Source organism: Streptomyces kryoterrae (genome assembly GCF_054072135.1).
This window is the reverse complement of sequence record NZ_CM133358.1, coordinates 2,581,183-2,811,868: the sequence shown is the minus strand read 5'-3', so window position 1 is coordinate 2,811,868 and position 230,686 is coordinate 2,581,183. Positions and strand designations below refer to the sequence as shown.

At 70.2% G+C, this 230,686-nt stretch carries 175 protein-coding genes, 1 tRNA gene, 3 rRNA genes and 4 pseudogenes (1 of these 183 cut by a window edge); 128 read left to right on the top strand and 55 right to left on the bottom strand.

Going from position 1 to position 230,686, the window contains the following annotated elements; genetic code table 11:
• The 6 genes from ACW4TU_RS11725 to ACW4TU_RS11700 form a co-directional block, all read left to right on the top strand.
• On the top strand, positions 1 to 126 hold the final stretch of the coding sequence (locus tag ACW4TU_RS11725; RefSeq protein ID WP_003965949.1) for a DUF2469 domain-containing protein. Its footprint begins 183 nt before the window's first position; 126 of the gene's 309 nt are visible here — the last part of the coding sequence; its start codon lies off the left edge, out of view; it ends in the stop codon at positions 124 to 126.
• A gap of 107 nt (positions 127 to 233) precedes the next feature.
• A complete protein-coding gene (locus ACW4TU_RS11720; RefSeq protein ID WP_457427312.1) occupies positions 234 to 656 on the top strand; it encodes a YraN family protein in 423 nt (140 codons plus the stop codon).
• Positions 656 to 2,281 carry a YifB family Mg chelatase-like AAA ATPase gene (locus ACW4TU_RS11715; RefSeq protein WP_457427310.1) on the top strand — a complete coding sequence of 542 codons (1,626 nt, stop codon included), beginning with the start codon at positions 656 to 658 and terminating at the stop codon, positions 2,279 to 2,281. The genes ACW4TU_RS11720 and ACW4TU_RS11715 overlap by 1 nt, the downstream gene beginning before the upstream one ends.
• 20 nt (positions 2,282 to 2,301) lie before the next feature.
• The gene (dprA, locus tag ACW4TU_RS11710) at positions 2,302 to 3,483 is read left to right on the top strand and encodes a DNA-processing protein DprA (RefSeq protein WP_457430044.1); all 1,182 of its coding nucleotides are present in this window, start codon (positions 2,302 to 2,304) and stop codon (positions 3,481 to 3,483) included.
• A gap of 322 nt (positions 3,484 to 3,805) precedes the next feature.
• Positions 3,806 to 4,648, top strand: coding sequence for an RNA polymerase sigma factor WhiG (gene whiG / locus ACW4TU_RS11705; RefSeq protein WP_457427308.1), 843 nt, complete (start codon positions 3,806 to 3,808; stop codon positions 4,646 to 4,648).
• 96 nt (positions 4,649 to 4,744) lie between these two features.
• Complete coding sequence (locus tag ACW4TU_RS11700) at positions 4,745 to 5,302, top strand: TetR/AcrR family transcriptional regulator (RefSeq protein ID WP_457430042.1); 558 nt, start codon at positions 4,745 to 4,747, stop codon at positions 5,300 to 5,302.
• Between the two features lie 161 nt (positions 5,303 to 5,463).
• Here ACW4TU_RS11700 and ACW4TU_RS11695 read toward each other — a convergent pair whose 3' ends face one another.
• Positions 5,464 to 6,123: a M23 family metallopeptidase gene (locus ACW4TU_RS11695; RefSeq protein ID WP_457427306.1), complete on the bottom strand. Its 660-nt coding sequence runs from the start codon at positions 6,121 to 6,123 to the stop codon at positions 5,464 to 5,466.
• 271 nt (positions 6,124 to 6,394) lie between these two features.
• Here ACW4TU_RS11695 and rpsB point away from each other — a divergent pair, with 271 nt between their 5' ends.
• From rpsB to ACW4TU_RS11640, 11 genes are all read left to right on the top strand, one after another.
• Entirely contained in the window at positions 6,395 to 7,348 is a 954-nt protein-coding gene (gene rpsB / locus ACW4TU_RS11690) for a 30S ribosomal protein S2 (protein WP_457427304.1), read from the top strand.
• Between the two features lie 99 nt (positions 7,349 to 7,447).
• Positions 7,448 to 8,284, top strand: a complete 837-nt coding sequence (gene tsf, locus ACW4TU_RS11685; RefSeq protein WP_457427302.1) for a translation elongation factor Ts — start codon at positions 7,448 to 7,450, stop codon at positions 8,282 to 8,284.
• A gap of 203 nt (positions 8,285 to 8,487) precedes the next feature.
• Positions 8,488 to 9,246 carry a UMP kinase gene (gene pyrH, locus ACW4TU_RS11680; RefSeq protein ID WP_327697978.1) on the top strand — a complete coding sequence of 253 codons (759 nt, stop codon included), beginning with the start codon at positions 8,488 to 8,490 and terminating at the stop codon, positions 9,244 to 9,246.
• 149 nt (positions 9,247 to 9,395) lie between these two features.
• Positions 9,396 to 9,953, top strand: a complete 558-nt coding sequence (frr, locus tag ACW4TU_RS11675; RefSeq protein WP_457427300.1) for a ribosome recycling factor — start codon at positions 9,396 to 9,398, stop codon at positions 9,951 to 9,953.
• Positions 9,953 to 11,080, top strand: a complete 1,128-nt coding sequence (locus ACW4TU_RS11670; protein WP_457427298.1) for a phosphatidate cytidylyltransferase — start codon at positions 9,953 to 9,955, stop codon at positions 11,078 to 11,080. Before frr ends, ACW4TU_RS11670 begins: the two co-directional genes overlap by 1 nt.
• A 125-nt stretch (positions 11,081 to 11,205) precedes the next feature.
• Complete coding sequence (locus tag ACW4TU_RS11665; protein WP_457427296.1) at positions 11,206 to 11,877, top strand: hypothetical protein; 672 nt, start codon at positions 11,206 to 11,208, stop codon at positions 11,875 to 11,877.
• A 100-nt stretch (positions 11,878 to 11,977) separates the two neighbouring features.
• A complete protein-coding gene (rlmN, locus tag ACW4TU_RS11660; protein ID WP_457427294.1) occupies positions 11,978 to 13,084 on the top strand; it encodes a dual-specificity RNA methyltransferase RlmN in 1,107 nt (368 codons plus the stop codon).
• 213 nt (positions 13,085 to 13,297) lie between these two features.
• Complete coding sequence (locus ACW4TU_RS11655; protein ID WP_457427292.1) at positions 13,298 to 14,380, top strand: thiamine ABC transporter substrate-binding protein; 1,083 nt, start codon at positions 13,298 to 13,300, stop codon at positions 14,378 to 14,380.
• On the top strand, positions 14,356 to 16,065 hold the full coding sequence (locus ACW4TU_RS11650; RefSeq protein WP_457427290.1) for an ABC transporter permease: 1,710 nt from the start codon (positions 14,356 to 14,358) through the stop codon (positions 16,063 to 16,065). Before ACW4TU_RS11655 ends, ACW4TU_RS11650 begins: the two co-directional genes overlap by 25 nt.
• 2 nt (positions 16,066 to 16,067) lie before the next feature.
• Positions 16,068 to 17,084, top strand: a complete 1,017-nt coding sequence (locus ACW4TU_RS11645; RefSeq protein ID WP_457427288.1) for an ABC transporter ATP-binding protein — start codon at positions 16,068 to 16,070, stop codon at positions 17,082 to 17,084.
• Positions 17,085 to 17,275: 191 nt separating this feature from the next.
• Complete coding sequence (locus tag ACW4TU_RS11640) at positions 17,276 to 18,112, top strand: maleylpyruvate isomerase family mycothiol-dependent enzyme (RefSeq protein WP_457427286.1); 837 nt, start codon at positions 17,276 to 17,278, stop codon at positions 18,110 to 18,112.
• Between the two features lie 84 nt (positions 18,113 to 18,196).
• On the opposite strand, the gene ACW4TU_RS11635 is transcribed toward ACW4TU_RS11640, so the two are convergent.
• From ACW4TU_RS11635 to ACW4TU_RS11605, 7 genes are all read right to left on the bottom strand, one after another.
• On the bottom strand, positions 18,197 to 18,877 hold the full coding sequence (locus ACW4TU_RS11635) for an LAETG motif-containing sortase-dependent surface protein (RefSeq protein WP_457427284.1): 681 nt from the start codon (positions 18,875 to 18,877) through the stop codon (positions 18,197 to 18,199).
• Between the two features lie 152 nt (positions 18,878 to 19,029).
• Positions 19,030 to 20,151 carry an LOG family protein gene (locus ACW4TU_RS11630; RefSeq protein WP_457427282.1) on the bottom strand — a complete coding sequence of 374 codons (1,122 nt, stop codon included), beginning with the start codon at positions 20,149 to 20,151 and terminating at the stop codon, positions 19,030 to 19,032.
• Between the two features lie 147 nt (positions 20,152 to 20,298).
• A complete protein-coding gene (locus tag ACW4TU_RS11625) occupies positions 20,299 to 20,712 on the bottom strand; it encodes a VOC family protein (protein WP_457427280.1) in 414 nt (137 codons plus the stop codon).
• Positions 20,713 to 20,855: 143 nt separating this feature from the next.
• Positions 20,856 to 22,220 carry a hypothetical protein gene (locus tag ACW4TU_RS11620; RefSeq protein WP_457427278.1) on the bottom strand — a complete coding sequence of 455 codons (1,365 nt, stop codon included), beginning with the start codon at positions 22,218 to 22,220 and terminating at the stop codon, positions 20,856 to 20,858.
• Positions 22,202 to 22,978: an ABC transporter ATP-binding protein gene (locus ACW4TU_RS11615; protein WP_457427276.1), complete on the bottom strand. Its 777-nt coding sequence runs from the start codon at positions 22,976 to 22,978 to the stop codon at positions 22,202 to 22,204. Before ACW4TU_RS11615 ends, ACW4TU_RS11620 begins: the two co-directional genes overlap by 19 nt.
• Positions 22,979 to 23,182: 204 nt before the next feature.
• Complete coding sequence (locus tag ACW4TU_RS11610; protein WP_457427274.1) at positions 23,183 to 24,589, bottom strand: aspartate aminotransferase family protein; 1,407 nt, start codon at positions 24,587 to 24,589, stop codon at positions 23,183 to 23,185.
• A complete protein-coding gene (locus ACW4TU_RS11605; protein WP_457427272.1) occupies positions 24,574 to 25,089 on the bottom strand; it encodes an Lrp/AsnC family transcriptional regulator in 516 nt (171 codons plus the stop codon). The genes ACW4TU_RS11610 and ACW4TU_RS11605 overlap by 16 nt, the downstream gene beginning before the upstream one ends.
• 165 nt (positions 25,090 to 25,254) lie before the next feature.
• On the opposite strand from ACW4TU_RS11605, the gene ACW4TU_RS11600 reads away from it, so the two are divergent.
• Positions 25,255 to 26,694, top strand: coding sequence for a gamma-aminobutyraldehyde dehydrogenase (locus ACW4TU_RS11600; RefSeq protein WP_457427270.1), 1,440 nt, complete (start codon positions 25,255 to 25,257; stop codon positions 26,692 to 26,694).
• Positions 26,695 to 26,788: 94 nt separating this feature from the next.
• Here ACW4TU_RS11600 and ACW4TU_RS11595 read toward each other — a convergent pair whose 3' ends face one another.
• Entirely contained in the window at positions 26,789 to 29,875 is a 3,087-nt protein-coding gene (locus ACW4TU_RS11595; protein ID WP_457427268.1) for an AfsR/SARP family transcriptional regulator, read from the bottom strand.
• A 193-nt stretch (positions 29,876 to 30,068) separates the two neighbouring features.
• Between ACW4TU_RS11595 and ACW4TU_RS11590 the strand changes: the two genes are divergently transcribed.
• Together ACW4TU_RS11590 and ACW4TU_RS11585 are read left to right on the top strand one after the other, a co-directional pair.
• A complete protein-coding gene (locus ACW4TU_RS11590; protein ID WP_457427266.1) occupies positions 30,069 to 30,443 on the top strand; it encodes a peptidase inhibitor family I36 protein in 375 nt (124 codons plus the stop codon).
• A 32-nt stretch (positions 30,444 to 30,475) separates the two neighbouring features.
• Complete coding sequence (locus ACW4TU_RS11585) at positions 30,476 to 31,348, top strand: hypothetical protein (protein WP_457427264.1); 873 nt, start codon at positions 30,476 to 30,478, stop codon at positions 31,346 to 31,348.
• A gap of 181 nt (positions 31,349 to 31,529) precedes the next feature.
• On the opposite strand, the gene ACW4TU_RS11580 is transcribed toward ACW4TU_RS11585, so the two are convergent.
• Positions 31,530 to 32,702 (bottom strand): serine hydrolase domain-containing protein, encoded by a 1,173-nt coding sequence (locus ACW4TU_RS11580; RefSeq protein ID WP_457430041.1) that lies wholly within the window; start codon positions 32,700 to 32,702, stop codon positions 31,530 to 31,532.
• Between the two features lie 306 nt (positions 32,703 to 33,008).
• Here ACW4TU_RS11580 and ACW4TU_RS11575 point away from each other — a divergent pair, with 306 nt between their 5' ends.
• Positions 33,009 to 34,709 carry an RNA polymerase sigma factor gene (locus ACW4TU_RS11575; RefSeq protein WP_457427262.1) on the top strand — a complete coding sequence of 567 codons (1,701 nt, stop codon included), beginning with the start codon at positions 33,009 to 33,011 and terminating at the stop codon, positions 34,707 to 34,709.
• A 24-nt stretch (positions 34,710 to 34,733) separates the two neighbouring features.
• On the opposite strand, the gene ACW4TU_RS11570 is transcribed toward ACW4TU_RS11575, so the two are convergent.
• A complete protein-coding gene (locus tag ACW4TU_RS11570; protein WP_457427260.1) occupies positions 34,734 to 35,417 on the bottom strand; it encodes a glycerophosphodiester phosphodiesterase in 684 nt (227 codons plus the stop codon).
• A 36-nt stretch (positions 35,418 to 35,453) separates the two neighbouring features.
• Positions 35,454 to 36,518 carry an adenosine deaminase gene (locus tag ACW4TU_RS11565; RefSeq protein ID WP_457427258.1) on the bottom strand — a complete coding sequence of 355 codons (1,065 nt, stop codon included), beginning with the start codon at positions 36,516 to 36,518 and terminating at the stop codon, positions 35,454 to 35,456.
• A gap of 216 nt (positions 36,519 to 36,734) precedes the next feature.
• Between ACW4TU_RS11565 and ACW4TU_RS11560 the strand changes: the two genes are divergently transcribed.
• Positions 36,735 to 37,745 (top strand): DUF4190 domain-containing protein, encoded by a 1,011-nt coding sequence (locus ACW4TU_RS11560; RefSeq protein WP_457427256.1) that lies wholly within the window; start codon positions 36,735 to 36,737, stop codon positions 37,743 to 37,745.
• A gap of 461 nt (positions 37,746 to 38,206) precedes the next feature.
• Here the strand turns inward: ACW4TU_RS11560 and ACW4TU_RS11555 are convergent, their stop codons facing one another.
• The gene (locus ACW4TU_RS11555) at positions 38,207 to 38,881 is read right to left on the bottom strand and encodes an NADAR family protein (RefSeq protein WP_457427254.1); all 675 of its coding nucleotides are present in this window, start codon (positions 38,879 to 38,881) and stop codon (positions 38,207 to 38,209) included.
• A 177-nt stretch (positions 38,882 to 39,058) separates the two neighbouring features.
• Between ACW4TU_RS11555 and ACW4TU_RS11550 the strand changes: the two genes are divergently transcribed.
• The 7 genes from ACW4TU_RS11550 (at position 39,059) to ACW4TU_RS11520 (ending at position 46,915) form a co-directional block, all read left to right on the top strand.
• A complete protein-coding gene (locus ACW4TU_RS11550; protein WP_457430039.1) occupies positions 39,059 to 40,582 on the top strand; it encodes a gamma-aminobutyraldehyde dehydrogenase in 1,524 nt (507 codons plus the stop codon).
• A 57-nt stretch (positions 40,583 to 40,639) separates the two neighbouring features.
• Positions 40,640 to 41,887, top strand: a complete 1,248-nt coding sequence (locus ACW4TU_RS11545; RefSeq protein ID WP_457427252.1) for a polyamine ABC transporter substrate-binding protein — start codon at positions 40,640 to 40,642, stop codon at positions 41,885 to 41,887.
• Positions 41,888 to 41,940: 53 nt separating this feature from the next.
• Positions 41,941 to 43,098, top strand: a complete 1,158-nt coding sequence (locus tag ACW4TU_RS11540; protein WP_457427250.1) for an ABC transporter ATP-binding protein — start codon at positions 41,941 to 41,943, stop codon at positions 43,096 to 43,098.
• Positions 43,098 to 44,024 carry an ABC transporter permease gene (locus tag ACW4TU_RS11535; protein ID WP_457427248.1) on the top strand — a complete coding sequence of 309 codons (927 nt, stop codon included), beginning with the start codon at positions 43,098 to 43,100 and terminating at the stop codon, positions 44,022 to 44,024. Before ACW4TU_RS11540 ends, ACW4TU_RS11535 begins: the two co-directional genes overlap by 1 nt.
• On the top strand, positions 44,025 to 44,840 hold the full coding sequence (locus ACW4TU_RS11530; RefSeq protein WP_457427246.1) for an ABC transporter permease: 816 nt from the start codon (positions 44,025 to 44,027) through the stop codon (positions 44,838 to 44,840).
• Positions 44,841 to 44,852: 12 nt separating this feature from the next.
• The gene (locus tag ACW4TU_RS11525) at positions 44,853 to 46,286 is read left to right on the top strand and encodes an NAD(P)/FAD-dependent oxidoreductase (protein ID WP_457427244.1); all 1,434 of its coding nucleotides are present in this window, start codon (positions 44,853 to 44,855) and stop codon (positions 46,284 to 46,286) included.
• Between the two features lie 176 nt (positions 46,287 to 46,462).
• A complete protein-coding gene (locus tag ACW4TU_RS11520) occupies positions 46,463 to 46,915 on the top strand; it encodes a bifunctional DNA primase/polymerase (RefSeq protein WP_457427242.1) in 453 nt (150 codons plus the stop codon).
• Positions 46,916 to 47,051: 136 nt separating this feature from the next.
• On the opposite strand, the gene ACW4TU_RS11515 is transcribed toward ACW4TU_RS11520, so the two are convergent.
• Positions 47,052 to 47,723: a phosphatase PAP2 family protein gene (locus ACW4TU_RS11515; protein WP_457427240.1), complete on the bottom strand. Its 672-nt coding sequence runs from the start codon at positions 47,721 to 47,723 to the stop codon at positions 47,052 to 47,054.
• A gap of 338 nt (positions 47,724 to 48,061) precedes the next feature.
• Positions 48,062 to 49,396 (bottom strand): 4-aminobutyrate--2-oxoglutarate transaminase, encoded by a 1,335-nt coding sequence (gene gabT / locus ACW4TU_RS11510; protein WP_457427238.1) that lies wholly within the window; start codon positions 49,394 to 49,396, stop codon positions 48,062 to 48,064.
• A gap of 306 nt (positions 49,397 to 49,702) precedes the next feature.
• On the opposite strand from gabT, the gene ACW4TU_RS11505 reads away from it, so the two are divergent.
• From ACW4TU_RS11505 to ACW4TU_RS11495, 3 genes are all read left to right on the top strand, one after another.
• On the top strand, positions 49,703 to 52,108 hold the full coding sequence (locus tag ACW4TU_RS11505) for a type IV secretory system conjugative DNA transfer family protein (protein WP_457427236.1): 2,406 nt from the start codon (positions 49,703 to 49,705) through the stop codon (positions 52,106 to 52,108).
• A gap of 97 nt (positions 52,109 to 52,205) precedes the next feature.
• A complete protein-coding gene (locus ACW4TU_RS11500) occupies positions 52,206 to 53,969 on the top strand; it encodes a PucR family transcriptional regulator (RefSeq protein ID WP_457427234.1) in 1,764 nt (587 codons plus the stop codon).
• Positions 53,970 to 54,186: 217 nt separating this feature from the next.
• Positions 54,187 to 55,641 (top strand): aldehyde dehydrogenase family protein, encoded by a 1,455-nt coding sequence (locus ACW4TU_RS11495; protein ID WP_457427232.1) that lies wholly within the window; start codon positions 54,187 to 54,189, stop codon positions 55,639 to 55,641.
• Between the two features lie 118 nt (positions 55,642 to 55,759).
• On the opposite strand, the gene ACW4TU_RS11490 is transcribed toward ACW4TU_RS11495, so the two are convergent.
• The gene (locus tag ACW4TU_RS11490) at positions 55,760 to 58,645 is read right to left on the bottom strand and encodes a glycoside hydrolase family 3 C-terminal domain-containing protein (RefSeq protein ID WP_457427230.1); all 2,886 of its coding nucleotides are present in this window, start codon (positions 58,643 to 58,645) and stop codon (positions 55,760 to 55,762) included.
• A gap of 404 nt (positions 58,646 to 59,049) precedes the next feature.
• Between ACW4TU_RS11490 and ACW4TU_RS11485 the strand changes: the two genes are divergently transcribed.
• The 7 genes from ACW4TU_RS11485 (at position 59,050) to ACW4TU_RS11455 (ending at position 70,289) form a co-directional block, all read left to right on the top strand.
• Positions 59,050 to 60,735 (top strand): extracellular solute-binding protein, encoded by a 1,686-nt coding sequence (locus ACW4TU_RS11485; protein ID WP_457427228.1) that lies wholly within the window; start codon positions 59,050 to 59,052, stop codon positions 60,733 to 60,735.
• 26 nt (positions 60,736 to 60,761) lie between these two features.
• Positions 60,762 to 61,811, top strand: a complete 1,050-nt coding sequence (locus ACW4TU_RS11480; RefSeq protein ID WP_457427226.1) for an ABC transporter permease — start codon at positions 60,762 to 60,764, stop codon at positions 61,809 to 61,811.
• Complete coding sequence (locus tag ACW4TU_RS11475) at positions 61,808 to 62,761, top strand: carbohydrate ABC transporter permease (RefSeq protein ID WP_457427224.1); 954 nt, start codon at positions 61,808 to 61,810, stop codon at positions 62,759 to 62,761. Before ACW4TU_RS11480 ends, ACW4TU_RS11475 begins: the two co-directional genes overlap by 4 nt.
• A gap of 142 nt (positions 62,762 to 62,903) precedes the next feature.
• Positions 62,904 to 65,132: a WD40/YVTN/BNR-like repeat-containing protein gene (locus tag ACW4TU_RS11470; protein WP_457427222.1), complete on the top strand. Its 2,229-nt coding sequence runs from the start codon at positions 62,904 to 62,906 to the stop codon at positions 65,130 to 65,132.
• A complete protein-coding gene (locus tag ACW4TU_RS11465) occupies positions 65,132 to 67,096 on the top strand; it encodes a beta-galactosidase (RefSeq protein ID WP_457427220.1) in 1,965 nt (654 codons plus the stop codon). The genes ACW4TU_RS11470 and ACW4TU_RS11465 overlap by 1 nt, the downstream gene beginning before the upstream one ends.
• The gene (locus ACW4TU_RS11460) at positions 67,093 to 69,489 is read left to right on the top strand and encodes a glycosyl hydrolase family 95 catalytic domain-containing protein (RefSeq protein WP_457427218.1); all 2,397 of its coding nucleotides are present in this window, start codon (positions 67,093 to 67,095) and stop codon (positions 69,487 to 69,489) included. The genes ACW4TU_RS11465 and ACW4TU_RS11460 overlap by 4 nt, the downstream gene beginning before the upstream one ends.
• An 80-nt stretch (positions 69,490 to 69,569) precedes the next feature.
• Positions 69,570 to 70,289, top strand: coding sequence for a glycoside hydrolase family 12 protein (locus ACW4TU_RS11455; RefSeq protein WP_457427216.1), 720 nt, complete (start codon positions 69,570 to 69,572; stop codon positions 70,287 to 70,289).
• Between the two features lie 39 nt (positions 70,290 to 70,328).
• Here ACW4TU_RS11455 and ACW4TU_RS11450 read toward each other — a convergent pair whose 3' ends face one another.
• The 3 genes from ACW4TU_RS11450 to ACW4TU_RS11440 all read right to left on the bottom strand — a co-directional run bounded on the left by ACW4TU_RS11450 (position 70,329) and on the right by ACW4TU_RS11440 (position 75,060).
• Positions 70,329 to 71,516 carry a sulfotransferase family protein gene (locus tag ACW4TU_RS11450; protein ID WP_457427214.1) on the bottom strand — a complete coding sequence of 396 codons (1,188 nt, stop codon included), beginning with the start codon at positions 71,514 to 71,516 and terminating at the stop codon, positions 70,329 to 70,331.
• 287 nt (positions 71,517 to 71,803) lie between these two features.
• Positions 71,804 to 73,855 carry a glycoside hydrolase family 31 protein gene (locus ACW4TU_RS11445; protein ID WP_457427212.1) on the bottom strand — a complete coding sequence of 684 codons (2,052 nt, stop codon included), beginning with the start codon at positions 73,853 to 73,855 and terminating at the stop codon, positions 71,804 to 71,806.
• A 191-nt stretch (positions 73,856 to 74,046) separates the two neighbouring features.
• On the bottom strand, positions 74,047 to 75,060 hold the full coding sequence (locus ACW4TU_RS11440) for a LacI family DNA-binding transcriptional regulator (protein ID WP_457427210.1): 1,014 nt from the start codon (positions 75,058 to 75,060) through the stop codon (positions 74,047 to 74,049).
• 374 nt (positions 75,061 to 75,434) lie between these two features.
• Between ACW4TU_RS11440 and ACW4TU_RS11435 the strand changes: the two genes are divergently transcribed.
• Entirely contained in the window at positions 75,435 to 77,381 is a 1,947-nt protein-coding gene (locus tag ACW4TU_RS11435) for an acyl-CoA dehydrogenase family protein (RefSeq protein ID WP_457427208.1), read from the top strand.
• Between the two features lie 57 nt (positions 77,382 to 77,438).
• On the opposite strand, the gene ACW4TU_RS11430 is transcribed toward ACW4TU_RS11435, so the two are convergent.
• Entirely contained in the window at positions 77,439 to 77,891 is a 453-nt protein-coding gene (locus ACW4TU_RS11430) for a lamin tail domain-containing protein (RefSeq protein WP_457427206.1), read from the bottom strand.
• Between the two features lie 156 nt (positions 77,892 to 78,047).
• Between ACW4TU_RS11430 and dxr the strand changes: the two genes are divergently transcribed.
• From dxr to ACW4TU_RS11400, 6 genes are all read left to right on the top strand, one after another.
• Positions 78,048 to 79,319 carry a 1-deoxy-D-xylulose-5-phosphate reductoisomerase gene (gene dxr / locus ACW4TU_RS11425; protein WP_457427204.1) on the top strand — a complete coding sequence of 424 codons (1,272 nt, stop codon included), beginning with the start codon at positions 78,048 to 78,050 and terminating at the stop codon, positions 79,317 to 79,319.
• Between the two features lie 8 nt (positions 79,320 to 79,327).
• Positions 79,328 to 80,620, top strand: coding sequence for a M50 family metallopeptidase (locus ACW4TU_RS11420; protein ID WP_457430037.1), 1,293 nt, complete (start codon positions 79,328 to 79,330; stop codon positions 80,618 to 80,620).
• 225 nt (positions 80,621 to 80,845) lie between these two features.
• Positions 80,846 to 82,003: a flavodoxin-dependent (E)-4-hydroxy-3-methylbut-2-enyl-diphosphate synthase gene (gene ispG / locus ACW4TU_RS11415; RefSeq protein ID WP_457427202.1), complete on the top strand. Its 1,158-nt coding sequence runs from the start codon at positions 80,846 to 80,848 to the stop codon at positions 82,001 to 82,003.
• Positions 82,004 to 82,318: 315 nt separating this feature from the next.
• A complete protein-coding gene (locus ACW4TU_RS11410) occupies positions 82,319 to 83,173 on the top strand; it encodes a GNAT family N-acetyltransferase (protein ID WP_457427200.1) in 855 nt (284 codons plus the stop codon).
• Between the two features lie 98 nt (positions 83,174 to 83,271).
• Positions 83,272 to 83,847, top strand: coding sequence for a GNAT family N-acetyltransferase (locus tag ACW4TU_RS11405; RefSeq protein ID WP_457427198.1), 576 nt, complete (start codon positions 83,272 to 83,274; stop codon positions 83,845 to 83,847).
• Between the two features lie 89 nt (positions 83,848 to 83,936).
• Positions 83,937 to 85,643 (top strand): proline--tRNA ligase, encoded by a 1,707-nt coding sequence (locus tag ACW4TU_RS11400; protein WP_457427196.1) that lies wholly within the window; start codon positions 83,937 to 83,939, stop codon positions 85,641 to 85,643.
• A gap of 106 nt (positions 85,644 to 85,749) precedes the next feature.
• Here ACW4TU_RS11400 and ACW4TU_RS11395 read toward each other — a convergent pair whose 3' ends face one another.
• Entirely contained in the window at positions 85,750 to 86,133 is a 384-nt protein-coding gene (locus ACW4TU_RS11395; protein WP_457427194.1) for a hypothetical protein, read from the bottom strand.
• A gap of 15 nt (positions 86,134 to 86,148) precedes the next feature.
• Between ACW4TU_RS11395 and ACW4TU_RS11390 the strand changes: the two genes are divergently transcribed.
• The 4 genes from ACW4TU_RS11390 to ACW4TU_RS11375 all read left to right on the top strand — a co-directional run bounded on the left by ACW4TU_RS11390 (position 86,149) and on the right by ACW4TU_RS11375 (position 89,164).
• Positions 86,149 to 87,129 carry an FAD:protein FMN transferase gene (locus ACW4TU_RS11390; RefSeq protein WP_457427192.1) on the top strand — a complete coding sequence of 327 codons (981 nt, stop codon included), beginning with the start codon at positions 86,149 to 86,151 and terminating at the stop codon, positions 87,127 to 87,129.
• A complete protein-coding gene (locus tag ACW4TU_RS11385; RefSeq protein WP_457427190.1) occupies positions 87,126 to 87,719 on the top strand; it encodes a ferric reductase-like transmembrane domain-containing protein in 594 nt (197 codons plus the stop codon). The genes ACW4TU_RS11390 and ACW4TU_RS11385 overlap by 4 nt, the downstream gene beginning before the upstream one ends.
• A 133-nt stretch (positions 87,720 to 87,852) precedes the next feature.
• The gene (locus ACW4TU_RS11380) at positions 87,853 to 88,947 is read left to right on the top strand and encodes an NADH-ubiquinone oxidoreductase-F iron-sulfur binding region domain-containing protein (protein WP_457430035.1); all 1,095 of its coding nucleotides are present in this window, start codon (positions 87,853 to 87,855) and stop codon (positions 88,945 to 88,947) included.
• Position 88,948: 1 nt separating this feature from the next.
• Positions 88,949 to 89,164: a ferredoxin gene (locus ACW4TU_RS11375; protein WP_457427188.1), complete on the top strand. Its 216-nt coding sequence runs from the start codon at positions 88,949 to 88,951 to the stop codon at positions 89,162 to 89,164.
• Between the two features lie 19 nt (positions 89,165 to 89,183).
• Here ACW4TU_RS11375 and ACW4TU_RS11370 read toward each other — a convergent pair whose 3' ends face one another.
• From ACW4TU_RS11370 to ACW4TU_RS11360, 3 genes are read right to left on the bottom strand one after another with little or no spacing between them, the layout of a single operon-like run.
• Positions 89,184 to 90,107 carry an aminoglycoside phosphotransferase family protein gene (locus ACW4TU_RS11370; protein ID WP_457427186.1) on the bottom strand — a complete coding sequence of 308 codons (924 nt, stop codon included), beginning with the start codon at positions 90,105 to 90,107 and terminating at the stop codon, positions 89,184 to 89,186.
• Between the two features lie 41 nt (positions 90,108 to 90,148).
• Positions 90,149 to 90,637, bottom strand: a complete 489-nt coding sequence (locus ACW4TU_RS11365; protein WP_457427184.1) for a ferritin-like domain-containing protein — start codon at positions 90,635 to 90,637, stop codon at positions 90,149 to 90,151.
• Entirely contained in the window at positions 90,634 to 91,179 is a 546-nt protein-coding gene (locus ACW4TU_RS11360; protein WP_457427182.1) for a hypothetical protein, read from the bottom strand. The genes ACW4TU_RS11365 and ACW4TU_RS11360 overlap by 4 nt, the downstream gene beginning before the upstream one ends.
• Before the next feature lie 215 nt (positions 91,180 to 91,394).
• Between ACW4TU_RS11360 and rimP the strand changes: the two genes are divergently transcribed.
• The 9 genes from rimP to ACW4TU_RS11315 all read left to right on the top strand — a co-directional run bounded on the left by rimP (position 91,395) and on the right by ACW4TU_RS11315 (position 103,752).
• Positions 91,395 to 91,943 (top strand): ribosome maturation factor RimP, encoded by a 549-nt coding sequence (rimP, locus tag ACW4TU_RS11355; protein ID WP_457427180.1) that lies wholly within the window; start codon positions 91,395 to 91,397, stop codon positions 91,941 to 91,943.
• 2 nt (positions 91,944 to 91,945) lie between these two features.
• Positions 91,946 to 92,980 carry a transcription termination factor NusA gene (gene nusA, locus ACW4TU_RS11350; protein WP_457427178.1) on the top strand — a complete coding sequence of 345 codons (1,035 nt, stop codon included), beginning with the start codon at positions 91,946 to 91,948 and terminating at the stop codon, positions 92,978 to 92,980.
• A gap of 101 nt (positions 92,981 to 93,081) precedes the next feature.
• On the top strand, positions 93,082 to 93,360 hold the full coding sequence (locus tag ACW4TU_RS11345) for a YlxR family protein (RefSeq protein WP_457427176.1): 279 nt from the start codon (positions 93,082 to 93,084) through the stop codon (positions 93,358 to 93,360).
• Positions 93,361 to 93,507: 147 nt separating this feature from the next.
• Positions 93,508 to 96,699, top strand: a complete 3,192-nt coding sequence (gene infB / locus ACW4TU_RS11340) for a translation initiation factor IF-2 (protein WP_457427174.1) — start codon at positions 93,508 to 93,510, stop codon at positions 96,697 to 96,699.
• Positions 96,700 to 96,962: 263 nt separating this feature from the next.
• Positions 96,963 to 97,256: a DUF503 domain-containing protein gene (locus ACW4TU_RS11335; RefSeq protein WP_457427172.1), complete on the top strand. Its 294-nt coding sequence runs from the start codon at positions 96,963 to 96,965 to the stop codon at positions 97,254 to 97,256.
• A 70-nt stretch (positions 97,257 to 97,326) separates the two neighbouring features.
• A complete protein-coding gene (gene rbfA / locus ACW4TU_RS11330) occupies positions 97,327 to 97,788 on the top strand; it encodes a 30S ribosome-binding factor RbfA (RefSeq protein ID WP_457427170.1) in 462 nt (153 codons plus the stop codon).
• On the top strand, positions 97,785 to 98,693 hold the full coding sequence (truB, locus tag ACW4TU_RS11325) for a tRNA pseudouridine(55) synthase TruB (RefSeq protein WP_457427168.1): 909 nt from the start codon (positions 97,785 to 97,787) through the stop codon (positions 98,691 to 98,693). The genes rbfA and truB overlap by 4 nt, the downstream gene beginning before the upstream one ends.
• A 263-nt stretch (positions 98,694 to 98,956) precedes the next feature.
• Positions 98,957 to 102,634: a trypsin-like peptidase domain-containing protein gene (locus ACW4TU_RS11320; RefSeq protein ID WP_457427166.1), complete on the top strand. Its 3,678-nt coding sequence runs from the start codon at positions 98,957 to 98,959 to the stop codon at positions 102,632 to 102,634.
• A gap of 161 nt (positions 102,635 to 102,795) precedes the next feature.
• Positions 102,796 to 103,752 (top strand): bifunctional riboflavin kinase/FAD synthetase, encoded by a 957-nt coding sequence (locus ACW4TU_RS11315; protein WP_457427164.1) that lies wholly within the window; start codon positions 102,796 to 102,798, stop codon positions 103,750 to 103,752.
• Positions 103,753 to 103,832: 80 nt separating this feature from the next.
• On the opposite strand, the gene ACW4TU_RS11310 is transcribed toward ACW4TU_RS11315, so the two are convergent.
• The 3 genes and pseudogenes from ACW4TU_RS11310 to ACW4TU_RS11300 form a co-directional block, all read right to left on the bottom strand.
• Entirely contained in the window at positions 103,833 to 107,411 is a 3,579-nt protein-coding gene (locus ACW4TU_RS11310; RefSeq protein ID WP_457430034.1) for a nucleotide-binding protein, read from the bottom strand.
• A 339-nt stretch (positions 107,412 to 107,750) separates the two neighbouring features.
• Positions 107,751 to 107,915 (bottom strand): annotated as a pseudogene (locus ACW4TU_RS11305) (hypothetical protein); the annotation flags it as partial.
• Positions 107,916 to 108,322: 407 nt separating this feature from the next.
• The gene (locus ACW4TU_RS11300; protein WP_457427162.1) at positions 108,323 to 108,706 is read right to left on the bottom strand and encodes a DUF397 domain-containing protein; all 384 of its coding nucleotides are present in this window, start codon (positions 108,704 to 108,706) and stop codon (positions 108,323 to 108,325) included.
• Positions 108,707 to 109,014: 308 nt separating this feature from the next.
• Between ACW4TU_RS11300 and rpsO the strand changes: the two genes are divergently transcribed.
• From rpsO to ACW4TU_RS11275, 5 genes are all read left to right on the top strand, one after another.
• Positions 109,015 to 109,302: a 30S ribosomal protein S15 gene (gene rpsO, locus ACW4TU_RS11295; protein ID WP_006381404.1), complete on the top strand. Its 288-nt coding sequence runs from the start codon at positions 109,015 to 109,017 to the stop codon at positions 109,300 to 109,302.
• A 301-nt stretch (positions 109,303 to 109,603) separates the two neighbouring features.
• Entirely contained in the window at positions 109,604 to 111,826 is a 2,223-nt protein-coding gene (locus ACW4TU_RS11290) for a polyribonucleotide nucleotidyltransferase (RefSeq protein WP_457427160.1), read from the top strand.
• Positions 111,823 to 113,202: a M16 family metallopeptidase gene (locus ACW4TU_RS11285; protein ID WP_457427158.1), complete on the top strand. Its 1,380-nt coding sequence runs from the start codon at positions 111,823 to 111,825 to the stop codon at positions 113,200 to 113,202. The genes ACW4TU_RS11290 and ACW4TU_RS11285 overlap by 4 nt, the downstream gene beginning before the upstream one ends.
• Positions 113,203 to 113,252: 50 nt before the next feature.
• A complete protein-coding gene (gene dapB / locus ACW4TU_RS11280) occupies positions 113,253 to 114,005 on the top strand; it encodes a 4-hydroxy-tetrahydrodipicolinate reductase (protein ID WP_457427156.1) in 753 nt (250 codons plus the stop codon).
• 8 nt (positions 114,006 to 114,013) lie between these two features.
• Positions 114,014 to 114,472, top strand: coding sequence for a hypothetical protein (locus tag ACW4TU_RS11275; protein WP_457427154.1), 459 nt, complete (start codon positions 114,014 to 114,016; stop codon positions 114,470 to 114,472).
• Positions 114,473 to 114,547: 75 nt separating this feature from the next.
• On the opposite strand, the gene ACW4TU_RS11270 is transcribed toward ACW4TU_RS11275, so the two are convergent.
• Both ACW4TU_RS11270 and ACW4TU_RS11265 read right to left on the bottom strand, forming a co-directional pair.
• Positions 114,548 to 115,105, bottom strand: coding sequence for a hypothetical protein (locus ACW4TU_RS11270; protein WP_457427152.1), 558 nt, complete (start codon positions 115,103 to 115,105; stop codon positions 114,548 to 114,550).
• Between the two features lie 127 nt (positions 115,106 to 115,232).
• Positions 115,233 to 115,472, bottom strand: coding sequence for a hypothetical protein (locus tag ACW4TU_RS11265; protein WP_457427150.1), 240 nt, complete (start codon positions 115,470 to 115,472; stop codon positions 115,233 to 115,235).
• Positions 115,473 to 115,648: 176 nt separating this feature from the next.
• Between ACW4TU_RS11265 and thyX the strand changes: the two genes are divergently transcribed.
• The 8 genes from thyX (at position 115,649) to ACW4TU_RS11225 (ending at position 125,977) form a co-directional block, all read left to right on the top strand.
• On the top strand, positions 115,649 to 116,389 hold the full coding sequence (gene thyX / locus ACW4TU_RS11260; RefSeq protein WP_457427148.1) for an FAD-dependent thymidylate synthase: 741 nt from the start codon (positions 115,649 to 115,651) through the stop codon (positions 116,387 to 116,389).
• Between the two features lie 217 nt (positions 116,390 to 116,606).
• On the top strand, positions 116,607 to 117,506 hold the full coding sequence (gene dapA / locus ACW4TU_RS11255; RefSeq protein ID WP_457427146.1) for a 4-hydroxy-tetrahydrodipicolinate synthase: 900 nt from the start codon (positions 116,607 to 116,609) through the stop codon (positions 117,504 to 117,506).
• Between the two features lie 129 nt (positions 117,507 to 117,635).
• Positions 117,636 to 119,321, top strand: a complete 1,686-nt coding sequence (locus tag ACW4TU_RS11250) for a ribonuclease J (protein ID WP_457427144.1) — start codon at positions 117,636 to 117,638, stop codon at positions 119,319 to 119,321.
• A gap of 536 nt (positions 119,322 to 119,857) precedes the next feature.
• Positions 119,858 to 121,386: ribosomal RNA gene (locus tag ACW4TU_RS11245) — 16S ribosomal RNA — on the top strand.
• 316 nt (positions 121,387 to 121,702) lie between these two features.
• Positions 121,703 to 124,826: ribosomal RNA gene (locus ACW4TU_RS11240) — 23S ribosomal RNA — on the top strand.
• Positions 124,827 to 124,924: 98 nt separating this feature from the next.
• A 5S ribosomal RNA gene (gene rrf, locus ACW4TU_RS11235) occupies positions 124,925 to 125,041 on the top strand.
• The 16S, 23S and 5S rRNA genes sit together here, the layout of an rRNA operon.
• 114 nt (positions 125,042 to 125,155) lie before the next feature.
• Positions 125,156 to 125,818 carry a DegT/DnrJ/EryC1/StrS family aminotransferase gene (locus ACW4TU_RS11230; RefSeq protein ID WP_457430033.1) on the top strand — a complete coding sequence of 221 codons (663 nt, stop codon included), beginning with the start codon at positions 125,156 to 125,158 and terminating at the stop codon, positions 125,816 to 125,818.
• An 83-nt stretch (positions 125,819 to 125,901) separates the two neighbouring features.
• A tRNA-Thr gene (locus ACW4TU_RS11225) sits at positions 125,902 to 125,977 on the top strand.
• Between the two features lie 56 nt (positions 125,978 to 126,033).
• Here ACW4TU_RS11225 and ACW4TU_RS11220 read toward each other — a convergent pair.
• Positions 126,034 to 128,781: a SpoIIE family protein phosphatase gene (locus ACW4TU_RS11220; protein WP_457427142.1), complete on the bottom strand. Its 2,748-nt coding sequence runs from the start codon at positions 128,779 to 128,781 to the stop codon at positions 126,034 to 126,036.
• A 319-nt stretch (positions 128,782 to 129,100) separates the two neighbouring features.
• Here ACW4TU_RS11220 and ACW4TU_RS11215 point away from each other — a divergent pair, with 319 nt between their 5' ends.
• From ACW4TU_RS11215 to ACW4TU_RS11180, 8 genes are all read left to right on the top strand, one after another.
• Complete coding sequence (locus tag ACW4TU_RS11215) at positions 129,101 to 134,572, top strand: HAMP domain-containing protein (RefSeq protein WP_457427140.1); 5,472 nt, start codon at positions 129,101 to 129,103, stop codon at positions 134,570 to 134,572.
• Between the two features lie 307 nt (positions 134,573 to 134,879).
• On the top strand, positions 134,880 to 135,566 hold the full coding sequence (locus tag ACW4TU_RS11210) for a response regulator (protein ID WP_457427138.1): 687 nt from the start codon (positions 134,880 to 134,882) through the stop codon (positions 135,564 to 135,566).
• A gap of 158 nt (positions 135,567 to 135,724) precedes the next feature.
• Positions 135,725 to 138,451, top strand: a complete 2,727-nt coding sequence (locus tag ACW4TU_RS11205; RefSeq protein WP_457427136.1) for a DNA translocase FtsK — start codon at positions 135,725 to 135,727, stop codon at positions 138,449 to 138,451.
• Between the two features lie 270 nt (positions 138,452 to 138,721).
• Positions 138,722 to 139,570, top strand: coding sequence for a helix-turn-helix domain-containing protein (locus ACW4TU_RS11200; RefSeq protein ID WP_457427134.1), 849 nt, complete (start codon positions 138,722 to 138,724; stop codon positions 139,568 to 139,570).
• Positions 139,571 to 139,674: 104 nt separating this feature from the next.
• Positions 139,675 to 141,252 (top strand): 30S ribosomal protein S12 methylthiotransferase RimO, encoded by a 1,578-nt coding sequence (gene rimO, locus ACW4TU_RS11195; protein WP_457427132.1) that lies wholly within the window; start codon positions 139,675 to 139,677, stop codon positions 141,250 to 141,252.
• Positions 141,249 to 142,088, top strand: a complete 840-nt coding sequence (gene pgsA, locus ACW4TU_RS11190; RefSeq protein ID WP_457427130.1) for a CDP-diacylglycerol--glycerol-3-phosphate 3-phosphatidyltransferase — start codon at positions 141,249 to 141,251, stop codon at positions 142,086 to 142,088. Before rimO ends, pgsA begins: the two co-directional genes overlap by 4 nt.
• A complete protein-coding gene (locus ACW4TU_RS11185) occupies positions 142,085 to 142,630 on the top strand; it encodes a CinA family protein (RefSeq protein ID WP_457427128.1) in 546 nt (181 codons plus the stop codon). The genes pgsA and ACW4TU_RS11185 overlap by 4 nt, the downstream gene beginning before the upstream one ends.
• A 109-nt stretch (positions 142,631 to 142,739) precedes the next feature.
• The gene (locus tag ACW4TU_RS11180; protein ID WP_164318274.1) at positions 142,740 to 143,114 is read left to right on the top strand and encodes a helix-turn-helix domain-containing protein; all 375 of its coding nucleotides are present in this window, start codon (positions 142,740 to 142,742) and stop codon (positions 143,112 to 143,114) included.
• Between the two features lie 535 nt (positions 143,115 to 143,649).
• Here ACW4TU_RS11180 and ACW4TU_RS11175 read toward each other — a convergent pair.
• The 3 genes from ACW4TU_RS11175 to ACW4TU_RS11165 all read right to left on the bottom strand — a co-directional run bounded on the left by ACW4TU_RS11175 (position 143,650) and on the right by ACW4TU_RS11165 (position 150,265).
• Positions 143,650 to 144,414: an SDR family NAD(P)-dependent oxidoreductase gene (locus ACW4TU_RS11175; RefSeq protein ID WP_457427126.1), complete on the bottom strand. Its 765-nt coding sequence runs from the start codon at positions 144,412 to 144,414 to the stop codon at positions 143,650 to 143,652.
• A 104-nt stretch (positions 144,415 to 144,518) separates the two neighbouring features.
• Positions 144,519 to 145,358: an Fpg/Nei family DNA glycosylase gene (locus ACW4TU_RS11170; RefSeq protein ID WP_457427124.1), complete on the bottom strand. Its 840-nt coding sequence runs from the start codon at positions 145,356 to 145,358 to the stop codon at positions 144,519 to 144,521.
• 71 nt (positions 145,359 to 145,429) lie between these two features.
• Entirely contained in the window at positions 145,430 to 150,265 is a 4,836-nt protein-coding gene (locus tag ACW4TU_RS11165; RefSeq protein ID WP_457427122.1) for an ATP-dependent helicase, read from the bottom strand.
• Positions 150,266 to 150,462: 197 nt separating this feature from the next.
• Here ACW4TU_RS11165 and ACW4TU_RS11160 point away from each other — a divergent pair, with 197 nt between their 5' ends.
• From ACW4TU_RS11160 to ACW4TU_RS11150, 3 genes are read left to right on the top strand one after another with little or no spacing between them, the layout of a single operon-like run.
• On the top strand, positions 150,463 to 151,356 hold the full coding sequence (locus ACW4TU_RS11160) for an AraC family transcriptional regulator (protein ID WP_457427119.1): 894 nt from the start codon (positions 150,463 to 150,465) through the stop codon (positions 151,354 to 151,356).
• The gene (locus ACW4TU_RS11155; protein WP_457427117.1) at positions 151,326 to 152,075 is read left to right on the top strand and encodes an AzlC family ABC transporter permease; all 750 of its coding nucleotides are present in this window, start codon (positions 151,326 to 151,328) and stop codon (positions 152,073 to 152,075) included. The genes ACW4TU_RS11160 and ACW4TU_RS11155 overlap by 31 nt, the downstream gene beginning before the upstream one ends.
• Positions 152,072 to 152,380, top strand: a complete 309-nt coding sequence (locus ACW4TU_RS11150; protein ID WP_457427115.1) for an AzlD domain-containing protein — start codon at positions 152,072 to 152,074, stop codon at positions 152,378 to 152,380. Before ACW4TU_RS11155 ends, ACW4TU_RS11150 begins: the two co-directional genes overlap by 4 nt.
• 29 nt (positions 152,381 to 152,409) lie before the next feature.
• Here ACW4TU_RS11150 and ACW4TU_RS11145 read toward each other — a convergent pair whose 3' ends face one another.
• Positions 152,410 to 153,354, bottom strand: a complete 945-nt coding sequence (locus ACW4TU_RS11145) for a hypothetical protein (RefSeq protein ID WP_457427113.1) — start codon at positions 153,352 to 153,354, stop codon at positions 152,410 to 152,412.
• Positions 153,355 to 153,434: 80 nt separating this feature from the next.
• Here ACW4TU_RS11145 and ACW4TU_RS11140 point away from each other — a divergent pair, with 80 nt between their 5' ends.
• The 4 genes from ACW4TU_RS11140 to recX all read left to right on the top strand — a co-directional run bounded on the left by ACW4TU_RS11140 (position 153,435) and on the right by recX (position 157,453).
• Complete coding sequence (locus ACW4TU_RS11140; protein ID WP_164318288.1) at positions 153,435 to 153,629, top strand: DUF3046 domain-containing protein; 195 nt, start codon at positions 153,435 to 153,437, stop codon at positions 153,627 to 153,629.
• 82 nt (positions 153,630 to 153,711) lie between these two features.
• On the top strand, positions 153,712 to 155,013 hold the full coding sequence (locus tag ACW4TU_RS11135; protein WP_457427111.1) for an AI-2E family transporter: 1,302 nt from the start codon (positions 153,712 to 153,714) through the stop codon (positions 155,011 to 155,013).
• 376 nt (positions 155,014 to 155,389) lie between these two features.
• Positions 155,390 to 156,520: a recombinase RecA gene (gene recA / locus ACW4TU_RS11130; RefSeq protein ID WP_457427109.1), complete on the top strand. Its 1,131-nt coding sequence runs from the start codon at positions 155,390 to 155,392 to the stop codon at positions 156,518 to 156,520.
• Positions 156,521 to 156,526: 6 nt separating this feature from the next.
• The gene (gene recX / locus ACW4TU_RS11125; RefSeq protein ID WP_457427107.1) at positions 156,527 to 157,453 is read left to right on the top strand and encodes a recombination regulator RecX; all 927 of its coding nucleotides are present in this window, start codon (positions 156,527 to 156,529) and stop codon (positions 157,451 to 157,453) included.
• Between the two features lie 140 nt (positions 157,454 to 157,593).
• Here the strand turns inward: recX and ACW4TU_RS11120 are convergent, their stop codons facing one another.
• The 8 genes from ACW4TU_RS11120 to ACW4TU_RS11085 form a co-directional block, all read right to left on the bottom strand.
• Positions 157,594 to 158,001 (bottom strand): rhodanese-like domain-containing protein, encoded by a 408-nt coding sequence (locus ACW4TU_RS11120; RefSeq protein WP_457430031.1) that lies wholly within the window; start codon positions 157,999 to 158,001, stop codon positions 157,594 to 157,596.
• Positions 157,992 to 158,537 (bottom strand): cupin domain-containing protein, encoded by a 546-nt coding sequence (locus ACW4TU_RS11115; protein WP_457427105.1) that lies wholly within the window; start codon positions 158,535 to 158,537, stop codon positions 157,992 to 157,994. Before ACW4TU_RS11115 ends, ACW4TU_RS11120 begins: the two co-directional genes overlap by 10 nt.
• Before the next feature lie 79 nt (positions 158,538 to 158,616).
• The gene (locus ACW4TU_RS11110; protein ID WP_309506048.1) at positions 158,617 to 158,664 is read right to left on the bottom strand and encodes a hypothetical protein; all 48 of its coding nucleotides are present in this window, start codon (positions 158,662 to 158,664) and stop codon (positions 158,617 to 158,619) included.
• A gap of 153 nt (positions 158,665 to 158,817) precedes the next feature.
• On the bottom strand, positions 158,818 to 160,560 hold the full coding sequence (locus tag ACW4TU_RS11105; protein WP_457427103.1) for an FAD-dependent monooxygenase: 1,743 nt from the start codon (positions 160,558 to 160,560) through the stop codon (positions 158,818 to 158,820).
• A gap of 278 nt (positions 160,561 to 160,838) precedes the next feature.
• A complete protein-coding gene (locus ACW4TU_RS11100; protein ID WP_457427101.1) occupies positions 160,839 to 161,723 on the bottom strand; it encodes an amino acid ABC transporter permease in 885 nt (294 codons plus the stop codon).
• Complete coding sequence (locus ACW4TU_RS11095; RefSeq protein ID WP_457427099.1) at positions 161,720 to 162,388, bottom strand: amino acid ABC transporter permease; 669 nt, start codon at positions 162,386 to 162,388, stop codon at positions 161,720 to 161,722. The genes ACW4TU_RS11100 and ACW4TU_RS11095 overlap by 4 nt, the downstream gene beginning before the upstream one ends.
• A gap of 113 nt (positions 162,389 to 162,501) precedes the next feature.
• Complete coding sequence (locus ACW4TU_RS11090; RefSeq protein WP_457427097.1) at positions 162,502 to 163,341, bottom strand: glutamate ABC transporter substrate-binding protein; 840 nt, start codon at positions 163,339 to 163,341, stop codon at positions 162,502 to 162,504.
• Positions 163,342 to 163,502: 161 nt separating this feature from the next.
• On the bottom strand, positions 163,503 to 164,279 hold the full coding sequence (locus ACW4TU_RS11085; RefSeq protein WP_164411064.1) for an amino acid ABC transporter ATP-binding protein: 777 nt from the start codon (positions 164,277 to 164,279) through the stop codon (positions 163,503 to 163,505).
• Between the two features lie 343 nt (positions 164,280 to 164,622).
• Here ACW4TU_RS11085 and ACW4TU_RS11080 point away from each other — a divergent pair, with 343 nt between their 5' ends.
• A complete protein-coding gene (locus ACW4TU_RS11080; RefSeq protein WP_457427095.1) occupies positions 164,623 to 165,309 on the top strand; it encodes a response regulator transcription factor in 687 nt (228 codons plus the stop codon).
• Positions 165,310 to 165,318: 9 nt separating this feature from the next.
• Positions 165,319 to 166,731: a sensor histidine kinase gene (locus ACW4TU_RS11075; RefSeq protein ID WP_457427093.1), complete on the top strand. Its 1,413-nt coding sequence runs from the start codon at positions 165,319 to 165,321 to the stop codon at positions 166,729 to 166,731.
• Positions 166,732 to 166,753: 22 nt separating this feature from the next.
• Here ACW4TU_RS11075 and ACW4TU_RS11070 read toward each other — a convergent pair whose 3' ends face one another.
• A complete protein-coding gene (locus tag ACW4TU_RS11070; RefSeq protein WP_457427091.1) occupies positions 166,754 to 167,752 on the bottom strand; it encodes a TAXI family TRAP transporter solute-binding subunit in 999 nt (332 codons plus the stop codon).
• Positions 167,753 to 167,878: 126 nt separating this feature from the next.
• Between ACW4TU_RS11070 and ACW4TU_RS11065 the strand changes: the two are divergent.
• Positions 167,879 to 168,311 (top strand): annotated as a pseudogene (locus tag ACW4TU_RS11065) (pyrophosphohydrolase domain-containing protein).
• Between the two features lie 47 nt (positions 168,312 to 168,358).
• Here ACW4TU_RS11065 and ACW4TU_RS11060 read toward each other — a convergent pair.
• Genes ACW4TU_RS11060 through modA form a run of 3 tightly spaced genes read right to left on the bottom strand, consistent with a single transcriptional unit; the run spans position 168,359 to position 171,125 of the window.
• Positions 168,359 to 169,438, bottom strand: coding sequence for an ABC transporter ATP-binding protein (locus ACW4TU_RS11060; protein ID WP_457427089.1), 1,080 nt, complete (start codon positions 169,436 to 169,438; stop codon positions 168,359 to 168,361).
• Entirely contained in the window at positions 169,435 to 170,307 is an 873-nt protein-coding gene (gene modB, locus ACW4TU_RS11055) for a molybdate ABC transporter permease subunit (RefSeq protein ID WP_457427087.1), read from the bottom strand. The genes ACW4TU_RS11060 and modB overlap by 4 nt, the downstream gene beginning before the upstream one ends.
• Positions 170,304 to 171,125: a molybdate ABC transporter substrate-binding protein gene (modA, locus tag ACW4TU_RS11050; RefSeq protein WP_457430029.1), complete on the bottom strand. Its 822-nt coding sequence runs from the start codon at positions 171,123 to 171,125 to the stop codon at positions 170,304 to 170,306. The genes modB and modA overlap by 4 nt, the downstream gene beginning before the upstream one ends.
• Positions 171,126 to 171,470: 345 nt before the next feature.
• On the opposite strand from modA, the pseudogene ACW4TU_RS11045 reads away from it, so the two are divergent.
• The 5 genes and pseudogenes from ACW4TU_RS11045 to ACW4TU_RS11025 all read left to right on the top strand — a co-directional run bounded on the left by ACW4TU_RS11045 (position 171,471) and on the right by ACW4TU_RS11025 (position 175,550).
• A pseudogene (locus tag ACW4TU_RS11045) lies at positions 171,471 to 171,954 on the top strand (molybdopterin-dependent oxidoreductase).
• 156 nt (positions 171,955 to 172,110) lie between these two features.
• Positions 172,111 to 172,797, top strand: a pseudogene (locus ACW4TU_RS11040) (M24 family metallopeptidase); the annotation flags it as partial.
• 153 nt (positions 172,798 to 172,950) lie between these two features.
• Positions 172,951 to 174,480: a tRNA (N6-isopentenyl adenosine(37)-C2)-methylthiotransferase MiaB gene (gene miaB / locus ACW4TU_RS11035; RefSeq protein ID WP_457427085.1), complete on the top strand. Its 1,530-nt coding sequence runs from the start codon at positions 172,951 to 172,953 to the stop codon at positions 174,478 to 174,480.
• 46 nt (positions 174,481 to 174,526) lie between these two features.
• Positions 174,527 to 174,796 (top strand): hypothetical protein, encoded by a 270-nt coding sequence (locus ACW4TU_RS11030; RefSeq protein ID WP_327698090.1) that lies wholly within the window; start codon positions 174,527 to 174,529, stop codon positions 174,794 to 174,796.
• A gap of 34 nt (positions 174,797 to 174,830) precedes the next feature.
• Entirely contained in the window at positions 174,831 to 175,550 is a 720-nt protein-coding gene (locus ACW4TU_RS11025) for a class III extradiol dioxygenase subunit B-like domain-containing protein (protein WP_457427083.1), read from the top strand.
• A 93-nt stretch (positions 175,551 to 175,643) separates the two neighbouring features.
• Here the strand turns inward: ACW4TU_RS11025 and ACW4TU_RS11020 are convergent, their stop codons facing one another.
• Positions 175,644 to 175,913: an antitoxin gene (locus tag ACW4TU_RS11020; RefSeq protein WP_457427081.1), complete on the bottom strand. Its 270-nt coding sequence runs from the start codon at positions 175,911 to 175,913 to the stop codon at positions 175,644 to 175,646.
• Between the two features lie 23 nt (positions 175,914 to 175,936).
• Positions 175,937 to 176,212 (bottom strand): hypothetical protein, encoded by a 276-nt coding sequence (locus ACW4TU_RS11015; protein WP_457427079.1) that lies wholly within the window; start codon positions 176,210 to 176,212, stop codon positions 175,937 to 175,939.
• Positions 176,213 to 176,393: 181 nt separating this feature from the next.
• Here ACW4TU_RS11015 and miaA point away from each other — a divergent pair, with 181 nt between their 5' ends.
• From miaA to hflX, 6 genes are all read left to right on the top strand, one after another.
• On the top strand, positions 176,394 to 177,332 hold the full coding sequence (gene miaA, locus ACW4TU_RS11010; RefSeq protein WP_457427077.1) for a tRNA (adenosine(37)-N6)-dimethylallyltransferase MiaA: 939 nt from the start codon (positions 176,394 to 176,396) through the stop codon (positions 177,330 to 177,332).
• Positions 177,333 to 177,440: 108 nt separating this feature from the next.
• Positions 177,441 to 177,932: a hypothetical protein gene (locus ACW4TU_RS11005; protein ID WP_457430027.1), complete on the top strand. Its 492-nt coding sequence runs from the start codon at positions 177,441 to 177,443 to the stop codon at positions 177,930 to 177,932.
• Between the two features lie 89 nt (positions 177,933 to 178,021).
• Positions 178,022 to 178,891: a diaminopimelate epimerase gene (dapF, locus tag ACW4TU_RS11000; protein WP_457427075.1), complete on the top strand. Its 870-nt coding sequence runs from the start codon at positions 178,022 to 178,024 to the stop codon at positions 178,889 to 178,891.
• A gap of 298 nt (positions 178,892 to 179,189) precedes the next feature.
• The gene (locus tag ACW4TU_RS10995; protein WP_457427073.1) at positions 179,190 to 181,430 is read left to right on the top strand and encodes a RelA/SpoT family protein; all 2,241 of its coding nucleotides are present in this window, start codon (positions 179,190 to 179,192) and stop codon (positions 181,428 to 181,430) included.
• Between the two features lie 69 nt (positions 181,431 to 181,499).
• Entirely contained in the window at positions 181,500 to 182,954 is a 1,455-nt protein-coding gene (locus ACW4TU_RS10990) for a M1 family metallopeptidase (protein ID WP_457427071.1), read from the top strand.
• A gap of 180 nt (positions 182,955 to 183,134) precedes the next feature.
• The gene (gene hflX, locus ACW4TU_RS10985) at positions 183,135 to 184,634 is read left to right on the top strand and encodes a GTPase HflX (RefSeq protein WP_457427069.1); all 1,500 of its coding nucleotides are present in this window, start codon (positions 183,135 to 183,137) and stop codon (positions 184,632 to 184,634) included.
• Positions 184,635 to 184,716: 82 nt separating this feature from the next.
• Here hflX and ACW4TU_RS10980 read toward each other — a convergent pair whose 3' ends face one another.
• Entirely contained in the window at positions 184,717 to 185,952 is a 1,236-nt protein-coding gene (locus tag ACW4TU_RS10980; RefSeq protein WP_457427067.1) for a trypsin-like serine peptidase, read from the bottom strand.
• Positions 185,953 to 186,308: 356 nt separating this feature from the next.
• Here ACW4TU_RS10980 and ACW4TU_RS10975 point away from each other — a divergent pair, with 356 nt between their 5' ends.
• The 4 genes from ACW4TU_RS10975 to ACW4TU_RS10960 all read left to right on the top strand — a co-directional run bounded on the left by ACW4TU_RS10975 (position 186,309) and on the right by ACW4TU_RS10960 (position 192,838).
• Positions 186,309 to 187,811 carry a diaminobutyrate--2-oxoglutarate transaminase family protein gene (locus ACW4TU_RS10975; protein WP_457427065.1) on the top strand — a complete coding sequence of 501 codons (1,503 nt, stop codon included), beginning with the start codon at positions 186,309 to 186,311 and terminating at the stop codon, positions 187,809 to 187,811.
• Positions 187,812 to 187,886: 75 nt separating this feature from the next.
• Entirely contained in the window at positions 187,887 to 189,884 is a 1,998-nt protein-coding gene (locus ACW4TU_RS10970) for an IucA/IucC family protein (RefSeq protein ID WP_457427063.1), read from the top strand.
• 86 nt (positions 189,885 to 189,970) lie between these two features.
• Positions 189,971 to 190,732, top strand: coding sequence for a GNAT family N-acetyltransferase (locus tag ACW4TU_RS10965; RefSeq protein ID WP_457427061.1), 762 nt, complete (start codon positions 189,971 to 189,973; stop codon positions 190,730 to 190,732).
• Positions 190,733 to 190,816: 84 nt separating this feature from the next.
• Positions 190,817 to 192,838 (top strand): ATP-dependent DNA helicase, encoded by a 2,022-nt coding sequence (locus ACW4TU_RS10960; protein ID WP_457427059.1) that lies wholly within the window; start codon positions 190,817 to 190,819, stop codon positions 192,836 to 192,838.
• A gap of 146 nt (positions 192,839 to 192,984) precedes the next feature.
• Here the strand turns inward: ACW4TU_RS10960 and lexA are convergent, their stop codons facing one another.
• Positions 192,985 to 193,764 (bottom strand): transcriptional repressor LexA, encoded by a 780-nt coding sequence (gene lexA, locus ACW4TU_RS10955; RefSeq protein WP_164318350.1) that lies wholly within the window; start codon positions 193,762 to 193,764, stop codon positions 192,985 to 192,987.
• A gap of 542 nt (positions 193,765 to 194,306) precedes the next feature.
• Between lexA and nrdR the strand changes: the two genes are divergently transcribed.
• From nrdR to ACW4TU_RS10940, 3 genes are all read left to right on the top strand, one after another.
• Entirely contained in the window at positions 194,307 to 194,858 is a 552-nt protein-coding gene (nrdR, locus tag ACW4TU_RS10950) for a transcriptional regulator NrdR (protein ID WP_457427056.1), read from the top strand.
• A gap of 167 nt (positions 194,859 to 195,025) precedes the next feature.
• A complete protein-coding gene (locus ACW4TU_RS10945) occupies positions 195,026 to 197,929 on the top strand; it encodes a vitamin B12-dependent ribonucleotide reductase (RefSeq protein WP_457427054.1) in 2,904 nt (967 codons plus the stop codon).
• 284 nt (positions 197,930 to 198,213) lie between these two features.
• Positions 198,214 to 198,453 carry a DUF2785 domain-containing protein gene (locus ACW4TU_RS10940; RefSeq protein WP_457427052.1) on the top strand — a complete coding sequence of 80 codons (240 nt, stop codon included), beginning with the start codon at positions 198,214 to 198,216 and terminating at the stop codon, positions 198,451 to 198,453.
• A gap of 383 nt (positions 198,454 to 198,836) precedes the next feature.
• Here ACW4TU_RS10940 and ACW4TU_RS10935 read toward each other — a convergent pair whose 3' ends face one another.
• A complete protein-coding gene (locus ACW4TU_RS10935) occupies positions 198,837 to 199,370 on the bottom strand; it encodes a TerD family protein (protein ID WP_457427050.1) in 534 nt (177 codons plus the stop codon).
• A gap of 155 nt (positions 199,371 to 199,525) precedes the next feature.
• Here ACW4TU_RS10935 and ACW4TU_RS10930 point away from each other — a divergent pair, with 155 nt between their 5' ends.
• From ACW4TU_RS10930 to ACW4TU_RS10920, 3 genes are all read left to right on the top strand, one after another.
• The gene (locus ACW4TU_RS10930) at positions 199,526 to 200,131 is read left to right on the top strand and encodes a YdbC family protein (protein WP_457427048.1); all 606 of its coding nucleotides are present in this window, start codon (positions 199,526 to 199,528) and stop codon (positions 200,129 to 200,131) included.
• A gap of 115 nt (positions 200,132 to 200,246) precedes the next feature.
• The gene (locus ACW4TU_RS10925; RefSeq protein WP_457427046.1) at positions 200,247 to 200,906 is read left to right on the top strand and encodes a histidine phosphatase family protein; all 660 of its coding nucleotides are present in this window, start codon (positions 200,247 to 200,249) and stop codon (positions 200,904 to 200,906) included.
• A gap of 12 nt (positions 200,907 to 200,918) precedes the next feature.
• A complete protein-coding gene (locus ACW4TU_RS10920; RefSeq protein WP_457427044.1) occupies positions 200,919 to 201,836 on the top strand; it encodes an ADP-ribosylglycohydrolase family protein in 918 nt (305 codons plus the stop codon).
• A gap of 404 nt (positions 201,837 to 202,240) precedes the next feature.
• Here the strand turns inward: ACW4TU_RS10920 and ACW4TU_RS10915 are convergent, their stop codons facing one another.
• On the bottom strand, positions 202,241 to 203,797 hold the full coding sequence (locus ACW4TU_RS10915; protein ID WP_457427042.1) for an MFS transporter: 1,557 nt from the start codon (positions 203,795 to 203,797) through the stop codon (positions 202,241 to 202,243).
• A 226-nt stretch (positions 203,798 to 204,023) separates the two neighbouring features.
• Between ACW4TU_RS10915 and ACW4TU_RS10910 the strand changes: the two genes are divergently transcribed.
• The 3 genes from ACW4TU_RS10910 to ACW4TU_RS10900 all read left to right on the top strand — a co-directional run bounded on the left by ACW4TU_RS10910 (position 204,024) and on the right by ACW4TU_RS10900 (position 206,208).
• Positions 204,024 to 204,647 (top strand): TetR/AcrR family transcriptional regulator, encoded by a 624-nt coding sequence (locus ACW4TU_RS10910; protein WP_457427040.1) that lies wholly within the window; start codon positions 204,024 to 204,026, stop codon positions 204,645 to 204,647.
• A gap of 104 nt (positions 204,648 to 204,751) precedes the next feature.
• The gene (locus ACW4TU_RS10905; RefSeq protein WP_457427038.1) at positions 204,752 to 205,453 is read left to right on the top strand and encodes a ribonuclease HII; all 702 of its coding nucleotides are present in this window, start codon (positions 204,752 to 204,754) and stop codon (positions 205,451 to 205,453) included.
• A 68-nt stretch (positions 205,454 to 205,521) separates the two neighbouring features.
• Positions 205,522 to 206,208 carry a hypothetical protein gene (locus tag ACW4TU_RS10900; protein WP_457427036.1) on the top strand — a complete coding sequence of 229 codons (687 nt, stop codon included), beginning with the start codon at positions 205,522 to 205,524 and terminating at the stop codon, positions 206,206 to 206,208.
• A 382-nt stretch (positions 206,209 to 206,590) separates the two neighbouring features.
• On the opposite strand, the gene ACW4TU_RS10895 is transcribed toward ACW4TU_RS10900, so the two are convergent.
• Positions 206,591 to 207,232 (bottom strand): hypothetical protein, encoded by a 642-nt coding sequence (locus tag ACW4TU_RS10895; protein ID WP_457427034.1) that lies wholly within the window; start codon positions 207,230 to 207,232, stop codon positions 206,591 to 206,593.
• A gap of 491 nt (positions 207,233 to 207,723) precedes the next feature.
• Here ACW4TU_RS10895 and ACW4TU_RS10890 point away from each other — a divergent pair, with 491 nt between their 5' ends.
• The 8 genes from ACW4TU_RS10890 to ACW4TU_RS10855 all read left to right on the top strand — a co-directional run bounded on the left by ACW4TU_RS10890 (position 207,724) and on the right by ACW4TU_RS10855 (position 221,949).
• Positions 207,724 to 209,883: a RecQ family ATP-dependent DNA helicase gene (locus ACW4TU_RS10890; RefSeq protein ID WP_457427032.1), complete on the top strand. Its 2,160-nt coding sequence runs from the start codon at positions 207,724 to 207,726 to the stop codon at positions 209,881 to 209,883.
• Positions 209,884 to 210,334: 451 nt separating this feature from the next.
• Positions 210,335 to 211,975 carry a DUF4192 domain-containing protein gene (locus ACW4TU_RS10885; protein WP_457427030.1) on the top strand — a complete coding sequence of 547 codons (1,641 nt, stop codon included), beginning with the start codon at positions 210,335 to 210,337 and terminating at the stop codon, positions 211,973 to 211,975.
• 818 nt (positions 211,976 to 212,793) lie between these two features.
• On the top strand, positions 212,794 to 214,710 hold the full coding sequence (locus ACW4TU_RS10880; RefSeq protein ID WP_457430025.1) for a glycogen debranching N-terminal domain-containing protein: 1,917 nt from the start codon (positions 212,794 to 212,796) through the stop codon (positions 214,708 to 214,710).
• Between the two features lie 131 nt (positions 214,711 to 214,841).
• The gene (locus tag ACW4TU_RS10875; RefSeq protein ID WP_457427028.1) at positions 214,842 to 215,600 is read left to right on the top strand and encodes an NUDIX hydrolase; all 759 of its coding nucleotides are present in this window, start codon (positions 214,842 to 214,844) and stop codon (positions 215,598 to 215,600) included.
• 82 nt (positions 215,601 to 215,682) lie between these two features.
• Positions 215,683 to 217,761, top strand: a complete 2,079-nt coding sequence (locus ACW4TU_RS10870) for an ABC transporter ATP-binding protein (protein WP_457427026.1) — start codon at positions 215,683 to 215,685, stop codon at positions 217,759 to 217,761.
• A 162-nt stretch (positions 217,762 to 217,923) separates the two neighbouring features.
• Positions 217,924 to 218,811, top strand: coding sequence for a FadR/GntR family transcriptional regulator (locus tag ACW4TU_RS10865; protein ID WP_457427024.1), 888 nt, complete (start codon positions 217,924 to 217,926; stop codon positions 218,809 to 218,811).
• 514 nt (positions 218,812 to 219,325) lie between these two features.
• Positions 219,326 to 220,861 carry an RNA polymerase sigma factor gene (locus ACW4TU_RS10860; protein WP_457427022.1) on the top strand — a complete coding sequence of 512 codons (1,536 nt, stop codon included), beginning with the start codon at positions 219,326 to 219,328 and terminating at the stop codon, positions 220,859 to 220,861.
• A 221-nt stretch (positions 220,862 to 221,082) separates the two neighbouring features.
• Positions 221,083 to 221,949: a S1 family peptidase gene (locus ACW4TU_RS10855; RefSeq protein ID WP_457427020.1), complete on the top strand. Its 867-nt coding sequence runs from the start codon at positions 221,083 to 221,085 to the stop codon at positions 221,947 to 221,949.
• Positions 221,950 to 222,115: 166 nt separating this feature from the next.
• On the opposite strand, the gene ACW4TU_RS10850 is transcribed toward ACW4TU_RS10855, so the two are convergent.
• Entirely contained in the window at positions 222,116 to 222,346 is a 231-nt protein-coding gene (locus tag ACW4TU_RS10850) for a DUF7455 domain-containing protein (protein WP_055532400.1), read from the bottom strand.
• Positions 222,347 to 222,796: 450 nt separating this feature from the next.
• Between ACW4TU_RS10850 and ACW4TU_RS10845 the strand changes: the two genes are divergently transcribed.
• The 6 genes from ACW4TU_RS10845 to ACW4TU_RS10820 all read left to right on the top strand — a co-directional run bounded on the left by ACW4TU_RS10845 (position 222,797) and on the right by ACW4TU_RS10820 (position 229,754).
• Positions 222,797 to 224,917 carry a DNA gyrase/topoisomerase IV subunit B gene (locus ACW4TU_RS10845; RefSeq protein WP_457427018.1) on the top strand — a complete coding sequence of 707 codons (2,121 nt, stop codon included), beginning with the start codon at positions 222,797 to 222,799 and terminating at the stop codon, positions 224,915 to 224,917.
• Between the two features lie 205 nt (positions 224,918 to 225,122).
• Complete coding sequence (locus tag ACW4TU_RS10840; RefSeq protein ID WP_457427016.1) at positions 225,123 to 225,701, top strand: DUF1453 domain-containing protein; 579 nt, start codon at positions 225,123 to 225,125, stop codon at positions 225,699 to 225,701.
• Positions 225,698 to 226,849, top strand: coding sequence for a sensor histidine kinase (locus tag ACW4TU_RS10835; protein ID WP_457427015.1), 1,152 nt, complete (start codon positions 225,698 to 225,700; stop codon positions 226,847 to 226,849). Before ACW4TU_RS10840 ends, ACW4TU_RS10835 begins: the two co-directional genes overlap by 4 nt.
• Entirely contained in the window at positions 226,846 to 227,529 is a 684-nt protein-coding gene (locus ACW4TU_RS10830) for a response regulator transcription factor (RefSeq protein WP_457427013.1), read from the top strand. The genes ACW4TU_RS10835 and ACW4TU_RS10830 overlap by 4 nt, the downstream gene beginning before the upstream one ends.
• Before the next feature lie 69 nt (positions 227,530 to 227,598).
• Positions 227,599 to 228,165, top strand: coding sequence for a DUF485 domain-containing protein (locus ACW4TU_RS10825; protein WP_457427011.1), 567 nt, complete (start codon positions 227,599 to 227,601; stop codon positions 228,163 to 228,165).
• A complete protein-coding gene (locus ACW4TU_RS10820) occupies positions 228,162 to 229,754 on the top strand; it encodes a solute symporter family protein (protein ID WP_457427009.1) in 1,593 nt (530 codons plus the stop codon). Before ACW4TU_RS10825 ends, ACW4TU_RS10820 begins: the two co-directional genes overlap by 4 nt.
• Positions 229,755 to 229,802: 48 nt before the next feature.
• Here the strand turns inward: ACW4TU_RS10820 and ACW4TU_RS10815 are convergent, their stop codons facing one another.
• Positions 229,803 to 230,495, bottom strand: a complete 693-nt coding sequence (locus ACW4TU_RS10815) for a response regulator (RefSeq protein ID WP_457427007.1) — start codon at positions 230,493 to 230,495, stop codon at positions 229,803 to 229,805.
• Positions 230,496 to 230,686 lie beyond the last annotated feature (191 nt).

Sequence of the window (230,686 nt, the reverse complement as noted above, 5' to 3'; positions counted from 1 at the left end):
GCGGACGCCTGGGTGTGGGACATGTACCGGCCGGCCCGGTTCGTGAAGCAGGTGCGGGTACTCACGTTCAAGGACGTGAACATCGAGGAGCTGAACAAGAGCGATCTGGAGCTTCCGGGCGGCTGACCGTCACTCGTGCGGGTGGCGGAGTTGTCCACAACGCCGAGGTTGTCCACCAAGATCCAATAGCTCGCTGAACTGACCGCATTGTTGGCGCCGGAGGTGGTGCCGACATGAACACACGCCATGCACAAGGCGGCGGACAGGGCGGTGCGCGGGGCAACGCGCAGCGCGGAGCCCTGGGCAGGTACGGCGAGGAACTGGCCGCGCGGCGGCTGACCGAGGCCGGGATGACGGTCCTGGACCGCAACTGGCGCGCCGGCCGGACCGGCGAGATCGACATCGTCGCCCGGGACGGCGACGCGCTCGTCGTCTGCGAGGTCAAGACCCGTCGGGCGGCCGGACCGGCGGGAGCCTTCCAGCACCCGATGGCGGCCGTCACGCCGGCCAAGGCGGAGCGGCTGCGGGGCCTTGCCGAGCGCTGGGTCCAGGAACACGGGGGAGCGCCACCCGGCGGCGTCCGTATCGACCTGGTCGGTGTACTGCTGCCCGAGCGCGGCGCGCCCGTGGTGGAACACGCGCGGGGGGTGGCGTGATGGGATTCGCCCGTACGTGTTCGGTCGCGCTGGTGGGAGTCGAGGGCGTGGTCGTCGAGGTCCAGGCGGACCTCGAACCCGGCGTCGCCGCCTTCACCCTGGTGGGACTGCCCGACAAGAGCCTGACGGAGAGCCGGGACCGGGTCCGGGCCGCGGTCGTCAACTCGGGAGCCGCCTGGCCGCAGAAGAAGCTCACGGTGGGGCTCAGCCCGGCGTCCGTGCCCAAGAGCGGCAGTGGGTTCGATCTCGCCGTCGCGGCGGCCGTGCTCGGGGCCGCCGAGCGGATCGATCCCCGGGTCCTCGCCGACATCGTGATGATCGGAGAACTGGGCCTCGACGGCCGGGTGCGACCGGTCCGGGGCATCCTGCCGGCGGTGCTGGCGGCGGCCGACTCGGGATACGAACAGGTGGTCGTACCGGAGTGCTCCGCCGCCGAGGCCGCGCTGGTCCCCGGGGTGTCGGTGCTCGGTGTGCGCAGCCTGCGGCAGCTGATCGCCGTCCTCACGGACGAGCCCGTGCCCGAGGAGGAACCGGACGAGCACGGCCGCCCGGACCCGCTCATGGCGGGCCTGCGGATGCCGGGCACCGGGGCGGCCACGGGCATACACAGCATGGGCGCCGCCCAGTACGACAACGGCCATGACCTGGCCGACGTCGTGGGCCAGCACTCGGCGCGCACGGCGATGGAGGTGGCGGCGGCCGGTGGCCACCACGTGTTCCTGGAAGGTCCACCAGGGGCCGGCAAGACGATGCTCGCCGAGCGGCTGCCCGCCGTCCTGCCGAGGCTCACCCGGGAGGAGTCGCTCGAGGTCACGGCCGTGCACTCGGTCGCGGGCCTGCTGCCGCCGGGCAAACCCCTGATCGACACGGCGCCCTACTGCGCCCCGCACCACTCGGCCACCATGCAGGCGCTCGTCGGCGGTGGACAGGGCGTGGCGCGGCCCGGAGCCGTCTCGCTGGCTCATCGGGGAATTCTCTTCCTGGATGAAACCCCCGAATTCGGCAGCCGGGTGCTGGACGCTCTGCGCCAGCCTCTCGAGGCCGGGCATGTGGTGATCGCGCGGAGCGCGGGGGTCGTGCGGTTTCCGGCCAGGTTCCTGATGGTCCTCGCGGCCAATCCATGCCCGTGCGGCCGTTTCTCCCAGCGGGACACCCTCTGCGAGTGCCCGCCCTCCGTGATCCGGCGCTATCAGGCCCGGCTCTCCGGACCACTGCTCGACCGGGTCGACCTGCGGGTCGAGGTGGACCGGGTCACGCGCTCCCAACTCGTCGAGCGCGGGGCGCGGGGGGAGTCCACGGCGACGGTCGCCGAACGGGTGCGGGCGGCCCGGGAGCGAACGGCGGCGCGGTTCAAGGGGACCCCGTGGCGGACCAACAGCGAAGTACCGGGACGGGAACTGCGCAGCCGCTGGCACGCCGTGCCCGGCGCCATGGAGGAGGCCGAGCGGAATCTGGAACGTGGTGTGCTCACCGCGCGCGGGATCGACCGCGTCCTGCGGGTCGCCTGGACCGTCGCGGACCTCGTCGGCCACGACCGGCCCGACGTGGCGGACGTCGCCCTGGCGCTGCAACTGCGTACGGGGGTACCGCGAGGGGTGCCTATGGCCATCGGGGCGCTGACGTGACGGGGGACACGGCCGGGGACGTGACCGGCGGCGAGTCGAGCGGAGAGGCGGTCGGCGGGTTGGACGCGGAGGGGCTTGCCCGGGTCTTCCTCACCCGGGTTGTCGAGCCGGGTGACGAGGTCGCCGGGCGGTGGGTCCGGGAGTGCGGGGCCGTCGAGGTGGTACGGCGGCTGCGGGACGGCGGTCCGATGCCGACCGGGGTCACCGCGACCCGGTGGGCGGGCCTGTGCGCGCGGGCGGTACAGGCCGAGCCCGAGCGGGATCTCGCCGTCGCCCGGGCGGCGGGCGTGCGGTTCGTGTGGCCCGGCCGCCCGGAGTGGCCGGCCCAGCTCGACGACCTCGGGGACGCGCGGCCCACGGGACTGTGGGTGCGCGGGCGGCCCAGCCTGCGGATGTGGGCGCTGCGGTCCGTCGCCGTGGTGGGGGCCAGGGCCTGCACCGAGTACGGCGCGCACATGGCGGCCACTCTCGCCGCCGGGCTCGCTGAGCGCGGGTGGGTGGTCGTGTCGGGTGGCGCGTACGGGGTCGACGGGGCCGCGCACCGGGGCGCGCTCGGTGCGGGCGGGGCCACCGTCGCCGTACTCGCCTGCGGGGTCGACCGGCCCTATCCGCGCGGACACACCCAGTTGATCACCAGAATCGCCGAACAGGGGCTGGTGGTGGGTGAGTTGCCGCCCGGTGACCATCCGACGCAGAGCCGGTTCGTGATGCGGAACCGGGTGATCGCCGCCCTCACCCGGGGGACCGTGGTCGTCGAGGCCGCGTACCGCAGCGGTTCGCTCGTCACGGCGCGGGCGGCGCAGCGGCTGGGCCGGTTCACGATGGGGGTGCCGGGACCCGCCACCAGCGGGCTCTCCGCCGGTGTGCACGAACTCCTGCGTGGCGAGGCGATGCTGGTCACCGACGCCGCGGAAGTCGCCGAGCTGGTCGGGGACATGGGCGAACTGGCGCCGGACCGGCGGGGGCCGGTGCTCCCGCGCGACCTGCTGGAACCGGCGGCGGTACGAGTCCTGGCCGCGCTGCCGGCGCGCGGGACGGCGACGGTGGACGAGATCGCGCGGGGCGCGTCGACGGTGCAGGACGAGGCGGTCGCCAGGCTGTACGAGCTCCGATCACTTGGATACGTCGAACGACACGACGACGGCTGGAAGTTGACACGCCAGGCGATGATCTCCGTCCGGTCCGGCCGCGACCGGTGCTGACCGAGCGTGTTCGGCCGTCCGGGGGATGCCCGACGCCCTTGGTAATTCCCGCAGTTGGTCCGCTCCGATGGTCACACAGGGCAACGGGTATGACCCTGGAGGGCGTCAAGCGGAACGTATCTGCGTACACCCTGTCCCCCCGACCTCGCACACTGCGACACCTCAGTCACGCTACGCTCACGTGGATTCCGACGCAGACCGGCGGTCGGACAGGCAATTCGGCCAGACGGGTAATTCGACATCAGACCGCAACAGACCGACGGCCCACCCGGGCACTCCTCCAGACACCACCGGTTCACGGCAGAACGGCACAAGGCGACGTATGCCCCAGCACACCTCCGGGTCCGACCGGGCGGCGGCCCCACCGGCAGCCCGCGACGGCGGTAACGGGCGCCCGCCCGCTCCCTCGACGCTCGACGAGCTGTGGCGTTCGTACAAGACGACGGGCGACGAGCGGCTGCGCGAGCAGCTGATCCTGCACTACTCGCCGCTCGTGAAGTACGTCGCCGGCCGGGTGAGCGTCGGGCTGCCGCCCAACGTCGAGCAGGCGGACTTCGTCTCCTCCGGGGTGTTCGGGCTGATCGACGCGATCGAGAAGTTCGACATCGAGCGGGAGATCAAGTTCGAGACGTACGCGATCACTCGTATCCGGGGCGCGATGATCGACGAACTGCGGGCGCTGGACTGGATTCCGCGGTCGGTGCGGCAGAAGGCGCGGAACGTGGAGCGGGCGTACACGACGCTGGAGGCGCGGCTGCGGCGGACGCCGACGGAGGGTGAGGTGGCCGCCGAGATGGGCATCGCGGTCGACGATCTCCACGCGGTGTTCAGCCAGTTGTCGCTGGCGAACGTGGTGGCGCTGGAGGAGCTGCTGCACGCGGGGGGCGAGGGCGGGGACCGGCTGAGCCTCATGGACACACTGGAGGACACCGCGGCCGACAACCCGGTCGAGGTGGCCGAGGGCCGGGAGCTGCGGCGGTTCCTGGCGCGGGCGATCAACACGCTGCCCGACCGGGAGAAGACCGTGGTGACGCTGTACTACTACGAGGGCCTCACGCTCGCGGAGATCGGCAACGTGCTGGGCGTGACCGAGAGCCGGGTCAGCCAGATCCACACCAAGTCGGTCCTGCAACTGCGCGCGAAACTGGCGAGCTTCGGCCGCTGACCTGGCGGCTCCGACGACCCGGGTGAGCGGAGTCTCTCCCCTCCGGGGCGGTCCGTCCGTACAGTGGTTGACGTGCCAAGGATTCGAGCGGCCTCCGTGGCCGAGCACCGGTCGATGCAGCGAGCCGCCCTGCTGGACGCGGCGAGGTCCCTGTTGTCCGAGGGCGGAACGGAGGCGCTGACGTTCCCGGCCCTGGCCGAACGGACCGGGCTGGCGCGCTCCTCCGTCTATGAGTACTTCCGGTCGCGGGCGTCCGTCGTCGAGGAGCTGTGCGAGGTCGACTTCCCGGTCTGGGTGGCGGAGGTCGAGGCGGCGATGGCCGCGGCGCGGGAGCCCGAGGACAAGGTCGAGGCGTATGTGCGCCGGCAGCTCGCCCTGGTGGGTGACCGGCGGCACCGGGCTGTGGTCGCGATCTCGGCGAGTGAGCTGGACGCGGGGGCCCGGGAGAAGATCCGGGCGGCGCACGGCGGGCTCGTCGCGATGGTGGTCGAGGCGCTGCGGGACATCGGGCATGCGCAGCCCCGGATGGCCGCGATGCTGTTGCAGGGGATCGTCGACGCGGCCGTGCGGCGGGTCGAGTTCGGGGTCGCCGAGGATCCCGCGGTGATCACGGATGCGGCTGTGGTGATGGCGTTGCGGGGTGTACGGGGCTGAGTCGGCGCCGCGAGCCCGGGTCGGCGTCGAGGGGGTTCCGCTTGCCCGCGCCCGCGAGGTGCCGCCCTCTGTGGGCGGGCGCCGCCCCTGGCGCCACACATGCCCGCAGACTGGGTGGGTCGTGTGTGCCCGCGGTTGCGTCGGCTGGGCGGCCCGGCGCCCTACGGCCGGCGGGCCGGGTATGCCCCCGGGCTCAGTGGGCTGCGTGTGTCCGCAGGCCGGGATTGTGCGGGAAGCGGGACGCCCAGTACAGGCAGCAGACGGGATGGGCCCCTGTGCAGTAGCCACGGGGGCAGCAGCGCCAGGGGGTCCAGGTACGTGTCGCCTCTCAGCAGGCCCCAGTGGACGCATGCCGTTGTGCAGTGCCCGGCCCCGATCTCCACCGTGCCCACAACCTCGCCCGCCGTCACCTCCGTACCCCGCACGACCGTGGCCGTCACCGGTTCGTACGTTGTTCGCAGGGGTGGGGTGCCCGTGCCCGAGAGTTCCACGGAGACGACTCCCCGTCCCGCCACCCGGCCCGCGAAGTGCACCCGGCCCGCGGCCACCGAGCGAACCGGGGTGCCGGGGGCTGCCGCCAGGTCCACGCCCCGGTGGCCCCTGGCGTAGGGCGTCGGGGGCGGTTCCCAGGCGCGTAGGACCAGGGGGCGGGATCCCACCGGCCAGCTGCGGGCGATCGTGGGTGTGGGCGGGGCATCCGTGGTGGGTGACGGTTCTGCCGGCTGGGGTGCCCCGGCTCCCCGCGCCGTCGACGCCGTCAGTGTCAGCAGCAGGGCCAGCGACAGGCCCAGGCCCGCACGCACTCCTCGTTTCGCTCGCATGGACGGAGCCTGGCGTGATTCGCGGCGGTCTGGGTGGGCCTGTGGAGTACTGACCGGTTGTGGATATCGGCGTCACCCGAGGCCTCGCGGGTCCCGTACACTTCCTTTGGCGATCCGGGTGACCGGGTCGACTTCGCACGCCCCGACATCCGGCCCCTCACAGGGTGGGTGTCAACGCCTCTCGGTCCCTCGCGGCAAGGCGTATTCGGGCGTCAGGCGCGGGTGCCGTCCGGTATCCGCGGCACAACCGAGAAACACAAGGAGAACGGCCATGGCCGTCGTCACGATGCGGGAGCTGCTGGAAAGCGGCGTCCACTTCGGTCACCAGACCCGTCGTTGGAACCCGAAGATGAAGCGCTTCATCTTCACGGAGCGCAACGGCATCTACATCATCGACCTGCTCCAGTCGCTGTCGTACATCGACCGCGCCTACGAGTTCGTCAAGGAGACCGTCGCCCACGGCGGCACGGTCATGTTCGTCGGCACGAAGAAGCAGGCGCAGGAGGCGATCGCCGAGCAGGCGACCCGCGTCGGCATGCCCTACGTCAACCAGCGCTGGCTGGGCGGCATGCTCACCAACTTCTCGACCGTCTACAAGCGTCTGCAGCGCCTCAAGGAGCTCGAGCAGATCGACTTCGAGGACGTCGCCGCGTCCGGTCTCACCAAGAAGGAGCTTCTCGTGCTCTCGCGCGAGAAGGCCAAGCTGGAGAAGACCCTCGGTGGTATCCGCGAGATGTCCAAGGTGCCCAGCGCCGTCTGGATCGTGGACACCAAGAAGGAGCACATCGCGGTCGGTGAGGCCCGGAAGCTCAACATTCCGGTCGTCGCCATCCTCGACACCAACTGCGACCCCGACGAGGTCGACTACAAGATCCCGGGCAACGACGACGCGATCCGCTCCGTCACCCTGCTCACCCGCGTGATCGCCGACGCTGTCGCCGAGGGCCTCATCTCCCGTTCCGGCGTCAACACCGGTGACAAGGGCGAGAAGGCTGTCGCCGAGCCCCTCGCGGCCTGGGAGCGCGACCTCCTCGAGGGCGAGAAGAAGGCCGACGACGCTGAGGCGCCCGCCGCTGAGGCCGTTGCCGTCGAGGCCGTTGCCGCTGAGGCCCCCGCCGAGGAGGCTCCGGTCGAGGAGGCTCCCGTCGAGGCCGAGGTTGCCGCTGAGGCCCCTGTCGAGGCTCCGGTCGCCGAGGCTCCGGCCGCGGACGCCGAGCAGGCCTGACCCTCACCCTTACGGGTTGTCGACGGCGGGGGCACCTTCATCGGGCCCCCGCCGTTCGTTCCGCAGATCTTTCAGACTTCGAGAGAGACTCCCAGAATCATGGCGAACTACACCGCCGCCGACGTCAAGAAGCTCCGTGAGCTCACCGGCGCCGGCATGATGGACTGTAAGAAGGCGCTGGACGAGGCCGAGGGCGTTGTCGACAAGGCCGTAGAGGCCCTGCGCATCAAGGGCCAGAAGGGCGTCGCCAAGCGCGAGGGCCGTTCCGCCGAGAACGGCGCGGTCGTCTCGATCATCGCCGACGACAACACCTCCGGTGTCCTCGTCGAGCTGAAGTGCGAGACGGACTTCGTCGCCAAGGGCGAGAAGTTCCAGGCCGCCGCGAACGCGCTCGCCGAGCACGTCGCCAAGACCTCCCCGGCCGACCTGGAGGCGCTGCTCGCCTCCGAGATCGAGGCTGGCAAGACGGTTCAGGCGTACGTCGACGAGGCCAACGCCAACCTGGGCGAGAAGATCGTCCTGGACCGCTTCGCGCAGTTCGCGGACGGTTTCGTCCTGGCGTACATGCACCGCACGATGCCCGACCTGCCCCCGCAGATCGGTGTCCTCGTCGAGCTGGACAAGCCCAACGCCGAGGTCGCCAAGGGCATCGCCCAGCACATCGCCGCCTTCGCGCCGAAGTACCTCTCCAAGGAGGACGTGCCGGCCGAGGTCGTCGAGACCGAGCGCCGTGTCGCCGAGGAGACCACCCGCGCCGAGGGCAAGCCCGAGGCCGCCCTGCCGAAGATCGTCGAGGGTCGCCTCAACGGCTTCTTCAAGGACGCCACGCTGCTCGGCCAGCCGTACGCGCTGGACAACAAGAAGTCCGTCCAGAAGGTCCTGGACGAGGCCGGTGTCACCCTGAAGCGCTTCACGCGCATCAAGGTCGGCATCTGAGTCCGTACCGCGATCGACGCGCGGCCCGCGTGGGGATACCTATAGGGTCGATGGCAGTCGCGCGCGTACGCCGTCACGCACGCGCGCGTGGCGGACGACAGCAGATCTGACGAGGAGGCCGTTGCCGAGCATGGGATGCGATCGACACCCCATCGGCAATGGCCTCCTTCGTATGTGTGACACGTGAAGAGGCGAGATTCTCCATGACCACCAAGGCCCAGAAGAGCGACGACGGCAAAGTGCGCGGCCGGTACATGCTGAAGCTGTCCGGAGAGGCCTTCTCCGGTGGCGGGGGCCTGGGCGTCGACCCCGACGTGGTGCACAAGATTGCCCGTGAGATCGCGGCCGTCGTGCGCGACGGCTCCCAGATCGCCGTCGTCCTCGGCGGCGGCAACTTCTTCCGCGGTGCGGAACTCCAGCAGCGCGGCATGGACCGGGCCCGCTCGGACTACATGGGCATGCTCGGCACCGTCATGAACTGCCTCGCTCTCCAGGACTTCCTGGAGAAGGAGGGCATCGACAGCCGGGTCCAGACCGCCATCACCATGGGCCAGGTCGCCGAGCCGTACATCCCGCTGCGCGCCGTACGGCACCTGGAGAAGGGCCGTGTGGTCATCTTCGGCGCCGGTATGGGCATGCCGTACTTCTCCACCGACACGACCGCCGCGCAGCGCGCCCTGGAGATTGACGCCGAGGCGCTGCTGATGGGCAAGAACGGCGTGGACGGGGTCTACGACTCCGACCCGAAGACCAACCCCGAGGCCGTCAAGTTCGACTCGCTCGGCTACGGCGAGGTCATCACCCGGGACCTCAAGGTCGCCGACATGACCGCGATCACGCTGTGCCGTGACAACAAGCTCCCGATCCTCGTCTTCGAGCTTCTGACCGAGGGCAATATCGCGCGGGCCGTCAAGGGTGAGAAGATCGGCACACTCGTCGGAGAACAGGGCAGCCGGGACTGACCGGGGATCAGCCCTGCCCGGGGACGGACCCTGAGCGGGGGATGGACAATGTCCTGCCGGTCGGGAACCGTGCAGGAAGAAGACGCGACGCAGCCGGCCGCGGACCGCGAAGAGCAGCCGGGCCTACTCAAGACACGCAGGAGCAAGTGGTGATCGAAGAGACCCTCCTCGAGGCCGAGGAGAAGATGGAGAAGGCCGTCGTGGTCGCCAAGGAGGACTTCGCCGCGATCCGAACCGGTCGTGCGCACCCGGCGATGTTCAACAAGATCGTGGCCGACTACTACGGCGCGCTGACGCCGATCAACCAGCTCGCCTCGTTCTCCGTACCCGAACCGCGGATGGCCGTGGTGACCCCGTTCGACAAGAGCGCGCTGCGCAACATCGAGCAGGCGATCCGCGACTCCGACCTCGGCGTCAACCCGAGCAACGACGGAAACATCATCCGCGTGGTGTTCCCCGAGCTCACCCAGGAGCGCCGCAAGGACTACATCAAGGTGGCCCGGACCAAGGCCGAGGACTCCAAGATCTCGATCCGGGCCATCCGACGCAAGGCCAAGGACGCCATCGACAAGTTCGTCAAGGACGGCGATGTCGGCGAGGACGAGGGCCGTCGCGCGGAGAAGGAGCTCGACGACACCACCGCGAAGTACGTCGCGCAGGTGGACGAGCTTCTCAAGCACAAGGAAGCGGAGCTTCTCGAAGTCTGATGAACGACTCTTCCTGGGGGGCGCCGCCCCACGCCGGGTACTGGGGGCCGTCCGACGGAGGGCCTGTCCAGGGGGCTGCCCCGGCGGGTCCCGCGTACGACGCGCACCACGCGCAGCAGACTCGCCCCATGCCCATCGTGCCCGACGTACCCGCACATGGCGGACACCAGGATGACGACCGGGGGGCCGCTCGGCCGGGCGGCCCCCCGTTCCGCGACGAGATGCCGCAGGCACAGCCCTACGGGACGGTGCCGCAGAAGCCGGATTCCATGCCCGTGCCCGACGATGCCCAACAGCCCGCCCCCGTCCCGCAGAAGAAGACAGCGGGCCGGGACCTCGGCGCGGCCATAGGGGTCGGTGTCGGGCTCGGTGCGGTGATCATCGCGTCGTTGTTCGTCGTCAAGGCCGCCTTCGTCGGCGTGATAGCGGTCGCCGTCGTGGTCGGCCTGTGGGAACTGACGTCCCGGCTCCAGGAACGCAAGGGCATCAGGGCACCACTGGTGCCGCTCGCGCTCGGCGGAGCCGCGATGGTCGTCGCCGGATACGTCCGGGGTCCCGAGGGCGCGTGGGTCGCGATGGCGCTCACCGCGCTCGCGGTCCTGGTCTGGCGTATGACGGAACCTCCGGAGGGCTACCTCAAGGACGTCACGGCAGGCGTCTTCGCGGCCTTCTACGTCCCGTTCCTGGCCACGTTCGTCGCGATGATGCTGACCGCCGACGACGGTGCGCAGCGTGTCATGACGTTCCTGCTCCTGACCGTCGTCAGCGACACCGGCGCGTACGCGATCGGCTGGCGCTTCGGCAAGCACAAGCTCGCCCCGCGCATCAGCCCCGGCAAGACCCGCGAGGGCCTGTTCGGCGCTGTCGCGTTCGCGATGGTGGCGGGCGCGCTGCTGATGGAGTTCGCGATCGACGACGGCACCTGGTGGCAGGGGCTGGTGCTGGGCCTCGCGGTCGCGGTCAGTGCCACGCTCGGTGACCTCGGCGAGTCCATGATCAAGCGGGACCTGGGCATCAAGGACATGGGCACGCTGCTGCCGGGGCACGGCGGCATCATGGACCGGCTGGACTCGCTGCTTCCCACGGCTCCTGTGGTGTGGTTGCTGTTCGTCGCCTTCGTGGGCTGAGGACGGTCGGAATGTTCCAGTACGGTCCGGGTTTCCTTTGAAAAACCCACGTCGGCCTGAAACCACCCCTTTCGAACCTAAGATCGACTTCAGTGCGGTCGATCTGTCCGGAAGGGGTGGCGTGCATGTGGGGACGTAGTCGTGCCAGACGCCAGCGGCAGGCCGAGGGGCTGGCAGCCGTCGCCGGCCCCGTCGAGGCGGCCGACGCCGCTCATCAGGCCCTGCTGGAGCTGCGACGAGCGGTACGGGGCGAGCTGGCGCGGATCGAGGCGCTGCTCGATCAGGGCGACGGCCTGCCCTCGGACACCATCCGTGAGCAGACGAACGGCGCGGTGAGTGTCTTCGCCGACCTGGAAGGCGTTTCCCGGCACTACGACGAGATCCGTACCGGGACGGTGGCGGCGGCGGAGAACGGTGCCGAGGCGGCCGTGCCCTGGCTGGCGGCGCTCGGGGAACACACCAGGTCGATGACCGAGCTGGGGGAGACGTTCGCCGGCTTCGGCGAGTCCTTCGCCTATCTCCGCGAGCGCACCGAACGGCTGCGCGCCGACCTGCTTCCCCTGCGCCAGGGAGCCCACGCGGCCCTGCGCGCGGCCCAGGACGAGCTGGCCGCAGCCCAGGGCGCCGACGGCTGGCACGCCTGGCAGACGGACCTCATCGCCCTGGGCGACCGGCTGACCGAACTGGACGGGGGCCGTGTCACACCGACGGCCCGACGCAAGGTCAGTGACCACTACCGCGAGCTGGAGCGGGAGGTGACGCAGCTGAGGGGGGTGATGGCTGCGGCGCCCAGGTGAGTATGTACAGAACGCGCTGAGCTGGGCTTTTCCACCTGCTCCGGACGTTGTCCACAGGGCGGTGAGGGGGTGTCCGGATGTCTGCGACACTGGTATGGCCATGCCTAAGCCCGGAGAACTCACATTCGTCGCCCCGCGCGGAGCCCAGAAGCCGCCGCGGCACCTTGCCGATCTCACGCCCGCTGAGCGTAAAGAGGCCGTTGCCGCGGTCGGTGAGAAGCCGTTTCGCGCCAAGCAGCTCTCGCAGCACTACTTCGCGCGGTTCGCGCACGACCCGGCCGCGTGGACGGACATCCCGGCCGCCTCGCGCGCCAAGCTCCAGGAGGCGCTGCTTCCGGAGCTGATGACGGTCGTCCGCCATCTGTCGACCGACCAGGACACCACCCGTAAGACCTTGTGGCGGATGGTCGACGGGACGCTCGTCGAGTCGGTGCTCATGCGGTACCCGGACCGGGTGACCATGTGCATCAGCTCGCAGGCGGGGTGCGGGATGAACTGCCCGTTCTGCGCGACCGGGCAGGCCGGCCTGGACCGGAATCTGTCCACCGCCGAGATCGTGCACCAGATCGTGGACGGGATGCGCGCGCTTCGGGACGGGGAGATCCCCGGTGGCCCCGCGCGGCTCTCCAACATCGTCTTCATGGGCATGGGCGAGCCCCTCGCCAACTACAAGCGCGTCGTCGGCGCCATCCGTGCCCTGACCGACCCCGCGCCGGACGGAATGGGGCTGTCGCAGCGTGGGATCACCGTCTCGACCGTCGGGCTGGTGCCGGCCATCAACCGGTTCTCCGACGAGGGCTTCAAGTGCCGGCTCGCCATCTCCCTGCACGCGCCCGACGACGAGCTGCGCGACACCCTCGTCCCCGTCAACACGCGGTGGAGGGTCCGGGAGGTCCTGGACGCCGGGTGGGAGTACGCGGCGAAGTCGGGACGTCGGCTGTCCATCGAGTACGCGCTGATCCGGGACATCAACGACCAGGCCTGGCGCGGTGACCGCCTCGGGCGGCTGCTCAGGGGTAAGCCCGTGCACGTCAACCTGATCCCGCTGAACCCGACTCCGGGGTCCAAGTGGACCGCCTCGCGGCCCGAGGACGAGAAGGCGTTCGTCGAGGCCATCGCCGCGCACGGAGTGCCCGTCACCGTTCGGGACACCCGGGGGCAGGAGATCGACGGGGCGTGCGGACAGCTGGCGGCCACCGAGCGGTAGGCTTACGCCGTACCTACATATCTTCATATTCCGACAGGGGAGCGCCACAGCGCTGAGAGTGCGGGACAGACCGCAGACCCTCTGAACCTCGCCCAGGTCATTCTGGGTAGGAAGTTCGGTCATCACTCAAGCTGTTGCGCCCTGCCCGGAACCCTTCACGGGGTCCCGGGCAGGGCCGCGTCTCTTCCTGGTCATCCCAGGAGGAAGAATTTAGTGAGCATCACCAAGCAGGTCACGGCCCTGGCCGTCGGGCTCGGGCTTGTCACGTTGTCCGCGTGCGGGTCGGAGGACGGCGGCAGCGGGTCGGCGGCCGAATCCAAGACCGTCACCCTCGTCAGCCATGACTCGTGGGCCGTGTCGAAGAGCGTCCTCGCCGCCTTCGAGAAGCAGTCCGGGTACACCGTCAAGGTCCTCAAGGACGGCGACGCCGGGCAGGCCGTCAACAAGGCGATCCTGACCATGGACAACCCGCAGGGCGATGTCCTCTTCGGCGTCGACAACACCCTGCTCTCCCGCGCGCTCGACAACGGGCTGTTCCAGTCGTACGAGGTGAAGGACGCCGACGCGATCCTGCCCGCGTACCGGACCGACGAGAGCAAGCACCGGGTCACGCCGATCGACACCGGCGACATCTGCGTCAACTACGACAAGGCCTGGTTCAGCGAGCACAAGCTGACCCCGCCCGAGTCCTTCGACGATCTGGTCAAGCCCGCCTACAAGGATCTCCTCGTCACCGAGAACGCCTCCACCTCCTCGCCCGGCCTCGGGTTCCTGCTCGGCAGCGCCGCCAGGTACGGCGACGACGGCTGGGCCGAGTACTGGACGAAGCTCAAGGCGAACGGTGTGAAGGTCGTCGACGGCTGGGAGCAGGCGTACAACGAGGAGTTCTCCGGGTCGGCCGGCGGGAAGAAGGCCAAGGCCGACCGGCCGCTCGTCGTCTCGTACGCCTCCTCGCCGCCCGCCGAGGTGATCTTCGCCGACCCGAAGCCGGCCACCGCTCCGACCGGCGTCGCGACCGGGACCTGCTTCCGGCAGATCGAGTACGCCGGGCTGCTGAGCAACGCCGGGAACAGCGAGGGCGGCAAGGCGCTGCTCGACTTCCTCGTCGGCAGGTCCTTCCAGGAGGACATGCCGCTCAACATGTTCGTGTATCCCGTGCGGGAGGGCGCCAAGGTGCCCGCCGAGTTCACCGAGTTCGGGCCGCAGGCCAAGGACCCCGAGACCATGGACCCCGCGAGGATCGCCGAACACCGTGACCAGTGGGTCAAGTCGTGGACATCGCTCGTACTGAAGTAACCGAAGTGGTCGAAGAAGCCGAAACGGCCCATGTGGTCGCTCGTGGGCAGGGTGCCGTCCTGCGCGGGGCCCTGCTCGCGCTGCCCGTCGCCTTCTTCGCGCTCTTCTTCGCCTATCCCGTCGCCGCGATCGTCGCGCGCGGCCTGCACATCGACGGGGTCTGGCGACTGGGGCAGCTGGGGGACGTGCTGGGGGACTCCGGCATCCGGCACGTCCTCTGGTTCACCATCTGGCAGGCGCTCGCGTCCACCACGCTCACGCTGTTGATCGCGCTCCCCGGCGCGTATGTCTTCGCGCGCTTCGATTTCAGGGGCAAGCAGATTCTGCGGGCCGTGGTGACCGTGCCGTTCGTGCTGCCGACCGTCGTCGTCGGTACGGCGTTCCTGGCACTGGTCGGACGCGGCGGGCTGCTCGACGAGCTGTGGGGCGTACGGCTGGACACGACCGTGTGGGCGATCCTGCTCGCGCACGTCTTCTTCAACTACGCCGTCGTCGTACGGACCGTCGGCGGGCTCTGGGCGCAGCTCGACCCACGGCAGGAGGAGGCCGCCCGAGTGCTCGGGGCCTCGCGGTTCGTGGCCTGGCGGCAGGTCACCCTGCCCGCCCTCGCGCCCGCCGTCGCAGCCGCCGCGCTCATGGTCTTCCTCTTCACCTTCACCTCCTTCGGCGTGGTCCAGATTCTCGGCGGACCGACCTTCGCCACCCTCGAAGTGGAGATCTACCGCCAGACCTCGGAGATCTTCGACCTTGGTACGGCCGCCGTGCTGACCATCGTCCAGTTCCTGGCGGTGGGGGCGGTTCTCGCCGTGCACGCCCGCACGGTACGGCGGCGGGAGAGCGTGCTGCGGCTCGTGGCGCCGGAGAGCACCGCGCGCCGGCCGCGCGGCCGCAGCCAGTGGGCGCTGCTCGGCGGGGTGCTGGTCAGCATCGCCGTCCTGCTGGTGCTGCCGCTGGCCGTGCTCGTGCAGCGGTCGTTCGCCACGCCCGGCGGTGCCGGCCTCGGCTACTACAGGGCGCTCACCCGCGACGACTCCGGCATCTTCCTGGTGGCGCCGATCGCCGCCGTCGGGAACTCGCTCCAGTACGCCCTTGCCGCCACCGGCATCGCCGTCGTCGTCGGGTCGCTGGCCGCCGTGGCGCTGACCCGCCGCGATGCCGGGCGGGTCGTACGGGGGTTCGACGCGCTGTTGATGCTGCCGCTCGGGGTGTCGGCGGTGACCGTCGGGTTCGGGTTCCTCATCGCACTCGACGAGCCGCCGCTGGATCTGCGCGGCAGCTGGATCCTCGTACCGCTGGCCCAGGCGCTGGTCGGGGTGCCGTTCGTGGTGCGGACCATGCTGCCGGTGCTGCGGGCCGTGGACGGGCGGTTGCGGGAGGCGGCGGCCGTGCTCGGGGCCTCGCCCTGGCGGGTCTGGCGCGAAGTCGATCTGCCTATCGTGCGGCGGGCGTTGCTGGTCGCGGCCGGGTTCGCGTTCGCCGTGTCGCTGGGCGAGTTCGGGGCGACGGTGTTCATCGCCCGGCCCGACAACCCGACCCTGCCGGTCGCCGTGGCCCGCTTGCTGGGCCGCCCCGGTGACCTCAACTACGGCCAGGCCATGGCCCTTTCGACGATCTTGATGGTGGTGTGCGCGGTGGCCCTGCTCGTGCTGGAGCGGCTGCGGACCGACCGGACCGGGGAGTTCTGACCATGCTCAGTCTCGACGGAGCGACCGTACGGTTCGGGGCGCGGGCCGTGCTCGACGGCGTCGGCCTCGACGTCGCCGAGCACGAGATCGTGTGCGTGCTCGGACCCAGCGGCAGCGGAAAATCGACGCTGCTGCGGGCGGTCGCCGGGCTCCAACCCCTGGACGCGGGGCGGGTGTTGCTCGACGGCCGGGACCTCGCCGGGGTGCCCGCGCACAAGCGTGAGGTCGGCCTGATGTTCCAGGACCACCAGCTGTTCCCGCAGCGGGACGTCGGTGGCAACGTCGCCTTCGGACTGCGTATGCACCACGTGCCCAAGGGACAACAGGACGTACGGGTAAGGGAGTTGCTTGAGCTGGTCGGGCTGCCGGGCGCCGCTGGGCGTGCCGTGGCCGCGCTCTCCGGCGGGGAACAGCAGCGCGTCGCGCTCGCCCGCGCCCTCGCGCCCCGCCCCCGGCTGCTGATGCTCGACGAACCGCTCGGCCAGCTGGACCGCTCGCTGCGCGAGCGGCTCGTCGTCGAACTCCGGGAGCTCTTCGGCCGGTTGGGCACCACCGTGCTCGCCGTCACCCACGACCAGGGCGAGGCCTTCGCCCTCGCCGACCGGGTGATCGTGATGCGCGACGGCCGAATCGCCCAGTCCGGCACGCCGCTTGACGTCTGGCAGCGCCCAGCCGACGAGTTCGTGGCGCGCTTCCTCGGCTTCGACAACGTCATCGAGGCGACGGTGACCGGGCAGGTCGCGGACACCCCCTGGGGCAAGGTGCCGGTCCCCGAGGGGACCGAACAGGGGGTGCGCACGCTGCTCGTACGGCCCGCCGGTGTGCGTCTGGTGCCCGCTGCCGAGGGGCTGCGCTGCACGGTGGCCGCGCGCACCTTTCGGGGTACGCATGTCGCCGTGCGGCTCCAGCCCGAGGACGCGCCCCGGTTGGAGGCCGCGTGCGCGCTGCGGGAGGCGCCGGAGGCGGGGGGTGAGGTCGGAGTGGCCTTCGATGCGGCCGAGGTTGTCGTGCTCGGGTGAGGGGTCCGCTGTTCTCGCCCCCGCCGCCCCTGCCCGTCCCATCCCTGGGGGCTGCGCCCCCAGACCCCCCTTCGCGCTGAACGCGCTCGTCCTCAAACGCCGGACGGGCTGAAGATGCCGGACGGGCGAAGATGCCGACGGGCTGAAAATGCCCAGGCGTGGGTTGAAGGCGCGGTAATAGGGTTCCGGGCATGACGACACTCTCACATGACCGCTATTGCGATGAAATCGCCTACCAGGTCGGGCAGTTGAGGGCGGTGGTGACCTCCGGCGCCGATCTGTCCGTGACCGTGCCGACCTGCCCGGACTGGTCGCTGGAGGAGCTCGTACGGCATACCGGGGGTGCCCTGCGCTGGGTGGAACTGCTGGTGCGTACGCGGGCCCAGGCGGATGTCGAGGAGGATCAGGTACCGCTGGGCGGTGGCCCGGAGCCGACGGGCGACCCGGCCGCGCTGGATGCCTGGCTCGCCGAGACCGGTGAGCAGCTGGTCGGCACCCTGCGTGAGGCCGGGCCCGACACCAAGGTGTGGTCGTGGGCCGAGATCCACGACTCGGGGTTCTGGGCGCGCCGGATGGCCCACGAAGTCACCGTCCACCGCGCGGACGCGACGCTCGCTGCCGGGCTGCCGTACGAGGTCGCTCCGGACATCGCCGCCGACGCGATCGAGGAATGGCTGCAGATCGTCGAGTTCGCGCAGCGGGCCGACCCGGCCGACCCGGCGAACGAACTCCGCGGGCCGGGGCGCAGCATCCATCTCCATGCCACGGACACCGGGCCCGAGTTGAACGCCGAGCGAAGCGAGATGGGGGTCCCCCCGGGCGAAGCGTGGGGGAGGCTTGTCGAGCTTGCCGAGGACGGTCTCGTCTGGCGGCGCGGCCATGAGAAGGCGACGGTCGCCCTGCGCGGCCCGCTCACCGACGTCATGCTCGCGTTCTACCGCCGACTGCCGCTGGACAGCCCACGGTTGGAGATCCTCGGGGACCGTGAGCTGCTGGAGTTCTGGCTGGCGCGGGCCACCTTCGGGTGACGGTGACAGCGGAGTGGCCCGCCCCCTGATCCGGGGACGGGCCACAACGTAGAGCCGGGTACTGCGGATACGGCGAGTGGAACGTCAGCTGTTGCTGGACGCCCCACGACGGCGCAGGCCGAAGAAGACAGCGCCACCGCCGACGGCGACCAGGGCAGCCGCGATGCCGGCGATCACACCGGTGTTCGAGCTGGCGCCGGTCTCGGCGAGGTTGGAGCTGCCGCCCGCGGGCGTCGGAACGCTGCTCGCAGGGGCACCCGGGGTGCTCTCGGAGGCCGACGGAGTCGGGGTGGCGGACTCCTCGGGCTCCGAGGCCGACGGAGTCGGGGTGGCGGACTCCTCCGGCTGCGAAGCGGACGGGGTCGGCGTCGGGGTCGACTCCGGCGTGCAGGCCTCGTCCGGAGTGTTCACGCCCGACGCGATGTCCTCGTCGACCTGCTTGCCGGCCTTGACGTGAACGCGGTACGTCGTGTTCGGCGCCCAGTCCTCCGCGAAGTCGACCGTGACGCCCTCGCGGCTGCCCACGACGTCCTGGGTGCCGATGAGCTTCTCGCCCAGGAAGACGGTGACCGTGGCGGGGGTGCCCGACGGGTCCTTGTCGGTGACGCTGATGACGCCCTTTTCGCCGTCGCACTTGGCGACGGCGGAGAACTCACTGATGTTGCAGGCGAACGCGTTGCCCGCGACGCCCAGCGCGAGCGCGGCCGAGGCGGAGGCAACACCGAGAATTCGCACGGAATGTGCGGTACGGCGAGATATGGACACGATTGCCCTTCACGGGATGCGCAACTGAGGGGGGTGGGGGGAGTGAAGAGACCTCATCACCTCATCACCCCCTGGAGTCTCACAGGTTTATAAGCGCAGCATAAGAAATGTCAATCTGTATGCAGGCTCCAGCTATTGGTTTTACCTACCCGTTAACCAGCGAGGCGTTTCAAAGCCTCCGGAGCGTCCTCAATACGGTCGACCAGGGCGATTCTGTCCTCCATCGCCCGCGCCCGTGCCAGCGACTGGAGCAACGGCCAGGCGGGCAGCCGTTCGGTCCAGTGGGCACGGTCCACCAGCACCATGGGTGTCGGCTCACCGCGCGACTCGTAGTAGTTCGGGGTCGCGTTGTCGAAGATCTCCTGTACGGTCCCGGCGGCGCCCGGCAGGAAGACGATGCCCGAGTTCGAGCGGGCCAGCAGACCGTCCTCGCGGGTGGCGTTGGCGAAGTACTTGGCGATGTGCGAGGCGAAGGCGTTCGGCGGCTCGTGCCCGTAGAACCAGGTCGGGATGCCCACCGAGCCGCCCCCGTGGGGCCAGCGGGCGCGGACCTCGAAGGCGGCGCGCGCCCAGTCGGTGATCGAGGGCGTGAACGACGGTGCCCCGGCGAGGAGTTCGCACGCCTCGTCGAGCATGGTGTCGTCGAAGGGGGCCGCGTACGCGCCGAGGTTCGCCGCCTCCATGGCGCCCGGGCCGCCGCCCGTGGCCACCGTGAACCCGGCGCGGGTCAGCTCGCGCCCCAGGCGCGCGGCACCGGCGTACGCCTGCGTGCCGCGTGCCATCGCGTGACCCCCCATCACCCCCACGACCTGCGTCGCGCGCAGGAGTTCGTCGAGGGCGTCGGAGACTGCGTCATCGTGGACGGAGCGCAGCATCGAGGCGAAGATGTCGCCGTCGGCCTTCGTGCGCTGGAACCAGGCGTATCCGAGGGCGTCCGGTGTCCGCTCGTAGCCCTTGTCGAGCCCGGCGAACAACTCGTCCGGCGAGTAGAGATGGCCGCGGTACGGGTCGAAGGGCAGGTCCGGGAGGGGCGGGAAGACCAGGGCGCCGTCCGCGCGGACCTTGGCCGTCGCGTCGGGGCGCATCGGGCAGCCGAGGAAGACGGCGCCCGCGGTGTCGCTGGTCAGCAACTCCCTCGTACGGTCCGTCAGATCGACGGCCTGGACGCGGAATCCGGCGAGGGTGCCGCGCGCAGAGACGGTCGCGTCGAACTCCTGGAGCGTCTCGATCTCACGGTCGTCGTGGTGGGCCGCATGGGCGGGGCTCGTCTGCACCCGCCCATGTAAGCACGGTCGGGTCAGGGCCTGTCCGGCGAATCAGGTTGGAGGATATCTGCGGCACCGAACGAACACGGGCGCCCGCCGCGGAGCGGCTGATGTCACAGCAACCCCGCGTCTCCGACATGATTCGCCGGTCGGGCCTTAGCTCTGGACGGCCGTCGGGTCCATCCACATGACCTCCCAGGTGTGGCCGTCGAGGTCGTCGAACGCACGGCCGTACATCTGGCCGTAGTCCTGCGCGTCGCGCGGTTCGCTGCCGCCCGCCGCGAGCGCCCCGTCGACCAGTTCGTCGACCTTCGCGCGGCTCTCGGCGCTCAGACAGATGAGGACCTCGCTGGTCTTCGTGGAGTCCGCGATCTCCTTCTTCGTGAAGTCGGAGTAGCGCGGCTTGCTCAGCAGCATCGCGATGATGGTGTCGCTGATCACGACACAGGCGCAGTCGTCGGTCGTGAACTGCGGGTTGATCGTGTACCCGAGTTCGGTGAAGAACTTCTTCGAGGCGGCGACATCGCTGACGGCCAGGTTCACGAAGATCATCTGCTGGTACTCGCTCATGAGGGTCTCTCCCGGTCGGTGTGGTGTTGTTCGATGGGGTAGACCCGGGGGTCGGGCGGAACTCATCGGTGGACGCGGAATTTGTTCGTACGAGTTTCCGTACGGGTTTTCCCGCAGGTCGTGTTCGGGGTTCCGCTCGGGGTTCAGGCGGTCAGCGGCAGTGCCGCCAGCTCCGCGATCAGGAGGGTCAGCGGGGCGAACAGGGCGAGGAGGGCGGCAGCGCGGAGGCCGGCGGCGGTGCGCAGTGTCGTGGCCGGTGCGCCCAGGCGGACCAGGGCCGCGGTGGTGTCCGCGCGGGCGTGCCGGGCCTCGGCGGCGGCTGTGAGAAGCGTGGCGACGGCGCAGCCCGCCACGACCAGGGCGCCCAGGGTGGTCAGGGGGCCGAGGGACGGGGCGTCGGCGGCGTCGTAGTACAGCACGATCATGGCGTACGCGCCCGACGCCACCGCGCAGACGACGCCCAGGGGGCGGCCGATGCGGGTCGCCTCCTCCATGAGGACGCGGCCGGCGAGAAGGCGGAGGGCGCCGGGGCGGACGGCCTGGAGCAGACGTCCGCAGAGGTGGGTGAGGCCGGGGCCGGCCAGGGCGAGGCCCAGGGCGGTGAGGGTCCAGCCGACGAGTACGGCGGCGGGGCTGCCGGTGGCTCCGCCGGGCATCGCGAGGCGGGTGTGGGGGGCGCGGGCGGCGTAGGCCTCCACGGCGAGGCCGGCCGCCAGTACGGCGATGCCCCAGGGGAGGTCCCGGGGAGGCAGGCGGGGGGAGGGGAGGGGGTGCGGGTCGGTGGTGGTGAGGTCGGGGTCCTGGGCGGGGGTGTCAGGGGTGCCCGGGGTTGGTGCTGACGGGTCGGTCGCGTTGTCCGGCGCTCGCGGGGTGCCGCCTCGCTGTGGGACGGGCCCTGCCCCGGCTGCACGACTGCCCCGAGGCCGCGTGCCGGCGCCCGCGGCGTGGCGCCCGAAGCGGCCGTACAGGCGCGCGTTGTCGCCCGGCGTCGGACGGGCGTCCCGGGGGCGCAGGACCAGGGCGACCGCGATCGACGCCGCCACCGGTACCAGGGTCAGCAGGGTCAGGGCGGCCGGGAGGGGGAGGGGGTGGTCCGCGGCCAGGAAGTCCGCCGCGTCGCCGTCGAACGGCATGCCCGTCAGGTCGCCCCGCAGGTGGAGGAAGAACAGCAGGGCCAGCATCGAACCCAGGGTGCAGGACAGGGCTGTTGTCGTGGCCGAGACGGCCATCAGACGGCCCGGGCCCAGGCCGATCGCCGACAGGCCGGGGCGCGGTCTCGTGCCGGGGTCCGTGCGGGCCACCGTCACCGCGAAATAGACCGTGGCCGCCAGAGGGGCCACGCACCAGGCCAGACGCAGGGCCGAGCCGCCCGGGGTGTCCTGGTGGGCGAGGGCGTGGCCGAGGGTGCCCAGGAGGAGGAACCCCGTGGCCGCCGACGCCGTCGCGACCAGCAGCCGGCGGAACTGGACGCCCGGGTGGGCGCCGCGGGCTAGACGGAGAGCGAGCACGCGGCCCGGCCTTCCGCGTCGGTGCCGGTCCCGGTGCCGGTCTCCGTGCCGGGCTCGGCGACCGGGGGCAGGTGGACGGTGTTCACACGCCGCCCGTCGAGCAGCGAGACCGTGCGGTCCGCCAGCGCCGCCGTGTCCGCGTCGTGCGTCGCGAGGACCACCGTGATGCCGTGCGAGCGGGCCGCCGTCGTCAACGTCCGCAGTACCTGGGCCCGGTCCGCCCGGTAGAGGGGCGCCGTCGGCTCGTCCGCGAAGAGGACCGTGGGGGCCGGGGCCAGTGCCCGCGCGATCGATACGCGCTGGCGTTCGGACTGACGCAGCTCGTGCGGGCGTTTGCGGGCCCGGTCGCCGATGTCCAGGCGCTCCAGCCACTCCAGGGCCGCCGTCTTGGCACGCCGGCGGCTCGTGCCGCGCAGCATGAGGGGCAGGGCCGCGTTCTCCCAGACGTTCAGTTCCGGTACGAGGACCGGGGCCGGGTCGATCCAGCCGAACCGGTCGCGGCGCAGCCGTTCACGGGCGAGGGGGCCCATCGTGTGCACCGGCACGCTGTTGAACCAGACCTCGCCCCGCAGCGGTCGTACCAGGCCGGAGAGACAGCGCAGCAGGGTCGTCTTTCCGCTGCCGCGCGGGCCGCTGACGGCGAGGATCTCGCCCTCCCGGACACCGAGCGAGACGCCGCTCAGCGCGGGCGAGCCGTCGTTGTGCTGGAAGTGCAGGGCGCGTGCCCAGAGCACGTCGTTGTCCGGCGGGGCCACCATCGCGTACACCTCGTTCTGGTCCGTTGTGCCTTGCAGTCCCCCGTGCGGGGGAACGAAAGCAGGGCCGATCGGTTACCAGGCACGCTAAGGATCCTGGGCGTGCACCCCGGACAGCACGCGGCCCGGGGTGCGCCCTTCTCACTTGTATGGGTGCAACCCCGGGCCGTGACGAGCGGCTGGGACGAGCGGCTGAACCGCCGGAGGCTACAGCTTCGTCCACGCCTCCGTCAGGGTCGCGCGCAGGATCTGCTCGATCTCGTCGAACGTCTCCTGGGTCGAGATCAGCGGCGGGGCGAGCTGGACGACCGGGTCGCCGCGGTCGTCGGCGCGGCAGTACAGGCCGTTCTCGAAGAGGGCCTTGGAGAGGAAGCCGTAGAGGATACGTTCCGTCTCGTCCGCGTCGAAGGACTCCTTGGTCGTCTTGTCCTTGACCAGCTCGATGCCGTAGAAGAAGCCGTTGCCGCGGACGTCACCGACGATCGGCAGGTCGTGCAGTTTCTCCAGGGTCGAACGGAACGCGCCCTCGTTGTCCAGCACATGCTGGTTGAGGCCCTCGCGCTCGAACAGGTCGAGGTTGGCGAGGCCGACCGCCGCCGACACCGGGTGGCCGCCGAAGGTGTAGCCGTGCAGGAAGGTGTTGTCGCCCTGGTAGAACGGCTCGGCGAGGCGGTCCGAGATGATGCACGCGCCGATCGGGGAGTAGCCCGAGGTCATGCCCTTGGCGCAGGTGATCATGTCCGGTACGTAGTCGAACTTGTCGCAGGCGAACATCGTGCCGAGGCGGCCGAAGGCGCAGATGACCTCGTCCGAGACGAGCAGGACGTCGTGGCGGTCGCAGATCTCGCGGACCCGCTGGAAGTAGCCCGGCGGGGGCGGGAAGCAGCCGCCCGCGTTCTGGACCGGCTCCAGGAAGACTGCGGCGACCGTGTCCGCGCCCTCGAAGAGGATCTCCTGCTCGATCTGGTCGGCGGCCCAGCGGCCGTACGCCTCCGGGTCGTCGCCGTGGATCGGGGCGCGGTAGATGTTGGTGTTCGGGACCTTGTGGGCGCCCGGGACCAGCGGCTCGAAGGGGGCCTTCAAGGCCGGCAGGCCGGTGATGGACAGGGCGCCCTGCGGAGTGCCGTGGTAGGCGACCGCGCGTGAGATGACCTTGTACTTGGTGGGCTTGCCGACCAGCTTGAAGTACTGCTTGGCGAGCTTCCAGGCGGTCTCGACTGCCTCGCCGCCACCGGTCGTGAAGAAGACCTTGTTGAGGTCACCGGGCGCGTAGTTCGCCAGCCGTTCCGCCAGCTCCACCGCCTTCGGGTGGGCGTACGACCACACCGGGAAGAACGCCAGCTCCTGCGCCTGCTTGAACGCGGCCTCGGCGAGCTCGACGCGGCCGTGGCCGGCCTGGACCACGAACAGCCCCGCGAGACCGTCGAGGTAGCGCTTGCCCTTGTCGTCGAAGATGTAGGTGCCCTCACCCCGGACGATCGTCGGGACGGGGGCGTTCTCGTACGACGACATGCGGGTGAAGTGCATCCACAGGTGGTCGTACGCGGTGCGGCTGAGGTCCTTGGGGCTGGAGCTGGGGTTGTCGGTGGTCGTCACGGTTATCGGGTTCCCCACATGTAGGTCTGCTTCTTGAGCTTGAGGTAGACGAAGCTTTCGGTGGAGCGCACGCCGGGCAGGGCCCGTATGCGTTTGTTGATGACGTCCAGCAGGTGGTCGTCGTCCTCGCAGACGATCTCGGCGAGGATGTCGAACGAGCCCGCGGTCATCACCACGTACTCGACTTCCGGCATGGCGCTCAGCCCGTCGGCCACGGGCTCCAGGTCGCCGTCGACGTTGACGCCGACCATCGCCTGTCTGCGGAAGCCCACGGTGAGCGGGTCCGTGACGGCGACGATCTGCATCACGCCCTGGTCGAGCAGCTTCTGGACGCGCTGGCGCACGGCCGCCTCGGAGAGGCCCACCGCCTTGCCGATCGCCGCGTAGGGCCGGCGGCCGTCCTCCTGGAGCTGTTCGATGATGGCGAGGGAGACGGCGTCCAGCTGGGGGGTGCCGTTCCTGGACTCGCGGGAGTCCCTGTGCTCTGCGCTTCGACTGGCCACGCGCTCACTGTGCACGAGGAGTCGACGGTTTCGCAAGGCTCGATCGATGAAATTCGTTGTTCATGGACGCTTGTCTTGCGGATTTCGCAGCTTGAGGGGGATCGGGGGTGTTGAAAACGTCGGGGTGCGGAATAGGGTGGGTGTCTCAGTCAATGGACACCCGAATCTGGAGGGCCGGCAGTGAGCACCGAGCTGCGTCGTCTGCGCAACTACATCGATGGTGAGTTCCGGGACGCCGCCGACGGGCGGACCACCGAGGTGGTCAACCCCGTGACGGGCGAGGCGTACGCGACCGCGCCGCTGTCCGGGCAGCCGGACGTCGACGCCGCCATGGCCGCCGCGGCCGCCGCCTTCCCCGCCTGGCGCGACAAGACCCCGGCCGAGCGGCAGAAGCACCTCCTGAAGATCGCGGACGCGTTCGAGGAGCGCGCCGAGGAACTCATCGCGGCCGAGGTGGAGAACACCGGCAAGCCGATCGGGCTCACCCGGTCCGAGGAGATCCCGCCGATGGTGGACCAGATCCGCTTCTTCGCGGGCATGGCCCGGATGCTGGAGGGGCGCAGTGCCGGCGAGTACATGGACGGCATGACGTCGATCGTCCGGCGCGAGCCGATCGGTGTCTGCGCGCAGGTCGCGCCCTGGAACTACCCGATGATGATGGCCGTCTGGAAGTTCGCCCCGGCGATCGCGGCCGGCAACACCGTGGTGCTCAAGCCGTCCGACACGACGCCCGCGTCCACGGTTCTCATGGCGGAGATCATCGGTTCGATCCTGCCCAAGGGCGTCTTCAACGTCATCACCGGGGACCGTGACACCGGCCGGCTGATGGTCGAGCACCCGACTCCGGCGATGGCGTCGATCACCGGTTCGGTGCGGGCCGGTATGCAGGTCGCCGAGTCGGCGTCGAAGGACCTCAAGCGGGTCCACCTGGAGCTGGGCGGCAAGGCGCCGGTGGTCGTCTTCGAGGACACCGACATCGCCAAGGCCGTCGAGGACATCTCGGTCGCGGGCTTCTTCAACGCGGGCCAGGACTGTACGGCGGCCACGCGCGTCCTCGTCCAGGAGTCCATCCACGACGAGTTCGTCGCCGCGCTCGCCAAGGCCGCCGCCGAGACGAAGACCGGGCAGCCGGACGACGAGGACGTGCTGTACGGGCCGCTCAACAACCCGAACCAGCTGAAGCAGGTCTCCGGCTTCATCGAGCGGCTGCCCGCCCACGCCAAGGTCGAGGCGGGCGGTCACCGGGTCGGCGAGAAGGGCTACTTCTACGCCGCGACCGTCGTGTCGGGCCTGAAGCAGGACGACGAGATCATCCAGAACGAGGTCTTCGGCCCGGTCATCACCGTCCAGGCCTTCTCGGACGAGGCGCAGGCCGTGGAGTGGGCCAACGGCGTGGACTACGCCCTCGCGTCGTCCGTGTGGACGAAGGACCACTCGCGCGCGATGCGGATGTCGAAGGTCCTGGACTTCGGCTGTGTGTGGATCAACACCCACATCCCGCTGGTCGCGGAGATGCCCCACGGCGGCTTCAAGAAGTCCGGCTACGGCAAGGACCTCTCGGGGTACGGGTTCGACGACTACACGCGGATCAAGCATGTGATGACGTCGCTCGGCGGCTAGGGATCGGCTGTGGCGCGCGCGGCCCCGGGCGGGAGTCCTTCGGGAGTTCTCCGTGCGGGGCCGTACTGCTTCCCCGTGGACCCGGGAACCGGGGCTACGGGCGGGGACCGGTCCCCGTGGCCAGCCTCGTCCTGATGGCGTCGGCATCGGGCATACCGAGTTCGGTGTAGAGGGCGAGCGCCCGCTCGTAGCGGCAGACGGCGGGGTCGGTGTCGCCGAGAGCGTGCTGGGCGTCGCCGAGGCCGCTGTGGGCGCGGGCCTGCTGGCCCGGGCTGCCGATGTCCTCGGCGATGGCGAGGGCGTCGGTGTGGTGGGCGAGGGCGTCGGTGGGGCGGCCGGCGGCACGGGCGGCCTCGCCGAGCCCGTTGAGCGCCCTGGCCTGGCCGTCCCGGTCGCCGTTCTGGCAGTAGATGGTGAGCGCCTGCCGGTGGCACTCGGCGGCCTGTGCGTGCTGGTCACGCTGGGTGTGGAGGGTGCCGAGGCTGTGCAGCACCCCGGCTTCTCCGTACCTGTCGCCGATTTCCCGGAGCAGGGCCAGGGCCCGCTCCTGGTTGCGGGCGGCCGACCCGAGAAGGCCGAGTCGCGCCTCGACCGTGCCGAGGTCGTTGAGCGCATGGGCCTCCACGTATCGGTTGCCGGTCAGACGGAGCAGGGCCAGGGCCTGCCGGAGATGGTCGGCGGCCTGTCCGTAGCGGCCCAGCTGCCCCTCGACGCTGGCGAGGTCCTTGAGGGCGAGCGCTTCGCCCGACCGGTCGTCGACGCTCCGGTACAGCACCAGAGCCTGTTCGAGGTACTCGACGGCCGACAGGAGGCGGCCCAGCCGTTCGTCGACGAGGCCGAGGTTGACCAGGGCCCGGGCCTGGCCGGTCGGGTCGCCGGCTTGGCGGAACAAGGTCAGCGCCTCCTGGAGATGCCGGCGTGCCGGTTCGTGCCGGGCCAGTTGCCAGTAGGCGGTGCCGAGGCCCAGCAGCGCCCTGGCCTCGCTCGCCGGGTCGGCGATCAGGCGAGCGGCGTCCCGGGCGTGGCCGTGCATCGTGAGGCCGTCGGTGTGATGGCCGCTGATGAGGTAGCGGTACAGGGTGAGGGAGAGCCGGATGGCGTGGGTGGGCCGGCCGTGGGTGGCGGTGTGGGCGGACACCGCCGTGAGACACGTTCGCTCGGCGTTCAGCCAGGCGCGCGCGGCGTCGGGATCGGACAGGTCGGGAACGGGGGTGGCGGGCTCGGGAACGGCGGGCCGTAAGTGAGCCTCGGCCGGGTGGAGGCAGCTCATGGCGGCGGCCGAGGTGGCGAGGTAGTGGTCGAAGAGCCGGTCGAGCGCCGCCTCGCGGGCCTCCGGCGCGTCCTCGGCCGTGGCGAGGCGGGTGGCGTAGGCGCGCAGCAGGTCGTGCATGCCGTACCTGGCGGTGTCCACGGGCTGGACCAGATGGGCGCGGGCGAGGACATCGAGGGCACGGCGGGTGTCCGCCAGGTCGCTGTCGGTCAGCGCGGCGGCGGCGTGGGCGTCGAGGTCGGGGCCGGGATGCAGGCCGAGCAGCCGGAACGTACGCGCAGCGTCCGCCGGCAGCTGTCGCAGCGACCAGGAGAACACCACCGCGACGGCGGCCCGAGGGTCGCCGTCCGCGTCGAGGAGATCCAGTCGCCGCTGCTGGTCGGCGAGTTCGGTGACGAGGTCGGTCAGCGGCGTGGCGGGGCGGGCGACGGCGAGTTCCGCGGCGACCCGCAGGGCAAGGGGCAGTCGGGCGCATTGCGCGGCGAGGGCGTCGACGGCGTCGGGTTCGGCTTCCGCGCGGGAACCGACGAGCCGGCGCAACAGGGTGTGGGCGGCGTCGGCGGGCAGCAGGTCGAGGTCGAGGCGGTGGGCACCCTCCCGTGCGACCAGCCCGGCCAGGCTGTCGCGGCTGGTCACCAGCACCGCACAGGAGCCGGTGCCGGGCAGCAGCGGACGGACCTGCTCGACGGTGGCGGCGTTGTCGAGCACGATCAGCATGCGCCGGCCCGCGACCGCGGTGCGGTAGCGCGCCGCCCGCTCGTCCGCCTCCAGCGGGATGTCCTGCCCGGACACCCCGAGCGCGGTCAGGAAACGGACCAGTGCCTCGGGGGCGGTCATGGGCCGGTCGGGGTCGTAGCCGCGCAGGTTCACATACAGCTGGCCGTCCGGGAACCGGTCCCGGGCTCGCTGCGCCCAGTGCACCACCAGGGCCGTCTTGCCCACACCCGCCGTCCCGGACACCGCCGAGACGACCACTGCGGTCGGCCGCTCCGCAGCCGCGCCCAGGACCTTCTCCAGCCGGGCGAGTTCCTCCTCGCGGCCCGTGAACCCCGCTGCGTCCATGGGGAGTTGCGCGGGAACGACTCTGACACGCCCGATGCCGGCCCCGGTGCCGGGCGGTGTGTGGTGGACGGCCGGTGTGGCGGTTTTCCCGCTGAGGATCGCCTGGTGTTCCTGCCGGGCCTCGGCTCCCGGGACGGCGCCGAGTTCGTCGGACAGCCGTTTGCGCAGGGCGGCATAGCAGGCGAGTGCCTCCGGGGCGCGCCCGGCGGCGTGCAGCGCCCGCATCAGCACCACGGCGAGCGGCTCGACCAGCGGGTGCTCGGCGACGAGGGCGGACAGCGTGTCGACCACCACGACGTGACCGCCGACGCGGAGTTCGGCGTCCGCCCAGGCCAGGACGGCGTCGATACGCTGGTGCAGCCAGCTCTCCCGGGTGCGTGCCGCCCAGTCACCAGGCAGTCCGGCCAGCGCCTTGCCCTGCCACAGGCCCATCGCTTCCCGCAGCGTCGCCACCCGCACCGCGTCGGAGGCGTCGGTCTGACGGGCCCGCGTGACCAGGCTCCGGAAACGGTGCGCGTCGACCAGGTCCGGCGTGATGTCGAGCCGGTAGCCTCCCGAGCCGCGTAGCAACGACGGCGCGGTGGGTGGGCCGGTGCTGCCGCCGGAGAGATGCGGGGTCGTGTCCATGAGGACACGGCGGATACGGGCGATGTGGGCGTAGAGCGTGGCGCGCACCTGCGCGGGCGGTTCCTCGCTCCAGACCCGGTCGATCAGGGTGTCGACCGCCACCCAGCGGCCCGCGTCCACCAACAGTGCCGCCAGGACCGTACGCCGTTTGGCGGGGCCCAGATCCACCGGACGGCCCGACACCCACAACTCCACTGGCCCCAGCAGCCGAAAACCCGTCACGCCGCCTCCCCTGCCCGACCCGCGTGCGCCCGTCTCCCACCGGGCGTCACCCAACCACCTGGCCACCTGCGAGGCAAGGTTTACGCAAGCTTCCAGACCACCTCCCCCCTCCATCGTGTTCATGGCAACACGCTGCGCCACGGACGAACTTCCGCCCGTGGGCGGCACCTTGAGTGATGGAGGATCACCGAGAATGAAGCGAATCCTGGCCAAGGCCGGCATCGCCCTGGGAAGTGTGGCTCTGGCCACCACCGGCGCGCTCATCACCGCCGTTCCCGCGAACGCGGCGCTGTCGGACTGTCCCTCCGGAGGGCTGTGCGCCTACCTCGGAGTCAATGGCGCGGGCGACCCCGGTGTGGTCTACGGCGACAACTCGAACCTTCTGCAGTACAACAAGTTCAACAACGCCGAGTCGCTGTACAACAACGGCAACAACTGCAACGTCCGTATCTACTCGGGCACGGGCTACACGGGCTCCAGCTACGTGCTCGCCCGGGGCTACTACAACGGCTCCCTGGCGAACACCGTGTACTGGCACAACGTCGCCTCGAACGACTGGTGCGTGTGAGCACATCCACGGCGCGGCGGACACTTCTCACGGTGCTCCTTGTGCTGACCGCGGCCGGTTGCTCCCCCGAGGGGGAGCCCGGCCGTGGGCCCGTGGCACTCGACGTCCGTCCCCTGTCGGGCGCCACCGCGTTCACCTACGCCGATGCCGTACGCCTGCACGACCGTGAGGAACGTGCCGTCGCCGTCTGTATGAGCTCCCGCGGCCAGAAGTACACGGCACAGCCCCGGACCGCATCCGCGCGCGGCGAGGAGACCAACCCCTACGGGCTGCTCACCTCGGAGAAGGCGGCCCAGGACGGGTACGGGATCGTCGGTGAGTACCTGTACCAGCGGTCCACCCCGGTTCCGGCCGACGAACCCCGCAAGACGGCCTGGCAGCAGGCCCTGACCGGAACACAGGCGCATCGGGTGAGCCTGCGGCTGCCCGACGGTGTCAGCCTGGAGTACTCCACCGACGGCTGTGTCGCCCGGGCACGCACCGAGCTCTACGGGGCGGACTGGAACACGGTGGCTCCCGTCACCGTGGGACTGGCGAACCGGGTGATCGGTGCCGTCGAAGCGGACTCCGGCTACCGTGCCGCCGTCCGGCGCTGGTCCTCGTGCATGACGAAGGCGGGGCATCCGGCGAAGGATCTCCAGGCTCCCCGGAAGGCCATCGACTCCCGCCTGCGCGAGGCCGCGTCGGATGAGAATGCCCTGCGTGCGCTCGGCCGCGACGAGATCGGGACGGCGCGCGCCGACGCGGACTGCCAGGTCGAGACGGGGCTGTCCGAAGCCGTCCGGGACGTGCAAGGGGCGGTAGAGAAGGGCCTGTTGACGGCGAGCGACAGAAAGACCCTGGTGAGTTACGCGGCGGACAGGCGCAGGGCACTGGCCACGGTGACACACGGGCCCGAGGCGTAGGAGCCGCCGAGGGCGAGCCGCCGGTGCTGTCGGTGTCGTCGTGGTGGACGGTCACCGCGAGCAACAGTGTGCAGACTCCAGAATCGGCGGTGCGGTCCGTCTTGTGTCGGACCGGCTCGCCTTCTACGGGGCCCTGCCGCGACCCCGTACGCAACCTCCGGGTCGTCGAGCGCGGCCCACGTCACGGTGTGAAGGCCGCCTCCGCGATGCGTGCGGCGACGGGGTTCATGCCCTGGCCCTTCGCGTCGGTCGAGTTGACGCTGTAGACGAGGGTGCGGGACAGGTCGCGGGTGGCCGCGATGACCGTGTTGTAGCCCCACCGGCCGCCCGACTTCAGCCACACCTCCGTGCCGTCGGGGGTGACATACCGCTGGAGGCCCGCGCTCATCGTGGCGCCGGGCACGCCGGCCGGAAGCGTGAACATCTCCTCCAACTGCGGTCGCGGCACGACCCGCCCGCGGAACAGGGCGGTCAGAAACCGTTCCAGGTCGGCCGTCGTGGAGATCATGGCGCCCGCCGCCCAACTGTCCGTGGTGCCCCACACCGTGACGTCACGGAACTCCGTCGTGCCGTCCGCGCGCGCCACGGCCTGGTAACCGTGGTTGTGCGGGCCCCGGATGTCCGGGTCGGTGCCGGGGAAGTAGCTGTCGCGCATTCCCAGTGGGGCGAAGACCCGGCGGGCCGTCTCCTGTTCGTACGAGTGGCCGGTGATCCGCTCGATCAGCAGTCCGAGCACGGTGTAGTTGATGTTGAGGTAGTGCTGGTCGGTGCCCGGGGCGAACTCGGGCTTCCTGGCGGTGGCGTCGGCGACCATCTCGCGGGGCGAGTGGAGGTCGAAGCGGTGCGCGTACCACTCCTCGAAGGTCGTTCCGACGCCGTCGGCGGCCGGGATGCCACTGGTGTGGTTCAGCAGCTGGCGCAGGGTCACATGTTCGTACGTGCTGGGGATCAGGTCCGGAAGGTAGTGCCGGGCCGGTCGGCCGAGGTCCACCCTGCCCTCCGCCGCGAGTTGGAGCACGACCGCAGCCGTGACCGCCTTCGTCGTCGATCCGACCCGGAAACGCGCCTCCGGGTCCGCCGCCCGCCCGCTCGCCAGGTCGTGCACCCCAGCGCTCCCGCGCCAGACGCCGCCGGTGCCTCCGACCCGTACGAGAGCCCCCGTCGCGTCCGCGTTCGGTAATCCGGTGAGCGCGGCCCGCAGCGCCTCCGCGTCCGGCGCCTTGCCCCGCGCGGTCGCCGGGTCGGAGGCGGCCGACGGGGGAGCGGCAAGGGCGCCGGCGGGCAGGGCGAGGGTGAGGGTGAGGACGGTCGCGAGGGCTGTGGCGCGGGCCGCGGTACGTGTGCGCATGTGCATCGGCTTCTCCTGCTGGTGGCGGCTGGTGTTGATGCTCACATCCTTGATCCTTACGGGCTGACGTGGATCGTCGTCGAGGAGGACGCCGACCCTGGTCCCTGCCTGGGGGCAACGGGCGTACCGCATCCGGATCTTGTCGGGGTTCGCACCTAGGGCCCGTGCTGTGGGCGGCGGTAGGCAGCTGTGGGCAGGGGGCGAAAACTGTTATCGGCGGCGCCCCCGAACCGTCTCCTCGGGCGACCTGGCGGATGAACCGGTGTGCAACAGCGCGACGTAAGGTGCACACACATACGAGAAAGGGCTTTTGTGGACGGGCGCCAGTGGAGTTCCACCATCGCTGCGGCGCAGGCCGGTGACCGGCGGGCGCTGGACGAGCTGGTCGCGGGCTGGCTGCCGTTGGTCTACAACATCGTCGGCCGGGCCCTGAACGGTCACGCGGACGTGGACGACGTCGTGCAGGAGACCATGCTGCGGGCCGTCGACAACCTCGGCTCCCTGCGCGACCCGGACAGCTTCCGGTCGTGGCTCGTCGCTATCGCGATGCGGCAGATCCGGGACCGCGCCCGCCGCCGTACGACCGACGCCCTGCGTGACGAGACCGCCGACGGCGCCGCCGACTTCGCCGAACTCACCGTGCTGAGGCTCCAGTTGGAGGGCCAGCGCCGCGAGGTCGCGGAAGCGGTGCGCTGGCTCGACGACGAGGACCGGCAACTGCTGTCCCTGTGGTGGCTGGAGGTCGCGGGCGAACTCACCCGGCGTGAGCTGGCAGCCGCCGTCGGGATCAGCAGGCAGCACGCCGCCGTACGCGTCCAGCGGATGAAGGAACGTCTGGAGGCCTCGCGCGGAATCGTACGGGCGCTCGATGGTGCCTGCCCCGACCTGCGGGAACTGACCGCCCGCTGGGACGGCGACCCGGACTCCGTGTGGCGCAAGCGGCTGGCCCGGCACATCAGGGGGTGCGCGTACTGCGCGAGCCCCGGCGAGGCGGTCGTCGTACCGGCGGAACGGCTCCTGGTCGGCATCGCGCTCGTCCCGCTGCCCGTCGGCCTCACCCTGTCGCTGGCCTTCGGCGGCAAGACGGCCGTGGCCGCCACCACCGGCGCCTCCGTCGGCTGGTCGGGCAAGGTGCTCGGCGCCCTGGCCAAACCGGCCGTCGCCCTGAGCGCCGGGGCGACGATCGTCGCGGGCGGTGCGTACGTCATGACCTACCCCGCCAAGGCCCCGCCGCCGGCCGTCGCGGCCCCCACGGCCCGCCCCCAGCCCCAGGCGCCCGTCACCTCCCCGCCCCGGTCCCCGTCGGCGTCCCCCTCTCCCACCTTTTCCCCCTCACCCTCCGCCTCGCCCACTCCCACCCCGTCGGCGACGCGGCCGAAGTCGGCCCCGTACGGCACGGTTGTCGACGCCGTCGACACGGCGCCCGACCCGAACGCGCGGCCCGCCGCCCTTCCGCACCGGCCCGAGGCCGGGATCACCAGCACCGGCGGCGCGCACGCCACCATGAACCACCGCGGGGACAGCGTGACGCTCACCGGCCAGGGCTATGTCCTCGTGCGCTGGCAGATCTCGCCGCAGTACCGGGCCGGCAGCCTGGTCATGCCGACCTGGACCGGCCTGAAGGGCAGGCTCTTCCACGTGGCCTCGGGCGGTGGCCGCCGGATGGACGACCGGGTCAGCGCCACCGACAGTTCCGCCACCGGCATGGGCAACTCGACCACCGGGTACGCCGTCCCGCCGGCCGGCACCCAGCAGATGTGGCAGAACGAGTACTTCTACGTCGACGGCAGCGTCACCCTCACCGTGAACGAACGGGGCGCCGACTACGGCCTGAACGTCTTCCCGACGACCTGGGACAACGTGGAGGCCGACGTCACCGGCGGACCCCCCGAGGGCGCCACCCGCTACGGCCTGGTCCGCGACACCGGCAAGGACGACACCCCCGTCCCGCAGTACGTCACCCGCGAGACCCCGGCCGATCCGGCGACCGTGGCTCAGGAGTCCCGCGTGTAGGGAGCGATCAGCAGGCGAGCCGCGTCACCCTTTGCGCAGCGCGCACAACGTGTCGATCCGGTTGGTGGTGACCGAGTCGACGCCGGCGTCCAGCAGCCGCCGGATGGAACGGCGGGTGTCCGGAGTCCACACCGACAGCAGGTGACCGTCGCGGTGCACCCGCGCCACGAGCCTCCGGTCGACCAGGGTGAAGCGGTAGTTGAGCCAGCGCGGGCGTACCGCCGCGAGCAGGGCGGGGCGCGGCGGTGCGACGCTCTTCCAGGTCAGGGCGATCTCGGCGGACGGGTCGACCGCGCGCACCGCGAGCATCGCCGGGGCGTCCGCGCAGTAGTACACGCGTTCCTCCGCCGCGCACTCCCGGACCACGTCCGTCACCCGCCGTACCGCCCGCGCGTCGGGCGACCCCGGCAGATCGATCATCACCCGGCTGCCCTCGGTCACGGCCAGCGCCTCCGCGAGCGTCGGCACCCCGCCCTCCGTCAGCCCGCGGACCTCGGCCGCCGACAGCACGGCCAGCGGCCGGTCCCGCTCCCACAGCCGCTTCAGCGTCGCGTCGTGCAGCAGCACGGGTACGCCGTCCAGGGTGAGCCGTACGTCGATCTCGACCGCGTCCGCGCCCCGGTCGAGCGCGGAACGCAGTGAGTCGGCCGTGTTCTCACGGACGCGGTAGGGGTCGCCGCGATGGGCCACGGCGGTCACGTTCTGCATGGGCCCATTGTGCGTGGGCGGGGCCGGTGGTGTTTCTCAGGGGGCGAGCCGTGTCGAGGTGTACGTGTCGATCTCGGCGGCCAGCGCGGCCTTGCCCGCCGGGTCGAGGAAGGAGGCCTCGACGGCGTTCTTGGCGAGGTCGGCGAGCCCCCACTCGTCGAGGTCCAGCAGCCGGGCGGCGACCGCGTACTCGCTGTTGAGGTCGGTGCCGAACATCGGCGGGTCGTCGGAGTTGATCGTGACGAGGACGCCGGCCCGCACGAACTCCCTGATGGGGTGCTCGTCGAGCGTACGGACCGCGCGCGTGGCGATGTTGGAGGTCGGGCAGACCTCCAGGGCGATCCGCTGCTCGGCGAGGTGCGCGAGCAGTACGGGGTCCTGCGCGGAACTCGTCCCGTGCCCGATGCGTTCCGCTCGCAGGTGGTTCAGCGCGTCCCAGACCGTCTCCGGGCCGGTGGTCTCGCCCGCGTGCGGCACCGACCGCAGCCCGGCGGCGATCGCCCGGTCGAAGTACGGCTTGAACTGCGGCCTGGGTACGCCGATCTCGGGCCCGCCGAGCCCGAACGAGACCAGCCCCTCCGGGCGCACCCGGTCGTCGGTGGCGAGCCGCACGGTCTCCTCGGCAGCTTCGAGGCCGGCCTCGCCCGGGATGTCGAAGCACCAGCGCAGGACGGTCCCGAACTCGGCCTCGGCCGACTTCCGGGCGTCCTCGATCGCGTCCATGAAGGCGCGCGCGTCGATGCCGCGGCGGACGGAGGAGAACGGGGTGATGGTCAGCTCGGCGTACCGGACCTGCTGCCGGGCCATGTCCCGGGCGATCTCGTACGTCAGCAGCCGTACGTCCTCGGGCGTGCGGATGAGGTCCACGACGGACAGGTACACCTTGATGAAGTGGGCGAAGTCCGTGAACGTGAAGAAGTCCGCCAGTGCCTCGGGGTCGGTGGGCACCTGGGAGTCGGGGTGGCGGGCGGCCAGCTGCGACACGATCCGGGGGGAGGCGGAGCCGACGTGGTGGACGTGCAGTTCGGCCTTGGGCAGCCCGGCGATGAAGGCGTGCGGGTCATGGGCGGCGGCTGCGACAGGCTGGTGGTGGTCGCTCAAGGGTTCCTCCCCGGGAACGGCGCCCCGGATCGTGCGACGGTCGGCGGGACGCGGGTGATCGGCTGATCGATGACTCGGGGATCATCGTAGGCCGGGCCCACGGGGAGACGCCCGTGGATTCCGTCCCGGGGTGGGGCGGGTAGGGCGAAGGCAGCCCGTCGGCCTGTGATCGCGGGCCGTAGCATGACGGAACGCACGAACGAGGGGACCCCACGCATGTCCGACGCCGCGCAGCCACCGCACCCACCGGAGAACATCCCCGGGAAGGGGGCGAGTTCCGAGGGCGCGGCGACCGGCGAAACCGTCAGCGAAAGCCCCGCGAACGGCACACCCGCGCGGGTCCCGCTGGACAAGCCTCCGACGGGGTCCGCCTCCGGTGGCACGACCGTTTCCGACGCCGAGTTCGATCCCTGGGCACCGCCGGCAGCGGAGGCCCCTCGCCCGGGCACCGCCCCTGAGGGCCCCGGCAGCACGGTGTTCTGGAACAACGGCGACACCACTCCGCCACCCCCCGGTGTCCACCACCACCCCACGGTCACCTCGACGCCCGCGGCCACCACGCCCCCGCCGGGCGCCCACACAGGCCCGCCCATACCCCAGGCCTCCCAGCCCTGGGCCAACCCCTTCGCGCCCCCCGGCGCTCCCGCGGCAGGCACCCCGCAGGACAACCCCTTCGCACCCCCCACCCCGCACGCCTCCTACGCCCAGCCCGCCGCACCCGGCGAGCCGGTCCCCCCGCCGCCGATAGCACCCGACGGCCCCGGACAGGCCCCGTACGGCTACCCGTCGTACCCGGCCTACCCGTCCGCACAGCAGGACTACGGCTACCCGCAGCAGGCCGGATACGCCGTTTCCGGCCCCGCGCATCCCGCGCCCCCGATGTACGGCGGCACCGGCTACGGCTGGGCCCCCATGGCGCCCCAGCCGATGAACGGCATGGGTACGGCCTCGCTCGTGGTCGGCATCATCTCGGCTGTCTTCTTCTGCCTCTGGCCGCTGGCGATCATCCTGGGCATCCTCGCCGTGGTGTTCGGCCTGATCGCCCGTGGCAGGGTCCGCCGGGGCCAGGCGACCAACGCGGGCCAGGCGCTGGCCGGCATCATCTGCGGTGGCGTCGCCATCGTCCTCGCCGTGGCGGTCGGTGTCCTCATCATCGCGTTCGGTGAAGAGGGGTCCGCGAACGACATCGACGGCAGCTACTCGACCTTCCTGTCCCAGCAGGTCTAGGGATGGTCCAGGGACTGTCACCGCACCGGACACGAGACCCGCGTGTCCCGCGGACGCCGGGAATGTGACGACAGGCCCTGGCGAGCGGGCACCGCCCGGGGCCTCAGCAGACGGTCTCGCTCGGCATCGCGCGGGAAGCGGTCGAGCCGGTCGTCCCGGTCCGTCCCACTCGACTTGCGCGGGAGCTCCGGACCCGCCGCTCCGGCAGCGTCCGGGCGAGCTCGGGGTCGCTGGAGTTCGGCGTAAGGGGGTAGGGAATCCGCACCTGGCAAGGGCGGCGGGGTCGCCCCCGGCCTACCGCCGCGGGGGAAGCGGTCGAGCCGGTCGCCTCGGTCCGTCTCCCTTGACCTGCGCGGGAGTTCCGGAGCCGCCGCTCCGGCAGCGTCCGGGCGAAACCGGAGCCGCTGGAGTTCGGCGTACGCGCGGGGGCGAGACCAGTGCTCCTGCGGCCGGCCGTAGCCCTACGGGCACGGCAGGCGGACCGCGCATCCAGCGGAGCGCCAACCCACCCGCAACCGCTCCCGTGCCGCCATCAGTGCGAACCCGAGCAGGTTCGGCCCCCGCCACCGCTCCGGGTCCGTCGCCGCCTCGTCGTCCGCGGCGAGACCGATGCCCCACACGCGGTCGACCGGGCTCGCCTCGACGAGTACGCGCTCGCCCGTGCCCAGCAGAAAGCCCCGCAGATCACCGTGCGCGGCGAACTTGTGGACGCTTCCCTCGACCACGATCCCGAACCGCTCACGCTCCCATACGGCCTCGTCGAAGCCGCGCACCAGCCGGCCGGCCTTCTTCGCCAGTGCCGGGTCCGGGGCCGAGATCGCCCGTCGCTCCGCCTCCGCGTCCTCGAAGAGGCGGGCCTTGGCGGCCATCATCCAGTGCTCGGCCGTCGCGTACTCCACCCCGTCGACCGAAAACGCGGCCGGCCACCACTGGCTGAGACAGCTCGCCCCCACGCGGCCGTCCGGGCGGGGTCGGTGCCCCCAGAAGTGCAGGTACTTGACCCGGGCCCCCGCACGGACTTCCCTGGTCAGGACCTCCAAGGAATCGATCTGCCCCGACTGCTCCGTGTTGGCGGTGTCGGCTGTGTTCGCGGTGACTCTCCCCATGCACGCGAGTCTGGCAGCCACCACTGACATCGCGTCCTCCCATTTCCCATCCCACTGGACACCTCGTCGACAGATTCCGTCGCGTAATCAAAAGGCAACAACGGAATCACTTGTTGGAGTGCACTTGCTCTGTCAGGATCGGCAATCAGATCGACCTGGAGCTACGTTGACCCCTTGCGTGCGAGGAGGGTGACGAAAGTGAGCGACATGCACAATTCGGGCCATCGCTTCCCGGCGCAGGAGCGGCTCGCGGCCGGCGCGCAGTACATCGCGGGCCGACTGATCCGCGGCACCTCCGGCCGTACGCACGCGGTCGTCGACCCCGCCACCGGCGACGCGGTCTACACGTACGAGCTGGCCGGCCACGACGACGTGGACGCCGCCGTCGCCGCCGCACGCGCGGCCTTCCCCGGCTGGGCCGGGGCCACCCCGGGCGAGCGTTCCGACGCACTGCACCGCTTCGCCGCCGTCCTCGCCGAGCGCGCCGAGGAATTCGCGCGCGCCGAGTCCCTCCAGTGCGGCAAGCCACTCAAGCTGACCCGCGAGTTCGACGTGCCGGGGACCATCGACAACACCGCGTTCTTCGCCGGCGCCGCCCGGCACCTCCAGGGACAGTCGGCCGGCGAGTACTCCGGCGACCACACCTCGTACGTCCGCCGTGAGCCCATCGGCGTCGTCGGCTCCATCGCGCCCTGGAACTATCCCCTCCAGATGGCCGCCTGGAAGATCCTCCCGGCGATCGCGGCGGGCAACACGATCGTGCTCAAGCCCGCCGAGCTGACCCCCCTGACCTCCCTTCTCTTCGCCGAGGCGGCCACCGCGGCCGGGATCCCGGACGGTGTCGTCAACATCGTCACCGGGAGCGGCAAGGAAGCCGGTGAGTATCTCGTCGGGCATCCCGACGTCGTCATGACGTCCTTCACCGGGTCCACCGCCGTCGGCAAGCGCGTCGCCGAGATCGCCACCGCCACCGTCAAGCGGCTCCATCTGGAACTGGGCGGCAAGGCACCCTTCGTCGTCCTCGACGACGCCGATCTCGACGCCGCCGTCAACGGCGCGGTCGCGGGCGCGCTCATCAACACCGGCCAGGACTGCACGGCCGCCACGCGCGCGTATGTGCAACGCCCGCTGTACGAGGAGTTCGTCGCCCGAACGGCGGCCCTCATGGACACCGTCCGGCTCGGTGATCCGTTCGCCCCGGGTACCGATCTCGGGCCGCTCATCTCGCACGCGCAGCGCGACCGGGTCGCCGGTTTCGTCGAGCGGGCGCGTGCCTACGCGCGCGTGGTGACCGGCGGCGAGGCTCCCCAGGGGGAGCTGAAGAGCGGCGCGTACTACCGGCCCACCCTGGTCGCCGACGCAGCCCAGGACAGCGAGATCGTCCAGTCCGAGATCTTCGGGCCCGTGCTCGTCGTCCTCCCCTTCGACAGCGACGACGAGGGCATCCGGCTCGCCAACGACACGCCCTACGGTCTCGCCGCCTCCGCCTGGAGCCGGGACGTCTATCGGGCGAACCGCGCGACCCGCGAGATCAGGGCGGGCTGCGTGTGGATCAACGACCACATCCCGATCATCAGCGAGATGCCCCACGGCGGGTACAAGGCGTCCGGCTTCGGCAAGGACATGTCCGCGTACTCGTTCGAGGAGTACACACAGATCAAGCACGTCATGTTCGACAACACCGCGGTTGCCCGCAAGGACTGGCACCGCACGATCTTCGGGGACCGCTGACCGGACACAGGCCGACCGACCAGCGGCCGCACACCCTCCCGAAAGGGCATCACGCGCATGGAGCAGTACGAGCCCGACCGCCTTTCCCCGGCCCAGGTGGCCGCCATGCGGCGCAGCTTCCGCAACGGCAGGGCCGCTCTGACCCGCCGGTCCCTGCTGCGTGCCTCCGCGGGCGGCGCCCTGGTGGCCGGCGGCCTCGGCGCGCTGACCGGCTGCGGCATCCCCGCGGCCGGCAAGACCGCGGGAGGCGTCTCCGCGGACGACCACTCGGCCAAGGAGAAGACCGTCAACTTCTCCAACTGGACCGAGTACATGGACGTCGACGAGAGCGAGAAGCACCATCCCACGCTCGACGCGTTCACCGAGCGGACCGGCATCAAGGTGAAGTACACCGAGGACATCAACGACAACGTCGAGTTCTTCGGCAAGATCAAACCGCAGCTCGCGGCGGGCCAGGACACCGGCCGGGACATCATCGTCCTCACCGACTGGCTGGCCGGCCGGCTGATCCGGCTCGGCTGGGTCCAGAAACTGGACCCGTCGAACCTCCCGCACGCGTTCGCGAACCTGTCGCAGCAGTTCCGCAGCCCCGACTGGGACCCGGGCCGTGCCTACTCCTACCCCTGGCAGGGGATCTCGACCGTCATCGCCTACAACAAGAAGGCGCTCGACGGCGTCGAGGTGAAGTCGGTCTCCGACATGCTCGACAACCCCAAGCTGAAGGGGCGCGTCGGGTTCCTCTCCGAGATGCGCGACAGCATCGGCATGACCCTGCTCGACCTGGGCAAGGACCCGGCGAAGTTCACCGACGACGACTACGACGCGGCCGTCGCCCGGCTCCAGAAGGCCGTCGACAAGGGCCAGATCCGCCGCTTCTCCGGCAACGACTACACGGCCGACCTGACCTCGGGCGACTTCGCGGCCTGTATCGCCTGGGCGGGTGACGTGGTCCAGCTCAAGGCGGACAGCCCGGACATCGACTTCATCATCCCGGACAGCGGCTACATCACGTCGAGCGACAACATGCTGATCCCCAACAGGGCGCGCCACAAGACGAACGCCGAGCGGCTCATGGACTACTACTACGAGCCCCAGCCGGCCGCCGAACTGGCCGCCTACATCAACTACGTGTGTCCCGTCGAGGGAGTGAAGCCCTACCTCGCGAAGATCGACAAGGGTGCGGCGGACAACCCGCTGATCATTCCCGACGCGGCGATGGCCGCGAAGTCCCACGCCTTCCGGTTGCTGAGCCAGAAGGAAGAGACGGCGTACGAGGAGAAGTTCGCGAAGTTGACAGGGGCGTAGCCACGCCTGCCCCCAGCGGTGCGAAACCCCTCCGACTCCCCAAGGACCACACCATGACCAGCACAGACCACGGCGGCGACGTCCGTCTCTCCGGGATCAGCAAGACCTACGGCTCCTTCACCGCCGTACACCCCCTCGACCTCACCGTCCCGCAGGGCTCCTTCTTCGCCCTGCTCGGTGCCTCCGGCTGCGGGAAGACCACGACCCTGCGGATGATCGCGGGTCTGGAGGAACCTTCCTCCGGGACCGTCTTCCTGGGCGACCAGGAGGTCACGAACCTCCCGCCGTACAAGCGGCCGGTGAACACCGTCTTCCAGTCGTACGCCCTCTTCCCGCACCTCGACATCTTCGAGAACGTCGCCTTCGGTCTGCGCCGGCGCGGTATCAAGTCGGTGAAGAAGCAGGTCGAGGACATGCTGGAGCTCGTACAGCTCGGCGAGCAGGCGCGCAAGAAACCGCACCAGCTCTCCGGCGGCCAGCAACAGCGCGTCGCCGTGGCCCGCGCGCTGATCAACACCCCCAGGGTGCTGCTGCTCGACGAACCGCTCGGCGCCCTCGACCTCAAGCTGCGCCGCCAGATGCAGCTGGAGCTGAAGCGCATCCAGACCGAGGTCGGCATCACGTTCGTCCATGTCACGCACGACCAGGAGGAGGCCATGACGATGGCCGACACGGTCGCCGTGATGAACGCGGGCCGGGTCGAGCAGCTCGGGTCGCCCGCCGACCTCTACGAGAACCCGCAGACCACCTTCGTCGCGAACTTCCTCGGCACCTCCAACCTCATCGAGGCCGAGGTGGACGCCAAGAGCGGCGACGAGATCGTCCTCAAGGCGGGCGGCGGCAAGCTGCTGCTCCCCGAGGCCCGCTGTTCCGCGCCGACCAGGACCGGCGGCAAGGTGCTGGTCGGGGTCCGCCCGGAGAAGATCTCCCTGACGCACGCGGACGCCGCCGGCGACATCCCGGCCGGCCGCAACCGCATCACCGGGAAGATCGCCGCCACCAGTTTCATCGGGGTCTCCACGCAGTACGTCATCGACAGCCCCGTCTGTCCCGAGTTCGAGGTGTACGTCCAGAACATCGACCGCGACGCCAGGCTGGCCCCCGGCGCGGAGGTCGTCCTGCACTGGAACCCGGCCCACACCTTCGGCCTCGACGCCGACCAGGACATAGACGCGGGCGTCAAGACGGTCGACGACGAGGCGGCCGCCTGATGGCCACCGCGACCCCCGACGCGCCGCCCCTGGCGCCCGCACCGGCCAAGAAGCCCCCGCGGAGAAGTGGCCGCTGGACGCCGTACTGGCTGCTCCTGCCCGGCCTTCTCTGGCTGTTCGTGTTCTTCGCGCTGCCGATGGTCTACCAGGCCTCCACGTCCGTGCAGACGGGCTCCCTGGAGGAGGGCTACAAGGTCACCTGGCACATCGCGACCTACTGGGACGCCCTGGCGGACTACTGGCCGCAGTTCCTGCGCTCGGTGCTGTACGCCGGTGCCGCGACGATCCTCTGCCTGGTGCTGGGATATCCGCTCGCGTATCTGATCGCGTTCCGTGCTGGGCGCTGGCGCAACCTGATCATGATCCTGGTGATCGCGCCGTTCTTCACCAGCTTCCTGATCCGTACGCTCGCCTGGAAGACGATCCTCGCGGACGGCGGCCCGGTCGTCGGCGCCCTCAACTCGCTGCACGTCCTGGACGTCACCAGCTGGCTCGGCATCACGGCGGGCGACCGCGTGCTGGCCACGCCGCTCGCGGTGGTGTGCGGTCTGACGTACAACTTCCTGCCGTTCATGATCCTGCCGCTCTACACCTCGCTCGAACGCATCGACGGACGGCTGCACGAAGCGGCCGGTGACCTCTACGCCAGGCCGTTCACGACCTTCCGCAAGGTCACCTTCCCGCTGTCGATGCCGGGTGTCGTCTCCGGCACGCTGCTCACCTTCATCCCGGCGAGCGGCGACTACGTCAACGCCGACCTGCTCGGCTCCACCGACACCCGCATGATCGGCAACGTCATCCAGACGCAGTTCCTGCGCATCCTCGACTATCCGACGGCCGCCGCGCTCTCCTTCATCCTCATGGCCGCGATCCTCGTCATGGTCACCCTCTACATCCGCAAGTCCGGGACGGAGGACCTGGTTTAAATGGCCTTCGTGAATTCGATCGGGCGCTGGCTCAAGAGCCATTTCGTCGTCATCGCGGGACTCGTCACACTCGGCTATCTGCTGCTGCCGAACGTCGTCGTCACGGTGTTCTCCTTCAACAAACCGAAGGGCCGCTTCAATTACGAGTGGCAGCAGTTCTCGACGGACGCCTGGCGTGATCCCTGCGGGGTCGCCGGCATGTGCGGCTCGCTCTCGCTCAGTCTGCGGATCGCCTTCTGGGCGACCGTCGGGGCGACCGTCCTCGGCACGATGATCGCCTTCGCGCTGGTGCGGTACCGCTTCCGCGCGCGGGGGGCCGTCAACTCCCTCATCTTCCTTCCGATGGCGATGCCCGAGGTCGTCATGGCGGCCTCGCTGCTCACCCTGTTCCTCAACCTGGGTGCCCAGCTCGGCTTCTGGACGATCCTGATCGCCCACATCATGTTCTGCCTCAGCTTCGTCGTCGTCGCCGTGAAGGCACGCGTGATGTCGATGGACCCGCGGCTCGAGGAGGCCGCCCGGGACCTGTACGCGGGCCCGGTGCAGACCTTCGTACGGGTCACCCTGCCCATCGTGGCCCCCGGAATCGCGGCGGGCGCGCTGCTCGCCTTCGCGCTCTCCTTCGACGATTTCATCATCACCAATTTCAACGCGGGCTCGACCGTCACCTTCCCCATGTTCGTCTGGGGGTCGGCGCAGCGCGGAACGCCCGTTCAGATCAATGTCATCGGTACGGCCATGTTCCTGATCGCCGTACTGTTCGTGCTGACCGGAATGGTCATCGGAAACCGTCGGAACAGACAGAAGAATTCGTAGGGAGTTGGAATCATGGCCCCAAGCGCCATGACCCAGGGAAACGTAAATCGCTGGACGAAATCCCTTTCGGACGCCCAGCCGGTCGCGTACTGGCTGGACGACCCCGGCAAGCCGCGTCCCGAGCCCGCCCTCACCGGCGCCGAGAGCTGCGATCTGCTGGTGGTGGGCGGCGGGTACAGCGGGCTGTGGACCGCGCTGATCGCCAAGGAGCGCGACCCGCAGCGGGACGTCGTGCTCGTCGAGGGCCGCGAGGCGGGCTGGGCCGCCTCGGGCCGCAACGGTGGCTTCTGCGCCGCCTCCCTCACCCACGGCCTGGCCAACGGCCTCGCCCGCTGGCCGGACGAGATCCACCGGCTCCAGGAACTCGGCGCGCAGAACCTCGACGAGATCGAGAAGTCGGTCGCACGGCACTCCCTCGACTGCGACTTCGAACGCACCGGCGAGATCGACGTCGCCACCGAACCGCACCAGGCCGCCGAACTCCGCGCCTGGTACGAGGAGCTGGACCGCAAGGGCCTCGCGACCGGCACCGAGTTCCTGGACACGGACGCGGTACGGGAGCAGGTCGCGTCCCCCACCTTCCTGGCCGGCCTGCACGACCGCACCGGCGTCGCGATGCTCAACCCGGCGAAACTGGCCTGGGGCCTCAAGCGGGCCTGTCTGCGCCTGGGCGTCCGTGTCTACGAGCACACACCGGCGCTGACCCTGCGGCCGTACGGCGCCGGCATGGCCGTACGCACGCCGTACGGGTCGGTCCGCGCCCGCCGGATCGCCCTCGGGACGAACATCTTCCCGAGCCTGGTGAAGCGCGTACGGGCGTACACGGTCCCGGTCTACGACTACGCGCTGATGACCGAACCCCTGAGCGAGGCGCAGCTCGCCGACATCGGCTGGCGCAACCGTCAGGGCCTCGGGGACAGCGCCAACCAGTTCCACTACTTCCGGCTGAGCGCCGACAACCGCATCCTGTGGGGCGGCTACGACGCGATCTATCCGTACGGCGGCCGGGTGCGCGCCGAGTACGACGACCGCCCGGAGACCTACGCCAAGCTGGCCGACCACTTCTTCACCTGCTTCCCGCAGCTGGAGGGCGTCCGCTTCACGCACGCGTGGGGCGGCGCGATCGACACCTGCTCGCGCTTCTCGGCGTTCTTCGGCACCGCGCACGCGGGGAGGGTGGCGTACGCGGCGGGGTTCACCGGCCTCGGCGTCGGCGCCACCCGCTTCGGCGCGGACGTGATGCTGGACCTGCTGGCGGGGGAGCGCACGGAGCGCACGTCACTGGCGATGGTCCGCAGGAAGCCGCTGCCGTTCCCGCCCGAGCCGTTCGCCTGGACGGGCATCGCCCTCACCAAGTGGTCCCTGGCGAGGGCGGACGCGCACGGTGGCAGGCGCAACCTGTGGCTGAGGACGATGGACCGGCTGGGGCTGGGGTTCGACAGTTGACAGCGGTCGACAGGTGACGGCGCGTGCCGGCGTGCCGTGATCCACAGGCGTACGCCCAGCTCATCGGCTGTGATCCGATTCACTCCCGCGGTATGGCGGAACCCGCGTAATGCTCCCGGGAAACCTCCCTCTCCCTCGTGACGCGACCAGCGTTCACAGAGAAAGGGAGGTCCCTCATGACTGGGGCGAAAACGGCGGTCGAGTGGCTGGCGTCCGTTGCTCCGGATCCCGAGGCCTGTCGCTGGGAATGGGAGCGCAACCCCCTGGGGATCGCGCTGCTGCCCGCCGGCAAGGCCTGGGACGTACTGATCCTGCCGGGTGAACTCGGCTACCCGACCCTCGACGTCCTCTCCCGTGTCATCGACCAACCCGGCCCGGTGCTCGTCGACTTCGGCGACTCCAGGATGGGGTTCCTCGTGCCGCCGGGCACCGCGGCCCGCTGGCTGGGCACGGGAGTGCGTACGGCGGGACGCGGCACCTGGATCGTCGTCCCGTACCCGGGCCGCGCGACCGGCGGCGTCCGCTGGCTGGTCCCGCCGGACGGCTCAGGCACACTCACCGACCCGGCACTCCTCGAACTGGCCATGCACGAGGCGGCGGCGGGTCTGGCGACCGACGAGAACAGGTGATGTCCGAGACTCTCGCGGCTGACTGATTCCCGCGTGACCACCCTCTCGTCGGCCGTCCGTGCGGTCGACGCGAACCGTGGGCACGTGGTGCGCGCACGTGTCGTCCGGAGAGAAGACGGCCGCCGACAGATCGGGATCAGGGTGAGGGCCTGCGGACGAACAGCCGCAGCAGGACCAGCAGGCCCCCGCACAGACACCAGCTCGCCACCACGTCCAGCGGCCAGTGGAAACCGCGGACGACCAGCCCGACGGCGACGGCGGCGTTGAGGGCGAGACAGCCGGTCAGGACGAGCCGACGGGCGTACGTACGGCGCAGCCACGGCAGCAGGAGGAGCGTGGCTGAGCCGTAGGCCACGACGGCTGTCGCGGTGTGCCCGGACGGGTAGAACCCGGTGCCGGGGCCCATGACCGGCGGCCCGGACCGGGCGACCAGCTCCTTCAGCGGGACGACGATCGCCGGTACGGCCGCCATCAGCACACCCGCGCCGACCGGTTCCCGCCACCAGCGCTCCGTACCCGCCCGACGCGCGCGCAGACCGACGTACACCAGCACGGCGACGAGGACGGGAACGGCGACCACGATGCTGCCGAGGTCGGCGAGGAGGGCCCAGCCGCGGGACGGATGGACGAGGGAGTCGCTGAGGCGTTCGTCCGCGCGGGCGAGGGGGCCGTGGACGGCTACCTGCCAGGTGATCAGCGCGAAGAGGAGGACCGCGAGGGTCAGGACGGAGAGAAGGCTCCGAGAAGTCGTCCGCCCTGGAACAGGGGGGAGAGCTCCAGGGCGGACGACCGGACCGGGTCGTCGCACGCCCCGGGGGGTTTGGGGCGGGCGACTGTCCGATCGGTGAGGAGACCCGGAAGCCGAAGCTCCGGTGGTGTGCGCGAGGGCACGACCGGATCGAAGCTGGGGAGGCCCCGACCAGGTACCACCCACAGTTTCCTGCGAGCGGGGTGTATCTCTCATCTGGAGAGAACCTACGTCAGGGGACGGGTCTCGGACAGTCGGAATGACATCCCGCCATCCTCCTCGCACACCTTCTTCACATGCTCTGACGGTGCCCGTCCGGGCCCGGAAACAAGCGGAATCCGGGCCGGTCGGCCGGCAGGAACGGGTGGGGCGCGGACGCGGCGGGCGCCGAGGACGCGTCAGACGCTGGTGAAGGCCTGCTCGATGATGTCGAGACCCTCGTTCAGGAGGTCCTCGCCGATCACCAGCGGGGGCAGGAAGCGGAGGACGTTGCCGTACGTGCCACAGGTAAGGACCACCAGACCCTCCTGGTGACAGGCCTTGGCCAGAGCAGCCGTCGCCTCCGGGTGGGGTTCCTTGGTGGTGCGGTCCTTGACCAGCTCAATGGCGATCATGGCGCCCCGGCCCCGGATGTCACCGATGACCTCGTACTTCTCGGCCATGGCGGTCAGCCGGGCCTTCATGACGGCCTCGATGCGCTTGGCCCTGGCGTTGAGGTCGAGCTCCTTCATCGTCTCGATCGAGCCGAGCGCGCCCGCACAGGCGACCGGGTTTCCGCCGTAGGTGCCGCCCAGGCCGCCCGCGTGCGCGGCGTCCATGATCTCGGCGCGCCCGGTGACGGCCGCGAGCGGCAGCCCGCCCGCGATGCCCTTCGCGGTGGTGATCAGATCGGGCACGATGCCCTCGTCCTCGCACGCGAACCACTGCCCGGTCCGGCAGAACCCGGACTGGATCTCGTCGGCGACGAAGACGATGCCGTTGTCGGCGGCGAACTTCCGGATCGCCGGCAGGAAACCCTTCGCGGGCTCGATGAAGCCGCCCTCGCCGAGCACCGGCTCGATGATGATCGCGGCGACGTTGTCCGCCCCGACCTGCTTGCTGATCTGGTCGACGGCCTGCGCGGCGGCCTCGGGACCGGCGTTCTCGGGGCCGGTGGGCCAGCGGTAGCCGTAGGCGACGGGCACGCGGTACACCTCGGGCGCGAACGGCCCGAAGCCGTGCTTGTACGGCATGTTCTTGGCGGTGAGGGCCATGGTGAGGTTCGTACGCCCGTGGTAGCCGTGGTCGAACACGACGACGGCCTGGCGCTTGGTGTAGGCGCGGGCGATCTTGACCGCGTTCTCGACGGCCTCGGCGCCGCTGTTGAACAGGGCGCTCTTCTTGGCGTGATCGCCCGGGGTCAGCTCGGCGAGCGCCTCGGCGACCTCGACGTACCCCTCGTACGGCGTGACCATGAAGCAGGTGTGCGTGAAGTCGGCGAGCTGGGCGGAGGCCCGGCGCACGACCGCTTCGGCGCTGGCGCCGACCGACGTCACGGCGATGCCGGACCCGAAGTCGATCAGCCGGTTCCCGTCGACGTCCTCGATGATGCCGCCGCCCGCCCGCGCCGTGAACACGGGCAGCACCGAGCCGACGCCGGCCGCGACGGCGGCGAGACGCCGGGCCTGGAGCTGCTGCGACTTCGGGCCGGGGATCGCGGTGACGACGCGGCGCTCCTGGGGGAGGGAGGTCATGAGGGGCTCCTGAGGGCGTGAAGAACGCGGGGGTGACGTGGGCTGACGCGGGACTTCGCCGCGACTCTCCTCGCAGGCTAGGCCTGGGGGGTGGGGGCGGGCATGCACCGTTTGGGAGTGGTGGGGGTGTGTCGTTGTCCTTGATGGACAGAGGGGTGCCCCCGTGAGGGGCCTCGACGCATTCGGTCTGCGGCAGGGTCCGCTCGGCTTGGTCGGCCCGGTAAGCGGTGAACTCCCCTTGTGGGAGCGTTAGATTGGCCGTTGTCGACTGATGGTGGTCGGAACGGCTGGTCAGGGGGCAGGGCGATGGACAGCGACGGGACCCGGGACGCGCGGCGTACGCATGCGAATCCTGTGCCGCGTCCGGCGGGGCCGCCGGACGTGCCCTCGGTGCCGCCCCGGCCGGGGCGGGCCCCCCGGCCCGTCGAGCAGGGGGCGCCGCAGGGCGGGCCCGCGCGTGCCTCCGTCGCCGATTGGCTCAACGAGCCGCGGCCCGAGGCAAAGCCCGGGATCTGGCGGTACGGGTACCGGCTGCCGAAGGGGGCGCAGGCGGCGGAACGTCTCTCCCCGGTCACCGTCGTCGGGCTGCTGGTGCCACTCGTCGTGGGGCTGTTCCTGTGGTCGCTGTGGCGGCGGGGCGCGATGCCGTACGAGTCGGTGCTGCTGAAGCTGTTCACGCCGGAGGACTGGTGGTGGGGCGGCACCGTCGCGCCCAAGGGGTGGGAGGGCAGCGCCGCCGTCCTCGTCTACAACGGGGCCTTCTTCCTTGTGCTGCTCTATGCCATGGGCCGGCTCGGCAGCTGGCCGGACATCGCCCGGCATTTCGTCGGGCGTCGGCCACAGCCCGCGCGGGCTCTGCTCGCGGCTCTCGGGGCGCTCGTCACGCTCAGCTTCGTGTTCCCGAACGCCTTTCCGGGGGCCGGCTGGGACGCCCTGCCGATCGTCGACGCGGTCGTCGCCCTCGTCGCGTTGATCTCCGGCGGGTTCGACGTGTTCGCGTCGACCGTCTTCAAGGTCGGCCTCTACACCGTCATCACCCTGCTCGTCGTGTGGCCGTTCGCGCGGATCGGGGGCTGGTGGGCGTACGCGAAGGAACGCCTCGCCGCCCGCAAGGCCGCCGCCGGGCCCACCGGACCCGCGCCCGCCGACCGGCCGCGCGAGCAGTGGCCCGACCTGCGGGAGGCCGGTCAGTACGAGGCCGCCGAGCTGCTCACCGCCGAGGTGACCGGCGGTCGGATGAACGACGTGGACTGCGCCCGGGTCGAACACGCCTGGAAGCTCGCCAGGCGGGACGGGCTGCTGCCGGGCTTCCGGGACACCGTGCTGCGACAGGGCGCGGCGGCCTGGGTCCACCCCTCCGGAGCCCGGGACCTGGCCCGGCGTACCGCGCGGCACGACCTGGCCGTGGGGCAGGTGCGTATCGGGCGGTGGGTGGCGGCCGAGCGGGCGCCGCTCGTCTATCAGGGCGCCGGCGCGGCCCTCGGGCCCGAGGTGCTGGGCACGTCCCTGCTCGCGGTCGGACCGTCGGGGGCGGGCAAGACCCGGCATCTGATCGAACCGGTGACCGAGGCGCTGGCCCTGCGGGCGCTCACCGGGCAGTGCGCGTTCGTCACGGTGTCCGCGCCGGGGACGCCGATCGCCGAGGATTCGGGGTTCGACGTCGTCGTACGGATCGGTGACCGTTCCTCCGTCCACGACCTGGACCCGTACGCCGACTCCGACGACCCCGACGAGGCGGCCTCCTTCCTCGCCGAGGCGCTGGTCGGCGACCTCGACACCGTCGGCACCGAGAGCGCCGCCACCGCCCTCGCCCAGGTGCTCGGCCCCTACCGGGCCGCCCACGGACGCTTCCCGGCCCTGCCCGTGCTGCGGGAACTCCTGGAGAGCGACCCGGCCGCGCTGTCCGGCCTGCGGGACGCGCTGGCGGGGGACGGGTTCACCGTCATGCGGCGCGAACTCGACGTACGCATCCGGCAGGCGGCGAGCCCGACGGACGTCGGCCGGACCCTCGCCGACCGGCTCGCGCTGCTGAACCGGCCGGTCTTCGACGGCTTCTTCGGCGGGGGCGGCACGGCTCGGCCCTTCTCCCTGCGCTCCCTCGCCCAGTACCCGCTGCGCGTCCGCGTCGACCTGCCCGAGCACGGCCACGAGGAGGCCGCCCGGCTGATCACCCGGCTCGTCCTCGCCCAGTTCTGCACCGTCGTACGCGACGGACGGCGCCCCCACTTCGCCTGCCTCGTCCTCGACGACGCCACCGGGACGATCACCGCCGGTTCGGTACGCCGCGTCCAGCGGCTGCGCACGCAGAACGCGGGTGTCGTCCTCGCCCTGCGGACGATCGGCGACGTCCCGGAGGCCCTGCACGGGCCGCTCTACGGCGCTGTCGGCTGCCGGATGGCGTTCTCCGGCGTGACGACCTGGGACGGCGGCCGGTTCGCCCAGGCCTGGGGCACGGCCTGGGTGGAGACCCGGGACGTGGCCAAGCACACCGTCTTCGCGGACCAGCCGATGACCCGCGCCATCCACGCCCTGCGCAAACTGGTCACCGGCAAGGCGGTGACCACGGACGCCGTGACCGTACGTACGGTCGAACGGGAGCGCTGGTCGGCGTCCGAACTGGCGCACGAGGTGCCCCCGGGGCACGCGGTGCTGTCCCTGACGACCGTCGAGGGCGAGCATGCCCCTCCGCTGTTGGTGAATCTGCGGGGCTGAGCGGAACACGCGGTACGTACGGTGAGGCAGAATCAGCACAGGCCGTTCATACGTGGCGGCCAAAAGTTCACGGAGACCACACAGACCTGAAGGCCTCATGCCCCCGACGCTCGCCTCGCTCGTCCACCACTCCGCGCTCAAGCTGACCGTGCGTGCGGGCGGCGACCGCCTGGACGTCCCCGTGCGCTGGGCGCACGTCAGTGAACTGGCCGACCCCGTCCCCTACATGGAGGGCGGGGAGCTCCTCCTGATCACCGCCCTCAAGCTGGACGCCGAGGACGCCGAGACCATGCGGCGCTATGTGAAACGGCTGGTCGGCGCGGGGGTCGTCGGACTCGGCTTCGCCGTCGGGGTCAACTACGCGGACATCCCGAAGGCCGTCGTCGAGGCGGCGGAGCACGAGGGGCTCCCGCTCCTCGAAGTCCCGCGCCGCACCCCCTTCCTCGCCATCAGCAAGGCGGTGTCGGCAGCCATCGCCGCCGACCAGTACCGGGCGGTGACCGCCGGATTCGCGGCGCAGCGCGAGCTGACCCGGCAAGCCCTGAGCGACGGTCCGGAGGGCCTGCTCTCCTCGCTCGCCTCACAGGTCGACGGCTGGGCCGCGCTGTACGACGCCTCGGGCGCCGTCGTCGCCACCGCGCCCGAGTGGGCCGGGCGGCGGGCGGCGCGGCTCACGGCGGACGTGGAACGGCTGCGGGAGCGGCCCGCGCCGGCGAGCGCGGTGGTGGGCACGGGCGGCGGGGACGACGACGGGGAGCGGGACCGGGTCGAGCTGCACTCCCTGGGCACCGGGCGCCGGCCGCGCGCCGCGCTGGCCGTCGGCACGGCCGCCGCGCTGGGTACGGCGGAGCGGTACGCCCTTCACTCGGCCATCGCTCTGCTGACCCTCACCACCGAGCGGTCCCGTTCCCTCCAGGCCGCCGAGCAGCGCATCGGGGTCGCGGTGCTGCGCATGCTGCTGGCCGGCGAACCCGACCACGCGCGTGCCGTCGCCGGGGACCTGTACGGCGAGCTGCTCGACGCGCCGTACCGGATCGTCGTCGCCGAGTCGGCGTCCTCTCCCGCCGGGGCGACGGCTCCGGTGGGAGCGGTGAGCAGGCCCACGGCCGGTGCTCTGGTCGCCGCCGACACGAACGGCGATCCCCTGGGCGGGCTCGCCGAGTGCCTGGAGTCGGCCGCCGCGCGGGCCGGGGAGGCTGTGCTGGTGGTGCCGGAGGGGGAGCGGCTGGTGGTGCTCGCGGTGGACGGGGGTGCGGCGGTGGGGGCCTGTGAGGAGTTCGCCGCGGCGTTGGAGGGGGCGCGGGCGGAGGTCAGGGGGCGGGCTGCGGATACTTCGGGTTCCTCTGCCGGTTCTTCGGGTTCCGGTGGTTCCTCCGCTTCTCCCGCTTCCTCTGCTTCCTTCGGTTCCTTCGGTTTCAGCGGTGAGGGGGACGAGCTTGTGGTGGGGATGTCCGGGCCGGCCGGGCCCATCGCCGCGGCGGCTGCCTACAAGCAGGCCGAGCAGGCGTTGTCGGTGGCCCGGCGGCGGGGGCGGGTGCTGGTCGGGCACGAGCAGTTGGCCGCGGGGTCCGTGGTGCCGCTGCTCGCGGACGACGCGGTACGGGCGTTCGCGGACGGGTTGCTGCGTCCGCTGAACGAGCATGACGCGACGGGGCGGGGTGACCTGGTGGCGTCGTTGCGGGCGTGGCTGTCCCGGCACGGGCAGTGGGACGCGGCTGCGGCGGACCTTGGTGTGCACCGGCATACGTTGCGGTACCGGATGCGGCGGGTGGAGGAGATTCTGGGGCGGTCGCTGGATGATCCGGATGTGCGGATGGAGTTGTGGCTGGCGCTGAAGACGACGGCGGCGGTGGGGGAGTGAGGGTGGGTGCGCCCGCGGGAGGGGTTCGCTGCCGGACGGGCTGAATATCCAGCCTCTCCGGCGTTTGAGGAGCGGGGTCTGGGGCGGAGCCCCAGAAGGACGGGACGGGTAGGGGCGGCGGGGGCGAGACCCACCACGCCAAACCGTCCCACCCCCACCCCCCACCACTCCACCCCGGACAAACACCGCCCCGCCCTCCCCGCCCTACCGTGTATCCATGACCTCCACGCCCGTCACCCACGCCTTCTGGCTCGCCGGCCGCCAGGCCACCGGCGAGACCACCTTCGATGTCACCTCCCCCTGGGACGGACGCCTCGTCGGCAAGGTCGGCGTGCCGACCGAGGACCAGGTCGAGGAAGCCGTCGCCGCCGCGTACGCCGTCCGGGACGAGTTCGCCGCGACGCCCGCCCACCTCCGCGCCGCAGCCCTCGACCACGTCAGCCGGCGTCTCGCCGAGCGCACGGAGGAGATCGCCCAGCTCATCTCCGCCGAGAACGGCAAGCCGATCAAGTGGGCCCGCGGCGAGGTCGGCCGAGCCGTCTCCGTGTTCCGGTTCGCCGCCGAGGAGGCCCGGCGTTTCAACGGGGGCGAGGCACAGCGCCTCGACACCGACCTCGGTGGTCAGGGGCGGCTGGCCCTCACCCGGCGCTTCCCCAAGGGCGTCGTCCTCGGTATCGCGCCCTTCAACTTCCCGCTCAACCTCTGCGCCCACAAGATCGCCCCGGCGATCGCGGCTGGCGTCCCCATCATCCTGAAGCCGGCCCCGGCCACGCCCCTCTCCGGTCTGGTCATCGGCGAACTCCTCGCCGAGACCGACCTGCCCGCCGGCTCCTGGAGCATCCTCCCGGTCGCCAACGACCGCATGCCCGACCTCGTACAGGACCCGCGCCTGCCGGTGATCTCGTTCACCGGGTCGGAGAAGGTCGGCTACGCGATCATGGACTCCGTGCCGCGCAAGCACTGCACCCTCGAACTCGGCGGCAACGGCGCGGCGGTCGTCCTCGGCGACTACGCCTCCGACGCCGACCTCGACTGGGCGGCGACCCGTATCGCCACGTTCTCCAACTATCAGGGCGGCCAGTCCTGCATCTCCGTGCAGCGGGTCATCGCGGACGCCGCCGTGTACGACCGGCTGCTGCCCCGCATCGTCGCCGCCGTCGAGGCCCAGGTGACCGGCGACCCGGCCGACGGCGCGACCGACGTCGGGCCGCTGGTCAGCGAGGACGCCGCCAAGCGGGTCGAGACGTGGGTCGACGAGGCCGTAGGGGCCGGCGCGAACCTCCTCGCCGGCGGCAAGCGCGACGGCGCCTCCTACGCACCGACCGTCCTCACCGACGTACCCGCCGATGCCACCATCTCCTGCGAGGAGGTCTTCGGCCCGGTGCTCACCGTGCTGAAGGTGGACGGTGAGGCCGAGGCCTTCGCCGCCGCCAACGACTCCAAGTACGGCCTCCAGACAGGGGTGTTCACCCACGACCTGCAGGCCGCCTTCCGGGCCCACCGCGCCCTGGAGGTCGGCGGAGTCGTCATCGGCGACGTGCCCTCCTACCGCGCCGACCAGATGCCGTACGGCGGCGCCAAGCAGTCCGGTGTCGGCCGCGAGGGCGTCAGGTTCGCGATGGACGACTACACGTACGAGCGCGTCCTCGTACTGACGGGCCTCGCCCTCTAGCTAATGGGAACCATTTTCACGTACACTCGCCGATGACGCGAACGCGCCGTCACGAAAGGGTCCGGCACCGATGCCTTCCGGTGCCGGACCCCTTCCATGCGCCGACCGCTCCGGACCCTCAGCCGGAGAAGCCGACGTGTGCGAGCCGCAACGTGCCGCGCAGCCTCACGTGTACGTCGCGTACGCCGTCGGTGGTGAGGGCGGCTCGGACCGTCGTGTAGTCGTACGGGCCCGTCGTCGGGGCCGGTGTCAGGACGGTCGCCTTGTCGCCGTCGTCGAGTACGAACTCCACCGCTCCCTCGCCCGCGACCTCGACCGTGACCTCCGTGACGCCCGCCCCGAAGTCGCAGTCCCGGTAGAGCAGTTCGGCCTCTCCTGTGCCCGCCGGTGTCACCGCGTCGCCGGACACCTTCGTACGGTCGACGATCTCGGCACTGCTCTGCTCGTCGAAGTCGGCTGCCGCGAGGCCCAGTTGGCGGACCGGGCGGGGCAGAGGCGGGACGCCGGTCAGCTGGACCGTCGTCCGTGCGCGGATGTCCTCGCTCGACGCGCCCGCCAGGAGTTCGTACGGGCCCGGTGCGAGGCGTCGGGCACCGATCGCCACGTCCCAGAACTCCAGGCAGCTGAGCGGGAGTTCGAAGGAGACCGTCGTCGACTCCCCGGGGGACAAGGTGATCCGGCGGTGGGCGAGTAGTTCCCGGCGCGGGCGGGTCACCGGTGAGTCCGGTGCCCGTGCGTACAGCTGCGCGACCTCGTCCGCCGTGACGTCCGCGGTGTTGGTCACCGTGAACGACACCCGCAGCGGCTCGTCGTCCGCCGTCTCGGCCGTCAGGTCGGCGTACGCGAACGACGCGTACGACAGGCCGTGGCCGAAGGGGAACAGGGGGGTGCCCTCGAAGTAGAGGTACGTCTGCCGGGAGCCGATGATGTCGTAGTCCAGCAGGCCGGGAAGGTCGGCGTCGTCGGCGTACCAGGTCTGCGGGAGGCGGCCCGCCGGAGAGACGTCGCCCGCCAGGACACTGGCCAGCGCCGTGCCCGCCGCCTGGCCGCCGTGCGCGGTCCACAGGGCCGCCGGGAGGTCCGTGACGTCGACCGCGTACGGATACGCCGAGGTCAGGGCCAGGATCGTCCGGGGGTTCGTGGCCCGGGCCGCGTCCAGCAGGCGCTGCTGGTGGGCGGGGAGGCGCAGTGTTGTGCGGTCTTCGGTCTCGCGGCCGTTGATGTGCGGGTCGTTGCCCGCGACCACGACGACCACGTCCGCCCGGGCGGCCACTCTCTTCACCGATTCCTCACCGCGTTCGGCGACGATCAGCTCGAAGATCTCCGGAGAGGTCTCCCTCTCGTCGGCAACCCTCACGCCGTCGGCGGCGACGGAGACGTGGCGCCCCGTACCGACGTGCCTGAGGAGGTGACGGTTCTCGTGCGACCCGTGCGACCCGTGCGACCCGTGCGTTCCGTGGGGCTCCAGGCGGAACGTCTCCTGGACGATCCAGCCGCCCGGCCGGTCCGCCGACGCCCGTACGTGGCCGTCCTCCGCGACCGAGAGGTAGCGGCCGTCGGGCGCCCGCAGCGTCAGGAGCCCCTCGCCCCAGTCGATCAGCGCGAACTCGGTGCCGTCGGCGTCGGCGGTGAGCGCCGGCAGGTCGGTGCGGCCCGCGAGGAGGGCCGGGTCCAGAGCGCCCTCGGCGCCCCGGGCGACGTCCGGTGCGTCCTCGGCGGGCGGGACGTGCAGGAACGTACCCGCGGACGTCCGCAGCCGTACGCGGTCCACGCCCTCGGCGAACTCGACGTGCTCGGCGCCGAAGCGGTCGTACAGCGCCTCCAGCGGTGTCGAGCGGTGGATGAGGGTGCCGCTGTACCAGTCGACCTTGCACTCGTCGGCGAGCAGGCCGACGACCGCCACCCGGGTGCCGGGGGCCAGGGGGAGCGTGTCGTCGTCGTTCTTCAGCAGGACGATCGCCTGTTCCGCCGCCTCCTGGGCGAGGGCGCGATGGGCCGGGGTGTCGAAGTCCGCGGTGCCGGCGTACGGGTCGTACTGCGGGTCGAACTCGCCCAGCCGGAAGCGGACCGAGAGCTGGCGGCGGACCGCCCTGTCGATGTCCTCCTGCGTCAACAGGCCCCGGGCCAGGGCGCCTTGCAGACGGGCGATGATCTTCGAGCTGTCCGTGCCGTGGTCGGTGAAGCTGTCCACGCCGGCGATCAGCGCGGCGGCCGTCGCCTCCTCGTGGGTGTCGAAGTAGTGCTCCGAGTCGACCAGGTTGGAGGGCGCGCCCGCGTCCGAGCAGACCAGCAGGTCCTCGTCCGTCCAGGCGCGCAACTGGTCGCCCAGATGCGGCGAGACGTGGTTGGGGCGGCCGTTGACCAGGTTGTACGCGGGCATGACCCCGGCCACCGCGCCCGCCTCGACCGTCTCGCGGAAGGCGCGCAGATCGTACTCGTGGAGCACGCGTGGGCGGACCGAACTCGACGCGGTGGCCCGGTCCGTCTCGTTGTTGTGGGCCAGCCAGTGCTTGAGGACCGGGGCCGTGCGCCAGTACGCGGGGTGGTCGCCGCGCAGGCCTCGGGTGTAGGCGGTGGCGATCGCCGAGGTCAGCTTCGGGTCCTCGGAGTAGCCCTCCTCGTTACGGCCCCACAGCGGGTGGCGCAGCAGGTTGACCGTGGGCGCCCAGACGTTGAGGCCGACGCGGTCGTCGCGGGCGCGCATCGCCCGGACCTCCTTGGACACCGCCTCGCCGACGCGGTGCACGAGCTCCTCGTTCCAGGTCGCGCCGAGGCCGACCGCCTGCGGGAAGACGGTCGCCGGGCCCATCCAGGCCACCCCGTGCAGCGCCTCCTGGCCGGTACGGAAGGCGGCGACGCCGAGACGCTCGACGGCGGGCGCGAACTGGTGCAGGAACGCCACCCGTTCGTCGAGGGTGAGGCGCGACAGCAGATCGTCGATGCGCTTCGCGATCGGCAGCTGCGGATCGCGGAATGGCGGCGAAGGCGGCGTTTGTGCGGTCACGTGGGGTTCCCTTTGCGATGGAGCGGCCAGGCACATTCGAAGCGCTTCGATGCTCATTCGACGCGGGGGTGGGTGTCAAGAGACCCGGGCGCAACAACTCCGTTTCCCGCCCGTGATGTCAGGCGGCACACGGGGGCGCTCCGGGCCATCGCACAGGGCCCTGTACCTCGGAGGAATCTTGGAACCGACCCTTGTGCACCCTCAGGTGTTCACTTAACCTCGCAGCAACATCGAAGCGCTTCGACTAACTGGGAGCCACCGGGATCACCTCCTGGAACGCCATCCGGGTGCGGCAGTCCTCCGAGGACTCCTCCAGCTCGGCCAGTCACGCCAGTAACACTCAAGACACCGCAGCCGACGGCTCCACCGCCGGGTGTCCTGGTGCGCCATGAAGGGTTGACGCAATGACGCCGAACGCCTCCTCCGCCTCCTCCGCGCCGAGCCGGAGAAGCTTCCTCGCCTCCACCGCGGTCGCCACCGCAGCTGTGGCGGGCGGGATGCCGCTGCTTGCCGCCTGTGGAGGTTTACAGGAGAGGAACAAGGAGGGCACGACCTCAGGGAAAGCCGCCGAGAAGATCCTCCCGGCGTTCGTGGCGTCGAGCGTCATCGTGCCGGACCTTCCCTCGAAGAACGGCTCATCGGCCGGTTTCACCAAGACGATCGACCTGAACGCCCTGAAGACGGCGGTGCCGAAGAAGCTGGGCAGCGGCAGCTCGCTGAAGATCATGGCGCCGATGTGGGGCAGCCCGCCGTCCAATGACAACCCGTACTACACGGCCATGAACGACGCCATCGGCGTCAAGGTCACCTGGCAGAACCAGGACGGCAACACCTACGACGAGAAGCTGGGAGCCGTCCTCGCCTCCAGCGAGATTCCCGACGTGGTGGTCGTCCCGGGCTGGAACCTGAACGGCAAGATACCGAGCGCCATCAATGCCAAGTTCGCCGACCTCGGCCCCTATCTGTCCGGCGACAAGGTCAAGGCGTACCCGAACCTCGCGGCCGTACCGACGGATGCCTGGCAACGCTCCATCTTCGGCGGCCAGTTGCGCGCCATCCCGATGCCGGCCTCCTACGTCACGAACATCGTGCCCTTCTACCGCAAGGACATCTTCACGGCGAAGGGCTACGAACTCCCCAAGACGCCCGACGAGTTCCTGGCCTGGGCGAAGGAGGCCACCGACGCCAAGGGCAAGGTGTGGGCCTGCGACGACCTGAAGTGGACCGCCTTCAACATCTTCGGCGTCCTCAACGGCAGTGACAAGGCGCTGTGGTGGGACCTCAGGGACGGCAAGCTCGTCAACCGGATCGAGACCGACGAGTACCTCGAAGCCCTGGAATGGATGCGCAAGCTCTACGAGGCCGACGTGGTCCACCCCGACGCCAAGGCCGTCAAGGGCGACGCGTCCAACCGCTTCACCGCCGGCCAGTCCCTCGTCTTCAACGGCGACATCTCCTACTGGTACGCCTCGACGGCCGAACAGAAGATCCAGAAGACCGGCTTCGAGATGGGCGCGTTCGACATCTTCGGCCCCGACGGCGGCGACCCCACTCTGTGGGCGACGCAGCCCGCGGGCATCTTCACCTTCGTCAGCAAGAAGGCGTCGAAGCAGCAGATCAAGGACTTCCTGGCACTCGCCGACTACTGCGCCTCGCCGTACGGCACCAAGGAGTACATGCTCACCGTCTACGGCGTCGAGGGCACCGACTACACGCTGAAGGACGGCATGCCCGTCAAGACCACCAAGGGCAACAACGAGGTCTTCGGCGCCTACGACTACACCGGTGATCCGGCCTCCTACCTCGCCCACCCCGACCTCCCCGAGATCGCCAAGCTCCAGGTCGAGTGGCAGCAGCGCATGGGCGCCTTCACCAAGAAGTCCTCCTTCTACGGCCTCACCATCACCGAGCCCAACCGCTACACCAACCTCGCCAACGACTTCGAGCAGTTGGAGGACGACGTCGTCCGCGGACGCAAGAAGATCAGCGACGTCCAGCAGGCCGTGTCCGACTGGAAGTCCAAGGGCGGCGACGGGCTGCGCGACTGGTACAAGAAGCTGCTCGACGACAACGGCTCCGCGGCCAACTGACCCAGGGCCGAGGCAAGGAGAACGCCGTGTCCCACAGCACGGTGCCTCGGAGCAGGGCCGAGGCGAAGAAGACCGACGAGAAGACCGACGCGCAGGCCCCGGCGTCCGACGACGGCGCCGCCGGCCCCCACGGCAAGCGGCGCCAGGGAAAGCTGAGTCTCCGGCTCAGATTCAGACGCGACCGCACGCTGATCCTGATGAGCCTGCCGGCGGTCCTGCTGCTCCTGGTCTTCAACTACATACCGATCTTCGGCAATGTGGTCGCGTTCCAGGACTACGATCCGTACCTCAGCGACAACGGCTTCGTCGCGATGTTCGAGAGCCCCTGGGTCGGCTTCGAGCAGTTCGAACGGATATTCCAGGACTCCGGCTTCTGGCACGCGCTGCAGAACACCTTCGTCCTGTTCTCCCTCCAACTCGTGCTGTTCTTCCCGATCCCGATCCTGCTCGCGCTGGTCATCAACAGCGTGATCAGGCCCCGGGTGCGGGCGGTCGCCCAGGCGATCATGTACCTGCCCCACTTCTTCTCGTGGGTGCTGGTCGTCACCGTCTTCCAGCAGATCTTCGGCGGCGCCGGCATCATCGCCCAGACCCTGCGTCAGCACGGGTACGAGGGCTTCGACCTCATGACCGACCCGGGGATCTTCAAGTTCCTGGTGACCGCCGAGGGCGTCTGGAAGGACGCGGGCTGGGGGATCATCGTCTTCCTCGCCGCGCTCTCCGCTGTCTCCAACGATCTGTACGAGGCCGCCGCGATGGACGGTGCGGGACGCTGGCGCCGTATGTGGCACATCACGCTACCCGCGCTGCGTCCGGTGATCGCCCTGCTGCTGGTGCTGCGTGTCGGCGACGCGCTCACGGTCGGCTTCGAGCAACTGCTGCTCCAACGCGACTCGGTGGGACCCGGCGCCTCCGAGGTTCTCGACACCTACGTGTGGTGGAACGGCATCCGCAACCAGGACTTCAGCTATGCCGCGGCGGCCGGCCTCATCAAGGGTGTGGTGGGTCTGGCCCTCGTGCTGACCGCGAACAAGGTCGCCCATCTCATGGGTGAGCAGGGGGTGTACAAGAAGTGAGCACCTTCACCGACCAGGGCTACAAGCCCGACAGGTCCGCGTCCAGGCCCAGCCCGTGGGCGGCCCCGACGCGGCCGGCCTGGGAGGAGGAGCCCTCCAGGGCGGGCCTCGCGGGCAAGGGGATCGTCCTCACCCTGGCCTGCTTCGCGATCCTCTTCCCGCTGTGGATCGTCATCGTCACCAGCCTCTCGTCGAAGAAGACGATCGACGCGACCGGTGGCCTGGTGGTGATCCCCAAGGGCATCACCTTCATCGCCTACCAGGAACTCCTCAGCGGCGGCCAGGTCCAGCGCGCCGCCCTGGTCAGCGTGGGCGTGACCCTGATCGGCACGCTGTTCAGCATGACGGTGTCCGTTCTCTCCGCGTACGGCCTCTCGCGCACCGGGTCGCTCGGGCACCGCTGGTTCCTGATGCTGTTGCTCGCCACCATGTTCTTCGGCGCCGGTCTCATCCCGACGTACCTGCTGGTGCAGGGCCTCGGGCTGACCGACAGCTATCTCGCGCTGATCCTGCCCAGTGCGGTGAGCGTCTTCAACATCCTGGTGCTGCGCTCGTTCTTCATGGGCATCTCGCCGGAACTCATCGACAGCGCCCGCATCGACGGGGCCGGGGACTGGCGGATCCTCTGGACGATCGTGATGCCGCTGTCGCGGGCCGTCCTCGCGGTGATCGCGCTCTTCTACGCGGTCGGATACTGGAGCGCCTGGTTCAACGCGTCGATCTATCTGTCCGACCAGGACATGATGCCGCTGCAGAACGTCATGATCCAGCTCGTCCAGAAGCAGGAACGGCCGGTCGGTCTGGCCACCCAGATCAACACGGGGCAGTTGTCTCCGCTGGCTGTTCAGATGGCCGTGATGGTGCTGGCTCTGGTGCCGGTGGCGGTTCTGTCGCCCTTTGTCCAGCGGCACTTCAAGAAGGGTATGTTGACCGGCGCGATCAAGGGGTGACGGTCGGTTTCTCGTTTTCACGGCTTGGGGTGCCTCTTGCGGTCAGGTGGTGGCCGCGGGTGCGTTGTGGTTGATCGCGCAGTTCCCCGCGCCCCTTTGGGGCGCGCTTTCCTCCCCCTCTCCTTTTAGATCGAGGTAAGTCATGTCTTCGTCGTCCCGTCCGAGTAGACGTGTCGTTCTTGCCGGGGCCGCTGCCGTTGGTGCGCTCTCCGCCGTGTCTCTTTCCGGTACGGGGGCCCAAGCAGCGACAGCCGCCCCTTCCTCCTACCGCTGGCGCACCGCAGTCATCGGCGGCACCGGGTTCGTCACCGGGGTGCTGTTCCATCCCTCCGTACGAGGTCTCGCCTACGCCCGTACCGACATCGGGGGCGCCTACCGGTGGGACGAGCGGGCCGCCCGCTGGACCGCGCTGACCGATCACCTCGGGTGGGACGACTGGAACCTCCTCGGGGTGGAGGCGATCGCCGTCGATCCCGCGCACCCCGACCGCGTGTACCTCTCCCTCGGGACCTACGCCCAGTCGTGGGCCGGGAACGGTGCCGTCCTGCGGTCCGAGGACCGGGGGGCGACCTGGGCCCGCACCGACCTGACCGTGAAGCTCGGGGCCAACGAGGACGGGCGGGGCGCCGGCGAGCGGCTGCTCGTCGACCCGCGGGACAGCGACACCCTGTGGCTCGGCACCCGGCACGACGGACTCCTCAAGTCCACCGACCGGGGCGCTACCTGGGCACCCGCGAGCACCTTCCCGGCCACCCCGAGCGCGAGCGGCCAGGGCGTCGTCCTCCTGGTCGCGGCCGGCCGTACCGTCTACGCCGGCTGGGGCGACGGCGACGGCAGGGGCACCGCCGGTACGGCCAACCTGTACCGCACCTCCGACGGCACGACCTGGGAAGCCGTGCCCGGACAGCCCGTCGGCGCCACCTCCGCCAAGGTCCCGATCCGCGCCGCCTACGACAAGCACACCCGGGACCTGTACGTGACGTACGCCAACGCGCCCGGCCCCAACGGTCAGTCGGACGGCAGCGTGCACAAGTTGCGCACGACGACCGGCAGTTGGACGGACGTGACCCCGGCTCTGCCGGGCGGGACCACAGCCGACGGCTCTGCCGACACCTTCGCCTACGGCGGGGTCGCCGTCGACGCCTGCCGCGCAGGCAGCCTCGTCGTCTCCACCAACAACCGCTGGGCCGACATCGACACGGTGTTCCGCTCCACGGACGGCGGCCGCAACTGGACGTCCCTCAAGGACAGCGCCGTGTTCGACGTGTCCGAGACCCCCTTCCTCAGGTTCGGCAAGGACAAGCCGAAGTTCGGCTGGTGGATCCAGGCGCTCGCCCTCGACCCCTTCGACTCCCGGCACATCGTGTACGGGACCGGCGCGACCCTCTACGGCACCCGCGACCTCAAGCACTGGGCCCCGCAGATCCGCGGCCTGGAGGAGACGTCCGTACGCCAGCTGATCTCGCCGCCGACCGGGGAGGCGCACCTGCTCAGCGGGCTCGGGGACATCGGCGTGATGTACCACGAGCGGCTCACGGCGTCCCCGTCGCGCGGTATGGCGTCGAACCCCGTGTTCGGGACGGCGACGGGCCTCGCGCAGGCCGCCGCGAAGCCGTCGTACGTCGTCCGGACCGGGTGGGGTGACAACGGCAACGGGGCCTTCTCGAACGACGGCGGGCGGAGCTGGGCGCCCTTCGCCACCCAGCCCGCCATCGCCAAGAACGCACCGGGGCCGATCGCCACCAACGCCGACGGCAGCGTGCTGCTGTGGACCTTCGTGCACTGGGACGGCACGAAGTACCCGGCCCAGCGCTCCACGGACAACGGCACGACCTGGTCCGAGGTCTCCTCCGTCCCGAAGGGCGCCACGCCGGTCGCCGACCCGGCCGACCCGACACGCTTCTACGCGTACGACACCGACACGGGAACGCTCTACGGCAGCACTGACAGCGGCCTCACGTTCACCGCCCGGGCGAGCCAACTGCCCGCCGGCGACAGCCAGTTCGCCCTGGCCGTGGCACCCGGACGCTCCGGTGACCTGTGGCTGAGCGCCAAGTGGAACGGGCTCCACCGGTCCACCGACGGGGGTGCCACCTTCGCCAAGGTCGCCGGCTGCTGGGCGTCGTACACGCTCGGGTTCGGCCGGCCGGCCAAGGGCGCCGCCTACCCGGCGATCTATCTGGTCGGTTCCACCGAGACCATCACCGCCGTCTACCGCTCCGACGACGAGGCCAGGACCTGGACGCGGATCAACGACGACGCCCATCAGTGGGGTTGGACCGGCGCGGCGATCACCGGCGACCCGAGGATCCACGGCCGCGTCTACCTCGCCACCAACGGGCGGGGCATCCAGTACGGGGAGCCCGTCTGATGCCGGGGCTCGGTGACGCCACCCGGGGGCGCATCCTGTTCGGCGGCGACTACAACCCCGAGCAGTGGCCCGAGGAGACCTGGGCCGAGGACGTCCGGCTGATGAAGGACGCCGGGGTCAACTCCGTCACGCTCGGCGTCTTCTCCTGGGCGAAGCTCGAACCCCGGCCGGGGGAAAGGGAGTTCGGCTGGCTGGACCGGCTGATGGACCTGATGCACGCAGGCGGCATCGGCGTCGTCCTCGCCACGCCCACCTCCTCACCGCCGCCCTGGATGGGCCGGCTGCACCCGGAGACCCTGCCCGTCGCCGAGGACGGGCGGATCGAGTGGTGGGGCGGGCGCCAGCACTTCGCGCACTCCAGCGCCGCCTACCGCCGCTACGCCGCCGCCATCACCGAGGACCTGGCCGCCCGATACGGCGGCCATCCCGCCCTCACCATGTGGCACATCAACAACGAGTACTGCACCTACGACTGGGGCGACGAGTCGGCCGCCGCCTTCCGCCGCTGGCTCCAGGACAGGTACGGCACGCTGGACGACCTCAACACCGCCTGGGGAACGGCGTTCTGGAGCCAGGGATACGGCGACTGGTACGAGATCCTGCCGCCGCGCCTTCCGCACTACATGCGCAACCCCACCCAGGTGCTCGACTTCAAACGCTTCACCTCCGACGCACTCCTGGAGTGCTACCTCGCGGAACGCGACATCGTCCGCCGCCACTCCCCGCACCTCCCGGTCACCACCAACTTCATGCCGATGTGGGTGGGGCAGGACGCCTGGCGCTGGGCCCAGGAGGAGGACGTCGTCTCGGTCGACATCTACCCCGACCCGCGCGACCCGCTGGGTGCCCAACAGGGCGCGCTGATCCAGGACATGACGCGTTCGCAGGCACGCGGCCCGTGGATGCTGATGGAGCAGGCGGCCGGCCCGGTCAACTGGCGGGGCGTCAACCACCCCAAGCCGCGTGGCCTCAACCGGCTCTGGTCGCTCCAGGCGGTGGCGCGTGGCGCCGACGCCGTCTGCTACTTCCAGTGGCGCCAGTCCCGGCAGGGCGCCGAGAAGTTCCACTCCGGCATGGTCAGCCACGCGGGCGAACACGGCCGGACCTTCCGGGAGGTGAAGCGCCTCGGTGCCGAACTGGCCGCCATCAGCGGCGAGGTGACGGGCAGCCGTACTTCCAACGAGATCGCCGTTCTCCACGACTGGCACGCCTGGTGGGGCAGCGCCCAGGACGGCCGGCTCTCCTCCGAGGTGGACTACCCGCAGGTCGTACGGGCCTGGCACCGCGCCCTCTGGGAGGCGCACCTCGCGACGGACTTCGCCCACCCCGAGCACGACCTGTCCGCCTACCGGCTCGTCGTCGTACCGCAGCTGTACCTGCTCACGGACGCGGCGATCGACAACCTCCTGACGTACGTACGCGGCGGCGGCACCCTCGTCTGCGGATTCCTGACCGGAGTCGCCGACGAGGACGACCGGGTACGGCCCGGCGGCATGGACGCCCGGCTGCGCGAGCTGTTCGGGCTGGGCACCCTGCACGAGTGGTGGCCGCTGGACGCGGGCGAGACCGTCGAAGTGGACGGCTTCCAAGGCCACTTGTGGTCCGAGGAGTTGGAGGCCGACGGCGCCGACGAGGTCACCCCGTACAAGGGCGGCGAACTCGACGGCCTGCCGGCGGTGCTGCGCAGGGGCCGAGCCTGGTACGTCTCCACACTCCCCGAGCCCGACGCGCTGCGCGGCCTCCTCGCCCGGATCGGTGCCGACGCGGGCGTCCGGCCGGCGCTGGACGCGCTGCCCGCCGGGGTCGAGGCGGTCCGGCGCGGTGAGCTGCTCTTCGTGCTCAACCACGGCTCCGATCCGGTGACCGTCCAAGTGCCCGGTGTCCACCGGGATTTGCTGACCGGCGGCATCGTCATGGACGAGGTCTCGCTGGGCCGGTACGGAGTGGCGGTGCTGAAGCCATGACAACCGACGGACCCGTCCGCGGACTTGTCCACGGCACCTGGGAACCACGCCCCGCCGCCCGCTGGGAGGACGGCTATCTGAGCGGCAACGGCCGCCATGGCGCCCTGGTGTTCGGCGCCCCGGACAACGAACGTGTCGTCATCACCCACCACACCCTCGTCCGCCCGAACGGCGGCGAACACGCACGGCCGCCGCAACTGGCCGACCAACTGGCGGCCCTTCAGGACCGGTTGCTGGCCGGAGACACCGCAGCCGCCGAGACCTTCACAGACGGGCGGGAGCTGCAGTGGGTGCAGTCCTTCCACCCGGCGTTCCAGGTGCGGCTGCTCGGCGGAGCACCGGCGGGGGAGGGGCGTGACTATCGACGGTCCGTCGACTTCACCACCGGCGTCACCGACGCCGGATGCAAGGGCTGGCGCAGCCGGGTCTTCGTGTCCCGAGCGGACGACGTCATCGTCCAGTACGTCACCGGCGTCAACGGTGACTGCGGCGGCCCTGGCGGCTCCGGTGGCCCTGGTGTCACCGGCGGCTCTGGTATCACCGGCGGCTCCGGTAACCCTGGCGGCTCCGGTAACCCTGGCGGCCCTGGCGTCACCCGTGGCCCAGGCGGCCCCAGCGCCCCCGGTCTCACCCTCGACATCGACCTCGACCACCGACTCCCCGGCGCCCCGACGGAGTTGGGCATCGGCCAGAGCGTGGTGCGCACCCCCGAGGGTGCCCTGCTCACCCTCCGCGCCCGCTACCCGGGCAGCGGGCGCGCGTACACCGGGGTGACCCTCGTGGTGACGCCGGGCGGGGATACGACCCTCACCCCGCCCGGCGTCCGGGTCGAGGGTGCGGAGTCCGTGCTGCTGCTGACCCGCGTCGTCCGGCACATCGGCGAACTGGACACGGCGGACCATGCCCGCGCCCTGCGGGCACTGCTCCCGGACGCGGACGGCGAGCCGGGGTCCGCAGAGCGTACGTACGACCGCCTCCTCGCCCGCCACACTCCCCTCCACCGCACCGCCTACCAGCGCGTCACCCTCGACCTCGCCGCCGACGAGGCCGAACGCGCCCTGCCCGGCGCGGAGTTGCTCACCCGCGCGAAGAGCCCGGCTCTCCTGGAGCGCCTCTTCGCCGCCGGCCGCTACCATCTGCTCTCCGCCAGCGGAATGTGCCCGCCCCGCCTTGTGGGCCTGTGGACCGGCGACTGGAACACCGCCTGGTCCGGAGGGTTCACCACCGACGCCAACCTCAACCTCCAGACCGCGTCGGCGGTGGCCGGCGCGCTCCCCGAAGTCACCGAGGCCCACGCCTCCCTGATGCACCGCCAGACGCACGACTGGCGGGAGAACGCCCGCGCGGTCTTCGGCACCCGGGGTGTGGTCGCGCCCGCGCACACCGACGGCGAGTCCGGACTGACGTACCACTTCTCCCGTGAGTATCCGCTCCAGCTCTGGACGGCCGGCGCCGACTGGCTGCTCAAGCCCCTCGTCGACCACGACGAAACCGAGGGCGTCCGCGACCCGCGTACGGCCGCCCTGCTCGCCGAAGTCGCCCTGTTCTACGAGGAATTCCTCACCCGCACCGACGCCGACGGCCACCTCGTCGTCGTCCCCTCCTACTCACCCGAGAACCGTCCCGCGAACGCGAGCTGGGGCACCGTCAACGCCGCCATGGACCTCTCGGCGGCCCGGCACGCCCTGCTCGCCGCCGCCGACCACCACCCCGACGACCCCGAACGGGCCGGCCGCTGGCGGGCCTTGGCCGACCGGCTCCCACCGCACCGCGTCAACGCCGACGGCGCGCTCGCCGAATGGGCGTGGCCCGGCCTCGACGACACCTACGACCACCGGCACCTCAGCCATCTCTACGGTGTCTGGCCCCTCGACGAGATCAACCCGTACGACACCCCGGACCTCGCCGCAGCCGCGCACCGAGCCCTCCAACTCCGGGGCGCCGAGAACGACTCGGCCCACGGGCACCTGCACCACGCGCTGATCGCGGCCCGCCTCCGCGACGGCGATCGGGTCACCCACGCCCTCGGCCAGGTGCTCGACGGGGACTTCTTCCACGCCTCCCTGATGAGCGCCCACTACCCAGGGCGGGACGTCTACAACGCGGACGCGGCCCACGCCCTGCCGGCCGTGCTCATCGAGGCGCTCATCCAGTCGACCCCCGACCGGCTGGTCCTCCTGCCCGCGCTCCCGGCGGCCTGCCCCACCGGCCGACTCCGGGGCGTACGCACGAGGTTCGGCGCGGAGGTCGACCTCGACTGGGGACCGGGGCGGGGCCGGGCCGTCGTACGCCCCACCCGCAGCCACCGGATCGACCTCAGGACTTCCTCCGGCGCACGCACGCTCGATCTCGTCGCCGGAGAGGACCGCGTCCTCGACCTGGGGCCGCGGTAACCGCACCGAGGAACAGCGCAGCAGAGAACAGCACACAACCCCCACACCCGCGTTTCCCCCCACCCTTGGAAGGAACCCCCATGGCAACACGCACCCGCATGCTGAGCCGGATCACCAAGGCCATGCTGGCCCCCGCCCTCGCGCTCGGCGCCACCGTCGGTCTGGCTTCCGCCCCCGCTTCGGCGGCCGTCTGGAGCTCCTGCGACCAGTGGGGCAACACCTCGCTGAACGGCTACACCCTCTACAACAACATCTGGGGCTCCGGCGCCGGCAGCCAGTGCATCTGGGCCAACTCCGGTACCAACTGGGGCGTCAACGCCAACCACCCCAACACCGGCGGCATCAAGTCCTACCCCAACTCCAAGAAGGTGGTCAACAAGTCGATCACCTCACTCGGTTCGCTCTCCAGCAGCTACAACGTCTCGGTCCCGTCGTCCGGCGCGTACAACACGTCGTACGACATCTGGGACACCGACTACGACTACGAGATCATGCTCTGGGTCAACAAGACCGGAGCCGTCGGCCCGCTCGGCACCTCGCAGGGCAACGTGACGCTGGGCGGCCACAGTTGGACCGTCTACAAGGGCAACAACGGCGCGAACGAGGTCTTCTCGTTCATCCGCACCTCGAACTCGACGTCCGGCACGGTCAACGTCCTGCCGATCCTCAAGTGGATCAAGGACACCAAGGGCTGGTTCGGCAACGAGACGATCGGTGACGTGCAGTTCGGGTTCGAGATCACCTCGTCCTCCGGCGGCCTCAACTTCACCACCAACAGCCTGACGGTCAGCAGCAGCTGACGGACAGGCAGGTGGCAGGGCCGGGGCCGGGCGCGCCGTTCAGGCGCGGTCGACCTCGGCCCGCAGGGCGTTGTAGTCCGCGAAGGCCGCCTCGACGTCGGCGCGGGTCAGTCCGTAGCGGGCCAGGTCGTAGCGGTGGGGGCGGCTGCCTCTGAGGTGGGTGGCGACCGTGGGGAGCCGGGCGGCGTCGGCCTCGGTCCAGCGGGCGCCGACTGCGGCGTAGAGCTTCGGGGCGCCCGCGGCGGGGTCGGAGCCGAGCCAGGAGTACGGCACGTCCACCACGGCCTCGCGGGGGATGTCGGCCCGGGCCGCGAGTCCGCGCCGTACGGAGCGGCTGAGCAGGTCGAGCCAGGTGGCGCCGAGGGCGTGCAGGTCTGTTCTGCGCCGGGAGATGGTCATACCGCACTCGACCAGGCTGCAGAACGAGGCGACGGCGGTCACCGGGTCGCGGTGGGTCCACACGAGCGTGGCGTCCGGGAACACGGAGAGCAGGGCGTCGAGATTCCCGGTGTGCATGGGGGACTTGAGGATCCAGCGACGCTGCGGCCGACCGTACTGGAGCACTTGGAAGCACTCCTTGAGGTGACGGTAGTCGGGGACGAAGTCCCGCCCGAACTGCTGGGCGTGGTACTCGGGCAGCCGGGCCTGGGACAGCGGCACCAGGGCGTGCGGCAGGAGGAAGGTGCACTCCTCGGGGCCCTCGGCGGTCATGGGGTGGATCTCGCGGAAGCGCGGGCTGAGCAGATAGGTGCCGTTGAGCGTCCGGCGCGCGGACGTGACCGCCTTCCGCCGCTCACGGGGCGACGGTTCGAGGCCCGGGGCGAGCAACTCCCACAGCCGGGGGCAGCGGTGCTCGTCGGAGAGGGACAGCACGCCGTGGGTGAGAGTGGTGGCGGTGCGCGGGAGACCCACCACGAACACCGGCTTCCCGACGGGCTCCTGGGCAATGGCGGGGTGCTCGGCGATCAGCCGCCGGACCCGGGCCCGGTTGGTGAGATGCCGGCGGACGTGGGCCTGCGCGGACTGCCAGCCGACCGGAGACAGCTCCTCGTCCGCCGCCCACTCGGCGAGCAGCGGCCGGAATCCGTCGACGAACCACTCGTCCCCGTCCGCCCGCCCCGCCTTTCCTGCGATCCGGTCGAACACCCGGTCCGGATCGCGCCGGGAACCCAACGAGGGCCGCAGTAACAGGTTGGCCAGCGACAGAGGGAGGGGAGTGCCAGTCACGAGACGGGGTTCCTTTCCACGGGGACAGCAGGACAAGTGCGCCGAACCAGTGTGCTAAAAGCGCAAGTTGACGAACTCACCGCCCCCACCCCAAAGGGCCGCGGGAACTACAACGCACCCGCACCCGCCCCGGAACCGAACAGCCCCTCCCATGAGCCGGCCTCCGGCCACTACCAGGCGATCAGGAGACCGCCCCTATAGGGGCGCGGGGAACTGCGCGACAAGCCACAACGCACCCGCACCCGCCCCGGAACCGAACCGCCCCTCCCATGAGCCGGCGGCAGCCGCTACCCCGCGATCGGCAGACTCGCCCCGTCCCGCAGGAACAGCGGGATACGGTCCAGCGGCGCGTCCACCGTCACGGCCACACCGCCCTCATACGTCTCACCGGTCCATGCGTCCGTCCACGTCGCCCCCGCCGGCAGGTACGCCGTACGGCTCCTCGCGCCAGCCGACAGAACCGGGGCGACCAGCAGGTCGGGGCCGAAGAGATACGCGTCGTCGACCGACCACGTCGCAGGGTCGTCCGGGAACTCCAGGAACAGCGGGCGCATCACCGGCAGCCCCTCCTCGTGCGCCTCCCGCATCACCCGCAGCACGTACGGCTTCAGGCGCTCGCGGAGGTGGACGTACCGCTCCAGGATCGCGCCGGCCTGCTCACCGTACGACCACACCTCGTTGGGGCCGCCGGTCATGTCGGGGCCCAGCGGCAGGCCCGGGTCACGGAAGCCGTGCAGGCGCATCAGCGGGGACAGCGCGCCGAACTGGAACCAGCGGACCATCACCTCCTGGTACGCCGGATCGTCCGGGTCCCCGCCGTGGAAGCCACCGATGTCGGTGTTCCACCAGGGGATGCCGGACAGGGCGGTGTTGAGCCCGGCCGCGATCTGGCGGCGCAGGGTCGGGAAGTCGACGCCGATGTCACCGGACCACAGGGCGGCCCCGTAGCGCTGACTGCCCGCCCACGCCGAGCGGTTGAGACTGATCACCTCGTCCTCGCCGGACGCGATCAGGCCCTCGTAGAAGGTGCGGGCGTTCTCCACCGGGTACAGGTTGCCGACCTCCAGGCCGGGGCCCGCCCAGTACCGCAGGTTCTCCGGGAAGCCCGGCTTCAGCTCCGGCTCGCAGGCGTCCAGCCAGAAGGCCGTGATGCCGTACGGGGCAAGGTAGTTGTCGCGGATCTTCGACCACACGAACTCGCGGGCCTCCGGGTTCGTGGCGTCGTAGAACGCGACCTGGACGGTGGACGCGACACCCTTGTCCGGCCAGTCGGCGTGCGCCATCGGGCCGTACTGCGTTCCGATGAAGTAACCGCGCTGCTCCATGAGCTGGTGGTTCTCGGAGAGCGGCGACACCGAGGGCCAGACGGAGACGACGAGTTTGACGCCCATCTCCGCCAACTCCCGGACCATGGCGGCCGGGTCGGGCCACTCGGCCGGGTCGAACTTCCAGTCGCCCAGATGCGTCCAGTGGAAGAAGTCGCACACGATCGCCCGCAGCGGCAGTCCGCGCCGCTTGTACTCCCTTGCCACGTCGAGGAGTTCGTCCTGGGTGCGGTAGCGCAGCTTGCACTGCCAGAAGCCCGCCGCCCACTCCGGCAGCATCGGCGTACGTCCCGTCACCGCGCTGTAGCGCCGCTGGGCGTCGGCCGGCTGCCCGGCCGTGATCCAGTAGTCGATCTGCCGGGCCGAATCCGCCACCCAGCGCGTCCCGTTGCCCGCCAGCTCCACCCGCCCGATCGCCGGGCTGTTCCACAGCAGTGTGTAGCCGCGGCTGGAGGTGAGCACCGGCACGGACACCTCGGCGTTGCGCTGCACCAGGTCCAGCACGACACCCTTCTGGTCGAACCGGCCGTGCTGGTGCTGCCCGAGCCCGTACAGCTTCTCGTCCTCGTAGGCGGCGAACCGCTGCTCCAGCCGGTGGTAGCCGTTGCCGACGGCCGTGTAGAGACGCGAGCCCGGCCACCAGAAGTGCGCCCGCTCCTCGGCGAGCAACTCGGCCGCGTCATCGGTGCGCAGGAAGCGGATCAGACCCTCGACGCTCACCTCGACGGTCAACGCCCCGACGGTCAACTGCCCCTGGCCGTCCTCGGTCTTGACGGTGTACGGCGTCGACTCCGGCGCGTCCAGCAGGGCACCCGGGAGCCCCTCCAGGACCGGCCCGCCGAGCCGGGTCCGGACCCGGACCGCGTCCGGGCCCCAGGGTTCTATCCGTACGGTCTCCTGCCGGCCGCTCCACTCCAGCGCACCGTCCCGCTCACGGAACGTACCGACGGTGGGGGAGGACTGCGCGAGGCTGACCGCGCCTGACGGGGGCAGGGATTCGGCGGGCTGGTTCACGTGGCGGCTCCTGAAGGAAGGAGTGGGGAAGGGGTGGCTGCGGGGGACCCCGGCACGGCTCCGGCGGCCGGTCCGGGACAGGCTGAGGTGCCCCAACGACCTTTGGAGGAGCGGGCGTTGGGTGTTTTCGGCGGGCGAGGTTTTCGGTTGTGAGCGGGGACTGCGAGCGAGGAGGAGGAAGTGGCCGAGGATCAGGAAGTGGCCGGGGCCGGTCCCGTACTCGCACGCACCGACAACTCGGGAGCGATCAGTGCGACTTCGTCGCTACCGCGCCCTTCGAGCTTGGCGATCAGCAGTTCCACGGCGCGGCGCCCCATCTCCTGTGCGGGAATGGCGACGGACGTCAGCCGCACCGAGGCCTGGGTGGCGACCTGGTCCGGGCAGACGGCGATGACCGACACGTCCTCCGGCACCGCCCGCCCCTGCTGGCGCAGTAGCGCGAGCAGCGGCTCGACCGCCGACTCGTTCTGCACGACGAACCCCGTGGTGCCCGGCCGTTCGTCGAAGATCCTGGCCAGGGTCACCGTCATCGCGTCGAACCCGCCCTCGCACGGCCGGTGCAGCACCCGCACCCCCAACTCCCTCGACCGGGACCGGAGTCCGTCGAGCGTGCGCTCGGCGAAACCGGTGTGCCGTTCGTAGACCGCGGGCGCCTCGCCGATGACGGCGATGTCCCGGTGCCCGAGCTCCGCGAGGTGCTCGGCACACAGCGCGCCCGTCGCCCCGAAGTCGAGGTCGACGCAGGTCAGGCCCTCGGTGGCGGCCGGCAGTCCGATGAGCACGGACGGCTGGTCCGTCTCGCGCAGCAACGGCAGCCGCTCGTCGTCGAGTTCGACGTCCATCAGGATCATCGCGTCGGCGAGCCCGCTGCCGGTCACCCGGCGCACGGCGTCGGGGCCCTCCTCGCCGGTCAGCAGCAGCACGTCGTACCCGTAGGTGCGGGCGCTGGTGGCCACCGCGATGGCGATCTCCATCATCACCGGCACGTACATGTCCGTACGCAGCGGGACCATCAGGGCGACGATGTTGGAGCGACTGCTCGCCAGCGCCCGGGCTCCCGCGTTCGGGTGATAGCCGAGCTGTTGGATGCTCTGCTCGACCCGCTGCCGGGTCCCCACGGAGATGGACCGCTTGCCGCTGAGGACATAGCTCACCGTGCTCGCCGAGACTCCGGCGTGCTGGGCGACCTCGGCGAGAGTGACCATCCAGCTCTCCAAGCATTGTGTGAAGCGCTTCGACAGTGCGCGTAATGGATAACAGCGACGTATAACAGCGAGTGAGGGGTGGAACGACAGTATCCCCACCCGGGTTGGGTGTCCATATGTTGTCGAAGCGCTTCGACAAGGTTTTTCGGGGCCTTCTCGGCCACCATGGCAACTTTCCCACCCAGCGGTGCCCGTTGAGGAGTGCTGGGCCCGATCGGTCGGCGTCGGCCGACGGGCGGGGCGCCGAGGGTCTGTCCCGGCCGTTGGCTGCGCGAGGACTGGTGGGGTCGCCCGTAATCGGGTACCAACGATCGAGTAGCACCGATCAGTAACGTACGGTCCTCAAGATCCCGATTCGCGGCGAGGTGTGCCTCATGTCCGCAAGCCCAGCTAGCCCCCCAGTCAAACCCGCAGTCACCGAGCGGGAGGCCCGCCAGGTGGCGGAGGCCGCCCGGGAGCAGGGCTGGCGCAAGCCCAGCTTCGCCAAGGAACTGTTCCTCGGCCGCTTCCGGCTCGACCTCATCCACCCGCACCCCCTCCCGCCCGCCGAGGACGCGCGACGCGGCGAGGCGTTCCTCGCCGAGCTGCGCGACTTCTGCGAGACGAAGATCGACGCGGCCCGCATCGAGCGCGAGGCCCGGATCCCGGACGAGGTGGTCAACGGGCTCAAGGAGCTCGGCGCCCTCGGCATGAAGATCGACACCAAGTACGGCGGCCTCGGCCTCACCCAGGTCTACTACAACAAGGCGCTCGCCCTGGTCGGCTCCGCGAACCCGGCCCTCGGCGCGCTGCTCTCCGCCCATCAGTCGATCGGCGTACCGCAGCCGCTCAAGCTCTTCGGCACCCAGGAGCAGAAGGACGAGTTCCTGCCGCGCTGCGCCCGCACCGACATCTCCGCGTTCCTGCTGACGGAGCCGGACGTCGGCTCCGACCCGGCGCGGCTCGCCACCAGCGCGGTACCGGACGGCGACGACTACGTCCTGGACGGCGTGAAGCTCTGGACGACCAACGGAGTCGTCGCCGACCTCCTCGTCGTCATGGCCCGCGTACCGAAGTCCGAGGGCCACAAGGGCGGCATCACCGCGTTCGTCGTCGAGACCGCCTCCGAGGGCGTCACCGTCGAGCACCGCAACGCCTTCATGGGCCTGCGCGGCCTGGAGAACGGCGTCACCCGCCTCCACCAGGTGCGGGTCCCGGCCGCCAACCGGATCGGCCCCGAGGGCGCGGGTCTCAAGATCGCCCTGACGACACTGAACACGGGCCGCCTGTCACTGCCCGCGATGTGCGTGGGCGCCGGGAAGTGGTGTCTGAAGATCGCCCGGGAGTGGTCGGGCGTACGGGAGCAGTGGGGCAAGCCGGTCGCGCTGCACGAGGCGGTCGGCGCGAAGATCAGCTTCATCGCGGCCACCACCTTCGCCCTGGAAGCCGTCCTCGACCTCTCCTCCCAGATGGCCGACGAGAACCGCAACGACATCCGCATCGAGGCCGCCCTCGCCAAGCTGTACGGCTCCGAGATGGCCTGGCTGATGGCCGACGAGCTCGTGCAGATCCGCGGCGGACGCGGCTTCGAGACCGCCGAGTCGCTGGCCGCCCGCGGCGAACGGGCTGTCCCCGCCGAACAGGTCCTGCGCGACCTCCGGATCAACCGCATCTTCGAGGGCTCGACGGAGATCATGCATCTGCTGATCGCCCGCGAGGCCGTCGACGCCCATCTGACGGTCGCCGGTGACCTCATCGACCCCGACAAGTCGCTGTCGGACAAGGCGAAGGCGGGCGCGAACGCCGGTGTCTTCTACGCCAAGTGGCTGCCCAAACTGGTCACCGGAGCCGGACAACTCCCGCGCTCGTACGCCGAGTTCAAGCGCGACGGCGTCGACCTCTCGCCGCATCTGCGCTACGTCGAGCGCAGTGCCCGCAAGCTGGCCCGCTCGACCTTCTACGCCATGTCCCGCTGGCAGGGCCGGATGGAGACCAAGCAGAGCTTCCTCGGCCGGATCGTCGACATCGGCGCCGAACTGTTCGCGATGAGCGCGGCCTGCGTACGCGCCGAACTCCTGCGCGCCCAGGGGCAGAACGGCCACGAGGCCTACCAACTGGCCGACGCCTTCTGCCGCCAGGCCCGCGTCCGTGTCGAGGAACTCTTCGGCCGCCTGTGGACCAACACCGACGACGTCGACCGCGCGGTGGTCAGGGGCGTCCTCGCCGGCACGTACACCTGGCTGGAGGAGGGCGTCGTCGACCTCTCGGGCGAGGGCCCCTGGATCGCGGACGCCACCCCGGGCCCGACGAAACAGGAGAACGTCCACCGTCCCATCCGGTGAGAGGACCCCGCGCCCCACTGGGGCGCGGGGCTGTGTTCCGGCCCTACAGCGGAGCGCCTAGCAGGCTTTGTCGCTCGGGTCGCTGGTCGTCCACTTGCAGTCGTCGACCTTCGACCCGTTCGCTCTCGTCAGGATCGCCGTGTCGCTGGTGTTGTTCCAGACGTACGCGCGCCGGTTCTGGAACTTGGTGGCCGCGGTGTCCGTCCCCTTGCCGGTGCGGATCTTCATGGTCTTGCCCGCGCCGATCCTCAGATTGGCGAAGGTGTACTTGTGATTGGCGACGTCCTTCAGGATCCAGCCCTTGAGTGATATGGGCGCCGAGCTGGTGTTCTTGATCTCCACCCACTCCCCGTTGAGGGAGGCGTTGGAGCCGTTGTCCGAGCCCGGACTGTCGAACCACACGTGCCGGATGACCACCCCGCCGGCCGCCTCGGCCGGAGTGCTGAGTACCGCGCCGGTCAGGGCAACGGCGCCCGCGAGCGCGGGCAGGGCAGCGCGTCGAATGCGCATCGAGATCCCCCCAAGGATTTCGTCCACGACTGACCGGTCGTCCACCGATCAGGAAAGAAGTGTTATCACACGATCTTTATGTCGGTTTCGCTTATGGACACTCGGCCCGGGGGACGCCCTGTCCTCACTGTCGGTGGCAACGGCCACAATGGAGGGATGAGCGACAGTCCAGCCCCACTCGCAGACCCGCACCTCGTCTTCGACCCCGTAGCCGGAGGCGGCGCCAGGGACGTGGTGATCCTCGGTTCCACCGGGTCGATCGGCACCCAGGCCATCGACCTCGTGCTGCGCAACCCGGACCGCTTCCGAGTCACCGGGCTCTCCGCCGCGGGCGGCCGGGTCGAGCTCCTCGCCGAGCAGGCGCACCGGCTGCGCGTGCGCACGGTCGCGGTGGCCCGCGAGGACGCCGTACCGGCCCTGCGCGAGGCGCTGAGCACGCGGTACGGCGCAGGCGAGCCGCTCCCCGAGATCCTCGCCGGACCGCAGGCGGCCACCCACCTCGCCGCCGCCGACTGCCACACGGTGCTGAACGGCATCACCGGCTCCATCGGCCTCGCCCCCACCCTCGCCGCCCTGGAGGCGGGCCGCACCCTCGCGCTCGCCAACAAGGAGTCGCTCATCGTCGGCGGCCCGCTGGTCAAGGCGCTCGCCGGACCGGGCCAGATCATCCCGGTCGACTCCGAGCACGCGGCCCTGTTCCAGGCCCTGGCGGCCGGCACCCGGTCCGATGTGCGCAAGCTCGTGGTCACGGCCTCCGGCGGCCCCTTCCGCGGCCGTACGAAGGCGCAGCTGGCCGACGTGACGGTCGAGGACGCGCTCGCGCACCCCACCTGGGCGATGGGCCCGGTGATCACGATCAACTCCGCGACGCTCGTCAACAAGGGCCTGGAGGTGATCGAGGCACACCTCCTCTACGACATTCCCTTCGACCGCATTGAGGTGGTCGTGCACCCGCAGTCGTATGTCCACTCGATGGTTGAGTTCACGGACGGATCGACACTGGCCCAGGCCACGCCCCCCGACATGCGTGGCCCCATCGCGATCGGCCTCGGCTGGCCGGAGCGGGTCCCGGACGCGGCCCCCGCGTTCGACTGGAGCAAGGCGTCGACGTGGGAGTTCTTCCCGCTCGACACCGAGGCGTTCCCGTCGGTCGGCCTCGCCCGGCATGTCGGGAAGCTCGCGGGCACGGCCCCCGCGGTGTTCAATGCGGCGAACGAGGAGTGCGTGGAGGCGTTCCGCAGCGGCGGGCTACCGTTCAACGGAATCATGGAGACCGTGACCCGGGTGGTCGAGGAGCACGGCACCCCTCGTACGGGAACTTCCCTGACCGTCTCGGACGTCCTTGAAGCGGAGTCCTGGGCACGCTCTAGGGCCCGGGAACTGACACAACAGACGAAGACACAGCAAGCGGCGGAGGCCCGTGCATGACGGCACTGATGATGATCCTCGGCATAGTCGTCTTCGTGATCGGCCTGCTGGTGTCGATCGCCTGGCACGAGCTGGGCCATCTCTCGACGGCGAAGCTCTTCGGCATCCGCGTACCGCAGTACATGGTCGGCTTCGGCCCGACGATCTGGTCGCGCCAGAAGGGTGACACCGAGTACGGCATCAAGGCGATCCCGTTCGGCGGCTACATCCGCATGATCGGGATGTTCCCGCCGGGCCCGGACGGCCGCATAGAGGCCCGCTCGACCTCCCCCTGGCGTGGGATGATCGAGGACGCGCGCGCCCACTCCTTCGAGGAGATGCTGCCGGGCGACGAGAAGCGCCTGTTCTACACGCGCAAGCCGTGGAAGCGCGTCATCGTGATGTTCGCGGGCCCGTTCATGAACCTGATCCTCGCGGTCGCACTGTTCCTGACCGTCCTCATGGGCTTCGGCATCGCGCAGGAGACCACCGCCGTCAGCTCGGTCTCGCAGTGCGTCATCGCCCAGAGCGAGGGCCGCGACGACTGCCGCAAGACCGACGAGGCCTCCCCGGCCGCGGCGGCCGGCCTCAAGGCGGGCGACAAGATCCTCTCCTTCGGCGGGGTCCAGGTCGACACCTGGAACAAGCTCTCGGACGAGATCCGCGCGAACCCCGGCAAGGAGGTGGCGATCGTCGTCGACCGCAAGGGAGAGCAGGTCACCCTCCACGCGAAGATCGCCACGAACCAGGTCGCGAAGAAGGACTCCAACGGCCAGATCGTCCAGGGCCAGTACGTCACGGCGGGCTTCCTCGGCTTCGGCGCGGCCAGAGGCGTCGTCCGTCAGGACTTCGGCGAGTCGGTGACCTGGATGGGCGACCGGATGGGCGAGGCCGTCGACTCGATCGCGAGCCTGCCCGGCAAGATCCCCGCCCTGTGGAACGCGGCCTTCGACGGCGGCGAACGCGCGGCGGACTCCCCGATGGGCGTGGTCGGCGCGGCCCGCGTGGGCGGCGAGATCTTCACCCTGGACATCCCGCCCAGCCAACAGCTTGGGATGGCGTTGCTGCTGGTGGCGGGCTTCAACCTGTCCCTCTTCCTCTTCAACATGCTCCCGCTGCTGCCGCTCGACGGCGGCCATGTCGCGGGCGCCCTGTGGGAGTCGCTGCGCCGGACCACGGCGAAGGTGCTGAAGCGCCCGGACCCGGGCCCGTTCGACGTGGCGAAGCTGATGCCGGTCGCCTATGTGGTGGCGGGACTCTTCATCTGCTTCACGCTGCTGGTCCTGGTGGCGGACGTGGTCAACCCCGTGCGCATCTCCTAGCCACAAAGGGTTTCCCGCGCGGTTCGCGGCGGCCGGGCACAGCGGAAGCACTCCGCTGCGCCCGGCCGTTCTCCATTGAGTGGGTTTACGTGCGATGGGGGTCCCCCGCCGAGTGCATTCGAGGTGGGGGAGTGCCCGGGCATGGGCACGTGCCGTAATCTCGAAGTCCGGAGCCCGCTGTTCCCGGGACCGGACCTTGAACCACAACTTGGGGTTGCACAGCAGATGACTGCGATTTCTCTCGGCATGCCGTCCGTTCCGACCAAGCTCGCCGAACGCCGGAAGAGCCGACAGATCCAGGTCGGTTCGGTCGCCGTGGGCGGAGACGCCCCGGTGTCGGTGCAGTCGATGACGACGACGCGTACGTCGGACATCGGGGCCACGCTCCAGCAGATCGCCGAGCTGACGGCGTCCGGCTGCCAGATCGTGCGCGTCGCGTGCCCCACGCAGGACGACGCGGACGCGCTGGCGACCATCGCGCGCAAGTCGCAGATCCCGGTGATCGCCGACATCCACTTCCAGCCGAAGTACGTGTTCGCAGCGATCGAGGCCGGCTGCGCCGCGGTCCGGGTGAATCCCGGCAACATCAAGCAGTTCGACGACCAGGTCAAGGAGATCGCGCGCGCCGCCAAGGACCACGGCACGCCGATCCGTATCGGCGTGAACGCCGGGTCGCTCGACAGGCGACTGCTCCAGAAATACGGCAGGGCCACCCCGGAGGCGCTCGTCGAGTCGGCGCTGTGGGAGGCGTCGCTCTTCGAGGAGCACGACTTCCGGGACATCAAGATCTCCGTCAAGCACAACGACCCGGTGATCATGGTCAACGCCTACCGGCAGCTCGCGGAGGCCTGCGACTACCCCCTCCACCTCGGAGTCACCGAGGCCGGTCCCGCCTTCCAGGGCACCATCAAGTCGGCCGTCGCCTTCGGCGCGCTGCTCAGCGAGGGCATCGGCGACACGATCCGCGTCTCGCTGTCCGCGCCGCCGGTCGAGGAGATCAAGGTCGGCAACCAGATCCTGGAGTCGCTGAACCTGCGCCAGCGCGGCCTGGAGATCGTGTCGTGCCCGTCGTGCGGGCGCGCCCAGGTCGACGTCTACAAGCTGGCCGAAGAGGTCACGGCCGGCCTGGAGGGCATGGAGGTCCCGCTGCGCGTCGCGGTCATGGGCTGCGTGGTGAACGGCCCCGGCGAGGCCCGCGAGGCGGACCTCGGCGTCGCGTCCGGCAACGGCAAGGGGCAGATCTTCGTGAAGGGCGAGGTCATCAAGACGGTCCCCGAGTCGAAGATCGTCGAGACGCTGATCGAGGAGGCGATGAAGATCGCCGAGCAGATGGAGGCGGACGGAATCGCTTCCGGGGAGCCGTCGGTGTCCGTGGCGGGCTGATATTCGCCCCCGCCGCCCCTACCCGTCCCGTCCTCGGGGGCGCTGCCCCCGAACCCCCGCTCCTCAATCTCCCCCAGAGGGGGGACCCCCAAGGGGCTGGATTTGCCGGCCGGGGCTTGATCTTTCAGCCCGTCCGGCGTTTGAGGACGAGCGCGTTCAGCGCGAAGGGGGGTCTGGGGGCGCAGCCCCCAGGAACGACGGCAGGCCGAGCCAACCTTCACCGGCAAGCGAGCGGCGCCCACCACAGGGCGACGCCGCTCAGCTTCCGCGGGTACAGTGCGGAGATCAGCAGACCGCATCGGTGAGGCCCCGCACGTGTTGACGCAGACCACCTCCCGGGTACTCGACCCGGGCGACCTGGACGCCGCGCTCGCCGTCCTCGGCCGCGAGCCGGTCGCGAACGCCTTCGTGACCTCCCGTGTCCAGGTGGCAGGCCTCGACCCCTGGCGCCTCGGCGGCGAGATGTGGGGCTGGTACGAGGACGGCATGCTCACCAGCCTCTGCTACGCGGGCGCCAACCTCGTCCCGATCTGCGCCACCCCGCGTGCCGTACGCGCCTTCGCCGACCGCGCCAGACGAGCCGGCCGCCGCTGCTCCTCCATCGTCGGCCCCGCCGAGGCCACCACCCTGCTGTGGCGGCTGCTCGAACCGAACTGGGGCCCGGCCAGGGAAGTCCGCCGCCACCAGCCCCTCATGGTCACCGACCGGCTGCCCGACCCCTCCGTCATCACCCCGGATCCATACGTCCGCCGCATCCTCAAGGAGGAGATGGAGACGATCATGCCGGCGTGCGTGGCGATGTTCACCGAGGAGGTCGGAATCTCGCCACTCGCCGGCGACGGCGGGCTCCTCTACCAGGCGAGGGTCGCCGAACTGGTCGGCTCCGGGCGCTCCTTCGCCCGCCTCGACAAGCACGGCAAGGTCGCCTTCAAGGCCGAGATCGGCGCCGCGACCTCGCAGGCCTGCCAGATCCAGGGCGTATGGGTGGCCCCCGAATACCGCGGCCAGGGCCTCGCCGCCCCGGGCATGGCCGCCGTACTGCGCTACGCCCTCGCGGACGTGGCCCCGTTGGTCAGCCTGTATGTGAACGACTTCAACACCCCCGCCCGCCGGACATATCTGAGGGTGGGCTTCAGGGAAGTCGGCGCGTTCATGAGCGTCCTGTTCTGAGACGACCCCCGTCGTCCGGGCGATCCGGGGGTATGGGGGTCAGCCACATCCGGCCCGCGCCCCGCAAGGACACTCCGCACCCCCTGTAGTCTCCCGACATGCCGCGCTTCCCCGGTCAGGACCACCGTCACCCCCGCCCCCACGACGTGGTCGTCGGCACCCTCGACCTCGCCGCCCGGGTCGACGAGGCGCTCGCCGTCCAGGCCGTGGCGTTCGGGCTCGGCGCCGACGAGGTCGCCGTACGCAGGCAGATCGTCCTGCGGCACCTGACCTACCCCGGCGCCCGCGCGCTCGGCGCGACCACCCCCGAAGGACGGCTCGCCGGGTTCGTGTACGGCATGCCGAACGACCGTACGCACTGGTGGTCCACCGTCGTCGAGCCGTATCTGCGCAGACAGGGCCACGACGCCTGGCTCGACGACTCCTTCGTGATCACCGAACTGCACGTCCACCCGACCTTCCAGAACATCGGCGTCGGCCGCGCCCTCATCACCGCCATCACCGACTCCGCCGCCGAACCCCGCTCGATCCTCTCCGCGATCGACACCGACAGCCCGGCCCGCGGCCTCTACCACTCCCTCGGCTACGAGGACCTGGCCCGCCAGGTCCTCTTCCCCAGCGCCCCGAAGCCGTACGCGGTGATGGGCGCCCCGCTGCCTCTGCGCCGCCGCTGATCTGTCCGCACCGGCGTATCGATTTCCACCGTCCCGCACCCCCCGGCTAACCTCCTGCCATCACCCTTACGCAGCAGGAGTCGAGAATCATGGCCCAGGCCCAGGTCCAGCGCATGTCCCGTTTGATGGTCAAGACACTGCGTGACGACCCCGCCGACGCCGAGGTGCTCAGCCACAAACTGCTGGTCAGGGCCGGTTATGTACGCCGTACCGCCGCCGGTCTGTGGTCCTGGCTGCCGCTCGGCAAGAAGGTTCTGGCCAACGTGGAGCGCGTCGTCCGCGAGGAGATGGACGCCATCGGCGCCCAGGAGGTCACGCTGCCCGCCCTGCTGCCGAGGGAGCCGTACGAGGCGACCGGCCGCTGGGACGAGTACGGCCCCGAGCTGTTCCGCCTCAACGACCGCAAGGGCGGCGACTACCTCCTCGGCCCGACCCACGAGGAGATCTTCACCCTCCTGGTCAAGGACCAGTGCACGTCCTACAAGGACCTGCCCGTGATCCTCTACCAGATCCAGAACAAGTACCGCGACGAGGCCCGCCCGCGCGCCGGCATCCTGCGTGGCCGCGAGTTCCTGATGAAGGACTCCTACTCCTTCGACACGGAGGACGAGGGCCTGGCCAAGTCGTACGCCCTGCACCGCGAGGCGTACCAGAAGATCTTCGCGCGTCTCGGCCTCGACTACCGCATCTGCGCCGCCACCGCGGGCGCCATGGGCGGCTCCAAGTCCGAGGAGTTCCTCGCCCCGGCCGCCGCCGGCGAGGACACCTTCGCCGACTGCCCCAACTGCGACTACGCCGCCAACACCGAGGCGATCACGTACGCGCTCCAGCCGGTGGACGGGTCGGCCGTCCCCGCCCTCGAAGAGATCCCCACCCCCGACACCCCGACCATCGAGACGCTCGCCGCGTACCTGGAGGTCGCCGCCTCCGCCACCCTCAAGAACCTCCTGGTCAAGGTGGACGGCGAGATCGTCGCGATCGGCGTCCCCGGCGACCGTGAGGTCGACCTGGGCAAGGTCGAGGCGCACTTCGCGCCCGCCGTCGTCGAACTCGTCACGGCCGAGGACTTCACGGGCCGCGACGACCTCGTACGCGGCTACGTCGGCCCGCAGGGCCTGGAGAAGGTCCGCTACTTCGCCGACCCGCGCATCGCCCCCGGCACCGCCTGGATCACCGGCGCCAACAAGGCGGGCCTGCACGCGAAGAACGTCGTCGCAGGCCGTGACTTCGAGGTCGACGGGTACATCGACTCCGTCGTCGTCCGGGAAGGCGACCCCTGCCCGGCCTGCGGCACCGGTCTGAAGCTGGACCGCGCCATCGAGATCGGCCACATCTTCCAGCTCGGCCGCAAGTACGCCGACGCCCTCGGCCTCGACGTCCTCGGCCAGCAGGGCAAGCCGGTCCGCGTGACCATGGGCTCGTACGGCATCGGCGTCTCCCGCGCGGTCGCGGCCCTCGCCGAGCAGCACGCCGACGAGCAGGGCCTGTGCTGGCCCAAGGAGATCGCCCCGGCCGACGTCCATGTCGTCGCCGCCGGCAAGGCCCTCCAGACCGAACTGGCCCTCGACGTCTCCGACAGGCTGGCCGCGGCCGGCGCCCGCGTCCTCGTCGACGACCGGGCCGGCGTCTCCCCGGGCGTCAAGTTCACGGACGCCGAGCTGATCGGCGTACCGAAGATCCTGGTGGCGGGCCGCCGTTCGGCCGAGGGCGTCCTCGAACTGAAGGACCGCCGGACGGGCGAGCGCGAGGAACTGACGGTCGAGGAAGCGATCGCCCGCCTGACCGCCACCGCCTGACAACGGGCGGGATTTAAATCCGGCTCTCAGAGAGTTCTCGGGAGGCGTATGGACGCCTCACAGACTTCTCTCAGGCCGTTCCCCGAACGTAGGACGTGACACCGAGTCACATCCTATGGAGGGGAACGGCCATGACGGTCAAGGAGCAGGAGCGGGGAGCCGCCGCGGCGGTGCGCAGAGGGATGCGGCGTACGGCGGCCGTGGCGGCGGCGGTCTCGCTGGCCGCGGCGGCCGGGGTGTTCGCCCTCGTCGGCACGATGGAGTCGGACGCGGCGACGACCGCGAGCAGCACCTCGGACTCGACATCCAGTTCGAGCAGCAGCACGAGTACCGACACCAGCACGAGTACCGACACCAGCACGAGTACCGACACCAGTACGGATACGGCGTCATCGGACTCATCGAGCTCATCCGACTCCTCGTCCGCCGGCCTCCAGTCCTCCTCGGACGATCTGACCTCCTCGGACTCCAGCGGCTCCGCCGACTCCACCTCGGGGGCGTCGTGATGACCACCGCCGTCCGCCCCACGGCCGCCGCCGACTGGCGTGCCCTCGGTACCAGCGTCCGGCTCGTCACCACCGACCCGGCCCTGCTGGACGCCTGCAACCTCCTTCTGGCCCGCCAGCTGGCCGAGGTCGACGCCACCTGCAGCCGCTTCCGTGCCGACTCCGAACTCTCCGCCCTGGACGCCACCGACGGCCGCCCGACCCGGGTCAGCCCGCTGCTCGCCGAGGCACTGGCGGTGGCGCTGCGCGCGGCCGAGGCGACCGACGGAGCCGTGGACCCGACGGTCGGCTCGGCACTGGAAGCCCTCGGCTACGACCGCGACTTCACCCTCGTCCAGGAGGACGACCGCCCGGTACGGCTCGCCGTGCGGCGCGTCCCCGGCTGGCGCCGGATACACCTGGACCGCGCGACCGGCACGGTCACCGTCCCGTCCGGCATCCGCCTCGACCTGGGCGCCACCGCCAAGGCCTGGGCCGCCGACCGGGCCGCGCGAACACTCGCCCGGACCGCCGGGTGCGGAGTCCTGGTGAGCCTCGGCGGCGACACGGCGGTCGCGGGTGAGCCCCCGGCGGGCGGCTGGCGCATCCGCGTCCAGGACGTCACCGGCCCGGCGGAGGAGCCGCCCGCCCAGGGCCCGTACGCCACGATCGGCCTGCACAGCGGCGGCCTCGCCACCTCCGGCACGGCCGCCCGCCACTGGCGCCGGGGCGAGCACACCCTCCACCACATCATCGACCCGAAGACCGGCCTCTCCGCCCGCACCCCCTGGCGCACGGTCTCCGTCGCGGCGGCCAACTGCGCCGACGCCAACGCGGCGACCACGGCGGCCCTGGTGAAAGGGGCGGGCGCGGAACTCTGGCTGACGAAGCTGGGCCTCCCGGCACGGCTGGTGACGGGAGACGGAACGGTCGTCACGACGCCGGGTTGGCCCCTCTCGGTCACCACCCGTACCGCCACGTCCCCGGAGGGATCCGCATGACCTCCGAAACCCTCTGGTACGCCAACCGGGCAACAGGCGCCGTATGCCTGGTCCTCCTCACCGTCGTCGTCCTGCTGGGCATCGCGGTGAGACTGCGGGCCAGACTCCCCGGCCTGCCCAGATTCGGCACCGTCACCCTCCACCGCACCCTCTCCCTCTCCGCCACCGCCTTCCTCGCGCTCCACGTAGCCGTCGCGGTGATCGACGGCTACGTCGACATCACACCCCTCGACGCCCTCGTCCCCTTCGTCTCCGACTACCAGCCCCTGTGGCTGGGCCTCGGCACGGTCGCCCTCGACCTGATGCTCGCGGTACTGGTCACCAGCCTGCTGCGCGCCCGCCTCGGCCACCGCACCTGGCGTGCCGTGCACTGGCTCGCGTATGTCTCCTGGCCGATCGCCCTCGTCCACGGCATCGGCATCGGCACGGACACCGGCGCCGACTGGATGACCTGGCTGACGGTGTCCTGCGTCGCCGCCGTCCTCGCCGCCTTCGGCCTCCGCACGGCCCACGCCGCACGCGCCTCCCGCCGGACCCCGGCAGCCCTGCTCCACACACCGGAACGCACGCTCGAAGGGGCCCGCTCATGACCGCCACGTACACCGAGGTCCTCATGTCGCCCCGCCTCCTGGCCCCCGGCGGCGCCCCGGCGGCGCCCCGGCCGACCTCACCACCCACGAGCAGCGTTACGGGCCCGTCGCGTACGGCAGTCCACCCCAACTCCTGCGGTCCGTCGCCGAGTCGGGCCTCACCGGGCGCGGCGGAGCAGCCTTCGCCACCTACCGCAAACTCGTCTCCGTGGCCGACACCGGACGCCGGACCGGCCGTGCCCCGGTGGTCGTCGCCAACGGTGCCGAGGGGGAGCCCGCGAGCCGCAAGGACAGGACGCTGCTGCATCTCTCGCCCCATCTGGTCCTGGACGGGCTCCAGTTGGCGGCCGAGGCGGTCGGTGCCGGGGAGGCGTACCTCGCCGTGGAGGCGGGCGCGAGCTATCTGGAGGCGGCCCTCGCCGAACGCCGTCGCGACCCGCTGTCCGTCAAGGTCGTCCGGGTTCCCCGACGGTTCCTGTCCGGCCAGTCCTCCGCCCTCGCCTCGTACGTCTCCGGCGGCGCCGCACTCCCGCAGCATCAGCGCCCGCCGGTGCGGGAACACGGAGTGCGCCGGGCCCCCACCCTCGTCCAGAACGTCGAGACCCTGGCCCACCTGGCGCTGATCGCCCGTTACGGCGCCGACTGGTTCCGGGCCGCCGGGACGCCCTCGGAACCCGGCAGCGCGCTGTGCACGGTGCACATACCCGGGCGCGAAGTGCGGGTCGTCGAGGCTCCGTTCGGGATGCCGATCGGCAGGCTGCTGCCACTGGGGCCCACCGGAGCGGTCCTCGTCGGTGGCTACCACGGCACCTGGATCCCGGCCCACGAGGCCGCCCAACTCCCGCTCAGTACAGCCAACCTGGGGGCGGGTGTGCTCGCCGCGCTGCCCACCGACCACTGCGGTCTCGCCGAAACCGCCCGCGTCCTGCGGTACTTGGCCCTGGAGTCGGCAGGCCAGTGCGGCCCCTGTCTCAACGGCCTGCCGCGGATCGCCGCCGCCTTCCAGACCCTGGCCGCCCCCGGTCCTCAGGGCACGGTCCGCGCGGACGTCGCCCGCTGGGCCGGCCTCGTCGAAGGGCGCGGCGCCTGCCACCATCCCGACGGCACGGTCCGCCTGGTCCGCTCGGCCCTGACCACCTTCGCCGCCGAACTCGACGCCCACGCGACCGGCCACTGCACGGCGACGGACGCGACCCCGCTGCTGCCCGTCCCCAACGAGAGGAGCTGACATGCCCCAGAGCCACGAGCCGGCAACGATCGACATCGACTGGACGTCCTGCAAGGGTCACGGCCTGTGCGCGGAACTCCTGCCGGAGCACATCACCTTGGACGAATGGGGCTACCCACTCGTAGACGGCTCCCCGATCCCCGCCCGCACAGTGAAACGAGCCCGCAGAGCGGCGACCGACTGTCCCGTCCTGGCCCTCGAACTCACGGTTGGGTGACCTGCCCAGTCGCACATCCTCAGAGCCACCCAGCGAACTCCAGCAACAACTCCGCGTCCTTGGGCCGCCCCACGCGAAGTGCCCGCACGCCGGACTCCACCGCCCGAAACAGCGTCCAGCCCCGCAACCGCTCCTGATCCACATCCAACGACTCGGCCAGCCGCTTCACCCGCCGCCGGGTGATCGCCGCCCCCGACGACGACGCGATCAGATCCTCCACCCGGTCCCGAACCAGCCGCGCCAAATCGAACGCGCACTCACCGACCACCGGATCCGGCCCCACCGCCAGCCACGGCACCCGCTCCGCGGCCAGCACCTTGCTCTGCCGGAACGTACCGTGCAGCAACCGGGCCTCGGGCGGCGCGACCAGCAACTCCTCACGCGCGGCGAGCGCCGCCTCGACCAGCGGCGCCACCTCGGCATCCGCGCCCGCGCTCGCCGACATCGCCTCGGCCTGCCGCCCGGTCCGCGAGGCCACCGTCTCGAACACCGGGTCCGAGCCGGCGGGCGGCTCGACCCACAGCCGCCGCAGCGTCCCCGCCGCCTCCAGCAGGGCCTTCGCCTCGGGCAGCGACCGCACCGACACATCCGGATGCAGCCGCTCGAGCAACAGCACACCCTCGCCGCCGGAGCCTGCCGAGCCGGTGGACGGCTCCAGCAACTGCACCGCACCCGCCCCGCCCCAGTGCGCCAGCGCCACCCGCTCACTCTCCGGCCGGGCCCGGCGCGGCGCGAGCTTCAGGACGGCGGGCGTACCGTCAGCCCGCCGCACCAGGACCACCAGGCTGCTGCGACCGCCCGGAACCTGCACCCGCTCCACGGTCAACACGCGTAGATCCACGGCCTGTTGAGCCGCCACGGGCAGTCGCGCCAGCCAGTCGTCACCGTCCGGTGCCGTCTCGCCGAGCGCCCTCACCAGACGGGGCGGCGGTGCGAAAGCCATGCGCGAGTCGTTTCCTTCCGGTACGCGGGATGCGGTACGGGCTACGCCGTGGGTGTCGCCGACGCCATGGGCGGTGCCGACGTGGAGCCGGACCGCTCGGCGAGACCAGGGAAGGGTACGCTCCCGCCCCGCCAGCGCACCGCGCGCACCGCGGCCTCCCGCAGCCCCTCGGCGCCCGTCCGGCGCCGCTCGCCCCCGGCTGCCCGGACCAGGTCGGAATACACCCCGGCGACCCGCTCCTCCAGCTCGGCCGCGAGACGGACGGCGGCGTCCGAGTCCGACACGGGGAACGGCAGGGCGTACCCGGCCGCCGCCGCCACCGGCGTGCCCCCGAGGGCCCGCACCGCGCGCGCCAGCTCGTCGCGCCGGGCCCGATGGGCGTCGTACGCGGCCCGCGCCTCGCTCCGGCGGGCCTCGCCGATGAGCCCGCCGACGACTCCGTACCCGTACACCGCCGCGTGTTCGGCGCCCAGGGCGGCCTGGAGGGCGGTCAGCTCGGCGGTGTCCTTCTCGGCCGCTGTACCGGTCACTTCGCGCCCTCCGTCAGCAGATACACGTGTCCGGCCCCGGCAGCCGCCACCGAGGCCAGCAGCCGCGCCAGTTCGCCCGGCACCTCGAGGAGCGCCTTCGTGCGCCGGTCCACGAGGGTCCGCTCGGCGGCGGCGAGCCCGGCCAGGGCGTCCCGCTCGGTCATCGGCGCCGCGGAAGCCGAAGGCGACGCGGATGCCGAGGTGGGAGTAGACGTAGGAGTGGGTGTCGGTGTCGGCTCGCCGCCTCCGAACGACTCCGCGTGCCGTACGACCTCCGCCCGCAGCCCCGACAGCCGGTCCGCCAGCACCGGAAACGCGGCGATCGCTGTGTCGTACTGCCGTACGAGCCCCGTGCTGTCGCGTGCCGCACGTGCGCGCGTGCGTTCGGCGGCGGACGGGCTGCCGGCGCTCGTGGCCGTCGTGTCGGGCTCGGCGGTGCAGCCCACGAGGAGGGCGGCGCCCGCGGCCGAGGCGAGCAGGGTCCTTCGGCGCGGACCCGGGGGGGCTCCCAGCGGGGTGCGCGACGGTGGGGGGAACGGCACGGCAGACGTCCTCGGAGGGCTCGTACGAACGGGACACCAGGGAAGGGCAGCACGCCCGTGATCACCGTACCCGCGCCCCGGCCCACCGCCCGCCACCGGCGCTGCCGGGCAGTGGGCGCCGTCCCGGTGGACGGCAACACCCCCTGGGACCGGATACCCTTTGACCTGACACGCGACCTACCCACAACAGCACACGCGGCCGAGGAGTCACCCGGATGAGCACCACCCAGAGCGAGAGGCTTCGAGAGCTCCTGGAGCCGCTCGTCAGCTCGCAGGGTCTCGATCTCGAGGAGATCGCAGTGGAGGCCGTCGGGCGCAAGAGAGTGCTGCGGGTCGTCGTCGATTCCGACGACGGCGCCGATCTGGACGCGATCGCCGATGTGAGCCGCGTGCTCTCGGCGAAGCTCGACGAGACGGACGCGATGGGCGCGGGGGAGTACACCCTGGAGGTCGGCACCCCCGGCGCCGAGCGCGAACTCACCGAGCACCGGCACTACGTCCGTGCCGTCGAGCGGCTGGTGAGGTTCCACCTGGTCGAGGGCGGCGGGGAAGTGGTCGCCAGAATCCTGACCGTGGACGACGCGGGCATGGACCTCGAAGTACCGGGCGTGAAGGGCCGAAAGGCCACCGCCCGCCGGCTCGCCTTCGCCGACATCGACAAGGCCCGCGTCCAGGTCGAGTTCAACCGCAGAGACAAGCAGGACAAGCAAGGCGATCCGGATCAAACGGACGAGCAGGACATGACGGAAGAGGAGGAGGCGTAGCCGTGGACATCGACATGAGTGCCCTGCGGGGCTTGGTGCGGGAGAAGGAGATCTCCTTCGACCTGCTGGTCGGGGCGATCGAGGCGGCCCTCCTCATCGCCTACCACCGCACCGAGGGAAGCCGCCGCCACGCGCGCGTGAAGCTCGACGGGGAGACCGGTCATGTGACCGTGTGGGCGAAGGAGGACCCCCAGGAGCTGGAGGAGGGGCAGGAGGCACGCGAGTTCGACGACACTCCGTCGGACTTCGGCCGGATCGCCGCCACCACCGCCAAGCAGGTCATCCTGCAGCGCCTGCGGGACGCCCAGGACGACGCGACGCTCGGCGAGTACGCGGGCCGCGAGGGCGACATCGTCACCGGTGTCGTCCAGCAGGGCCGCGACCCGAAGAACGTGCTCGTGGACATCGGCAAGCTGGAGGCCATCCTGCCGGTGCAGGAGCAGGTCCCCGGGGAGAACTACCAGCACGGGCTGCGGCTGCGTTCGTACGTCGTACGTGTGGCGAAGGGCGTGCGCGGTCCGTCCGTCACCCTCTCGCGCACGCACCCCAACCTGGTGAAGAAGCTCTTCGCGCTGGAGGTGCCCGAGATCGCCGACGGTTCCGTCGAGATCGCGGCCATCGCGCGTGAGGCCGGTCACCGCACGAAGATCGCCGTGCGGTCGACGCGCAGCGGCCTGAACGCCAAGGGGGCCTGCATCGGCCCCATGGGCAGCCGGGTGCGCAGCGTCATGGCCGAGCTGAACGGCGAGAAGATCGACATCGTCGACTGGTCGGACGACCCGGCCGACATGGTGGCGAACGCGCTGTCGCCGGCCCGGGTCAACAAGGTGGAGGTCGTCGACCTCGCCGCTCGTTCCGCGCGCGTGACGGTCCCCGACTACCAGCTGTCGCTGGCGATCGGCAAGGAGGGCCAGAACGCCCGGCTCGCGGCCCGGCTGACCGGCTGGCGGATCGACATCCGCCCGGACACCGAGCAGCCGTCCGAGGAGTCGTCCGAACGGCCGTCCGAGAGGCCCGCCCGCCAGCCCCGGGACTAGCGGGGGAACAGATCCAAGCCGCAGGTGGCTTAGATCACGACAACAGCCGTTCGATTCTTGCCCCGAAGGGGTGAGGTCGCTGCGGGGAGGTAGACTGAGGAGTGTCTGGCCGGACGCGTGCCCGCCTATGCCCTGAACGCACCTGTGTGGGGTGTCGGGAGCGAGCGGCCAAGAAGGATCTGCTGCGCATCGTGGCGGTCGAGGGTGAATGCGTCCCCGATCATCGCGGTACGCTGCCCGGCCGGGGTGCGTACATGCATCCCGCCCTGGTCTGCCTCGACCTGGCGGTCCGCCGCCGGGCATTCCCACGGGCACTGCGTGTCCAGGGAGCGCTCGACGTGGTGGCGTTGCGCCGGTACGTCGAGCAGGAAACACCGTAAAACGTGTCGCGCGGAACCCCGTGCGGCTCTGGTACCCCCGCGAGTTGGAAGTAGGTCGAGATTGCGATGAGCACTCGATGAGCACGCGATGAGTACGCCCATGAAGTAGCGACGGTCCGGCCGCAACCCGGACCTAAAAGGAGCGAAGTGGCTAAGGTCCGGGTATACGAACTCGCCAAGGAGTTCGGGGTGGAGAGCAAGGCCGTCATGGCCAAGCTCCAGGAACTCGGTGAATTCGTCCGATCGGCATCCTCGACGATCGAGGCGCCAGTAGTACGCAAGTTGACAGACGCCTTCCAGGGCGGGAGCAGCGCCAAGCCCGGCGCCCCGCGCAAGGCTGCCCCCAAGCCCGGCGCGCCCTCCCCGGCGCAGTCGGCCCGTCCGGCTGCCCCGCGGCCGCCGGCTCCCAAGCCCGCCGTGGCCGAGAGCCCCGCGGCTCCCGTCGCGCCGAGCGCGCCGAGTGCCCCGGTTACTCCGGTCGTCCCGGCCGCGCAGGGCTCACGTCCGACGCCGGGTCCCAAGCCCGCGCCGAAGCCGGTCGTCGCCGCGCCGGCCGCGCCGGAGTTCACCGCTCCGCCGTCGGCCCCGGTCGCTCCGGCCGCCGCACAGGCTCCGCGTCCCAGCACCGGTGCCCGTCCCGGTGCCCCGCGTCCCAACGCCCGTCCCTCGGGTCCCGGCCAGGACACCCGTCCCTCGGGTCCCGGCCAGGACCGCGGTCAGGGTCAGGACCGCGGCCAGGGCCGTGGTGAACGTCCGGGCGCCGCGCGTCCGGGTGGCCAGGGCGCGCCGCGTCCCGGCGGTGCCCGTCCGGCTGGTCCGCGTCCGGGCAACAACCCCTTCACGTCCGGTGGTTCCACCGGGATGGCGCGTCCGCAGACGCCCCGTCCGGGCGGTGCCCCGCGTCCCGGTGGCCAGGGTGGCCCCGGTGCTCCCGGCGGCGCTCCGCGTCCGCAGGGCGCCGGCGGTGGCCAGGGTGCTCCCCGTCCGCAGGGTGCGGGCGGCGGTCGTCCGAGTCCGGGCGGCATGCCCCGTCCGCAGGGTGGTCCCGGTGGCGCTCCGCGTCCCGGCGGCGGCCCCGGCGGCAACCGTCCCAACCCCGGCATGATGCCGCAGCGTCCCGCTGCGGGCAGCCCGCGTCCCGGCGGTGGCCCCGGTGGCCGCGGTCCCGGTGCCGGCGGCGGTCGTCCCGGTGGTCCCGGCGCCGGTGGCGGCGGTCGTCCCGGTGGCGGCGGTGGCGGCTTCACCGGCCGTCCGGCCGGTCCCGGTGGCGGTGGCGGCGGCTTCGCCGGTCGTCCCGGTGGTCCCGGTGGCGGTGGCGGCGGCTTCGCCGGCCGTCCGGGTGGTCCCGGTGGTGGCGGTGGCGGTCGTCCCGGCTTCGGTGGTCGTCCCGGTGGTCCCGGTGCCCGTGGCGGCACGCAGGGCGCCTTCGGCCGTCCCGGTGGTCCCGCGCGTCGTGGTCGCAAGTCGAAGCGGCAGAGGCGCCAGGAGTACGAGGCCATGCAGGCCCCGTCGGTCGGCGGCGTCATGCTGCCGCGCGGCAACGGACAGTCCGTCCGCCTGTCGCGTGGTGCTTCCCTGACCGACTTCGCCGAGAAGATCGGCGCCAACCCGGCGTCGCTCGTCGGCGTGATGATGAACCTCGGCGAGATGGTCACCGCCACGCAGTCCGTCTCCGACGAGACGCTGAGGCTCCTCGCGGACGAGATGAACTTCGTCCTCGAGATCGTCAGCCCCGAGGAGGAGGACCGCGAGCTGCTCGAGTCCTTCGACATCGAGTTCGGCGAGGACGAGGGCGACGAGGAGGACCTGGTGGTCCGCCCGCCGGTCGTGACCGTCATGGGTCACGTCGACCACGGTAAGACCCGTCTCCTCGACACCATCCGCAAGACGAACGTCGTCGCGGGCGAGGCCGGTGGCATCACCCAGCACATCGGTGCCTACCAGGTCGCGACCGTCGTCAACGAAGAAGAGCGTCGCATCACCTTCATCGACACCCCGGGTCACGAGGCGTTCACCGCCATGCGTGCCCGTGGTGCCAAGTCGACCGACATCGCGATCCTCGTGGTGGCGGCCAACGACGGTGTGATGCCCCAGACGATCGAGGCGCTGAACCACGCCAAGGCGGCCGGTGTGCCGATCGTGGTCGCGGTCAACAAGATCGACGTCGAGGGCGCCGACCCGACCAAGGTGCGCGGTCAGCTCACCGAGTTCGGTCTGGTGGCCGAGGAGTACGGCGGCGACACGATGTTCGTCGACATCTCCGCCAAGCAGGGCCTCAACATCGAGGCTCTCCTGGAGGCCGTGGTCCTCACCGCGGACGCCTCGCTCGACCTGCGGGCCAACCCGGAGCAGGACGCGCAGGGTATTGCGATCGAGTCCCACCTGGACAAGGGCCGCGGCGCCGTCGCGACCGTCCTGGTCCAGCGAGGCACCCTGCGGGTCGGCGACACCATGGTGGTCGGCGACGCGTACGGCCGTGTCCGCGCCATGCTCGACGACAAGGGCGAGAACGTGGAAGAGGCGGGTCCCTCGACCCCGGTCCTCGTCCTCGGTCTCACCAACGTCCCGGGCGCCGGCGACAACTTCCTGGTCGTCGACGAGGACCGCACGGCGCGTCAGATCGCCGAGAAGCGGGCGGCGCGCGAGCGCAACGCCAACTTCGCCCGCAGGGGTGTCCGGTTCTCCCTGGAGAACCTGGACGAGGCCCTCAAGGCCGGTCTGGTGCAGGAACTCAACCTCATCATCAAGGGCGACGCGTCCGGTTCGGTGGAGGCTCTCGAGTCCTCGCTGCTCCAGCTCGACGTCGGCGAAGAGGTCGACATCCGCGTCCTGCACCGCGGTGTGGGTGCCGTCACCGAGTCGGACATCGACCTGGCGACCGGCTCCGACGCCATCGTCATCGGCTTCAACGTCCGCGCTGCGGGCCGCGCGGCGCAGATGGCGGAGCGCGAAGGCGTGGACGTCCGGTACTACTCGGTGATCTACCAGGCCATCGAGGAGATCGAGGCAGCCCTCAAGGGCATGCTCAAGCCGGAGTACGAAGAGGTCGAGCTCGGTACGGCGGAGATCCGCGAGGTCTTCCGCTCGTCCAAGCTGGGCAACATCGCCGGTGTGCTGGTCCGCTCCGGCGAGGTCAAGCGCAACACCAAGGCGCGGTTGCTGCGCGATGGCAAGGTCATCGCGGAGAGCCTCAACATCTCCGGTCTGCGTCGCTTCAAGGACGACGTCACCGAGATCCGCGAAGGCTTCGAGGGTGGTATCAACCTCGGAAACTTCAACGACATCAAGGTCGACGACGTCATCGCGACCTACGAGATGCGCGAGAAGCCGCGCGGCTGAGCAAGTTGTGCGTGATCAGGCTGGCCGGCGGGGAGATCTCCCCGCCGGCCAGCCTGGCCTTTGCTGGGGGCTGCCGCCCCCAGACCCCGCTTCGGCCCTGAAGGGGCCTCGTCCTCAAGCCGGACGGGCTGAACATGGGTGCGGCGGGGGCGACAACAATCCCGTCGAGCCACCGCCCGGTTCCCTGTACCGTTCCTGATGTCCCCGCCCGCACCGTCGGCGGGGCCGTCTATCCCGCACCGGCGGGTCATCCGGATACACACATGTACGTGGGGACTCTGTCCTTCGACCTCCTGCTCGGCGACGTACGCTCGCTGAAGGAGAAGCGCTCCGTCATCCGCCCGATCGTCGCCGAACTCCAGCGCAAGTACGCGGTGAGCGCGGCCGAGGTCGAACACCTGGACTTGCACCGCAGAGCCGGCATCGGCCTGGCGGTGGTGGCCGGGGACGTGGGGCACATCACCGAGGTGCTGGACCAGTGCGAGCGACTTGTCGCCGGTCGCCCCGAGGTGGAACTGCTGTCCGTACGACGGCGCCTCCACGGCGACGACGACTGACGCCAGACGAACGATCTGCAAGAACGCGGAACCGCAGAAACGCAGAACAGAAAGAACGGGAGACGGACCAGTGGCCGACAACGCGCGGGCGAAGAGGTTGGCTGACCTCATCCGAGAGGTGGTGGCCAAGAAGCTGCAGCGTGGGATCAAGGACCCGCGGCTCGGCACCCACGTCACCATCACGGACACCCGGGTCACCGGGGACCTCCGGGAGGCGACCGTCTTCTACACGGTCTACGGGGACGACGAGGACCGGGCAGCCGCTGCCGCCGGCCTGGAGAGTGCCAAGGGCGTCCTGCGCTCCGCCGTCGGCCAGGCCGCGGGCGTGAAGTTCACGCCGACCCTGACCTTCATCGCGGACGCGCTCCCGGACACCTCCAAGAAGATCGAGGACCTCCTCGACAAGGCGCGTGCCTCCGACGCACAGGTTCGCCAGGCGTCCGCGGGCGCCGCGTTCGCCGGTGACGCGGACCCGTACAAGAAGCCTGACGACGAGGACGACACCGCAGGGACGGACGACACCGCCGAATGACGCAGAAGAAGACCACGACGCCCGACGGGCTTGTCATTGTCGACAAGCCGTCGGGCTTCACTTCGCACGACGTGGTCGCCAAGATGCGCGGGATCGCCAAGACCCGCCGCGTCGGACACGCCGGCACCCTCGACCCCATGGCCACGGGCGTGCTCGTCCTCGGGGTGGAGAGGGCGACCAAGCTCCTCGGCCACCTCGCGCTGACCGAGAAGGAGTACCTGGGCACCGTCCGCCTCGGACAGAACACGCTCACCGACGACGCCGAGGGGGACATCATCTCCTCCACCGACGCCTCCGGGATCACCCGTGAGGCCGTCGACGCCGGCGTCGCCAAGCTGACCGGCCGGATCATGCAGGTGCCGTCCAAGGTCAGCGCCATCAAGATCAACGGCGTGCGCTCCTACAAACGGGCCCGTGAGGGCGAGGAGTTCGAGATCCCGGCCCGCCCGGTCACCGTCTCCTCCTTCGCGGTGTACGACGTCCGGGAAGCGGTCGCGGCCGACGGCACCCCCGTACTCGACCTGGTCGTGTCGGTGGTGTGCTCCTCCGGTACGTACATCCGCGCGCTGGCCCGGGACCTGGGCGCCGACCTCGGGGTCGGCGGTCACCTCACCGCGCTGCGCCGGACGCGGGTCGGCCCGTACAAGCTGGACGGGGCCCGGACGCTCGACCAGTTGCAGCAGGAGCTGACGGTGATGCCGGTCGCCGAGGCGGCCACCGCCGCGTTCCCGCGCTGGGACGTGGACGAGCGGCGGGCGCGGCTGCTGACGAACGGCGTACGGCTGGAGATGCCCGAGCAGTACACGGGTGCGGGCGCCGTGGCCGTCTTCGACCCCGCCGGGCAGTTCCTCGCCCTGGTGGAGGAGGAGAAGGGCAAGGCGAAGAGCCTCGCCGTCTTCGTCTGAGGTGTCGATGAAGTTCGGGGCCGTGGAGCGGCGATCACGGGGACACGTTCCCGCCGCTCCACGGTTCCCCCTCGGTTCCCCCACCCAGAGGTGTATCCATCCCTCACCCTTCATTCACCCGTCCGGGCAGGCGCTCGGAGTGAACCGAGGGGGCGGAAGGGGGCGCGTTCGTCGCAGGCTCTGTCCCGCTGATCATCGAATGCCTACCGTCGTCAGTAGACGCGTGCGTACGTAGGCTCGCGTGTTCGGCGGGGAGGTCGACGATGGCGGGACGGGGCCCGCGTACCGGGGGCGGCCGTCGGCCGACGGCCGGTGCGCGTGAGACACGCGACGGCGAAGCCGCCGACGGGGCTGTCGAGGAGTCCCTCGTGAAGGTGTGCGACCTGGCCGGACGCACTCGCGGCACAGGTTTCGTGGCCGACCACCACGGCACGCTGATCACCAGCCACGAGGCGGTCGACGGTCTGGCCCGGCTGGTCCTGCACGGCGCCGCCGACCGGACGTGCGTGGTGTCCACGGCCGATGCCGTGACCCCGCTTCCGGCCCTCGGTCTGGCCCTCGTGCGCACCGAAGGCCTGGGCGCGGACCCACTTCCCGTCTCCGTACGGGACCGCGTCGAGACCGGAACGTATGTACGGATCGCGGCGGGCGGCTGGCGCGAGGCGCGGGTGCTCGGCACGACCGATGTCACGTACACGGCCACGGACCGCTTCCATCTCCTCCCCGACGCCCTTGAGCTGGCGATCGGCACAGCGGGCAGCGACGCGCTGCGACTGGGCGGCGGTGCGGCCGGGGGACCGGTGCTCGACCGTACGACGGGAGCGGTACTGGGGGTGCTGGGCACCGCCCTGCTGCCGCAGCCCACGGGCGAGTCGGCGGAACCGGCCGGACACCGCGCGGCCGGGTTCGCACTCCCGTTGCGCGACCGGCAGGCGGACGGGCTCGGCCCCCTCGCCGATCTCCTCGCCCGCAACGCGGCGACGGTGCCCGCGTACGGCGCCGACCTCAATCTCGCGGGCGTCCTGGAGCTGACGGCCACCTCGGTGGGCTCGGACGGACCGCCGGGCGCGCTGACGGGCTTCATGGGCCGAACCTCGGGGAGCCGTGACGCGGGCGCGGTCGAGCCGGTCGAACGGGCGGAACTGGCAAGGGAGTTGAAGGCGTTCACCGCCGTACGAGAGACCCCGTCCGTCGTCCTCGGCCTGGTCGGGGCCCCGGGCAGCGGCCGTACGACGGAACTCGCGGCACTCGCCGCCCGCCGCCACCGGGACCCGGAACCGGCTCCCACTCTGTGGCTGCGCGGCGCCGACCTGTGCGACGAGGACACCTCGGTGGCGGACGCGGCCCGCCGCGCGCTGGACCGGGCAGGCCGGATCGTGGCCGCGTCGGGCACGTACGGCGCGGACCTGGGCGACATCACCCCGGAACGCCTGGCCCGCCTCGCCCACAAGACCGGCCGCCCCCTCCTGCTCCTCCTCGACGGCCCCGAGGAAATGCCCCCACTCCTGGCCCACCGAGCCCCCGAATGGACGAGGGCAACGCAGGAGTGGCTCCATGAATCAAACGCCCGACTGGTGATGGCCTGTCGCCCGGAGTACTGGGAACAGACGGGCACTCCACCATCAGCCCGTCCGGCGCCTTCAGCCCGTCCGGCGTTTGAGGACGAGCGCGTGCAGCGCAAAGGGGGGTCCGGGGGCACAGCCCCCAGGGACGGGACGGGTAGGGGCGGCGGGGGCGAAACAACACACCCCCCGCACCACCTCCACCTCACCGACCTCACCGAAGCCGAAGCCCACCAGGCCCACACCCGCTACGCCATCCCCCCGACCGCCCTCACCCCCGAAGACGCCCGCCACCCCCTCACCCTCCGCCTCCTCTCGGAGGTCCGCGCAGCTCTCCCCACCCTCCCCGACACCCCCACCACCCCCCGCCTCGACCGCCACGACGTCTTCACCGCCTACCTCGACCTGATGTGCCTCCGCATCGCCGTCCGCCTCGCCGCCGAGAACGGCCTGCGCGGCACCCCCGTACGCCGCCTCGCCGCCAAGGTCTCCGGCCAGATCCACGAGGCCGCCCGCCGCAGCCTGGGCCCCGGACAGGGCGAGCTGGACCGAGCGTCCTTCGAGTCCGTGTTTCCCTGGGGCCCCGCACCGGCCCGCCTGGGCGGCGGCACGGGCTGGGCCTCCGCCGTCCTCACCGAGGGCCTCCTCGTCCCCGCCGGCACCGGCTACCGCTTCGCCCACGAGGAACTCGCCGACTGGATCCAGGGCACGCACCTGGACCTCGACGAGGCGCTGCACGCCCTGGTCCACCGGCGCCGCCCGGAGAGCGGCAAGGACACGGCCCCCGTCCCCGTACCGCACCATCGCATCGGGCCCGTCGTCCAGTCGCTGCTGCTCCTCGCCCGACAGCGCGGAACCCCCGAACTGGCGCACCGCCTCCGGGAGTTGGTGCAGGCCCTTGACTCCGGGCCCACTCCCCGCGCATCGACCTCCACCTGGTGGGCGACCCACCTCCTCACCGAAGTGCTCCGCCACGTCCCCGACGCGACCCCGTACACCCACGTCCTGCGCCTCCTCGCCGACCACATCGTGGCCCGCCGCGGACGGAACCGGACGGTGCCACCGGAGTGGGGTCCCTCCTTCTGGACCGCCCTCCGCCTTCCCGAGGTCGCCCGCTTCGACCTGCTCCGCCGACTCGTCGTCGGCGACGAACCTCCGGCCGGGTCCGACCAGCCCCGCTACCTGGACGCCGTGGCCCAGCTGCTCGCCGCCGACCCCACCGCCGTACAGCCGCTCCTCGCCCGCTGGTTCGACGACGACCGTCCGCTGCCCGCGACACCGGACGCGACCGTGGCGACCGCCGCCCAGGCACTGCTCCACACCCACCGCCACCAGGCCCTGGACGACCTGATCGAAGCGCTCGTCGACAGCGCGCACCGGCGCGGGGACGAACTCCTCGCCGTCCTCGCCGAGGAGGAGCCGTCCGCCGTCTGCCGGGCCGTGCACCGGTGGGCGCACGACGAGCGGCCGGCCCGGCGGGTCGCGGCGGCGGCGTACGGGCCGCGGGCCGCATCCCACGCGCGCACGGAGGCCGACCGCGACCTCCTGTGCCACGCGGCCCTCGCCCTGCTCGCGCGCCCCGCCGACCGCGCCCTGCACGGCGGCGCGCTCGCGCTCCTCGTCCGGGATCCACGCACCCGCGCCCGCCATCTCCCGCAGGCGCTGCGGCACTTCGCGGCCGGCGACCCGCAACTGCCATCGAACGCCCTGGTCGCCGCCCTGGCGACCCACCCGGAACAGGTCCTCGACGCGTTCCGGGCCAGGCTGCTCGGGCCGGAGGCGGGCGACGCCCTGCGCACCCTCGCCGACGTCACGACCCCGGCCCTGGCCCGCCGGGTCGCCGCCCTCGTACGGGACGTGGTGGAGCGGCACCCGGAGACCGCCGGGCACCTGGCCGCGTACGTGGACCGGCGCCTGGACCACGGCCCCACCGTCCGGCCCGTACTCCTCCCGCTGGTCACCGGCCTCCTCGACGGCGGCCAGGCACCGGTGCGCGTGGCCCTCGCGACCGTGCTGGCCGCGCCCGGGGCCCCCGTCTCCCACGCCCTCCGCCATGAACTCCTCGAAGCCCTCCTGGCCCGGGAGTACGACCCCACCGTCCTGGACGCGCTGCTCCGCGCCACCGCGGAGGGCGCGGTCCGCCACGGCGAGCCGCGTACCCGTGGCCTCGTGCACCGCTGCGGGCTGCTCCTCGTACGCACTCCGGACGGTGCGACGCGGTTCGACTGTGTCCTGGTCGAGTTGGCCAGGCGGGTGCCCGGATTCGCGGTGCTGGTGGCGGGCTGGCTGGCCGACACTCCCGGGGAGTGGGCCGTCGTGGTCGGCCCCAGCACCCGCCGCATGATCGAGAACCTCACGGGGGTACGGGTCCCCGCATAGGCCGTGTTCCGGGGCGGCGGTCGACAACCGGCCACGTGCGCCCCGTCACAGCCTCCATGCCGATGCGAGCGGTGCGCGTTCGGCATGGCACCCTTAGACCTGCGTATGAAGGCCTGCGTAAGAGGCAGACACGGACACGGGTTCGACGAGGAGCGGTCACAGTGCAGCGCTGGCGTGGCTTGGAGGACATCCCCGAGGACTGGGGACGCAGCGTGGTCACCATCGGCTCCTACGACGGAGTCCACCGTGGACACCAGCTGATCGTCCGGCACGCCGTGGAGCGCGCCCGCGAGCTGGGCGTTCCCTCGGTCGTGGTCACGTTCGACCCGCACCCCAGCGAGGTCCTGCGCCCCGGCAGCCACCCGCCGCTGCTCGCCCCGCACCACCGTCGCGCCGAACTGATGGCCGAGCTGGGTGTCGACGCCGTTCTCATCCTTCCGTTCACCAAGGAGTTCTCGAAGCTCTCCCCGGCCGACTTCGTGGTCAAGGTCCTGGTCGACAAGCTGCACGCCCGGGCGGCCGTCGAAGGACCGAACTTCCGTTTCGGCCACAAGGCGGCAGGCAACGTGGGGTTCCTGACCGAACTCGGCCGCACCTACGACTTCGACGTCGAGGTCGTCGACCTGTATGTGTCGGGCGAGGCGGGCGGTGGCGAGCCGTTCTCGTCCACGCTGACGCGCCGCCTGGTCGGCGAGGGTGACGTCGGGGGCGCCGGTGAGATCCTCGGCCGTCCGCACCGTGTGGAGGGCGTTGTGGTCCGAGGCGCCCAGCGCGGCCGTGAAATGGGCTTCCCCACCGCCAACGTCGAGACGCTGCCCCACACCGCGATCCCGGCCGACGGTGTCTACGCCGGCTGGCTGCACGCGGACGGCGAGGTGATGCCGGCCGCGATCTCCGTCGGCACGAACCCGCAGTTCGACGGCACGGAACGAACGGTGGAGGCGTACGCCATCGACCGCGTGGGCCTCGATCTGTACGGCCTGCACGTCGCCGTCGACTTCCTGGCGTTCGTGCGCGGCCAGGCCAAGTTCGACTCGCTGGACGCGCTGCTCGTACAGATCGCCGAGGACGTGAAGAAGTGCCGCGAGCTGATCGCGGCGGCGGAAAGCGCCGAGTAGGTAGTCGGTAGTAGTTAGCAGGTACAAGAGGAGGCGGCCGGTGCCCGAGGGCACCGGCCGCCTCCTCTGCTCACTCCCGCTTACTGCTGCTGCGGGTAACCCGGCTGCGGGGGCTGCTGCTGAGGCGGCTGATAGGGCTGCCCCGGCTGCGGCGGATAGCCGTACGGCTGCTGCGGCGGGTACGGCTGGCCGGGCTGGGGCGGCGGCGGGTACTGCCCCGGCTGACCGGGCGGCGGCGGAACCTGCCGGCCCGGCCCCGGAACGGGCGGGTACGGCTGGCCCTGCGCCGGCTGCCCGGGAATCTGCTGCTGGCGTCCCGGCATCGGCGGGGCCGCGACCGGGGGCGGGTTGCCGTCCGAGGTCCACAGCCCGTGCATCTGCTGGTGGCGCACGAAGTCCTCGGCGATCATGGCGGCGAGGTTGAAGTAGGCCTCGCGCACCTTGGGCCGCATCATGTCGAGGTCGACCTCGGCACCGGCGGCGAGGTGCTCGTCGAAGGGCACGGTGATGACACCCCGGCAGCGCGTCTCGAAGTGGGAGACGATGTCCTCCACCTTGATCATCTTGCCGGTCTCGCGTACACCCGAGATGACGGTGAGGGACCGCGAGACCAGATCCGCGTACCCGTGCGCGGACAGCCAGTCCAGCGTCGTACTGGCGCTGCTGGCACCGTCCACGGACGGCGTCGAGATGATGATCAGCTGATCGGCGAGGTCGAGTACGCCACGCATGGCGCTGTACAGCAGACCGGTACCGGAGTCGGTCAGGATGATCGGGTACTGCCTGCCCAGTACGTCGATCGCGCGCCGGTAGTCCTCGTCGTTGAAGGCCGTGGAGACGGCCGGGTCGACGTCGTTGGCGATGATCTCCAGTCCGGAGGACGCCTGGGACGTGAACCGCCGGATGTCCATGTACGAGTTGAGGTACGGGATCGCCTGGACGAGGTCACGGATGGTGGCCCCGGTCTCGCGCCGCACGCGGCGGCCGAGCGTGCCGGCGTCCGGGTTGGCGTCGATGGCGAGGATCTTGTCCTGCCGCTCGGTGGCGAGGGTCGAGCCGAGCGCGGTGGTCGTGGTCGTCTTGCCGACACCGCCCTTGAGGCTGATGACGGCGATGCGATAGCAGGACAGCACCGGCGTACGGATCAGTTCGAGCTTGCGCTGCCGCTCGGCCTCCTCCTTCTTCCCGCCGATCTTGAACCGGGAGGACCCGGCCGCGGGCCGGCCGCTCTTCGCCTTCTGCTTCTTGTTGAGCAGCCGGTCGGAGGACAGCTCGACGGCCGCGGTGTAACCGAGCGGCGCGGCGCCGGGGTTGGTCATCTGCCGCTGGTCGTGCTGTATCGGCTGCGGCCAGGCGGCACCGGTACGCGGATCCACGGGCGGCTGCGGCTGCGGCTCGGCGGGATGCGCGGACTGCGGCTGGGGCTCGACGGGATGCCCGGGCTGCGGGTGGGGCTGGCCGTACACCGGTTGCGGAGGCGACGGGGGAACGGCACCCGGTACCGGCTGCCCCGGAATGTGCGGGGGTGACTGAGGTCCGGCCTGCGGGTGGGGCGTTTCGAACTGCTGCGGCACCTGAGGCTGCGGCGGCACCTCGTGCGCGGGCCCCTGCGGGAAGGGGAACCCATACCCACCGGGCGCCCCGGGCACGACAGGCTGCCCGGGATGCGGGAATCCGTACCCGGGCTGCGGGGGAGCGGGAGGGCCGGCGGGGGGCGGGAAGCCGCCGTACCCGTCCTGGGGGTTGGTCGCAGGGGGCCCACCGGGCACGGGTGCGGCATTGGCGACGGGGCCTGGGGGAGTGGGGTCACCCGGGGTGGCGGGAGCCGGGGGCCGACCGACGGGTTGGGGGGAGTCGGGGGTGACCGGGGCAGGGCTGCCGGGGGGCGGGAAGCCGTACCCGGCTGGGGCGTTGGGGCCTGCCGGGTTCGGTGTGGGTGCGCCTGGCTGGGGGAGGCTGTAGCCGTCCTGGGGGTGGTGAGCCGTGGGTGCCGGGTCCGCACCGTCGGCCGGTGCAGCCGGGGGCGGGAAGCCGTACCCGGCGGGGGAGGCGTCCGGCGCGGGGTACGGGGTGCCGGGGGTCGGGAATCCTTGCCCGCTTTGGGGGTTGGGGCCAGGCGGGGTCGGAAGTGGCGCGCCTGGCGGAGGGAAGCCGTAGCCGCCGGGAGTGTTGGGGACCGGAGCGCCCGGGGTCGGGAACCCCTGCCCGCTTTGGGGGTTGGGGCCCGGCGGGGTCGGAAGTGGCGCGCCCGGCGGAGGGAAGCCGTAGCCGCCAGGAGCGTTCGGGGCCGGGAATCCCGGCCTGCCTTGGGCGTTGGAGTCCGCAGGGGTGGGTGCAGGCACGCCCGGTTGGGGGAAGCCGTACCCGTCGGGAGCGTCGGGGGCCGGAGCGCCCGGGGTCGGGAACCCCTGCCCGCCCCGGGCGTTGGGACCCGGCGGGGTCGGTGCGGGCACGCCCGCCTCAGGGAAGCCGTGGCCACCCTGAACGTTCGGGACCGGAGGCCGGGTGTTCGGGGGCGGGAATCCGTAGCCGGCCTGGGCGTTGGGGTCCGTGGGGGCGGCCGGAGTTGTCTGCGGCGGGAGTCCGTAGCCAGTGGGCGGCGCACTCGGTGCCGGTACCGGGGTCGGGTGGGGAGGCGGGAAGCCGTACCCCGCCTGCGGGGCCGCCGGAGCCCGTGTCTGCTGGGGAGGGGTCCAGGCGGCGGGCGAGGGCTGCGGGGCCTGCGGCTGGAACGGGGGCTGCACAGGCGGCTGCTGGCCCGGCACGGCGGGAGGCCGGCCCGGTGCAGGCGCGGCCGACGCGGCCTGTGGCTGAACAGGCTCGGCTTCCGTGCCCGTCGGCGGCTGAGATTGCGGCTGCGCGGGCCACTGTCCCGCCGAGGCGGAAGCGTCGGCCGGCTGGAACGACGGAGGCAGCGGCGGCAGCCCGCCCTGAGACGTCGACGAGGGAGCCCACGAGGGCGGCACGGTCCCCGGCGCGCCCTCCGGCAGCGGGGGCAGGTTGAGCGGTGCCCTGGGCACCGAGTTCTGCGGGGGTGCGACCGGTGCGGAGCCCTGTATGTCGTCGACCGCGTCCGGCACCGGCTCCGCGGCCTCGGCGGCAGTCCGGGGCTCCGCCCGCTCGGTCTCGGCGACCTCGCCAGCTACGGGCTCGACGGCCACCGGCTTCGTGGCTACAGCCCCTTCGGGCTCCCCGTCGACCGGCGTCGCTTCGACGAGCCCGGCGTCCTGGGCGTCGGTCTGCGCATCGGCGTCCGAGTCCGTGGGCCCGGCGCCCTGCGGCGGTACGGCGTCGTCGGCGGCGTCCTGATCCTGGGGGCCGTCCTCCCGGACTGGGGGCACGGCGCTGCTCACCTCTTCGGCGACCTCGCTGACGTCCGTACCTTCGTCGCCCTCGGCCGTGGATCCCGCCAGGTCCGCGGCGGGCTCAGCCACGTCGTCCACGGACTCCGGGACGCTCACCGCGGGGGCAACAGCCTCGCCCTCGACAACCGCACCGACGGAGTCGTCACCGGACTCACCGCCGGGGTCAGCCACGACCACCGGCTCCTGCCGCACAGCGGCAGGCGAGATCCGCATCGTCGAGCCACTCTCCAGCTCGTCGTCCCCGGCCACATCGGTCTGAGGAGTCCACTGGCTCTGGAATCCGCCCACGGGCAAGCTGGGGACAACCGTAGGGCTCGCGGGACCGCCAATCGGCGGCGCCGCCGGCTGAAACCCGCGGCCCACCGGCAGCTGGGGTGCGACCACAGGACTCGCGGAAGCAGCGGGAGCAGGTGCGGCAACAGGCGCGGGCGCAGAACCGGGGACGGATCCCTGTGGGTCGGCGGCACCCGCACGAGCGTCCGTATTTCCCTCCCTATCCCCCTCCGAGTCCGCATCCGTGTCATCGGCCGACTCGGCGTCCGCTTCGGCACTGGTCTCGTCCCCCGACGCCCCCGACGCGTTCTGCGTGTACCAGGCAGGCGTCGCGTAATCGATGGTGAACTCGCCCGTCATCTCGCTGGCGGACTCCGCGTCGGACTGGTCATCGCCGGGTGTGGCCCAGCCCCCGCGGTTCCCGTCCCGATCGCCGTTCACAATTCCTCCTGGTGTGGTCGAGCACCCTCTTGCCGTGCTGAACGACCATTTCTCGTCTGTATTCGTCTCGTCCGAGGCCGGCATTCCCGTGGGTGTACCCACGTCGTCCGGCGTCGGGCGGTGGAGGTCGTCCGATCTGCCCGGCTTTCCCCCCGGTACGCCGGCGCCCGGTCCACGGGTTCCGGCGTCGCGCCCGTCCCAGCCTAATCACCACGACCCCTGCCCCGGCAGGCCCGTCCACCCCCCAGTGACCGTCCATTACGTCACAGCCTGACCGGAACCGATCCCATCCGGGCTTGAACCGCCCTCTCTGGCAAGAGAGTTGACAGGACCGCTACGACATCTGTCCCACCGGCGCCATAACCTCACATGCATAGTAGGCGGCCCCTCTGACAACCCACTTCGCGGAAAAGCGCAAGAAAAAGAGGGGCGGGGCCGGCGCACTGCACCGGCCCCGCCCCTCGATCCATCACTCAGGACGGCTGAGTGAACTACTCCACGTCCCCGCCCGAATCCGTACCCGTACCCGATGTCGAGTCCGAAGGGCCGGCCTCGGCCGCCGCGAGCCCGCCATTGAGCTCCGTCGGCTCCAGATCGAACTCCCCGTCGCGCGCCCCGAGCACGAACGCCGTCCACTCCGCCTCCGTGTAACGGAGGACGGTGTCATGGTCCAGGGACGACCGCATGGCCACCGCCCCGTCGGGAAGGTAGGCGATCTCGACCCGCTCCTCGTGCTCCTCCGTACCGGGGGCGCCGTGCCACTCGACGCCCGAGATGTCGAGGGAGTACAGCTCGTCCCGCTCCCGCTCCTTGCGCGCCTTGACGTCCTCGTCCTGTGCGGCCGTGGTGTCCTGAGCGCCCTGTGCCTCCGCCATGGCGAAGCGACCCCTTCCCGACGTACGTCATACGACTTCTGCGAGTGTTGCAGTACGTAACCAAGATCTACGATCTACGTTCTCACCCTAGTGGCCGAGTCCCCGCCGTCCGGACTGTTTGCACACCACGGTGAAGACGGCCGCTGCCTGCTGCTATCCTGGGCGACGGCCGTTTGTGTACGCACCCTTGGAGTCAGCGACTCCGGAGGCAGCGCCCAGCGGATTCCCGCCTCCCGAGTTACAGAAGCTCCCCTGAGAAGTGGACCAGGGGCACTCGGTGGCTACTACAAAGACTACGAGGAGCACGCGTGTCGCTCGACGCCGCAGTGAAGAAGCAGCTCATCACCGAGTTCGGTACCAAGGAGGGCGACACCGGCTCCCCCGAGGTCCAGGTCGCGATGCTCTCGCGCCGTATCTCGGACCTGACCGAGCACCTCAAGACGCACAAGCACGACCACCACTCCCGTCGTGGTCTGCTGATCCTCGTCGGTCAGCGTCGCCGCCTTCTCCAGTACCTGGCGAAGAAGGACATCCAGCGCTTCCGTGCGCTGGTCGACCGCCTCGGCATCCGTCGCGGTGCGGCGGGCGCCAAGTAAGACGCCGTGGAGGGAGCGGTTCCCACTTCTAGGGGGCCGCTCCCTTTGCTGTACGTGCGGATTGTCACCACCTCTTTGTAGTGTGGTAGCACAACGCCATACGCAGGACACAACAGGACACGAACGAGGAGAAGCGCACCTCGCCGCCGCCGGTCCTCGGTAGTGGCCCCCGGGAACCGACTCCCGGGTGCTTCGATCGAAGACCGGCCCGCAATCAGAAGGCGCGCTTCTCCGAACCCACGTCCCTCTGCCACACGGGCAGGACGGGACAAAAGACGAAAAAGTATCGGAGAAAACGCTAGTGGAGAACGAGACCCACTACGCCGAGGCCGTCATTGACAACGGTTCCTTCGGCACCCGCACCATCCGCTTCGAGACGGGCCGCCTGGCCAAGCAGGCCGCCGGCTCCGCCGTGGCGTACCTGGACGACGACACCATGGTGCTGTCGGCCACCACCGCCTCCAAGAACCCCAAGGACCAGCTCGACTTCTTCCCCCTCACGGTGGACGTCGAGGAGCGCCAGTACGCGGCCGGGAAGATCCCCGGTTCCTTCTTCCGTCGTGAGGGCCGGCCCTCCGAGGACGCGATCCTCACCTGCCGCCTGATCGACCGCCCGCTGCGCCCGTCCTTCAAGAAGGGCCTGCGCAACGAGATCCAGGTCGTCGCCACGATCATGGCGCTCAACCCCGACCACCTGTACGACGTCGTGGCGATCAACGCCGCCTCCGCGTCCACGCAGCTGGCCGGTCTGCCGTTCTCCGGCCCGATCGGCGGCGTCCGCGTCGCGCTGATCAGCGGCCAGTGGGTCGCGTTCCCGACGCACACCGAGCTCGAGGACGCCGTCTTCGACATGGTCGTCGCCGGTCGCGTCCTGGACGACGGTGACGTCGCGATCATGATGGTCGAGGCCGAGGCCACCGAGAAGACCATCGCGCTGGTCGCGGGCGGCGCCGAGGCGCCGACCGAGGAGGTCGTCGCCGCCGGTCTGGACGCCGCGAAGCCCTTCATCAAGGTCCTCGTCAAGGCCCAGGCCGACCTCGCCGCCAAGGCCGCCAAGCCCACCGGTGAGTTCCCGGTCTTCCTCGACTACCAGGACGATGTCCTGGAGGCGCTCACCGCCGCCGTCAAGGACGAGCTCTCCCAGGCGCTCACCATCGCGGGCAAGCAGGACCGCGAGGCCGAGCTGGACCGCGTCAAGGGTCTCGCCGCCGAGAAGCTGCTCCCGCAGTTCGAGGGCCGCGAGAGGGAGATCAGCGCGGCCTACCGCTCGCTGACCAAGTCCCTGGTCCGTGAGCGCGTCATCAAGGACAAGGTCCGCATCGACGGCCGCGGCGTCACGGACATCCGTACGCTCGCCGCCGAGGTCGAGGCCATCCCGCGCGTGCACGGCTCGGCGCTGTTCGAGCGTGGCGAGACCCAGATCCTGGGCGTCACCACCCTCAACATGCTCCGTATGGAGCAGCAGCTGGACACCCTCTCCCCGGTGACCCGCAAGCGCTACATGCACAACTACAACTTCCCGCCGTACTCCGTCGGCGAGACCGGCCGCGTCGGCTCCCCGAAGCGCCGCGAGATCGGCCACGGCGCGCTAGCCGAGCGCGCGATCGTGCCGGTCCTGCCGTCGCGCGAGGACTTCCCGTACGCGATCCGTCAGGTGTCCGAGGCCCTCGGCTCCAACGGCTCGACGTCCATGGGCTCGGTCTGCGCGTCCACCATGTCGCTGCTGAACGCCGGTGTGCCGCTCAAGGCCCCCGTCGCCGGTATCGCCATGGGCCTGATCTCCCAGGAGATCAAGGGCGAGACGCACTACGTCGCCCTCACCGACATCCTCGGTGCGGAGGACGCCTTCGGCGACATGGACTTCAAGGTCGCCGGCACCAAGGAGTTCGTCACCGCCCTCCAGCTCGACACCAAGCTGGACGGCATTCCGGCCTCCGTCCTGGCCGCCGCTCTCAAGCAGGCCCGTGACGCCCGCCTCCACATCCTCGACGTGATGATGGAAGCGATCGACACGCCCGACGAGATGTCCCCGAACGCCCCGCGGATCATCACCGTCAAGATCCCCGTGGACAAGATCGGTGAGGTCATCGGCCCCAAGGGCAAGATGATCAACCAGATCCAGGAGGACACCGGCGCCGAGATCACGATCGAGGACGACGGCACCATCTACATCGGTGCCCAGGTCGGTTCGCAGGCCGAGGCGGCCCGCGCGACGATCAACTCGATCGCCAACCCGACCATGCCGGAGGTCGGCGAGCGCTACCTGGGTACGGTCGTGAAGACGACCACCTTCGGCGCGTTCGTGTCGCTGCTGCCGGGCAAGGACGGTCTGCTGCACATCTCGCAGATCCGCAAGCTCGCCGGTGGCAAGCGCGTGGAGAACGTCGAGGACGTGGTGGCCGTCGGCTCCAAGGTCCAGGTCGAGATCGCCGAGATCGACTCCCGCGGCAAGCTGTCGCTCATCCCGGTCATCGAGGGTGAAGAGAACGCCGAGGACGACAAGAAGGACGACGGCGACAAGTGACGTCGACCAACTCCACGACGACGGCCCGCACCTCTTCGGAGGCGCGGGCCGTCGCCCGTACGCAAACCCTGATCAAGGGCACCAACGGCATCGGCACGGTCCGGAAGACCACCCTCCCGGGCGGCCTGCGCATCGTCACCGAGACACTGCCGTCGGTTCGCTCCGCGACGTTCGGCATCTGGGCCCACGTGGGCTCCCGTGACGAGACGCCGGCCCTGAACGGCGCCACGCACTACCTGGAGCACCTGCTCTTCAAGGGCACCACGCGCAGGTCGGCGCTGGACATCTCCTCCGCGATCGACGCGGTCGGCGGCGAGATGAACGCGTTCACGGCGAAGGAGTACACGTGCTACTACGCGCGCGTGCTCGACACCGACCTGCCGCTCGCCATCGACGTCGTCTGCGACATGCTCACGGGTTCCCTGATCCTCGAAGAGGACGTCAACGTCGAGCGCGGCGCCATCCTCGAAGAGATCGCGATGACGGAGGACGACCCGGGCGACTGTGTGCACGACCTGTTCGCGCACACCATGCTCGGCGACACCCCCCTCGGCCGCCCGGTCCTCGGCACGGTCGACACGGTCAACGCCCTCACCGCGGACCGCATCCGCCGCTTCTACAAGAAGCACTACGACCCGACCCACCTCGTCGTCGCGGCGGCCGGCAACGTCGACCACGACAAGGTCGTACGCCAGGTCCGCGCGGCCTTCGAGAAGGCGGGCGCCCTCAAGCGGGCCGACGCCACGCCCATCGCCCCGCGCGACGGCAGTCGCAGCATCAAGATGGCCGGCCGCGTCGAACTGCTCGGGCGCAAGACCGAGCAGGCCCATGTCGTGCTCGGCATGCCGGGCCTGGCCCGCACGGACGAGCGCCGCTGGGCACTGGGCGTGCTCAACACGGCCCTGGGCGGCGGTATGTCGTCCCGCCTCTTCCAGGAGGTCCGGGAGAAGCGCGGACTGGCGTACAGCGTGTACTCGTACACGTCCGGCTTCGCCGACTGCGGCCTCTTCGGCGTGTACGCGGGCTGCCGGCCCTCGCAGGTCCACGACGTGCTGAAGATCTGCCGCGACGAACTCGACCAGGTCGCCGAGCACGGTCTCTCCGACGAGGAGATCGGCCGCGCCATCGGCCAGTTGCGCGGTTCGACGGTCCTCGGCCTGGAGGACACGGGCGCGCTGATGAACCGTATCGGCAAGAGCGAACTGTGCTGGGGCGACCAGATGTCCGTCGACGACATGCTGGCCCGGATCGCCGAGGTCACCCCGGACGCGGTCCGCGAGGTCGCCCGCGAGATCCTGGGACAGCGCCCGTCGCTGGCGGTCATCGGCCCGCTCAAGGACAAGCAGGCGGCGCGTCTGCACGAGGCCGTCGCCTGACAGCCGTATCCACTCCACACCCGCTAACCGTCCGGTAAGGAAGCAAGAAGATGAGCAAGCTGCGCGTGGCGGTCCTCGGCGCCAACGGCCGTATCGGTGCCGAGGCGGTACGGGCGGTCGAGGCCGCCGAGGACATGGAACTGGTCGCCGCCCTCGGCCGGGGCGACAAGCTGGAGACGCTCGTCGACGCCGGTGCCCAGGTCGTGGTCGAGCTGACCACCCCCGCCTCGGTGATGGGCAACCTCGACTTCTGCGTGCGCCACGGCATCCACGCGGTCGTCGGCACCACCGGCTGGACCGACGAACGCCTCGCGCAGCTCACCGGCTGGCTGGCCCAGTTCCCGGAGACGGGCGTGCTCATCGCGCCCAACTTCTCCATCGGGGCCGTACTGACCATGAGGTTCGCGCAGATCGCGGCGCCCTACTTCGAGTCGGTCGAGGTCATCGAGCTGCATCACCCGAACAAGGTGGACGCGCCCAGCGGCACCGCCTCGCGCACGGCTCAGCTGATCGCCGAGGCCCGCGCCAAGGCAGGCTCGGCTCCGGCACCCGACGCCACGGTGACGGCGCTGGACGGCGCCCGGGGCGCGGACGTCGACGGGGTGCCCGTGCACTCCGTACGCCTGCGAGGCCTCCTGGCCCACCAGGAGGTCCTGCTGGGCGGTGAGGGCGAGACGCTGACCGTCCGCCACGACTCGCTCCACCACAGCAGCTTCATGCCGGGCATCCTGCTCGGCGCGCGCCGCGTCGTGGACACCCCGGGCCTCACCTTCGGCCTGGAACACTTCCTCGACCTCGGCTGAGGGACGTCATGCGAGCGAAACTCTCCTACGCCCTTACGGCGGTCGTCCTGGTCTTCTACTTCGTCCTGGTCGGCAGCCGCGGGGTCATGCTCATACAGACCGGCACGCTCCTGACGGTCACCTTCGGCGTGGCGGTCCTGATCCTGCCGGGGATCGGCGTGTGGTTCCTCTGGAAGAACACGCAGTTCGTCCGTGACGCCAACCGCCTCGCCGCCGAACTCGAAGCCGAGGGAGGCCTGCCCGTCGACGAGTTGAGGCGCACCCCGAGCGGCCGGGTCGACCGGGACTCGGCCGACGAGGTCTTCGTCAGGCGCAAGGCCGAGACGGAGTCGGCCCCCGACGACTGGCGCAACTGGTTCCGCCTCGCCGTCGCCTATCACGACGCCCGCGACACACCCCGCGCCCGCAAGGCGATGCAACGCGCGATCGCCCTGCACGCGGGCAAGTCACCGGCCCAGGCGGCCTGAACACCCAGCATGGTGAGAGGGCCGACCCGCAACTGCGGGTCGGCCCTCTCACCATGCCAGTCGCCGGCCCGGGGCCTAACCCCGCCCGAACTCCGCGGCCCACGCCTCGACGCTGTCCGCGGCCCGGTCGAACGCGGCCGTACGGCCCAGGAAGTCGGCGTTGTGCGTGGTCATCAGCGGAGCCAGGTCGTCCGCGGACCGGTCCCGCCGTACGAGGAGCAGCGCCTGCCCCTGCACGGTGCGCGGCAGAGCGAGCCAGCGCACCGGCTGCTGCACCGTCCGTACGGCCACGACCTTCTCCCAGCGCGTCGTCCGCGTACCGAGGAAGCCCACCCGGCGGAGCCCGTACGCGCTCACCCACACACCGGTGCGCAGCAGTCGCAGTGCAACGGCGATGACGGCCAGCGCGACGCCGAGACACACCGCGCCGCCGGACAGCTCGCCGGTGGCCGCGATGATGACCGCCGCGAACAGCACGTACGAGGCGAGCAGCAGCAGGAGTGCCGCCGCACCCACCCGCCAGGGGCCGGGCCGGTAGGGGCGCCGCCAACGGTCGCGGTCGTCGAACGGCAGCGCGTGACCGGCCGCGGCCTCGTCGGAGGCGCGGTCGGCCGTCAGGAAGGGCAGGGGCACGGCTGGTCCTCACTCAGTTCCATGCGCGGGCTGTGCCCGGTGAGGTTATACAGCCGGCTGCCCGGTCACCAGCCTTGGGGGCCCGAGGGGGGCAGGTCCACGCCATTCGGCCGCAGCCCGACGGCCCTCAACGGCTGTCGGACGCCTCGGACTGCTGCGTATGCCCGGCCGACTGATCGACCGACAGCGCGGGCATCCCGAGGACCAGGGAGCCCACGAGCCCGGCGACAATGGTGAGCCCCAGGAGCCAACGCCCGGCTATGTCACCGGCGGACGCGCGCTCACGGGGCGGGGGAGCGACATTGCTGCGGAACCTGTCGGCTTCGGCGATGAAAGCGAACGGAATGGGCTCGCGCCGACGGAACATGGGAGTGCTTCTCCTTGGGGATCGAACGAATCGCTGTTGCTTGTACAGACGAACGAAGACCCCAAGTGGTGCCCGGTTTCACCGATTTAATTAACTCTGTGACGATGGTGGACCTCCTGTCGGCGGGTCGTAGAGTGGCGTCGCCACATGCCGAAATGGGAAGGACCCTCGAGACCGTGAGCCCCACCCCCGACGACGAGTTCAAGATCGACCTGCGCAGCGAGGTGACCGTCGAACTGGTCAAACACAGCGCGGCCGACTCCGACGTACTGTTCGCGGCCCGTGTGTCGACCGTCGGGGAGCAGTCCCTGGACGAGTTGGGCAAGGACGCGGAGCGCTCGACGGGGCTGATCAACTACCTCATGCGAGACCGGCACGGCAGCCCGTTCGAGCACAACTCCATGACGTTCTTCATCAGCGCCCCGATCTTCGTCTTCCGTGAGTTCATGCGGCACCGCGTGGGATGGTCGTACAACGAGGAGTCCGGGCGGTACCGGGAGCTGCAGCCGGTGTTCTACGTGCCGGACACGTCGCGCAAGCTCGTCCAGAAGGGCCGACCGGGCAAGTACGTGTTCGTCGAGGGCACCCCTGAGCAGCATGAACTCGTGGAGCACGCCATGGAGGACTCCTACCGCCAGGCGTACCGGACCTACCAGCAGATGCTCGCGCAGGGCGTCGCCCGTGAGGTCGCCCGAGCGGTTCTCCCGGTCGGCCTGTTCTCGTCGATGTATGCCACCTGCAACGCGCGCTCTCTGATGCACTTCCTCGGTCTGCGTACGCAGCACGAGCTGGCGAAGGTGCCGTCGTTCCCGCAGCGGGAGATCGAGATGGTCGGCGAGAAGATGGAGGCGGAGTGGGCGAGTCTCATGCCGCTGACCCATGCGGCCTTCAACGCCAACGGCAGGGTGGCGCCGTAACGCACACGCACGCGTGTTTCGCCACCGGGCACAGATGTACGGATCAGCCTCGCGAAGTGTCCGTATTGCGGTATTTAGAGAGGTTCATCTAGCCTGATCAAACGGACCCGGCACTGCTTGAACCCCCGAGCAGGCAGTGCCGGGCTCCTTCTTTGTCATGACTTTTCCCGCACCCCTAGGGCAGACCGCGCCCTGAGCACCGAGTAGCGTGGTACCCATGGCTCCGACCTCCACTCCGCAGACCCCCTTCGGGCGGGTCCTCACCGCCATGGTCACGCCGTTCACGGCGGACGGCGGTCTCGACCTCGACGGCGCACAGCGGCTCGCCACCCACCTGGTGGACGCAGGCAATGACGGCCTGGTCATCAACGGCACCACCGGCGAGTCGCCGACCACCAGCGACGCGGAGAAATCGGATCTCGTACGAGCTGTCCTGGAGGCGGTCGGCGAGCGGGCCCACGTCATCGCGGGCGTCGGCACCAACGACACCCACCACAGCGTCGAACTGGCCCGCGCGGCGGAGAAGACCGGCGCCCACGGCCTCCTGACGGTGACGCCGTACTACAACAAGCCCCCGCAGGAGGGCCTGTACCGGCACTTCGCGGCTATCGCCGACGCCACCGGACTCCCGGTCATGCTGTACGACATCCCCGGCCGCAGCGGAGTGCCGATCAGCACCGAGACGATCGTCAGGCTCGCCGAACACCCCCGGATCGTCGCCAACAAGGACGCCAAGGGCGACCTCGGCCGGGCCAGCTGGGCCATCGCCCGCTCCGGCCTCGCCTGGTACTCCGGCGACGACATGCTCAACCTGCCGCTGCTCTCCGTGGGCGCGGTCGGCTTCGTCTCGGTCGTCGGCCATGTCGTCACGCCCGAGCTGCGCACCCTCGTCGAGGCGTACACCTCCGGGGACGTACAGAAGGCCACCGAGATCCACCAGAAGCTGCTCCCGGTCTTCACTGGCATGTTCCGTACCCAGGGCGTCATGACCACCAAGGCCGCGCTCACCCTCCAGGGCCTGCCCGCCGGACCGCTGCGCGCTCCGATGGTCGAGCTGTCGGCCGACGAGATCGCCCAGCTCAAGATCGATCTTGCCGCCGGCGGGGTACAGCTCTGACACCAGACTTCACAACTGAATACGCGGGACATCCGTGTCCGCAGTCCACATCCGACAACTGCATTTGCACGAAAGTCATGCGCGCCACGTGCCTTGCCGGTACGTGGCGCGTGTGGTGAGGAGAGTCTTTTGAGTCATCCGCATCCTGAACTCGGCGCCCCGCCGAAGCTCCCGGAGGGCGCCCTGCGGGTCACCCCGCTGGGCGGCCTCGGCGAGATCGGCCGCAACATGACCGTCTTCGAGTACGGCGGTCGCCTGCTGATCGTCGACTGTGGCGTGCTCTTCCCCGAGGAGGAGCAGCCCGGAATCGACCTGATCCTGCCGGACTTCACGTCCATCAGGGACCGCCTCGACGACATCGAGGGCATCGTCCTCACGCACGGCCACGAGGACCACATCGGTGCCGTCCCCTACCTCCTGCGGGAGAAGCCGGACATCCCGCTGATCGGCTCCAAGCTGACCCTCGCCTTCATCGAGGCGAAGCTCCAGGAGCACCGCATCCGTCCGTACACCCTTGAGGTGACGGAGGGGAACCGAGAGCGCATCGGTGCCTTCGACTGCGAGTTCATCGCGGTCAACCACTCCATTCCGGACGCTCTCGCGGTCGCCATCCGCACCCCCGCGGGCATGGTCGTCCACACGGGCGACTTCAAGATGGACCAGCTCCCGCTGGACGGCCGCCTCACGGACCTGCACGCTTTCGCGCGGCTGAGCGAAGAGGGCATCGACCTTCTCCTCTCCGACTCGACGAACGCGGAGGTCCCGGGCTTCGTCCCGCCCGAGCGCGACATCTCGAACGTGCTGCGCCAGGTCTTCGCGGGCGCGAGCAAGCGGGTCATCGTGGCGAGCTTCGCCAGCCACATCCATCGCATCCAGCAGATCCTGGACGCGGCCCACGAGTACGGCCGCAGGGTCGCCTTCGTCGGCCGCTCGATGGTCCGCAACATGGGCATCGCCAGAGACCTGGGCTATCTGAAGGTCCCGCCGGGCCTGGTGGTGGACGTCAAGACCCTCGACGACCTCCCGGACCACCAGATCGTCCTGGTCTGTACGGGGTCGCAGGGCGAACCGATGGCCGCGCTGTCCCGCATGGCCAACAGGGACCACCAGATCCGCATCGTCCAGGGCGACACGGTGATCCTGGCCTCGTCCCTGATCCCCGGCAACGAGAACGCGGTGTACCGCGTGATCAACGGCCTGACCCGCTGGGGCGCGCATGTCGTCCACAAGGGCAACGCCAAGGTGCACGTCTCCGGCCATGCCTCGGCCGGCGAGCTCCTGTACTTCTACAACATCTGCAAGCCGCGCAACCTGATGCCGGTCCACGGCGAATGGCGCCATCTGCGGGCCAACGCCGAACTGGGCGCCATGACGGGCGTTCCGCACGACCGGATCGTCATCGCCGAGGACGGCGTGGTCGTCGACCTCATCGAGGGCAAGGCGAAGATCTCCGGCAAGGTCCAGGCCGGGTACGTGTACGTCGACGGACTCTCGGTCGGGGATGTCGGCGAACCCGCCCTCAAGGACCGCAGAATCCTCGGCGACGAAGGCATCATCTCGGTCTTCGTGGTGATGGACTCGTCCACGGGCAAGATCACGGGCGGTCCCCACATCCAGGCCCGAGGCTCGGGTATCGAGGACTCCGCCTTCACCGACGTCGTTCCGAGGATCGCCGAGGTCCTGGAGCGGTCGGCACAGGACGGAGTGGTGGAACCCCACCAGATGCAGCAGCTCATCCGCCGCACACTGGGCAAATGGGTGTCGGACACGTACCGTCGCCGCCCGATGATCCTCCCGGTCGTCGTGGAGGTCTGACGGCCATGGAGGGCGCCTGAGCTGCCCCTCGTACACGTGAACCCGGAGCGGGGCTCCTCGATTTGCATCGAGGAGCCCCGCTCCAGTAGGTTTACGGCTCCGCCAGCAAGGGAACCGGACGCCACTGTGCGCCAGGACAACCCCGAACCGGGTGGAAATTCCGACTCAGAACTTCTGATAAAGTCGGAGTCGCCGGAAAGGGAAACGCGAAAGCGGAAACCTGGAAAGCGCCGAGGAAATCGGATACGGAAACGGTCTGGTAGAGTCGGAAACGCAAGACCGAAGGGAAACTGCCCGGAGGAAAGCCCGAGAGGGTGAGTACGAAGGAAGCGTCCGTTCCTTGAGAACTCAACAGCGTGCCAAAAATCAACGCCAAGTTTGTTGATACCCCGGCTCACAGAATGTTCTGTGGGTTGAGGTTCCTTTGAAGTAGTAAACACAGCGAGGACGCTGTGAACGGTCGGGCTTATTCCGCTTGACTGTTCCGCTCTCGTGGTGTGGCCCGCAGTCTTTAATTAGACGCAGCCGGGTTGACATTCACGGAGAGTTTGATCCTGGCTCAGGACGAACGCTGGCGGCGTGCTTAACACATGCAAGTCGAACGATGAACCCGCTTCGGTGGGGGATTAGTGGCGAACGGGTGAGTAACACGTGGGCAATCTGCCCTTCACTCTGGGACAAGCCCTGGAAACGGGGTCTAATACCGGATAATACTCCTGCAGGCATCTGTGGGGGTTAAAAGCTCCGGCGGTGAAGGATGAGCCCGCGGCCTATCAGCTTGTTGGTGAGGTAGTGGCTCACCAAGGCGACGACGGGTAGCCGGCCTGAGAGGGCGACCGGCCACACTGGGACTGAGACACGGCCCAGACTCCTACGGGAGGCAGCAGTGGGGAATATTGCACAATGGGCGAAAGCCTGATGCAGCGACGCCGCGTGAGGGATGACGGCCTTCGGGTTGTAAACCTCTTTCAGCAGGGAAGAAGCGAAAGTGACGGTACCTGCAGAAGAAGCGCCGGCTAACTACGTGCCAGCAGCCGCGGTAATACGTAGGGCGCAAGCGTTGTCCGGAATTATTGGGCGTAAAGAGCTCGTAGGCGGTCTGTCGCGTCGGATGTGAAAGCCCGGGGCTTAACCCCGGGTCTGCATTCGATACGGGCAGACTAGAGTGTGGTAGGGGAGATCGGAATTCCTGGTGTAGCGGTGAAATGCGCAGATATCAGGAGGAACACCGGTGGCGAAGGCGGATCTCTGGGCCATTACTGACGCTGAGGAGCGAAAGCGTGGGGAGCGAACAGGATTAGATACCCTGGTAGTCCACGCCGTAAACGGTGGGAACTAGGTGTTGGCGACATTCCACGTCGTCGGTGCCGCAGCTAACGCATTAAGTTCCCCGCCTGGGGAGTACGGCCGCAAGGCTAAAACTCAAAGGAATTGACGGGGGCCCGCACAAGCAGCGGAGCATGTGGCTTAATTCGACGCAACGCGAAGAACCTTACCAAGGCTTGACATACGCCGGAAAGCATCAGAGATGGTGCCCCCCTTGTGGTCGGTGTACAGGTGGTGCATGGCTGTCGTCAGCTCGTGTCGTGAGATGTTGGGTTAAGTCCCGCAACGAGCGCAACCCTTGTTCTGTGTTGCCAGCATGCCCTTCGGGGTGATGGGGACTCACAGGAGACTGCCGGGGTCAACTCGGAGGAAGGTGGGGACGACGTCAAGTCATCATGCCCCTTATGTCTTGGGCTGCACACGTGCTACAATGGCCGGTACAATGAGCTGCGATGCCGTGAGGCGGAGCGAATCTCAAAAAGCCGGTCTCAGTTCGGATTGGGGTCTGCAACTCGACCCCATGAAGTCGGAGTTGCTAGTAATCGCAGATCAGCATTGCTGCGGTGAATACGTTCCCGGGCCTTGTACACACCGCCCGTCACGTCACGAAAGTCGGTAACACCCGAAGCCGGTGGCCCAACCCCTCACGGGGAGGGAGCTGTCGAAGGTGGGACTGGCGATTGGGACGAAGTCGTAACAAGGTAGCCGTACCGGAAGGTGCGGCTGGATCACCTCCTTTCTAAGGAGCATCTAGGCCGCCAAGCTCGCTTGGTGGTCCAGGGCCATTACGTCGGCATCTGTCCGACGGTGGTTGCTCATGGGTGGAACGTTGATTATTCGGCATCTTCAGTCATCTCAGGCTGTGAGTACTGTCCTTCGGGGCGTGGAAAGCTGATCTGAGTGGTGGGAGGGCCGGGCACGCTGTTGGGTGTCTGAGGGTACGGCCGGCTTGTCTGGTCGCCTTCAGTGCCGGCCCCAGTGAACTCGCCTGTAAGGGTGGGGTGGTGGGTGGTTGGTCGTTGTTTGAGAACTGCACAGTGGACGCGAGCATCTGTGGCCAAGTTTTTAAGGGCGCACGGTGGATGCCTTGGCACCAGGAACCGATGAAGGACGTGGGAGGCCACGATAGTCCCCGGGGAGTCGTCAACCAGGCTTTGATCCGGGGGTTTCCGAATGGGGAAACCCGGCAGTCGTCATGGGCTGTCACCCACATCTGAACACATAGGGTGTGTGGAGGGAACGCGGGGAAGTGAAACATCTCAGTACCCGCAGGAAGAGAAAACAACCGTGATTCCGGGAGTAGTGGCGAGCGAAACCGGATGAGGCCAAACCGTATGCGTGTGAGACCCGGCAGGGGTTGCGTATACGGGGTTGTGGGATCTCTCTTTCATGGTCTGCCGGCCATGAGACGAGTCAGAAACCGTTGATGTAGGCGAAGGACATGCGAAAGGTCCGGCGTAGAGGGTAAGACCCCCGTAGTCGAAACATCAACGGCTCGTTTGAGAGACACCCAAGTAGCACGGGGCCCGAGAAATCCCGTGTGAATCTGGCGGGACCACCCGTTAAGCCTAAATATTCCCTGGTGACCGATAGCGGATAGTACCGTGAGGGAATGGTGAAAAGTACCGCGGGAGCGGAGTGAAATAGTACCTGAAACCGTGTGCCTACAAGCCGTGGGAGCGTCGCTCATCAAGTTTACTTGGTGGGTCGTGACTGCGTGCCTTTTGAAGAATGAGCCTGCGAGTTTGCGGTGTGTTGCGAGGTTAACCCGTGTGGGGAAGCCGTAGCGAAAGCGAGTCCGAATAGGGCGTTTTAGTAGCGCGCTCAAGACCCGAAGCGGAGTGATCTAGCCATGGGCAGGTTGAAGCGGAGGTAAGACTTCGTGGAGGACCGAACCCACCAGGGTTGAAAACCTGGGGGATGACCTGTGGTTAGGGGTGAAAGGCCAATCAAACTCCGTGATAGCTGGTTCTCCCCGAAATGCATTTAGGTGCAGCGTCGTGTGTTTCTTGCCGGAGGTAGAGCACTGGATAGGCGATGGGCCCTACCGGGTTACTGACCTTAGCCAAACTCCGAATGCCGGTAAGTGAGAGCACGGCAGTGAGACTGTGGGGGATAAGCTCCATGGTCGAGAGGGAAACAGCCCAGAGCATCGACTAAGGCCCCTAAGCGTACGCTAAGTGGGAAAGGATGTGGAGTCGCACAGACAACCAGGAGGTTGGCTTAGAAGCAGCCACCCTTGAAAGAGTGCGTAATAGCTCACTGGTCTAGTGATTCCGCGCCGACAATGTAGCGGGGCTCAAGCGTACCGCCGAAGTCGTGTCATTTCAGCATATACGCCCAACGGCGGCTGGGATGGGTAGGGGAGCGTCGTGTGCCGGGTGAAGCCGCAGCGGAAGCTAGTGGTGGACGGTTCACGAGTGAGAATGCAGGCATGAGTAGCGATACACACGTGGGAAACGTGTGCGCCGATTGACTAAGGGTTCCTGGGTCAAGCTGATCTGCCCAGGGTAAGTCGGGACCTAAGGCGAGGCCGACAGGCGTAGTCGATGGATAACCGGTTGATATTCCGGTACCCGCTGTGAAGCGTCAAACATTGAACCAGGCGATGCTAAGTCCGTGAAGCCGCCCCGGAGCCTTCGGGCAAGGGGGAGTGGTGGAGCCGACGGACCAGATCTGCAGTAGGTGAGTGATGGGGTGACGCAGGAAGGTAGTCCATCCCGGGCGGTGGTAGTCCCGGGGTAAGGGTGTAGGGCGTTGTCCAGGTAAATCCGGACAGCACATAGCCTGAGACCTGATGCCGAGCCGATTGTGGTGAAGTGGATGATCCTATGCTGTCGAGAAAAGCCTCTAGCGAGTTTCATGGCGGCCCGTACCCTAAACCGACTCAGGTGGTCAGGTAGAGAATACCGAGGCGTTCGGGTGAACTATGGTTAAGGAACTCGGCAAAATGCCCCCGTAACTTCGGGAGAAGGGGGGCCATCACTGGTGAGAGGATTTACTCCTCGAGCTGGGGGTGGCCGCAGAGACCAGCGAGAAGCGACTGTTTACTAAAAACACAGGTCCGTGCGAAGCCGTAAGGCGATGTATACGGACTGACGCCTGCCCGGTGCTGGAACGTTAAGGGGACCGGTTAGTGCACCTTCGGGTGTGCGAGGCTGAGAACTTAAGCGCCAGTAAACGGCGGTGGTAACTATAACCATCCTAAGGTAGCGAAATTCCTTGTCGGGTAAGTTCCGACCTGCACGAATGGCGTAACGACTTCTCGACTGTCTCAACCATAGGCCCGGTGAAATTGCACTACGAGTAAAGATGCTCGTTTCGCGCAGCAGGACGGAAAGACCCCGGGACCTTTACTATAGTTTGATATTGGTGTTCGGTTCGGCTTGTGTAGGATAGCTGGGAGACTTTGAAGCGGGCACGCCAGTGTTTGTGGAGTCGTCGTTGAAATACCAGTCTGGTCGTGCTGGATGTCTAACCTGGGTCCGTGATCCGGATCAGGGACAGTGTCTGATGGGTAGTTTAACTGGGGCGGTTGCCTCCTAAAGAGTAACGGAGGCGCCCAAAGGTTCCCTCAGCCTGGTTGGCAATCAGGTGTTGAGTGTAAGTGCACAAGGGAGCTTGACTGTGAGACCGACGGGTCGAGCAGGGACGAAAGTCGGGACTAGTGATCCGGCGGTGGCTTGTGGAAGCGCCGTCGCTCAACGGATAAAAGGTACCCCGGGGATAACAGGCTGATCTTCCCCAAGAGTCCATATCGACGGGATGGTTTGGCACCTCGATGTCGGCTCGTCGCATCCTGGGGCTGGAGTCGGTCCCAAGGGTTGGGCTGTTCGCCCATTAAAGCGGTACGCGAGCTGGGTTTAGAACGTCGTGAGACAGTTCGGTCCCTATCCGCTGCGCGCGCAGGAACATTGAGAAGGGCTGTCCCTAGTACGAGAGGACCGGGACGGACGAACCTCTGGTGTGCCAGTTGTCCTGCCAAGGGCATGGCTGGTTGGCTACGTTCGGGAGGGATAACCGCTGAAAGCATCTAAGCGGGAAGCCTGCTTCGAGATGAGTGTTCCCACCCACTAGATGGGGTAAGGCTCCCAGTAGACGACTGGGTTGATAGGCCAGATCTGGAAGCCCGGTAACGGGTGGAGGTGACTGGTACTAATAGGCCGAGGGCTTGTCCTCAGTTGCTCGCGTCCACTGTGTTGGTTCTGAAACCACGAACAACCCCACCCCTTTGTCTGGTCACGGGGGTGGTGCGGTTGATATGTGTTTCACCGTGTTTCGGTGGTCATAGCGTGAGGGAAACGCCCGGTTACATTCCGAACCCGGAAGCTAAGCCTCACAGCGCCGATGGTACTGCAGGGGGGACCCTGTGGGAGAGTAGGACACCGCCGAACAAATATTGAAAGGGTTGGATCCTGAACTTCGGTTCGGGGTCCAACCCTTTTTTGTTGTCCGTTACTTGGCGTTCACGTCTCGCGCCCAACATCCAGAGCATGAGTACTGCTGCAATGCTCAGGGCCGCCGGCGTCGGAGTCGGTGACGAGGTCGTCGTGCCGGCCTTCGGGAACGTGGAAGTGGCCGAGGCTGTGATCCTGGCCGGTGCGCTGCCGGTGTTCGCCGACATAGATCCGGTGACCTACTGCCTGGACGTGTCAGGTGTCGAGGCGGCGATAACTCCTCGGACGGCGGCCGTCGTTGTCGTACACCGCTTCGGGCGGCCGGCCGACATGGGGAGGTTGATCGAGGTCGGGCAGCGGCGCGGGCTTCTGGTGTTGCAGCACGGGGAGTCCGAGGCGCCGTACGACGAGATCGCGCAGCGGCGGCAGCGCGCGGCGTTTCTCGACCTGAAGTTGAGGGGTGTGCGGACGCCCGACGACGGGGACGGTCACACCTACCAGCAGTACGTCGTGCGGGTGCCCGGCAATGGGCGGCCCGACCGGGATGCCTTCGCTAGGGCCCTGCGGGCCAGGGGAGTTGACTGCCGGGTGCCGGTGAAGGCGCCCGTGCATCGCCTGCCCGCGTTCCGGTGCTGTGTGTCGCTGCCCGAGACCGAGCTGGCTGTCGACGAGACGCTGGCGCTGCCGGTGGACGCCTCGTTGACCAAGCGGGACATGCAGCGGATCGTGTCCGCGTGCAACTCGCTCGGGGGGCTGTTGCAGCCCGCGTTCTGATCGCGCGGGAGTAGTTGGGAGCACGGGTCTGTTCGGGGTATGATCTCTTTCGTTGCCGCGAGGGAAACCTCGAACGGTAACTGGCCCCCCTAGCTCAGTCGGTAGAGCGTCTCCATGGTAAGGAGAAGGTCAACGGTTCGATTCCGTTGGGGGGCTCCATGCAGAAGGCCCCGCCCAATTGGGCGGGGCCTTTTTTCGTGCCTGTCGTCAGTGCGTCAGTCCTTCTGGAGGCCCGGGACGCGCATCGCCAGGATCGCCATGTCGTCGGACGCGGGGTCGGAGGCGAAGCGTTCCACGGCGCGCATGATGCGGGCCGCCACCGCGCCGGCCGTCAGGCCCGTACACGTCCGCAGGACGTCCGTCAGGCCGTCGTCGCCCAGCATACGAGTGCCCTCACGGCGCTCTGTGACGCCGTCCGTGACACAGAGGAGGACGTCTCCGGGATCGAGGGTGATCGTCTGCTCGTACAGCTCCAGGTCCTCCAGGACGCCCAGGAGAGGCTGGGGCTCCGCTGCCGCTTCCACCGTGCCGTCCTGGCGCAGACGGAGCGGGAGGGGGTGGCCGGCGCAGACCACCTTCAGTACGGCGCTGCCGTCCTCCTGGGGCCACAACTCGCCGTACAGGAGGGTCAGGAAGCGGCTGCGGGCGCCCTCGTCGAGGATCGCCGAGTTGAGGCGCTCCAGGACCGCCGGGCCGCCGAAGCCCTCCCTCGCCAGCAGGCGTAGGGCATGGCGGGCCAGGCCCGTCACCGCCGCGGCCTCCGGGCCCGTACCGCAGACGTCGCCGATGGCGAAGCCGTAGGCGCCGTCGCGGATGGGGAAGAGGTCGTAGAAATCGCCGCCGACCTCGTTGCCCTCGCCGGCCGCGCGGTAGATGACCTCCACCTCCACGCCGTCGATCTCCGGCAACTCCGGGGGCAGGAGGCTGCGTTGGAGGGACTGGCTGATGGCCGTGCGTTCCGAGTAGAGGCGGGCGTTGTCCAGGGCCAGGGCGGCCCGGCGGCTCAGGTCCTCGGCCAGTTCCAGGATTTCCTGGCGGAAGTGCTCGTCCGTCGGCTTGCCGAGGGTGAGCATGCCGATCACGCGGTTGCGGGCGACCAGGGGGAGGACGACCGTCTCGCCGCCGACAGCCGCCGCCGTGGCGAGAGTCGTACCGATGCCCGAGCCGACCGAGGTGGGCGCGTTCAGGCCCAGGCTGCGCATGGACGTACGCAGGGCCGCCTGATGAGCCGCCGCCGCGGGGGCCGACCAGACGCGGGCGCCCGGGGTGGGGACCGGGTCTGGCGGGGAGACCTTCGACAGCAGGGCCTTGAGGCCGTCGATGCGGTCCTCGTCCTCGTGCAGGACGTACGAGAGGTACGGCTCCGAGACCTGGTCGGCGATCGTGTAGACCGCGCACCAGGTCGCCAGGGTCGGGACCGTCATCTGGGCCATGAGCGCGAGGGTCTGGTCGCGGTCGAGTGTTCCGGCGAGAAGGTCGGAGGCCTCCACCAGGAAGCTGAGGGAACCCCGGCGCAGGCGTTCCAGTTCGCCGAGGCGGGCCGATTCCACCGCCAACGCGATGCGGTCGGCGGCGAACTGGAGGCGCAGGGCCTCTTCGTTCGTGAAGCGGCCGGGGGACTCGGCGGCGACGCCCAGGGAGCCGGTGAGGCGGCCTTCCACCTTCAGGGGGACGGTGACGACCGAGCGCATGTCCGTGCCGTTCAGAAGGGGGACGGCGCCGGGGACGGCCGAGAGGTCGTCGTGGACGGCCGGCATACGGGCCGAGCCGTAGCGGCCGGGGCCCGCCTCGACCGGGACGCGGGCGAAGCGCTGGCGTGCGGAGGGGAGACCCGTCGAGGCCCGGACCTCCAGCTCCGTCTCGTCGTCGGTGGCCAGGAGCAGGAAGGCGGCGTCCGCGTCGAGCATGTCGCGGGCGCGCTCCACCGTGCGCTGGAGCAGACCGTCGAGGTCGTCCGGGGCCGGGGAACCGATGAACACCTCGAAGGGGTCGGTGTTCGGGCCCTCGGAGCTCGACGTCGTGTCGGACGAGCCGCCGCGCAACGGGGTCTGCAGGACCGCCCGTTCGTGGTCGCGTACCAGGAGGCAGACCGTCGAGGGCTCGCCGTCCGTGTCGCGGACGCGGAGGTGGGAGGCGTACACCGGGGTGACGCGGCCGTTGGCGCCCCTTATGCCGTAACTGCCTTCCCAGCGGGAGAGTTGGAGGGCCTCGACGATGCCGGTGCTGGTGCCGGGGGTGTGCGGCCAGGCGGCGAGGTCGGTGAGGGGTTTGCCGATGACCGACTCCGGCGCGTAGCCGAAGAGTTCGTCGGCGTCCTCGTTCCAAGCCGCGATGGATCCGGTGCGGTCGATCTGGATGACCGCTACGCGGACCCGGCCGTCCGCCAGCGGGAGGAGGGCGGCGGGCAGGGACGGGCCCGCGGAACGGGTGCCCACCGCGCGTTCCGGGACATCGAGCTGGAACCAGACCTGCTTCTGCGTGGGCGTGTACTCGACGCCCCAGCGGCCGGCCAGCGCCGCGCACAGTTGAAGGCCGCGGCCTCCCTCCCGGTCGGGGCTGCCCATGTTGACGGGCGACCCCTGGAGGGGGATCTCGCGCTCCGGGTAGCGGTCGGCCACCTCGATGCGGACGCCGTCGTCGCTGCGTAGACACAGGACGTCCGCGGAGGTGCCCGCGTGGATCACCGCGTTGGTCACCAGTTCGCTGGTGAGGACCACGGCGTCGTCGACGATGTCCGCGAAGCCCCAGCCCTGCAGGGTGTCGCGGACGAAGGAACGGGCGGTCGCCACCGATCGTCCGACGGGGTCGAAGGTGGCGGCCGCGCGCGCGGTGATCACAGAACTCCTCGTCCGGTTGTCGGCATGCAGGGTGCCGGGGCCGACCCGTTCCTGCCGGGGCAGGATCTGGTTCCCCGTCGGCCGGGGATCCTGGGGTGTCTCCCCGGGATGCAGTCCGGTGGTCATGGTGCGGTGCCCCTCCGATGCCTGCCCGCTCGTGGTCGTGCCACCGCCCAGACCGGACGGACCGGTGTGGCTGGACAGCCGTATGCCAGGTTACTTACCTTCGCGGTCCATGCGGATGCAGGTCTGCAGTGTTTACGTCCCCAGAGTGTGCGGACGGTGTGCGAAGCTGCCGAACTGTTATGGCCGGGTTCGGACAGGGTGAAACACTGGGCAGGCTCCAGGAGAAGGTCTAGGCACGGCTGGCAGTATCCGGGTACGCCCGAGTGATGGCGGCACAGCACGCAGAGCAGTAACGGTCGACCCCTGCGGGAGGGACACAGTGGAGTCTGGCGCAGCGACGCGGGGCACTAAAACGCGCGCGAAAGGCGGACAACCCCTGAGTAACCGTCGTAAACCACGCAACGGAACGACCGAGGTGGACACGGCTTCTCTGGACCGGCTGCTGTCGGCCCTGGAGTCGATGCGCGACGGGAACTTCCGGAAACGCCTCACGGTGTCCGGCGACGGCGTCATGTCGGAGATCTCGGCGGTCTTCAACGAGGTGGCCGACCGTAATCTCCACTTGACGGGTGAATTGTCGCGTGTGCGGCGCATGGTGGGGCGCGAGGGGAAGCTGACCGAGCGGCTGGAATCGGGTGCCAGCGAGGGCTCGTGGGCCGTGGCGATCGACGCCTCGAACGCGCTCGTCGACGATCTCGTACGTCCGGTCTCCGAGGTCGGCCGGGTGCTGAGCGCGGTCGCGGAGGGCGATCTGTCGCCCCGGATGGAGCTGCGGGCGCCTGCCGCGGACGGCAGTGGACATCCGCTGCGCGGGGAGTTCCTCAAGGTCGGGCGCACGGTCAACAACCTTGTCGACCAGTTGTCGACATTCACCGACGAGGTCACGCGGGTGGCCAGCGAGGTCGGTACGGAGGGCAAGCTGGGCGGTCAGGCCCAGGTGCGCGGGATGTCCGGTTCGTGGCGGGATCTCACGGACTCGGTCAACACCATGGCGTACCGGCTGACGGCGCAGGTGCGGGACATCGCGCTGGTGACGACGGCGGTCGCGAAGGGTGACTTGTCGCGGAAGGTCACGGTTCACGTGGCCGGCGAGATGCTTGAGCTGAAGAACACCGTCAACACGATGGTCGACCAGCTGTCGTCCTTCTCCTCCGAGGTGACGCGAGTCGCGCGCGAGGTGGGTACGGAGGGTGAGCTCGGCGGCCAGGCGCAGGTGCCGGGTGTGGACGGTGTGTGGAAAGACCTCACCGATTCGGTGAATCTTATGGCCGGCAACCTGACGGCCCAGGTGCGCGGGATCGCGCAGGTGACGACCGCGGTCGCCAACGGCGACCTGTCCCAGAAGGTGACGGTTTCGGCGCGCGGTGAGGTCGCGCAGCTCGCCGAGACGATCAACCAGATGACCGAGACGCTGCGGACCTTTGCCGACGAGGTCACCCGGGTCGCCAACGAGGTCGGTGGCGAGGGACGGCTCGGCGGGCAGGCGAACGTGCCGGGTGCGGCGGGTACGTGGAAGGACCTGACGGACTCCGTCAACACGGTCTTCCGGAATCTCACCACCCAGGTGCGGGACATCGCCGCCGTGACGACCGCGGTGGCCAGCGGTGATCTGTCGCAGAAGGTCAGCGTCGAGGTCGCCGGCGAGATGCTGGAGCTGAAGAACACCGTCAACGGGATGGTCGACCAGCTGTCCGCGTTCGGTGCCGAGGTCACGCGGGTCGCGCGCGAGGTCGGTGTCGAGGGTGAGCTGGGCGGCCAGGCCCAGGTGCCGGGTGCGGCGGGTACGTGGAAGGACCTGACGGACTCCGTCAACACGGCGTTCCGGAATCTCACCGGACAGGTGAGGAACATCGCCCAGGTGACGACCGCCGTGGCCAACGGTGACCTGTCCCAGAAGGTCACCGTCGATGTCTCCGGCGAGATGCTCCAGCTGAAGAACACCGTGAACACGATGGTGGACCAGCTGTCGAGCTTCGCCGACCAGGTGACGCGGATGGCCCGTGACGTGGGCACGGAGGGCCGCCTCGGCGGTCAGGCGCGGGTGGACGGCGTGTCCGGGACGTGGAAGGAACTCACCGACTCCGTCAACTTCATGGCCGGCAACCTGACCTCCCAGGTGCGGAACATCGCCCAGGTGACGACCGCGGTGGCCAACGGCGACCTGTCCCAGAAGATCGACGTCGACGCTCGCGGCGAGATCCTCGAGCTGAAGAACACGATCAACACCATGGTCGACCAGCTCTCGGCCTTCGCCGACCAGGTGACCCGGGTCGCCCGTGACGTGGGTACCGAGGGCCGGCTCGGCGGGCAGGCGCAGGTGCCCGGGGTCGCGGGTGTGTGGCGAGACCTCACCGACTCCGTGAACGGTATGGCAGGCAACCTCACCGCCCAGGTGCGGAACATCGCCCAGGTGGCGACCGCGGTGGCCCGCGGTGACCTGTCCCAGAAGATCACCGTGGACGCGCGCGGGGAGATCCTTGAGCTGAAGAACACCCTGAACACGATGGTCGACCAGCTGTCGTCGTTCGCCCAGGAGGTCACACGGGTGGCCCGTGAGGTGGGTACGGAGGGCATGCTCGGCGGTCAGGCCGAGGTGCAGGGTGTCTCCGGCACCTGGAAGGACCTCACGCAGTCCGTGAACTTCATGGCGAACAACCTGACCATCCAGGTGCGCAACATCGCCGAGGTCACGACCGCCGTCGCCAAGGGCGACCTGTCGAAGAAGATCACTGTTGACGCGAAGGGCGAGATTCTCGAACTCGTCACGACCGTCAACACGATGGTCGACCAGCTGTCGTCGTTCGCCGAGCAGGTGACCCGGGTGGCCCGCGAGGTGGGCACGGAGGGAATCCTCGGTGGTCAGGCCCACGCGTCGGGTGTCACGGGCATCTGGAAGGACCTCACCGACAACGTCAACCTGATGGCCAACAACCTGACCGTCCAGGTGCGGAACATCTCCCAGGTCGCGGCGGCCGTCGCCAACGGCGATCTGACGCGGACGGTGACCATCGAGGCGCGCGGTGAGGTCGCGCAGCTCGCCGACACCTTCAACACCATGGTGAAGACGCTGAGTTCGTTCGCCGACCAGGTCACCAAGGTGGCCCGTGAGGTGGGTACGGACGGCATCCTGGGCGGCCAGGCGCGGGTGCCGGGGGTGGCCGGTACCTGGAAGGACCTCACCGAGTCGGTGAACGGGATGGCGTCCAACCTGACCGGCCAGGTGCGCAACATCGCGATGGTGACGACGGCCATCGCCAAGGGTGACCTGACGAAGAAGATCGACATCGACGCCCGCGGCGAGATCCTCGAACTCAAGACGACGATCAACACCATGGTCGACCAGCTGTCGTCCTTCGCAGAGGAGGTCACCCGAGTCGCCCGGGAGGTGGGTACGGAGGGCCAGCTCGGTGGCCAGGCGCGCGTGCGGGACGTCGACGGCACCTGGCGCGACCTCACCGAGTCGGTGAACGAGATGGCCGGGAACCTGACCCGGCAGGTGCGTGCCATCGCGCGCGTGGCGACCGCGGTGACCCGCGGCGACCTCAACCTGAAGATCGACGTGGACGCCTCCGGTGAGATCCAGGAACTTCAGGACTACATCAACAAGATGATCGCCAACCTGCGCGACACCACGATCGCCAACAAGGAACAGGACTGGCTCAAGGGCAACCTCGCCCGCATCTCCGCCCTGATGCAGGGCCGCCGGGACCTCGACGACGTGGCCTCACTGATCATGAGCGAGCTGACGCCGGTCGTCACCGCCCAGCACGGCGCGTTCTTCCTGGCCATGCGGATGGTCGACGGCAAGGATCCGGGAAGCGCCCCGGACAACGCGTACGAACTGCGCATGCTCGGCTCGTACGGCTACTCCATGGGCTCCATGCCGACCTCGTTCCGGCCCGGTGAGGCGCTGGTCGGGACCGCGGCCGAGGAGAAGCGCACGATCCTCGTGGAGAACGCGCCGAGCGGTTATCTGAAGATCTCCTCCGGGCTTGGCGAAGCGCCGCCCGCGCAGGTGATCGTGCTGCCGCTGCTGTTCGAGGGCAAGGTCCTCGGTGTCATCGAACTGGCGTCGTTCACGCCGTTCACCCAGATCCAGAAGGACTTCCTCAACCAGATCGCCGAGATGATCGCGACCAGCGTCAACACCATCTCCGTCAACACCAAGACGGAGGTGCTGCTGAAGCAGTCGCAGGAGCTGACCGAGCAGTTGAGGGAGCGCTCGGCCGAGCTGGAGAACCGGCAGAAGGCGCTTCAGTCGTCCAACGCGGAGCTGGAGGAGAAGGCCGAGCTGCTGGCCCAGCAGAACCGTGACATCGAGGTCAAGAACACGGAGATCGAGGAGGCGCGGCAGGTCCTGGAGGAGCGCGCCGAGCAACTCGCCGTGTCGATGCGCTACAAGAGCGAGTTCCTCGCCAACATGTCGCACGAGCTGCGTACGCCGCTCAACTCGCTGCTGATCCTGGCCAAGCTGCTCGCCGACAACGCGGACACCAACCTCACCCCGAAGCAGGTCGAGTTCGCCGAGACGATCCACGGGGCGGGTTCGGACCTGCTCCAGCTGATCAACGACATCCTCGATCTGTCGAAGGTCGAGGCGGGCAAGATGGACGTCTCCCCGACGCGTATCGCGCTCGTGCAGCTCGTCGACTACGTGGAGGCGACCTTCCGTCCGCTGACCGCGGAGAAGCGCCTCGACTTCTCCGTACGGGTCTCGCCGGAACTGCCCGCCACGCTGCACACCGACGAGCAGCGGCTGCTCCAGGTGCTGCGCAACCTGCTGTCCAACGCGGTGAAGTTCACCGACACGGGAGCGGTCGAGCTGGTCATCCGGCCGGCCGGTGCGGAGGTCCCGGTGGCCATCCGGGAGCAGCTGCTGGAGGCGGGGTCGCTGCGGGACGCGGACGCCGACATGATCGCGTTCTCGGTGACCGACACGGGCATCGGTATCGCGGCCAGCAAGATGCGGGTGATCTTCGAGGCGTTCAAGCAGGCGGACGGAACGACCAGCCGTAAGTACGGCGGTACGGGTCTGGGGCTGTCCATCTCGCGGGAGATCGCTCGGCTGCTCGGCGGTGAGATCCACGCGCAGAGCGAGCCGGGCCGTGGTTCGACGTTCACGTTGTATTTGCCGCTGCACCCGAGCGAACTGCCCCCGCAGGGCTACGCGCAGCTGGCGCCCTCCCTGGAGGTCGGCGAGCTGCTGGCCTCCGAGGCCGGGCTGGCCGGGGCGGGCATCGAGACGCCGGCCGAGGTGAAGTCGTACCACGAGGCGCAGAACGGGCCCGCCGCGCTCTTCAGGCGGCGCCGCAGGGCCGTGTCGGTGACCGAACTGAACGCGTCCTCCAGGGCCAACGGCCATTGGGCGGCGGGGGAACAGGAGGCGCCGCAGCAACCGCGCCGCAGCATCATGTTCGACGGCGAGAAGGTGCTGATCGTCGACGACGACATCCGCAACGTGTTCGCGCTGACGAGCGTCCTGGAGCAGCACGGGCTGTCGGTGCTGTATGCCGAGAACGGCCGGGAGGGCATCGAAGTCCTGGAACAGCATGACGATGTGACAGTCGTACTGATGGACATCATGATGCCGGAGATGGACGGGTACGCGACGACGACGGCGATCCGCAGGATGCCGCAGTTCGCCGGGCTCCCGATCATCGCGCTGACCGCCAAGGCGATGAAGGGCGACCGGGAGAAGGCGATCGAGTCGGGTGCCTCGGACTATGTGACCAAGCCCGTCGACCCCGATCACCTGCTGTCGGTGATGGAGCAGTGGATGCGCGAGGAGTGACGGTTGAGCTGGGTGTTTCCGTCACGCGGACGGGAACACCCGGTGTTCACGCGGAGTTGCTGACTCAGTGTGGGCAATGCCGTGTAGAAGTACGGGATTCGGGGAACCTTCTGGTCTCCCGCTACGTTTCTGCTACGTGCACAGTGACATCGCGGTGACAGGGTGTGGCGACGGGCAGGGTGCGGCTACCATGACCGGCACGAGGACGGGCGGCGCAAGGAAGCCGTCCCCTGGGGCGGCGCCGGGTGGTGCTGCCCCAAGTCCTGAGGACAGGGGAGGCCCCAAGCCGGGGCGAGGAGGGCGGGCCATGGTGCAGAAGGCCAAGATCCTCCTGGTCGATGACCGGCCGGAGAATCTGCTGGCGCTGGAGGCCATCCTCTCTGCGTTGGATCAGACACTGGTGCGGGCATCGTCCGGGGAGGAAGCGCTCAAGGCACTTCTGACGGACGACTTCGCGGTCATTCTGCTGGACGTCCAGATGCCGGGAATGGACGGCTTCGAGACGGCCGCTCACATCAAGCGGCGGGAGCGGACCCGGGACATCCCGATCATCTTCCTCACCGCGATCAACCACGGTCCGCATCACACCTTCCGGGGATACGCGGCGGGCGCGGTGGACTACATCTCCAAGCCGTTCGACCCGTGGGTGCTGCGGGCGAAGGTCTCGGTGTTCGTCGAGCTCTACATGAAGAACTGCCAACTCCGGGAGCAGGCGGCCCTGTTGCGGCTGCAGCTGGAAGGCGGTGGCGGCAAGGCGTCGGTCGGTGCGGCCAAGGAGCCGGCGGGGCTGCTCGCCGAACTGTCCGCACGGCTCGCGGCCGTCGAGGAGCAGGCGGAGGCGCTGTCCAAACAGCTCGACGACGAGTCGGCGGATGCGGCGGCGGTGGCCACGGCAGCCCATCTCGAACGCAAACTGACCGGCCTGCGCCGGGCACTGGACGCGCTCGAACCGGGTACCGGCAGCGGGGCACCGACGGTGCCGTCGCCGAACTGACCCGCGTACCGGCCGCCACTTCGCGCACCGAACCCACCCGTACATCGAGCGTAGTCGCGCGTGAGCACGCGTCAGTTTCGTGCTCACGCAAGGGCGACACGAACGGGTGAAGCAGTAGGCACACGTGTCCGTCGGCCTCTCCCGGTAACCTCACACACATGGCCTCACGTCCTTCCGCAGCCAAGAAGCCGCCCGCGAAGAAGGCAGCCGTGCCCGGGAAGGCTCCGGTGAGGAAGGCCGCGGCGAAAAAAGCCCCCGCGAAGAAGGCGCCCGCCAGGAGAGCGGCGGCGAAGAAGGTCCCGCCCCCGCCGGCACCCAGCCCCACCGGGGGTGTCTACCGTCTCGTCCGCGCCCTGTGGCTCGGCATCGCGCACGCCGTCGGCGCCGTGTTCCGCGGCATAGGGCAGGGCGCGAAGAACCTCGACCCGGCACACCGGAAGGACGGCGTGGCACTGCTGTTGCTCGCCCTCGCGCTGATCGTCGCCGCGGGCACCTGGTCCAACCTGCGCGGACCCGTCGGTGACCTCGTCGAGATGCTGGTCACCGGCGCGTTCGGCCGCCTCGACCTGCTCGTGCCGATACTGCTCGCGGTCATCGCCGTACGGTTCATCAGGCATCCCGAGAAGCCCGAGGCCAACGGCCGGATCGTCATCGGTCTGTCGGCGCTCGTCATCGGCGTGCTCGGGCAGGTCCACATCGCGTGCGGCGCCCCCGCGCGCAGTGACGGCATGCAGGCCATAAGGGACGCCGGCGGGCTCATCGGCTGGGGCGCGGCGACCCCGCTGACGTACACGATGGGCGATGTCCTCGCCGTACCGCTGCTGGTACTGCTGACCGTCTTCGGGCTGCTCGTCGTCACCGCGACGCCGGTCAACGCGATTCCGCAGCGGCTGCGGCAGCTCGGGATCCGGCTCGGCATCCTCCGCGACCCCGAGGAGGACGGGCTCTCCGAGGACGACGAGCGGTACGACGACCAGTGGCGCGAGTCGCTGCCCGGGCGCGCCCGCAGGCGCGGGTCCGCCCCCGAGGAGTACGACCCGGACGGAGCCGAGCAGGAGGCGCTCTCCAAGCGCCGGAGCCGCCCCCGGCGCTCCGCGGTGCGCCAGCCCGACCCCGGGCGGCCGATGGACGCCGTGGACGTCGCCGCGGCCGCCGCTGCCGCGCTCGACGGGGCCGTCCTGCACGGCATGCCGCCCTCGCCGATCGTCGCCGACCTCACCCAGGGGGTGACCGCGGCCGGCGACCGCGAGGAGACGGCCCCGACGCGCACTCCTGTCCCGGGGGCCCGCCCCAAGCAGGAGAAGCTCACGGCGGAACCGGTCAGGACGGGGGTCCCCGACCTCACGAAAACGCCCCCGGAGCAGATGCGCGACCTGCCGCCGCGCGCCGAGCAGCTCCAGCTCTCCGGGGACATCACATACGCGCTGCCGTCGCTCGACCTGCTGGAGCGCGGCGGCCCCGGCAAGACCCGCAGCGCGGCGAACGACGTGGTGGTGGCCTCCCTCACGAACGTCTTCATGGAGTTCAAGGTCGACGCCGCGGTCACCGGCTTCACCCGCGGTCCGACGGTCACCCGGTACGAGGTGGAGCTCGGCCCCGCGGTGAAGGTCGAGCGGATCACCGCCCTCACCAAGAACATCGCGTACGCCGTCGCCAGCCCCGACGTACGGATCATCAGCCCGATCCCCGGCAAGTCGGCGGTCGGCATCGAGATCCCCAACACCGACCGCGAGATGGTCAACCTGGGGGACGTGCTCCGGCTGGCCGACGCGGCGGAGGACGACCACCCGATGCTGGTCGCGCTCGGCAAGGACGTCGAGGGCGGCTATGTGATGGCCAACCTCGCGAAGATGCCGCACCTGCTCGTCGCGGGTGCGACCGGATCGGGCAAATCGTCCTGTATCAACTGTCTGATCACGTCGGTCATGGTCCGGGCGACCCCGGAGGACGTCCGCATGGTCCTCGTCGACCCCAAGCGCGTCGAGCTGACCGCGTACGAGGGCATCCCGCACCTGATCACGCCGATCATCACCAACCCGAAGCGCGCCGCGGAGGCGCTCCAGTGGGTCGTACGGGAAATGGATCTGCGGTACGACGATCTGGCCGCGTTCGGATACCGGCACATCGACGACTTCAACGAGGCCATCAGGAACGGCAAGGTCAAGCTGCCCGAGGGCAGTGAGCGCGAGCTTCATCCATACCCGTATCTGCTGGTGATCGTCGACGAGCTCGCCGACCTGATGATGGTGGCCCCAAGGGACGTCGAGGACGCCATCGTGCGCATCACGCAGCTCGCGCGCGCGGCCGGCATCCACCTGGTCCTCGCCACCCAGCGGCCGTCCGTCGACGTGGTGACCGGGTTGATCAAGGCCAACGTGCCGTCGAGGCTCGCCTTCGCCACCTCCTCGCTGGCCGACTCACGGGTCATCCTCGACCAGCCCGGCGCCGAGAAGCTGATCGGCAAGGGCGACGGACTGTTCCTGCCGATGGGCGCCAACAAGCCCACCCGTATGCAGGGTGCCTTCGTGACCGAGGACGAGGTCGCGGTGATCGTCCAGCACTGCAAGGACCAGATGGCACCGGTCTTCCGGGACGACGTCACCGTGGGCACCAAGCAGAAGAAGGAGGTCGACGAGGAGATCGGCGACGATCTCGAACTGCTGTGCGCGGCAGCCGAACTTGTCGTCAGCAGCCAGTTCGGGTCCACGTCGATGCTCCAGCGCAAGCTGCGGGTCGGGTTCGCCAAGGCGGGACGACTGATGGACCTCATGGAGACGCGGGGGATCGTCGGACCGAGCGAGGGATCCAAGGCGCGTGACGTTCTTGTGAAGGCTGACGGGCTGGACGAGATGCTCGCGGTGATTCGTGGGCAGGCTGACTCCTAGGGAGTCGTCCGGTGTGCGGGTGTCCGTGTGTGCGGCAACCGGGTGGTCGATCGTGACTCACTCGTAAGGGATCATTGAGCAACCGTTTCCCTTCGGCGTACGTCAAGTTGAGGGAGGCGACGGATCCTTGCCTCTCCATGACCTGGCCATCGGCGTGTCCTGGCCATTCCGATGGCGTACAAAGTCCGTCCGCCCGGTTGCCCCACTCTTTCCGAACCCCCCTAAACTGAACCTCCAGCACAGGTGGCTAAACGCTCGAAAGGCGCCCCCGTGTCCATCGGCAACTCTCCACAAGACGAGCGTCCGTTCGAAGATGACCGCGACGATCGGGAGGAAGCAGCCCGCCCTTCGATCGGTCGTGCCCTCCAGCAGGCGCGCATCGCGGCCGGGCTGACCGTCGACGACGTCAGTTCCGCCACCCGGGTCCGGATCGCCATCGTGCACGCGATCGAACAGGACGACTTCGCCCCCTGCGGCGGAGACGTCTACGCGCGCGGGCACATCCGGACCATCGCCCGTGCCGTCCACCTCGACCCCGAACCGCTGCTCTCGCAGTTCGCCGACGCCCGCGGCGGGCGTCCGGCGCCGACCCCCGCCGCGCCCATGTTCGAGGCGGAACGCATCCGTCCCGAGCGGCGTGGACCCAACTGGACCGCGGCGATGGTCGCCGCGATCGTCGCCGTGATCGGCTTCGTCGGCTTCACGCTGGTCAAGGGCGGTGACGAGGGCGCACAGGCGCAGGTCGCCGAGGGCTCCACGCCCACGGCCGGCGCCTCGGTCTCGGCCACACCCAAGAAGGACAAGCCCGTCGACCCGAAGCCGGACCCGTCGGACAGCGCGATCGCGGCGGCGCCGCGCGACAAGGTGACCGTCCAGGTGAGCGCCCCGGACGGGCGCAGCTGGATCTCCGCCAAGGACCACAACGGCCGCCTGCTCTTCGACGGGCTGCTCAAGCAGGGCCAGTCCCAGACCTTCCAGGACAACGAGGAGATCAACCTCGTCCTGGGCGACGCGGGCGCCATCCAGCTCTACGTGAACGGCAAGAAGATCGAGGACGAGTTCCAGCCGGGCGCCGTGGAGCGGCTCACGTACACGAAGGGCGACCCCGAGGTCGGATAGGCGGCACTCCCCTTCTGGGGCCGATGGACAGGTACGGGGCTGGCCCAGCACGGGGCCAGCCCCGTCGACGTGGGGTGTCAGTGGGACGAAGTAGTCTTGAGTCCATGCCTGAACGCCGTACCGTCGCACTTGTCACCCTTGGCTGCGCCCGTAACGAGGTGGACTCGGAGGAGCTCGCAGGCCGCTTGGAGGCGGACGGCTGGCAACTCGTGGAGGACGCCGAGGACGCGGACGTCGCCGTCGTCAACACCTGTGGCTTCGTCGAGGCCGCCAAGAAGGACTCCGTCGACGCCCTTCTGGAGGCCAACGACCTCAAGGGGCACGGCAGAACCCAGGCCGTCGTGGCGGTGGGCTGCATGGCCGAGCGGTACGGCAAGGAACTCGCCGAGGCGCTCCCCGAGGCGGACGGCGTACTCGGCTTCGACGACTACGCCGACATCTCGGACCGCCTCCGGACCATCCTGAACGGCGGTATCCACGCCTCGCACACCCCGCGCGACCGGCGCAAGCTGCTGCCGATCAGCCCGGCGGAGCGGCAGGGCGCGGGTGCGGGGGTCGCACTTCCGGGGCACGGTGCCGCCACGGACACGGACACCGACACCGACCCGGTCGCCGGGCCGGTGGAACCGGCCGAGGCGCCTGCCGATCTTCCCGAAGGTGTCGCTCCCGTCTCCGGCCCCCGTGCGCCGCTGCGCAGGCGGCTCGACGGCGCGCCCGTCGCGTCGGTGAAGCTCGCCTCCGGCTGCGACCGGCGCTGCACCTTCTGCGCCATCCCGTCCTTCCGCGGCTCCTTCATCTCACGCCGCCCGAGCGACGTGCTGAACGAGACCAGGTGGCTCGCCGAGCAGGGCGTCAAGGAGGTCATGCTCGTCTCCGAGAACAACACCTCGTACGGCAAGGACCTGGGCGACATCCGGCTGCTGGAGTCGCTGCTGCCCGAGCTCGCGGACGTCGACGGCGTCGAGCGGGTGCGCGTGAGCTATCTCCAGCCCGCAGAGATGCGCCCGGGGCTCATCGACGTACTGACCTCGACCCCGAAGGTCGCGCCCTACTTCGACCTGTCCTTCCAGCACTCCGCGCCCGACGTGCTGCGCGCGATGCGGCGCTTCGGTGACACGGACCGCTTCCTGGAACTGCTCGACACCATTCGGAGCAAGGCGCCGCAGGCCGGCGTGCGGTCCAACTTCATCGTGGGCTTCCCCGGTGAGACCGAGGCCGACCTGGCGGAGCTGGAGCGGTTCCTGACCCACGCGCGTCTGGACGCCATCGGTGTCTTCGGGTACTCCGACGAGGACGGCACGGAAGCGGCGACGTACGAGAACAAGCTCGACGAGGACGTGGTCGAGGCGCGGCTCGCCCGGGTGTCGCGGCTGGCCGAGGAACTGGTCTCGCAGCGCGCGGAGGAGCGCGTCGGCGAGACGGTGCACGTCCTGGTCGAGTCGGTCGGCGGCGAGGAGGGCGCGTACGGCCGTGGCGCGCACCAGGCGCCGGAGACCGACGGGCAGGTGCTGTTCACCAACTTCGAGGACTTCGCGGGCGTCACGGGCGGCGAGGAGCTGAGTGTCGGTCGTATGGTCGAGGCGAAAGTGGTCGGTACGGAAGGTGTCGACCTGCTGGCCGAGCTGCTCCCGGGCTCGGTTGACTCGCTCGCGTGTTCGCATTCAGAGGAGGCGGCCAGATGACCGGAGTCCCGGCATCCGCAGCGGGCGGCTCCTCCGGCGCGCGGAACGCGAAGAGCGTGCCGGGTGCGGTGAGTGTGCCGGACGTGATGGGTGCCACCGGGGCCGCCGGCCCCTCGGTCGCCCCGGTTGCCTTCGGCGCCGCGGTGGGCTCCGGGGTGTCCGAGCCCCTTGCCGACTCCTTGGATTCTGGTGATCAGGAGGGCGGGAAGGCGGTGCGTGGCGGGAAGTTGAGCGCCGCGGCCGTCAATCAGGCCAGCCTCTGGAACATCGCGAACATTCTTACGATGATCCGCCTGCTGCTTGTGCCGGGCTTCGTGGCCCTGATGCTGGCCGACGGTGGGTACGACCCGGCATGGCGCTCGTTCGCCTGGGCGGCCTTCGCCGTGGCCATGATCACCGACATCTTCGACGGCCATCTGGCGCGTACGTACGACCTCGTCACCGACTTCGGGAAGATCGCCGATCCCATCGCCGACAAGGCGATCATGGGGTCGGCGCTGATCTGTCTCTCCGCGCTCGGTGATCTGCCCTGGTGGGTGACCGGTGTGATCCTTGGGCGTGAGCTCGGGATCACGCTGCTGCGTTTTGTCGTGATCCGCTACGGGGTGATCCCCGCGAGCCGCGGCGGCAAGGTCAAGACGCTCACGCAGGGCGTGGCCGTCGGGATGTACGTGCTGGCGCTGACGGGACCGCTGGCCAGCTTGAGGTTCTGGGTGATGGCCGCGGCGGTGGTGCTGACCGTGGTGACCGGGCTCGACTATGTAAGACAGGCCATTGTGCTGCGCAACCAGGGAATCGCCGACCGCGAGGCCGCGTCCAGGGAGGCGGAACGGTGAGTTCCGTGGCCGCCGACGTGGTGGAACTACTGACAGTGAGGGGTGAGACGCTCGCTGTCGCGGAGTCCCTCACGGGTGGTCTGGTGGCGGCGGAGATCACCTCGGTGCCCGGGGCCTCCAAGGCGTTCCGGGGCGCGGTGACGGCGTACGCGACCGAGCTGAAGCACCAGGTGCTGGGTGTCGACGCAGCCCTGCTGGCCACCCGAGGAGCGGTGGATCCGCAGGTCGCGGCCCAGATGGCGGTCGGCGTCCGCAGGATTCTCGGCGCCGACTGGGGGATCGCGACGACCGGTGTCGCCGGCCCGGAACCGCAGGACGGGCAGCCCGTCGGCACGGTTTTCGTAGCCGTGGCCGGCCCTCGCGCAGCGGATTCCGGTTTCGAAGGTGGCGGAAAAGTGACGTCGCTGCGGTTGAACGGCTCCCGGGCGGAAATTCGTAAGGAGAGTGTACGGAGCGTACTCGCACTCCTCCTGGGGGAGATCGCGGGCGAACAGACCGGAAACGAGCGGGCACAGGATACGGAACAGAACGGGGGGACCTGATGTTTGCAGCCCTGAGTGAACACGACATCGCTCCCCGCACGGCCGCGGCGCAAGGCGGTACGGTGGGGCGTGAAGGATGCGGCTACACGGTCCGAGGAGGGAGCCACCGATGATTCTGCTCCGTCGCCTGTTGGGTGACGTGCTGCGTCGGCAGCGCCAGCGCCAGGGCCGTACTCTGCGCGAAGTCTCCTCGTCCGCCCGAGTCTCACTCGGCTATCTCTCCGAGGTGGAGCGGGGGCAGAAGGAGGCATCCTCCGAACTGCTGTCCGCGATCTGCGACGCGCTGGACGTACGGATGTCCGAGCTCATGCGGGAAGTGAGCGACGATCTCGCTCTCGCCGAGCTGGCCCAGTCTGCTGCGGCCAACGAACCTGTACCCACGCCGGTGCGCCCCAGGCTGGGTTCCGTATCGGTGGCCGGTGTGCCACCGGAACGGGTGACCATCAAGGCGCCCGCCGAAGCGGTGGATGTCGTCGCCGCCTGAGGTGCACGAGCGGTGAGTGTGTGAGAAGCCCCGGCCGGGGCTTCTCCGGGGAGACCCGGAGGAGTGCGGTCGGGGCTTTCGCGTTGTGCGCACGCCCCGCGCATTCCCTGCGTGCTCTCGCGGGTCCGGCCATGGGTGCGTTTGCCGGTGGGTCGTGGGGCGGTCATGGTGGGGAGAAGGCGGGCGCGTGCGGGTTTCCCGGGTGGCCGTCTTTGGGAAAACGGTGCGCCTCTGTGCCGGTGATGCGCCCTGTGTGCGGGTGAGCGTGGCGTTCTAGCGTGGGGCTGGAGGTGGGCCATGGCGGTGCGGACAGCTCGCTGGGGGGCGCTGCTGGGGCTTGGGGCCGTGTGGTGGTGGGCCGTTCTGCGGCTCGCGCTGGCGCCCGGTGCGGGGGTGCTGGAGGGGGCGGTCGCGGCCGGGGGGTGGGGGCTGAGTCTGCTGCCGGTGCACTGTGTGCCGAAGGCGCGGTCGGCACCGGTCGTGGGGGTCACGGGGGGAACGCGGGGGCGGGCCGGTGCGGGTGTCGGTGCCGGCTCTACCAGGGCATCGCCACGCCGCCGTTCGGGCGGAGGATCTGGCCCGTCGTGAACGCCGAGGCGTCGGACGCCAGGTGCAGTACCGCGTGGGCGACCTCCTCCGGTTCGCCGACCCGGCCCAGCGGGGCCATCCGGGACATCAGCGCCTCGGTGTGCGCCTGTGCCTCGTCGTCGTGGCGGTCGGTCATCGGCGTGCGGATCCAGCCCGGCGCGACCGCGTTGACGCGGATGCCGTGGCGGCCGACCTCGGCGGCCAGCGTCTTCGTCAGCTGGACGACGGCCGCCTTCGCGACGCCGTAGCAGAGCAGGCCTGGGCTGCCGGTGTCGACGGCGCCCGAGGCCATGGTGACGATGCTGCCCCTGGTGTTCCCGGAGATCATCAGGCGGGCCGCCTCCTGGCAGGCGTACAGCACGCCCTTGAAGTTGATGCCCAGGACCCGGTCGAGGTCCTCGTCGCGGGTCTCCAGTACGGGGCTGCTGTGCATGATCCCGGCGACCGCCGCCATGACGTCCAGCCGCTCGCACGCGGCCACGGCCTGCCGGACCTGGGCCCGGTCGGTGACGTCCAGGTGGTGGGTACGGGCCGTGCCGCCCATGGCCTTGATCAGGGTCGCCGTCTCGTGCAGTCCCTGCGCGTCCCGGTCGGCACAGTGCACCAGGGCGCCCGCCTCGGCGAGCAGTACGGCGGATGCGCGCCCGATGCCGCTGGCGGCCCCGGTGACGAATGCGGTGCGTCCGGTGAGGTCGTACGCCTGTACGGGCATGCTGGGACGGTACGAGGGTTTCTGACGGATCGTCAATTGGTCGTGCGCGGTTCGGTTCTGAGCGGCTCGGTGTGAGGTCCCCGTTTCGCGGTGCGTGTGCGGTGTCAGCCGTACGGCAGTGGCTTCCGGCGTGCTCTGGCGGTGCCGGGGGTGGGGGCCGGGCCCAGTTGGCAGGTCGGGCACCAGTAGGTGGGGCGTTCGCGGGAGCCGTCGCCCTGGTTGGCGATGCGGACCGGGGTCTGGCAGCGCAGGCAGGGACGGGGTGCGCGGCCGTACACGAAGAGGTCCTGGCCGCGGCGGCCCGTCGTACTGCGGACCGGGCGGTCCCGGTTGGCTTCGAGGAGTTTCTTCGCGAGAGCGGGCAGCTTCGCGGTGCGGTCGGCGGGCAGGCCGCCGATGGGGAGCCAGGGGGTGGCACCCAGGAGGAAGCACAGCTCGCTCTTGTAGACGTTGCCGATGCCGGCGAGGTTGCGCTGGTCGAGCAGGGCTTCGCCCAGGGGGCGGGCGGGGTCCGCGAGGAGGTTGGCGAGAGCCTGGTCGGGGTCCCAGTCCGGGCCCAGGAGGTCGGGGCCGAGATGGCCGACGGCCCGGGGCTCGTCGCTGGTGCGCAGGAGTTCGAGTACGGGGAGGCGGTAACCGACGGCGGTGCGGTCCATCGTGCCGAGGATCGCCCGGATCTGGTGCGACGGACCGCCGCTCCAGCGACGGCCGTTCTCGTACACCTTCCAGGCGCCGTCCATCCGCAGATGCGAGTGCAGGGTCAGGCCGCCCTCGACACGGGTGAGGAGATGTTTGCCGCGCGGGGTGACCTCCAGGACGGTGCGGCCGGTGAGGTCGGCCGTGGCGTACTTGGGCACACGGAGGTCGGAACGGGTCAGTACCTCGCCGGCGAGTGCGTCGTGCAGCCGCCTCGCCGCCTGCCAGACCGTGTCGCCTTCGGGCATGGGTCAAGGGTGACATGCCGGGGTGGGACGGGGCCTTCGAGCAGGCGAGCAGGCGAGCAGGTGGCTGGTGATCAGGCGCGCAGACGGAGGCCGCGAGGGGTGGCTATGAAGCCCGCTCCTTCCAGCAGGGTGCCGAAGGGGGAGGTCAGGGCCGAGGCCCCGTTGACCCGCTCCACCGTGACGGTGCCGAGGGAACCCGCGCGGGCCGCTGCGGAGAGGGCTTCCGACGCCGCGTGCAGCCGCGGGTCCTCGATGGTCCGGCCGTCCGGTTCGGAGGGCCAGGCGAGCAGTGTCTTGCCGCCGCGCTCCATGTAGAGCGTCAGTTCCCCGTCGACCAGTACCACCAGTGAACCGGCCTTGCGGCCCGGTTTGTGGCCGGCGCCGGTCGGGGGCTCGGGCCAGGGGAGCGCGGCACCGTACGCGTTCGCCGGATCGGCGGCGGCGAGGACGAGGGCACGGGTGGCTTCGGAGGAGGGGGCCCGGGACAGGGTGTTTCCGGCGAAACCGTGGGTGGAGGCGTGTCCGTGCTGCGCGCCGGGGGCGTGGGGGGACGCGGCGCTGAAGTCGAGGTCGAAGTCCGCCGCGAAGTCATGGCCGGCAGAGAGCCCGACGTCGTGGGCGTCGGCCGTGCCGGTGCCGAAGGCCGGGGCGGGGCGGGAGTCGCCGCGGTCCCGGGCGTTCGCTGTTGCCCGGAGGCGGTCCACCGCGCCGTCCATGGCGAACTGGGCGGCGCCGAGGCCCTCCACCACGTAGCCGCGACGGGCCTGGCCGCTGTCCTCGAAGGCGGAGAGGACGCGGTACACGGCTGAGAAGCCGCCCTCGACGCCCTCCGCCGAAACGGCTCCCCGGGTCACCACGCCGTGGCGGTCGAGCAGGGTGCGGGCCAGGGCGTGGGCGCGGACGGTGGGGTCGGGCTCGGGTCCGGGGAGCAGGGACCAGCGGCCGGCCACGGTCGGCGGGCCACTGCGCGAGGCGGGGCGTGCGGCGGACGTCAGCGAGCCGTACCTGCCACGCGGGACGGCGCGTTTCGCCCGGTGTGCCGTCGAGCCAGCCGTACGGCCCGAGCCGAGGAGGGAGCGCATCGGGGCGAGCGTGTCGTTCGTGAGCCGGCCCGACCAGGCCAGGTCCCAGACGGTGTCGGCCAGCTGGGGATCCGTGGCGTCCGGGTGCGTGGTGGCGCGGACCTGGTCGGCGACCTGGCGGAAGAAGAGCCCGTAGCCCCCGGTGAGTGCGTCCAGGACGGACTGGTGGAGTGCGGTGGGTTCCAGGGGGTGGGGCGGGGACAGGAGCAGCGGGGCCGCGTCCGCCAGGTACAGGGACACCCAGCCGTCCTTGCCGGGGAGGGCGCCCGCCCCGGCCCAGACGATCTCCCCGGCCGCCGTGAGTTCGTCGAGCATCGCGGGGGCGTAGTTCGCCACCCGGGACGGCAGGACCAGCTTCTCCAGGGCGGACGCCGGCACGGAGGCACCCTGCAACTGCTCGACCGCGCGCACCAGCCCGTCGACACCGCGCAGCCCGTGGCCCTTGCCGACGTGCTGCCACTGCGGCAGGAACTGCGCGAGCGCCGCGGGCGGCACCGGCTCCAGTTCGTGCCGCAGGGCGGCCAGGGAGCGGCGCCGGAGGCGGCGCAGGACTGCCGCGTCGCACCACTCCTGGCCGATGCCCGCCGGATGGAACTCCCCTTGTACGACACGGCCGTTCGCCGCCAGCCGCTGAAGCGCGCCCTCGGTGACCGCCACGCCCAGGCCGAAACGGGCCGCCGTCGTGGCCGAGGTGAACGGGCCGTGGGTGCGGGCGTGGCGGGCGAGGAGGTCACCGAGCGGGTCCTTGACCGGCTCGGTGAAGGCCTCCGGGACGCCCACAGGCAGCGCTGTGCCGAGCGCGTCGCGCAGGCGGCCCGCGTCCTCGATCGCCGCCCAGTGGTCGGCGCCGCCGATGCGGACCCGGATCGCGCGGCGGGCGCCTGCCAGCTCCCGGGCCCATTGCGGATCGGCGCCGCGCTCGGCCAGCTCGGCGTCGGTGAGCGGGCCGAGCAGGCGCAGCAGGTCCGCGACGCTTTCGGCGTCCTTCGCGCGTCGGTCCTCGGTGAGCCACTGGAGTTCCCGCTCCAGTTCGGTCAGCACCTCGGCGTCGAGCAGTTCGCGCAGCTCCGCCTGGCCCAGCAGCTCGGCCAGCAGCCGCGAGTCCAGCGACAGGGCGGCGGCGCGCCGCTCGGCCAGCGGCGAGTCACCCTCGTAAAGGAACTGTGCGACGTACCCGAAGAGGAGGGAGCGGGCGAAGGGGGAGGGCTCGGGGGTGGTGACCTCGACCAGGCGGACCTTGCGGGACTCGATGTCGCCCATCAGTTCCACGAGCCCGGGCACGTCGAAGACGTCCTGGAGGCACTCGCGGACCGCTTCGAGAACGATGGGGAACGAACCGAACTCGCTTGCCACCTGGAGCAGCTGGGAGGCCCGCTGGCGTTGCTGCCACAGCGGGGTGCGTTTGCCGGGGCTGCGGCGCGGGAGCAGCAGGGCGCGCGCGGCGCACTCGCGGAAACGGGCCGCGAACAGGGCCGAGCCGCCCACCTGGTCGGTGACGATCTGGTTGACCTCGCCCTTGTCGAAGGCGACGTCGGCGGCGCCTACGGGCGCCTTCTCGGCGTCGTACTCCATGCCGGTTTTCACCGGTTCCTGGTCGAGCAGGTCCAGGCTCATCAGATCGGCGTCCGGGAGGCGCAGCACGATGCCGTCGTCGGCGTGCATGACCTGGGCGTCCATGCCGTACCGCTCGGAGAGGCGGGCGCTGAGCGCGAGCGCCCACGGGGCGTGGACCTGGGCGCCGAAGGGGGAGTGGACGACGACCCGCCAGTCGCCGAGTTCGTCGCGGAACTGCTCCACGACGATGGTGCGGTCGTCCGGGATGTGACCGCAGGCCTCGCGCTGTTCGGCCAGGTAGGAGAGCACGTTGCCGGCGGCCCAGGTGTCGAGTCCGGCGGCGAGAAGGCGCAGGCGGGCGTCCTCCTCGGGCAGGGAGCCGACCTCGCGCAGGAACGCGCCCACCGCGCGGCCCAGTTCGAGCGGGCGGCCCAGCTGGTCGCCCTTCCAGAAGGGGAGGCGGCCGGGAACCCCGGGAGCGGGGGAGACCAGGACGCGGTCCCGGGTGATGTCCTCGATGCGCCAGGAGCTCGTACCGAGCGTGAAGACGTCCCCCACGCGGGACTCGTACACCATCTCCTCGTCCAGTTCGCCGACCCGGCCGCCGCCCTTCTTGGGGTCGGCGCCGGCGAGGAAGACCCCGAAGAGCCCGCGGTCGGGAATCGTGCCCCCGGAGGTGACGGCGAGCCGCTGCGCGCCCGGACGACCGGTCACGGTGCCGGCGACGCGGTCCCACACCACGCGCGGGCGCAACTCCGCGAACGCGTCGGACGGATAGCGGCCCGCAAGCATGTCGAGGACCGCGGTGAACGCCGACTCCGGGAGGGAGGCGAAGGGCGCCGCCCGGCGGACCGTGGCCAGCAGGTCGTCGACCTGCCAGGTGTCCAGTGCCACCATCGCGACGAGTTGCTGGGCGAGGACGTCCAGGGGGTTGGCGGGGACCCTCAGGGACTCGATGGAACCGGTGCGCATGCGCTCGGTGACCACCGCCGCCTGGACGAGGTCACCCCGGTACTTGGGGAAGACGACGCCCGTGGAGACCGCGCCCACCTGGTGCCCGGCGCGGCCGACACGCTGCAGCCCGGAGGCCACGGACGGGGGCGACTCGACCTGGATGACCAGGTCCACGGCACCCATGTCGATACCCAGTTCGAGGCTGGAGGTGGCCACCACGGCGGGCAGCCGGCCCGCCTTGAGGTCCTCCTCGACGAGCGCGCGCTGCTCCTTGGACACCGATCCGTGGTGCGCCCGGGCGATGACCGGAGGCGCGCCCTGGGCCGCGCCCGAGCCGCCCATCAGCTCCGCGGGAGCGTGGTGTTCGGTGAGGGTCTCGCCGGTGGCCCGTTCGTACGCGATCTCGTTGAGCCGGTTGCACAGACGCTCCGCGAGGCGCCGGGAGTTGGCGAACACGATCGTCGAGCGGTGCGCCTGGACGAGATCGGCGATCCGCTCCTCGACGTGCGGCCAGATGGACGGCTTTCCGGCGCCCTCGTTCGCGTCGGCGACCGGGGAACCGCCCAGTTCGCCCAGGTCCTCCACCGGGACGACGACCGAGAGATCGAACTCCTTGTCGGACTTGGGCTGGACGATCTCCACCTTGCGCTGGGGGGAGAGGTAACGCGCGATCTCGTCGACCGGGCGGACGGTCGCGGAGAGGCCGATGCGCCGGGCGGGCCTCGGCAGCAGTTCGTCCAGCCGCTCCAGGGAGAGTGCGAGATGCGCGCCGCGTTTGGTGCCCGCGACCGCGTGCACCTCGTCCAGGATCACCGTCTCCACGCCCGTCAACGCGTCGCGCGTGGCCGACGTGAGCATCAGGAACAGCGACTCGGGGGTGGTGATCAGGATGTCAGGCGGGCGGGTGGCCAGGGCGCGGCGCTCGGCGGGCGGGGTGTCGCCGGAGCGGATGCCCACCTTGACCTCGGGCTCGGGCAGCCCCAGGCGTACGGATTCCTGGCGGATGCCCGTGAGGGGGCTGCGCAGGTTGCGTTCCACGTCGACCGCGAGGGCCTTGAGCGGTGACACGTAGAGCACGCGGCAGCGTTTGTGGGGGTCGGCCGGCGGGGGTGTCGAGGTCAGCTGGTCGAGGGCAGCGAGAAACGCGGCCAGGGTCTTGCCGGAGCCGGTCGGCGCGACCACCAGCACGTCCGAGCCCTCGCCGATGGCCGCCCACGCGCCGGCCTGGGCCGCGGTGGGCGCGGAGAAGGCCCCCGTGAACCAGGCGCGGGTCGCGGGGGAGAAGCCGTCGAGGGCTCGGTGTGCGGAGCTGACCATGCGTCCATCCTGCACCTCGGTACTGACAATTGCTCTGACCTGCGCTTTTTCCACCGATGGTGGGGCGGTCGGGCGGTGGTGAGGTGGTGTGCGGGCTTCCCGGGGGCGTGTCTGCTGTTGCGTTGTGGGTCGGGGCCGCGGCTGCGGCTGTGTGGTGCGCCTCGGCGAGCTGGGTCTCCGTCGCGGAGAATGGGGGTATGGCGGGTTCGGGTGAGCTGGCTCGGCACTGGCGGTACGCGGAACTGCCCGGTGTCGATCTTCTGCGTGCGCGATACATCCACAAGACCTTTGTTCGGCACACGCATGAGAACTTCGTCATCGCCGCCATCACCGAAGGGGCGGAGGTCTTCCGTCATCGGGGGGTCGACCAGTACGCCGGGCCGGGTGCGCTCGCGCTGGTCAATCCCGATACGCCGCATACGGGGCGGGCGGGGGTTCCCGAGGGGTGGCGGTACGGGGCTGTCTACCCGGCGCCCGATGTGCTGGCCGAGATCGCCGCGGAGAGCACGGTGATTCGGGGGACCCCGGGCTTTGTCGCTCCCGTGTTCGACGATCCGTACTCGGTCACGCTCGTGCATGAGGTGCTGCGTGCGGCCGAGCAGGGCAACGCGTTGGCGGCCGACACACTGCTGCGGGTGGTGGTGACCCGGCTGCTCCGGCTCAACGGCGGGGCCCTTCAGGAACGGGTGGTGCCCACGGCGGGCGGGCGGATCGCGGCACGCGCGCGTGCTGTGCTGGAGGAGACGATGGCCGGGCCGCCGACTCTGGAGAAACTCGCCAAAGACCTGGGCACCAGCCCTTTCGCGCTGCTGCGGGCGTTCCGGGACACGTACGGGTTGCCGCCGCACGCCTGGCTGACGGACGCGCGCGTGCGTCGGGCGCGGCGACTGCTGGACGCGGGCACCGCACCCGCCGACGCGGCCGTCGCCGTCGGCTTCACCGATCAGCCGCACCTCAACCGGCACTTCACCCGGATCGTGGGCGTGCCCCCAGGGGCATACCAGCGAGAGCGCAAGAACGTACAAGACCCGACGGGGCACCTGCTCCTACCGTCCGACGGGTGGCAGAACAGACAGCTCGCGCAGACATAGGTGCCGACGACGGAGGCAGGCCGGACGCCGCCGTCGTACGAGACGCCCTCGGAGTCGGGGTCGCCGTCGGACTGTCCGGTTTCGCCTTCGGGGTGACGTCGGTCGGCAATGGGCTCACGCTTGCGCAGACCTGTGCGCTCAGCCTTCTGGTGTTCACCGGGGCCTCCCAGTTCGCGCTCGTGGGCGCGCTCGCGGCCGGCGGCAATCCGCTGACCGCGGCAGCGGGTGCCTTCTTCCTGGGAGTGCGCAACGCCTTCTACGGGCTGCGTCTTTCGCAGTTGTTGGCCCTCCCGCGCGCGGTGCGTCCGTTCGCGGCCCAATGGGTCATCGACGAGACCGCGGTGGTCGCCCTGGCGCAGCCCGCGCGACGCGGCGCCCGTATCGGGTTCGCCGTCACCGGACTCAGCCTGTACATGTTGTGGAACCTCACGACGCTGCTCGGCGGGCTGGGGGCCGAGGCCATCGGGGACACCGATGCCTGGGGTCTGGACGCTGCCGGGCCCGCTGTCTTCCTGGCACTGCTCGCGCCGATGCTGAAGTCCGGCGTCGAGCGCGCTGTCGCCGGCCTGGCCGTGGTGCTGGGGCTCGGCCTGCTGCCCGTACTGCCTGCCGGTGTGCCCGTCCTGGTGGCCGCGCTCGCGGCGCCGGCCGTCCTCTGGGTCCAGGGCCGTCGTGGGGCGCGCAAGGGAAGGACGGACGGGAAGGGGGCGGACCGTTGAACGTCTGGATCGCCATCGGTGCGACCGCCCTTGGCTGTTACGTCGTCAAGCTCGTCGGGCTCCTCGTGCCCGCCAGTGTCCTGGAACGGCCGCTCGTCAGGCGGCTGGCGGCCCTGCTGCCCGTGGCTCTCCTAGCCGCTCTCACGGCCCAGCAGGCCTTCGCCGACGGGCGGGTGCTCGTCCTGGACGCGAGGGCCGCAGGGCTCGCCGCAGCCGCCGTGGCGCTGGTGCTGCGTGCTCCCTTCCTGGTCGTCGTCGCGGCGGCCGTGGTGGTGACGGCGGGGGTCCGGGCGATGACCGGCTGAGCGCCGGACGTGTGCCCATGTTCGTGACGTCAGCCGATGGGGCGGCCGTACGCCTTCAGGGTGCGCAGTGCCTCGACCGTCACCATGGGGCGTGCCTCCAGGGCAGTGCCCGGTGCCCACGCGCGCCAGCGAATGGGCCAGCCGCCGTCCTCGCGCTGCTCGCCCGCGAGGAAGTCCAGGGAACGTGTCATCTCCTCGTCCGTGAACCACGCGCGCGCGAGTGAGCCCGGCGTCCTCGCGTAGTCGTACGGGAAGTGGTGCTCGCCCGGGGCGTAGCCGGGCGCCACCGGGAAGGCGTCGAGGCGCTCCGGGTCGAGTGCCACGAGCCGGTGCTCGCGTACCAGGCGGCCCAGCCGGTCGGCCGCCGCCTGCGCGCGTGAGCGGTCCGGGACCGAGTCCAGGAAGGCCACGGCGGCCTCCACCTCGTACGGATGGGACTTCTCCAGGGAGTCGACCGCCTGCCAGCAGAAGTCCGTGGCCCGGAACAGCCAGGCGTGCCACACCTCGTTGCGGTGCAGCAGGCCCACCACCGGGCCCGTGGCGAGGAGCTCACTCGGCGGGTCGGTGACGATCGGAATGAACGGCGCCGCCGGATAGCCGCGCTGGCTGGGGTGGATCGCCGGCAGCGCGCCGTCCGGTGCGGAGATCGAGGTCAGATAGCGGCACACGCGCTCCACCCGCTGCCCGCCGCAGCGCCCGATGGCGTCCAGGACACGCAGCGCGTGCGCGGTGTGCAGGGGCTGGCTGGCGGGGCCGCGCAGATCGGGTTCCAGCGCGTGGCCGTATCCGCCGTCCTCGTTGCGGTAGGCGTCCAGCGCGGTCTCGACCGCGTCGGCGCCTCCGTTCAGGAAGTGGTACGCGAAGCGGCGCTGCTCCAGCACGCGCGCGGTGAGCCACACGAAGTGCTCGGCACGGAAGAGCGGGGAACGCGTGGGGGGCGTCGGGGGGAGTGGGGCTGCTCCTGTTTCGGCCATGCGTCAGACCGTAGGGCGCCGAGCGGTCCCGGCGAGCGGTCCCGGCGTCGGCCCACTCTCAGGGGCGGGATACTGAGGTCATGCGGTTGACGGTCTTCTGGCAGCGGATGGCGGAACACTTCGGTTCGGGGTACGCCGACACCTTCGCGCGCGACCACGTGATGACGGAGCTCGGCGGACGGACCGTGCACGAGGCCCTGAACGCCGGCTGGGAGGCAAAGGACGTGTGGCGTGTGGTGTGCGCGGCCATGAACGTTCCGTCGGAGAACCGGTGAAATCATACGGAAACGACGCCGGTAGGCCGCGTGGATCGCAGGGTGGCGACTGATTGTCGGTGGCGTGGGCGAGACTTGCACCGTGGCATCCACAGACGAGACCGGACAGCTCGGAGAGCAGGCGCCCCCGTTCGGCGCGACGCCGCCCACACCCCCGGCCGGGTACACCGCCGGGCAGGGCGCGCGCATGCCCCGGTGGCTGCCCCGCGCCATGATGCTGGCGCTCGCCCTCGTCGGCCTGTTCCAGCTGGGCAGTTGGGCCTTCCACCAGCTCACGGGCCTGTTGATCAACCTCCTCATCTCGTTCTTCGCCGCGCTCGCGATAGAACCCGCCGTGAGCCGCATGGCGTCGCGCGGTATGCGCCGGGGACTGGCCACCTTCCTGGTCTTCATCGGCCTGCTCATCGCGATCGCCGGGTTCATCACCCTGCTCGGCTCCATGCTCGCGGGCCAGATCATCAAGATCGTCGAGGACTTCCCGGCCTATCTCGACTCCGTCATCAGCTGGATCAACGCGCACTTCAACTCCGACCTGAAGCGGGTGGACGTCCAGGAGGGCCTGCTCCGCTCCGACTGGCTGCGCAGCTATGTGCAGAACAGCGCCACCGGTGTCCTGGACGTCTCCGCCCAGGTGCTGGGCGGCCTCTTCCAGCTGCTGATGATCACACTGTTCGCGTTCTACTTCGCCGCCGACGGGCCGAGACTGCGCCGCGCGCTGTGCTCCGTACTGCCGCCCGCCCGGCAGGCCGAGGTGCTGCGCGCGTGGGAGATCGCCGTCGACAAGACCGGCGGCTATCTGTACTCGCGCGGCTTGATGGCGCTCATCTCCGGGGTCGCCCACTACGTCCTGCTGGAGTTCCTGAGCGTGCCGTACGCGCCCGTGCTCGCCGTCTGGGTGGGATTGGTGTCGCAGTTCATCCCGACCATCGGTACGTATCTCGCGGGCGCCCTGCCGATGCTGATCGCCTTCACCGTCGATCCCTGGTATGCGCTGTGGGTGCTGGTCTTCGTCGTGCTCTACCAGCAGTTCGAGAACTACGTGCTGCAGCCCAAGCTGACCGCGAAGACCGTCGACATCCATCCCGCGGTCGCCTTCGGCTCGGTCATCGCCGGCACCGCGCTCCTCGGCGCCGTCGGCGCGCTGATCGCCATCCCGGCGGTCGCCACGCTCCAGGCGTTCCTGGGGGCGTACGTGAAGCGGTACGACGTCACGGACGACCCTCGTGTCCAGGGGCACCGCAGCCGGGGCACGAGCATCCTCACGCGGCTGCGGAACCTGTTGGAGGGGCGGCAGGGTGCCGGCGCCGAGGACTCGGCGCACTCCGCGGAGGCGCCCGGACCGGGGTCGGGGCCGTCGTCGGGGGAAGGCTCCACGCCCGCCTGAGCTGAGCCCTGGCCGCCGCCCTGCCCGGGACGGAGGCCGTGCGGCCGCCTGCCGTGTGACAGAGGTGCTCGACACCGCCCTGTCCGGTCGTGGACTCCCCATGCCGTGTGCGCCTGGGGTGTCGAACCCGACATCCCGGCCCTTGGCGCGTCGCGAACCTACTCTCGGAGGTGCCGGGTGTCGCGCTTGACACGGAAATCGAACATCCATTCTGATTGAGGTTCCGGCGAGGCTCGCGACGGGGATTTCGTCAGGGTTTTCATGGAGATGTGCCCGAGTTATCCACAGGCCGGACGGGCGTCGGGGCGCATTGTCAGTGGCAGGCGTTAGCGTCTTTGACGTGAAGCGATCGACTCAAGCAAATCGGGTGGAACCCATGGCAGGAACCGACCGCGACAAGGCGTTGGACGCCGCACTCGCGCAGATTGAACGACAGTTCGGCAAGGGCGCGGTGATGCGCCTGGGTGAACGGCCGAATGAGCCCATCGAGGTCATCCCCACCGGGTCGACCGCACTCGACGTCGCCCTCGGTGTCGGCGGCCTGCCGCGCGGCCGAGTGGTGGAGGTCTACGGCCCGGAGTCCTCCGGCAAGACGACCCTGACCCTGCACGCGGTGGCGAACGCCCAGAAGGCCGGCGGCCAGGTCGCGTTCATCGACGCGGAGCACGCCCTCGACCCGGAGTACGCGAAGAAGCTCGGCGTCGATATCGACAACCTGATCCTGTCCCAGCCGGACAACGGCGAGCAGGCCCTGGAGATCGTGGACATGCTGGTCCGCTCCGGTGCCCTCGACCTCATCGTCATCGACTCCGTCGCGGCACTCGTGCCGCGCGCGGAGATCGAGGGCGAGATGGGTGACTCGCACGTGGGTCTGCAGGCTCGTCTGATGAGCCAGGCGCTCCGCAAGATCACCGGTGCGCTGAGCCAGTCCGGGACCACCGCGATCTTCATCAACCAGCTCCGCGAGAAGATCGGCGTGATGTTCGGCTCGCCGGAGACCACGACCGGCGGCCGGGCGCTCAAGTTCTACGCCTCGGTGCGGCTCGACATCCGGCGTATCGAGACGCTGAAGGACGGCACCGACGCGGTCGGCAACCGCACCCGCGTCAAGGTCGTCAAGAACAAGGTCGCGCCGCCGTTCAAGCAGGCCGAGTTCGACATCCTCTACGGGCACGGCATCAGCCGCGAGGGCGGTCTGATCGACATGGGCGTGGAGAACGGCTTCGTCCGCAAGGCCGGCGCCTGGTACACGTACGAGGGCGACCAGCTCGGCCAGGGCAAGGAGAACGCGCGCAACTTCCTTAAGGACAACCCCGACCTCGCCAACGAGATCGAGAAGAAGATCCTGGAGAAGCTGGGGGTCGGTGTGAAGCCGGAGAAGCCCACTGCCGAGCCGGGCGCGGACGCGGCGGTCACGGTCGCCTCGGACGAGGCCGCCAAGACGGTGCCCGCCCCGGCGGCCAAGACCACCAAGGCCAAGGCAACGGCCACGGCGGTCAAGAGCTAGCCCGCCGTGACACGACGAACCGACTGGGCCGAGTACACCCACCCCGGCACCTCGGAGGACCGGGGCGGCGGGGGCTCTGCCGGGGGCGGTGACAGCGCCTACGGGGACGCCGGGCCATACGGGGGTGGCCACGGGGCCCGTGAAGGCGACGGGGTGTACGAGGGTGACGGAGACGACGGACCACGGCGCGGTGCGGGTCTGCCGGGGGACGGCCGACGCCGCGGCGTCGGTTCTCCGGGAGCCGGGGGGCGCCGTGGCGGCGGTGCCCTGAGCGCTGAGAGCGGCGCGTACGGCGAAGGCGGCTCACGCGGTGAGGGATCGCACGGTAGGCGTGGTCGTCGTCGGCAGCGTGGCTTCGGAGAGTCGGCCGGCGACGACCCCCAGGACGGAGGTTCCGTCTCCTCGTCGAGGGCCGAGAGGGCGGAGCCGCCGGCGGACCCGGCTGAGCGGGCGCGGGGTATCTGTCTGCGCCTGCTCACCGGGACCCCGCGTACGCGGAAGCAGCTCGCGGACGCCCTGCGCAAGCGCGAGATCCCGGACGAGGTGGCCGAGGCGGTGCTGTCGAGGTTCGAGGAGGTCGGACTGATCAACGACAGCGCGTTCGCGGACGCCTGGGTCGAGTCCCGCCACCACGGCCGGGGCCTGGCCCGGCGGGCACTCGTACAGGAACTGCGCACCAAGGGCGTGGACGCGACGCTCATCGACGAGGCCGTCGGACAGCTCGACTCCGAGCAGGAGGAGACGACCGCACGTGAGCTCGTCGCCCGCAAACTGCGTGCGACACGCGGTCTCGACCGCGACAAGAGGCTGCGACGCCTCGCGGGCATGCTCGCCCGCAAGGGCTACCCCCAGGGCATGGCCCTGCGGGTCGTACGGCAGGCGCTGGAGGAGGAAGGCGAGGACACCGAGTTCCTTGCGGACGAGGAGTTCTGAGCCCGGTGGCGCCGGAGGTTGGCCGACCCGAGAAGCAGTTGCCCGCTCGGGAGGTCCGCGTCCCGGCCCTGAACAACGGTGGACGCGCGGGGGCGCCGACCGCGTTCAGGGCCGGACGGACGGTACGGCGACTTGGGGTGTCAGGCTGTCTGCGCCGTCACCGGAAGCCCCGCCGCCCGCCACGCCTGGAACCCTCCGACCAGGTCGGTCGCCCTGTGCAGCCCCAACTGCTGCAGGGACACGGCCGCGAGGCTCGACGCGTATCCCTCGTTGCAGATCACCACGACCCGCAGGTCGTGGCCGGTCGCCTGAGGCGCGCGATGGCTGCCCAGGGGGTCGAGGCGCCACTCCAGCTCGTTGCGCTCGACCACGAGCGCGCCGGGGATCAGACCGTCGCGCTCCCGCAGGGCCGCGTACCGGATGTCCACCAGCAGCGCCTCGCCGGCCTGTGCGGCCTCGTACGTCTCGTGTGTCTCCACGCGCGTGTAGGTCTCGCGCACGCGGTCCAGCAACTCGGCGATGCCGACCGGCTGCTCGCTCACTGCCAGTCCTGCGGGCGCTCGACGTGCTCCAGGCGCAGCACCTGTCCCGTGCGGCTGTAGCGGCGGATCTGTGGCAGCGGCGGATAGTAGGCGTGGACCGAGATCGCGTGCTGGTCGCGGGACTCGTTGAGCACCTCGTGCACATGGTGGCGGCCGAAGCCCCGGCCCCGGCCCTCCGGCAGTCGCCGCTCCCGGTCGACGCCCTCGGTGAGTTCCAGGGTCTTCCAGCCGTCGGTGGGCAGCCGGGCGGCGAGCGAGTTCTCCTTGAGCTCGCCGGCCGCGGTGAGGAAGGCACCGACCGAGTCGGCGTGGTCGTGCCAGCCGGTGCCGGTGCCGGGCGGCCAGCCGATCAGCCAGGCCTCGCTGCCGCCGGGGCCGTCGAGGCGCACCCAGGTGCGGCCCTCGGGATCGAGCGGCAGGGAGGCGATCAGCTCGGCGTCGGCGGCCGTACGCCGTACGAAGTCGAGCAGGTCCGCCTGCGTCGGGGTCTTGGGAGTCCCGGAGATCCGGGTGGCTGCGGATACGGAGGGTGACACGGACACGGGTACCGTCCTGGTGACGTTCGCGGGGAGCGCGCGACGGCGCGGAAGAGCGGCGCGCGCGAGAAAAAGGGATGCGAATTCAGCAGGACGGACGACACACGCAGCCCGCATAGCGGACGAGGTCCATATGGACCCTCCGCCACAGGCGCACATCGGTGTCAGTGTCGGTCACGCTCCGGAGTACAGCATGACGGTGCCGACCGGTCAACTCGTTGTCACCATGTGGACGCGTGGTGACGAGCGGGCGGGAGAGAGCGACGGTGCGGAGGGAGGGCAGGTGTCAGCGGGTGCCTGCCGCGGCTTGAGTGTTCGCCGTCGCGTGCGCCTTCTCGGCCCTGCCCGTCCCGTCGGCCCTGTCGTCCGTCCTGTCCTGCGGAGGCCCGCCCAGCGTCGCCTCGGCCGCCGCGTACAGGTCGGCCGGGCGTACCCCGCTCAGCGCCGTGACGAGGTGCCCGTCCGGGCGGACCAGCAGTACGGTGTGGGCGGCGGCGCCCGGATAGCTCTCGGTGACCAGCAGCTCGGCCGGATGCGGCAGCGCGGCCACCGCCGCCGCCAGCCGGGGCATGATCCCGGCGCTCACCCAGTGCTTGCGCTCCCACACGCCCGTACCCGGAGCGATCAGCACGACCAGCAGCGCACCGCGGCCCAGCCGCTCCCGCAGCCGCACGAAGGAACCGTCCTCGGCGGTGACCTGTACGTCCGTCACCTGCGCGCCGGGCGGGGTGTCCACCGAGATCTCCGCCTCGATGTGGCGGGGCGCCAGCGGCGAATGGCCGTACGTCCCCGGCCCGCCCAGGATTCCGCGCCCCAGGTGACCGTCAGTGAGCAGTGAGTCGTGTCCGCGGGCTGCCCCGGGGACATACGACCGCAGCCCCGCACCGCCGCGCAGCAGCGGCAGCGCCTGGTCGGCGGCGCGCAGCCGGGCGGAGACGGCCGCGCGCCGCTCCGTCTGGTAGCTGTCCAACAGGGCCTCGTGCGGGCCGTGGTGCCAGGCCAGGGCCAGTTTCCAGGCGAGGTTGTCGGCGTCCCGCAGTCCCTCGTCCAGCCCCTGTGTGCCGAGCGCGCCGAGCAGGTGCGCGGCGTCCCCGGCGAGGAAGACCCGCCCGGCCCGCCAGCGTCGGGCGAGCCGGTGGTGGACGATGTGGACGCCCGTGTCGAGCAGGTCGTACGGCGGTGTGGTGCCGCCGCTCCAGCCCGCGAGGGTCTCGCGGACGCGGGTCACCAGGAGCTCGGGTGTGACCAGGTCCTTGCCGGGCGGCAGCAGCCAGTCCAGGCGCCACACACCGTCGGGGAGCGGGCGGGCGGTGATCTCCCCGGCCGAGGGCCCGGACGTCCGCCACGGCGGCATCCGGTGCAACAACGCCTCACCGGGCCACGGAAGTTCCGTACGCAACGCGGCAACGGCGTGTCGTTCCACGGCCGTACGTCCGGGGAAGCGGATGTCCTGGAGTTTGCGCACCGTGGAGCGCGGGCCGTCGCAGCCGATCAGGTAACTGCCGCGCCACCAGGTGCCGCCCGGGCCGCGGGTGTGTGCCGTGACGCCGGACGGCTCCTGCTCGACGGAGTCGAGGCGGCTGTTGACGGCGACCTCGACGAGCCGCTCGCGCGCGATGGCGGTCCGCAGGGCGCCGGTCAGCACGTGCTGGGCGATGTGCAGGGGGACGTCGGATTCCGTGCCGGGTTCCGTGACGAGCCCCGACCCGGGCCCCTGCCCGAATCCCGACGGGATCGCGTCGGTCGGCCCGTCCGACTCCTCGGTGTCGAAAGAGATCTGACGCATCACCTGCTTGCGCCGCATCGACCGCCATCCGGCCCAGTGGAAACCGGCGTCGGCGATCGGCGCACCGGTCAGCCGCTCCAGCAGCGCGGCGGTGTCCTCGCGCAGCACGACCGTGCGCGCGGGGCGCTGGTCGTCCTTGCCCGGCCCCTCGTCGAGGACGACCGAGGGGACGTCCTGGCGCGCCAGCGCAAGCGCCAGCGTGAGCCCGACCGGCCCCGCTCCGACGATGATCACCGGGTCCATGGCGCGGCGCCCCCTGCCCAGAGCGACGTCTTCATCGACACAAGTGAACAGGAAGTTGGAGCGGGGTGCACGATCACAAAACGTATGCAACAGACTCCGCGCCACCCGGTCAAGCTGGACGCACCCCAGGTGCCCGCCCCGACACACTCGGCGTTTCCCCTGGTACGCCATGTGCACCCGGCAGCGACGACAGACGACGGAGGCAGTGGCGAACGCGCCACTGCCTCCGTGCCGGCCACACCACTGCCTCCGGGCAGGTCGTACGAGTTGAGTGCCCGTCAGATGGAGCCGCCCGCGCCGGTCGCCTCCGTGCCGGCCACCGTCGCCGCTCCGAGCACCACCCCGGTCGACTTCTTGCCGCGCCGCAGCCTGCCCTCGAGCCAGCTCGCGAAGGTGGTGATGAGGAAGTTGATCACGATGAAGACGGCCGCCACCACGATGAAGCTCGCGACGACGTTGGCGTAGTTCGCCGCGAGCGTGCTGCGCGCGTTGAGGAGCTCGGTGAACCCGAGCATGACGCCGCCCAGCGCGGTGTCCTTCACGATGACGACGAGCTGGCTGACGATCGCCGGCAGCATGACCGTGACGGCCTGCGGGAGCAGGACGTTCGTCATCGTCTGGCCCTTGCGCAGACCGACCGCGAGGGCGGCCTCCGTCTGGCCCTTGGGAAGGGACAGGATGCCCGCTCGTACGATCTCGGCGAGCACCGAGGCGTTGTAGAGCACCAGGCCGGTGACGACCGCGTAGAGGGGGCGGGACTCACTGCTGATGTCCGTGGAGCTGACGTAGAACGCGGCGGCGAACAGCATGAGCAGCAGCACCGGAATGGACCGGAAGAACTCGACCACCGCGCCGGCCGGAATCCGTACCCACCGGTGGTCGGACAGCCGTGCGATACCCAGGAGCGCGCCCAGGGGAAGGGCGATCACCATGGAGAGCGCCGCGGCCTTCATCGTGTTGGCGAGGCCGGGCAGCAGATAGGTCGTCCAGGCCTGTGACGTGGTGAACGGCTCCCACAGGGCCCACTTCAGCTGCCCCTTGTCGTCCATCGTCCGCCAGATCCACCACAGGAACAGGGCGAGCAGGACGAAGAAGACGATCGTGAGGACCACGTTGCGCTGTTTGGCGCGGGGGCCCGGTGCGTCGTAGAGGACGGAGGTCATCGCTTCACCGCCAGTCGCTTGCTCAGCCAGCCGAGGGCGAGTCCGGTGGGCAGGGTGAGCACCACGAACCCGAAGGCGAAGACCACGCCGATGAGCACCAACTGCGCCTCGTTCTCGATCATCGTCTTCATCAGACTCGCGGCCTCGGCGACGCCGATCGCGGCCGCCACGGTGGTGTTCTTGGTCAGTGCGATCAGTACGTTGGCCAGCGGGCCGATGACCGACCGGAACGCCTGCGGCAGCACGACGAGGCCCAGCACCTGACTGAAGCTCAGCCCGATGGCGCGGGCCGCCTCGGCCTGCCCCGGGGGCACGGTGTTGATGCCGGAGCGCAGTGCCTCGCAGACGAAGGCCGCGGTGTAGGCGACGAAGCCGAGCACCGCCAGCCGGAAGCCCTGGGCTTTGAAGTCGTCGGACGCGCCCATCGTCATGCCGAAGATGTCGGCGAGGCCGAGTGAGGTGAAGACGATGATGACCGTCAGCGGGATGTTGCGGACGATGTTCACGTAGGCGGTGCCGAATCCGCGCATGAGCGGGACCGGGCTGACCCGCATGGCGGCCAGCAGTGTGCCCCAGACCAGGGAGCCGAGGGCGGAGAGGGCGGTGAGTTTCACCGTCATCCAGAACGCCCCGAGGACGTCGTAACCATCAAGAAAGTCGAACACGATCCCCGCGCTTCCGGGTGTGAGGCGTATATGGCGTACGTGGTGTGCGTGGCAGACGCGGCGCGCCGCTGCCCTGATCGCGGTGGGCGGCGGCGCACCTGCGCAACCCTGGGCTAGCTGACGATGACGCCGATCTTCGGAGCCGGCTCGCTCTTGTAGCCGGCCGGACCGAAGTTGTCCTTGACCGCGGTCTCCCAGGCACCGTCGCTGACCATCTTCTCCAGCGCGGTGTTGATCTTGTTCACGGTCGCGGTGTCGCCCTTCTTGACGCCGATGCCGTAGTTCTCGTTGCTCAGCTTGAGGCCCGCCAGCTTGAACTGACCCTTGTACTTGTCCTGGGCGGCGAAGCCCGCGAGGATCGAGTCGTCCGTGGTCACCGCGTCGACGGCACCGCTCTGCAGGGCGGCGATGCACTCCGAGTAGCCCGAGTTCTCGCGCAGGTTGGCCTTCGGGGCGATCGTGTCGTGGACGTTCTGCGCCGAGGTGGAGCCGGTCACGGAGCAGAGGTTCTTGCCGTTGAGGTCCGTGCCTTTGGCGATCGTGGAGTCCGCCTTGACGAGCAGGTCCTGGTGGGCGAGCAGGTACGGGCCGGCGAAGTCGACCTTCGCCTTGCGCTTGTCGTTGATCGAGTACGAGGCCGCGATGAACTTCACGTCGCCACGGGCGAGGGCGGTCTCGCGGTCGGCGCTCTTGGTCTCGACCCACTCGATCTTGTCGGGCTCGTAGCCGAGCTGCTTGGCCACGTACGTCGCCACGTCCACGTCGAAGCCGGAGAAGGACCCGTCGGGCTCCTTCAGGCCGATGCCGGGCTGGTCGAACTTGATGCCGACCTTGATCTTGTCGCCGCCGCCGGAGCCGGTGTCGCTCTTGTCGTCGTCGCCTCCACAGGCCGTTGCCGTGAGGGCGAGGACAAGAGCTGCGGCGGTCGCGGCGGTGACCTTGCGAAGCTTCATGGTGAACATCCTTTGAGTGATGAAGTGAATGCGGGCCGTCACGTGCGGATGACGCAGTTCGTCCGTGCTCAGGAAGCCGCCCACGAGACGGATTCCTGCACTGTTGCGGGAGGCGCCGAGTAGAGCGCCGGCCGTGGGAAGAGCCGTGGGATCAGTTGGGATCAGTGGTGAAGGATCTTGGACAGGAAGTCCTTCGCGCGGTCGCTGCGCGGGTTGCTGAAGAACTGGTCCGGCACAGCCTCTTCGACGATGCGGCCGTCCGCCATGAACACCACTCGGTTGGCGGCCGAACGGGCGAATCCCATCTCGTGGGTGACGACGATCATGGTCATGCCCTCGCGGGCGAGCTGCTGCATGACCTCGAGGACCTCGTTGATCATCTCCGGGTCGAGAGCCGACGTCGGCTCGTCGAAGAGCATGACCTTGGGGTCCATCGCCAGGGCGCGGGCGATGGCGACACGCTGCTGCTGGCCACCGGACAGCTGTGCGGGGTACTTGTCCGCCTGCGTGGCCACGCCCACCCGGTCGAGCAGGGCGCGGGCCTTCTCCTCGGCCGCCTTCTTGTCGGCCTTGCGGACCTTGATCTGGCCCAGCATCACGTTCTCGAGCACGGTCTTGTGCGCGAAGAGGTTGAAGGACTGGAACACCATGCCGACGTCGGCCCGCAGCCGGGCCAGCGCCTTGCCCTCCTGGGGCAGCGGCTTGCCGTCGATCGAGATGTCTCCCGAGTCGATGGTCTCCAGACGGTTGATGGCGCGGCAGAGGGTCGACTTGCCGGACCCGGAAGGTCCGATGACCACGACCACCTCGCCGCGGGCGATGGTCAGGTCGATGTCCTGAAGCACGTGCAACGCGCCGAAGTGCTTGTTGACGCTTTTCAGGACGACCAGATCGCCGGTCGCGGCCACATCGTCCTTGGCCATCGATACTTCGGTCATGGCTTGCTGGCTCCGTCCTGCTCGGTTTCGGAGGACAGTAGTGACCCCGTGAGACCAGCGTCAGCACATCTGAGGGGAACTTGAGGATAACGATCTGATGTCAGGTCAGCACACTTTGTGGCGCCGTCCGAAGGAGGTGTACCGGCTGGATAACGGAAGCGTTCCGCAGCCGGAACCAGGCACGCGCGTGCGTGTGTCCACATGGTGTACTCCGCTGGGGCGCCGCATGTGGTGTACAAGTCGAAACGGCACGGCCGACCGACCGAAGCCCGTCAATCCAGAGCCCATCAACCTAAGCCCATGAACCGAAATTCATGAAGCCCATGCTCCGAAGGGGGTCGCGATGAGACTGCTCCTCGTCGAGGACGACAACCATGTCGCCGCCGCGCTCTCCGCGGTCCTGGCGCGGCACGGTTTCGACGTCACGCACGCCCGCAGCGGCGAGGAGGCCCTCCGGGCGCTCGTCCCGGAAGGGAACGGCTTCGGCGTGGTACTGCTCGACCTGGGCCTGCCCGACCAGGACGGGTACGAGGTGTGCGGCAAGATCCGCAAGCGCACCAACACCCCCGTGATCATGGTCACCGCGCGCTCCGACATCCGCTCCCGCATCCACGGCCTCAACCTCGGCGCCGACGACTACGTGGTGAAGCCGTACGACACCGGGGAACTACTCGCCCGGATCCACGCCGTCAGCCGCCGCACCGCCCACGAGGACGCCGTCGGGGCCGGGGAGGACGCGCTGCTCCTGGGGTCGCTGCGGATCGAACTGTCCAACCGGCAGGTCCTCGTGGACGGTTCGGTGGTCCAGCTGACCCGCAAGGAGTTCGACCTGCTCGCCCTCCTCGCTCAGCGTCCGGGAGTGGTGTTCCGCCGTGAACAGATCATCAGCGAGGTCTGGCGGACCAGCTGGGAGGGGACCGGCCGCACCCTGGAGGTGCATGTCGCCTCCCTGCGCGCCAAGTTGCGCATGCCGGCGCTGATCGAGACCGTCCGCGGCGTGGGCTATCGGCTCGTCGCCCCGACGTCGTAGCGGGTACGGGTGCGCACACGTCTTCTTCCGCTGCTCATCGTCCTGATGGCGGCCGTCCTGCTCGCGCTCGGCATCCCGCTCGCCATCAGTGTGGCCGCCGCCCAGCAGCAGACGGTCGTCGTCGACCGGATCGACGACACCGCGCGTTTCGCGGCGCTCGCCCAGTTCGTGACCGACCGGCCCACCGGGTCCCGTGTCAAGGACGCGGACACCGACGAGCGCGGCGAGACCCTCCAACGGGAACTCGAGAGCTACTACGACGTCTACGGCATCCGTTCCGGTGTCTTCTACCGCAACGACGCGCCCATGGCCAACGCGCCGACCGACTGGTACCTGCCGGAAACGGGCGAGGTGCGTGACGCGTTCGCCGAGGCGCTCCTCTCCCGGCGCAGCCACGATCCGCAACAGGTCTGGCCCTGGCAGGAGCACCGGCTCGTCGTCGCGTCGCCGGTCATCCGGGACGGCGATGTGGTGGCCGTCGTGGTCACCGACTCGCCCACCGGGCAGATGCGTTCACGGACGCTGCACGGCTGGCTCGTCATCGGCGCCGGCGAGATCGCCGCGATGCTGCTCGCTGTGGGCGCCGCGCTGCGCCTCACCGGCTGGGTGCTCAGGCCCGTACGCGTCCTCGACGCCACCACGCACCACATCGCGACCGGCAGTCTGAAGTCCCGGGTCGCGGTGGCCGGCGGGCCGCCGGAACTCAGACGGCTGGCCCGGTCGTTCAACGAGATGGCGGACAACGTCGAGGACGTGCTGGAGCAGCAGCGCGCCTTCGTGGCCGACGCCTCGCACCAGCTGCGCAACCCGCTCTCGGCGCTGCTGCTGCGTATCGAACTGCTCGCACTCGAACTGCCGGAGGGGAACGAGGAGATCGCCTCGGTCCAGACCGAGGGCAAGCGCCTGGCCGAGGTCCTGGACGACCTTCTCGACCTGGCGCTGGCCGAGCACGCCGAGGCGGACCTCGCACTCACCGACATCGGCGCCCTGACGGCCGAGCGCGTCGCGGCCTGGACCCCGCTGGCCCAGGCCAAGGGCGTACGCCTGGTCGGCGACTGCCCGGCCACCACCGCGTGGGCGGACCCGGTCACGCTGTCCAGCGCCCTGGACGCGGTGATCGACAACGCGGTGAAGTTCACGCCCGAGGACGAGTGCGTGCGAGTGTCGGTCGCGTCGAACGGCGCGACCTCGACGGTCGTGGTCACCGACGGCGGCCCGGGCCTCACCGACGACGAACTCGCCCGTATCGGCGACCGCTTCTGGCGCAGCGGCCGGCATCAGAACGTCAAGGGCTCGGGCCTCGGCCTGTCCATCTCCCGGGTCCTGCTGGCGGCGGGCGGCGGCACGATCTCGTACGACCATCACGAGCCGCACGGCCTGCAGGTGACGGTGCGGGTGCCGAGGTCGGGCCCGGCGTCCTGAGGCCCCGGCGCCGCGACGGGCCCTACGGCTTGACCGAGCGGTAGTAGCGCCGGGCGCCCTTGTGCAGGGCCAACGGGTCGGTGTAGATGGCGGTCCGCAGGTCCACGAGCTGCGCCGAGTGGACGTGGGCGCCGATGCGGTCCCGGCTGTTGATCACCGAGCGGGTCAGCCACTCGGTGAGCCTCGGGTCCACGTCCTCGCGTGTCATGAGCAGGTTGGACACCGCGAGCGTCGCCACGGTCGAGCCGTCCTGGACGGACGGGTAGGCAGACTCGGGCATGTTGGTGGCCCGGTAGTAGCGGGAGGCTCCGCCCTGTTCGTGCAGCTTGGTGACCAGGTCCGCGTCGATCGGGACGAAGCGGAAGGGGAAGCTCTTCGCCAGCTGCACCAGACCGTTCGTGGGCAGTCCGCCCGACCAGAAGAAAGCGTCGATCTGGTCCTTCTTGAGTCGCCCGGGCCCGGTGTCGATGCCGTCGGCGAAGGGCTTGATGTCCTTGGCCGGGTCGAGACCGGCGGCGGCCAGCACCCGGTCCGCGATCAGCCGTACGCCGGAGTTCTCCAGCCCTATGGCCACCCGCTTGCCCCGCAGGTCCTGGATGGTCGAGATCTTGGAATCGCGTGGCACGACCAGCTGCACATAGTCGTCGTACAGGCGTGCGACCCCGCGCAGGGTGTCGGCCCCCGGCAGCTTCTTCAGTTTGTACGTCTCCACCGCGTCGGCCGCCGCGATGGTGAAGTCGGCGTCGCCCGTGGCCACCCGCTTGACGTTCTCCTGCGATCCCTGGCTGTTCAGGAGCCGCACGTCCAGGTGCGGCATGTCCTTCGCGAAGGCCGTTCTGAGCCCCGAGCCGTACTGCTGGTAGACGCCGGCGGGTGACCCGGTGCTGAACGTGATCGTCCCGGCCGGAGGGTCCTCGTCCAGCGGCAGCAGCCACCACAGCAGCAGCCCGAAGACCACGAAAGCGGCGGCCGAGCCCATGAGGGCCTGTCGCCTGTGGATCCGGGGGAGCACCTTGAACATGCGCGAGATCCTGCCAGTACGGCCCCCGTGCTGGCCAGGAAATAGGGGGAGGGGTGTCTGCCGTACCCGTCTTACGACGATCTGATCGGCGCCGGCGAGCCGCCGCGAGGTCGCGGGAGTCACCACATGCGCCTCGGTACCTCTCCTTCTGCCGCTCCCGTCTCTCCCGCCGACCTCGTCCGGGAGTTCCACCTCGCCTTCGGCCTCGACACGCGCGGTACGCCCGCCGAGGTCTCCCCGAAGCTCGCGGCGCACCTGGGCGAGCTGCTCGCGGAGGAGGTGGCAGAGGTGGCGGTCATGAGCCCGCTGGACCGGCTGGCGCACGAGCTGACCGACGTCGTGTACGTCGCCTACGGCACGGCACGGCACGGCCCTGGTCCACGGGATCGACCTCGACGCGGTGATCGCGGAGATCCACCGCGCCGACATGACGAAGCTGGGCCCCGAAGGCCTGGTCGCCCGCAGGGCCGACGGCAAGGTGCTCAAGGGCGACCACTACCGGGCCCCGGACGTCGGAGCCGTCCTGCGCCGGCGGGGCTGGAACGCGGGGGAGGGGTGATCCGTACGGCCTGCCCTTGTCGGGTGAGGCTCGGCTCGGGCGCGTCCTCAGACGGGGTAGGCGTGGGTCTGCGTGGCCTTCACCGTCGCCCAGACCTCCGCGCCCGGGTGCAGATCGAGTTCGGCGGCGGCGACCGTTGTCAGGTCCGCGGCGAGCGGCAGCTCTCCGGTGAGGTCGGCCCGGATCTGGTCGCCGTGGCTCTCCAGGCCGGCCACCTCGCAGCGCCAGAGGTTGCGGGCGCTGGCACCGGTCGGACGGTCGCGGTAAAGGGTGACCGCGCTCGGTGGGAACGCCACGAAGACCGGGCCGGACAGAGCCTCGGTGGTGGTGATGGAGGGTCCGGCGTCGAGGCGGACGGTGTGGCCATCCGCTTGGCCCTGGTAGAGATTGAGGCCGACCAGCTGCGCGATGTAGTCCGTACGGGGGTGGCGGGCGATGTCGGAAGGGCTGCCCTCCTGGACGACCCGGCCGTCCTCGACGACGACGAGCCGGTCCGCCAGCACCATGGCGTCCAGCGGGTCGTGCGTGACCAGGACGGCGACGGCCTCGAACCCGGCCAGGTGCCGCCGGAGTTGGGCGCGCACTTCCAGGCGGGTGCGGGCGTCCAGCGCGGCGAGTGGTTCGTCGAGGAGCAGTAGGCGAGGGCGGGTCGCCAGTGCGCGGGCCAGGGCGACGCGCTGGGCCTGGCCGCCGGACAGCTTGCGCGGCTTGGCGCCGGCGTGATCCGCGAGTCCCAGGCGGCTCAGCCACTCGGCGGCCTGTGCACGGGCCTCCGCCTTGGTCGAGCCGTGGCAGCGCGGCCCGAACGCCACGTTGTCCAGGGCGGTCAGGTGCGGGAAGAGGAGGTAGTCCTGGAAGACGACGCCGACCGGGCGGGACTCCGGCGGCGTACGCTCCAACGCCGTCCCGTCCAGCCGCAGACGGCCGCCGGTGAGCGGCGTCAGGCCGGCGAGGGCGCGCAGGGCGGTGGTCTTTCCGGCGCCGTTCGGGCCGAGCAGCGCGACGACTTCGCCGGGCGCGACGCGCAGTGCCACGTCGAGACGGAATGCGCCGCGCTCGACGACGAGGTGGGCGTCGAGGCCGTCCAGGGCGGGGTCGGCGGCAGCGGAGCCACGGGGTTCGGTCATCCTGCACTCATCCAACGGTCGCGCAGACCCGCCAGGACCGCGATGGACACGGACAGCAGAACCAGGCTGAGGGCTATGGCGGCCTCCGGGTCACTCTGCAGGGCCAGGTACACGGCGAGCGGCATGGTCTGGGTACGCCCCGGGAAGTTGCCCGCGAAGGTGATCGTCGCGCCGAACTCGCCCAGCGCCCGCGCCCAGGCCAGTACCGCGCCGGCCGCGATGCCCGGCGCGATCAGCGGGAGGGTGACCCGGCGGAACGCGGTGAAACGGGAGGCGCCGAGCGTCGCGGCGGCCTCCTCGAAGCGCGGGTCGGCGGCGCGCAGGGTGCCCTCGACGCTGATGACCAGGAAGGGCATCGCGACGAACGCCTCGGCGACCACGACCCCGGCGGTGGTGAAGGGGAGCGTGACCCCGAACCAGGAGTCCAGTGACCTCCCGACGATGCCGTTGCGGCCGAGTGCCATCAGCAGCGCCACACCGCCGACCACCGGCGGCAGCACGAGCGGCAGGGTGACCAGAGCCCGCACGAGGCCGCGTCCGGGAAATTCGACCCGGGCCAGCAGCCAGGCCAGCGGCACGCCGACCACCAGGCTCACCGCGGTCGCGGCCGTGGCGCAGAGCAGGGACAGCTGGAGCGCCTGCCACACCTCGGCGCTGCTCAGCAGGCCGGGCAGGCCGCGCCACGGGGCCCGTACGAGCAGGGCGATCAGCGGCACGAGAAGGAAAGCCAGGCCGATCAGCGCGGGCACCAGCAGCGCGAGTGGCACTCCCTGGCCCACGCCGTGTCCGCCCGTCCGGACGCGCCGACGCCGCGGACCGCCCTTGAGGGTGTCGGCCGCGGCACCGGACTTGTCGGTCGGAAGGGTCACGGCTTGAGGAACCCGGCCTCGGTCAGGATCTGCTGCCCCTCGGCGGACTGAACCAGCGCGATGAACGCCTTGGCGGCGTCGGCGTTCTCGGTGTCCTTGAGCTGGACGATCGGGTACTCGTTGATGGCGCCGGCGGACTCGGGGAACTCCACGCCCTCCACCTTGTCACCCGCCGCGTGCACATCGGTCTTGTAGACGACAGCCGCGTCGGCCTCCTTCAGCTCGACCTTCGTCAGGGCGGCCTTGACGTCCTGCTCGTAGGAGACGGGGGTGAGCTTCAGCTTGGCGGCGTCGAGGGCCTTCTGCGCGGCGGCACCACAGGGCACCGTCTTGTCGCACAGCACGACCTTCAGGCTCGACCTGGTGAGGTCCTTGAGGGAGGCGATCTTGTCGGGGTTGCCCGGCAGGGTGGCGATCTCCAGCTGGTTGCGGACGAAGGTGGCGGGCGTGCCGGAGGCGTCACCGGCGTCCGTGACGATCTTCATCGTCTTGGGGCTGGCCGAGGCGAACACGTCGGCGGGGGCGCCGCCGGTGATGCTCGCGGCGAGGGAGTCGCTGCCGCCGAAGCTGAAGGTCACCTTCGTACCCGGGTGCGCCTTCTCGAACTGCTCGCCCAGGGCCGTGAAGCTCTCCTTGAGGGAGGCGGCGGCGAACACGGTCACCGTGCCGGACACCCTGTCCGAGGCGGACGCGGCGGGGTCCGGCTTCGCCGCCGAGGAGTCGTCGGACGACGAGCAGGCGCTCAGGGCCAGCAGCGCGGCGACGCCCGCACCGGTCACCTGCAGGGTACGGCGGGTCCGGTGCGCGGTACGGGTCATCACGGGTCTGCTCCCTCTGGTCCTGACGGACACAATCACCTGTGGTCCTGGCGGACCATCTACGGTCTTTCGACGACCACACTGGTCGACTTGATCACGACAACCGCCGGAACATCGGTTTCGCCGAGGGCCACGTCGCGGTGGCGATGCCGGCCAGGCGGTTGCGGACCGAGGGGCCGTCGGATCCCCGATCCGGTAGGTGTGCACGCCCTGACAATAATGCCGCAGATGCCAGGTGAAAGGCTTCTATCGCTTCGCATGAGCCGGAATCGTGATCTATCAGGTTGGCATGTGCGTTTGCGTGGAAGGCGGGTCCGGGTGCGGTCGTCCGGGAGGTGGTAGCCCGTGAGTCAGTCCCTCGCGGCCGCCGGTACGGCCACCGTTCCGATGGCGGAGCTCACCCTCGCCGGTGACCTGGCCCGGCCGTCCCGGCTCACGGTGCCCGACCTGCTCGCCTGGCCCTGACAAGAGGCCGACGTCGGCTTCGAGTGCGCCACCAGTGGCGCCCGGCACCACCGCTTCACCGGACCACTGCTGCACGACGTGCTGTCGGCGGCCGAGCCCGGCTTCGACCCCGCCCGCCGCAAGGACCGCCTGCGCTTCCTGATCGCCGTGGCCGGGGCGGACGGCCACCATGCCCTGCTGTCCTGGGCCGAGATCGATCCCGACTTCGGCCACGCCCCCGTCCTCCTCGCGGGTCACCATCGACGACACCCCGCTCGACCGGGCCGGCCCGCAGCTCGTGCTCCCGCGGGACCGCTGCGGCGCCCGGCACATCAGCGGGATCAACACGATCCGTGTGGACGGCGGATACCGCGCGTGGCCGTGAACTGGACGATGACCTTGACGAGAGGAGCCGGAGAGCCCCGCCCCATCGGCGGACGGACGTGCCATACCTGGGTGGAGCATCCGGTGCCGACCGAAGCCTCTTCCCGTGGCCCTTCCCGGTTGCCGAGAAACGATCCAGCAGCCTAACTTCGGGCCCATGGCGGACGACGAACCCACGCGCGCGGCACGGCTGCTGGACGCCCAGGCCAAGGCCGAACGGCTCTTCACGGAGATCGGAGCGCGCGGGCTGGTCGCGTCGGGCGAGGGCGAGCGGGCGGTCAGCGACCGCGTCCGGGACCTGGCGAACGAGTTGTTCGGCACGACCCGGCACTGGCACAAGCGGATCGTGCGCTCCGGACCCAACACGCTGAAGCCCTACCGGGAGAACCCACCGGACCGGGTGATCGGCCCGGACGACATCGTGTTCGCCGACTTCGGCCCGATCTTCGAGGAGTACGAGGCCGACTTCGGCCGGACGTTCGTGCTGGGCGACGACCCGGTCAAACACCGGCTGCGCGACGACCTGCCGAAGGTCTTCGAGGCAGGCCGCCGCTTCTTCGAAGCCGACCCGCACATCACCGGAGCACGGCTGTACGCCGAGGTCGAGCGGCTCGCGAAGGAGGCCGGGTGGGAGCTGGGCGGCTGGCACGCCGGGCACCTGGTCGGCGAGTTCCCGCACGAGTGGATCGACGGCGCGGACACGGAGTCGTACATCGCCCCCGCCAACGACACCCCACTACGGCGCACCGACAAGGCGGGGCGCTCCTGCCACTGGATCCTGGAGATCCATCTCATCGATGAGGAACGGCAGTTCGGCGGCTTCTACGAGGAGCTGCTCACCCTCGGCCGACCCGCCACTCACCCCGGCTCCGTGGAGGGCGCCACCTCACGCTCGGAGCATGATCTCCGCACACGCCCAGCGCCTGCTCGGCGCCCCGGTCTGCCGGGTGGTGCTGCTGAGACGGGACCCCGTTCACGACCGCCTACTCTTTAAAGCATGACCAGCAGCAGTGACCGGAGCCCGGTAGTGGACGTTCAGAGAACCAGCACCTATGAAATCCGCACCTACGGGTGCCAGATGAACGTCCACGATTCCGAGCGATTGTCCGGTCTGCTCGAAAACGCCGGTTACGTGCGCGCTCCCAAGGACGCGGACGGTGACGCGGACGTCGTCGTCTTCAACACCTGCGCCGTGCGCGAGAACGCCGACAACAAGCTGTACGGCAACCTCGGCCGGCTCGCCCCGATGAAGACGAAGCGTCCCGGGATGCAGATCGCCGTGGGCGGCTGCCTCGCGCAGAAGGACCGCGACACCATCGTGAAGCGGGCGCCCTGGGTGGACGTCGTCTTCGGTACGCACAACATCGGCAAGCTGCCCGTCCTGCTCGAACGCGCGCGCGTGCAGGAAGAGGCGCAGGTCGAGATCGCCGAGTCGCTGGAGGCGTTCCCGTCCACGCTGCCGACGCGGCGCGAGAGCGCCTATGCGGCCTGGGTGTCGATCTCCGTCGGCTGCAACAACACCTGCACCTTCTGCATCGTCCCGGCCCTGCGCGGCAAGGAGAAGGACCGCCGCACCGGCGACATCCTCGCCGAGATCGAAGCGCTGGTCGACGAGGGTGTCTCCGAGATCACCCTGCTCGGCCAGAACGTCAACGCGTACGGCTCCGACATCGGTGACCGCGAGGCGTTCAGCAAGCTGCTGCGGGCCTGCGGGAAGATCGACGGCCTGGAGCGCGTCCGCTTCACCTCCCCGCACCCGCGCGACTTCACCGACGACGTCATCGCCGCGATGGCCGAGACACCGAACGTGATGCCGCAGCTCCACATGCCCATGCAGTCCGGCTCGGACACGATCCTGAAGGCGATGCGCCGCTCGTACCGCCAGGAGCGCTACCTGGGGATCATCGAGAAGGTGCGGGCCGCGATCCCGCACGCGGCGATCACCAGCGACATCATCGTGGGCTTCCCCGGGGAGACCGAGGCGGACTTCGAACAGACGATGCACGCGGTGCGCGAGGCACGGTTCGCGCAGGCGTTCACCTTCCAGTACTCCAAGCGGCCCGGCACTCCTGCCGCCACCATGGAGAACCAGATCCCCAAGGAGGTCGTCCAGGAGCGTTACCTGCGTCTCGCCGCCCTCCAGGAGGAGATCTCCTGGGACGAGAACAAGAAGCAGGTCGGCCGCACCGTGGAGCTGATGGTCGCCGAGGGCGAGGGCCGCAAGGACGGCGCCACCCACCGCCTCTCCGGCCGCGCCCCCGACAACCGTCTGGTCCACTTCACCAGACCGGACACCGCGGTGCGCCCCGGAGACGTGGTCACGGTCGAGATCACGTACGCCGCCCCGCACCACCTCCTCGCCGAGGGCGCCGTCCTGGACGTGCGTCCCACGCGCGCGGGGGACGCCTGGGAGAAGCGCAACACCGCGGAGGCCGCGAAGCCGGCCGGCGTGATGCTGGGCCTGCCGGGGATCGGGGCGCCGGCTCCGCTGCCGGTGGCCACGGGGAGCGGCTGCGGCTGCGACTGACGTCCTGCCACAATGCCAGTGGAATGCGGGTGGAAAGGAGCACCACATGTTGCCGTACAGAGTCGCGTTCACCGAAGAAGCCGCCCAGGTACGCGACAGCCTGTCCACCGACCGGCGTGACGTGCTGGAGCGTGGCCTGGCCATACTGGTGACCGACCCGCGGCACAAGCTCTCCCACTCCGTCCGCGGTGACGAGACAACGCGTGAGATCGCCCTCTCGCGCAACCTCTTCATCGAGTACGTGATCAGCGACGGCAAGCTCGTCGTGCTCCTCCTCACGGTCATCGACCTGACCGACGTGCTGATCGAGGACTGACACCGCGCCGTCCTCCGGGACTACCCTGCCGATCATGCTTGTCGCCGCCGCCGTCTGCCCCTGCCCGCCGCTCCTCGTGCCCGAGGTGGCCGCGGACGCCGCTCCCGAACTGGACGCCGCGCGCGCCGCCTGCACGGACGCGTTGGGCGTGCTCGCGGCCTCCCGCCCCGACCGCCTGCTGGTCGTCGGGCCCGCCGAACAGAGCGGACGCGGAGGGCACCCGGAGGGCACCCGGGGTTCGTTCCGCGGCTTCGGGGTGGACCTGGACGTACGTCTGGGCACCGGAAACGCCGGACCGGCAGCGGCGGAACGGCGGCTGCCGGTGGCGCTCGCCGTCGCTGCCTGGCTGCTGGAGCGGACCGGCTGGTCCCTGGCGCCCGTGGAGGGCCTGGGCGTGGGGGAGCCGCTGGAGGCCGAGCGGTGCGTCGCGGTCGGGAGGGAGATCGGCGGCCGGCCGGAGAGAGTGGCCCTGCTGGTGATGGGCGACGCCAGCGCGTGCCGCACGCTCAAGGCGCCCGGGTACCTGGACGAGCGGGCGGCGGGGTTCGACGCGGACATCGCGCGGGCGCTCGGGTCGGCGGACGTGGCGGCACTCAAGGCGCTGGACGCGGAACTGGCGTACGAGCTGAAGGCCTCGGGCCGGGCGCCCTGGCAGGTCCTCGCGGGCGCGGCCGAGAACGCCGGCCTCGCGGGCACACTGCTGTACGAGGACGCCCCGTACGGCGTGGGGTACGTGGTCGCGGCCTGGTCGTAGCAGTTGTCGCCGCCGTTGCCGTGACACGGCGGACGGCCGGGAGCGTGGGCTCCGCAGCCGTCCGCCGATGTGTCGTGCTGTTGTTCGCGCCGGTCAGGAAGCCGGTGGCGGCGCGTCCGGCGGTGGCGTGAACGTGTCGTCCGGGGTGCCATCGTCCTTGTGCGCGAGTCGGTCCACCGCGCCCTTGGCTTTGCCGGTGCCCGTATGGATCTTGTCGCTGTACTTGCCCCTGGTCTTCTCGTCGACCACCTTCGCGGCCTTGTCGAGACCCCGCTCGATCTGGTCCTCGTGCTGGTGCGCGAAGTCCGCGACCTTCTCCTTGGCCGGGGCGAGCTTTGCCTTCAGATTGTCCAGCAGACCCATTTTTCGCCTTCCCTCGCGGGCGGTTACCTGCGGGCGCCCTCACCGGCCTCGTTGTCGGCGGCCTCCTCGGCGGACTGCTGCTTGGGAATCTCGACACCCTCGGTGGCGGGGACGGTCACGGCTTCCGACGTCTCCGCCGTGATCTCCGTCTCGGCAACGCTGCCTGCCTCGGGTGAACCCTTCGCCGCTTCCGTCTCCTCCGCCGCCGGCTCGTCCGTCACGACGACGGCCTGCTCGTCGGCGGTCGACGTCTCCTCCGTGGTCTTCGACCGTCCAAGAAGCCGTGCAAAAACGCCCATATCCACTCCATACGTTACTCGTGCGGGCGAAATCCCGCGTCGCCCGGTGCGTCCGTTTGCGTTGCCCCCGTCACCGCCTTCCGAATCCGGCGGCGCGAACCTCGCAACTGGCAACGACAACGGATCCCCGCCGTCACGTCGCTCGTTCGAGGACGGGTCCCGGGTTTGCGAGACTGTGGCGGTGAGCAGCGCAGCCCCCACCCCACGAGTCATCGCCGTCGTCGGCCCCACCGCAGCGGGAAAGTCCGATCTGGGCGTGTTTCTCGCTCGGCGTCTCGGCGGCGAGGTCGTCAACGCCGACTCGATGCAGCTCTACCGCGGGATGGATATCGGCACCGCCAAGTTGACGCCCGAGGAGCGCGGCGGAATCCCGCACCACCTCCTGGACATCTGGGACGTGACCGTCGCGGCGAGCGTCGCCGAGTACCAGCGCCTGGCACGCGAGCGGATCGACACGCTGCTCGCCGAGGGGCGCTGGCCGGTCCTGGTCGGCGGCTCCGGTCTGTACGTCCGTGGAGCCGTCGACAACCTGGAGTTCCCCGGCACCGATCCCGAGGTCAGGGCCCGTCTCGAGGAGGAGCTCACCCTGCGCGGCTCCGGCGCCCTGCACGCCCGTCTGGCCGCCGCCGACCCCGAGGCCGCGCAGGCGATCCTGCCCAGCAATGGCCGCCGTATCGTCCGGGCCCTGGAGGTCATCGAGATCACCGGCAAGCCCTTCACCGCCAACCTCCCGGGCCACGACTCCGTGTACGACACCGTGCAGATCGGCGTCGACGTGTCCCGCCCCGAGCTGGACGAGCGCATCGCCCGCCGGGTCGACCGGATGTGGGCGGCGGGGCTCGTGGACGAGGTGCGCGCGCTGGAGGCGCACGGCCTGCGCGAGGGGCTCACGGCATCGCGTGCGCTGGGCTACCAGCAGGTGCTCGCGGCGCTCGCCGGCGAGTACGGCGAGGACGACGCGCGCGCCGAGACCGTACGCGCCACCAAGCGCTTCGCGCGCCGTCAGGATTCGTGGTTCAGGCGCGATCCCCGGGTGCACTGGTTGAGTGGGGCTGCGGCGGATCTCACAGAACTTCCGCACCTCGCACTGGCGTTGGTCGAACGACCGGTCACAGCCTGATCACGTCATGGCATCGGGACGCTCCGGCCGTCATCCAGGCCTCCGGCGCCGTGCCATCATCGAGCTTCGATCGACCAAGTGGAGTCCGAGTTGGGAGGGCGCGTGGCGATGGAGGCCGGCCCTCGCGACACCGCACAAGGCGCGGGACACGTCACAGGTGACGGTGGCGAAACGGAACGGGACGAGGATCGTCTGAGCCCCGACGGGCCCGACGAGACACAGGGCGGCGTGACCGCCGACGGACCCGAACCGGACGAGATGTTCCTCGGGCCCGAGGTCGAGGTCGAACTCCGGCCGCAGCGCCGTCTGCGCATCTGGCAGCTCGCCCCGATCGTGGTCCTGGCAGCCCTCGGCTCCCTGATGTTCGCCTTCCCGCTGGCGTTCGACTTCGGCGACAGCGGAGCCGTGATCGCCATGCTGGGGCTGCTCATCTGCTCCTGCGCGGCGGGCTGGGGCATGATGGCCGCCCGCCGGGTCGGCTACACGGCTCCGGGGCTCGGTGAGGGCCCTCGCCGGGACTGGCGGGTCGTGTCGGCGTACGTCGTGACGGTGGTCGTGGTCATCGGGCTCGCCGTGTGGAGAGTGGCCCGACTGCGCTAGTTCCGACGCCGGACGGGCCGGGTGTGCCTGGCCCGGGCTGTGAACCAACCGGGACTCACCGTGTCGTACCCACCCCGTACGATCGAGGAATGAGCACGCGGATCGCCTTCCTCAAGGGGCACGGGACCGAGAACGACTTCGTGATCGTCCCCGACCCCGAGAACCTCATCGACCTCCCCCCGGCCGCCGTCGCCGCCCTGTGCGACCGGCGTGCGGGCATCGGGGGTGACGGACTGCTCCACGTCGTGCGGTCCGCCGCGCATCCCGAGGCCAAGAGCATGGCGGCCGAGGCGGAGTGGTTCATGGACTACCGCAACGGCGACGGCTCGATCGCGGAGATGTGCGGCAACGGGGTGCGGGTCTTCGCGCGCTACCTCCAGCGGGCCGGACAGGTGACCGAAGGGGACCTCACCGTCGCCACACGCGGGGGCGTGAAGCGCGTACACATCGCCAAGGGCGGTGACGTCACCGTCGGTATGGGCAGGGCGCTCCTCCCCGAAGGGGAGGTCACCGTGCGCGTCGACGAGCACAGCTGGCCCGCGCGGAACGTGAACATGGGCAACCCGCACGCGGTCGCCTTCGTGGACGATCTCGCGCACGCGGGGAACCTGTTCACCGCGCCGCCGTTCAGCCCGGCCTCCGTCTACCCGGACGGGGTCAACGTCGAGTTCGTGGTCGACCGGGGCCCGCGCCACGTCGCGCTGCGCGTGCACGAGCGCGGGTCCGGTGAGACCCGCTCGTGCGGCACGGGCGCGTGCGCCGTCGCCGTGGCCGCCGCCCGGCGCGACGGCGCCGACCCGGCCGTGACCGGGACGCCGGTGACGTACACCGTCGATGTGCCCGGCGGGCGCCTGGTGATCACCGAGAGGGCCGACGGCGAGATCGAGATGACGGGTCCCGCGGTGATCGTCGCCGAGGGCGAGATCGACGCTGAGTGGCTGGAAACCGCAGCGCTCTGAAGCGACCAATTGCTTGATATCGCAGGCTGTAGGTCCCGTGGGCTGTAGAAACGAAGCCAGTGGGGCTTGCTGTGACTCGAAGTAGGGGTTTGTCTCGGCTCAGGTGGCTCGGAGGCATGGGTGCCCGAATCGTCGCTCGAATGGGTGATCCGTTTCACGCTCGACGAGAGGTGGTCAGTCGCACGTGGTGGGCTCGGTAGCATCAAGCACCGGCCCGGACGGGGGAACAACGCCATCCCCTGAGCCGTCGTCCGCCATGGGGCATCCCGTCCGCCGGTCCAGGTAGCCGGAGGTGCCCATGAGTGCGGAGGCCACGAATCCCGCGAGCCCAGGTGCTGTGACGTCCTCGCCCAAGCCCGCGGCCCCGCTGGAACAGGACGGGGAGCAGGCGCCCCGCCGACGGACCCGCCCCCGGATCGACCTGCGCCGACTGGGCAGGGCGGCGTTCCTCGGCTCCGCGACCCGCGACCGGCTGCCCGACGCCATCGGCCATGTCGTCGAGGCGCACCGCGCCCACCACCCCGACGCCGACCTGGAGCCGCTGCGCCGGGCCTACGTCCTGGCCGAGTCCTCGCACCGGGGCCAGATGCGCAAGAGCGGCGAGCCGTACATCACGCACCCGCTCGCCGTGACCCTGATCCTCGCCGAACTCGGCGCGGAGACCACGACCTTGACGGCGTCTCTGCTCCACGACACCGTCGAGGACACCGATGTGACGCTGGATCAGGTCGGCGAGGAGTTCGGCGCCGAGGTCCGCTACATCGTCGACGGCGTGACGAAACTGGAGAAGGTCGACTACGGCGCCGCCGCCGAGCCCGAGACCTTCCGCAAGATGCTGGTCGCCACCGGGAACGACGTCCGCGTGATGTCGATCAAACTCGCCGACCGGCTGCACAACATGCGCACCCTGGGCGTGATGCGCCCCGAGAAGCAGGAACGCATCGCCAAGGTCACCCGGGACGTGCTCATCCCGCTCGCCGAGCGGCTCGGCGTCCAGGCACTCAAGACCGAACTGGAAGACCTGGTCTTCGCGATCCTGCACCCCGAGGAGTACCGGCACACCCGGGAGCTGATCGTCGACAACGCCTCCCGCGCGGACGACCCGCTCGCCGAGATCGCCGACGAGGTACGCGCGGTACTGCGCGACTCGGGAATCCAGGCCGAAGTCCTCATCCGGCCCCGGCACTTCGTGTCCCTGCACAGGGCGTCACGCAAGCGCGGCCAGCTGCGCGGCTCCGACTTCGGGCGGGTCCTGGTGCTCGTCAACGAGGACGCCGACTGCTACGGCGTACTGGGCGAGCTCCACACCTGTATGACGCCCGTCGTCTCGGAGTTCAAGGACTTCATCGCCGTACCCAAGTTCAACCTCTACCAGTCGCTGCACACCGCCGTCGCCCGTGCGGACGGTCAGGTCGCCGAAGTCCTCATCCGTACCCACCAGATGCACAAGGCCGCCGAGGCCGGCGTCATCGCACTCGGCAATCCCTACGCTCCTCCTTCGGAGGAGCAGACCGACAGCGACGGGGCGCGCACCGACCTCGACGCCGACGGCGAGCGCATCGACCCCACCCGGCCCGGCTGGCTGTCCCGTCTCCTCGACTGGCAGGAGGCCGCGCCCGACCCCGACACCTTCTGGTCCACCCTGCGCGAGGACCTCGCCCAGGACCGCGAGATCACCGTCTTCCGGGCCGACGGGGGCTCGTTGGGGCTGCCCGAGGGCGCGAGTTGCGTGGACGCCGCGTACGCGCTGTACGGCGAGGACGCGCACGCCTGTATCGGCGCCCGGGTCAACGGCCGACTGGCGACGCTGAGCACGGTCCTGCGGGACGGCGACACTGTTCAGCTCCTCATGGGGCAGGACCCGGCCTCCGAGCCCTCCAGGGAGTGGCTGGACCACGCGCACACACCCGTCGCCAGGATCGCCATCCAGCGCTGGCTGGCCGCCCATCCGGCGCACAGTGATCCGGTGGATGTGCCGCCGAGGTCCTCCGGTGACCCCTCGGAGGCCGAGGAGGCCACCGCCGGGGCCGCCCGCGCGGCCGTCGACGCCCGCTCGGCCCAGGACGGCGCTGAGTCCTCCGACCCCGCCGCGACCGCTGTCGTCGACCAGCCCGGCGCGACCGTACGGCTCGCCGGCTGCTGTACGCCCGTACCGCCCGACGAGGTCACCGGCTTCGCCGTGCGCGGGGGAGTGGTGACCGTCCACCGGGTGGAGTGCGCCGGGGTGGCGCACATGAAGAGCACGGGACGCGCGGAGGTCGGTGTGCACTGGGGGGACACCACCGAGGCCCGGGTCACCCTGGTCGCCGAATCGTTCGGGCGGCCCCATCTGCTGGCCGACCTCACCGAAGCCATCGCCCTGGAGGGCGTCGCGATCGTCTCGGCGACCGTCGAACCGCCCAGCCAGCAGCGCGTACGCCACACCTACACGCTCCAACTCCCGGACGCGGCGCACCTTCCGGCCCTCATGCGGGCCATGCGCAATGTGCCGGGCGTGTACGACGTGAGCCGGGCGCAGCATCACGTGGCGGTTCCCTGAGGCACCCGTTCGGGTGGGTCCGGCGCGAGTCGTCGCCCTCCGGCGGGCGGGCGCTGGTAGCGGTGGTGCATGCTGCTCAGCCCCCGTACCCGGTTCACGTCGGCGCTGCTCGCCTCCGCCGTCTCCGTCTGCCTCGTCGCCGCGAGTGCCCCCGCGGCACCCCTGGGCGTCGGCGACCGCCTCTACCCGCACCTGGGCAACCCCGGGTACGACGTGGCGTCGTACGACCTCGCCTTCAGCTACCCCGGAACCAACAGCAAGCCGCTGTCCGCCGTCACCACCATCGACGCCTGGACGACCACGCCGCTCGAACAGATCAACCTCGACTTCTCGCACGGCACGGTCGGGTCGGTCGAGGTCGACGGTGAGCCGGCGTCGTTCACCAGTGCGGGCGAGGACCTGGTGGTGACGCCCCGTGAACCGCTGCCTGCCGGGAGCTGGATGCGGATCACCGTGCGGCACACCAGCGACCCCGTGTCCGCGGCCGGCCGGGACGGCGGCTGGGTGGGGACGAACGACGGGCTCGCGATGGCCAACCAGGCCGATGTCGCGCACCAGGTGTTCCCGTGCAACGACCATCCCTCCGACAAGGCGATGTTCACCATCAGGGTCACCGCCCCGAACGGCTACACGGCCGTGGCCAACGGTCTGCCCACCGGCGTCGACCGGGTCGGCACGGCCACGACCTGGACGTACCGCACCCAGCACCCCATGGCCACCGAACTCGCACAGGTGTCCATCGGCCGCTCCACCGTGGTGCATCGCACCGGGCCGCACGGACTGCCCCTGCGCGATGTCGTGCCCACCAAGGACCGGGCGCCGCTGGAGCCGTGGCTGAAGAAGACGCCCGCGCAGATCGAGTGGATGGAGAGCAAGGTCGGCCGCTACCCGTTCGAGACGTACGGGCTGCTCATGGCCGAGGCGTCGACCGGCTTCGAGCTGGAGACACAGACCCTCTCCCTCTTCGAGAGAGACCTGTTCACCGAGCCCGCCTACCCCGAGTGGTACGTCGACTCGATCATGGTGCACGAACTGTCCCACCAGTGGTTCGGCGACAGCGTCAGCCCGCGCACCTGGTCCGACCTGTGGCTCAACGAGGGACACGCCACCTGGTACGAGGCCCTGTACGCCGAGGAGAAGGCCGGCCGGAAGCTGGTGGACCGCATGAAGGCGGCGTACGGCGCCTCCGACCGCTGGCGGGCCTCCGGCGGACCACCGGCCGCCCCCAAGCCGCCCAAGCCCGGCCAGAAGATCGGCATCTTCCGCCCGAACGTCTACGACGGAGCCGCTCTCGCCCTCTACGCCCTGCGCCAGGAGATCGGCCGCCCGGCGTTCGAGCGGGTGGAGGAGGCGTGGGTCGGCCTCCACAAGGACGGCGTGGCGGGCACCGCCGACTTCGAGCGCCTCGCCTCCGACATCGCCGGGCGGGACCTCGGCGCGTTCTTCCGGGCGTGGCTGTACGCGGAGAAGACACCGCCGATGCCCGGGCACCCGGACTGGAAGTCCGTCGCGCCCACGACATAGCGCCACGGAATAACACCGTGACGAGACGGGGCGTGCCGTGCGACCATCTTCAGGTCGGCGGCGCTGCCCCCGGCCCCACGGGACGGGTTCCGGGAATCTCCCGGGTCGCTCGTGCGTTGTGACCGGTGACGGGACTCACTCCGTCGCCGCACACGGAAACCCCATCGACGTAAGGACCCAATGACCTCCTCTTCTTCCCCTTCCCAGGACACTGAGCGCCTCGCGCACACCTACCCCGAAGGTCTTCGGGCCGATGCCCTGATGGAAGAGGACGTCGCCTGGAGCCACGAGATCGACGGAGAGCGGGACGGCGACCAGTTCGACCGCTCCGAGCGCGCGGCCCTGCGCCGCGTGGCGGGCCTCTCCACCGAACTCGAGGACGTCACCGAGGTCGAGTACCGCCAGCTCCGTCTGGAGCGGGTCGTGCTCGTCGGCGTGTGGACCACGGGGACCGTCCGGGACGCGGACAACTCGCTCGCCGAGCTCGCCGCCCTGGCGGAGACCGCGGGCGCGCTCGTGCTCGACGGCGTCGTCCAGCGCCGCGACAAGCCCGACGCGGCCACGTACATCGGCTCCGGCAAGGCCAACGAGCTGCGGGACATCGTCCTCGAAACGGGCGCGGACACCGTCATCTGCGACGGTGAGCTCAGCCCGGGCCAGCTGATCCACCTCGAGGACGTCGTCAAGGTCAAGGTCATCGACCGTACGGCCCTGATCCTCGACATCTTCGCCCAGCACGCCAAGTCCCGTGAGGGCAAGGCGCAGGTCGCGCTCGCGCAGATGCAGTACATGCTGCCGAGGCTCCGTGGCTGGGGTCAGTCGCTGTCCCGTCAGATGGGCGGCGGCAAGGGCGGCGGCCTCGCCACCCGTGGTCCCGGTGAGACCAAGATCGAGACGGACCGGCGCCGGATCCGCGAGAAGATGGCGAAGATGCGCCGGGAGATCGCGGAGATGAAGACCGGCCGCGAGATCAAGCGCCAGGAGCGCCGCCGCAACAAGGTGCCCTCGGTCGCCATCGCCGGTTACACCAACGCCGGCAAGTCCTCGCTGCTCAACCGCCTTACGGGCGCGGGCGTGCTGGTCGAGAACTCCCTGTTCGCGACCCTCGACCCGACCGTGCGCCGGGCCGAGACCCCGAGCGGACGGCTGCACACGCTGACCGACACCGTCGGTTTTGTCCGGCACCTGCCGCACCACCTGGTCGAGGCGTTCCGCTCCACCATGGAGGAGGTCGGCGACGCCGACCTGATCCTGCATGTGGTGGACGGTTCGCACCCGGCCCCGGAGGAGCAGCTGGCCGCCGTGCGCGAGGTCATCAGGGACGTCGGCGCCACCGGCGTACCCGAGATCGTCGTCATCAACAAGGCGGACGCGGCGGACCCCCTGACGCTCCAGCGGCTGATGCGGATGGAGACGCGTTCGATCGCGGTGTCCGCCCGTACCGGTCAGGGCATCGACGAACTGCTCGCGCTGATCGACAACGAGCTGCCCCGGCCCTCGGTCGAGATCGAGGCGCTCGTGCCGTACACCCACGGCAACCTGATCGCGCGTGCCCACACCGACGGCGAGGTGATCTCCGAGGAGCACACCGCGGAGGGCACGCTGCTCAAGGCGCGGGTCCACGAGGAACTGGCGGCGGACCTGATGCCGTACGTTCCGGCAGCGGTGGCAGTGCTTTAACCTCTGGCGCTCCGGCGCTCGGTCCGAGCGCCGCTCGAAGGCCCGCTCCCGGGAGCGGGCCTTCGGTATGCGGCCCACCGCGTCACCGACCGGCGAACTTCCCGCTCACCTCGTCGTAGACGCCCTTGGCCACCTTGCCCAGGCGGGGACCCGCCAGCCAGCCCGAACTCACCGGGCCGATCGAGGTGTTGGAGACCAGGGCCGGGTTGCCGTCCGAGCCCGTGGCGACCCAGCCGCCACCGGAGGAACCGCCGGTCATGGTGCAGCCGATCCGGTACATGGTCGGATCCGACCTGAGGATCGACAGCCGGCCCGGCTCGTCCTGGCACTGGTACATCGTCTCGCCGTCGAACGGCGCCGCCGCCGGATACCCGGTCGCCGTGATGCTCTCCACCTGAGACACGGCGGGCGCGTCGAAGTCCACCGGGAGGGCCGAACCGACCGTCTCCTCCAGTGACTTGCCGCCGCTGCCCTTCTCCGGTGTCACATGGATGACCGCGAAGTCGTACGGTGCCCCGTCGCCGCCCGTCGAACCGCCCTGCGCGATCCACTGGTCCGAGGTCTGTGTCCAGTCACCCCACCAGACGCCGTAGGGAGCGACCTGCGCGCGGGGAGTGTTCTCCAGCTCTGCGGTCGACCTGCCCGCGTCGTTGTACGACGGCACGAAGGCGATGTTGCGGTACCAGCCGCCCTTCTTGCCGGCGTGCACGCAGTGGCCCGCCGTCCAGACGAGGTTCGACTTACCGGGGTGAGCGGGGTCCTCCACCACGGTTGCGGAGCAGACCATCGTGCCCTCGGGGGCGTCGAAGAACACCTTGCCCGCTTCGGGCACGTTGGCGTGGTAGGCGGGCGGCACTGCCTTGGCCTTCACCGCCCGCGGCGTCGGGTCGGTGACACCCTGGTCGCCCGAGAGGTCGCTCGTGTCGACGCTCTTCTCCGGGTCGTCGGCGTCCCGCATCCGGTCCGTGTCCCAGAGGCCCTCGATGATCGGGTTGACGTAGTCCTCGGCCTCGCGCAGCCAGTCGTCCTTGTCCCAGTTCTTCCAGGCGCCGTTCTTCCACTTGTCGATGTCTATCCCGTGCTCTTTGAGCTTGTCCCTGAGCCCGTCCGGGATGGTGATCTTTCCGGCACCGTCGTCGGTCGCGGAGGCCGAGGACTGTCCGCTCGCGTCGGAACCCCCGGAGTCGGAGCCGGACCCGCAGGCGGTGACGGTGAACGCGAGCGCCACGGCAAGGCCGACGACGGCCGGCCCGGGGGAGGTTCCGCGGCGCGCGCCCCTCCCGTCCCGGGCGATGAAGGGTGGGCGTATGCGTCGCATGATCTGACTCCCCCTGGCGTGGTCGAACCGTGTGCTGTCCCCGCTCGGCATCACACACTATGCGGTCGCTGTGGGGCACATCCGCCGGAACGGCAACGGTTTCGCTACGGGCGGGCCGGTCCGCCGATCGTCCGCCGGGCCGCCGATGTGACGCCTTGCCACGGCTGTTCCCGCGGTGCTGTTTCCGGAGTGCTGAGGCTATGGCGCCGTCCCGGCAAGGATCTTGAGATGACCCGTGACTCCTGTGGCGCGCAGGGTGTTGGTAACGGGAGGGGTCTATCGGCGAGTTGGTGCTCGGCCGGGGCGGCAGAGCAGTGGAGCAGCGGGGAGTTGGGGCATTGGGGCTGCGGGAGTCCATGGAGACGGGGGAGCGTCCGGGGGCGCGGGAATCCCGGGTGTCCGGGGAAGCGGACACGGAGGCCGACGCGTGCGCGGGCGCGCGCGGGGCGCACGAGGGGATTCTGCGGCGCCAGTCGGCGCGTGAATCGTCGGCACGCACCTACGCGCGCGCCCTGCCGATCGTCCCCGTACGGGCACGTGGGCTGACGATCGAGGGCGCCGACGGCCGCCGCTACCTCGACTGCCTCTCCGGTGCGGGGACACTCGCCCTCGGCCACAACCACCCCGTCGTGCTGGAGGCGATCCGCAAGGTCCTCGACTCGGGGGCGCCGCTGCATGTCCTCGACCTGGCGACCCCCGTCAAGGACGCCTTCACCACCGAACTGTTCCGCACCCTGCCGCCCGGACTCGCCGACCACGCGCGCGTGCAGTTCTGCGGACCGGCCGGGACGGACGCGGTGGAGGCCGCCTTCAAGCTCGTGCGCGCCGCGACCGGCCGCACCGGCCTGCTCGCCTTCGCGGGCGCCTATCACGGCATGACCGCGGGGTCGCTCAGCGCCTCCGGCCACGCGACCGACGTACGCGTCGCCCGGCTGCCCTTCCCCCAGGACTACCGCTGTCCCTTCGGGCTGGGCGGCGACCGGGGCGCCGAACTCGCCGCCCGCTGGACCGAGTCCGTCCTCGACGACACCAAGTCGGGCGTGCCATTGCCCGCCGGGATGATCCTCGAACCCGTCCAGGGCGAAGGCGGGGTGATTCCCGCGCCGGACGCCTGGATGCGGCGCATGCGACGGATCACCGAGTCTCGCTCGATCCCGCTGATCGCCGACGAGATCCAGACGGGAGTCGGCCGCACCGGCACGTTCTGGGCGGTGGAGCACAGCGGGGTGACCCCCGACGTGATGGTGCTGTCCAAGGCGATCGGCGGCAGCCTGCCGCTGGCCGTCGTGGTCTACCGCGACGACCTCGACGTCTGGGAACCCGGAGCCCACGCCGGCACGTTCCGCGGCAACCAGCTCGCCATGGCCGCGGGCACGGCCACCCTGACGTACGTCCGTGAACACGGACTCGCCGAACGCGCGGCCACCCTGGGGGCGCGCATGCTCTCCCAACTCCGGCAGCTGGCAGCGGAGTTCCCGATCATCGGTGATGTGCGCGGACGGGGCCTGATGATCGGGGTCGAACTGGTCGAGCCGGGGGCAGGAGCCGCCGCCGCGGACTCCGCCGACGGTGACCGGGATACCGACCCGGAGGTCTTCCCCGCCCCGGCCGACGGCGGACCGCGTCCCGCGGCGCCCGAACTGGCCGCCGCCGTGCAGCGGGAGTGTCTGCGCCGGGGCCTGATCGTCGAACTCGGCGGACGCCGGGCGAGCGTCGTCCGCCTGCTGCCGCCGCTCACCATCAGCGACGAACAGGCCGCCGCGGTACTCGACCGGCTGGCCGACGCGGTGGCGGCGGTGGCTCGCGGCCACACCGACTCCGGCCGCCCGCACGCCACCCACGCCGAACGAGCGGGATAGCCAGGTCGAACGCCCGCCCGTACCAACCCGGTTCGCCCCCGCACGTGCACTCGAACAACCTCACGAGGAATGGTCTTGAACAGCACCCCCGTACCCGAAGGCCGTTCCCACCCCACCCCAGCGCGCGGCTCCCGCACCGCGAGAGAAACGGTGCCCCGTCAGAAGGGAGCGGCCGACGGCGCCGAGTGGGCGCGCGGTGCCACGGCCGACCTTCTGGAACACCTCGACCCCCACACCGCGGCCCAGGCCGCCGCCACCGAGAACCTGCTGCGCTGCTGGGTACGGGAGAACGACCTCACCGCCCCCGATGACGGCACCCTCCACATCCCCCTCCCCGCCAGCGGCACCGCCCTGTTGGCCCCGGTCCACTACTGGTCCCCGACCGGCTGGCACCGCTTCGGCCTCCCTCATCTGGCCGACGCCCCCGCAGGAGCCCCGGCAGCCGACGCGGTCACCGTCGCGACCCTGCTCGCGAGGGAGACGTACGACGGTCCGAAGCCGGCCGGAGCCGACCCGGTGACCGCGACACCCTCGGCCCGTGCGGGCGGCATGTCGGCGGCGATCGACGTGCCGGCCCCGCCGGTGGCCTCCGTCCTGCCCCCCGACGCGGTCGACCTGGTCGCCCGTGTCGCCGACTCCGTCCGCCGGACCGCCACCTTCATCAGTGACCGTCGTGCGCATCCGGTCGACGGGCCCGACCTCTTTCTCGCCGCTGAGCAGGCACTGCTGCTGGGCCACCCGCTGCATCCGACCCCGAAGAGCCGCGAAGGGCTCGCCGAGGCCGAAGCCCGCCTCTACTCACCGGAGTTGCGGGGCTCCTTTCCGCTGCACTGGCTGGCGGTGGCCCCCTCCGTACTCGCCACGGACTCGGCCTGGACCGAGCGGGGCCGCCCCATCCGCGCCGAGCAGCTCACCGCGCAGCTCATCGGCGCCGCACTGCCACTGCCCGACGGCTTCGTGGCTCTCCCCCTGCACCCCTGGCAGATCCGCGAGACCCGCCACCGCCCAGAGATCGCAGCCCTGTTCGAGGCCGGCCTGCTCCGCGACCTGTGCACCCACGGCTCCCCCTGGCACCCCACCTCCTCCGTACGCACCGTCCACCGCTCGGGCGCCCCCGCCATGCTGAAGCTCTCGCTGGGGCTGCGCATCACCAACTCCCGGCGCGAGAACCTCCGCAAGGAGCTCCACCGGGGTGTCGAGGTGCACCGGCTGCTGCGCTGCGGACTGGCCAAGCAGTGGCAGTCCACGCACCCGTCCTTCGACATCGTCCGCGACCCGGCCTGGCTCGCCGTCGACGACCCGGACGGCCGCCCCGTCCCCGGCCTCGACGTGGTGATCCGCCACAACCCGTTCCACCCGGCGGACGACGTGTCCTGCGTCGCCGGACTGGTATCACCCCGGCCCCACGCCCATCCGGGCGGCACGGACGACCCGCACCGGGAGGGCCCGATCCTGCGGTCCCGGCTGGCCGGGGTCGTCACACGGCTCGCCGGACGTACCGGCCGCCCACGCGGTGCCGTCGCCGCCGAGTGGTTCCTGCGCTACCTGGAGCAGGTCGTACGGCCCGTGCTCTGGCTGGACAGCGAGGCGGGCATCGCCCTGGAGGCCCACCAGCAGAACACCCTGGTCCTGCTGGACGCCGACGGCTGGCCCCGGGGAGGCCGTTACCGCGACAACCAGGGGTACTACTTCCGCGAGTCCCGGCGCGCCGAACTCGACGCCCGGCTGCCGGGCATCGGAGAACAGAGCGACACGTTCGTCTCCGACGAGGTCACCGACGAACGGTTCGCCTACTACCTCGGCATCAACAACGTCCTCGGCCTCATCGGCGCGTTCGGCTCACAGCGCCTCGCCGACGAACAGCTGCTGCTGGCCGCCTTCCGGCGCTTTCTCACAGACGTCGCGGCCGGTCCCGCCCGCCTGCGCACGTCCCTGCCCGGACGTCTGCTGGACTCACCCGTCCTGCGCTGCAAGGCCAACCTGCTCACCCGGCTGCACGGCCTCGACGAGCTCGTCGGCCCGGTCGACACCCAGTCCGTCTACGTCAGCATCGCCAACCCCCTGCGCTCCTGACGTCACCAACACCCCCTGACGCCCCCAACCCCCTTTCACCCCTGAGGAACACCACCACACACCCCATCTCCTGAGAGGAGCGTCCCGTGCCTCCTGTCGACGCGCGCACCGACGCCCGTACCGACTTCCGAACCGCCTCGATCCCCGAGAACGACGCCGACTTCCGCACCGGCGGCGACAGTGAGGACACGCTGGAGCTGCGCCTGCCCGACGAGTTCCTCGCGAGGTACGCCGACGACGGCAGGGCGGCGGACACCGCCTCCCCGGCGCCCGACGGTGATCTCCTCGACGGCATCGGGGACTGGGGACCGAGGCTCACGCCCGCAGGCTCGTTCCACCTGCTCCCCGTACAGATCGCGCGCGATCTGCCTCTCATCGGGCGCTGGATGAACGACCCCACCGTCGCCACCTTCTGGGAGCTCGCCGGCACCGAGTGCGTGACCGAGGCCCATCTGCGGTCCCAGCTCGACGGTGACGGGCGCAGCGTCCCCTGTCTCGGCGTGCTGGAGGGCACCCCGATGAGCTACTGGGAGATCTACCGCGCCGACCTCGACCCACTGGCCCGGCACTATCCCGCCCGTCCCCACGACACCGGACTGCACCTGCTGCTCGGCGGTGTCGCCGATCGCGGGCGCGGACTGGGCGGCACCCTGCTCAGAGCGGTCGCCGACCTCGTACTCGACCACCGTCCCCGCTGTGCGCGCGTCGTCGCGGAACCCGACCTGCGCAACACACCCTCCGTGTCGGCCTTCCTCAGCGCCGGCTTCCGGTTCGGTGCCGAGGTCGACCTGCCCGCCAAACGGGCCGCCCTCATGATCCGGGACCGGGGCCTGCGCGATGCGTTGTAGACCCCCTGCGCCACTCGGGTTCCCACCGTGCGCTCCCGCCTTGATCACCCGATTGTCAGTGCCGCCCCGTAGGGTGGTCGCGCTATGACGAAGCCCTCACTCCCCGAACTCCTCCATGCTGCCGTCACCGCTGTCGGCGGTACGGAGCGCCCCGGCCAGGTGACCATGGCCGAAGCCGTCGCGGAGGCGATCGACGACGGTTCCCATCTGCTGGTCCAGGCAGGCACCGGCACCGGAAAGTCGCTCGGCTACCTCGTACCCGCGCTCGCGCACGGGGAACGGGTCGTGGTCGCGACCGCGACCCTCGCGCTCCAGCGCCAGCTCGTGGAACGCGATCTGCCGCGCACGGTCGACGCACTGCACCCGGTGCTGCGCCGCCGCCCCGAGTTCGCGATGCTCAAGGGCAGATCGAACTACCTGTGCCTGCACCGCCTCCACGAGGGGGTGCCGCAGGACGAGGGGGACAGCCTCTTCGACCCGTTCGAGGCGGCGGCGCCCACCAGCAAGCTGGGCCAGGACCTGCTGCGCCTGCGCGAATGGTCGGACGAGACCGAGACCGGCGACCGCGACGGCCTCACCCCCGGTGTCTCCGACCGGGCCTGGGCACAGGTCTCCGTCTCCTCCCGCGAGTGCCTGGGCGCCTCGAAGTGCGCGTACGGAGCCGAGTGCTTCGCCGAGATGGCCCGCGAGCGCGCCAAACTCGCCGAGGTGATCGTCACGAACCACGCGCTGCTCGCGATCGACGCCATCGAGGGCGCGCCCGTGCTCCCGCAGCACGAGGTGCTGATCGTCGACGAGGCGCACGAACTGGTCTCACGGGTCACCGGAGTGGCCACCGGCGAGCTCACTCCCAGCCAGGTCAACCGTGCCGTGCGCCGCGCGGCGAAGCTCGTCAACGAGAAAACCGCCGACCAGCTCCAGACGGCGGCCGAGGGCTTCGAGCGGGTGATGGAGCTCGCGCTGCCGGGCCGCCTGGAGGAGGTTCCGGAAGACCTCGGCTACGCGCTGATGGCACTGAGGGACGCCGCGCGCCAGGTGATCTCCGGGATCGGCGCGACCCGCGACAAGTCCGTCCAGGACGAGGACGCGGTCCGCAAACAGGCACTGGCCTCGGTGGAGTCCGTGCACGACGTCGCGGAGCGGATCGCGAACGGCTCCGAGTGGGACGTCGTCTGGTTCGAGCGGCACGACCGCTTCGGGGCCTCCCTGCGTGTCGCCCCGATGTCGGTGTCGGGCCTTCTCAGGGAGAAGCTCTTCACGGACCGCTCGGTGGTCCTGACCTCGGCGACACTCAAACTCGGCGGCGACTTCAACGGCGTCGGAGCCTCCCTCGGCCTCGCCCCGGAGGGCACGGCGGGCGACGACCTCCCGCAGTGGAAGGGCGTCGACGTCGGCTCGCCCTTCGACTACCCGAGGCAGGGCATCCTGTACGTCGCCAAGCACCTGGCGCGCCCCGCGCGTGACGGTGACCGCGGGGACATGCTGGACGAGCTCACGGAGCTGATCCAGGCAGCGGGCGGGCGCACCCTCGGCCTGTTCTCCTCGATGCGGGCAGCCCAGCTCGCGGCGGAGGAACTGCGTTCCCGCATCCCCGAGTTCCCGATCCTCCTCCAGGGCGAGGAGACGCTCGGCGAGCTGATCAAGAACTTCGCGGCCGACCCGCGGACCTGTCTGTTCGGCACACTGTCCCTCTGGCAGGGTGTCGACGTCCCGGGCGCCAGCTGTCAGCTGGTCGTCATGGACAAGATCCCGTTCCCGCGCCCGGACGACCCGCTGATGAGCGCCCGCCAGAAGGCGGTCGAGGACGCCGGGGGCAACGGCTTCATGGCCGTCGCCGCCACCCATGCGGCGCTCCTCATGGCCCAGGGCGCCGGCCGCCTCGTACGGGCGACGGGCGACCGTGGTGTGGTCGCCGTGCTGGACCAGCGCCTCGCCACGGCCCGGTACGGGAGCTACCTGAAGGCGTCCCTGCCGGACTTCTGGTACACCACGGACCGCAACGTGGTCCGTCGGTCGCTGGCCGCGATCGACGCCGTGGCAAAGCAGACGGAGGAAGCTGCGACGGCCGAGGAGGCCGATCAGGTCGAGCAGGCGGAAGAGGCGTAGACACCACAGTGCCGGCCACCGACTTCAGTCGGTGGCCGGCACTGCGGTGCACCTGCGCACGGGACAACGCAGGGCCCCGGAACCGGCGCAGGGGTTCCGGGGCCCGGTCAGGGGCGGGGTCCGTAAGGCCCCGCCTCCCGCAGCTCTCACACGCGGCGGAGAACCGCCACCACCTTGCCGAGGATCGTCGCCTCGTCGCCGGGGATCGGCTGGTACGCGGAGTTGTGCGGGAGGAGCCAGACGTGGCCGTCCTCGCGCTTGAAGCGCTTGACGGTGGCCTCGCCGTCCAGCATCGCGGCCACGATGTCGCCGTTCTCGGCGACCGGCTGGCGGCGCACCGTGACCCAGTCGCCGTCGACGATCGCGGCCTCGGTCATCGAGTCGCCGACGACCTTCAGGACGAAGAGCTCTCCGTCACCCACCAGTTGGCGGGGGAGGGGGAACACGTCCTCGACCGATTCCTCGGCGAGGATGGGTCCGCCGGCGGCGATACGGCCCACCAGGGGGACGTACGACGCGGCGGGCTTGCCCGCGGTGTCCGTGGGCTGCACGGAAGCCCCTTGGTCGGAACCGCGTACTTCATAGGCGCGCGGGCGATGCGGATCGCGGCGCAGGAATCCCTTGCGCTCCAGAGCCATGAGCTGATGTGCGACCGATGAAGTACTGGAGAGGCCGACTGCCTGCCCGATCTCGCGCATCGACGGCGGGTAACCGCGTCGTTGCACGGAGTCCCTGATGACCTCGATCACGCGCCGTTGCCGGTCGGTGAGTCCCGAGCTGTCCGCTCGGATTCCTGGAGGTCGTCCAGGGAGGGACCGCTTGGGTCCCTCAGGATTCGTGGCTTCGTTCATCGCATGCACCGGCTCGAGTCGGCTCTGGGAGCGGTCCTGGGCAGTGATGGTGGCACTGTCTGCGGTGGTGGTCACGTCGGCCCCTCTCGATGGTCTCCCGTGCAGTGCAACGGTAGTTGCTTTCGAAAGGTTGCGCCAAACACACGTTCGAGTGAAAAATTGCCGATGGCCTGCCACGATCGGATATCTGGGTGTATGGCTCACGTCGTGCCGGGCGGACAAAAGGGCTCTTTGTTGTACCCTTCACCGCCGGGGTGGCGACCTCGTGGGCCGGTGCCCAAGTCTGCCACCCGGAGCCCCGTCAACCGGGAATCGACCTCCGTCGTCCGCGGTCCTCACCGTATCTCCGCATGTTCCCGAGCGATACGGCCGAGCCGGATCCGGTCCCTCGTGGCGGTATGGCCGTACGGCACATGCCAATACTGGTGCGACACGCGCTACGTGATGGATGTACGGGCCAATCCCCACATCTAGTGGTTGGATTGCGGCTGTAGCCCAGAAGTTGTGGTCCCCCGGGTCTTCGGCCCCTCGGGCATCACCTATGCTGGGGGCTGCTTCGAGGGGCTCAAAGGCCCTTGCGGGGCTATTGAGTCTGCTGTGAGGGAGGGTTGGAGAACATGCACTGCCCCTTCTGCAGGCACCCCGACAGCCGCGTGGTCGACAGTCGTACGACCGACGACGGCACGTCGATCCGCAGGCGCCGCCAGTGTCCTGACTGCTCCCGTCGGTTCACGACCGTCGAGACGTGCTCGCTCATGGTGGTCAAGCGGTCCGGAGTCACCGAACCGTTCAGTCGTACGAAGGTCATCAACGGCGTGCGCAAGGCATGTCAGGGACGGCCTGTCACCGAGGACGCTCTCGCCCAACTCGGCCAGCGGGTCGAGGAGGCGGTGCGCGCCACCGGAAGCGCCGAGCTGACCACCCACGACGTGGGGCTGGCCATACTCGGTCCGTTGCAGGAACTCGACCTCGTCGCCTACCTGCGATTCGCGTCCGTCTACCGGGCGTTCGACTCGCTGGACGACTTCGAGGCCGCCATCGCGGAGCTCAGGGAAGCACCGCGCAGCCCCGCCGTGGACGACGAAGACCCGGACGTGGGGCGCCGGCAGGACGATCGCGGGTCCGGGGGGACTGCTCAGGTCCCCGTGCCCGCCAACGCCGCCGACTGACCGGCGGGCCGGACCCGGACCGCGCGTTCGGACCCGGCCCCGGGCGGCGGCAATCCAAAGACCTGCTGCGGGCGGCATCAAGAGCCTGTCCGCAGCGCAAGAAACCACACCGTGTCACGGGAACAACGTGACACTTCTGGGCGTTTTGCCCGATACTGGGAGGCGGCATGACAGAGACGGCGAGCGGTCCGGCACGGAGTTCCCGCGCCAAGGGGACGAAGGCGGTCAGGGGACTGCGCATCGAGCGGATCCACACCACCCCCGGCGTGCACCCGTACGACGAGGTCGAGTGGGCGAGCCGTGACGTCGTCATGACCAACTGGCGCGACGGCTCGGTCAACTTCGAGCAGCGTGGCGTCGAGTTCCCCGACTTCTGGTCGGTGAACGCGGTCAACATCGTCACCAGCAAGTACTTCCGCGGTGCTGTCGGCACCCCGCAGCGCGAGGTGAGCCTCAGGCAGCTCATCGACCGCATCGTGAAGACGTACACAAAGGCGGGTGAGGACTACAAGTACTTCGCCTCCCCGGCCGACGCCGAGATCTTCGAGCACGAGCTGGCGTACGCCCTCCTGCACCAGATCTTCAGCTTCAACAGCCCCGTCTGGTTCAACGTCGGGACCCCGCAGCCCCAGCAGGTCTCGGCCTGCTTCATCCTGTCCGTCGACGACTCCATGGAGTCGATCCTCGACTGGTACAAGGAAGAGGGCATGATCTTCAAGGGCGGCTCCGGCGCCGGCCTGAACCTCTCCCGGATCCGCTCCTCCAAGGAACTGCTCTCCTCCGGCGGCAACGCCTCGGGCCCGGTCTCCTTCATGCGGGGCGCCGACGCGTCGGCGGGAACGATCAAGTCGGGCGGCGCCACCCGCCGCGCGGCCAAGATGGTCATCCTCGACGTCGACCACCCCGACATCGAGAACTTCATCGAGACCAAGGTGAAGGAAGAGGAGAAGATCCGCGCCCTGCGCGACGCGGGCTTCGACATGGACCTGGGCGGCGACGACATCACGTCCGTCCAGTACCAGAACGCCAACAACTCGGTCCGGGTGAACGACACGTTCATGAAGGCGGTCGAGGCGGGCGGCAAGTTCGGGCTCACCTCCCGGATGACCGGCGAGGTCATCGAGGAGGTCGACGCCAAGTCGCTCTTCCGCAAGCTGGCCGAGGCGGCCTGGGCCTGCGCCGACCCGGGCATCCAGTACGACGACACGATCAACCAGTGGCACACGTGCCCGGAGTCCGGCCGTATCAACGGCTCGAACCCGTGCAGCGAGTACATGCACCTGGACAACACGTCCTGCAACCTCGCCTCGCTGAACCTGATGAAGTTCCTGAAGGACGACGGCAAGGGCCGCCAGTCCTTCGAGATCGACCGCTTCGCGAAGGTCGTCGAGCTCGTCATCACCGCGATGGACATCTCCATCTGCTTCGCCGACTTCCCGACCGAGAAGATCGGCGAGAACACGCGCGCGTTCCGCCAGCTCGGCATCGGCTACGCCAACCTCGGCGCCCTGCTGATGGCGACCGGTCACGCGTACGACTCCGTGGGCGGCCGTGCCCTGGCCGGCGCCATCACCTCCCTGATGACCGGCACGTCGTACCGCCGCTCCGCCGAACTCGCCGCGGTCGTCGGCCCGTACGACGGCTACGCCCGTAACGCGCAGCCGCACCTGCGGGTCATGAAGCAGCACGCCGACGAGAACGACAAGGCCGTCCGTATCGACGACCTGGACACCCCGATCTGGGCCGCCGCCACGGAGGCCTGGCAGGACGTCGTCCGCATCGGCGAGAAGAACGGATTCCGTAACGCGCAGGCGTCCGTCATCGCCCCGACCGGCACCATCGGTCTCGCGATGTCCTGCGACACCACGGGTCTTGAGCCCGACCTCGCACTGGTCAAGTTCAAGAAGCTCGTCGGCGGCGGCTCGATGCAGATCGTCAACGGCACCGTCCCGCAGGCCCTGCGCCGCCTGGGCTACCAGGAGGAGCAGATCGAGGCGATCGTCGCCCACATCGCCGAGCACGGCCATGTGATCGACGCCCCGAGCCTCAAGCACGAGCACTACGAGGTGTTCGACTGCGCCATGGGCGAGCGGACCATCTCCGCGATGGGCCACGTCCGCATGATGGCCGCGATCCAGCCCTGGATCTCCGGCGCCCTGTCCAAGACGGTCAACATGCCGGAGACGGCGACCGTCGAGGAGGTCGAGGAGATCTACTTCGAGGCCTGGAAGATGGGCGTCAAGGCGCTCGCGATCTACCGCGACAACTGCAAGGTCGGCCAGCCGCTCTCCGTCAAGAAGAAGGACGACGAGAAGACCGCGGTGACCGCGAAGACCGAGGCGACGATCCGTGAGGCCGTCGAGAAGGTCGTCGAGTACCGTCCGGTGCGCAAGCGCCTCCCCAAGGGCCGCCCCGGCATCACCACGTCCTTCACGGTCGGCGGCGCCGAGGGTTACATGACGGCCAACTCCTACCCGGACGACGGTCTCGGCGAGGTCTTCCTGAAGATGTCCAAGCAGGGTTCCACCCTCGCGGGCATGATGGACGCCTTCTCGATCGCCATCTCGGTGGGTCTGCAGTACGGCGTGCCGCTGGAGACGTACGTCTCGAAGTTCACGAACATGCGCTTCGAGCCGGCCGGGATGACGGACGACCCCGATGTCCGTATGGCCCAGTCGATCGTCGACTACATCTTCCGCCGCCTCGCGCTGGACTTCCTCCCCTTCGAGACGCGTTCCGCCCTCGGCATCCACTCCGCCGACGAGCGTCAGCGTCACCTGGAGACGGGGTCCTACGAGCCGACCGACGAAGAGGTCGACATCGAGGTCGAGGGCCTGGCCCAGTCGGCGCCCCGCACGCAGGAGCTGAAGGCCGTCGCGGCCCCGAAGGCCGTCCCTGCCCAGACGCCGGAGCCCGTGCTGACGCAGGTCCACACCAGTGCCGAACTGGTGGAGATGCAGCTGGGCATCCAGGCGGACGCCCCGCTGTGCTTCTCCTGTGGTACGAAGATGCAGCGGGCCGGGTCCTGCTACATCTGCGAGGGATGCGGGTCGACCAGCGGTTGCAGCTGATCTCGACGGACGGTCCCCGACCGGTCGGTGAGTGAGGGAGGAGGGGTGCCGGTCATGTGCCGGTGCCCCTCCTTCGTCGTGCCGGGGTCCGCGCAACCTCCGTCCGTGGGCGACACGTCGCGGCGGCACGACGGTGACATCGGGGGACTCTCGGGGGCTGCCCGGGCCGCCGCTCTCGACACGCTGGTCGCGGACCTGCGTTCCCCGGATCCCGTGGTGTGTGACGAGCGCGCGTATGGAACGGCCGTCCGCTGGATACCGGGCCTCGACGCGGCCGAGCGGCGGTGGCTCGGGGACCGTGCGGCCTGCCTGTCCGACGATTCCGGCATTCAGGCGCGTGCGTTCGCCCCCCTTGTCCTGGCCCGGATCGCCGCCGCGGGGGACTGGCGGCAGGAGTGGTGGAGGCGTGCGCCGGGTGGTATCCCGGCGAGACCGATCTGCGCGGGTACGGCCCCGTGCTCGGCCGGGTGTACGCCGCCGCGCACGGGGCCGACCTGCTGGCGGCTCTCGCGCGGCGCCCATAGCAGGATCCCGCACCGCTGTTCGAACTTGCCGTCGCGCGGCTGCTGGCCGACACCGGGCATGTCTTCGACACCCAGGAGGACGACCGGATCGCCCGTGTGCCGGCTCGGGTCCTGTGCCGGCCCGGTCTCGGTGCCGCCGGGTCGGTGGGATGGCTGGACGCCGTCCCACCGGCGTTCCGGACGGGGGAACCGGGGCCGGTTCCCCCTGGGCCTCCAACACCATGCGCACGCTGCGCATGCTCTACCCGCTGGTGGACCGCGGACTGCCGGCACCGGGAGGGGACGGGCCGCCGAGCACGGTCACCCATCGGGAGGCCGTACTCGATGCCCTGGCCGCCACCCTCGCGATCGTCACCCCCTGCCTGCCCCCCTTCGGGGAGGGGTCAGGGCTGGCGCGTGCGGCCCATCTCCCTGCTGAACGTCGAGGGGTCGTCCTCGAAGCCCCGCACACCGGGGTGGAAGTCCCACGACCCGGCCTCGTCGCGGACGAACTCCGCGACCGTGGCCGCCGTAGCCCCCAGAACACCGCCGAAGTCGTCCTCGGCCAGGACGGTGTAACCCTCGCGAATGCGCAGGCCGGGCCCTCGGACACTGACGAACGTCCGGTGCGTGGAACGCTGTTGGATGACGACGCCGACCACCACACGCGCGTACTGGGCGCCCAGTCGGTCGAACTCCAGCGTCATGACCTCGTCCCAGCCGAAGCCCTTCCCGTCCTTGCTGTCCCGGTTGAGCGTGATCGTGCCGTCCGGGGAACGGCTGTCGAAGTGCACCACATAGGCGGGATCGCCGTACGGATCGGTCGCCGGGTAGGTCGCGGCAACGATGTCCAGATCGGTGGGCGGCTGTCCCGCCGGACTCGGATCCCACTTCAGTGAGACTTCGGCCTTGCGGATCCCCTTGTTGAGGGCCTTCACCAGACTTTCCTTCCCCGTTCGCCGTTGTGCTGTCGCTCCAACTGCCGGTACATCACAGCTGGTTGTCCATCGTGCCACGCGCGCGGGGGCGCTCGCGCGGTCGTACTCCGCCCGAGCGTGACCGGCGCCACGCCGCTGGGCCTTACGATGGCGCGGTGCTGGTCAAGTGGATTCGCTGCACCGTGGTCGACCGCCGCGGTTTCGAACGGGGGCAGCGAAAGTGGGCGGGACTTCTGGGGGAGCCGGGATTCCGGGGGCAGGGCGGGGGCTGGAGCCGGGGGCGTCCCGGCGTGGCACACGTCTTCGCCTTCTGGGAGAGCCGCGCCTTCTACGACTCCTTCATGGCCCGATCCCATGACCGGCTCGCCACCGCGCAGTCGGGCACCTTCAAGGACCAGCAGGTCAAGCTGTTCGACTACCGGTTCGACGTGAAGACCGGCTTCGAGCCGCGCTTCACGGACTCCGACCTGGTACGGGTGGCGCACTGCCGCGTCCACGAAGAGCGCGCCGAGCACTTCGCGCTGATGCAGGAGAAGGTCTGGAACCCCGCGATGGCGGGTTCGCCCGGCATGGTGCGGGGGCTGTTCGGCGAGGCGCCGGGGCACGAGTTCCTGATCCTGTCGATGTGGCGGTCGGCCGCCGAACACGGCAAGTACCGGGCCGAGCGTGTGGAGCGGCTGGCACTGCGTGCCCAACTGGAGGCGGACGTCGCGGCCCTCGCCGGAGACATCGTCGAACTGGAACCCAGCTGGATAGTCTGAGGTCCGGACCCTGTGTTCCGCCTCGTGTGCTTCTGTGCGCACGACATGTGTGACATACGCCGTATAGAGGTCGTGTGAGTGCCCGGTCGGCGCCGACCCGATCTAGGGTTTTGGCATGGTAAGACCACGGCGCATCGTCCTCGTCCGGCACGGCGAGTCAATGGGCAATGCCGATGACACCGTCTACGAGCGCGAGCCGGATCATGCCCTCGCCCTCACCGAACGCGGCTGGCGACAGGCGGAGGAGACCGGCAAGCGGCTGCGCGAGGTGTTCGGGCAGGAGCAGGTGAGCGTCTACGTCTCCCCCTACCGTCGTACACACGAGACCCTGCGCGCGTTCGGCCTGAACTCCGACCTCGTGCGCGTACGCGAGGAGCCCCGGCTGCGCGAGCAGGACTGGGGCAACTGGCAGGACCGGGACGACGTACAGCTGCAGAAGGCGTACCGGGACGCCTACGGGCACTTCTTCTACCGTTTCGCCCAGGGAGAGTCCGGCGCCGACGTGTACGACAGGGTCGGCGGCTTCCTGGAGAGCCTCTACCGCAGCTTCGAGGCGCCCGACCATCCGCCCAACGTGCTGCTGGTGACCCATGGGCTGGCCATGCGGTTGTTCTGTATGCGCTGGTTCCACTGGACGGTCGCGGAGTTCGAGTCACTGTCGAATCCGGGAAACGCGGAGATGCGGATGCTCGTTCTCGGAAGCGACGGCAGGTACACCCTGGACCGGCCGTTCGAGCGCTGGCGTGATCCGGAATCGTATGGAATCACCGGATAGAGTGGCAGCGCGATGACCGTTGACTTCTCTCCCCAGTCCTCTTCTCACGAGCGCCTGGAGCGCGCCCTGGCCAGCCTGCGCGGGCTTGCGGTGGGGGACGCGCTCGGGTCGCAGTTCTTCGTGCCCGTGAACCACCCGCTCCTCAAGGTCCGCGAACTGCCGTCCGGCCCCTGGCAGTGGACCGACGACACGGAGATGGCGTGCTCCGTGGTGGCCGTGCTGGCCGCCCACCAGCGCGTCGACCAGGACGCGCTGGCCCTCTCCTTCGCGCACCACCACGACTTCGACCGCGGGTACGGTCCCGCGGTGAACCGGCTCCTGCGACTGGTCCGGGAGGGGGGCGACTGGCGCGAGCTGGCCTCCGCCCTGTTCAACGGCCAGGGGTCGTGGGGCAACGGCGCGGCCATGCGGATCGCTCCCCTGGGTGCCTGGTACGCGGACGACCCGGAACAGGCGACCCACCAGGCGGAGATCTCGGCCTACCCCACGCACCAGCACCGCGAGGCCGTGGTGGGCGCCATGGCCGTCGCCGCGGCCGCCGCCCTGGTGGGCGCCCCGGGCGGCCCGCCGAGCCCCGGTGCGCTCCTCGACGGTGTCGTCGCGCTCGTCCCGAGAAGCGCCGTCTCCGCCGGGCTGCGGCGTGCCCGGGACATGCTGGACTACGCCGACGCGGGCACGGTCGCGGCCGTACTGGGCTGTGGCCGGCGTACGTCGGCGCACGACACCGTGCCCTTCGCGCTCTGGTCCGCCGCGCGCGCCCTCGGTGACTACGAGGAGGCGTTCTGGGCGACGGCCCGGGTGGGCGGGGACGTGGACACGAACTGCGCCATCGTGGGCGGCGTACTCGCCGCGGGAAAGGCGGGGGCGCCGCCGCCGGCGTGGCTGGAGCGGACGGAAGCGCTGCCGGAGTGGGTGCCCGCGGGGTCGTAGCACGGGCGGGGCTGTCGGGCCGTACACGCGCGTGTGCGGCAGGGCGCGCCCTGGTGAGATGTCGCGATGATGCCGTGAGCGTCGCCCGTTCAGGTCCCCGCCGGAGCGGCGCGGAGGCGTCGGCCACGCGCGGCTCCTCCTCGCGCGGTGCCGCAGACGCCTTAAGGCGCGCGGGCGTGCGCAGCGGCATGTACCGCTGACCTGGTGGGCGCGGATCCGTCGTGGCGGTGCCTGCGGGCGGGATCGCCGGGGGAGCGCCGCGAGGCTCCGGAGGCGTCCGTGCGTACCCTCACGTCGTCCGTGGTCGTCCGTGGTCGCCGTGTACGTCGCTCCGGTGCCCGGAGCGACGTACCGCTGTCGTCGGCGACCGTCTCGGCAGCGCCTGCGGGCCCGCTGCCGGGAGATCAGCCGCCGGCCGGGCCCGTGGTGCTCGCCGTGCCTGCCAGGGCCTCCAGGTCGCTCTTGCGGACGCGGATGACGAACCAGGCAGTGACGAGGGCCAGGACGGCCATCGCGGCGGCGGGGATGAAGGCCGTGGAGATGCCGTGGGCGAGTACCTCGTGGCTCCAGGGAGCGGGGAGTTGCTTGGTCCTGGCGAACTCCGCCTTCTGCTCCGCCGTGGCCTGGGCGAGGAACTTGGGTACCTGTTTCGCCGCCTCGTCGCGGCTCGCCGAGCCGAACACCGTCGTCAGGATGGAGAGGCCGAGCGAACCGCCCACCTGCTGCGTCACGTTGAGCAGCCCGGACGCGGCGCCGGCCTCGTGCGCGGCGACCCCGGAGACCGCCGTCAGGGTCAGCGTCACGAAGTTCAGGCCCATGCCGAAGCCGAACACCAGCATCGGGCCGAGCACCCCGCCGACGTACGAGCTGTCGGGAGTGATGAAGGCCTGCCAGGCGAGGCCCAGTGTGGCCAGTGCCGAGCCGGCCACCATGAACGGTTTGGGTCCCAGGACCGGCAGGAACCGCTGTGAGAGGCCCGCGCCCGTGGCGATCGCGAAGGTCACCGGCAGGAAGGCGAGGCCCGCCTCGATCGGCGTGTACAGCAGGACGTTCTGTACGAACAGGACGATGAAGAAGAACATGCCGAACATCGCCGCGGCCAGGCTCAGCATGATCACGTACGTGCCCGAGCGGTTGCGGTCGGCGAACATCCGCAGCGGGGTGATCGGCTCCTTGGCGCGCATCTCCACAAAGGCGAAGGCGACCAGCAGGACCACCGCGGTGCCGAACGACGCGAGGGTCAGGTTGTCCCGCCAGCCCTTCTCCGCCGCGCGGATGAAGCCGTAGACGAGGGACGCCATGCCCAACGTCGAGGTCAGTGCGCCCAGGATGTCGAAGCGGCCCGGGTGGCGTTCGGACTCCCCGATGTACATCGGGGTGAGCGCGGCGATCAGGAGACCGATCGGCACGTTGACGAAGAGCACCCAGCGCCAGTCGAGCCACTCCGTGAGCATGCCGCCGGCGAGCAGGCCGACGGCGCCGCCGCCGGCCGAGACGGCGGCGAAGACGCCGAAGGCCCGGTTGCGCTCCGGGCCTTCGGGGAACGTGGTGGTGATGAGCGCCAGCGAGGTGGGCGAGGCGATCGCGCCGCCCACACCCTGGAGGGCCCGCGCGGCCAGCAACTGCCAGGGTTCCTGGGCGAGTCCGCCCAGCAGAGAGGCGGCGATGAACACCAGGATGCCGGTCAGGAAGACCCGGCGGCGGCCGAGGATGTCACCGGCCCGGCCGCCGAGCAGCAGCAGGCCGCCGAAGGTGAGCGTGTAGGCGCTGACCACCCAGGTGAGGTCGGTCGTGCTGAACTTGAGGGCGCCTTGAATGTGCGGTAGCGCGATGTTCACAATCGTCGCGTCGAGTACCACCATGAGTTGGCAGGCCGCGATGACGGTGAGCGCTATGCCGGGATGCCCCTCCCGGCGGGCCGCACCTGGTTTCTGGTCTTTCATCAACGAAGAGGTAGTCACAATGGGTCCCCCATAAGAGCACTAGTGAACGCTTGCGTTCACTGTCGCGTCGAACGGTAGTGAGTCCCCGACAGTGAACGCAAGCGTTCACTTAAGCCGTCGCCGTGTCGTGTGCCGGTTGCCCGGGTAATCTCGGCGATTCACCTCGTCGGCGATCACCCCAATGCCGACAATCCTCATAAATACTCGCACCCCCCGCTCCCCCCTGCCCGCTGGAGACACTCAGATGGTTACTTCGCGCTGGACGGCTGCCCCCGCCCGGGCGGCCTCCCCCCGCCGGCGCGGCGCCGTGCTCGAACGCGCGATCCTCGAGGCCGCGCTGGAGCAGCTCAGTACGGTCGGCTGGAACGGGCTCACGATGGAGGGTGTCGCCGCCGGCGCCCAGACCGGGAAGGCCGCGGTCTACCGCCGCTGGCCCTCGAAGGAGGACCTCGTCGCGGACGCGCTCCAGGCCGGGCTGCCGCGCTTCGACCGGGCGCCCGACCTCGGGAACGTCCGGGACGACCTTCTCGAACTGTGCCGGCAGGTGCGTGAGGCGCTGTTCTCGCGCCCCGGATTCGCGCTGCGCTCGGTAATTCACGAATGCGACAACCCGCAGGCGGAACGGTTCCAGAGCGTGATCTTCGGAGGGCTCGTCGAGCCGATGGTAGGGCTGCTTCGGGAGATCATCGAGCGAGGAATCAAGCGGGGAGAGGTCCGTCTCGACGCTGCCAACGGCTACGTCCTCGACGCCATTCCGGCGATGATGATGTACCGCTCCAAGATGTGCGGGAGTGAATGGGGGGAGCGCGACATGGAGGAGATGATCGACCAGTTCATGGTTCCGCTGCTGCGGGCGGGCCGTGTCTGAAGTCCGCTCCGAAGGCGGCCCGGGTGCGCTCGGCGGTGAGCCTCAAGTCGCTTGGGGGAACCGGGTGTCGTGTGGGGTTCCGGGCGGCGTAGGCTAAGACCGCCATGCCGTACGAAGCACCCACCCACACCGTCGAGCGCTCTTTGCGCGCCACGACCGGAGCGAAGGTCATCGCCGGCGTCGACGAGGTAGGGCGGGGTGCGTGGGCCGGCCCCGTCACCGTCTGCGCGGCGGTCACCGGCCTCAGGCGGCCCCCCGAAGGGCTCACCGACTCCAAGCTCATCGCGGTCAAGCGGCGTACCCAACTCGCGGAAGTACTGCGGGAATGGGTCACGTCGTACGCGTTGGGGCACGCCTCTCCGGAGGAGATCGACGACCTGGGGATGACGGCAGCGCTGCGGCTTGCCGCGGAGCGTGCGCTGGAGGCCTTGCCGGTCCGCCCCGACGCGGTCATCCTCGACGGGAAGCACGACTACCTGGGGTCGCCGTGGCAGGTCCGTACGGTGATCAAGGGTGACCAGTCGTGCGTGGCGGTCGCGGCGGCGTCCGTGATCGCCAAGGTTCAGCGCGACAAAATGATGGCCGAACTGGGTATCGACCATGCAGACTTCGGGTTTGCGGCCAATGCCGGGTATCCGTCACCCGTGCACAAGGCCGCGCTGGAGGAGCGGGGTCCCACTCCGTACCACCGGCTGTCGTGGGCGTATCTTGATGCGCTGCCCCAGTGGCGGCACCTCAAGAAGGCCCGCAGCTGGGCGAACGGGAACGCTCCGGAGATCGAGGGCCAGCTCGGCTTCGACTTCTGACAGTTCCGTTCGCACTCATGTGCCACCCGCTGGCGCGAGTCGCACCGGCGTTTGATAAATATCAAGTCATGCCTCTCATTCCCGAGGAGCCTCAGATTCACGAGAGTGCCCAGGGTCCCCGTGTCGCTCCGGCCAGTGGCCACAGCGCGCCGACCCCCCGTCCCGTACCCGGCCCGCGCCCCGCGGCTTCGCCGCGTCCCGGCCGTCCGGGTCCCTTCCGGCCCACCGCGCCGGCCCAGCGTGCATCGCACGACGCGCCGGCGGCCGTGGCTTCGACCGTCGGCGCGGTCAAGCCCGGGCCGTCCGCGGCTCCGGCCCCCCCTGTCCCTTCCATCCCTTCCGCGCCTGTCTCCGAGGCCCCGGCGGCTCCGCAGATCCAGCTGATCCCGGCCTCGGCCGAGGGCGCGCTGGACGCCGCCGAGGAAGCCGTCGACCTGCTCCTGGAGTCGGGTCGGGCCCCCGGTGAGGTGCTGGTGATCACCACCGGCGATCCGCACCCGTGGGCCGCGCACGAGCTGTCCTTCGGTGAGGGCCCGTACTGGGCGCAGCACGACGCGGGTGACGACGTCTTCTATGCCGACGCCGCCGCTCTGAGCCGTGCCGCTTCCCGTCCGGTGGTCGTGGTCGCCGTCAACGGCGGAACCGACACGACGACCGCCGCGGCCCTTCCCCTGGCCCTCGGCCGAGCCGGTGCCCTGCTGATCTGCTGCGGCGACTCGCAGCAGATCAACTCGGTGCTGGGCGCGGGGGTCTGAGCAGCTTCGTGAACCGTCCGGGTCGGCCGGTCCGGCGACACCGGACCGGCTGGCGGAGGGCGACTGAAGCGGTGACCGTACGGCGGGCGATCCGACGTTCCCCGATGCCGGACGCGCCGGGATGCCGGTGGCTGCCGTGAGGCTCGCCGCCGTGCCTTGGCCCGGGCGGCAGGAAGCGGGATCGTAAGGGCGCATCGTCATGGGCGACGGGGGCACGCGTGCGCGTGCCCCCGTCGCTGTGGCGCTGGATGCCTTCCGGACGACTCGACTCGTGTTGCCCATGTACGGGCTTCTCGTCGGCATACGTCCTACCGGCGGACGCCGTTGTCCGCGGTGGCCGATCCGTGTACGGCTGTGGCGCGTCGGCCGCTGGGCGCCAGTGTCAGCGGGCTGCCGCGCGGCGCAGGATGTCCGAGGCGGTGCCTCCGGTGCGGGGCATCGGCAGCAGTGGTGGTGCCTCGGACATGGCGAAGGGCTCCGGTGGTGAGTCCGCGTTCGGGCGGCGCCCGCCACGACCCTCGCCGAGCACCTGCCAGCCGTCGCGGGTCAGCGTGATGTACGCGCCGCAGCGCAGCCCGTGCAGGGTGCAGGCGTCACGCAGACCCCACATCCACGCGCCGTCCTCCTCCGTCCAGCGCGCGTCCCCGTCACGGCAGTAGAGCAGGACGGCGGTGCGCACCGGAGTGCGGCGACGCAGGTCGTGGGGGATGACCCGACGCAGCTGTGCGAGCAGCGAGTTGCGGAACATCCAGCCGTCGGCCGGCGCCGAACGGCGGGTGAACGAGGCGCTCGCCTGCAGCCGCTCGTCAGGATCGAGGACGGCCACGATCGCGGTCGCGGGCCCGGGGCGGTGCCGCGCGTGCAGTCCGCTGACGACCTCACGGGGATTGCGCAGCAGGGGAATCCCGGCTGCGGCCCACTCCGCGGGTTCGAGCATGCGGGCTGCTGAGTTGGTGGAAGCGGCGGACAGGTCGGCAGAAGTCGACATGGATGCCGCGGGGGACGGAGTGAATCCGAAGGTCACGGTCCTCCCTTCGGCTACGCGCCCGCACTGCGGGCGGGAGATCGGACTTGGGGAGCGCACACCGCGGCGGAGCCCTGCCGGACCACGGGCACGCCGTGCGGGGAGCGGACTTCAATTCTCGCTGTCGAACTGGGTTGCGGCAACGAGCAAATGGGGCCACCGACCGGCTTCTGGTGATCTGTGGATTATATCCCTGCCAGGTGTGTCATTTGTAGATGGCTGGGGTGGCCGGGAACGTGCCGTTGGTCCGCTTGTTCGGTTTGGTTCACCTTCTCGTCATCGACGGCGGAGGGCGAGGACCAGTGGCGACGCTCGCTGCGCCCCGGCCCGTCGTCGCCCCCGGGCCGCCCCGCGAGGGTCCACCCGGTCGCCGTGAAGTCGTCCGAAAGGAGGACCGTCCCAGGCTCCGAACGCCTGGGGGGACTGTCCGTACGCATGCCGTCACGGCCGTGGATTGGGCCGTTGTCAGTGCTGTGAGGTTGCATGGGGGCATGAGCAACCAGGAGCTACGTGATGAAGCCGACGCCATCCTCGCTGAGCTGGTCGGTGCCCCTGGGGGTTCGGCGCGGCTGCGGGAGGACCAGTGGCAGGCGGTGGCGGCCCTGGTGGAGGAGCGCCGGCGTGCCCTGGTGGTCCAGCGCACCGGCTGGGGAAAGTCGGCGGTGTACTTCGTCGCCACGGCTTTGCTGCGCAGGCGTGGCTCCGGTCCTACGGTGATCATCTCGCCGCTGTTGGCGCTGATGCGCAACCAGGTCGAGTCGGCGGCACGGGCCGGTATCCGGGCGCGCACGATCAACTCGGCCAACCCGGAGGAGTGGGACACCATCTACGGGGAGGTCGAGCGCGGCGAGACCGACGTTCTCCTGGTCAGTCCGGAACGCCTCAACTCCGTCGATTTCCGTGATCAGGTGCTGCCCAGGCTCGCGGCCACCACCGGCCTGCTGGTGGTCGACGAGGCGCACTGCATCTCCGACTGGGGACACGATTTCCGCCCCGACTACCGCCGGTTGCGCACGATGCTCGCGGAGTTGCCGGCGGGGGTGCCGGTACTGGCCACGACGGCGACCGCGAACGCGCGGGTGACGGCGGATGTGGCCGAGCAGCTGGGCACGGGGGGCGGGGACGCTCTGGTGCTGCGGGGGCCGCTGGACCGGGAGAGCCTGCGGCTGGGCGTGCTGGAGCTGCCGGACGCGGCGCATCGGCTGGCGTGGCTGGGGGAGCGGCTGGGGGATCTGCCGGGTTCGGGGATCATCTACACGCTGACGGTGGCGGCGGCGGAGGAGGTCGCGGCGTTCCTGCGGCAGCGCGGGTATCCGGTGTCCTCGTACACGGGGAAGACGGAGAACGCCGACCGGCTGCAGGCGGAGGAGGATCTGCTGGCGAACCGGGTGAAGGCGCTGGTGGCGACCTCGGCGCTGGGGATGGGCTTCGACAAGCCGGACCTGGGGTTCGTGGTGCACCTGGGGTCGCCCTCGTCACCGATCGCCTACTACCAGCAGGTGGGGCGTGCGGGGCGCGGTGTGGATCACGCGGATGTGCTGCTGCTGCCGGGGCGGGAGGACGAGGCGATCTGGGCGTACTTCGCCTCGGTGGGCTTCCCTCCCGAGGAACAGGTGCGGCGCACGCTGGCCGTCCTGGAGGAGGCGGGTCGTCCGCTGTCGCTGCCGGCTCTGGAGCCGTTGGTGGATCTTCGGCGCTCGCGGCTGGAGACGATGCTGAAGGTCCTGGACGTGGACGGGGCGGTCAAGCGTGTGAAGGGGGGCTGGGCGGCGACAGGGCAGCCGTGGGCATACGACACCGAGCGCTACGCCTGGGTCGCCAAACAGCGCGCCACCGAGCAGCAGGCCATGAGGGACTACGTGGCGACCACGGGGTGCCGGATGGAGTTCCTGCAGCGGCAGCTCGACGACGAGAAGGCGGTCCCGTGCGGCCGCTGCGACTCCTGCGCGGGGCCCTGGCTCGATCCCTCGGTGTCGTCCAGCGCTCTCGCGGGCGCTGCGGGCGAACTGGACCGCCCCGGGGTCGAGGTCGAGCCGCGCCGGATGTGGCCCTCGGGCATGCCGGCGGTCGGGGTCGACCTCAAGGGCCGTATCCCCGTCGGTCAGCAGGCGGCGACCGGGCGGGCGCTGGGCAGGCTGTCGGACATCGGCTGGGGCAACCGCCTGCGTCCGCTGCTGTCGGCGCAGGCCGCGGACGGGCCGGTGCCGGACGACGTGCTGGCCGCCGTCGTGACGGTGGTGACCGACTGGGCCCGCTCGCCGGGCGGCTGGGCCGGCAGCGGTCCCGACGCGGCGGCGCGGCCGGTGGGGATCGTCGCCATGCCCTCCCGCACCCGCCCGCAGCTGGTCGCCTCGCTGGCCGGGGGAGTCGCCCGGGTCGGCAGGCTTCCCCTGCTGGGCAGCCTGGCCTACACCGAGCGGGCCGACGAGTACGCGGCGCACCGCAGCAACTCCGCCCAGCGGCTGCGCGCCCTGGCCGCCTCGTTCACCGTGCCCGAAGAACTCGCCGCCGCCCTGGCCGCCACCCCCGGCCCGGTTCTGCTCGTCGACGACTACACCGACTCCGGCTGGACCCTGGCCGTAGGCGCACGTCTCCTGCGCCAGGCCGGAGCCGACGCGGTACTCCCACTCACCCTTGCCGTGGCCGGGTGAGGGAGCCTCGCTCGGATGCCTCCTGAGCTGTCACCAGCCTCGCGCGCGGCTTCTGTGCCGGGTCCGGGGCTCGGGGTGCCCCTCGGTCTGTTCAGCCGGCCTCGGCTCCAGTCGGCGGGAGCCGAGCAACAAGTCATGGCGAACCTTTGCCCCGCGACGCGCTCGGAGACCTTGTCGGCCGGCTGCCTGTCCCCGGCGGCCAGGAGCCCAGGAGTTGAGGGCGGCGGTGATGCCGATGATGATCGCGGTGATGACGTCTGAAATCTCATGTTCGGTATGCCATCCACCTTTTGTTCGGTGGTGACATGCGAGTGCCCGTTCGAGGCGGTGTCGCGCTGCGTCGAGGGTGTACGGGGGCGCCTGTGAATCCCGACATCGCCCTTGGCATGTCCCTGATTTGAGTTATCCACAGGCTCAAGCGGGATAGCGGAAACCGCGAGATCGTCACCGCATGACGAATCACAGCGAAACGCATCAGGTCACCCTGCGTACCCCTGCCGAACTGGCCGACGCCCTGCCATATTTGCTCGGCTACCACCCCGAGGACAGCATCGTCCTGGTCGCGTTGCACGACCGGGACGGGCGCGGCCGGTTCGGAGGCCGCGCCCGGCTCGGAATTCCCGCGAACCCCGACGACTGGCCCGCCGTGGCACAGCAGCTGACGCACGGTCTGGTGACTGGAAGCGAGCGCAGAGGCGCACGGCCCGAGAGCATGGTCGTGTACCTCTGCCAGGAACCGAAGGAGGGTGAAGCGCGGCATCAGGTGAGGGAACGTCTGCGCCCGCTCGCCCAGTTGCTGCGCACCGAATGCGGCAGTCTCGACGTGCCCGTGGTCGAAGCCCTGTGCATCGCCGACAACCGCTTCTGGTCCTACTGCTGTGTGACGCCCGAGTGCTGCCCGGACGACGGAGTGCCCATGGGCCTGCCCGGCACCTCGGTGCTGGCCGCCGCCGCGACCTACGCCGGCCTGCAAGTGCGGGGCACCCTGAAGGAGTTGCGGGCCAGGCTTCAACCCTGGGAGACAGCTGCGGCGCTGGAACAGGAACGCGCGCTCGACACCGCGAATGCCCGCCTGGTCCCGCGGATCCTCGACGACGCGAGCCGCGCGGACGTGGCCGAGGAGACCCTGCGACAGGCCCGGCGGGCCAGGAGCCGATTCGCCGACGCACCCGCCGCCTCCGGCACGCTCCTGGCAGACCTTCGGGACGACGAACTGCTCGCACACGACGAGGCCGCCTCGCTGATTCTGGGCCTGCAGGATCGTACGACGCGCGATCGCGCGGCGGAGTGGATGGAAGGTGACGAGGCGGCACCGGCGCTGCGCCTCTGGCGTGCCCTCGCCCGCCGCTGTGTCGGGCCGTACCGCGAGCACGCTGCGGCTCCCCTGACGCTCGCCGGCTGGGTTGCCTGGTCGACCGGCGATGAGCTGGAGGCCCGGGAGGCCCTGGCCATGGCACTCGGCGCGGACCCTGGCTACCTGTTCGCCCGCCTGCTGCACCAGGCCTGCAACGAGGGTCTGGACCCGGAGTCGATCCGGCGCTGTCTGCGCGCGGAGCGCGGCGGCCGATCTCGCGTGGCTGCCGCGCGGCCCGGAACCACGCCGGACAGCGCGCGGATCGCGGGCGGTGACGCGTACGAGGACGGGGGCATCGGCTGGGGTGAGAACCCGGAGGGGCTCGAGGCCACGGACGGCTTCGAAGGGACGGAGGGATTCCAGGGGACGGAGAGTCTTGAGGGGACGGAGATTTTGGAAGGGACCGAGAGTTTCGAGGGAATGAGCGGTGTCGGTTGCGTGGAGGGGATCGAGAGTGACGGCTGGATCGACGACACCGAAGCCACGACGCCCCTCGACCACATCCCGGGTCCCCCGTCCTGCTCGACATCGATCAGCGGTGCCACCCGGGCGCTGGAGTCGGCCACGAGGCGTCGACGCCGGGTAGGCCCGTCAGATGACGGCGCCACCCGCCCCCGCGCGAAGAGGACGGGCGGAACCCGTCCCCAGCTCTTGGGCAAGTCCTCCGTACGCCGGCGCAGCCCGGGCACCGGGGAGGCCGCTCCTCGCGGCCACCGGACGAAGGGGGGCGACGCGTGAACCCGGGTGGGGCGGTTCATGGGCGCCCAGGCCGCAGCGGCATTCCCGTCGGAAGGATCGGCAAGGGCACGACAACCGACGGGCGCCCGAACGGAGACGGGGAGGGCGACCGACGGCCGAGCAGGGGCGAGGCGCCCGAGCGAGTCGCCAGGGAAGGGACAGCTGACCGGCGTCCGGGCAACCGCGTGCCTGTCGGCGGACGGTTCGGCAACGGCGGAACACGCGACCGGCGATTGAGCAACGGCAATGCGTCCCACGTACAACTGACCGGCGCCAGGGCGGCTCACCGACAACCCACCCTCCCGGCCACAGGGGACGGCCGATGCAGTCGTCCCGGCGCCGGCCGGACGTATGCTCCGCCTCACCGCCATTCGGTCGGCCTGTCCCGCCGGAGGCGTGACTCGGGGAAGCCCTGGTCCGTTCACCTGAGTGGCGGAACCCTTGGACAGGCCGAGCCGCCGCATCACCCCTGTCCTGCCGAAGCCCCCTACCGGGCGCCGAGCGCGCCCTCGGCGCCCAGAGCGCAGAAGAAGTCGCCCATGTATCCGCCGACCCCGCCCTCGGCCGCCGACGACGACCGTCGTGCCGCAGGCACACCCACGCCGCCCTTGCGGGGAGGTGGCGGCGGAGCAGCACCCGGGAACGCAGGGGACCCGCGAGGCTCGGAGCCTCGTTTCCCTGGCACCGGGCGCCCTTCCGCACCCCTGGCAAGGGGCACGTCGCCATCGCTGGCGCCGCCTCCCTCTCACCGGCCGCCGCAGGTCCCGCCGTCCGCCGTCCGCCGTCCTGCTCAGCTGCCCCCGACCCACACCACCCTGATCTGCGTCGCCCTCCCCGGGCTCGCGATCTCCACGGACCAGGGGCAGCTCACCGGTCGGGGACTGGAGGGCTTCTACCGCGGGGGCAGGCGCGTGCTCGCGCGGTGCCAGGTCCGCGTGGCGGGCCGTGAACCACTCGCGGTACAGGCCCGGATGACAGCCGCCGACCGCGCCCGCTTCGTGGGGACGTTGCGCGTCTCCCCCGACGGCGGGCCGGACCCGGACGTCATCGTCGAGCGCATCCGCCACGCGGACGGCACGGAGCGGATCACCCTGCACAGCTCGGCGCCGCGCCCGCTGCGCCTGCCGGTCGAGGTATCGCTCGGTACCGACATGGCGGACCTGGGCACGATCGCCTCCGGCACCGCGGGCCCCGAACTGCCCGCCAGCGTCCACGCCTCCGGCCTGCGCTGGTCCTGCGCCACCGGCAGCGCCGCCGTCTCCGCCGACCCGCCACCCGCCGACGCGCTTGCCTCCGCGGGCCTGTTGCGCTGGGAGCTCGAACTGCCCCCGGGCGGTTCCATGACCCTGGAGCTGCGTATACGGCAGGACGGCGCGGGGCCTGTCCGGGCCGTGGGCCACGTGGCGACGAGCCCCTTTGCCCCGGCACGGGCCGCCGGCGACGATCCCCGTGTCGAGGCGCTACTGCGGACCAGCGTCGAAGACCTCCAGGCCCTGCTTCTGCGCGACTTCGCGCATCCCTCCGACACCCATCTCGCGGCAGGCGCGCCGTGGCGCTGCGGCATGGCCCCGGCCGAGGCTCTCGCCGCCGCCCGAATGACGCTTCCCCTCGGCACCGGGCTCGCGGCGGCCACGCTGCGAACCCTCGCCCGCACCCAGCTCCCGGGGCCGGGCCCGAGATCCGGCATGCTCCCCGGCCCGCTCCGGGACGCGGGTCCCCACCTGCCACCGGGCTGTACGGGTACGGAGGCCACCCTGCTCTTCCCGGTGCTCCTCGCCGAGGCCCGGCGCTGGGGGCTTCCGGAACAGGTGACCGAGGAACTGCTACCGACCGCCGAGCGCTGTCTGACCTGGCTGCGCGTGACCGTGGGCGACGGAACCTACCTGCCCGATCCGCAACCGGGCGGCCCGCTGCGCTGCGAGACGCAGGCCCACGCACACCGCGCCGCCCTCCTGGGCGCCGATCTCCTCGACGCGTACGGCAGGCCGGGCGGTGCCGGGCTGCGGCAGTGGGCCCAGGAGCTGCGCACCGCGTTCAGGGACGACTTCTGGGTCGAGGACCGGGGCGGCGGCAGACCTGCGGCCGCCCGTACGCCGGACGGGCGCACCGTGCCGCACTTCGGTGCGATCGCCGCCCATCTCCTCGACACCGGTCTGCTGGGCGCGGGCGGGCCGGCCCCCGGGCTGCTCGACAAGGTGCAGACCGGACAGCTCGCCCGGCTGTTCGGCAGTCCGGCCATGGACTCCGGCTGGGGCTTGCGCGGCCTGGGCGTCAAGGAGGCGGGATACAACCCGTTCGGCCACCGGAGCGGTGCCGTGCGGGTCCAGGAGACCGCGGTGGCCGTCGCGGGCCTGGCCACCGCCGGGTACGAGAAGGAGGCGAGTGCGCTGCTGCGCGGCCTCCTGGCGGCGGCCGAGGCCTTCGAGTACCGGCTGCCGGAGATGTACGCGGGGGAGCAGCGCGTGGAAGGAGGCGCTCCGTTGCCCCACCCGGCGGCCTGCCGGCCGTCGGCCACCGCTGCCGCCTCCGGGATGCTGCTCCTCGCGACCCTGGCCGGTATCCGCCCGGACGCCCCGGCAGGCACGGTCATGCTCCGCCCGGTACGCAGCGTGCCGCTGGGCGAGATCAGCCTGACCGGGCTGCGGATCGCGGGTGCCCCCTTTTCCGTACGGGTCGGCCGTCTCGGCGTGGCCATGGTCGAGGAGGCCGCCGCGGGACTGCAATTGGGTGCGTGACCTCGTACGACATGTCTCGGGAGGACGACCTGAAGCGGTCTGCGGGACGCGGGCCCGACCACCGTGGACCAGTCATGTGTGCGGCCGGAGAGGGGAGTGTTTATCGTCAGGAAGACGACTATGATCTCGGCATGCCCTACGACCCGTCAGCCTTCCCGCCCTTCGCCGTCACCGTGGACCTGGTCGTGCTGACCGTGCGTCGTCACGCCCTGTGCGCGCTGGCGGTACGCAGGGGTGAGGCGCCCTTTCAGGGGCGCTGGGCGCTCCCGGGCGGCTTCGTACGGGCCGATGAGGATCTGGCACAGGCCGCAGCGCGTGAACTGGCCGAGGAGACCGGCCTGCGCGCCCACGACCCGGACGCCCCGGCTCAGGACAACGGCGCTCACCTGGAACAGCTCGCGACATACGGCGACCCCAAGCGCGATCCCCGGATGAGGGTGGTCAGTGTCGCCCATCTCGCGCTCGCCCCCGACCTACCCGCCCCCCGCGCCGGCGGTGACGCCAACAGTGCCCGCTGGGCACCCGTCGAGGAACTCCTGCAGCAGGGCGGCTACGGCCGAGACGGCGAACAGGCGGCACCACTCGCCTTCGACCACGCCCAGATCCTGTCGGACGGGGTGGAGCGCGCCCGCTCCAAGATCGAGTACTCGTCGCTGGCCACGGCGTTCTGCCCGACCGAGTTCACCGTCGGCGAGTTGCGCCGTGTGTACGAGGCGGTGTGGGGTGTCGCCCTCGACCCGCGCAACTTCCACCGCAAGGTCACGGGCACTCCAGGCTTCCTCGTCCCCACCGGAGGTACGACCACCCGGCAGGGCGGTCGCCCGGCCCAGCTGTTCCGGGCCGGCGGCGCCACCCTGCTCAACCCTCCGATGCTGCGTCCCGAGGTCTGACACCGAACCCGCTGGGGCGACGCCCTCCTTCAGGGCCCCGCCACACCCAAGAAAACGGACATAACGCGCTATCTTGCTACGGGTGATCCAGGCCTTCGGACTGACCAGCAACCCCTGCAAGGAGCTCCCGCCCGCCGTCGACGACGTCTCCTTCGAGGCACGCGCGGGCTGCGTCACCACGCTCCTCGGCGCCCCGGGCGCCGGCAAGACAACCGTGCTCAGGCTCATGCTCGAACTCCAACAGGGCCGTGGGACCGCCTACTTCAGAGGCCGCCCACTGCACCGCATCGCCCATCCGTCACGTGAGGTCGGCGTGCTCCTGGGCGATGTGCCGGGGCACCCCGCGCGCACCGTCCGGGGCCAACTCCGCATGCTGTGCGCGGCGGCAGGCGTCCCGGTCCGCCGTGCCGACGAAGTCCTCGAGGTCGTCGGCCTCGTCAGCCTCCGCGACGAACGTCTGGGCACACTGTCGCGCGGCATGGACCGTCGGCTCGGCCTCGCCTGCGCCCTGCTGACGGACCCGCACACCCTCGTGCTCGACGCGCTCACCGACGGTCTGTCCGCCGGCGAACGCCTTTGGCTGCACGGCATGCTGCGCGCTCACGCGGCCCAGGGTGGCACCGTCCTGTGCACCACCACCGATCCCAAGGAGGCGGCCCGCACCGCCGATCGGATCATCACCCTGGAACAGGGGCGACTCGTCGCCGACCAGGAAGCCGCGGACTTCTCCCGCACCAGACTGCGCCCCCGCGTCGCCGTGCGCAGCCCGCACGCCGCTCGTCTCGCGGCTCTGCTGACCAAAGAGGCCCGGGCTGCGCAGCGCTCCGTGGAGGTCGTGCCAGAGGCCGGCAACCGGCTCTCCGTGTACGGCAGTACCTGCGCGGACATCGGTGAGACCGCGTTCCGGCACGGCATCCTCGTCCACCAACTCGCCGACGAGATCGGTGACATGGGTCCCGGAGCCGGCTCGACCCGTCAGAACGAGCCACTGGCATGCGTTGTGGCCCGTACGGCTGACGGGACAACTGGGCCTGGTGAGGTCAGAGCAATCGGTATGACCGGAAAGGTCGACGACCCGGCACGAGGGAAGACTGCCGGGGCCACGCCGGAGGACACCGACGTGCCTCCGGGTTCTGCCACGACTCCGGGCCTTTCCGTATCGCACGACTCCGCCGGGCAAGGTCCTCGCACAGCCACTGCGGCGTCAACCGGGACCACCCCGGCAACCCGTCTCCCCGAGCCGAACGTGCCCACCAGCCACTTGCCGACAGCCGGGCGTGCCTCGGTGGCGTCCGCCGCTGCGCGCCCCCAGGACGCCTGCCCGCGTCCCTCCGACGCCCTCGCCTCCGGCAGCCTGCCCCCGCTCCCACCCCCCATCTCCGTCCGCCCCGCTCCGAGTCCGCTGCGTCCCCTCCGTTACGAGCTGCGCCGGGCCGGCGGTGTCGGCACCGGGTTCCTGACCGGGGCAGTCGTGCTCGTCTCGTCCGTGCTCATCGCCGTACTCCTGGCCCGCGTCGGCCACACTCCGCAGCACCGCCTGCTGGCCGCCTGGCCGCAGGAGCTGCCGCTGCCGCCCGCGGCACTCGGCGCCGGGCTGCTGGGCGCCATCGCCTTCGGCGACGAGTTCCGCCACCCCGCACTGGCGGCCGACCGGGGCACCGTGCCCCGCCGACTGGGACTGCTCCTCGCCAAGCTCCTCGTCGCCGCGGCCACCGGGCTGCTGCTGGCCTTCCTCACCGTGGGCTGCGACGCAGAAGTGCTCTACCTCGTCTACGGACGGGAGCTGGCGCGAGTTCCCGCGGACTGGCTCGCACTGACCACGAGTTGGTTCGGCCTCGTGATCGGCTGCGCGTGGGCCGGAGTGCTGGCCGCGGGCATCTTCCGGTCCACCACCGCCGGGCTCGCGGCGGTGGTCGCCGTACCGGTCCTCGTGGTGCCCCTCGTACAGAAGGTCCTGGACGGCTCATCCGTGCGGAGCGCGGCCGGTTTCTCCCTGCGCCTGCGGGAACTGCTCCTGGCGCAGTGGCCCTTCGGGGGCGAGCGGTATCTGGCCGCCGGCGCGCGGATCATCGCCCAACCCGTCGGCGGCGCGCTGACGTTGTCGCTGGCCGCCCTGCTCTGCGCGTATCTGCTCACGACCCTGCGAAGCAGGGTCCGATGACGATCGTCCGGGTCCTTCCGGTCCTGCCCTGCGCACAACTCCCCGGGGAACGCCCGTTTCTTTCCGATAAGGCGTCAATTGCGACGAGGTGAGCGATCACCCTTTCGTGTGCTTTTCACCAAAGACCTCAAGGGAGTTGAAGACGGAGCCGACAAAAGATCCGTGAGTACCCTTGCGCAGACCATGATGACCGCCGCCCGCTCCGCAGACTCCGGTCTCGTCGGCCCGGGCGGGTTTGACCGCTACCCCTACGCCGAGGCTCCCGGTGCCGACCGGGTGGGAGTCCCCTCCTGGGACGCCTCGGACCCGGAGCTGGGCCGTGTCGGCCGTCGCACCGCGGGCAGCCGCGGTCGCGGGCTGCACGGTCAACTCGTCCAGCAGCTGGGCCAGATGATCGTCTCCGGCGACCTGGGCGCGGACCGCCCCCTCGTGCCCGAAGAGATCGGCCAGCGTTTCGAGGTGTCCCGCACCGTAGTCCGTGAGTCGCTCCGGGTGCTGGAGGCCAAGGGCCTGGTGAGCGCCCGGCCGAACGTGGGCACGCGCGTGCGCCCCGTCAGCGACTGGAACCTCCTCGACCCCGACATCATCGAGTGGCGCGCCTTTGGGCCGCAGCGCGACAACCAGCGCCGCGAGCTCAGCGAGCTGCGCTGGACGATCGAGCCGCTCGCCGCTCGCCTCGCCGCCGGGCACGGGCGTGAGGAGGTCCAGCAGCGGCTCGTCGACATGGTCGAGATCATGGGTCACGCCATGAGCCAGGGTGACGCGCTGACGTTCTCGCGCGCCGACGCCGAGTACCACTCGCTGCTCATCCAGCTCGCGGGCAACCGCATGCTGGAGCACCTTTCCGGGATCGTGTCCGCCGCCCTCCAGGTGTCCGGCGGTCCGATCACCGGTTGCGACCGGCCCACCGAGGCGTCCTTGGCGCACCATGCCCGGATCGTCGAGGCTCTCGGGACGGGCGACGGCGCGGGGGCGGAGGCGGCCATGCGGCAGCTCCTCATGGTGCACCCCGAGGTGGAACGCGTGGTCCCCGCCCCGCGCGAGCACTGACCGCGCGCCGAGGGCGGCGTGAGCGGAGGCCGTGTCGCCCTCCGGAACATCGCTCGGCCCGCGAACCGTCACTGCCGGGGCCCCGTCGGATCCCGAGAGGGCTCGGCGGGGTCCGGTGGTGAGATGGGCGACCGGGTGGTGAAGTGGTGCGAGAAAGAGGCGGCGGACCGTCATGCAGCGCCCGGCAAGGCTGTGAATACCGCCGCCGATGGGGACGCAGATGGGTCGGGACGGCCTGGTTGCCGCCATGACTGACCATGTTTAGTAATATTTGATCGCTTCTGGGCTCTTACGGGGTGTGACTCGGGCCACGCAGATTGGGCGTAACGCTTGCGGAGGCAGCGCGATGACCTAAGAGGTGACAGCCGCGGAGGGAATACGGACGCCGTTCAAGGCGCTGTGCATCTTCCCGGCCCCCGCCCGCGCCGTCGGCCCATCCCCAGTCGGCGGTCGTCGGTTCCTGTCCGTAGTGGACGGGGCCGGAAGCCGTTTTCCAACGTTCGAGAGGTTGTTCGTGTCGGCCAGCACATCCCGTACGCTCCCGCCGGAGATCGCCGAGTCCGTCTCTGTCATGGCGCTCATCGAGCGGGGAAAGGCTGAGGGGCAGATCGCCGGCGACGACGTGCGTCGGGCCTTCGAAGCTGACCAGATTCCGGCCACTCAGTGGAAGAACGTACTGCGCAGCCTCAACCAGATCCTCGAGGAAGAGGGTGTGACGCTGATGGTCAGTGCCGCGGAGCCCAAGCGCACCCGAAAGAGCGTCGCAGCGAAGAGTCCGGCCAAGCGCACCGCCACCAAGACGGTCGCGGCGAAGACGGTGACCACGAAGAAGGCCACCGCCACCGCCACCCCGGCGGCCCCCTCCGTCGAGCCCTCCGTCGACGACGAGGCGCCCGCGAAGAAGGCCGCCGCCAAGAAGACGACGACTGCCAAGAAGGCGGTCGCGAAGAAGACCGTCGCCAAGAAGGCGACGGCCAAGAAGACGACCGCGGGCAAGGACGACGCCGAGGCCGTCGAGGACGAAGCACTCGAGGACGTCAAGCCCGGCGAAGAGGAAGAGGAAGGGGCCGAGAACAAGGGCTTCGTCCTCTCCGACGACGACGAGGACGACGCGCCGGCCCAGCAGGTCGCCGTCGCCGGTGCCACCGCCGACCCGGTCAAGGACTACCTCAAGCAGATCGGCAAGGTCCCGCTGCTCAACGCCGAGCAGGAGGTCGAGCTCGCCAAGCGCATCGAGGCAGGCCTCTTCGCCGAGGACAAGCTGGCCAACGCCGACAAGCTCGCCCCGAAGCTCAAGCGCGAGCTGGAGATCATCGCCGAGGACGGTCGCCGCGCCAAGAACCACCTCCTGGAGGCCAACCTCCGACTGGTGGTCTCCCTGGCCAAGCGTTACACCGGCCGCGGCATGCTCTTCCTGGACCTCATCCAGGAGGGCAATCTCGGTCTGATCCGCGCTGTCGAGAAGTTCGACTACACCAAGGGCTACAAGTTCTCCACGTACGCCACCTGGTGGATCCGTCAGGCGATCACCCGCGCGATGGCCGACCAGGCCCGCACCATCCGTATCCCGGTGCACATGGTCGAGGTCATCAACAAGCTCGCGCGCGTGCAGCGCCAGATGCTCCAGGACCTGGGCCGCGAGCCCACCCCGGAGGAGCTGGCCAAGGAACTCGACATGACCCCCGAGAAGGTCATCGAGGTCCAGAAGTACGGCCGTGAGCCGATCTCCCTCCACACCCCCCTGGGTGAGGACGGCGACAGCGAGTTCGGTGACCTCATCGAGGACTCCGAGGCGGTCGTCCCGGCCGACGCGGTCAGCTTCACGCTCCTTCAGGAGCAGCTGCACTCCGTCCTCGACACCCTCTCCGAACGCGAGGCGGGCGTCGTCTCGATGCGTTTCGGTCTCACCGACGGTCAGCCGAAGACCCTCGACGAGATCGGCAAGGTGTACGGCGTGACCCGCGAGCGCATCCGCCAGATCGAGTCCAAGACCATGTCGAAGCTGCGCCACCCGTCGCGTTCCCAGGTGCTGCGCGACTATCTCGACTAGGTCGCGGTCGTACGACACGGAAGGCCCGTCCCCCAGGGGGGCCGGGCCTTCGTGCTGAGCGGAGGTGAGGCCGCGCACCGGCGTGCGGGGAGTGCGGCCCGGCGCGTGCGGAGCGGGGTGCTGCCGTCTGCGGCGTCCCTCTTTCGTGGCGCGAGCGTGCGGGGCGGAGTCTGTTGGATCACTCTGGGTTTCTCGTGATCACCCCAGAGTGAGGAGTGCGCATGCGTCACCCTTTTGTCCGGGCCCTGTCCCGGGCACTGACCCGGTCGTTGGTCATGGCGGCCTCGGCGGCCTTGATACCGCTGGCATCCGCCGCCCCTGTGGCCGCCGACGGCATTGTCGTCGGTGGATTCCCGGTCGACGTGTCCGAGGTCCCGTGGACGGTGGCGCTGTCCAGCCGTGACCGGTTCGGGGGTACGCGCGCCGGGCAGTTCTGCGACGGTGTGGCCGTCGGCCGGACCACCGTACTGACCGCGGCCCACTGCATGGGTGAAGACGTCCTGGGGGCGCCGCCCAATCGCGTACGGGACCTCAAGGTCATCACCGGGCGTACGGACCTGACGTCGACCCAGGGCAAGGAGATCGCCGTACGCGACACCTGGGTCAATCCGGGCTACGACAAGATCAGCAACGCCGGGGACTTCGCCGTGCTCACCCTCGCCGAGGCACTTCCGGAGGGCTCGGTCATCGGGATGGCGGCTGTCGGCGACCCGGCCTACCAACCCGGTACGAGCGCCACGGTCTACGGCTGGGGCGACATCACGGGAGGCGGCGACTACGCGCGCACGCTGCGGGCCGCACAGGTGCACGTGCTGTCCGACGCGCTCTGTGAGCGGGCGTACCCGGGCAGCGCCGACGGGACGTACCGAGCCGACAGCATGCTGTGTGCGGGCGAGGCCGCAGGTGGGCCGGACGCCTGCCAGGGGGACAGTGGAGGGCCGCTGGTCGCTCAGGGCCGGCTGGTGGGGCTCGTGTCCTGGGGGAGCGGCTGTGGACGGCCCGGCAGTCCGGGTGTCTACACGCGGGTCTCGGGCGTCGTGCGGACGTTGGGGTGGGGTGCCGCCGGTGCGGCCGTGAAGGGCGGCTGAGGGCGCGTGGGCGGCGAGGCGGGGGGTTGTCGGGGGTCCACCCTCGCGACTGCGCCTGAGGGCCCCTGAGCGGCTTGAGTGAAGCGGGCGGCCACTCCTGATTGCAGGAGTGGCCGCCCGAATCAACCGACCTGTGCCGGGGCTGGCTCGTCGTCGACGTGCGGTATCAGCGTTCTTCTTCGTTGGAGCTGGCCGGAACGGTCGTCAGTCGCTCCGTCTCGTCCTGTATCTCAGCGGCGATCTTCTTGAGTTCCGGCTCGAACTTGCGACCGTGGTGGGCGCAGAAGAGCAGTTCTCCGCCGCTCGCCAAGACAACGCGAAGGTATGCCTGGGCGCCGCAGCGGTCGCAGCGATCAGCGGCCGTCAGCGGGCTCGCGGGGGTCAGAACAGTAGTCACGTCGCCTCTTCTCTAGCTCGACGAGCTGTCGTACCAGGGTCAACATCCAACCAGGCCGAAAACGTTCCCGCTCGTGGCCTTTCCTCGAAAAAATCTTTTCGAGGTGGCTGTCTGCTTCCGGTTGGCGGCGAATGTGCCGTATTGCGTGTCTTTGTGTCTGTACGGGTTCGCGCTGTCGGTCGTCTGTAGGGGTGTTGGTCCTCCCGGCTGGATTGCCGGTTGTCCATGAGGACGTGCCCGGAGCCTAAATGGTTCATGCCTGGAAGGGAACGTGATATGTACTTCACTCCATCGAGGGATCGAACAGGCATGCGACTCTGGATTAGTGTGAGTTTCGTCGAGGGTGGTGTTACATCGGCTCTACCAGGCCTCGGTACCCTCTGAGCGGCGACCGAAGCCAGGCCCTTACCCATCAGGGCCCCAATTGAAATTCAGCGAGGAGCGAACCGCGTGACCGCCGATACGTCCGTGCCGTCCACAGCGCTGCTGGCAGGAGCAGACCGGGACGGTTCCAACTACACCGCGCGGCACCTGCTCGTCCTCGAGGGCCTCGAGGCCGTGCGAAAGCGTCCGGGCATGTACATCGGGTCCACCGACAGCCGTGGCCTGATGCACTGCCTCTGGGAGATCATCGACAACTCCGTGGACGAGGCCCTTGGGGGCTACTGCGACCACATCGACGTCGTCCTGCACGACGACGGCTCCGTCGAGGTGCGGGACAACGGCCGCGGCATCCCCGTGGACGTCGAGCCCAAAACCGGCCTCTCCGGTGTCGAGGTCGTCATGACCAAGCTGCACGCCGGCGGCAAGTTCGGCGGCGGCTCGTACGCCGCTTCCGGCGGCCTGCACGGTGTGGGCGCGTCCGTGGTGAACGCGCTCTCGGCACGCCTGGACGTCGAGGTCGACCGCGGGGGGAACACCCATGCGATCAGCTTCCGGCGGGGCGTGCCCGGATCCTTCTCCGACGCCGGCCCGGACGCCACGTTCGAGCCGGGGGGCCTGCGCAAGACCAAGCGGGTTCCCAGGACCCGAACTGGTACGCGCGTTCGATACTGGGCCGACCGCCAGATCTTCCTCAAGGACGCCAAGCTCTCCCTGGACAACCTCCACCAGCGCGCTCGGCAGACCGCGTTCCTGGTGCCGGGTCTCACCATCGTCGTCCGTGACGAGGTAGGGCTCGGTGAGGGCGGCAGCAAGGGCGAGGAGTCCTTCCGTTTCGACGGAGGCATCAGCGAGTTCTGCGAGTACCTGGCCACCGACAAGCCGGTCTGTGACGTCCTCCGCTTCTCCGGTCAGGGATCCTTCAAGGAGACGGTCCCGGTCCTCGACGACCACGGCCAGATGACGCCCACCGAGGTCACCCGCGAGCTGGGTGTCGACGTGGCGCTGCGCTGGGGGACGGGTTACGACGTGACCCTCAAGTCGTTCGTGAACATCATCGCCACGCCCAAGGGCGGCACCCATATGGCGGGGTTCGAACAGGCCGTCGCGAAGACGATGAACGAGGTGCTGCGCACCAAGAAGCTGCTGCGGGTGGCCGAGGACGACATCGTCAAGGACGACGCCCTGGAAGGTCTCACCGCGGTCGTCACCGTGCGTCTCGCCGAGCCGCAGTTCGAGGGCCAGACCAAGGAGGTGCTCGGTACCTCGGCGGCCCGCCGCATCGTGACCAACGTGGTGTCCAAGGAGCTCAAGGACTTCCTGACATCGACCAAGCGGGATGCCGCCGCGCAGGCCCGTGTCGTCATGGAGAAGGCTGTTGCCGCGGCGCGTACGCGCATCGCGGCCCGTCAGCACAAGGACGCACAGCGCCGGAAGACGGCCCTGGAGTCCTCCTCGTTGCCTGCCAAGCTCGCAGACTGCCGCAGTGACGACGTCGAGCGCAGCGAACTGTTCATCGTGGAGGGCGACTCCGCGCTCGGTACGGCCAAGCTCGCCCGGAACTCGGAGTTCCAGGCACTGCTGCCGATCCGCGGCAAGATTCTCAACGTCCAGAAGTCGTCCGTGACCGACATGCTGAAGAACGCCGAGTGCGGCGCGATCATCCAGGTCATAGGGGCCGGATCCGGCCGTACGTTCGATATCGACGCGGCCCGCTACGGCAAGATCATCATGATGACCGACGCCGACGTCGACGGCTCCCATATCCGCACCCTGCTTCTGACCCTGTTCCACCGCTACATGCGGCCCATGGTCGAAGCGGGCCGGGTGTTCGCCGCGGTGCCGCCGTTGCACCGCATCGAGCTCATCCAGCCGAAGAAGGGCCAGGACAAGTACGTCTACACCTACTCGGACCGTGAGCTGCGCGAGAAGCTTCAGGAGTTCCAGAGCAAGGGTGTCCGCCACAAGGACTCGATCCAGCGCTACAAGGGTCTTGGCGAGATGGACGCCGACCAGCTTGCCGAGACCACGATGGATCCGCGCCATCGCACGCTGCGCCGGATCAACGTGTCCGACCTGGAGTCCGCCGAACAGGTCTTTGACCTCCTGATGGGCAACGACGTCGCTCCTCGCAAGGAGTTCATCTCCAACTCGGCGGCAACGCTGGACAGGTCGCGAATCGACGCGTGACCCGTCCGGGTTCCGGTGCCGGGGCAGTACTTCCGAGTGCTGCCCCGGCGCCATCTCTCCACCCTGGGGTGGACCCTCGACCGGTGGTGAATCCACCCTTGATCCACCCCGGCTCCGATCCTGGGACCTGCTGATTTCCGTAGCGTCGAAGGCGTCGACAGCACCCGCTGGCGACACCCGCTCCCTCTTCGCCCACGGAGGCCTGATGTCCGGGCTCGTTGATGCCTTGCTGATCGTCGCGGTCGTCGCCCTGGTGGTCGTACGACAGTCCCGCACACGTCGGATGGACGCGGACCGGCGCTGGTGGGTCGTGCCCGTGATCCTGACCGTCGTGGCCCTGCGTGAGCCCGGCCTTGTCGACATCCACCACCGCACGGAGTCGATCACCCTGCTCGTGGCCGAACTGCTCATAGGCCTCGCTACCGGAGCCGGCTGGGCCTGGACGACCCGCGTCTGGGCGGAGGCGGACGGCGTGGTGTGGAGTCGGGGCTCCAAGGCGAGCGTCGCCGTGTGGATCATCGGGATCGGCCTCCGCGCCGGCCTCTTCGCCCTGGGCGTGGCACTCGGCGTCCACCAGGGCACCTCGGCCCTTCTCCTCGCCCTGGCGGCGACTCTCCTGCTCCGCGCCGGAATCCTGCGCTGGCGGACACGGTCCCTGCACCTGGCATCCCCGCACCCGGACCCGCCGCACCCGGACCCGCCGCATCCGGCGTCGACGCCCTCGGCGCACCGGCAGACGACGGCTTACGGTGACGGCGTGTGGTTGCGGAAGGAGCGCGTGTGACGAAGAACGACTGGTTGCGCTGGCCTTCCCGAGAGGCGCTTGGCCGCGAGGGAATCTCACGCAACCGCCGTCGGCTCGCCTGGGCCACCCGGATGCTGGTCCTCGGGATGCTGCTGTGGGGAGCCGTCAGCAGCAATCCGCCCCAGGGCTGGGACTCGGCCCTGGCCGTCGGGGGAGTCCTGGCCGCCGCGCTGCTCGCCTGGGCGCTCTACCGCACAACGTTCCAGCACCGACTGTGGCCATCCCTGGCTCTCCTCCTGTTGCTTCAAGGCCTCGCCGTCGCGGGCCAGACCACGGGCTTCCGCGTGCCGGCTCTCGTTCTGTGGTGCGGGTGCGCGATCACGGCCCTGGAAAGAATGCCCCTGTCAGCCGCTCTGCCCATGAGCATCGTGGCTCTCGGCTCCTACGCGGTCGTCAATGACGATCCCTTGCTCACCACGATCGTCACCAGCATCGGTCTCGCACTCGCCGGATACGTCCTGCGGCTCGACGCCGAAGCGCGCGGCAACGCCCAGCGGCTCCTTGCCCAGGAGCGGGCCGCGCGGGTCGCCGAAGCGGAGTCGGCGGCGCTCGCGGAGCGCGCTCGGATCGCGCGGGAGATCCATGACGTACTGGCACACAGCCTCTCGGCGCAGCTGGTGCATCTGGAAGCGGCCCGCCTGCTGATCGAGCGGGGTGCCGACCGGGACCGGATACTCGAACGGGTGGTGGCGGCACGGGGGATGGCCCGCGACGGTCTGGCCGAGACGAGACAGGCCCTGTCGGCGCTGAGGGGCGAGTTGTCCCCGCTGGAGGACTACCTGAGTGAACTCGTCGGCGCGACCGGCGACGTGGGCGTCACCATTACGGGTGAGCGCAGACAGCTGCCGGCGGAGGCGTCACAGGCCGTGCGCCGGGTCGCGCAGGAGGCACTGACGAATGTCCGCAAGCATGCTCCGGGCGCCAAGGTCCAGGTGCGGCTGGACTACAGCGAGCACCAAGTGACGCTGGACGTACGGGACTCGGGCGGTGCGCCGGGCGAATTCGCCGAGTCGGGCGGCGGGTACGGTCTGCTGGGCATGCGGGAGCGTGCCGAGCTGCTGGGCGGTTCGCTGGATGCCGGGCCGGGCGAGAAGGGGTTCGTGGTGACACTGAGGGTGCCGACATGACGCGGGAGGCAGGCCTGAGGCCCGCGCGGGTCGTGGTCGCGGACGACCAGACCGTCGTACGGGAAGGCATCGTGATGCTGCTCGGCCTGCTGCCCGGGATCGAGGTCGTCGGAGCGGCCGGCGACGGGGACGAGGCCGTGCGGCTCGCCGGTGAACTCGCGCCGGACGTGGTGCTGATGGACCTGCGCATGCCGCGGTGTGACGGCGTCGAGGCGACCCGGCGGATCAGGGCGGAGCACCCCGGGACACAGGTCGTGGTGCTCACGACGTTCGCGGACGATGAGTCGCTGTTCCGCGCGCTGCGGGCAGGCGCGCGCGGCTATCTCACCAAGGACGCGGACGGCGAGGAGATCGTCAGAGCGGTGCACAGCGTGCTGTCCGGGGACGCGGGGCTGGCGCCGAGCATCCAGCGGCGGCTCCTGGAGCGGTTGACGGAGCCGGAGAAGGAGTCCGCCGCGCCCGCCGAGCCTCCCGACGGGCTCACCACGAGGGAGACCGAGGTGCTGGTGCTGATCGCGGACGGCCTCAGCAATCAGGAGATCGCGCACCAACTGCATGTCTCCACAGCGACCGTGAAGACCCACATCAACAACCTCTTCGCGAAGACGGGAATCAAGGACCGCGCGCAGGCGGTGCGTTACGCCTATGGGAGGGGATTGGTGCGCCCTCCCACGGGGTGAGTCACCTAATGGGGTGAAGACTGTGGAGAAGAAGAGTCGGGGATCTTCCCGTTCTGTCCATCCTTGGGCATGCAGTCAAGCACCGGTCGCTCCAACGGACGCGGGGGCGGCCCCGAGAGTTCGGCCGAGCCCCCCGAAGGTCGTGACACCGCCCCGACCCACGCGGGGGTGGGTGGGGACCCGCGATTCGAAGACCCCTGGTACGACGCGCTCGCCTCTGGCTGGGGCGAGTTGGACGGCACGGGTGCACCCGCGCCCGTCGTCCCGCCCGTGCGCCGGGAGCAGGAGGGGCGGGGTGGCGGCGCGGCCGACGTCTATCTGGAGGTGCAGCGCAGCGCCGCCTTCCAGGAGGTGCGCAGTCGGTACCGGAGGTTCGTGATCCCCGGCGTCGCCATCTTCTTCTCCTGGTACGTGGGCTATGTGGTGACCGCGACCACGGCGCCCGGATTCATGGCCCGGCCCGTAGTGGGCGCGGTGAACGTGGCGATGCTGGCGGGACTCGGACAGTTCCTCACGACGTTCCTGTTCACCTGGGCGTACGCACGGCACGCACGGCTGCGCAGGGACCGGGCCGCGCTCGACCTGCGCTGGGACACCCAGGAACTGACGCGCGGCCTCAGAGGCGGTGGATCGTGACCGGCAACCATCAGACGCTGGCGCTGGTGCTGTTCAGCGCGTTCGTGGCCGTCACACTGGCCATCACCACATGGGTGAGCCGGCACCGCCAGGGCTCGGCGGAGGAGTTCTACGCGGGCGGTCGGCTCTTTTCCCCGATAGAGAATGGTTTTGCCATCGCGGGCGACTACATGTCGGCCGCGTCCTTCCTCGGCATCTCCGGTCTCATCGCGCTCTTCGGCTACGACGGACTGCTGTACTCGGTGGGCTTCCTGGTCGCCTGGCTCGTCGTGCTGTTCCTGGTCGCCGAACTGGTGCGCAACTGCGGGCGGTTCACCCTGGCCGATGTCGTCGCGTCGCGGATGCGGGAGCGGCCGGTGCGGATCGCCGCGGGAACTTCCTCGGTCACCGTGTCCGTTCTGTATTTGGTGGCACAAATGGTGGGGGCGGGCAGCCTGGTCGCGCTGCTGCTGGGCGGGACGAGCGAGGCGGCGCAGTCCTGGACGGTGATCGCGGTCGGCGCGCTCATGGTGATCTATGTGTCGTTGGGAGGGATGCGGGCCACTACCTGGATCCAGATCGTCAAGGCGGTCCTGCTGATGGGCGGGGCGATCACGCTGACCGTGCTGGTGCTGGTGCGGTTCCACGGCGACTTCGACCAACTGCTGCGCACGGCGGCCGAACGCAGTGGTCATGGTGACGCGTTCCTCGCCCCCGGGCTGAGGTACGGCGGTGACTGGACCTCGCGCTTCGACTTCATGAGCCTGGGGCTCGCCCTCGTACTGGGTACGGCCGGGCTGCCGCACATCCTCTCCCGCTTCTACACCGTGCCGACCGCCAGGGCCGCGCGCCGATCGGTCGTCTGGTCGATCGGGCTCATCGGTGGCTTCTACCTGATGACGATCGTCCTCGGCTTCGGCGCGGCGGCGATCGTCGGACCGCAGGCCGTCCGTGGATCGAACGCGGCCGGGAACACCGCGGTCCCGTTGCTGGCCCTCGATCTGGGCGGCGGAGCGGACTCCACAGGCGGAACGGTTCTGTTCGCTATCGTCGCTGCCATCGCCTTCGCAACGATTCTCGCGGTGGTCGCGGGCATCACCCTCGCATCCTCGGCGTCCGTGGCCCACGACCTGTACGCGTCACTGCGGCGCCCGGGTGCCAAGGCACGCAGCGAGGTGGCCGTGGCCCGCACTTCCGCGGTCGGCATCGGCGTGGTCGCGATCGCCCTCGGCCTGCTGGCCCGCGATCTCAATGTCGCGTTCCTGGTGGGTCTCGCCTTCGCTGTCGCAGCGTCCGCGAACCTGCCGGTGCTGCTCTACTCGCTGTTCTGGGGCGGCTTCACGACCAGGGGTGCGGTGTGGTCGGTGTACGGGGGGCTGATTCCGTCAGTGGTCCTCGTACTGCTGTCGCCCGTGGTGTCGGGGAGCCCCGAATCGCTGTTCCCGGGAGTGGACTTCCAGTACTTCCCGCTGCAGAACCCGGGCCTCGTCTCGATCCCGCTGGGATTCCTCGCCGGCTGGCTCGGCACGGTCACCTCGGCGGAGGATCCGGACGAGGCCAAGCACGCGGAGACCGAGGTGCGGTCGCTCACGGGGGCGGGGGCCGTTTGACGGGCGGCGATTTCACTGTTGTGCGACCGTGAAGGGCAAGGAAGGGACTCAGGGGGCCACCCATGCGTACCGGTGTTCGGGGCGGCCCGTGTCGCCGTACTTGAGGGAGAGGCGGAGGCGGCCTGCCTGTTCCAGATGGCGGAGGTAGCGCTGGGCCGTGGAGCGGCTCAGGCCTGTCTCGGCGGCCACCTCGTGAGCGGAGAGCGGGTGGCCGGCGCGGTGAAGCACGCCGCAGATGAGGTCCGTGGTCGGTTCCGAGTGGCCGCTCGGAAGGCAGGGGGGCGAGGGGGCGGGCGGCGTGCGCAGGGCACCGAAGATCCGGTCGACCTGCTCCTGCCCGGCGTGGCTCCGGTCCCCTACGTGGTCGACGGTGCGGCGCAGGGCGGCGTAGGAGTCCAGGCGGGTGCGCAGTGCGGCGAAGGTGAACGGCTTGACCAGGTAGTGCAGCGCGCCCAAGCGCATCGCGGCCTGTACGGTCACCACGTCGCTCGCTGCCGTGATCATGATGACATCGGTGCATTGGCCCTGTTCGCGCATACGGTGCACGAGTTCGAGTCCCGTCTGGTCGGGCAGGTAGTGGTCGAGCAGGACCAGATCGATGCTGCCCTGCTGCACGGCGGCAAGGGCCTGAGCTGCGTTGTGCGCGCGGGCGGCGACCCTGAAACCGGGAACCCTGCCCACATACCTGGCGTTGATCTCTGCGACACGGAAGTCGTCGTCCACTACGAGGACGTCAATCATCGGGCCTCTCCCTCAGGGCCGACGAGCGGCAAGCCCGTGCGGTGAACCCGTGTTGCGGCTCCGCTGCTTTGGCGCGCGGAACAAGCAGAACAGATTTTCGCAAGCAGAGGTACGGCTTGCGCCCCGAAGTCCGATGTTGTGGCATGCGCCATGTCTCCCGCCACCGAACAGCGGGGCGCGAGCAAGATCTT

Coding starts and splice junctions, on each gene's coding strand:
- ACW4TU_RS11720 (WP_457427312.1), top strand. CDS start 234: ATGAACACACGCCATGCACAAGGCGGCGGACAGGGCGGTGCGCGGGGC.
- ACW4TU_RS11715 (WP_457427310.1), top strand. CDS start 656: ATGGGATTCGCCCGTACGTGTTCGGTCGCGCTGGTGGGAGTCGAGGGC.
- whiG (WP_457427308.1), top strand. CDS start 3,806: ATGCCCCAGCACACCTCCGGGTCCGACCGGGCGGCGGCCCCACCGGCA.
- ACW4TU_RS11695 (WP_457427306.1), bottom strand. CDS start 6,123: ATGCGAGCGAAACGAGGAGTGCGTGCGGGCCTGGGCCTGTCGCTGGCC.
- rpsB (WP_457427304.1), top strand. CDS start 6,395: ATGGCCGTCGTCACGATGCGGGAGCTGCTGGAAAGCGGCGTCCACTTC.
- tsf (WP_457427302.1), top strand. CDS start 7,448: ATGGCGAACTACACCGCCGCCGACGTCAAGAAGCTCCGTGAGCTCACC.
- pyrH (WP_327697978.1), top strand. CDS start 8,488: ATGACCACCAAGGCCCAGAAGAGCGACGACGGCAAAGTGCGCGGCCGG.
- ACW4TU_RS11670 (WP_457427298.1), top strand. CDS start 9,953: ATGAACGACTCTTCCTGGGGGGCGCCGCCCCACGCCGGGTACTGGGGG.
- ACW4TU_RS11665 (WP_457427296.1), top strand. CDS start 11,206: ATGTGGGGACGTAGTCGTGCCAGACGCCAGCGGCAGGCCGAGGGGCTG.
- rlmN (WP_457427294.1), top strand. CDS start 11,978: ATGCCTAAGCCCGGAGAACTCACATTCGTCGCCCCGCGCGGAGCCCAG.
- ACW4TU_RS11645 (WP_457427288.1), top strand. CDS start 16,068: ATGCTCAGTCTCGACGGAGCGACCGTACGGTTCGGGGCGCGGGCCGTG.
- ACW4TU_RS11640 (WP_457427286.1), top strand. CDS start 17,276: ATGACGACACTCTCACATGACCGCTATTGCGATGAAATCGCCTACCAG.
- ACW4TU_RS11625 (WP_457427280.1), bottom strand. CDS start 20,712: ATGAGCGAGTACCAGCAGATGATCTTCGTGAACCTGGCCGTCAGCGAT.
- ACW4TU_RS11615 (WP_457427276.1), bottom strand. CDS start 22,978: ATGGTGGCCCCGCCGGACAACGACGTGCTCTGGGCACGCGCCCTGCAC.
- ACW4TU_RS11590 (WP_457427266.1), top strand. CDS start 30,069: ATGAAGCGAATCCTGGCCAAGGCCGGCATCGCCCTGGGAAGTGTGGCT.
- ACW4TU_RS11580 (WP_457430041.1), bottom strand. CDS start 32,702: ATGCACATGCGCACACGTACCGCGGCCCGCGCCACAGCCCTCGCGACC.
- ACW4TU_RS11570 (WP_457427260.1), bottom strand. CDS start 35,417: ATGCAGAACGTGACCGCCGTGGCCCATCGCGGCGACCCCTACCGCGTC.
- ACW4TU_RS11560 (WP_457427256.1), top strand. CDS start 36,735: ATGTCCGACGCCGCGCAGCCACCGCACCCACCGGAGAACATCCCCGGG.
- ACW4TU_RS11555 (WP_457427254.1), bottom strand. CDS start 38,881: ATGTCAGTGGTGGCTGCCAGACTCGCGTGCATGGGGAGAGTCACCGCG.
- ACW4TU_RS11550 (WP_457430039.1), top strand. CDS start 39,059: ATGCACAATTCGGGCCATCGCTTCCCGGCGCAGGAGCGGCTCGCGGCC.
- ACW4TU_RS11545 (WP_457427252.1), top strand. CDS start 40,640: ATGGAGCAGTACGAGCCCGACCGCCTTTCCCCGGCCCAGGTGGCCGCC.
- ACW4TU_RS11540 (WP_457427250.1), top strand. CDS start 41,941: ATGACCAGCACAGACCACGGCGGCGACGTCCGTCTCTCCGGGATCAGC.
- ACW4TU_RS11535 (WP_457427248.1), top strand. CDS start 43,098: ATGGCCACCGCGACCCCCGACGCGCCGCCCCTGGCGCCCGCACCGGCC.
- ACW4TU_RS11530 (WP_457427246.1), top strand. CDS start 44,025: ATGGCCTTCGTGAATTCGATCGGGCGCTGGCTCAAGAGCCATTTCGTC.
- ACW4TU_RS11525 (WP_457427244.1), top strand. CDS start 44,853: ATGGCCCCAAGCGCCATGACCCAGGGAAACGTAAATCGCTGGACGAAA.
- ACW4TU_RS11520 (WP_457427242.1), top strand. CDS start 46,463: ATGACTGGGGCGAAAACGGCGGTCGAGTGGCTGGCGTCCGTTGCTCCG.
- gabT (WP_457427238.1), bottom strand. CDS start 49,396: ATGACCTCCCTCCCCCAGGAGCGCCGCGTCGTCACCGCGATCCCCGGC.
- ACW4TU_RS11505 (WP_457427236.1), top strand. CDS start 49,703: ATGGACAGCGACGGGACCCGGGACGCGCGGCGTACGCATGCGAATCCT.
- ACW4TU_RS11500 (WP_457427234.1), top strand. CDS start 52,206: ATGCCCCCGACGCTCGCCTCGCTCGTCCACCACTCCGCGCTCAAGCTG.
- ACW4TU_RS11495 (WP_457427232.1), top strand. CDS start 54,187: ATGACCTCCACGCCCGTCACCCACGCCTTCTGGCTCGCCGGCCGCCAG.
- ACW4TU_RS11485 (WP_457427228.1), top strand. CDS start 59,050: ATGACGCCGAACGCCTCCTCCGCCTCCTCCGCGCCGAGCCGGAGAAGC.
- ACW4TU_RS11470 (WP_457427222.1), top strand. CDS start 62,904: ATGTCTTCGTCGTCCCGTCCGAGTAGACGTGTCGTTCTTGCCGGGGCC.
- ACW4TU_RS11465 (WP_457427220.1), top strand. CDS start 65,132: ATGCCGGGGCTCGGTGACGCCACCCGGGGGCGCATCCTGTTCGGCGGC.
- ACW4TU_RS11460 (WP_457427218.1), top strand. CDS start 67,093: ATGACAACCGACGGACCCGTCCGCGGACTTGTCCACGGCACCTGGGAA.
- ACW4TU_RS11455 (WP_457427216.1), top strand. CDS start 69,570: ATGGCAACACGCACCCGCATGCTGAGCCGGATCACCAAGGCCATGCTG.
- ACW4TU_RS11440 (WP_457427210.1), bottom strand. CDS start 75,060: ATGGTCACTCTCGCCGAGGTCGCCCAGCACGCCGGAGTCTCGGCGAGC.
- ACW4TU_RS11435 (WP_457427208.1), top strand. CDS start 75,435: ATGTCCGCAAGCCCAGCTAGCCCCCCAGTCAAACCCGCAGTCACCGAG.
- ACW4TU_RS11430 (WP_457427206.1), bottom strand. CDS start 77,891: ATGCGCATTCGACGCGCTGCCCTGCCCGCGCTCGCGGGCGCCGTTGCC.
- dxr (WP_457427204.1), top strand. CDS start 78,048: ATGAGCGACAGTCCAGCCCCACTCGCAGACCCGCACCTCGTCTTCGAC.
- ACW4TU_RS11420 (WP_457430037.1), top strand. CDS start 79,328: ATGATGATCCTCGGCATAGTCGTCTTCGTGATCGGCCTGCTGGTGTCG.
- ispG (WP_457427202.1), top strand. CDS start 80,846: ATGACTGCGATTTCTCTCGGCATGCCGTCCGTTCCGACCAAGCTCGCC.
- ACW4TU_RS11405 (WP_457427198.1), top strand. CDS start 83,272: ATGCCGCGCTTCCCCGGTCAGGACCACCGTCACCCCCGCCCCCACGAC.
- ACW4TU_RS11400 (WP_457427196.1), top strand. CDS start 83,937: ATGGCCCAGGCCCAGGTCCAGCGCATGTCCCGTTTGATGGTCAAGACA.
- ACW4TU_RS11390 (WP_457427192.1), top strand. CDS start 86,149: ATGACCACCGCCGTCCGCCCCACGGCCGCCGCCGACTGGCGTGCCCTC.
- ACW4TU_RS11385 (WP_457427190.1), top strand. CDS start 87,126: ATGACCTCCGAAACCCTCTGGTACGCCAACCGGGCAACAGGCGCCGTA.
- ACW4TU_RS11375 (WP_457427188.1), top strand. CDS start 88,949: ATGCCCCAGAGCCACGAGCCGGCAACGATCGACATCGACTGGACGTCC.
- ACW4TU_RS11370 (WP_457427186.1), bottom strand. CDS start 90,107: ATGGCTTTCGCACCGCCGCCCCGTCTGGTGAGGGCGCTCGGCGAGACG.
- rimP (WP_457427180.1), top strand. CDS start 91,395: ATGAGCACCACCCAGAGCGAGAGGCTTCGAGAGCTCCTGGAGCCGCTC.
- ACW4TU_RS11335 (WP_457427172.1), top strand. CDS start 96,963: ATGTACGTGGGGACTCTGTCCTTCGACCTCCTGCTCGGCGACGTACGC.
- truB (WP_457427168.1), top strand. CDS start 97,785: ATGACGCAGAAGAAGACCACGACGCCCGACGGGCTTGTCATTGTCGAC.
- ACW4TU_RS11320 (WP_457427166.1), top strand. CDS start 98,957: ATGGCGGGACGGGGCCCGCGTACCGGGGGCGGCCGTCGGCCGACGGCC.
- ACW4TU_RS11300 (WP_457427162.1), bottom strand. CDS start 108,706: ATGGCGGAGGCACAGGGCGCTCAGGACACCACGGCCGCACAGGACGAG.
- dapB (WP_457427156.1), top strand. CDS start 113,253: ATGAGCAAGCTGCGCGTGGCGGTCCTCGGCGCCAACGGCCGTATCGGT.
- ACW4TU_RS11275 (WP_457427154.1), top strand. CDS start 114,014: ATGCGAGCGAAACTCTCCTACGCCCTTACGGCGGTCGTCCTGGTCTTC.
- ACW4TU_RS11265 (WP_457427150.1), bottom strand. CDS start 115,472: ATGTTCCGTCGGCGCGAGCCCATTCCGTTCGCTTTCATCGCCGAAGCC.
- dapA (WP_457427146.1), top strand. CDS start 116,607: ATGGCTCCGACCTCCACTCCGCAGACCCCCTTCGGGCGGGTCCTCACC.
- ACW4TU_RS11230 (WP_457430033.1), top strand. CDS start 125,156: ATGCTCAGGGCCGCCGGCGTCGGAGTCGGTGACGAGGTCGTCGTGCCG.
- ACW4TU_RS11220 (WP_457427142.1), bottom strand. CDS start 128,781: ATGACCACCGGACTGCATCCCGGGGAGACACCCCAGGATCCCCGGCCG.
- ACW4TU_RS11210 (WP_457427138.1), top strand. CDS start 134,880: ATGGTGCAGAAGGCCAAGATCCTCCTGGTCGATGACCGGCCGGAGAAT.
- ACW4TU_RS11205 (WP_457427136.1), top strand. CDS start 135,725: ATGGCCTCACGTCCTTCCGCAGCCAAGAAGCCGCCCGCGAAGAAGGCA.
- rimO (WP_457427132.1), top strand. CDS start 139,675: ATGCCTGAACGCCGTACCGTCGCACTTGTCACCCTTGGCTGCGCCCGT.
- pgsA (WP_457427130.1), top strand. CDS start 141,249: ATGACCGGAGTCCCGGCATCCGCAGCGGGCGGCTCCTCCGGCGCGCGG.
- ACW4TU_RS11180 (WP_164318274.1), top strand. CDS start 142,740: ATGATTCTGCTCCGTCGCCTGTTGGGTGACGTGCTGCGTCGGCAGCGC.
- ACW4TU_RS11175 (WP_457427126.1), bottom strand. CDS start 144,414: ATGCCCGTACAGGCGTACGACCTCACCGGACGCACCGCATTCGTCACC.
- ACW4TU_RS11170 (WP_457427124.1), bottom strand. CDS start 145,358: ATGCCCGAAGGCGACACGGTCTGGCAGGCGGCGAGGCGGCTGCACGAC.
- ACW4TU_RS11165 (WP_457427122.1), bottom strand. CDS start 150,265: ATGGTCAGCTCCGCACACCGAGCCCTCGACGGCTTCTCCCCCGCGACC.
- ACW4TU_RS11160 (WP_457427119.1), top strand. CDS start 150,463: ATGGCGGGTTCGGGTGAGCTGGCTCGGCACTGGCGGTACGCGGAACTG.
- ACW4TU_RS11145 (WP_457427113.1), bottom strand. CDS start 153,354: ATGGCCGAAACAGGAGCAGCCCCACTCCCCCCGACGCCCCCCACGCGT.
- ACW4TU_RS11140 (WP_164318288.1), top strand. CDS start 153,435: ATGCGGTTGACGGTCTTCTGGCAGCGGATGGCGGAACACTTCGGTTCG.
- recA (WP_457427109.1), top strand. CDS start 155,390: ATGGCAGGAACCGACCGCGACAAGGCGTTGGACGCCGCACTCGCGCAG.
- ACW4TU_RS11105 (WP_457427103.1), bottom strand. CDS start 160,560: ATGGACCCGGTGATCATCGTCGGAGCGGGGCCGGTCGGGCTCACGCTG.
- ACW4TU_RS11100 (WP_457427101.1), bottom strand. CDS start 161,723: ATGACCTCCGTCCTCTACGACGCACCGGGCCCCCGCGCCAAACAGCGC.
- ACW4TU_RS11090 (WP_457427097.1), bottom strand. CDS start 163,341: ATGAAGCTTCGCAAGGTCACCGCCGCGACCGCCGCAGCTCTTGTCCTC.
- ACW4TU_RS11085 (WP_164411064.1), bottom strand. CDS start 164,279: ATGACCGAAGTATCGATGGCCAAGGACGATGTGGCCGCGACCGGCGAT.
- ACW4TU_RS11080 (WP_457427095.1), top strand. CDS start 164,623: ATGAGACTGCTCCTCGTCGAGGACGACAACCATGTCGCCGCCGCGCTC.
- ACW4TU_RS11070 (WP_457427091.1), bottom strand. CDS start 167,752: ATGTTCAAGGTGCTCCCCCGGATCCACAGGCGACAGGCCCTCATGGGC.
- ACW4TU_RS11060 (WP_457427089.1), bottom strand. CDS start 169,438: ATGACCGAACCCCGTGGCTCCGCTGCCGCCGACCCCGCCCTGGACGGC.
- modA (WP_457430029.1), bottom strand. CDS start 171,125: ATGACCCGTACCGCGCACCGGACCCGCCGTACCCTGCAGGTGACCGGT.
- miaB (WP_457427085.1), top strand. CDS start 172,951: ATGACCAGCAGCAGTGACCGGAGCCCGGTAGTGGACGTTCAGAGAACC.
- ACW4TU_RS11030 (WP_327698090.1), top strand. CDS start 174,527: ATGTTGCCGTACAGAGTCGCGTTCACCGAAGAAGCCGCCCAGGTACGC.
- ACW4TU_RS11025 (WP_457427083.1), top strand. CDS start 174,831: ATGCTTGTCGCCGCCGCCGTCTGCCCCTGCCCGCCGCTCCTCGTGCCC.
- ACW4TU_RS11020 (WP_457427081.1), bottom strand. CDS start 175,913: ATGGGTCTGCTGGACAATCTGAAGGCAAAGCTCGCCCCGGCCAAGGAG.
- ACW4TU_RS11015 (WP_457427079.1), bottom strand. CDS start 176,212: ATGGGCGTTTTTGCACGGCTTCTTGGACGGTCGAAGACCACGGAGGAG.
- ACW4TU_RS11005 (WP_457430027.1), top strand. CDS start 177,441: ATGGAGGCCGGCCCTCGCGACACCGCACAAGGCGCGGGACACGTCACA.
- dapF (WP_457427075.1), top strand. CDS start 178,022: ATGAGCACGCGGATCGCCTTCCTCAAGGGGCACGGGACCGAGAACGAC.
- ACW4TU_RS10995 (WP_457427073.1), top strand. CDS start 179,190: ATGAGTGCGGAGGCCACGAATCCCGCGAGCCCAGGTGCTGTGACGTCC.
- ACW4TU_RS10990 (WP_457427071.1), top strand. CDS start 181,500: ATGCTGCTCAGCCCCCGTACCCGGTTCACGTCGGCGCTGCTCGCCTCC.
- hflX (WP_457427069.1), top strand. CDS start 183,135: ATGACCTCCTCTTCTTCCCCTTCCCAGGACACTGAGCGCCTCGCGCAC.
- ACW4TU_RS10980 (WP_457427067.1), bottom strand. CDS start 185,952: ATGCGACGCATACGCCCACCCTTCATCGCCCGGGACGGGAGGGGCGCG.
- ACW4TU_RS10975 (WP_457427065.1), top strand. CDS start 186,309: ATGGAGACGGGGGAGCGTCCGGGGGCGCGGGAATCCCGGGTGTCCGGG.
- ACW4TU_RS10960 (WP_457427059.1), top strand. CDS start 190,817: ATGACGAAGCCCTCACTCCCCGAACTCCTCCATGCTGCCGTCACCGCT.
- nrdR (WP_457427056.1), top strand. CDS start 194,307: ATGCACTGCCCCTTCTGCAGGCACCCCGACAGCCGCGTGGTCGACAGT.
- ACW4TU_RS10945 (WP_457427054.1), top strand. CDS start 195,026: ATGACAGAGACGGCGAGCGGTCCGGCACGGAGTTCCCGCGCCAAGGGG.
- ACW4TU_RS10925 (WP_457427046.1), top strand. CDS start 200,247: ATGGTAAGACCACGGCGCATCGTCCTCGTCCGGCACGGCGAGTCAATG.
- ACW4TU_RS10920 (WP_457427044.1), top strand. CDS start 200,919: ATGACCGTTGACTTCTCTCCCCAGTCCTCTTCTCACGAGCGCCTGGAG.
- ACW4TU_RS10910 (WP_457427040.1), top strand. CDS start 204,024: ATGGTTACTTCGCGCTGGACGGCTGCCCCCGCCCGGGCGGCCTCCCCC.
- ACW4TU_RS10905 (WP_457427038.1), top strand. CDS start 204,752: ATGCCGTACGAAGCACCCACCCACACCGTCGAGCGCTCTTTGCGCGCC.
- ACW4TU_RS10900 (WP_457427036.1), top strand. CDS start 205,522: ATGCCTCTCATTCCCGAGGAGCCTCAGATTCACGAGAGTGCCCAGGGT.
- ACW4TU_RS10890 (WP_457427032.1), top strand. CDS start 207,724: ATGAGCAACCAGGAGCTACGTGATGAAGCCGACGCCATCCTCGCTGAG.
- ACW4TU_RS10885 (WP_457427030.1), top strand. CDS start 210,335: ATGACGAATCACAGCGAAACGCATCAGGTCACCCTGCGTACCCCTGCC.
- ACW4TU_RS10875 (WP_457427028.1), top strand. CDS start 214,842: ATGCCCTACGACCCGTCAGCCTTCCCGCCCTTCGCCGTCACCGTGGAC.
- ACW4TU_RS10855 (WP_457427020.1), top strand. CDS start 221,083: ATGCGTCACCCTTTTGTCCGGGCCCTGTCCCGGGCACTGACCCGGTCG.
- ACW4TU_RS10840 (WP_457427016.1), top strand. CDS start 225,123: ATGTCCGGGCTCGTTGATGCCTTGCTGATCGTCGCGGTCGTCGCCCTG.
- ACW4TU_RS10830 (WP_457427013.1), top strand. CDS start 226,846: ATGACGCGGGAGGCAGGCCTGAGGCCCGCGCGGGTCGTGGTCGCGGAC.
- ACW4TU_RS10825 (WP_457427011.1), top strand. CDS start 227,599: ATGCAGTCAAGCACCGGTCGCTCCAACGGACGCGGGGGCGGCCCCGAG.
- ACW4TU_RS10815 (WP_457427007.1), bottom strand. CDS start 230,495: ATGATTGACGTCCTCGTAGTGGACGACGACTTCCGTGTCGCAGAGATC.